Annotated in this window: 200 protein-coding genes, 4 tRNA genes, 1 other RNA gene, 3 pseudogenes and 1 riboswitch (2 of these 209 only partly in view); of the genes and pseudogenes, 108 read left to right on the top strand and 100 right to left on the bottom strand. The window is 74.1% G+C overall.

What is annotated here, in order from left to right:
* A protein-coding gene (locus ABZ836_RS03310; protein WP_356138516.1) for a hypothetical protein crosses the window boundary here: on the top strand, positions 1-143 show its 3' portion. It extends 85 nt beyond the left edge of the window; 143 of the gene's 228 nt are visible here — the last part of the coding sequence; its start codon lies beyond the left edge, outside the window; the stop codon is at positions 141-143.
* An 83-nt stretch (positions 144-226) separates the two neighbouring features.
* Here the strand turns inward: ABZ836_RS03310 and ABZ836_RS03315 are convergent, their stop codons facing one another.
* The 3 genes from ABZ836_RS03315 to ABZ836_RS03325 form a co-directional block, all read right to left on the bottom strand.
* Positions 227-1,288 carry a trypsin-like peptidase domain-containing protein gene (locus ABZ836_RS03315; RefSeq protein ID WP_356138533.1) on the bottom strand — a complete coding sequence of 354 codons (1,062 nt, stop codon included), beginning with the start codon at positions 1,286-1,288 and terminating at the stop codon, positions 227-229.
* Between the two features lie 143 nt (positions 1,289-1,431).
* Positions 1,432-2,133 (bottom strand): methyltransferase domain-containing protein, encoded by a 702-nt coding sequence (locus tag ABZ836_RS03320; RefSeq protein WP_356138535.1) that lies wholly within the window; start codon positions 2,131-2,133, stop codon positions 1,432-1,434.
* Between the two features lie 113 nt (positions 2,134-2,246).
* Positions 2,247-2,846 (bottom strand): DUF3043 domain-containing protein, encoded by a 600-nt coding sequence (locus tag ABZ836_RS03325; RefSeq protein WP_356138518.1) that lies wholly within the window; start codon positions 2,844-2,846, stop codon positions 2,247-2,249.
* Positions 2,847-3,156: 310 nt separating this feature from the next.
* Between ABZ836_RS03325 and ABZ836_RS03330 the strand changes: the two genes are divergently transcribed.
* The 9 genes from ABZ836_RS03330 to ABZ836_RS03370 all read left to right on the top strand — a co-directional run bounded on the left by ABZ836_RS03330 (position 3,157) and on the right by ABZ836_RS03370 (position 15,139).
* Positions 3,157-3,948 (top strand): PspA/IM30 family protein, encoded by a 792-nt coding sequence (locus ABZ836_RS03330; protein ID WP_356138519.1) that lies wholly within the window; start codon positions 3,157-3,159, stop codon positions 3,946-3,948.
* Positions 3,949-3,975: 27 nt separating this feature from the next.
* Entirely contained in the window at positions 3,976-4,254 is a 279-nt protein-coding gene (locus tag ABZ836_RS03335; protein WP_356138521.1) for a hypothetical protein, read from the top strand.
* Between the two features lie 218 nt (positions 4,255-4,472).
* Positions 4,473-5,267, top strand: coding sequence for an adenosylcobinamide-GDP ribazoletransferase (locus tag ABZ836_RS03340; RefSeq protein ID WP_356138523.1), 795 nt, complete (start codon positions 4,473-4,475; stop codon positions 5,265-5,267).
* Between the two features lie 154 nt (positions 5,268-5,421).
* The gene (locus ABZ836_RS03345; RefSeq protein ID WP_361138784.1) at positions 5,422-6,963 is read left to right on the top strand and encodes a leucyl aminopeptidase; all 1,542 of its coding nucleotides are present in this window, start codon (positions 5,422-5,424) and stop codon (positions 6,961-6,963) included.
* Positions 6,964-7,252: 289 nt separating this feature from the next.
* A complete protein-coding gene (gene lpdA, locus ABZ836_RS03350; protein WP_356138527.1) occupies positions 7,253-8,641 on the top strand; it encodes a dihydrolipoyl dehydrogenase in 1,389 nt (462 codons plus the stop codon).
* A 50-nt stretch (positions 8,642-8,691) separates the two neighbouring features.
* The gene (gene sucB, locus ABZ836_RS03355) at positions 8,692-10,494 is read left to right on the top strand and encodes a 2-oxoglutarate dehydrogenase, E2 component, dihydrolipoamide succinyltransferase (protein ID WP_361138787.1); all 1,803 of its coding nucleotides are present in this window, start codon (positions 8,692-8,694) and stop codon (positions 10,492-10,494) included.
* 261 nt (positions 10,495-10,755) lie between these two features.
* Positions 10,756-11,397 (top strand): GntR family transcriptional regulator, encoded by a 642-nt coding sequence (locus ABZ836_RS03360; RefSeq protein WP_356139338.1) that lies wholly within the window; start codon positions 10,756-10,758, stop codon positions 11,395-11,397.
* A gap of 348 nt (positions 11,398-11,745) precedes the next feature.
* A complete protein-coding gene (gene aceE, locus ABZ836_RS03365; protein WP_356139337.1) occupies positions 11,746-14,472 on the top strand; it encodes a pyruvate dehydrogenase (acetyl-transferring), homodimeric type in 2,727 nt (908 codons plus the stop codon).
* 139 nt (positions 14,473-14,611) lie between these two features.
* Positions 14,612-15,139: a DUF4240 domain-containing protein gene (locus ABZ836_RS03370; protein ID WP_356139344.1), complete on the top strand. Its 528-nt coding sequence runs from the start codon at positions 14,612-14,614 to the stop codon at positions 15,137-15,139.
* 15 nt (positions 15,140-15,154) lie between these two features.
* On the opposite strand, the gene ABZ836_RS03375 is transcribed toward ABZ836_RS03370, so the two are convergent.
* Together ABZ836_RS03375 and ABZ836_RS03380 are read right to left on the bottom strand one after the other, a co-directional pair.
* Complete coding sequence (locus ABZ836_RS03375) at positions 15,155-15,853, bottom strand: peptidoglycan recognition protein (protein ID WP_361139334.1); 699 nt, start codon at positions 15,851-15,853, stop codon at positions 15,155-15,157.
* A gap of 296 nt (positions 15,854-16,149) precedes the next feature.
* Positions 16,150-16,650 carry a GNAT family N-acetyltransferase gene (locus tag ABZ836_RS03380; protein ID WP_361138792.1) on the bottom strand — a complete coding sequence of 167 codons (501 nt, stop codon included), beginning with the start codon at positions 16,648-16,650 and terminating at the stop codon, positions 16,150-16,152.
* Positions 16,651-16,741: 91 nt separating this feature from the next.
* Here ABZ836_RS03380 and ABZ836_RS03385 point away from each other — a divergent pair, with 91 nt between their 5' ends.
* Entirely contained in the window at positions 16,742-17,671 is a 930-nt protein-coding gene (locus tag ABZ836_RS03385) for a TIGR01777 family oxidoreductase (protein ID WP_361138795.1), read from the top strand.
* Between the two features lie 320 nt (positions 17,672-17,991).
* Entirely contained in the window at positions 17,992-19,662 is a 1,671-nt protein-coding gene (locus tag ABZ836_RS03390) for an FAD-dependent oxidoreductase (RefSeq protein ID WP_361138798.1), read from the top strand.
* 128 nt (positions 19,663-19,790) lie between these two features.
* On the opposite strand, the gene ABZ836_RS03395 is transcribed toward ABZ836_RS03390, so the two are convergent.
* The 4 genes from ABZ836_RS03395 to glnA form a co-directional block, all read right to left on the bottom strand.
* The gene (locus ABZ836_RS03395) at positions 19,791-20,450 is read right to left on the bottom strand and encodes a polysaccharide deacetylase family protein (RefSeq protein WP_361138801.1); all 660 of its coding nucleotides are present in this window, start codon (positions 20,448-20,450) and stop codon (positions 19,791-19,793) included.
* 102 nt (positions 20,451-20,552) lie between these two features.
* On the bottom strand, positions 20,553-21,566 hold the full coding sequence (locus tag ABZ836_RS03400) for a polysaccharide deacetylase family protein (RefSeq protein ID WP_361138804.1): 1,014 nt from the start codon (positions 21,564-21,566) through the stop codon (positions 20,553-20,555).
* A gap of 213 nt (positions 21,567-21,779) precedes the next feature.
* The gene (locus tag ABZ836_RS03405) at positions 21,780-22,706 is read right to left on the bottom strand and encodes a glycoside hydrolase family 11 protein (RefSeq protein ID WP_361138807.1); all 927 of its coding nucleotides are present in this window, start codon (positions 22,704-22,706) and stop codon (positions 21,780-21,782) included.
* 447 nt (positions 22,707-23,153) lie between these two features.
* Entirely contained in the window at positions 23,154-24,563 is a 1,410-nt protein-coding gene (gene glnA / locus ABZ836_RS03410; protein ID WP_356139324.1) for a type I glutamate--ammonia ligase, read from the bottom strand.
* Positions 24,564-24,817: 254 nt separating this feature from the next.
* On the opposite strand from glnA, the gene ABZ836_RS03415 reads away from it, so the two are divergent.
* Positions 24,818-25,285 (top strand): RDD family protein, encoded by a 468-nt coding sequence (locus tag ABZ836_RS03415; RefSeq protein ID WP_356139322.1) that lies wholly within the window; start codon positions 24,818-24,820, stop codon positions 25,283-25,285.
* A gap of 130 nt (positions 25,286-25,415) precedes the next feature.
* Here ABZ836_RS03415 and ABZ836_RS03420 read toward each other — a convergent pair whose 3' ends face one another.
* The 5 genes from ABZ836_RS03420 to lipB all read right to left on the bottom strand — a co-directional run bounded on the left by ABZ836_RS03420 (position 25,416) and on the right by lipB (position 29,216).
* Positions 25,416-26,114: a DUF4191 domain-containing protein gene (locus tag ABZ836_RS03420; RefSeq protein WP_356135236.1), complete on the bottom strand. Its 699-nt coding sequence runs from the start codon at positions 26,112-26,114 to the stop codon at positions 25,416-25,418.
* Between the two features lie 96 nt (positions 26,115-26,210).
* A complete protein-coding gene (locus ABZ836_RS03425) occupies positions 26,211-26,447 on the bottom strand; it encodes a hypothetical protein (RefSeq protein ID WP_356135238.1) in 237 nt (78 codons plus the stop codon).
* A gap of 177 nt (positions 26,448-26,624) precedes the next feature.
* Entirely contained in the window at positions 26,625-27,596 is a 972-nt protein-coding gene (lipA, locus tag ABZ836_RS03430; RefSeq protein WP_361138811.1) for a lipoyl synthase, read from the bottom strand.
* 116 nt (positions 27,597-27,712) lie between these two features.
* A complete protein-coding gene (locus ABZ836_RS03435; RefSeq protein WP_361138817.1) occupies positions 27,713-28,381 on the bottom strand; it encodes a biliverdin-producing heme oxygenase in 669 nt (222 codons plus the stop codon).
* A 34-nt stretch (positions 28,382-28,415) separates the two neighbouring features.
* Complete coding sequence (gene lipB / locus ABZ836_RS03440; RefSeq protein ID WP_361138821.1) at positions 28,416-29,216, bottom strand: lipoyl(octanoyl) transferase LipB; 801 nt, start codon at positions 29,214-29,216, stop codon at positions 28,416-28,418.
* A 366-nt stretch (positions 29,217-29,582) separates the two neighbouring features.
* On the opposite strand from lipB, the gene ABZ836_RS03445 reads away from it, so the two are divergent.
* The 4 genes from ABZ836_RS03445 to ABZ836_RS03460 all read left to right on the top strand — a co-directional run bounded on the left by ABZ836_RS03445 (position 29,583) and on the right by ABZ836_RS03460 (position 34,774).
* Positions 29,583-31,073, top strand: coding sequence for a regulator (locus tag ABZ836_RS03445; protein WP_361138824.1), 1,491 nt, complete (start codon positions 29,583-29,585; stop codon positions 31,071-31,073).
* A 332-nt stretch (positions 31,074-31,405) separates the two neighbouring features.
* A complete protein-coding gene (locus ABZ836_RS03450) occupies positions 31,406-32,197 on the top strand; it encodes an acyl-CoA thioesterase domain-containing protein (protein WP_356135248.1) in 792 nt (263 codons plus the stop codon).
* 137 nt (positions 32,198-32,334) lie between these two features.
* Entirely contained in the window at positions 32,335-33,447 is a 1,113-nt protein-coding gene (locus ABZ836_RS03455) for an alpha-hydroxy-acid oxidizing protein (protein WP_356135352.1), read from the top strand.
* Between the two features lie 4 nt (positions 33,448-33,451).
* Positions 33,452-34,774 carry a HEAT repeat domain-containing protein gene (locus tag ABZ836_RS03460; RefSeq protein ID WP_361138827.1) on the top strand — a complete coding sequence of 441 codons (1,323 nt, stop codon included), beginning with the start codon at positions 33,452-33,454 and terminating at the stop codon, positions 34,772-34,774.
* Positions 34,775-34,956: 182 nt separating this feature from the next.
* Here the strand turns inward: ABZ836_RS03460 and ABZ836_RS03465 are convergent, their stop codons facing one another.
* A complete protein-coding gene (locus ABZ836_RS03465; RefSeq protein WP_356135252.1) occupies positions 34,957-35,274 on the bottom strand; it encodes a hypothetical protein in 318 nt (105 codons plus the stop codon).
* Between the two features lie 186 nt (positions 35,275-35,460).
* On the opposite strand from ABZ836_RS03465, the gene ABZ836_RS03470 reads away from it, so the two are divergent.
* From ABZ836_RS03470 to ABZ836_RS03505, 8 genes are all read left to right on the top strand, one after another.
* The gene (locus ABZ836_RS03470; protein ID WP_356135254.1) at positions 35,461-35,832 is read left to right on the top strand and encodes an arsenate reductase family protein; all 372 of its coding nucleotides are present in this window, start codon (positions 35,461-35,463) and stop codon (positions 35,830-35,832) included.
* 161 nt (positions 35,833-35,993) lie between these two features.
* Positions 35,994-36,887, top strand: a complete 894-nt coding sequence (locus tag ABZ836_RS03475) for a hypothetical protein (protein ID WP_361138830.1) — start codon at positions 35,994-35,996, stop codon at positions 36,885-36,887.
* 294 nt (positions 36,888-37,181) lie between these two features.
* The gene (glnII, locus tag ABZ836_RS03480) at positions 37,182-38,210 is read left to right on the top strand and encodes a glutamine synthetase (protein WP_356135258.1); all 1,029 of its coding nucleotides are present in this window, start codon (positions 37,182-37,184) and stop codon (positions 38,208-38,210) included.
* Positions 38,211-38,537: 327 nt separating this feature from the next.
* Positions 38,538-39,212, top strand: a complete 675-nt coding sequence (locus ABZ836_RS03485) for a winged helix-turn-helix domain-containing protein (protein WP_361138834.1) — start codon at positions 38,538-38,540, stop codon at positions 39,210-39,212.
* A 52-nt stretch (positions 39,213-39,264) separates the two neighbouring features.
* The gene (locus ABZ836_RS03490) at positions 39,265-39,795 is read left to right on the top strand and encodes a tetratricopeptide repeat protein (RefSeq protein ID WP_361138838.1); all 531 of its coding nucleotides are present in this window, start codon (positions 39,265-39,267) and stop codon (positions 39,793-39,795) included.
* Between the two features lie 47 nt (positions 39,796-39,842).
* A complete protein-coding gene (locus ABZ836_RS03495; protein WP_361139337.1) occupies positions 39,843-41,792 on the top strand; it encodes a hypothetical protein in 1,950 nt (649 codons plus the stop codon).
* A gap of 85 nt (positions 41,793-41,877) precedes the next feature.
* A complete protein-coding gene (locus ABZ836_RS03500; protein WP_356135264.1) occupies positions 41,878-42,573 on the top strand; it encodes a TetR/AcrR family transcriptional regulator in 696 nt (231 codons plus the stop codon).
* Between the two features lie 142 nt (positions 42,574-42,715).
* A complete protein-coding gene (locus ABZ836_RS03505; RefSeq protein WP_356135266.1) occupies positions 42,716-43,084 on the top strand; it encodes a DUF4190 domain-containing protein in 369 nt (122 codons plus the stop codon).
* 87 nt (positions 43,085-43,171) lie between these two features.
* Here ABZ836_RS03505 and pulA read toward each other — a convergent pair whose 3' ends face one another.
* The 5 genes from pulA to ABZ836_RS03530 form a co-directional block, all read right to left on the bottom strand.
* Entirely contained in the window at positions 43,172-48,586 is a 5,415-nt protein-coding gene (gene pulA, locus ABZ836_RS03510) for a pullulanase-type alpha-1,6-glucosidase (RefSeq protein ID WP_361139340.1), read from the bottom strand.
* Positions 48,587-49,235: 649 nt separating this feature from the next.
* Entirely contained in the window at positions 49,236-50,927 is a 1,692-nt protein-coding gene (locus ABZ836_RS03515) for a glycoside hydrolase family 13 protein (RefSeq protein WP_361138842.1), read from the bottom strand.
* A gap of 64 nt (positions 50,928-50,991) precedes the next feature.
* Positions 50,992-51,897: an ABC transporter permease subunit gene (locus ABZ836_RS03520; RefSeq protein ID WP_356135268.1), complete on the bottom strand. Its 906-nt coding sequence runs from the start codon at positions 51,895-51,897 to the stop codon at positions 50,992-50,994.
* A 10-nt stretch (positions 51,898-51,907) separates the two neighbouring features.
* Positions 51,908-52,843 (bottom strand): sugar ABC transporter permease, encoded by a 936-nt coding sequence (locus ABZ836_RS03525; RefSeq protein WP_356135270.1) that lies wholly within the window; start codon positions 52,841-52,843, stop codon positions 51,908-51,910.
* 164 nt (positions 52,844-53,007) lie between these two features.
* The gene (locus ABZ836_RS03530) at positions 53,008-54,279 is read right to left on the bottom strand and encodes an extracellular solute-binding protein (RefSeq protein ID WP_356135272.1); all 1,272 of its coding nucleotides are present in this window, start codon (positions 54,277-54,279) and stop codon (positions 53,008-53,010) included.
* Between the two features lie 396 nt (positions 54,280-54,675).
* On the opposite strand from ABZ836_RS03530, the gene ABZ836_RS03535 reads away from it, so the two are divergent.
* Both ABZ836_RS03535 and ABZ836_RS03540 read left to right on the top strand, forming a co-directional pair.
* Positions 54,676-55,743 (top strand): LacI family DNA-binding transcriptional regulator, encoded by a 1,068-nt coding sequence (locus ABZ836_RS03535; RefSeq protein ID WP_356135274.1) that lies wholly within the window; start codon positions 54,676-54,678, stop codon positions 55,741-55,743.
* A 141-nt stretch (positions 55,744-55,884) separates the two neighbouring features.
* Positions 55,885-56,778, top strand: coding sequence for a phosphatase PAP2 family protein (locus tag ABZ836_RS03540; protein WP_356135276.1), 894 nt, complete (start codon positions 55,885-55,887; stop codon positions 56,776-56,778).
* 73 nt (positions 56,779-56,851) lie between these two features.
* Here the strand turns inward: ABZ836_RS03540 and ABZ836_RS03545 are convergent, their stop codons facing one another.
* Positions 56,852-59,875: a bifunctional [glutamine synthetase] adenylyltransferase/[glutamine synthetase]-adenylyl-L-tyrosine phosphorylase gene (locus ABZ836_RS03545; RefSeq protein ID WP_361138849.1), complete on the bottom strand. Its 3,024-nt coding sequence runs from the start codon at positions 59,873-59,875 to the stop codon at positions 56,852-56,854.
* 148 nt (positions 59,876-60,023) lie between these two features.
* Here ABZ836_RS03545 and ABZ836_RS03550 point away from each other — a divergent pair, with 148 nt between their 5' ends.
* The 7 genes from ABZ836_RS03550 to ABZ836_RS03580 all read left to right on the top strand — a co-directional run bounded on the left by ABZ836_RS03550 (position 60,024) and on the right by ABZ836_RS03580 (position 64,274).
* Positions 60,024-60,470 carry a VOC family protein gene (locus ABZ836_RS03550; protein ID WP_356135357.1) on the top strand — a complete coding sequence of 149 codons (447 nt, stop codon included), beginning with the start codon at positions 60,024-60,026 and terminating at the stop codon, positions 60,468-60,470.
* Positions 60,471-60,602: 132 nt separating this feature from the next.
* Positions 60,603-61,115 (top strand): DUF2975 domain-containing protein, encoded by a 513-nt coding sequence (locus ABZ836_RS03555; RefSeq protein WP_356135280.1) that lies wholly within the window; start codon positions 60,603-60,605, stop codon positions 61,113-61,115.
* Between the two features lie 2 nt (positions 61,116-61,117).
* The gene (locus ABZ836_RS03560) at positions 61,118-61,366 is read left to right on the top strand and encodes a helix-turn-helix transcriptional regulator (RefSeq protein WP_356135282.1); all 249 of its coding nucleotides are present in this window, start codon (positions 61,118-61,120) and stop codon (positions 61,364-61,366) included.
* A gap of 313 nt (positions 61,367-61,679) precedes the next feature.
* A complete protein-coding gene (locus tag ABZ836_RS03565; protein ID WP_356135284.1) occupies positions 61,680-62,192 on the top strand; it encodes a pyridoxamine 5'-phosphate oxidase family protein in 513 nt (170 codons plus the stop codon).
* A 116-nt stretch (positions 62,193-62,308) separates the two neighbouring features.
* Positions 62,309-62,881 carry a hypothetical protein gene (locus ABZ836_RS03570; RefSeq protein ID WP_361138854.1) on the top strand — a complete coding sequence of 191 codons (573 nt, stop codon included), beginning with the start codon at positions 62,309-62,311 and terminating at the stop codon, positions 62,879-62,881.
* 73 nt (positions 62,882-62,954) lie between these two features.
* On the top strand, positions 62,955-63,788 hold the full coding sequence (locus tag ABZ836_RS03575) for an isocitrate lyase/phosphoenolpyruvate mutase family protein (RefSeq protein ID WP_361138857.1): 834 nt from the start codon (positions 62,955-62,957) through the stop codon (positions 63,786-63,788).
* Positions 63,789-63,797: 9 nt separating this feature from the next.
* Complete coding sequence (locus ABZ836_RS03580) at positions 63,798-64,274, top strand: nucleoside deaminase (protein ID WP_356135290.1); 477 nt, start codon at positions 63,798-63,800, stop codon at positions 64,272-64,274.
* A 111-nt stretch (positions 64,275-64,385) separates the two neighbouring features.
* Here ABZ836_RS03580 and ABZ836_RS03585 read toward each other — a convergent pair whose 3' ends face one another.
* Positions 64,386-65,672: an aromatic acid/H+ symport family MFS transporter gene (locus tag ABZ836_RS03585; protein ID WP_361138862.1), complete on the bottom strand. Its 1,287-nt coding sequence runs from the start codon at positions 65,670-65,672 to the stop codon at positions 64,386-64,388.
* Positions 65,673-65,735: 63 nt separating this feature from the next.
* A complete protein-coding gene (gene mdlC / locus ABZ836_RS03590) occupies positions 65,736-67,361 on the bottom strand; it encodes a benzoylformate decarboxylase (RefSeq protein ID WP_361138865.1) in 1,626 nt (541 codons plus the stop codon).
* 137 nt (positions 67,362-67,498) lie between these two features.
* Here mdlC and ABZ836_RS03595 point away from each other — a divergent pair, with 137 nt between their 5' ends.
* Complete coding sequence (locus ABZ836_RS03595) at positions 67,499-68,470, top strand: LysR family transcriptional regulator (protein WP_361138868.1); 972 nt, start codon at positions 67,499-67,501, stop codon at positions 68,468-68,470.
* Positions 68,471-68,569: 99 nt separating this feature from the next.
* On the top strand, positions 68,570-69,715 hold the full coding sequence (locus tag ABZ836_RS03600) for a Fic family protein (protein WP_361138871.1): 1,146 nt from the start codon (positions 68,570-68,572) through the stop codon (positions 69,713-69,715).
* 76 nt (positions 69,716-69,791) lie between these two features.
* On the opposite strand, the gene ABZ836_RS03605 is transcribed toward ABZ836_RS03600, so the two are convergent.
* From ABZ836_RS03605 to ABZ836_RS03620, 4 genes are all read right to left on the bottom strand, one after another.
* Positions 69,792-70,247, bottom strand: a complete 456-nt coding sequence (locus tag ABZ836_RS03605; protein WP_361138874.1) for a VOC family protein — start codon at positions 70,245-70,247, stop codon at positions 69,792-69,794.
* Between the two features lie 115 nt (positions 70,248-70,362).
* Positions 70,363-71,706: a hypothetical protein gene (locus tag ABZ836_RS03610; protein ID WP_361138877.1), complete on the bottom strand. Its 1,344-nt coding sequence runs from the start codon at positions 71,704-71,706 to the stop codon at positions 70,363-70,365.
* Entirely contained in the window at positions 71,703-72,839 is a 1,137-nt protein-coding gene (locus ABZ836_RS03615; protein WP_361138880.1) for a DUF262 domain-containing protein, read from the bottom strand. Before ABZ836_RS03615 ends, ABZ836_RS03610 begins: the two co-directional genes overlap by 4 nt.
* Before the next feature lie 459 nt (positions 72,840-73,298).
* The gene (locus ABZ836_RS03620; RefSeq protein WP_361139378.1) at positions 73,299-73,817 is read right to left on the bottom strand and encodes a hypothetical protein; all 519 of its coding nucleotides are present in this window, start codon (positions 73,815-73,817) and stop codon (positions 73,299-73,301) included.
* 14 nt (positions 73,818-73,831) lie between these two features.
* Here ABZ836_RS03620 and ABZ836_RS03625 point away from each other — a divergent pair.
* Positions 73,832-74,096, top strand: a pseudogene (locus tag ABZ836_RS03625) (hypothetical protein); the annotation flags it as partial.
* Positions 74,097-74,156: 60 nt separating this feature from the next.
* A complete protein-coding gene (locus ABZ836_RS03630) occupies positions 74,157-74,402 on the top strand; it encodes a DUF6221 family protein (protein WP_361138883.1) in 246 nt (81 codons plus the stop codon).
* Positions 74,403-74,445: 43 nt separating this feature from the next.
* On the opposite strand, the gene ABZ836_RS03635 is transcribed toward ABZ836_RS03630, so the two are convergent.
* Together ABZ836_RS03635 and ABZ836_RS03640 are read right to left on the bottom strand one after the other, a co-directional pair.
* Positions 74,446-74,907 (bottom strand): DUF5959 family protein, encoded by a 462-nt coding sequence (locus tag ABZ836_RS03635; RefSeq protein WP_361138886.1) that lies wholly within the window; start codon positions 74,905-74,907, stop codon positions 74,446-74,448.
* Between the two features lie 185 nt (positions 74,908-75,092).
* A complete protein-coding gene (locus ABZ836_RS03640; RefSeq protein ID WP_356135359.1) occupies positions 75,093-76,454 on the bottom strand; it encodes a glutamine synthetase family protein in 1,362 nt (453 codons plus the stop codon).
* A gap of 305 nt (positions 76,455-76,759) precedes the next feature.
* Here ABZ836_RS03640 and ABZ836_RS03645 point away from each other — a divergent pair, with 305 nt between their 5' ends.
* Together ABZ836_RS03645 and ABZ836_RS03650 are read left to right on the top strand one after the other, a co-directional pair.
* Positions 76,760-78,010 (top strand): globin domain-containing protein, encoded by a 1,251-nt coding sequence (locus ABZ836_RS03645; protein ID WP_361138889.1) that lies wholly within the window; start codon positions 76,760-76,762, stop codon positions 78,008-78,010.
* Positions 78,011-78,297: 287 nt separating this feature from the next.
* The gene (locus ABZ836_RS03650) at positions 78,298-79,266 is read left to right on the top strand and encodes a TerC family protein (protein WP_356135308.1); all 969 of its coding nucleotides are present in this window, start codon (positions 78,298-78,300) and stop codon (positions 79,264-79,266) included.
* A gap of 79 nt (positions 79,267-79,345) precedes the next feature.
* Here ABZ836_RS03650 and ABZ836_RS03655 read toward each other — a convergent pair whose 3' ends face one another.
* The 3 genes from ABZ836_RS03655 to ABZ836_RS03665 all read right to left on the bottom strand — a co-directional run bounded on the left by ABZ836_RS03655 (position 79,346) and on the right by ABZ836_RS03665 (position 82,290).
* Positions 79,346-79,795 carry an Rrf2 family transcriptional regulator gene (locus ABZ836_RS03655; RefSeq protein WP_356135310.1) on the bottom strand — a complete coding sequence of 150 codons (450 nt, stop codon included), beginning with the start codon at positions 79,793-79,795 and terminating at the stop codon, positions 79,346-79,348.
* Positions 79,796-79,816: 21 nt separating this feature from the next.
* A complete protein-coding gene (locus ABZ836_RS03660) occupies positions 79,817-81,049 on the bottom strand; it encodes an MFS transporter (protein WP_356135312.1) in 1,233 nt (410 codons plus the stop codon).
* A 185-nt stretch (positions 81,050-81,234) separates the two neighbouring features.
* Positions 81,235-82,290, bottom strand: a complete 1,056-nt coding sequence (locus tag ABZ836_RS03665; RefSeq protein ID WP_356135314.1) for an endonuclease/exonuclease/phosphatase family protein — start codon at positions 82,288-82,290, stop codon at positions 81,235-81,237.
* Between the two features lie 330 nt (positions 82,291-82,620).
* On the opposite strand from ABZ836_RS03665, the gene panB reads away from it, so the two are divergent.
* From panB to ABZ836_RS03680, 3 genes are all read left to right on the top strand, one after another.
* Positions 82,621-83,487 carry a 3-methyl-2-oxobutanoate hydroxymethyltransferase gene (gene panB / locus ABZ836_RS03670; protein WP_356135316.1) on the top strand — a complete coding sequence of 289 codons (867 nt, stop codon included), beginning with the start codon at positions 82,621-82,623 and terminating at the stop codon, positions 83,485-83,487.
* A 461-nt stretch (positions 83,488-83,948) separates the two neighbouring features.
* Positions 83,949-84,965 (top strand): ATP-binding cassette domain-containing protein, encoded by a 1,017-nt coding sequence (locus ABZ836_RS03675; RefSeq protein WP_361138894.1) that lies wholly within the window; start codon positions 83,949-83,951, stop codon positions 84,963-84,965.
* 62 nt (positions 84,966-85,027) lie between these two features.
* On the top strand, positions 85,028-85,804 hold the full coding sequence (locus ABZ836_RS03680) for an ABC transporter permease (RefSeq protein WP_356135361.1): 777 nt from the start codon (positions 85,028-85,030) through the stop codon (positions 85,802-85,804).
* 64 nt (positions 85,805-85,868) lie between these two features.
* On the opposite strand, the gene ABZ836_RS03685 is transcribed toward ABZ836_RS03680, so the two are convergent.
* The 3 genes from ABZ836_RS03685 to npdG all read right to left on the bottom strand — a co-directional run bounded on the left by ABZ836_RS03685 (position 85,869) and on the right by npdG (position 90,351).
* Positions 85,869-89,309: a BTAD domain-containing putative transcriptional regulator gene (locus tag ABZ836_RS03685; RefSeq protein ID WP_361138897.1), complete on the bottom strand. Its 3,441-nt coding sequence runs from the start codon at positions 89,307-89,309 to the stop codon at positions 85,869-85,871.
* A gap of 35 nt (positions 89,310-89,344) precedes the next feature.
* Entirely contained in the window at positions 89,345-89,533 is a 189-nt protein-coding gene (locus ABZ836_RS03690; RefSeq protein ID WP_356135322.1) for a hypothetical protein, read from the bottom strand.
* A gap of 89 nt (positions 89,534-89,622) precedes the next feature.
* A complete protein-coding gene (gene npdG / locus ABZ836_RS03695) occupies positions 89,623-90,351 on the bottom strand; it encodes an NADPH-dependent F420 reductase (protein WP_361138902.1) in 729 nt (242 codons plus the stop codon).
* A 139-nt stretch (positions 90,352-90,490) separates the two neighbouring features.
* Between npdG and ABZ836_RS03700 the strand changes: the two genes are divergently transcribed.
* Positions 90,491-91,123, top strand: coding sequence for a hypothetical protein (locus tag ABZ836_RS03700; RefSeq protein ID WP_356135326.1), 633 nt, complete (start codon positions 90,491-90,493; stop codon positions 91,121-91,123).
* Between the two features lie 181 nt (positions 91,124-91,304).
* Here the strand turns inward: ABZ836_RS03700 and ABZ836_RS03705 are convergent, their stop codons facing one another.
* On the bottom strand, positions 91,305-91,535 hold the full coding sequence (locus ABZ836_RS03705) for a hypothetical protein (protein ID WP_356135328.1): 231 nt from the start codon (positions 91,533-91,535) through the stop codon (positions 91,305-91,307).
* A gap of 79 nt (positions 91,536-91,614) precedes the next feature.
* Between ABZ836_RS03705 and map the strand changes: the two genes are divergently transcribed.
* Positions 91,615-92,472, top strand: coding sequence for a type I methionyl aminopeptidase (gene map, locus ABZ836_RS03710; RefSeq protein ID WP_356135330.1), 858 nt, complete (start codon positions 91,615-91,617; stop codon positions 92,470-92,472).
* Positions 92,473-92,530: 58 nt separating this feature from the next.
* Here map and ABZ836_RS03715 read toward each other — a convergent pair whose 3' ends face one another.
* A complete protein-coding gene (locus ABZ836_RS03715; RefSeq protein WP_356135332.1) occupies positions 92,531-92,824 on the bottom strand; it encodes an STAS domain-containing protein in 294 nt (97 codons plus the stop codon).
* A complete protein-coding gene (locus ABZ836_RS03720) occupies positions 92,821-97,161 on the bottom strand; it encodes a SpoIIE family protein phosphatase (RefSeq protein WP_361138907.1) in 4,341 nt (1,446 codons plus the stop codon). Before ABZ836_RS03720 ends, ABZ836_RS03715 begins: the two co-directional genes overlap by 4 nt.
* Positions 97,162-97,386: 225 nt before the next feature.
* Between ABZ836_RS03720 and ABZ836_RS03725 the strand changes: the two genes are divergently transcribed.
* The 3 genes from ABZ836_RS03725 (at position 97,387) to ABZ836_RS03735 (ending at position 99,735) form a co-directional block, all read left to right on the top strand.
* Entirely contained in the window at positions 97,387-97,749 is a 363-nt protein-coding gene (locus ABZ836_RS03725) for an STAS domain-containing protein (RefSeq protein ID WP_356131139.1), read from the top strand.
* 121 nt (positions 97,750-97,870) lie between these two features.
* Complete coding sequence (locus ABZ836_RS03730) at positions 97,871-98,743, top strand: MEDS domain-containing protein (protein ID WP_356131140.1); 873 nt, start codon at positions 97,871-97,873, stop codon at positions 98,741-98,743.
* Complete coding sequence (locus tag ABZ836_RS03735) at positions 98,740-99,735, top strand: sensor histidine kinase (protein WP_361138911.1); 996 nt, start codon at positions 98,740-98,742, stop codon at positions 99,733-99,735. The genes ABZ836_RS03730 and ABZ836_RS03735 overlap by 4 nt, the downstream gene beginning before the upstream one ends.
* 160 nt (positions 99,736-99,895) lie before the next feature.
* Here ABZ836_RS03735 and ABZ836_RS03740 read toward each other — a convergent pair whose 3' ends face one another.
* Positions 99,896-100,441, bottom strand: coding sequence for a DoxX family protein (locus tag ABZ836_RS03740; protein WP_356131144.1), 546 nt, complete (start codon positions 100,439-100,441; stop codon positions 99,896-99,898).
* A gap of 203 nt (positions 100,442-100,644) precedes the next feature.
* Here ABZ836_RS03740 and ABZ836_RS03745 point away from each other — a divergent pair, with 203 nt between their 5' ends.
* A complete protein-coding gene (locus ABZ836_RS03745) occupies positions 100,645-102,285 on the top strand; it encodes an alkaline phosphatase D family protein (RefSeq protein WP_361138914.1) in 1,641 nt (546 codons plus the stop codon).
* 97 nt (positions 102,286-102,382) lie between these two features.
* Here ABZ836_RS03745 and ABZ836_RS03750 read toward each other — a convergent pair whose 3' ends face one another.
* Positions 102,383-103,375: a Gfo/Idh/MocA family oxidoreductase gene (locus ABZ836_RS03750; protein ID WP_356131148.1), complete on the bottom strand. Its 993-nt coding sequence runs from the start codon at positions 103,373-103,375 to the stop codon at positions 102,383-102,385.
* Between the two features lie 199 nt (positions 103,376-103,574).
* Here ABZ836_RS03750 and ABZ836_RS03755 point away from each other — a divergent pair, with 199 nt between their 5' ends.
* Together ABZ836_RS03755 and ABZ836_RS03760 are read left to right on the top strand one after the other, a co-directional pair.
* The gene (locus ABZ836_RS03755; RefSeq protein ID WP_361138918.1) at positions 103,575-104,597 is read left to right on the top strand and encodes a small ribosomal subunit Rsm22 family protein; all 1,023 of its coding nucleotides are present in this window, start codon (positions 103,575-103,577) and stop codon (positions 104,595-104,597) included.
* A gap of 105 nt (positions 104,598-104,702) precedes the next feature.
* The gene (locus tag ABZ836_RS03760) at positions 104,703-105,431 is read left to right on the top strand and encodes a bifunctional DNA primase/polymerase (protein WP_356131152.1); all 729 of its coding nucleotides are present in this window, start codon (positions 104,703-104,705) and stop codon (positions 105,429-105,431) included.
* 48 nt (positions 105,432-105,479) lie between these two features.
* On the opposite strand, the gene ABZ836_RS03765 is transcribed toward ABZ836_RS03760, so the two are convergent.
* On the bottom strand, positions 105,480-106,439 hold the full coding sequence (locus ABZ836_RS03765; RefSeq protein WP_361138921.1) for a hypothetical protein: 960 nt from the start codon (positions 106,437-106,439) through the stop codon (positions 105,480-105,482).
* A gap of 90 nt (positions 106,440-106,529) precedes the next feature.
* On the opposite strand from ABZ836_RS03765, the gene ABZ836_RS03770 reads away from it, so the two are divergent.
* Complete coding sequence (locus ABZ836_RS03770; RefSeq protein ID WP_356131554.1) at positions 106,530-107,174, top strand: PhzF family phenazine biosynthesis protein; 645 nt, start codon at positions 106,530-106,532, stop codon at positions 107,172-107,174.
* A gap of 3 nt (positions 107,175-107,177) precedes the next feature.
* Positions 107,178-107,555, top strand: coding sequence for a MazG-like family protein (locus tag ABZ836_RS03775; protein WP_356131156.1), 378 nt, complete (start codon positions 107,178-107,180; stop codon positions 107,553-107,555).
* Between the two features lie 97 nt (positions 107,556-107,652).
* Here ABZ836_RS03775 and ABZ836_RS03780 read toward each other — a convergent pair whose 3' ends face one another.
* Entirely contained in the window at positions 107,653-108,870 is a 1,218-nt protein-coding gene (locus ABZ836_RS03780; RefSeq protein WP_361138925.1) for a beta-ketoacyl-[acyl-carrier-protein] synthase family protein, read from the bottom strand.
* Positions 108,867-109,142, bottom strand: coding sequence for an acyl carrier protein (locus ABZ836_RS03785; RefSeq protein ID WP_356131159.1), 276 nt, complete (start codon positions 109,140-109,142; stop codon positions 108,867-108,869). Before ABZ836_RS03785 ends, ABZ836_RS03780 begins: the two co-directional genes overlap by 4 nt.
* Positions 109,143-109,460: 318 nt before the next feature.
* Between ABZ836_RS03785 and ABZ836_RS03790 the strand changes: the two genes are divergently transcribed.
* Complete coding sequence (locus ABZ836_RS03790) at positions 109,461-111,644, top strand: MMPL family transporter (protein ID WP_356131161.1); 2,184 nt, start codon at positions 109,461-109,463, stop codon at positions 111,642-111,644.
* On the opposite strand, the gene ABZ836_RS03795 is transcribed toward ABZ836_RS03790, so the two are convergent.
* The 8 genes from ABZ836_RS03795 to ABZ836_RS03830 all read right to left on the bottom strand — a co-directional run bounded on the left by ABZ836_RS03795 (position 111,626) and on the right by ABZ836_RS03830 (position 119,730).
* A complete protein-coding gene (locus ABZ836_RS03795) occupies positions 111,626-112,276 on the bottom strand; it encodes a response regulator transcription factor (RefSeq protein WP_356131163.1) in 651 nt (216 codons plus the stop codon). The two genes, ABZ836_RS03790 and ABZ836_RS03795, sit on opposite strands and share 19 nt — an antisense overlap.
* Positions 112,240-113,508, bottom strand: a complete 1,269-nt coding sequence (locus ABZ836_RS03800) for a histidine kinase (RefSeq protein ID WP_361138930.1) — start codon at positions 113,506-113,508, stop codon at positions 112,240-112,242. Before ABZ836_RS03800 ends, ABZ836_RS03795 begins: the two co-directional genes overlap by 37 nt.
* Before the next feature lie 157 nt (positions 113,509-113,665).
* On the bottom strand, positions 113,666-114,913 hold the full coding sequence (locus ABZ836_RS03805) for a phosphatase PAP2 family protein (RefSeq protein ID WP_356131167.1): 1,248 nt from the start codon (positions 114,911-114,913) through the stop codon (positions 113,666-113,668).
* Positions 114,910-116,322, bottom strand: a complete 1,413-nt coding sequence (locus ABZ836_RS03810; protein WP_361138933.1) for an LLM class flavin-dependent oxidoreductase — start codon at positions 116,320-116,322, stop codon at positions 114,910-114,912. Before ABZ836_RS03810 ends, ABZ836_RS03805 begins: the two co-directional genes overlap by 4 nt.
* Complete coding sequence (locus tag ABZ836_RS03815) at positions 116,319-117,239, bottom strand: ABC transporter ATP-binding protein (RefSeq protein ID WP_361138936.1); 921 nt, start codon at positions 117,237-117,239, stop codon at positions 116,319-116,321. The genes ABZ836_RS03810 and ABZ836_RS03815 overlap by 4 nt, the downstream gene beginning before the upstream one ends.
* Positions 117,215-118,087 (bottom strand): ABC transporter permease, encoded by an 873-nt coding sequence (locus ABZ836_RS03820; protein ID WP_356131171.1) that lies wholly within the window; start codon positions 118,085-118,087, stop codon positions 117,215-117,217. Before ABZ836_RS03820 ends, ABZ836_RS03815 begins: the two co-directional genes overlap by 25 nt.
* Positions 118,084-119,259, bottom strand: coding sequence for an ABC transporter substrate-binding protein (locus ABZ836_RS03825; protein WP_361138939.1), 1,176 nt, complete (start codon positions 119,257-119,259; stop codon positions 118,084-118,086). The genes ABZ836_RS03820 and ABZ836_RS03825 overlap by 4 nt, the downstream gene beginning before the upstream one ends.
* Positions 119,260-119,649: 390 nt before the next feature.
* Entirely contained in the window at positions 119,650-119,730 is an 81-nt protein-coding gene (locus tag ABZ836_RS03830) for a putative leader peptide (protein WP_356131555.1), read from the bottom strand.
* Positions 119,731-119,924: 194 nt separating this feature from the next.
* On the opposite strand from ABZ836_RS03830, the gene ABZ836_RS03835 reads away from it, so the two are divergent.
* The gene (locus ABZ836_RS03835) at positions 119,925-120,731 is read left to right on the top strand and encodes a methyltransferase domain-containing protein (protein WP_356131558.1); all 807 of its coding nucleotides are present in this window, start codon (positions 119,925-119,927) and stop codon (positions 120,729-120,731) included.
* Between the two features lie 281 nt (positions 120,732-121,012).
* The gene (locus ABZ836_RS03840) at positions 121,013-121,684 is read left to right on the top strand and encodes a DUF2278 family protein (RefSeq protein WP_356131174.1); all 672 of its coding nucleotides are present in this window, start codon (positions 121,013-121,015) and stop codon (positions 121,682-121,684) included.
* A 110-nt stretch (positions 121,685-121,794) separates the two neighbouring features.
* Here the strand turns inward: ABZ836_RS03840 and ABZ836_RS03845 are convergent, their stop codons facing one another.
* From ABZ836_RS03845 to ABZ836_RS03860, 4 genes are read right to left on the bottom strand one after another with little or no spacing between them, the layout of a single operon-like run.
* Positions 121,795-123,051: an NAD(P)/FAD-dependent oxidoreductase gene (locus tag ABZ836_RS03845; protein WP_356131176.1), complete on the bottom strand. Its 1,257-nt coding sequence runs from the start codon at positions 123,049-123,051 to the stop codon at positions 121,795-121,797.
* Positions 123,048-123,257, bottom strand: coding sequence for a ferredoxin (locus tag ABZ836_RS03850; protein WP_356131178.1), 210 nt, complete (start codon positions 123,255-123,257; stop codon positions 123,048-123,050). Before ABZ836_RS03850 ends, ABZ836_RS03845 begins: the two co-directional genes overlap by 4 nt.
* Before the next feature lie 29 nt (positions 123,258-123,286).
* Positions 123,287-124,240: a pyridoxamine 5'-phosphate oxidase family protein gene (locus ABZ836_RS03855; protein ID WP_356131180.1), complete on the bottom strand. Its 954-nt coding sequence runs from the start codon at positions 124,238-124,240 to the stop codon at positions 123,287-123,289.
* 47 nt (positions 124,241-124,287) lie between these two features.
* Positions 124,288-124,743, bottom strand: a complete 456-nt coding sequence (locus ABZ836_RS03860) for a VOC family protein (RefSeq protein WP_356131181.1) — start codon at positions 124,741-124,743, stop codon at positions 124,288-124,290.
* 256 nt (positions 124,744-124,999) lie between these two features.
* On the opposite strand from ABZ836_RS03860, the gene ABZ836_RS03865 reads away from it, so the two are divergent.
* Positions 125,000-125,614 (top strand): CGNR zinc finger domain-containing protein, encoded by a 615-nt coding sequence (locus ABZ836_RS03865; RefSeq protein WP_356131561.1) that lies wholly within the window; start codon positions 125,000-125,002, stop codon positions 125,612-125,614.
* Positions 125,615-125,678: 64 nt separating this feature from the next.
* Here ABZ836_RS03865 and ABZ836_RS03870 read toward each other — a convergent pair whose 3' ends face one another.
* Positions 125,679-126,329 carry a TetR/AcrR family transcriptional regulator gene (locus tag ABZ836_RS03870; RefSeq protein WP_361138945.1) on the bottom strand — a complete coding sequence of 217 codons (651 nt, stop codon included), beginning with the start codon at positions 126,327-126,329 and terminating at the stop codon, positions 125,679-125,681.
* Positions 126,330-126,517: 188 nt separating this feature from the next.
* On the opposite strand from ABZ836_RS03870, the gene ABZ836_RS03875 reads away from it, so the two are divergent.
* The 3 genes from ABZ836_RS03875 to ABZ836_RS03885 are packed head-to-tail and all read left to right on the top strand — an operon-like array spanning position 126,518 to position 130,307.
* Positions 126,518-127,918, top strand: a complete 1,401-nt coding sequence (locus ABZ836_RS03875) for an FAD-dependent oxidoreductase (RefSeq protein ID WP_361138948.1) — start codon at positions 126,518-126,520, stop codon at positions 127,916-127,918.
* The gene (locus ABZ836_RS03880; RefSeq protein ID WP_361138951.1) at positions 127,915-128,778 is read left to right on the top strand and encodes a universal stress protein; all 864 of its coding nucleotides are present in this window, start codon (positions 127,915-127,917) and stop codon (positions 128,776-128,778) included. The genes ABZ836_RS03875 and ABZ836_RS03880 overlap by 4 nt, the downstream gene beginning before the upstream one ends.
* Entirely contained in the window at positions 128,775-130,307 is a 1,533-nt protein-coding gene (locus ABZ836_RS03885; protein WP_361138954.1) for an APC family permease, read from the top strand. The genes ABZ836_RS03880 and ABZ836_RS03885 overlap by 4 nt, the downstream gene beginning before the upstream one ends.
* A 163-nt stretch (positions 130,308-130,470) precedes the next feature.
* Here the strand turns inward: ABZ836_RS03885 and rnpB are convergent.
* An RNA gene (gene rnpB, locus ABZ836_RS03890) (RNase P RNA component class A) lies at positions 130,471-130,871 on the bottom strand.
* A 157-nt stretch (positions 130,872-131,028) separates the two neighbouring features.
* Here rnpB and yaaA point away from each other — a divergent pair.
* Together yaaA and ABZ836_RS03900 are read left to right on the top strand one after the other, a co-directional pair.
* On the top strand, positions 131,029-131,829 hold the full coding sequence (gene yaaA / locus ABZ836_RS03895) for a peroxide stress protein YaaA (RefSeq protein ID WP_361138957.1): 801 nt from the start codon (positions 131,029-131,031) through the stop codon (positions 131,827-131,829).
* A 129-nt stretch (positions 131,830-131,958) separates the two neighbouring features.
* Positions 131,959-132,318: an isomerase gene (locus ABZ836_RS03900; RefSeq protein WP_361138960.1), complete on the top strand. Its 360-nt coding sequence runs from the start codon at positions 131,959-131,961 to the stop codon at positions 132,316-132,318.
* Between the two features lie 35 nt (positions 132,319-132,353).
* Here ABZ836_RS03900 and ABZ836_RS03905 read toward each other — a convergent pair whose 3' ends face one another.
* The 3 genes from ABZ836_RS03905 to ABZ836_RS03915 are packed head-to-tail and all read right to left on the bottom strand — an operon-like array spanning position 132,354 to position 135,467.
* Positions 132,354-133,820, bottom strand: coding sequence for a bifunctional RNase H/acid phosphatase (locus ABZ836_RS03905; RefSeq protein WP_361138963.1), 1,467 nt, complete (start codon positions 133,818-133,820; stop codon positions 132,354-132,356).
* 41 nt (positions 133,821-133,861) lie between these two features.
* Entirely contained in the window at positions 133,862-134,605 is a 744-nt protein-coding gene (locus ABZ836_RS03910) for a C4-type zinc ribbon domain-containing protein (RefSeq protein ID WP_356131564.1), read from the bottom strand.
* A 22-nt stretch (positions 134,606-134,627) separates the two neighbouring features.
* On the bottom strand, positions 134,628-135,467 hold the full coding sequence (locus ABZ836_RS03915) for a Nif3-like dinuclear metal center hexameric protein (RefSeq protein ID WP_361138966.1): 840 nt from the start codon (positions 135,465-135,467) through the stop codon (positions 134,628-134,630).
* Between the two features lie 979 nt (positions 135,468-136,446).
* On the opposite strand from ABZ836_RS03915, the gene ABZ836_RS03920 reads away from it, so the two are divergent.
* The 5 genes and pseudogenes from ABZ836_RS03920 to ABZ836_RS03940 all read left to right on the top strand — a co-directional run bounded on the left by ABZ836_RS03920 (position 136,447) and on the right by ABZ836_RS03940 (position 141,127).
* Positions 136,447-137,538, top strand: a complete 1,092-nt coding sequence (locus ABZ836_RS03920; RefSeq protein ID WP_361139347.1) for a hypothetical protein — start codon at positions 136,447-136,449, stop codon at positions 137,536-137,538.
* A 478-nt stretch (positions 137,539-138,016) separates the two neighbouring features.
* Positions 138,017-138,439, top strand: a pseudogene (locus ABZ836_RS03925) (response regulator); the annotation flags it as partial.
* A gap of 128 nt (positions 138,440-138,567) precedes the next feature.
* Positions 138,568-139,224, top strand: a complete 657-nt coding sequence (locus ABZ836_RS03930) for a class I SAM-dependent methyltransferase (RefSeq protein ID WP_361138969.1) — start codon at positions 138,568-138,570, stop codon at positions 139,222-139,224.
* 35 nt (positions 139,225-139,259) lie between these two features.
* Positions 139,260-140,222 carry an N-acetylmuramoyl-L-alanine amidase gene (locus ABZ836_RS03935; RefSeq protein ID WP_361138972.1) on the top strand — a complete coding sequence of 321 codons (963 nt, stop codon included), beginning with the start codon at positions 139,260-139,262 and terminating at the stop codon, positions 140,220-140,222.
* A 119-nt stretch (positions 140,223-140,341) separates the two neighbouring features.
* A complete protein-coding gene (locus tag ABZ836_RS03940) occupies positions 140,342-141,127 on the top strand; it encodes a hypothetical protein (RefSeq protein WP_356131201.1) in 786 nt (261 codons plus the stop codon).
* Positions 141,128-141,211: 84 nt separating this feature from the next.
* Here ABZ836_RS03940 and ABZ836_RS03945 read toward each other — a convergent pair whose 3' ends face one another.
* The 5 genes from ABZ836_RS03945 to ABZ836_RS03965 all read right to left on the bottom strand — a co-directional run bounded on the left by ABZ836_RS03945 (position 141,212) and on the right by ABZ836_RS03965 (position 146,170).
* On the bottom strand, positions 141,212-141,841 hold the full coding sequence (locus ABZ836_RS03945; protein WP_356131203.1) for a hypothetical protein: 630 nt from the start codon (positions 141,839-141,841) through the stop codon (positions 141,212-141,214).
* Between the two features lie 180 nt (positions 141,842-142,021).
* A complete protein-coding gene (locus ABZ836_RS03950; RefSeq protein ID WP_361138975.1) occupies positions 142,022-143,113 on the bottom strand; it encodes a prenyltransferase/squalene oxidase repeat-containing protein in 1,092 nt (363 codons plus the stop codon).
* Positions 143,110-143,904: a class I SAM-dependent methyltransferase gene (locus ABZ836_RS03955; RefSeq protein WP_361138978.1), complete on the bottom strand. Its 795-nt coding sequence runs from the start codon at positions 143,902-143,904 to the stop codon at positions 143,110-143,112. The genes ABZ836_RS03950 and ABZ836_RS03955 overlap by 4 nt, the downstream gene beginning before the upstream one ends.
* Positions 143,898-145,238, bottom strand: coding sequence for a glycosyltransferase family 4 protein (locus ABZ836_RS03960; RefSeq protein ID WP_356131570.1), 1,341 nt, complete (start codon positions 145,236-145,238; stop codon positions 143,898-143,900). The genes ABZ836_RS03955 and ABZ836_RS03960 overlap by 7 nt, the downstream gene beginning before the upstream one ends.
* 248 nt (positions 145,239-145,486) lie before the next feature.
* Positions 145,487-146,170, bottom strand: a complete 684-nt coding sequence (locus ABZ836_RS03965; RefSeq protein WP_361138981.1) for a phosphotransferase — start codon at positions 146,168-146,170, stop codon at positions 145,487-145,489.
* 211 nt (positions 146,171-146,381) lie between these two features.
* Positions 146,382-146,453: riboswitch (cobalamin riboswitch) on the top strand.
* Between the two features lie 139 nt (positions 146,454-146,592).
* Here ABZ836_RS03965 and ABZ836_RS03970 point away from each other — a divergent pair.
* Genes ABZ836_RS03970 through ABZ836_RS03990 form a run of 5 tightly spaced genes read left to right on the top strand, consistent with a single transcriptional unit; the run spans position 146,593 to position 152,385 of the window.
* Positions 146,593-147,825 carry a prenyltransferase/squalene oxidase repeat-containing protein gene (locus tag ABZ836_RS03970; protein ID WP_361138984.1) on the top strand — a complete coding sequence of 411 codons (1,233 nt, stop codon included), beginning with the start codon at positions 146,593-146,595 and terminating at the stop codon, positions 147,823-147,825.
* Positions 147,822-148,493 (top strand): SCO2322 family protein, encoded by a 672-nt coding sequence (locus tag ABZ836_RS03975; RefSeq protein WP_361138987.1) that lies wholly within the window; start codon positions 147,822-147,824, stop codon positions 148,491-148,493. The genes ABZ836_RS03970 and ABZ836_RS03975 overlap by 4 nt, the downstream gene beginning before the upstream one ends.
* 57 nt (positions 148,494-148,550) lie before the next feature.
* Entirely contained in the window at positions 148,551-149,672 is a 1,122-nt protein-coding gene (locus tag ABZ836_RS03980; protein WP_361138990.1) for an energy-coupling factor transporter transmembrane component T, read from the top strand.
* Entirely contained in the window at positions 149,669-151,543 is a 1,875-nt protein-coding gene (locus tag ABZ836_RS03985; protein ID WP_361138993.1) for an ATP-binding cassette domain-containing protein, read from the top strand. The genes ABZ836_RS03980 and ABZ836_RS03985 overlap by 4 nt, the downstream gene beginning before the upstream one ends.
* Positions 151,540-152,385, top strand: coding sequence for an ECF transporter S component (locus ABZ836_RS03990; RefSeq protein WP_361138995.1), 846 nt, complete (start codon positions 151,540-151,542; stop codon positions 152,383-152,385). Before ABZ836_RS03985 ends, ABZ836_RS03990 begins: the two co-directional genes overlap by 4 nt.
* Before the next feature lie 65 nt (positions 152,386-152,450).
* Here ABZ836_RS03990 and ABZ836_RS03995 read toward each other — a convergent pair whose 3' ends face one another.
* Positions 152,451-152,969 (bottom strand): GNAT family N-acetyltransferase, encoded by a 519-nt coding sequence (locus tag ABZ836_RS03995; RefSeq protein WP_361138998.1) that lies wholly within the window; start codon positions 152,967-152,969, stop codon positions 152,451-152,453.
* A gap of 90 nt (positions 152,970-153,059) precedes the next feature.
* Between ABZ836_RS03995 and ABZ836_RS04000 the strand changes: the two genes are divergently transcribed.
* Both ABZ836_RS04000 and ABZ836_RS04005 read left to right on the top strand, forming a co-directional pair.
* Complete coding sequence (locus ABZ836_RS04000; RefSeq protein WP_361139001.1) at positions 153,060-153,797, top strand: hypothetical protein; 738 nt, start codon at positions 153,060-153,062, stop codon at positions 153,795-153,797.
* 129 nt (positions 153,798-153,926) lie between these two features.
* Positions 153,927-154,598 carry an O-methyltransferase gene (locus tag ABZ836_RS04005; RefSeq protein ID WP_361139004.1) on the top strand — a complete coding sequence of 224 codons (672 nt, stop codon included), beginning with the start codon at positions 153,927-153,929 and terminating at the stop codon, positions 154,596-154,598.
* Positions 154,599-154,625: 27 nt separating this feature from the next.
* Here ABZ836_RS04005 and ABZ836_RS04010 read toward each other — a convergent pair whose 3' ends face one another.
* Positions 154,626-155,018: a hypothetical protein gene (locus ABZ836_RS04010; RefSeq protein WP_356131223.1), complete on the bottom strand. Its 393-nt coding sequence runs from the start codon at positions 155,016-155,018 to the stop codon at positions 154,626-154,628.
* A 101-nt stretch (positions 155,019-155,119) separates the two neighbouring features.
* On the opposite strand from ABZ836_RS04010, the gene ABZ836_RS04015 reads away from it, so the two are divergent.
* Positions 155,120-155,518, top strand: coding sequence for a DUF1992 domain-containing protein (locus ABZ836_RS04015; RefSeq protein ID WP_356131224.1), 399 nt, complete (start codon positions 155,120-155,122; stop codon positions 155,516-155,518).
* A 71-nt stretch (positions 155,519-155,589) separates the two neighbouring features.
* On the opposite strand, the gene ABZ836_RS04020 is transcribed toward ABZ836_RS04015, so the two are convergent.
* The 3 genes from ABZ836_RS04020 to ABZ836_RS04030 all read right to left on the bottom strand — a co-directional run bounded on the left by ABZ836_RS04020 (position 155,590) and on the right by ABZ836_RS04030 (position 159,841).
* Positions 155,590-156,723 (bottom strand): hypothetical protein, encoded by a 1,134-nt coding sequence (locus ABZ836_RS04020; RefSeq protein WP_361139008.1) that lies wholly within the window; start codon positions 156,721-156,723, stop codon positions 155,590-155,592.
* 3 nt (positions 156,724-156,726) lie between these two features.
* Positions 156,727-157,428, bottom strand: coding sequence for a hypothetical protein (locus tag ABZ836_RS04025; RefSeq protein ID WP_356131227.1), 702 nt, complete (start codon positions 157,426-157,428; stop codon positions 156,727-156,729).
* Positions 157,429-157,594: 166 nt separating this feature from the next.
* A complete protein-coding gene (locus ABZ836_RS04030) occupies positions 157,595-159,841 on the bottom strand; it encodes an MDR family MFS transporter (RefSeq protein WP_361139011.1) in 2,247 nt (748 codons plus the stop codon).
* Between the two features lie 193 nt (positions 159,842-160,034).
* Between ABZ836_RS04030 and ABZ836_RS04035 the strand changes: the two genes are divergently transcribed.
* Positions 160,035-161,261, top strand: a complete 1,227-nt coding sequence (locus ABZ836_RS04035; RefSeq protein ID WP_361139014.1) for a peptidoglycan-binding domain-containing protein — start codon at positions 160,035-160,037, stop codon at positions 161,259-161,261.
* A gap of 114 nt (positions 161,262-161,375) precedes the next feature.
* Here ABZ836_RS04035 and ABZ836_RS04040 read toward each other — a convergent pair whose 3' ends face one another.
* The gene (locus tag ABZ836_RS04040) at positions 161,376-162,020 is read right to left on the bottom strand and encodes an HAD-IA family hydrolase (RefSeq protein WP_356131576.1); all 645 of its coding nucleotides are present in this window, start codon (positions 162,018-162,020) and stop codon (positions 161,376-161,378) included.
* Positions 162,021-162,827: 807 nt separating this feature from the next.
* Positions 162,828-163,409, bottom strand: coding sequence for a TMEM165/GDT1 family protein (locus ABZ836_RS04045; protein ID WP_356131233.1), 582 nt, complete (start codon positions 163,407-163,409; stop codon positions 162,828-162,830).
* 422 nt (positions 163,410-163,831) lie between these two features.
* Between ABZ836_RS04045 and ABZ836_RS04050 the strand changes: the two genes are divergently transcribed.
* Both ABZ836_RS04050 and ABZ836_RS04055 read left to right on the top strand, forming a co-directional pair.
* Entirely contained in the window at positions 163,832-164,482 is a 651-nt protein-coding gene (locus tag ABZ836_RS04050) for an HNH endonuclease family protein (RefSeq protein WP_361139018.1), read from the top strand.
* 718 nt (positions 164,483-165,200) lie between these two features.
* Positions 165,201-165,623, top strand: a complete 423-nt coding sequence (locus tag ABZ836_RS04055; protein WP_356131579.1) for a DoxX family protein — start codon at positions 165,201-165,203, stop codon at positions 165,621-165,623.
* Here the strand turns inward: ABZ836_RS04055 and ABZ836_RS04060 are convergent.
* Complete coding sequence (locus ABZ836_RS04060) at positions 165,589-166,191, bottom strand: superoxide dismutase family protein (protein WP_361139021.1); 603 nt, start codon at positions 166,189-166,191, stop codon at positions 165,589-165,591. The two genes, ABZ836_RS04055 and ABZ836_RS04060, sit on opposite strands and share 35 nt — an antisense overlap.
* Positions 166,192-166,422: 231 nt before the next feature.
* Here ABZ836_RS04060 and ABZ836_RS04065 point away from each other — a divergent pair, with 231 nt between their 5' ends.
* A complete protein-coding gene (locus ABZ836_RS04065; RefSeq protein WP_361139024.1) occupies positions 166,423-167,076 on the top strand; it encodes a VTT domain-containing protein in 654 nt (217 codons plus the stop codon).
* A 229-nt stretch (positions 167,077-167,305) separates the two neighbouring features.
* Here ABZ836_RS04065 and ABZ836_RS04070 read toward each other — a convergent pair whose 3' ends face one another.
* The 3 genes from ABZ836_RS04070 to ABZ836_RS04080 form a co-directional block, all read right to left on the bottom strand.
* Positions 167,306-167,677, bottom strand: a complete 372-nt coding sequence (locus ABZ836_RS04070) for a hypothetical protein (RefSeq protein WP_361139027.1) — start codon at positions 167,675-167,677, stop codon at positions 167,306-167,308.
* Between the two features lie 326 nt (positions 167,678-168,003).
* A complete protein-coding gene (locus ABZ836_RS04075; RefSeq protein WP_356131243.1) occupies positions 168,004-168,237 on the bottom strand; it encodes a DUF2277 domain-containing protein in 234 nt (77 codons plus the stop codon).
* Between the two features lie 80 nt (positions 168,238-168,317).
* Positions 168,318-169,043 carry a class I SAM-dependent methyltransferase gene (locus ABZ836_RS04080; protein ID WP_361139031.1) on the bottom strand — a complete coding sequence of 242 codons (726 nt, stop codon included), beginning with the start codon at positions 169,041-169,043 and terminating at the stop codon, positions 168,318-168,320.
* Positions 169,044-169,191: 148 nt separating this feature from the next.
* Here ABZ836_RS04080 and ABZ836_RS04085 point away from each other — a divergent pair, with 148 nt between their 5' ends.
* Entirely contained in the window at positions 169,192-169,533 is a 342-nt protein-coding gene (locus ABZ836_RS04085; protein WP_356131245.1) for a hypothetical protein, read from the top strand.
* 525 nt (positions 169,534-170,058) lie between these two features.
* On the opposite strand, the gene ABZ836_RS04090 is transcribed toward ABZ836_RS04085, so the two are convergent.
* Positions 170,059-170,130: transfer RNA gene (locus ABZ836_RS04090), tRNA-Val, on the bottom strand.
* A gap of 222 nt (positions 170,131-170,352) precedes the next feature.
* Here ABZ836_RS04090 and ABZ836_RS04095 point away from each other — a divergent pair.
* Positions 170,353-171,618: a hypothetical protein gene (locus tag ABZ836_RS04095; protein WP_361139352.1), complete on the top strand. Its 1,266-nt coding sequence runs from the start codon at positions 170,353-170,355 to the stop codon at positions 171,616-171,618.
* 225 nt (positions 171,619-171,843) lie between these two features.
* Here the strand turns inward: ABZ836_RS04095 and ABZ836_RS04100 are convergent, their stop codons facing one another.
* The 4 genes from ABZ836_RS04100 to ABZ836_RS04115 all read right to left on the bottom strand — a co-directional run bounded on the left by ABZ836_RS04100 (position 171,844) and on the right by ABZ836_RS04115 (position 177,363).
* Positions 171,844-172,065, bottom strand: a complete 222-nt coding sequence (locus tag ABZ836_RS04100; RefSeq protein ID WP_356131248.1) for a zinc ribbon domain-containing protein — start codon at positions 172,063-172,065, stop codon at positions 171,844-171,846.
* Between the two features lie 440 nt (positions 172,066-172,505).
* A complete protein-coding gene (locus ABZ836_RS04105; protein WP_361139034.1) occupies positions 172,506-173,396 on the bottom strand; it encodes an HAD family hydrolase in 891 nt (296 codons plus the stop codon).
* Positions 173,393-175,933 (bottom strand): phosphoribosyltransferase, encoded by a 2,541-nt coding sequence (locus tag ABZ836_RS04110; RefSeq protein WP_361139037.1) that lies wholly within the window; start codon positions 175,931-175,933, stop codon positions 173,393-173,395. Before ABZ836_RS04110 ends, ABZ836_RS04105 begins: the two co-directional genes overlap by 4 nt.
* A gap of 248 nt (positions 175,934-176,181) precedes the next feature.
* Positions 176,182-177,363, bottom strand: a complete 1,182-nt coding sequence (locus ABZ836_RS04115) for an HpcH/HpaI aldolase/citrate lyase family protein (protein WP_361139040.1) — start codon at positions 177,361-177,363, stop codon at positions 176,182-176,184.
* A 204-nt stretch (positions 177,364-177,567) separates the two neighbouring features.
* Between ABZ836_RS04115 and ABZ836_RS04120 the strand changes: the two genes are divergently transcribed.
* Positions 177,568-178,416, top strand: a complete 849-nt coding sequence (locus tag ABZ836_RS04120; protein ID WP_356131256.1) for a TerD family protein — start codon at positions 177,568-177,570, stop codon at positions 178,414-178,416.
* Between the two features lie 112 nt (positions 178,417-178,528).
* On the opposite strand, the gene ABZ836_RS04125 is transcribed toward ABZ836_RS04120, so the two are convergent.
* From ABZ836_RS04125 to ABZ836_RS04150, 6 genes are all read right to left on the bottom strand, one after another.
* On the bottom strand, positions 178,529-179,332 hold the full coding sequence (locus tag ABZ836_RS04125) for a Tellurium resistance (protein ID WP_361139044.1): 804 nt from the start codon (positions 179,330-179,332) through the stop codon (positions 178,529-178,531).
* Positions 179,333-179,483: 151 nt separating this feature from the next.
* Positions 179,484-180,620 (bottom strand): DUF475 domain-containing protein, encoded by a 1,137-nt coding sequence (locus ABZ836_RS04130; protein ID WP_361139047.1) that lies wholly within the window; start codon positions 180,618-180,620, stop codon positions 179,484-179,486.
* 101 nt (positions 180,621-180,721) lie between these two features.
* Positions 180,722-181,300, bottom strand: a complete 579-nt coding sequence (locus tag ABZ836_RS04135; RefSeq protein WP_356131262.1) for a TerD family protein — start codon at positions 181,298-181,300, stop codon at positions 180,722-180,724.
* Between the two features lie 351 nt (positions 181,301-181,651).
* Positions 181,652-182,227, bottom strand: coding sequence for a TerD family protein (locus tag ABZ836_RS04140; protein ID WP_356131264.1), 576 nt, complete (start codon positions 182,225-182,227; stop codon positions 181,652-181,654).
* 117 nt (positions 182,228-182,344) lie between these two features.
* Positions 182,345-182,803 (bottom strand): peroxiredoxin, encoded by a 459-nt coding sequence (locus tag ABZ836_RS04145; protein WP_361139052.1) that lies wholly within the window; start codon positions 182,801-182,803, stop codon positions 182,345-182,347.
* Between the two features lie 213 nt (positions 182,804-183,016).
* Positions 183,017-183,454 carry a DUF3052 domain-containing protein gene (locus ABZ836_RS04150; protein WP_356131268.1) on the bottom strand — a complete coding sequence of 146 codons (438 nt, stop codon included), beginning with the start codon at positions 183,452-183,454 and terminating at the stop codon, positions 183,017-183,019.
* A 463-nt stretch (positions 183,455-183,917) separates the two neighbouring features.
* On the opposite strand from ABZ836_RS04150, the gene aceE (ABZ836_RS04155) reads away from it, so the two are divergent.
* Together aceE (ABZ836_RS04155) and ABZ836_RS04160 are read left to right on the top strand one after the other, a co-directional pair.
* The gene (aceE, locus tag ABZ836_RS04155; protein WP_356131270.1) at positions 183,918-186,674 is read left to right on the top strand and encodes a pyruvate dehydrogenase (acetyl-transferring), homodimeric type; all 2,757 of its coding nucleotides are present in this window, start codon (positions 183,918-183,920) and stop codon (positions 186,672-186,674) included.
* A gap of 68 nt (positions 186,675-186,742) precedes the next feature.
* Positions 186,743-187,516, top strand: coding sequence for a potassium channel family protein (locus ABZ836_RS04160; protein WP_356131272.1), 774 nt, complete (start codon positions 186,743-186,745; stop codon positions 187,514-187,516).
* A 316-nt stretch (positions 187,517-187,832) separates the two neighbouring features.
* Here ABZ836_RS04160 and ABZ836_RS04165 read toward each other — a convergent pair whose 3' ends face one another.
* A complete protein-coding gene (locus ABZ836_RS04165; RefSeq protein WP_356131274.1) occupies positions 187,833-188,138 on the bottom strand; it encodes a small hydrophobic protein in 306 nt (101 codons plus the stop codon).
* Between the two features lie 435 nt (positions 188,139-188,573).
* Here ABZ836_RS04165 and ABZ836_RS04170 point away from each other — a divergent pair, with 435 nt between their 5' ends.
* Together ABZ836_RS04170 and ABZ836_RS04175 are read left to right on the top strand one after the other, a co-directional pair.
* A complete protein-coding gene (locus tag ABZ836_RS04170) occupies positions 188,574-189,467 on the top strand; it encodes a DUF4429 domain-containing protein (protein WP_356131275.1) in 894 nt (297 codons plus the stop codon).
* Between the two features lie 343 nt (positions 189,468-189,810).
* On the top strand, positions 189,811-190,626 hold the full coding sequence (locus ABZ836_RS04175) for a serine hydrolase domain-containing protein (RefSeq protein WP_356131276.1): 816 nt from the start codon (positions 189,811-189,813) through the stop codon (positions 190,624-190,626).
* A gap of 3 nt (positions 190,627-190,629) precedes the next feature.
* Here the strand turns inward: ABZ836_RS04175 and ABZ836_RS04180 are convergent, their stop codons facing one another.
* The gene (locus ABZ836_RS04180; protein WP_356131585.1) at positions 190,630-191,316 is read right to left on the bottom strand and encodes a pirin family protein; all 687 of its coding nucleotides are present in this window, start codon (positions 191,314-191,316) and stop codon (positions 190,630-190,632) included.
* A gap of 137 nt (positions 191,317-191,453) precedes the next feature.
* Here ABZ836_RS04180 and ABZ836_RS04185 point away from each other — a divergent pair, with 137 nt between their 5' ends.
* The 5 genes from ABZ836_RS04185 (at position 191,454) to ABZ836_RS04205 (ending at position 196,462) form a co-directional block, all read left to right on the top strand.
* Entirely contained in the window at positions 191,454-192,656 is a 1,203-nt protein-coding gene (locus tag ABZ836_RS04185; RefSeq protein WP_356131278.1) for a helix-turn-helix domain-containing protein, read from the top strand.
* Between the two features lie 89 nt (positions 192,657-192,745).
* The gene (locus ABZ836_RS04190; RefSeq protein ID WP_356131280.1) at positions 192,746-193,657 is read left to right on the top strand and encodes an ACP S-malonyltransferase; all 912 of its coding nucleotides are present in this window, start codon (positions 192,746-192,748) and stop codon (positions 193,655-193,657) included.
* A gap of 24 nt (positions 193,658-193,681) precedes the next feature.
* On the top strand, positions 193,682-194,713 hold the full coding sequence (locus tag ABZ836_RS04195) for a ketoacyl-ACP synthase III (protein ID WP_356131282.1): 1,032 nt from the start codon (positions 193,682-193,684) through the stop codon (positions 194,711-194,713).
* A gap of 89 nt (positions 194,714-194,802) precedes the next feature.
* Positions 194,803-195,051, top strand: a complete 249-nt coding sequence (locus ABZ836_RS04200; protein ID WP_356131284.1) for an acyl carrier protein — start codon at positions 194,803-194,805, stop codon at positions 195,049-195,051.
* A gap of 136 nt (positions 195,052-195,187) precedes the next feature.
* The gene (locus ABZ836_RS04205; protein ID WP_356131286.1) at positions 195,188-196,462 is read left to right on the top strand and encodes a beta-ketoacyl-[acyl-carrier-protein] synthase family protein; all 1,275 of its coding nucleotides are present in this window, start codon (positions 195,188-195,190) and stop codon (positions 196,460-196,462) included.
* 126 nt (positions 196,463-196,588) lie between these two features.
* Here ABZ836_RS04205 and ABZ836_RS04210 read toward each other — a convergent pair whose 3' ends face one another.
* Positions 196,589-197,083, bottom strand: coding sequence for a DUF3145 domain-containing protein (locus tag ABZ836_RS04210; RefSeq protein WP_356131288.1), 495 nt, complete (start codon positions 197,081-197,083; stop codon positions 196,589-196,591).
* A 358-nt stretch (positions 197,084-197,441) separates the two neighbouring features.
* On the opposite strand from ABZ836_RS04210, the gene ABZ836_RS04215 reads away from it, so the two are divergent.
* Both ABZ836_RS04215 and ABZ836_RS04220 read left to right on the top strand, forming a co-directional pair.
* Complete coding sequence (locus ABZ836_RS04215; RefSeq protein WP_356131588.1) at positions 197,442-198,311, top strand: SGNH/GDSL hydrolase family protein; 870 nt, start codon at positions 197,442-197,444, stop codon at positions 198,309-198,311.
* 10 nt (positions 198,312-198,321) lie between these two features.
* Positions 198,322-199,311 carry an aldose epimerase family protein gene (locus ABZ836_RS04220; RefSeq protein ID WP_361139063.1) on the top strand — a complete coding sequence of 330 codons (990 nt, stop codon included), beginning with the start codon at positions 198,322-198,324 and terminating at the stop codon, positions 199,309-199,311.
* A 123-nt stretch (positions 199,312-199,434) separates the two neighbouring features.
* On the opposite strand, the gene ABZ836_RS04225 is transcribed toward ABZ836_RS04220, so the two are convergent.
* Positions 199,435-200,265, bottom strand: coding sequence for an EI24 domain-containing protein (locus ABZ836_RS04225; protein ID WP_361139066.1), 831 nt, complete (start codon positions 200,263-200,265; stop codon positions 199,435-199,437).
* 52 nt (positions 200,266-200,317) lie between these two features.
* Between ABZ836_RS04225 and ABZ836_RS04230 the strand changes: the two genes are divergently transcribed.
* Positions 200,318-201,343, top strand: a complete 1,026-nt coding sequence (locus tag ABZ836_RS04230) for an NADP-dependent oxidoreductase (protein WP_361139068.1) — start codon at positions 200,318-200,320, stop codon at positions 201,341-201,343.
* Between the two features lie 55 nt (positions 201,344-201,398).
* Here the strand turns inward: ABZ836_RS04230 and ABZ836_RS04235 are convergent, their stop codons facing one another.
* The gene (locus ABZ836_RS04235) at positions 201,399-202,169 is read right to left on the bottom strand and encodes a hypothetical protein (protein ID WP_361139071.1); all 771 of its coding nucleotides are present in this window, start codon (positions 202,167-202,169) and stop codon (positions 201,399-201,401) included.
* A 133-nt stretch (positions 202,170-202,302) separates the two neighbouring features.
* On the bottom strand, positions 202,303-202,680 hold the full coding sequence (locus ABZ836_RS04240; protein WP_356131591.1) for a cold shock domain-containing protein: 378 nt from the start codon (positions 202,678-202,680) through the stop codon (positions 202,303-202,305).
* Positions 202,681-202,949: 269 nt separating this feature from the next.
* Between ABZ836_RS04240 and ABZ836_RS04245 the strand changes: the two genes are divergently transcribed.
* From ABZ836_RS04245 to ABZ836_RS04260, 4 genes are all read left to right on the top strand, one after another.
* Positions 202,950-205,913 carry a beta-galactosidase gene (locus ABZ836_RS04245; protein WP_361139075.1) on the top strand — a complete coding sequence of 988 codons (2,964 nt, stop codon included), beginning with the start codon at positions 202,950-202,952 and terminating at the stop codon, positions 205,911-205,913.
* Between the two features lie 4 nt (positions 205,914-205,917).
* The gene (locus tag ABZ836_RS04250; protein WP_356131299.1) at positions 205,918-206,529 is read left to right on the top strand and encodes a hypothetical protein; all 612 of its coding nucleotides are present in this window, start codon (positions 205,918-205,920) and stop codon (positions 206,527-206,529) included.
* Between the two features lie 493 nt (positions 206,530-207,022).
* The gene (locus ABZ836_RS04255; protein WP_356131301.1) at positions 207,023-208,522 is read left to right on the top strand and encodes an acyl-CoA synthetase; all 1,500 of its coding nucleotides are present in this window, start codon (positions 207,023-207,025) and stop codon (positions 208,520-208,522) included.
* 51 nt (positions 208,523-208,573) lie between these two features.
* Positions 208,574-208,711 carry a hypothetical protein gene (locus tag ABZ836_RS04260; protein ID WP_356131303.1) on the top strand — a complete coding sequence of 46 codons (138 nt, stop codon included), beginning with the start codon at positions 208,574-208,576 and terminating at the stop codon, positions 208,709-208,711.
* A gap of 133 nt (positions 208,712-208,844) precedes the next feature.
* On the opposite strand, the pseudogene ABZ836_RS04265 reads toward ABZ836_RS04260, so the two are convergent.
* Positions 208,845-212,516, bottom strand: a pseudogene (locus ABZ836_RS04265) (S8 family serine peptidase).
* Positions 212,517-212,819: 303 nt separating this feature from the next.
* Here ABZ836_RS04265 and ABZ836_RS04270 point away from each other — a divergent pair.
* Positions 212,820-213,857: a rod shape-determining protein gene (locus ABZ836_RS04270; RefSeq protein ID WP_361139080.1), complete on the top strand. Its 1,038-nt coding sequence runs from the start codon at positions 212,820-212,822 to the stop codon at positions 213,855-213,857.
* Positions 213,858-213,968: 111 nt separating this feature from the next.
* Here ABZ836_RS04270 and ABZ836_RS04275 read toward each other — a convergent pair whose 3' ends face one another.
* Positions 213,969-214,904 (bottom strand): anti-sigma factor RsbA family regulatory protein, encoded by a 936-nt coding sequence (locus tag ABZ836_RS04275; RefSeq protein ID WP_356131309.1) that lies wholly within the window; start codon positions 214,902-214,904, stop codon positions 213,969-213,971.
* A complete protein-coding gene (locus ABZ836_RS04280; protein ID WP_356131311.1) occupies positions 214,901-215,263 on the bottom strand; it encodes an STAS domain-containing protein in 363 nt (120 codons plus the stop codon). Before ABZ836_RS04280 ends, ABZ836_RS04275 begins: the two co-directional genes overlap by 4 nt.
* A 186-nt stretch (positions 215,264-215,449) precedes the next feature.
* Here ABZ836_RS04280 and ABZ836_RS04285 point away from each other — a divergent pair, with 186 nt between their 5' ends.
* Entirely contained in the window at positions 215,450-215,593 is a 144-nt protein-coding gene (locus ABZ836_RS04285) for a hypothetical protein (protein ID WP_356131313.1), read from the top strand.
* 109 nt (positions 215,594-215,702) lie between these two features.
* Here the strand turns inward: ABZ836_RS04285 and ABZ836_RS04290 are convergent.
* The 3 genes from ABZ836_RS04290 to ABZ836_RS04300 form a co-directional block, all read right to left on the bottom strand.
* Positions 215,703-215,779: transfer RNA gene (locus tag ABZ836_RS04290), tRNA-Ile, on the bottom strand.
* A gap of 181 nt (positions 215,780-215,960) precedes the next feature.
* A tRNA-Asn gene (locus tag ABZ836_RS04295) sits at positions 215,961-216,033 on the bottom strand.
* 6 nt (positions 216,034-216,039) lie between these two features.
* Positions 216,040-216,112 (bottom strand) — tRNA-Asn (locus ABZ836_RS04300).
* A 148-nt stretch (positions 216,113-216,260) separates the two neighbouring features.
* On the opposite strand from ABZ836_RS04300, the gene ABZ836_RS04305 reads away from it, so the two are divergent.
* The 6 genes from ABZ836_RS04305 to ABZ836_RS04330 all read left to right on the top strand — a co-directional run bounded on the left by ABZ836_RS04305 (position 216,261) and on the right by ABZ836_RS04330 (position 224,596).
* A complete protein-coding gene (locus tag ABZ836_RS04305) occupies positions 216,261-216,563 on the top strand; it encodes a YtxH domain-containing protein (protein WP_356131315.1) in 303 nt (100 codons plus the stop codon).
* 135 nt (positions 216,564-216,698) lie between these two features.
* Positions 216,699-218,153 carry an FGGY family carbohydrate kinase gene (locus tag ABZ836_RS04310; RefSeq protein WP_361139086.1) on the top strand — a complete coding sequence of 485 codons (1,455 nt, stop codon included), beginning with the start codon at positions 216,699-216,701 and terminating at the stop codon, positions 218,151-218,153.
* 158 nt (positions 218,154-218,311) lie between these two features.
* Positions 218,312-220,045 carry an ABC transporter ATP-binding protein gene (locus ABZ836_RS04315; protein WP_356131318.1) on the top strand — a complete coding sequence of 578 codons (1,734 nt, stop codon included), beginning with the start codon at positions 218,312-218,314 and terminating at the stop codon, positions 220,043-220,045.
* On the top strand, positions 220,045-221,973 hold the full coding sequence (locus ABZ836_RS04320; protein ID WP_361139090.1) for an ABC transporter ATP-binding protein: 1,929 nt from the start codon (positions 220,045-220,047) through the stop codon (positions 221,971-221,973). The genes ABZ836_RS04315 and ABZ836_RS04320 overlap by 1 nt, the downstream gene beginning before the upstream one ends.
* A 201-nt stretch (positions 221,974-222,174) precedes the next feature.
* Entirely contained in the window at positions 222,175-224,352 is a 2,178-nt protein-coding gene (gene helR, locus ABZ836_RS04325; protein WP_361139093.1) for an RNA polymerase recycling motor ATPase HelR, read from the top strand.
* Between the two features lie 121 nt (positions 224,353-224,473).
* The gene (locus ABZ836_RS04330) at positions 224,474-224,596 is read left to right on the top strand and encodes a hypothetical protein (RefSeq protein WP_361139096.1); all 123 of its coding nucleotides are present in this window, start codon (positions 224,474-224,476) and stop codon (positions 224,594-224,596) included.
* On the opposite strand, the gene ABZ836_RS04335 is transcribed toward ABZ836_RS04330, so the two are convergent.
* Complete coding sequence (locus ABZ836_RS04335; protein WP_361139356.1) at positions 224,584-225,813, bottom strand: RNA polymerase sigma factor; 1,230 nt, start codon at positions 225,811-225,813, stop codon at positions 224,584-224,586. The two genes, ABZ836_RS04330 and ABZ836_RS04335, sit on opposite strands and share 13 nt — an antisense overlap.
* 319 nt (positions 225,814-226,132) lie before the next feature.
* Between ABZ836_RS04335 and ABZ836_RS04340 the strand changes: the two genes are divergently transcribed.
* Positions 226,133-226,756 (top strand): hypothetical protein, encoded by a 624-nt coding sequence (locus tag ABZ836_RS04340; protein WP_361139099.1) that lies wholly within the window; start codon positions 226,133-226,135, stop codon positions 226,754-226,756.
* Positions 226,753-227,250, top strand: partial view of a nucleotidyl transferase AbiEii/AbiGii toxin family protein gene (locus ABZ836_RS04345; RefSeq protein WP_361139102.1) — the 5' end (the start) only. The gene runs 522 nt beyond the window's last position; only the first 498 of its 1,020 coding nucleotides appear in the window; the start codon lies at positions 226,753-226,755; its stop codon lies beyond the right edge, outside the window. Before ABZ836_RS04340 ends, ABZ836_RS04345 begins: the two co-directional genes overlap by 4 nt.

Genomic DNA, 227,250 nt, shown 5'->3' on the forward strand with positions numbered 1-227,250 from the left:
GGGACGCGGAGTCCTGGCTGGGCGAGCACTGGCGCGAACTGCTGGAGGGCGGCGCCGAGCAGGTGCGGCTCTTCGAGGACCGGACGGAGATCTACGGGCCGATGAGCCTGCGCGCCGAGGAGACCGAGGGCGCCGAGGCCTGACCGGCGGGGCCGGGCGGCGGTACGCCCACCGCCCGGCCCGCCCCCCGGCCGTGGTGCACGGCCGCAGCGCGCGGCGCGCGGCCTCAGTGCTCGCCGAGGGTCACCCGCACGGTGCGGTCGTCGCCGTCGCGGAGGTAGGCGACGGTCACCTTGTCGCCCGGCTTCAAGCCGGCCAGCGTCTCGGTGAGCGAGGTGATGGTGGTGATCCGGCTGCTGCCCATCCGGGTGATGACGTCCCCGGCCCTCAGCCCCGCGTCGTCGGCGGCCCCGCCGCGGGTGACCTCGACGATCGCCACGCCGGTGGCCCGCGAGTTGCGGTCGACGACGGTGCGCCCGGTGATGCCCAGCGCGGCCCGCCCGGTGTGGGTGACGCGTCCCTGCTCGATGATCTGGTCGGCCACCGTGCGGACCATGGACGACGGGATGGCGAATCCGATGCCGGCCGCCGCGCTGCCGCTGAGGCCGGGGTCCGAGGCGGCGAGCGTGGGGATGCCGATGACCTCCCCGTCCAGGTCGACCAGCGCGCCCCCGCTGTTCCCGGGGTTGATGGCGGCCGAGGTCTGGATCATGTTGGGGATGGTGGCCCCGGTCCCGCCGCCGTCGGCGCTCTCGCTGACGGTCCGTCCGGTGGCCGACACGATCCCCTGGGTGACGCTGGAGGAGAGCCCCAGCGGCGAGCCCATCGCCAGCACGATCTGCCCGACCTGCACCTCGGTGGAGTCGCCGAACGACGCGGGCCGCAGCCCCTCCGGCATGCGCTCCAGCTTGATCACGGCGAGGTCCTGCTCGGGGAAGGACGACACCAGCCGCGCGGTCAGCGGCGTGCCCGCCTGGGCGGTGGTGACCCGGAAGCGGTCCTCGTCCCCGACGACGTGCGCGTTGGTGACGATGTGTCCGCGGTCGTCGTAGACGATGCCGGAGCCGAGGTCGCCGGACGCCTGCACCTGGACCACCGAGGGCAGGACGTCGCGGATGACGTCGATGTAGCCCTCCTCCAGGTCCTTCGGGGCGTGCGGCGCGCGCGGGGCGGCGGCCTCCTGGCCGCGGGCGGAGTGCGGGGCGGCGTTCTGGCAGGCGGGCAGGACGGCGAGGGCGAGGCAGCAGGCGAGGGCGAGCCCGGCGCGGCGCGCGGGGGTGGCGTCCATGGCGTCCATGGCACGAGTCTGGTCCGCGCCCCCGGCCCCCGGCGCGTCCAGTACCCCCGAACGGGCGCGGTGCCGCCGCCCGTCCGCCGTGCCCGGGGGGCTGTCCGGCGGATCGTGCCGTTCTCGCCGCCGGGTCGGCTCCCCTAGGGCCGGGCGCCGCAGAGGTGGAGGAGGGCGGCCACCCGGCGGTAGGGGTCGGTGCGGCCGGCGCGTTCCTCGGCGGCGAGGAGGGCCTCGAGGTCGGACGGCGGCGTGGCCCCGTCGGGCGCCTGGTCGGTGAAGACCCGGACCCCGTACCAGGTCCGCAGCGGCGCGCCGATGCCCGCCAGCGACTCGGTCAGCGCGTCCAGCCGGTCGGCCCGGGCGTCCACGCCGAGGCGGTTCCGGTAGGCCGTGCCGTCGAAGGCGGCGACCGCGCCGGCCCAGTCGCCGGCCAGGCCGGGCCGCATGGCGAGGGCGTCGCCGTTGCGGACGAGCAGCGAGAGCAGCCCGCCGGGGGCGAGCATCCGGCCCAGTCCGGCGAGCAGCGGGTCGGGCTCGTCGACGTACATCAGCACGCCGTGGCAGAGCACCACGTCGAAGCTGCCCGGCAGGAAGTGGACGCCGGTCTCGTGGCCGTCGCCCTCGAGCAGCCGGACGCGTTCGCGGATCCCGGCCGGCTCGGCGGCCAGGGCCTGGCGCGCGGCCTCGATCATCGTCGGGTCGCGCTCCACGCCGGTGACCTGGTGCCCGGCGCGGGCGAGCCGCAGCGCCTGGGTGCCCTGGCCCATGCCGACGTCCAGCACGCGCAGCCGGCGGCCGACCGGGAAGTGGCCGATGATCTGCTCGTCGAGCTGACGGGCCACCAGTTCCTGGCGGACCAGGTCACGCAGCCCGCCCAGCTTGCCCAGCCAGGCGCGGGCCGCGTCGGCGTCGAAGGGGGCCGCCTGTCGCGGCACCTGCCCGGAACCGGTGGCGGTCAGGGCCGCTCCCCGCGCTTCACCTGGGGCTTGGGCAGCCGCAGTCGCCGCATCTGCAGCGAGCGCATCAGCGCGTAGGCCACCGCGCCACGGCGGTTGTCGTCCGGGAACTTCTCGGCGAGCCGCTTGCGCAGGCGGATGCCGGTGAAGAGCGAGTCGATCACGATCATCGCGATGACGGCCAGCCACAGCAGCATGCCCAGGTACTGGACCTGCTGGTTCCGGATGATCGTCAGGACCAGGATGATCACGGCCATGGGGAGGAAGAACTCCGCCACGCACCAGCGCGAGTCGATGTAGTCGCGGGCGAACCGCCGCACCGGACCCTTGTCGCGCACCGGCAGGTAGCGCTCGTCGCCGGAGGCGAGCGCCTGGCGCTGGCGCTCCAGCGCGGCACGGCGCTCCTCGCGCTGCCGCTTCGCCGCCTCCTTGCGGTTGGTCGGCGTGTTGGCGACGCTGCGGCGCTGGGACTGGGCCTGGCTCCGCTTGGGAGTCGGCCTGCCCTTCGGGGCCTGCGGGTCACGGGGCTGCTTGGCCTGGCTCACCGGCGTCTGCGCGGCGTCCTTGGCCTTCTCGGCGTTGGCACGGCTTCGGAACACAAAACCCAAGGGTACGGGGTGCCCCTCCGCATGGACCACCGCCCCGAGGGGAACGATCCCGCAACGACCTGCGTCCTCCTCACGGGGAGATCACCCGGGATCACCCGGGACCGTGGGGAGATCACCGGGAATCGGGCCGGGTTCTCCCCGGTGATCTCCTCCCTGGGCCGGACCGGACGTGTTCATGGTCGTCCTCGCGGAGGACCGCATCGCACTCCGAACAGTGCGGTAATGGAGACACAGCCCTTACCGTGGGTTGTATCGGCAGTAGCTGGAGCTGGAAGTCGTCAGAAGGGGGCGCGCGAAGCCCATGAGCGGTGTCATGAAGCGTATGGGGATGATCTTCCGCGCGAAGGCGAACAAGGCCCTGGACCGGGCCGAGGACCCTCGCGAAACCCTCGACTACTCGTACCAGAAGCAGCTCGAGCTGCTGCAGAAGGTGCGTCGCGGGGTCGCCGACGTGGCGACCTCCCGCAAGCGTCTGGAGCTCCAGCTCAACCAGCTGCGCTCCCAGTCGACCAAGCTGGAGGAGCAGGGCCGCAAGGCGCTGGCGCTGGGCCGCGAGGACCTGGCGCGCGAGGCGCTGACCCGGCGCTCCGCCCTCCAGCAGCAGGTGACCGACCTGGAGACCCAGCACAGCACCCTCCAGGGCGAGGAGGAGAAGCTCACCCTCGCGGCCCAGCGGCTGCAGGCGAAGGTGGACGCCTTCCGCACCAAGAAGGAGACCATCAAGGCGACCTACACGGCCGCCCAGGCCCAGACCCGGATCGGCGAGGCCTTCTCCGGCATCTCCGAGGAGATGGGCGACGTCGGCCTGGCCATCCAGCGCGCCGAGGACAAGACGGCCCAGCTGCAGGCGCGGGCCGGAGCGATCGACGAGCTGCTCGCCTCCGGCGCCCTGGACGACCAGTCCGGGGTCGCCAAGGACGACATCCAGGCCGAGCTGGACCGGCTCTCCGGTGGTACGGATGTGGAGCTGGAACTGCAGCGGATGAAGGCCGAGCTGTCGGGCGGCACGTCCGCGCAGCAGCAGGCGATCGAGGGCGGCCGGCAGGCTGAGGAGCAGCCGCAGGACGCGCCCCGGTTCCACAAGGAGCAGTAGCCCCGACCGGCTTCAGGGAGGCCCGGGATGATCGTACGGATCATGGGTGAGGGTCAGGTCCGGCTGTCCGACAGCCATCTGGCCGAACTCTCCGCCCTGGACGACGAGCTGTCGTCGGAGATGGAGCAGGGGGACGGGCCCGGGTTCCGCCGGACCCTGGTGGCGTTGCTGGACAGGGTCCGCGAGCTGGGCGAACCGCTCCCGGACGACTCCCTGGAGCCGTCCGAGCTGATCCTGCCCTCCCCCGACGCCACGCTGGACGAGGTCCGCGCCCTCCTCACCGACGACGGGCTGATCCCGGGCTGAGGCCGGACCCGGGGCCGGGTCGGGGCGGCATCGGGCCCGGGACCGGGTCGGGGCGGCATCAGGCCCCGGCCGAGGCCGGACCCAGCCGGGGTCGAGGACAGACCCGGCCCCGGCCGAGGCCGGACCCGGCCCGGGTCGAGGACAGACCCGGCCGGGCCGGGGCCGGGCCGCGCCCCCGGCCGCCGGCCGTGCCGGGCGCGCGGGTAGCGTCGCGCGGCATGGTGGAAGGTTCCTCGTCCCGCGTCCTCGACGGTCCCCGCTTCGCGCTGGGGACGCTGACCGTGCTGCGCGTGCGCGTGCGCCGCTGGGACCGGGACGCGGCCCGGGCGGGGATGCTCTGCGCGCCGCTCGCCGGGCTGGTCGTCGGCGCGGCGGCCGCCCTGGCCGGCGCGGCGGGGGCCCTCACCGGGTTCGCCCCGCCGCTCGCCGCCGTCGCCGCCGTCGCCGTCCCCGCCGTCCTGACCCGCGCCCTCCACCTCGACGGCCTCGCCGACACCGCCGACGGCCTCGGCAGCGGCCGGCCCGCCGACGAGGCGCTGCTGATCATGAAGCGCTCCGACATCGGCCCGTTCGGCGTGGTCACCCTGCTGCTGGCGCTGGCCGCGCAGGCCGCCGCGCTGGCGCAGGCGTTCGCCCACTCCCCCGCCCGGGGCGCCTTCGCCGCCGTGCTCGCGGCCGTGACCGCCCGGCTGGCGCTGACCGTGGGCGCGCGGGCCGGCGTGCCCGCGGCCCGCCCGGAGGGGCTCGGCGCGACGGTCGCCTCGGTGGTGCCCCGCCCGGCCGCCGCCGCGCTCGCCGCCGCGGTGGCCCTCCTGGCCGCCGCCGCCGGCGCCGTGCTCGAGGGCCCGGCCGGTGCGCTGCGGGCGGCCTGTGCCGTGCTGCTGGGGTGTCTCGCCGCCGAGGCGCTGCTGCGCCGCTGCGTCCGCCGCTTCGGCGGCGTGACCGGCGACGTGCTGGGCGCGCTCGCGGAGACGGCGGCGACCGCCGCCCTGCTGGTGCTGTGCCTGGGCTGACCGCCGCCGGAACCCGCGCGTAGTCTCCTGTTCCAGGAGCAGGTGTTCCACAAGCAGAAGTTCCACAAGCAGAGCAACCCAGGGCCGGGCCGAGCCCATCCACTCGGCACCTTTCGGTTCCACCAGACTCAAACGGAAGCGAGACATCACCACCGTGACTGATCTTTCCCTCAGTACCTCCGCCGTGGCCGGCCTGCGCGCCGACGCGGTCGTCGTCGGTGTCGCCAAGGGCGCGGGGCCGAGCAGCGGCCCCGTCCTGGCGGCGGGCGCCGAGGCCGTGGCCGAGGCCTACGACGGCTCGCTGGCCGGCCTGCTGGAGACCCTCGGCGCCAAGGGCGCCGAGGGCGAGGTGACCAAGCTGCCCGCCCCGTCCGGGTTCAAGGCCCCGCTCGTGGTCGCGGTCGGCCTGGGCGCGGAGCCGGAGAAGGGCGAGGCCTGGGGCGCCGAGGCGCTGCGCCGTGCCGCCGGTTCGGCCGCCCGCGCGCTCTCCGGCGTCAGGAAGGCCGCCTTCGCGCTGCCGCTGGAGGACGCGGAGGCGGCCGGCGCGGTCGCCGAGGGCGTCCTGCTCGGCGCGTACTCCTACGACGCCTACAAGGAGTCCGGCAAGGACGAGAAGGCCCGCGCCGCGTCCGGCAAGGGCCCGCTGGGCGAGGCCGTGCTGCTCGGCGGCAAGCCCCGCGACCGCGCCTTCAAGGCGGCCGTGGAGCGCGGCGTCGCGGTGGCCGAGGAGACGAACCGCGCCCGCGACCTGATCAACATGCCGCCGAACGACCTGTTCCCGGCGACCTTCGCGGAGATCGCGCAGAAGGCCGCCAAGGAGCACGGCCTCAAGGTGACGGTGCTCGACGAGAAGGCGCTCACCAAGGGCGGCTACGGCGGCATCCTGGGCGTCGGCAACGGCTCGACCCGCCCGCCGCGGCTGGTGAAGCTGTCCTACACCGCGTCGAAGGCGAAGAAGCACCTGGCCTTCGTCGGCAAGGGCATCACCTACGACTCGGGCGGCATCTCCCTGAAGCCGGCCGGCCACAACGAGACCATGAAGTGCGACATGTCCGGTGCGGCGGCGGTCCTCTCCGCGGTCGTCACGGCGGCGCGCCTGAACCTCGACGTGAACGTCACCGGCTGGCTCTGCCTGGCGGAGAACATGCCGTCCGGCTCCGCCACCCGCCCGGGCGACGTGCTGCGGATGTACAGCGGCAAGACCGTCGAGGTGCTGAACACCGACGCCGAGGGCCGCCTGGTGCTGGCCGACGGCCTGTGGGCCGCCTCGGCGGAGAAGCCGGACGCGATCGTCGACGTGGCGACGCTGACCGGCGCGATGATGCTGGCCCTCGGTTCGCGGACCTTCGGCGTGATGGCCAACGACGACGCCTTCCGCGCCGCCGTCCACGAGGCCGCCGAGGAGAGCGGCGAGGACGCCTGGCAGATGCCGCTGCCGGAGCACCTGCGCGCCGGGATGGACTCCGCCACGGCCGACATCGCCAACATGGGCGAGCGGATGGGCGGCGGCCTGGTGGCCGGCCTGTTCCTGCGCGAGTTCGTGGGCGAGGGCATCACCTGGGCGCACCTGGACATCGCCGGCCCGGCCTTCAACGAGGGCAAGCCGTTCGGCTACACGCCCAAGGGCGGCACGGGTTCCGCGGTGCGCACGCTGGTCCGTCTGGCCGAGCGCGCCGCCGCCGGCGACGTGCTGTGACGCACGCGTCCTGACGAACGGGTCACACCGGGGCGGGGAGGGGTTCCGCGACGCGGGTCCCCTCCCCGCCCCCTTGCGCGCCGCGCGGCGGGGTAGGCGCAGGACGGTCCACCCGGAACTGTGCCGTGTCTCACAACACGGCCCCGCGTCCGGTTGGACCGCGACAAGTGCAAAGATGGACCCTTGGCAGGACAGGGCCCCACCCGGGCCGAAGCACTTAGAGCGGCCGTGACCAGCCGCCGACCGGTCGGACGAGACCGGCGTGGCGCACATGCATGGAGGACGTGACGTGGCGAACGACGCCAGCACCGTTTTCGACCTAGTGATCCTCGGCGGCGGTAGCGGCGGGTACGCCGCGGCGCTGCGCGGGGCTCAGCTGGGCCTTGACGTCGCCCTGATCGAGAAGGACAAGGTCGGCGGCACCTGCCTGCACAAGGGCTGCATCCCGACGAAGGCTCTGCTCCACGCCGGCGAGATCGCCGACCAGGCGCGTGAGAGCGAGCAGTTCGGTGTGAAGGCGACCTTCGAGGGCATCGACGTCCCGGCCGTCATGAAGTACAAGGACGAGGTCATCTCGGGCCTGTACAAGGGCCTGCAGGGCCTGGTGGCCTCCCGCAAGGTGACCTACATCGAGGGTGAGGGCCGCCTGTCCTCCCCGACCTCGGTCGACGTGAACGGTCAGCGGATCCAGGGCCGCCACGTCCTGCTGGCGACCGGCTCCGTGCCGAAGTCGCTGCCGGGCCTGGAGATCGACGGCAACCGGATCATCTCCTCGGACCACGCGCTGGTCCTGGACCGCGTCCCGCAGTCCGCGATCATCCTGGGCGGCGGCGTCATCGGCGTCGAGTTCGCCTCGGCGTGGAAGTCCTTCGGCTCCGAGGTCACGATCATCGAGGGCATGAAGCACCTCGTGCCGGTCGAGGACGAGAACAGCTCGAAGCTGCTGGAGCGGGCGTTCCGCAAGCGCGGCATCAAGTTCAACCTGGGCACCTTCTTCGAGAAGGCGGAGTACACCCAGAACGGCGTCAAGGTCACCCTGGCGGACGGCAAGGAGTTCGAGGCCGAGGTCCTGCTCGTCGCCGTCGGCCGCGGCCCGGTCTCGCAGGGCCTGGGCTACGAGGAGCAGGGCGTCGCGATGGACCGCGGCTACGTCCTGGTCGACGAGTACATGCGCACCAACGTCCCGACCGTCTCCGCGGTCGGCGACCTGGTGCCCACCCTCCAGCTCGCGCACGTCGGCTTCGCCGAGGGCATCCTGGTGGCCGAGCGCCTGGCCGGCCTGAAGGTCGTCCCGATCGACTACGACGGTGTCCCGCGGGTCACCTACTGCCACCCCGAGGTCGCCTCGGTCGGCATCTCCGAGGCCAAGGCCAAGGAGATCTACGGCGCGGACAAGGTCGTCGCTCTGAAGTACAACCTGGCGGGCAACGGCAAGAGCAAGATCCTGAAGACCGCGGGCGAGATCAAGCTCGTCCAGGTCAAGGACGGCGCCGTGGTCGGCGTCCACATGGTGGGCGACCGCATGGGCGAGCAGGTCGGCGAGGCCCAGCTGATCTACAACTGGGAGGCGCTGCCGGCCGAGGTCGCGCAGCTCATCCACGCGCACCCGACCCAGAACGAGGCGCTGGGCGAGGCCCACCTCGCGCTGGCGGGCAAGCCGCTGCACTCGCACGACTGACCAGGCCCCGCCCACAGACTTCCGTACTTCCGTAAGGAGCAACCGAAACCATGGCGGTTTCCGTAACCCTGCCGGCGCTCGGCGAGAGCGTCACCGAGGGCACCGTCACCCGTTGGCTGAAGGCCGAGGGTGAGCGGGTCGAGGCCGACGAGCCGCTGCTCGAGGTCTCGACCGACAAGGTCGACACCGAGATCCCCTCGCCCGCGTCCGGCGTCCTGTCCGCCATCAAGGTGGCCGAGGACGAGACGGTCGAGGTCGGCGCCGAGCTGGCCCTGATCGACGACGGCTCCGGCGCGCCCGCCGAGCAGGCCGCCCCGGCGCAGGAGGCCGCCCCGGCCGCCGAGCCGGTGCAGGCCCCCGAGGCCACCCCGTCCACGGAGCAGGCCGAGCCCGCTCCGGCCCCGACCCCCGAGGCCACCGCGGGCGGCGGGTCCGCCGAGGGCACCGACGTGGTGCTCCCGGCGCTCGGCGAGTCCGTCACCGAGGGCACCGTCACCCGCTGGCTGAAGCAGGTCGGCGACTCCGTCGAGGCCGACGAGCCGCTGCTCGAGGTCTCCACGGACAAGGTCGACACCGAGATCCCCGCGCCGACCTCGGGCACGCTGCTCGAGATCGTCGTCGGCGAGGACGAGACGGCCGAGGTCGGCGCCAAGCTGGCCGTCATCGGCACCCCGGGCTCGGCCCCGGCCGCCGCCGCTCCGGCCGCCCCGGCGGCTCCCGAGCCGGCCCAGGCCGAGGCCCCCGCCCCCGCCCCCGCGGAGGCCCCGGCTCCGGCTCCGGCTCCCGCGCAGGCTCCGGCCCCGGCCGCCCCGGCCCCGGCCGCCGCCGCCCCCGCGCCGGCCGCTCCGGCTCCGGCCCCGGCTCCCGCCCAGGCCCCGGCCGCGCCGGCCGCTCCCGCCGCCCCCTCGGGCGCCGGCGCGAGCGACGCCTACGTGACCCCGCTGGTGCGCAAGCTGGCCGCCGAGAACGGCGTCGACCTGGGCTCCGTCAAGGGCACCGGCGTCGGCGGCCGCATCCGCAAGCAGGACGTCCTGGCCGCCGCCGAGGCCGCCAAGGCCGCGGCGCAGGCTCCGGCCGCCGCCGCCCCGGCCGCGCCGGCCGCCAAGAAGGCTCCGGTCCTCGAGGCGTCCCCGCTGCGCGGCCAGACCGTGAAGATGCCGCGGATCCGCAAGGTCATCGGCGACAACATGGTCAAGGCCCTGCGCGAGCAGGCCCAGCTCTCCTCCGTGGTCGAGGTCGACGTCACCCGCCTGATGCGCCTGCGCAACCAGGCCAAGGACGCCTTCCTGGCCCGTGAGGGCGTCAAGCTCTCCCCGATGCCGTTCTTCGTGAAGGCGGCGGCCCAGGCGCTGAAGGCCCACCCGGTCATCAACGCCCGGATCAACGAGGCCGAGGGCACGATCACCTACTTCGACACCGAGAACATCGGTATCGCGGTGGACGCCGAGAAGGGCCTGATGACCCCGGTCATCAAGAACGCCGGCGACCTCAACCTGGCCGGCATCGCCAAGGCCACGGCGGAGCTCGCGGGCAAGGTCCGCGGCAACAAGATCACCCCGGACGAGCTGGCCGGCGGCACGTTCTCGATCAGCAACACCGGCTCGCGCGGTGCGCTGTTCGACACGATCATCGTTCCGCCGAACCAGGTCGCGATCCTGGGCATCGGGGCCACGGTGAAGCGTCCGGCCGTCATCGAGACCGAGGACGGTCCGGTCATCGCGGTCCGCGACATGACCTACCTGACGCTCTCCTACGACCACCGTCTGGTGGACGGCGCCGACGCCGCCCGCTACCTGACCGCGGTCAAGGCGATCCTGGAGGCCGGCGAGTTCGAGGTCGAGCTCGGCCTGTAACCGCCTCACGCCGCTCGCGCCCCCGTCCGGTATCACCGGGCGGGGGCGCGGTGCGTGCGGGGGTGCGCGGCCGGGTCAAGCGGAGGTCAAGGGCACCGCCGGGGCCCCGGTGAAATGCCCGTTCCGTGATGTAAGCCTCGTCTCACCTGCGTCTCGGCGTGCGGATGCGCCTCGGCAGACACGCTCCGCAGCCGTATTGTCTAAGCGTCGAACGCCCTCGGGGGCCCTGGCCGCAGGTCGCCCCTGCCCGAAGGAGCCCCCATGACCGCGCCCGTCATCCACTCGCTGCGCGAACAGATCCGCGAGCACATCGTGGAGGGAATCGTCAGCGGTCGGTGGAAGCCGGGCGAGCGGATCGTGGAGCGGCGGATCGCCACCGAGCTGGAGGTCAGCCAGACGCCCGTGCGCGAGGCGCTGCGGGAGCTGGAGTCGCTGCGGCTGATCGAGTCGGCCCCCAACAAGGGCGTGCGGGTGCGGAACCTGACCGCGGCCGACCTGGAGGAGAGCTACCCCGTCCGGGCCGGTCTGGAGGCCATCGCGGCCGAGCTGGCGGCCCAGCGGCTGGCCGACGACTGCTCGGCCCTGGAGCCGCACGTCGACGCCCTGTACGAGGCCGACCGGCTCTCCGACGCGGCGGGCCAGGTGCGCCACACGGTCGCGTTCCACCGCGAGATGGTCCGTGCCGCCGGCAACTCGGTGCTGCTGCACACCTGGGAGGGGCTGGGCATCGAGGTGTTCACCGCCCTGTCGATCCGGTGGCTGGGCACCGTGCAGCAGTCCTTCGCCGAGGAGCACGAGGAGCTGGTGGCCGCCTTCCGCCGCCGCGACCCCCGGATCGCGGACCTGGTCAAGGCGCACGTCCTCGGGTGCGCCCCGCGTCCGGACGCCGACACCGACGCCTGAGCGCGGTCTCCCTCCCCAGCTCGCCTCCACGGGCTCCGGCGCCCTTCGAGGGCCCGCCTGAGCGGCCCCCGCACCATACGAGCGCAGCCTCACACCCCGCGTGACCTGCGATTCCTCGGCACCGGGTGCCTTCTGACCCCGAGAACCCATGGCACTGCGTGCCGACTTTTGCTCGAACGGCAAGTTTTACCGCTCCCCCCTTTGATCGATCATCGATCAGGGGGTTACAGTCGCCCGCGGGCCTCCACCCGAGGTCCAACCTGCCCTGTCCTGCCAAAGACCAAGGGCTACCCGCACCGCGCGCACCCCGCGCGCCTCCGCACCCCTTCGACTGAGGAAGGCGGCGACATGACCGACCCCCACGCCATCCGGCCCCACGGACTCCGTCACAGCGCGCTGGACCAGCTTCCGGACCGCGACCGCGAGGAGACCGCCGAGTGGCAGGCCTCGCTCGACGCGGTGGCCGAGGCCGCCGGCCCGCACCGTGCCGCGTACCTGATGCGCCGCACCCTGGAGCGTGCCGAGGGCGCGGGCGTCGCGCTGCCCAAGCTGCTCGAGACGGACTACATCAACACCATCCCGACGTCCGCCGAGCCCGAGGTCCCCGGTGACGCCGAGATGGAGGCCCGGATCACGGCCTGGAACCGCTGGAACGCGGCCGCCATGGTGACCCGCGGCAGCAAGTACGGCGTCGGCGGCCACATCGCCACCTTCGCCTCGGCGGCCTGGCTCTACGAGACCGGCTTCAACCACTTCTTCAAGGGCAAGGAGTCCCCCGAGGCTCCCGGCTCCGGCGACCAGATCTACGTACAGGGCCACGCCTCCCCCGGCGTCTACGCCCGCGCGTTCCTGGACGGCCGCCTCACCGAGGCGCACCTGGACAACTTCCGCCGCGAGTCCGGCGGCGACGGCCTGCCGTCCTACCCGCACCCGCGCCGCCTGCCCTGGCTGTGGGAGTTCCCGACGGTCTCCATGGGCCTCGGCCCGCTCTCCGCGATCTACCAGGCGCGGTTCAACCGCTACCTGACCAACCGCGGCATCAAGGACGTCTCCGCGTCCCACGTGTGGGCGTTCCTCGGCGACGGCGAGATGGACGAGCCGGAGTCGACGGCGGCACTCGCCCTGGCGGCCCGCGAGGGTCTGGACAACCTGACCTTCGTCATCAACTGCAACCTGCAGCGCCTGGACGGCCCGGTCCGCGCCAACTTCAAGATCGTGCAGGAGCTCGAGGCCCAGTTCCGCGGCGCCGGCTGGAACGTCGTGAAGACGCTGTGGGGCTCCGCCTGGGACGAGCTGCTCCAGCTCGACACCACCGGCGCGCTGGTCCGCCGCCTGCGCGAGGTGCCGGACGCCCAGGTCCAGACGTACCAGACCCGCGACGCCGCCTACATCCGCGAGGACTTCTTCGGCAAGGACCCGGCGCTCGCCGAGATGGCGAAGCTGCTGAGCGACGACAAGATCCTCGACGTCTTCCACTTCTCCCGCGGCGGCCACGAGCCCCGCAAGGTGTACGCCGCCTACAAGGCCGCCGTGGAGTTCAAGGGCGCCCCGACGGTGATCCTGGCGCAGACGGTCAAGGGCCACACCCTGGGCGAGGGCTTCGCCTCCAAGAACGCCAACCACCAGATGAAGAAGCTCTCGGTGGACGAGTTCAAGGACATGCGGGACCGCCTCGGTCTGCCGATCAAGGACAGCGACTTCGTCGACGGCGTGGTGCCCTACGGCCACCCGGGCGCCGACTCCCCCGAGGTCCGCTACCTCCAGGAGCGGCGTGCCGCCCTCGGCGGTCCGGCCCCGGCCCGCCGGGTGCACCCGGTCGCCCCGCTGCCGGCCCCCGCGGAGAAGGTGTTCACCTCCTTCGACAAGGGCTCCGGCTCGCAGAACGTCGCCACCACGATGGCGTTCGTCCGCCTGGTCAAGGACCTGGTCCGCGACAAGGAGACCGGGAAGCGCTGGGTGCCGATCGTCCCGGACGAGGCGCGCACCTTCGGCATGGAGTCGCTCTTCCCGTCGCTCGGCATCTACTCCCCCAAGGGGCAGACGTACGAGCCGGTCGACCGCGACCAGCTGATGTACTACAAGGAGGCCAAGAACGGCCAGATCCTCAACGAGGGGATCACCGAGGCCGGTTCGATGGCCGACTTCATCGCCGCCGCCACCGCGTACTCCACGCACGGCGAAGCGATGATCCCGTTCTACATCTTCTACTCGATGTTCGGCTGGCAGCGCACGGCCGACCAGATGTGGCAGCTCGGCGACCAGCTCGGCCGCGGCTTCCTCGTCGGCGCCACCGCGGGCCGCACCACCCTCACCGGTGAGGGCCTGCAGCACGCCGACGGCCACTCCCCGGTCATCGCCGCCACCAACCCGGCGGCCCTGACCTACGACCCGGCCTTCGCCTACGAGGTCGCGGTGATCGTCAAGGAGGGTCTGCGCCGCATGTACGGCCAGGCGCTGCCGGGTGAGGACCAGGACGTCTTCTACTACCTGACGGTCTACAACGAGCCGCTGCCGCAGCCGGCCAAGCCGGCCGCCCAGGGCATCGACGAGGGCATCGTCAAGGGCCTGTACCGCTTCAACACCGCGGAGACCGCCGGCCTCACCCCGGCCGCCAACGCCCCGCGCATCCAGCTGCTGGGCTCCGGCACGGCGATCCACTGGGCCCTCGACGCGCAGCGCAAGCTGGCCGAGGACTGGGGCGTGGCCGCCGACGTGTGGTCCGCGACGTCCTGGACGGAGCTGCGCCGCGACGCGCTGGAGGCCGACGAGGCGATGCTGCGCGGCGAGGAGCGGGTGCCGTTCGTCCGCCGGGCGCTGGCCGGCGCGCAGGGTCCGGTCCTGGCCGTCTCCGACTACATGCGCCAGGTCCCGGACCAGATCGCGCAGTGGGTGGAGCAGGACTGGTCCTCGCTGGGCGCGGACGGCTTCGGTCTCTCCGACACCCGTGACGCGGCCCGCCGCCACTTCGGTGTCGACGCCGAGTCGATCGTGGTCGCGGCCCTGGCCCAGCTCGCCCGCCGCGGCGAGGTCAAGGCCACCGCGGTCAAGGAGGCCCGGGAGCGCTACGGCCTCTGACGGCACGGGCCCCGGCGGCGCACGACCCGCCGGGGCGACCCGCCGGGGGCGACGAGGTGAGGGGACGGCGAATGTTCGCCGTCCCCTTCGTCGTGCCCGGGTGCGATCGGGGCCCGCAGGGACGATGCTGGGGTGCGTGATGGACGAAGCGCAGTTCTGGCAGCTGGTGGACGAGGCCCGCGAGGAGGCCGGGGGCGACCCCGAGGAGCAGGCCGACCTGCTGGTGGAGGGGCTCCTGCGACTCGATCCGGAGTCGGTCCTGGACTTCGCGCGCCATTTCGAGTCCCGCTACGACCGGGCCTTCCGCTGGGACCTGTGGGGCGCCGCCTCGGTGCTGCTGGACGGCGCCGACGAGGACGCCTTCGACCGGTTCCGGTGCTGGCTGATCGGCCAGGGCCGGGAGGTCTTCGAGGGCGCGCTGCACGACCCGGACGCGCTGGCCGGTCTCCTCGACGACTTCGACGACGAGATCGACGGCGACGGCGAGGAGCTGGGGTACGCGGCGGACGAGGCGTACGAGCAGCTGACCGGTCTGGTCACGCCGGACCTCGGCCTGTCCGCCCCGCCCCCGCGGCCCGAGGGCGAGCCGATCGACCTGGAGGACGACGAGGCCCTGGCGGAGCGGTTCCCGCGCCTGTGGCAGCGTTTCGTCGAGGGCGCGGACTGAATCCGAGGGCGGTCCTCACGCGGACCGGCCCTGGAGCTGGGCGGCCCGCTCCCGGATCAGCGGCAGGTGGGCCTTGAGCGCGGCGCCCGGGCAGTCCGTCCGGTACCCGTCGTCGTGTCCGGCGATCGCCGGCAGCACCGCGGCCTCGCCCTTGCCGAACCGGCTCTTGTCGTTGCTGGACACCAGGCGCACGTCGCCGCGCGGGTCCACGTCGGAGAGCCCCAGCTTCCAGGCCGCCAGCCGCGCGATGGCCTCGGTCATCGCCTCGGGGACCTCGGCGCCCTGGGTGAAGGTGCCGATCGCGGCGACCCCCATGGTGCGGTGGTTGAACCCCTGGGTGTGCGCCCCGGTCACCGGCCGGTCCGAGCCGCCGGCCCGGCCCTCGTAGATGGTGCCGCAGCGGTCGACCAGGAAGTTGTAGCCGATGTCGTCCCAGTGGCGGCCGGCCGTCTGGTCCGCGGTGATCCGGCGGATGATGGCCGGGGCGTCGGCGCAGTCGTAGCCGTTGGGCGAGTCGGTGTGGTGCACGAAGACGGCGACCACCTTGTCGTCGTACTTCGGCGGCGGCTGCTTGCTCGGGCCGCCCCGGCGGTCCTGTCCCGCCTCCCGGGCGTGCCCCTTGTCGCCCGGCCTCAGCCAGGAGGAACGCGGCATGACCGGCGGCTCGGGCGCCCCGTACCGGGGCCCGCTCGGCGCGGCGGGACCGCGCGGCATCGCCCGGTCGTCGCCCTGCCCCTGCAGCAGGAGCACGAACAGCAGCACCATCACGGCGACCACGGGCGGCAGCACCGCCTCGATCCGGGGCCTCCCCCGCCGTCCGCCCCGTCCCGGGCCACCGCGACCGCGGCCCCGGCCCTGCCCCCGGAACAACTCCCGGGCCCGGGCCACGACCTCGGCGGATGTACGGGAGACGCGCATGGCTCCACTGTCCGCGCCGGGGACGGCCACCGCGATCGGTGTGGGCCGCCCGGGTGACGGCGGCCGCGCCTCCCGCCGCGGGGCGGCTCAGGTCAGAGGAAGCGGCCCATCAGGACGTCGTCGACGTACGCCCCGTCGAGGAGGAACTCCTCCGGGAGGACGCCCTCGACGGCGTAGCCGAGGGAGGCGTAGAGGGCGCGCGCGGGCGCGTTGTGGCCGAGGACGCGGAGGGTGATGCGGCGGGCGCCGCGGCGGCGGGCCTCGTCCTCGGCGGCGCGCATCAGGGCCTTGCCGACGCCCCGGCCGCGGGCCCTCTCGGCCAGGACCAGTCCCTGGATCTGCTGGACGTGGGCGTTGGCCGCGAGGGGGGTCGGACGGGCCACCCGCACGTAGCCGACGACCTCGCCGTCGGTCTTCGCGACCAGGATGTCGGCCGCCGGGTGCCGTTCGTCGAAGAACGGCCGTCCCGGCTCGGGCGGCGGCGCCACCGCGTGCAGCGTGGACCAGGTCTCCCGGTCCAGGAGGTTCAGCGCCGGGCCGTCCTCGTCGCGGGCGGGGCGGATCAGGGTGTCGGTCCGGGTCGTCGTCGGCATGCGGGGATCGTACGGGCCGGTGGCGCGCCGGGGAAAAGGACTTTCGGCACGGCGGCGTCGGGCCGCCGGGCCCGTCCGGGAGGATGACGGCATGGAACCGAGGGAAACGGGCGAGGGGTCCGGGCGGCGGACGGTGGCGGTGGCCGGGGCCTCCGGTCTGATCGGCGGGGCGCTGGCCCGGTCGCTGGAGGCGGACGGGCACCGGGTGGTGCGGCTGGTGCGGCGGGAGCCCCGGACCGGGGACGAGGTCCGCTGGGACCCGTCCTCCGGGCGGCTGGACCCGGCGGCGCTGGACGGCTGCGACGCCGTGGTGAACCTGGCGGGGGCCGGTGTCGGCGACCGGCGCTGGACGGACGAGTACAAGCGGCGGATCCGTGAGAGCCGGACGGGCGGCACGGCGGCGCTGGCCGGGGCGATCGTGGCGATGGACACCCCGCCTCGGGTGTTCGTCAACGGCAGCGCGGTCGGCTACTACGGCGACACCGGTGACCGCCCGGTCGACGAGGACGCGCCGCCCGGGCGGGGCTTCCTGCCGGAGCTGACGGTGGAGTGGGAGGCGGCCGCGGAGCCGGCCCGGGCCGCGGGCGTGCGCACGGCCCTGGCGCGGACCGGGCTGGTGGTGTCGCGGGGCGGCGGGGCCTGGGGGCGGCTGTTCCCGCTGTTCCGGGCCGGGCTCGGCGGCCGGCTCGGGGACGGGCGGGAGTACTGGTCGTTCATCGCGCTGCGGGACGAGGTGGCGGCGCTGCGGCACCTGCTCTTCACGCCGGGCCTGGAGGGCCCGTTCAACCTGACGGCCCCGCTCCCGGTGACCAACCGGGAGGTGACGGCGGCGATGGCGAAGGTCCTCCGGCGGCCCGCGGTGTTCGCGGTGCCGGCGCCGGTGCTGCGGGCGGTGCTGGGCGAGATGAGCCAGGACGTCCTCGGCAGCACGCGGGCGGTGCCGCGGCGGTTGCGGGAGTCCGGGTTCGTGTTCTCCTGCCCCGACGTGGAGTCCGCGGTCCGGGCGGCGCTGGACGACTGACGCCGGCGGGCCCCTGACCCCGGCCGGTCCCTGGCCCCGGCCGGCCCCTGACCCCGGCCGGTCCCTGGCCGTCGCCGTGCCGTGCCGTGCGTTGGGGGGGGGCCGTCGCCTTGCCGTGCCGTCGCCTTGCCGTGCCGTTGCGGTCCCGTCGGCGTGCCGTGCCGTTGGCGTGCCACGGCCGTGCCACCGTGCCCGGTCCGTGCGCAGGACCCTCCGCGCGGCGACCGGTCCTACCCTCGAAGTGGCCCGAATTCGGGTATTCCGGGGGGAAGTTGGGGGCATCACGTCTCCAGCGGCCGCGCAACCTCGAGGAGGGGCACGTGCTTCAGCACGCACAGAAGGCTGACGTCGTCGTGGTGGGAGCCGGAGTGGCCGGGCTGTCGGCGGCTCTGCGGCTGACCGCGGCGGGCGTCAGCACCGCAGTCCTGGAGGCCGCCCCGTTCGTGGGCGGCAGGATGTCGACGGAGAAGGTCGACGGTTTCCGGCTGGACCGGATGGGCCAGCTGTTGTTCACCTCGTACCCCGAGCTCCGCACCACACCGGGCCTGGACGACCTGGTGCTGCGCCCCTTCGCGCCGGGGGTGCTGGTGCACGGCGGCGGACGGCTGCACCACGCCGGCGGCCCGGAGGGAGTGGGCAGGGGCGCGCGAGGGGCGCATACGGCGCACGAGCAGAAGCTGGAGGGGGCGCTCGCGGGGGCGCTCGACGTGGCCACGGCCGCCGCGCGGGGAGGCAGAAGGAACGTTCCTCCGCTGATTCCGGCGATCCCCGCGATCCCGCCGCTCCCCGGGGGCCCCGCCGACCGGCTCGCCCCGGCGCCGCTCCCGGAGTTCCCGGAGGTGCCGCAGTGCCCGGAGGTCGCCGAGGTCCTGGAGTCGTCCGGGCCGGCGGGTCTCCCGCCGTTCCCCGAGCCCCGCGCCGCCGCCCCGGCGAGGGTGCGGGCCGGTGCGGCGGCGGCGATCCGGATGACCGGGCTGCGGGCGCGCCGGCCGCGGCTGGGACGGGTCCGTCCGCGCCGGGCGCTCGGAGCGGTGGCCGGTCCGCTCGGGGGTCCGGGCGACCGGGCGCGGCTGGCGTCGGCGCTGGCGGGGATCGCGGCCACGCCCGTGGAGCGGCTGCTGACCCGCGCGGAGATGCCGGCCGCCGAGGCGCTGTCGGCCCGTGGCGTCCCCGGGCGGGCGCTGGAGGGGTTCCTGCGCCCGCTGCTGGCCGCGCTGCTCTGCGACCCCGAGCTGGCCGGCTCCAGCCGGTGCGCGGACCTGGCGCTGCGCGCCTGGGCCACCGGGCGGCTGTGCGTGCCGGAGGGCGGCGCCGAGGCGGTACCGGAGCTGCTGGCCCGCGCCCTGCCGCCGGGGACGGTGCACACCGGGGTGCGGGTCACCTCCGTGTCGACCACCTCGGTGACGACGGCGGAGCACGGCGAGTTCCGCTGCCGGGCGGTGCTGCTGGCCACCGACGCGCGGACCGCCGCCGAGCTGCTGCCCGGACTGCGGGTGCCGGACTTCCATCCGGTGACGGTGCTCCACCACACCACCGACGAGGCCCCGGACACCGGCTCGTTCCTGCTGCTGGACGCCGAGCGCGGCGGCCCGGTGGCGCACACCTCGGTGGTCAGCCGGGTCGACCCGACCCGGGCGCCCGCCGGACGGACGCTGGTCTCCTCGACGGTGCTGGGCGCACCGCCGCGGAACGTGGACGACGCCGCACGGGAGCACCTGGCCCGGCTGTACGGAATTCCGACACGGGCCTGGGAGACGCTCGCCGTGCACCACACGGCGGCGGCGGTCCCGGTGATGCGTCCGCCGCTCGACCCGCGGCGTTCGGTGCGGCTGCTGGCCGGGCTGTACGTCTGCGGCGACCACCGGGACACCGGCACGGTCCAGGGCGCGCTGCACTCGGGGCGGCGTGCCTCCGCGGCGATCCTGCGCGACCTCGGCGCGGGAACGGGACTGCGGCCGGGCGAACCGGTCCCCCGGCCCCGGGCGGCCTGACCCCGGCCGTCCGCGCCGCACGCGGCGGCCGGCCCGCGTGCGGCGTGACCCCCGCCGTGGTCCGGCCGTGGTCCGGCCGCGGTCCCGCCACGGTCCGGCCGCGTGCGGTCCCGGCGCCGCCGCGGCCCCTACACGCCGTCCGGCGCCACGGCCCGCCTGGTGACCGGGCAGATCATGCCGGGGCGCAGCCCGTTGGCCTCCAGCACCTCGGCGATCCGGGGGACGGCCCGCAGGGTGGTGGCGGGCCAGTCGTGCAGCAGGACGACCTGACCGTCGGTGAGCCGGCCGACCGCCTCGACGACGGCGTCGGCGCTCGCGCCGTTCCAGTCCTGCGGGTCGACGTCCCAGAGGATCTCGGTGAGGCCGAACTTCGCGGCGGTGGCCCGCACGGTCTCGTCGGTCTCGCCGTAGGGCGGGCGGAACAGGGTCGGGATCCCGCCGCCGGCCGCGGCGACGGCGTCCTGGGTGCGGGCGATCTCGGACTCCCGCTCGGCGGGGCCGAGTCCGGTGAGGCGGGGGTGGCTGTAGCTGTGGTTGCCGATCCACATCCCGGCGTCGGCCTGGGCGCGGACCAGGCCCGGGTCGGCGTCCACGTGGTTGCCCTGGTTGAACATGGTGGCCCGCAGTCCGGCCTCGTGCAGGGCCTCCAGCAGGGCGGCGGTGTGGCGGGAGGGGCCGTCGTCGAAGGTCAGGCCGACGTAGCCGCGGCAGGCGGCGGGAGCGCCCTCCTCCCCGGCCACGGGGACGCGGGCGGCTCCGGCGGCCGGCGGGCGTGAAGGCTCGGACATGCGTGGGGTCTCCTGGTCGGGGCGGCGCGGGGCCGCCCGGGCATGACGGCCCGGGCGGCCCCGCGGCGCGGTGGTGCGGTGGGAGCGGCGGCGCGGTGGACCCTAGCTCGCGGCGCAGGTGACCGTGGGCCAGGTCCGGTTGCCGTTGTGCTGGATGGTCACCCCCCAGGTGTTGCCGCTGCCGTTGGGCCGGGCCACCAGGGTCTGGCTGTTCGGGTAGCTGGTGGAGGCGTTCCAGGTGGAGAGCACGCGGGCCGGCGACGGGACGTTCATGGTCACCGTCCAGTTGCTCGAGCCGCTCACCGTCACGTTCAGGTTGTACCGGTCGCTCCACTGCGACCCGGCCGACAGCGTCGCCGTGCAGCCGCCCGGGTTGGTGGGCGGCGGCGTGGTGCCGCCGTCGGGGGCGACCGCACGGCCGGTGGTCGGGGAGATCATGCCCGCGCACAGGCCCTTGGAGCTCAGCACCTGGGCGATCCGCGGGACGGCCGCGAGGGTGTTGGCGGACCAGTCGTGCATCAGCATCACCTGGCCGTCGGTGAGCCGCCCGGCCGCCTGGACGATGGCGTCGGTGCTCGCGTTGTTCCAGTCCTGCGAGTCGACGTCCCAGATGATCTCGCGGAGGCCGAACTTGGCCTCGGCGGCCCGCAGGGTCGCGTTGGTCTCGCCGTAGGGCGGGCGGAACAGCTTCGGCGTGCCGCCGCCGGCGTTGGCGATGGCCTGCTGGGTCCGGGAGATCTCGGACTCCATCTGGGCCTGGCTCAGCTGGGTCATGTGGGGGTGGGTGTAGCTGTGGTTGGCGACCCACATGCCGGCGTCGACCTGGGCCTTGACCAGCCCGGGGTTGGCGGCGGCGTACTGGCCCTGGTTGAACATGGTGGCCCGCAGGCCGGCCTGCCGCAGGGCGTTCAGCAGGGCGGAGGTCTGGCTGGAGGGGCCGTCGTCGAAGGTGAGGCCGACGTAGCCGTTGCAGGCGGCGGCCCGGACGGACGGCGCCTCCTGCGGCGCGGGCGCGGCCTGGGCCGGTGCGGTGACGGCGGTGAGGGCGGTGAGGGCGCTCACCGCGCCCATCACGGCGGCGGCTCGTGCGGCGAGCGGACGGAGCAGCTTGCGCATGCGGATTCTCCTGGTCGGGGGGCGGCTCACGGCCGCCCGGGCACGGTCCCGGGCGGCCCTCGTCTCCGGTGGCGCCTTTCCTCGGCGGCGCTCCGGGCCCCGGCCGGTGCCGGGGGCCGGGCAGGGAGTCGGGCAGGGAGTCGGACAGGGAGTCGGACAGGAAGTCGGACAGCAGGTCCTACAGGGACGCGGGCAGGGACTGGGGCAGAGGGCTCAGCCGCTGCTGCAACTGACGGACGGCCAGGTCCAGTTGCCGTTGTGCTGGATGGTCATGCCCCAGTTGCCGCCGCTGCCGTCGGGTTTCGCCACCAGGGTCTGGGCGGACGGATAGCTCGCCGAGACGTTCCAGGTGGCGAGCACCTTGGCGGGCGACGGCACGTTCACCGTCACCGTCCAGTTGCTCGATCCGCTCACCGCCACGTTCAGGTTGTACCGGTCGCTCCACCTGTCACCGGCGGAGAGCGTCGCGGTGCAGCCGCCGGGGTTGGTGGGCGGGGGCGTGGTGGGCGGCGGGGTGGTGCCGCCGGAGCCGACCGTGATGCTGGAGCTGCCGCTGCTCTGGTACCCCTCGGTGGCCATGATCTGGTAGTTGTGGTTGCCCAGCCTCATGCCGGCCCGGGCCCAGGCGTCGAAGTGGTTGCCGGTGGTGATGGTGCCCCCGGTCCGCTTCGAGGTGCGTACGCTCCAGAACTGGTCGAAGGTCCTGGTGCCCTCGATGGAGGGGGCGTTGTACCGGGTGGTCTTGTAGATGTCGTACGTGCCGCCGTCGCTGGTGACCGACCCCATCCTGGTGCCGGTGGGCCGGTAGGTGCCCCAGTTGTCGACGATGTAGTACTCGATGAGCGGCCCGGTGGTCCACCCGTAGAGGGTCAGGTAGGCGTTGCCCGAGGGGTTGAACGAGCCGGAGTAGGTGACGGTCCTGCGGGCGCCGGTCGCCCAGCCCTTGCCGGCCACGAAGTTGCCGGTGTTGCTCCACTGCGTGCTGTAGCTGCCGCCCGACCTGAGGGTCATGGAGACGGTGTTGGGCGCGTCCGTCCAGAACGAGTAGTAGTACCCGCCGTCGTTGCCGGTCTGGTTCTGGGTGATCGTCGTGTCGGCGCTCGCGGGGGCGAGGCCGCCGACGAACGCCACGAAGGCCATGGCGAGGACGAACAGGCCCCGGGTTAAGGACCCGCCTTCGCCCCGTCTGCGTCCCGTCCGCCGGATGGACGTGTTCATACGTGCTGCCTCCTCTGGGGGGAGAGGTCGTGCGGTGTTGAACAGTGTGGAGAGACGCGGACGGGTGTCAATTGTTTCGGTCGAAGTTTCGAAAACCTTCGTAGATTCCTTCAGTCCGCGACAGCCCGCCGACGCCGGGCTTAGACCACGGCGGGACACCCGCTCGCACAGGAGCGCCCCCTGATCACCGCATGGGCACGGGCACCGGCGGCCTCCCGGTTCCGAAAGTTTCGAAGCCCGCGCCGAACGCGTCGCGGGCCGCGCCACCAGGTCCGCGCCGTCCGGCCCCGGGCACGGCGGAGGGCCGCCACCCGGTCGGGTGGCGGCCCTCGTCACGACGTCGGCTCCGCGCGGGACGGAGCCCGTGGATCACACGTCGTAGTACAGCTCGAACTCGTGCGGGTGCGGGCGGAGCGCGATCGGGGCGATCTCGTTGGTCCGCTTGTAGTCGATCCAGGTCTCGATCAGGTCGGGCGTGAAGACGTCGCCCTGGAGGAGGTACTCGTGGTCGGCCTCGAGCGCGTCGAGGACGGCGCCCAGCGAGGTCGGGACCTGCGCGACGTTGGCGTGCTCCTCGGGAGCCAGCTCGTAGAGGTCCTTGTCGATCGGCTCGGCCGGCTCGATCTTGTTCTTGATGCCGTCCAGGCCGGCCATCATCAGCGCCGAGAACGCCAGGTACGGATTGCCCGACGAGTCGGGGGCGCGGAACTCGACGCGCTTGGCCTTCGGGTTGGCGCCCGTGATCGGGATGCGCATGGCGGCGGAGCGGTTGCGCTGCGAGTACACCAGGTTGATCGGCGCCTCGAAGCCCGGCACCAGACGGTGGTAGGAGTTCACCGTCGGGTTGGTGAAGGCCAGCAGCGACGGGGCGTGCCGGAGGATGCCGCCGATGTAGTGGCGGGCCATGTCGGACAGGCCCGCGTAGCCGGTCTCGTCGTAGAACAGCGGCTGGCCGCCGGTCCACAGCGACATGTGGACGTGCATGCCGGAGCCGTTGTCGCCGAAGATCGGCTTGGGCATGAAGGTGGCGGTCTTGCCGTTCCTCCACGCGACGTTCTTGATGATGTACTTGAACAGCATCAGGTCGTCGGCCGCGGCCAGCAGCGTGTTGAACTTGTAGTTGATCTCCGCCTGGCCGGCCGTGCCCACCTCGTGGTGCTGGCGCTCGACCTGCAGGCCGGACTTGGCCAGCTCCAGGGACATCTCGGCGCGCAGGTCGGCGAAGTGGTCGACCGGGGCGACCGGGAAGTAGCCGCCCTTGTACTTGACCTTGTAACCACGGTTGTTCTCGGTGGCGCCGGCGTTCCAGGCGCCCGCCTCGGAGTCGATGTGATAGAAGGCCTGGTTCGCCTCGGTGGAGAAGCGCACCGAGTCGAAGACGTAGAACTCGGCCTCGGGACCGAAGAAGGCGGTGTCGGCGATGCCGGTGGACGCCAGGTACGCCTCGGCCTTCTTCGCCACGTTCCGCGGGTCACGGGAGTACTGCTCGCCGGTGATCGGGTCGTGGATGAAGAAGTTGATGTTGAGCGTCTTGTCCCGGCGGAACGGGTCGACACGGGCCGTGCTCAGGTCCGCGCGCAGGGCCATGTCCGACTCGTGGATGGCCTGGAAGCCGCGGATGGAGGACCCGTCGAAGGCCAGCTCCTCGCCCGGGTCGAACGCCTCGGCGGGAATCGTGAAGTGCTGCATCACGCCCGGCAGGTCGCAGAAGCGAACGTCAACGAACTTGACGTCCTCATCGGCGATGAACTTCTTGGCCTCGTCGGCGTTCTGGAACATCCAGCTCCTCCTACTCCCGGCCGGTTCCGCCAGGGGTGGTAGTACTTCGTGCGCCAGTGCGGTGACACACGCTGACTGGGACCCTAGTGATCGGCGATTTCTCGAACATGACTCATTTGTTTCCGGGAAGTTAACCGCTCGATCACGGCCCTGGGGCGGCGACGCGCGCCGGTCTCCCTCCATGGTCCTGCCCCGCGTCCGGTGGCGCACCCCGCCTTCCGCCACGCGCGCGCCCGGCAAGTACCGTGGAGTGCGTGGACAACAGGCAAGCACTCGGATCCTGGCTCTCCGGCCCCCGCGCGGCGGCCGAGGAGGCCGGTGTCGACTTCGGCTACCGGGGTGAACAGCTCGGGCTGCCCGAGCACGGCCCCGGCTCCATCGCACGTCCCGGGCGCCGTCTCGGCGCACTGGTCGTCGACTGGGCGCTCTGCATGCTGATCGCATACGGTCTCATCACGGACGGTTACGGTCAGGCCACGAGCAACTGGGCCCTGCTGATCTTCTTCGGACTGGGCGTCCTGACCGTCGGATCGGTCGGCTTCACGCCGGGCAAGCGGCTCTTCGGACTGCGGGTCGTCGCCCTCGCGAGCGGCACGGTGGTGCCCTGGCGGGCGGCGGTGCGGACGCTGCTGCTGTGCCTGGCGCTCCCCGCGCTGGTGTGGGACCGCGACGGGCGGGGTCTGCACGACCGCGCCGCCGGAACGGTCGAGGTCAGGATCTGACGCCGGCCGCGCCGACCGCGCGGCCCGCGACAAGGAACGTGTGAACGCGAAGATGTGAACGCGGACGTGTGAGGGGCGCCCGGTCGGTGGACCGGGCGCCCCTCACACGTCGTCGGAGTGGGAGTGCGGGTCAGCGGCCCTTGGAGCCGCGCGGGAGCTTCATGCCCTTGGGCATCGGGCCCTTGGGGAGCGGCATGTTCTTCATCAGGTCGCCCATCGCCCGCAGCCGGTCGTTGGTGACCGTGACCTGCGGCCCGGTGAGCACCCGCGGCAGCTTGAGCATGGTGGTGCGCAGCTTCTTCAGCGGCACCTGGCCCTCGCCGTTGCCCACCACGATGTCGTGCACCGGCACGTCGGCCACGATGCGGCCCATCTTCTTCTTCTCGGCCACGAGCAGGCTCTTCACCCGGTTCGGGTTGCCCTCCGCGACCAGCACGATGCCGGCCTTGCCGACCGCCCGGTGCACCACGTCCTGGCTGCGGTTCATCGCCACCGCGGGGGTGGTGCTCCAGCCCCGGCCGATGTTGTCCAGCACCGCCGCCGCGGCGCCCGGCTGGCCCTCCATCTGCCCGAAGGCGGCCCGCTCGGCCCGGCGCCCGAACACGATCGCGGTCGCCAGCAGGGCGACCAGCAGACCGAGGATGCCCAGGTAGATCGGGTGACCGATCCAGAAGCCGATCGCGAGGAAGACACCGAGGGTGATGATTCCGACAGCCGCGAGTACAAGACCGATCTTCTTGTCGGCCCTGCGGGTCATCTTGTACGTCAGGGCGATCTGCTTGAGTCGCCCGGCATTCGCAGACTCCGCTGCGGTTTCCTTCCTCGCCATGTCTCGAAGTCTACGTGTACGACGCCGCCGTCACGAAGGCGGTGCCCGCACCGTGTACGCCCGGTCCCGGGCGGTGACCGTCCGGGGGCGAGGCGGTCAGGAACGGACGGCGGCGGCGACGGGGGCCGCGTCGAGCACGCGCTGGACCTCGACGCGCTCGCGGGCGCGCTGCCGGTCCTCCAGGACGGAGGTCCAGGCGTTGCGGCGGGCGGTGCGCTGACCGCCGCCGAGCAGCAGCGATTCCACGGCCAGCAGGGCCCCGGTCAGCGACGGCCGGCGCGGGGCGAGGGCGGCGGCGCGGACGGGCGCGGCCTCGACGGTCTCCGTGGTCACGGTCCCCCCTGGGAGTCGTGGGCGGCGTGGGCGGCGGATCGGGTTCCAGAGTCCCCGAAAGGTGTTACCAGAGCGTGACTCGCCGGTCAAAGCCGGATGAAAGAACTGCCCACGCCCGTCCCCCGGAGAGGCGGACGCGGGCAGTGGGGCGTGGTGCCCGCGCCGGCTCATCTCGGCTCAGACCGCCCGGGCGGCTCCGAGGCCCTCGGAGGCGCGCTGCTCGACGGCCATCCCGTAGAGCCGGCCGGCGCGGTACGAGGAGCGGACCAGCGGGCCGGACATGACGCCGGCGAAGCCGATCTCCTCGGCCTCCTTCTGGAGCTCGACGAACTCCTGCGGCTTGACCCAGCGCTCCACCGGGTGGTGGCGCACGGAGGGGCGCAGGTACTGGGTGATGGTGATCAGCTCGCAGCCGGCGCCGTGCAGGTCGCGCAGGGCCTCGCTGATCTCCTCGCGGGTCTCGCCCATGCCGAGGATCAGGTTGGACTTGGTGACCAGACCGAACTCGCGGGCCTTGGTGATGACCTCGAGGGAGCGCTCGTAGCGGAAGCCGGGGCGGATCCGGCGGAAGATCCGCGGGACCGTCTCGACGTTGTGGGCGAAGACCTCGGGGCGGGACTCGAAGACCTGCCGGAGCAGCTCGGGCACCGCGTTGAAGTCGGGGGCCAGCAGCTCGACCTTGGTGCGTCCGCCCTCGCGGCCGGCGGTCTGCCGGTGGATCTGGCGGACGGTCTCCGCGTAGAGCCAGGCGCCGCCGTCCTCGAGGTCGTCGCGGGCGACGCCGGTGATGGTGGCGTAGTTCAGGTCCATGGTGACCACGGACTCGCCCACGCGGCGGGGCTCGTCGCGGTCGAGCGCCTCCGGCCTGCCGGTGTCGATCTGGCAGAAGTCGCAGCGCCGGGTGCACTGGTCGCCGCCGATGAGGAAGGTCGCCTCGCGGTCCTCCCAGCATTCGTAGATGTTGGGGCAGCCGGCTTCCTGGCAGACCGTGTGCAGGCCCTCGCTCTTCACGAGGTTCTGCATCTTGGTGTACTCGGGACCCATCTTCGCCCGGGTCTTGATCCACTCGGGCTTGCGCTCGATGGGGGTCTGGCTGTTCCGGACCTCCAGGCGCAACATCTTGCGTCCGTCGGGTGCGACTGCGGACACATCGGCTCCCTGTGACTTCGGTTCGTAGGCGTAACCAGCGTACGCCGCATTGTTTCGGTGTCCGTCCCGAGGCCGGGGTTTCGGACGTGGGGTGGCTCTCACCCACCCCGCCCCTGTCACAAGGCTCGGACGGTGGCCGGGAATTCCCCTTCGAGGGCGCGCAGGAGGGCCGCGTTGAGCGTGAAGGCGCGGCGGCACTCGTCGACCACCCGGCGCCTGCCGTCGTCGTCCAGGGGGAGGGCGTCCAGCCGGGCGCGGTAGTCGCGCTTGAAGGCGGCCGGGTTGGGGACGGAGTCGAAGACGTAGAAGCGCACGCCGTCGCCCTTGCGGGCGAAGCCCCAGGTCTTCTCGGCCGTGCCGCGGATGATCTGGCCGCCGGAGAGGTCGCCGAGGTAGCGGGTGTAGTGGTGGGCCACGTAGCCGGCCGGCCAGTCCCGGGCGCAGGCGGCGATCCGGGCGGCGTACTCCTCGGTCACGGGCAGCGGGACGGCCTCCCGCCACCGGTCCGGGCCGCGCAGGTGGGCGAGGTCGCGTTCCAGGGCCGGCAGCCGCATCAGCTCGGGGCGGACAAAGGGTCCGGCCACCGGGTCGTCGCGCAGCGCGGCGGCGGTCTCCTCCAGGGCGCGGTACACGAACCAGAGCTGCTCCGTGTAGCGGGCGTAGCCCTCCAGGCCGAGGTCGCCGGCGAGCATGGCGCTCAGGAAGCCGCTGCTCTCCGCCTCCGTGTGCTGGGCGCGGGTGGCGGTGCGTATGAGTTCCGAGAAGGGGCGCACGGTGTCGTCCATGCGCCCCAGTGTGCCCGCCCGCGGGGCCGCGCGGTCAGACGGAGGCCACGGGCTGCGTCTCGCGGGGGCGGAGCTCGGCGTCCTCCAGCACCTCGCGCAGGTGCTTCTCGATCACCGGCACCACCTCGGCGACGGTGACGTCCCGGCCCAGCTCCGCGGCGAGCGAGGTGACGCCGGCGTCGCGGATGCCGCAGGGGATGATCCGGTCGAACCAGGTGGTGTCCGGGTTGATGTTCATGGCGAACCCGTGCATGGTCACGCCCTTGGAGACGCGGACGCCGATCTGCGCCAGCTTGCGGTCCTCACGGCGCTGGCCGGCGTTGGACGGCGCGTACTCGGGGCCGTTGAGACGGGGGTCGAACTCCTCGTCCGTCATCCTCGGGTCCAGGTCGAGCGAGAGCCCGCCCAGGGACGGTCGCTGCTCCACCGGGTCGCCCAGCACCCACACGCCGCTGCGGCCCTCGATCCGGGTGGTCTCCAGGCCGAACTCCGCGCAGGTGCGGATCATGGCCTCCTCCAGCCGCCGGACGTGGGCCACCACGTCGACGGGGCGGGGCAGCTTCTGGATGGGGTAGCCGACGAGCTGGCCGGGGCCGTGCCAGGTGATCTTGCCGCCGCGGTCCACGTCGATCACCGGGGTGCCGTCCAGCGGGCGCTCGCTCTCCGCGGTGCGCCGGCCGGCCGTGTAGACCGGCGGGTGCTCCAGGAGCAGGACGGTGTCGGGGATCTCGTCGGCGAAGCGCGCCGCGTGCACCCGGCGCTGCTCCTCCCACGCCTGCAGGTACTCGACGGCCTCGGCGCCGAACCCCATGCGTACGAACCGCACCTCACCCACGGAAACCTCCAGGCGTACTCCGGACCCGGCCACGGCAGGCGGCCCCCCTCACTGTATGCCGTCCGGGTGGCGGCCGGGCCACGCGCCCGGGGGGCGGCCGGGCGGGCGCCGGGCCGGCACCCGAGCGGGCACCGGCACGCGGGGGACCGGTCCGGTCCGTTCGGCTTCGTCTCGGTCGACATTGGTATGGGCGAAGCGTCACTTCCGGATAGGAAACTCACCCGTTCGAGCGAACGAATGGTGAAGTGTGCGATGAGCTGCCTACTCTCCGCTACATTCACGCCGTTCACTGGCCATAACGGCTGCTCATAGGCAATCCGGGCGCCCCCCGGGGCCCGCCACGGAAGGCAGGAGACCGCACCGCAGATGACGGAACGACCCGCGCAGCGCACTCCCAACCGCCAGCTCGCCGCGCTCATCGCAGAGGCGGGATTCTCCAACGCGGGACTGGCCCGGCGCGTGGACCAGCTGGGACTCGAGCACGGCCTCGACCTGCGGTACGACAAGACGTCCGTCACCCGGTGGCTCCGCGGCCAGCAGCCCCGGGGGACCACACCGGCGCTGATCGCGGAGGTCTTCACCCGCCGCCTCGGGCGCCGGCTGACCGCGCAGGACCTCGGCCTGGACGCCTGTGCCCCGGTCTACGCCGGGCTGGAGTTCGCGGCCACGCCCGAGGAGGCCGTGGACATCGTCAGCGGCCTGTGGCGCAAGGACTCCGGCAGCCACGCCGAGCTCCGCAAGATCGCCTTCACCCCGGCGGGGCTGGTGGTGCCCAGCCGGGACTGGCTGATCGGCCGCCCCGACGACCGGGTCGGCCGGGGCGAGCCGCCCGCGGGCGCGGTGCGGGTGCCGGCGCAGGCCCGTCCCGGACGGGAAGCGGGCGGGACCCTGGCCGCGGTGCCCCGGCAGCGGGGCGGGCGCGGCGGCGAACGGGTGGCCGAACGGAGCCCCGGCCAGCGCGTCACCGGCGGCGACGTGGCGGCGCTGCGGTCGGTGGGCGAGCTGTTCCGCTCCCTCGACCACGCCTACGGCGGCGGGCACGCCCGGCAGGCGCTGGTCCGGTACCTGGAGCACGAGGCCGAGCCGATGCTCCGCGGCGCGTACGGGGAGAAGCTGGGGCGGCGGCTGTTCGGCGCGGTGGCCGACCTCACGCGGCTGGCCGGCTGGACCTCGTACGACATCGGGGCGCACGGGCTGGCCCAGCGGTACTTCGTGCAGGCGCTGCGGCTCAGCCAGGCGGCGGGCGACCGGATGTACGGGGCGTACGTCCTGGTCTCGATGAGCCGGCAGGCCGTCTACCTGGGCCACGGGCGGGAGGCGGTGCAGCTCGCGCGGGTGGCGCAGCAGGGCGCCGGGGGTTCGGCGCCGCCGGTGGTCCAGGCGCTGCTGCACGCGGTGGAGGCGCGGGCGCACGGGGTGCTGGGCGAGGTCCGGGCCTGCACGGCGGCGCTGGTGCGGGCGGAGCGGGCGCTGGAGGCGGCGCGGCCGCAGGACGAGGTCCCGCCGTGGGCCCGCTTCTTCGACGAGGCGCAGCTCGCCGACGAGTTCGGGCACTGCCACCGGGACCTCCAGCAGTACCGGGCGGCGGCGCAGTACGCGGAGCGGTCCCTGCAGCTGCGGGCCCCGGCGTACGCGCGGAGCCGGCTCTTCTGCCGGCTGGTGCTGGCGTCGGCGCGGCTGGGGCTGGGCGAGCTCGACCAGGCCTGCCAGCTCGGCGCGGAGGCGGCGGGGCAGGCGGCGGAGATGCGGTCCGTGCGGGCGGTGGAGTACGTGCGGGACTTCGAGCGGCGGCTCGAGCCGTACAAGGACGCCGCCCCGGTCCGCACCTACCGCGACCGGGTGGCCACCCTCCTCTGACCAGCGGCCCGGCCCCCGCGGCGGCCCTCGCGGCGCGCGCCCCGCGCCGTGGGGGCCGTGCCGTGGGGCCGCCCTGCGGGGGCCGTGCTGTGGGGGCCGCGTGCGTGGGCGAGGCCCGGCGGGGCGGCCGGGCCCGGTGCGGCCACCCGTCCCGCGCGGACGCTCCGCCTGCGCCCACCCGCGCCGCCCAGGCGGCACGATTGCCCGCAGGACGGGCCCACGGCCCCCGCACCCGGCGCGGGACCTCGCGGGAGAGCCCCGCGGGGGCGTGCCTTACGCTGCCCCCGACCAGATGGTTGGCCTATGAACACAAGAGGGGGCGCGCCGCCCGCATGGACCCGACGAACGACGCCGCCGCGTTCTTCACCGCCGACGGGGACACCCTGCTCCCCGGCGAGCACGCCCGGAGCTGGTGGACCCCCGACGCCGTGCACGGCCGCCTCCTCGGCGGGCTCCTCGCCCGCGCCCTGGAGCGCGAGCACGGCGCGGAGGGCCTCCACTTCGCCCGCCTCACCGTCGACCTCTTCCGCGCCTGCCCCTTCGCCCCGCTGCGCGTGACCACGGAACGGATCCGCGACGGCCGCCGCATCCGCGTGGCCGACGCCGTGGTGCACGGCGCGAACGGCGTCGCGGCCCGTGCGAGCGCCGTGCTGCTGCGCCGGGGCGAGCAGCCCGCCGGTCCCGTCCCGGCGACCCCGGACTGGGACGCGCCGCCCCCGGAGGAGATCGCGCCCGTGCGTCACGACATGCCGTGGAACCTCTGGCTGTTCGGCGGCGACAACCGCCCCGTGGAGAGCTGGGAGGGCGTCCCCGAGCGCCGGGCCTGGCTGCGCGACGAGGCCGAGCTGGTGGCGGGCGAGGCGCTCTCGCCGTTCGTCCGGGTCGCCCTCGCCGCCGACACGGCCAGTCCGATGGCCCACCGGTCCGACGACGACCTGGAGTTCATCAACGCGGATTACACGCTGACGCTGGCTCGTCTCCCGCTCGGCGACGCCATAGGGTTCCAGGCCACGGCGCACAGCAGCGAGGAGGGCGTCGCGGTCGGCCATTGCGCCCTGTACGACACGGCCGGCCCGATCGGTTACGCGATGACCACCGCCCTCGCCAACGCCCGCCAGGCCTGAACGTCCTGACGTTCCTACGTCCTGACGTCCTGACGTCCTGACGCCTGCATTCCGCTCCCTCGTCGTCCAAGGAGACCTCGGTGCCCAACCACGGTGACTGGCAACTCGGCATCTACCTCGACGGGTTGACCGGGAAGATGCCCGACCACCCGATGGCGTACGCCGACCTCGAGCGCCGCGCCGAGCAGGTGATGCCGCCGGAGCTGTGGTCCTACGTGGCCGGCGGCGCCGGGGACGAGCGCACCCAGAACGCCAACGTGACGGCCTTCGACCGCTGGGGCCTGATGCCCCGGATGCTGGCCGGTGCCGCCGAACGCGACCTGTCCACCGAGCTGTTCGGCCGCCGGCTGCCGACACCGCTGATGCTCGCCCCGGTGGGCGTGATCGGCCTGTGCGACCTGGCCGAGGGACGGGGCGACCTGGTGACCGCCCGCGCGGCCGCCGCCACCGGCGTGCCGATGATCGCCTCCACGCTCTCCCAGGACCCGTTGGAGGACGTGGCGCGCGAACTCGGCGACACTCCGGGGTGGTTCCAGCTCTACCCGCCGAACGACCCCGAGCTGACGGAGAGCCTGGTCCGCCGCGCCGAGGCGGCCGGCTACTCGGCGATCGTCGTCACCCTGGACACCCTGACCCTGGGCTGGCGCCCTCGCGACCTGTCGATCGCCAGCTTCCCGCAGCTCAAGGGCCAGTGCCTGGCCAACTACTTCAGCGACCCGGTGTTCCGCTCCCGGCTCGCCGCACCGCCGGAGGAGGACCCCGAGGCGGCCACCGGCCACTGGGCGATGATCTTCGGCAACCAGCGGCTGACCTGGGACGACCTGGACCGGCTGCGCTCCCTGACCTCCCTGCCGGTGCTGCTGAAGGGCATCTGCTCCCCCGAGGACGCCCGGCGTGCCGTGGACAGCGGCGTGGACGGGATCTACTGCTCCAACCACGGCGGACGTCAGGCCAACGGCGGCCTGCCCGCCCTGGACTGCCTGCCCGAGGTGGCCGACGCCGCGGGCGAGGTGCCGGTGATCTTCGACTCCGGCGTGCGGAGCGGCCCCGACGTGGTCAAGGCGCTGGCCCTCGGCGCCCGTGCCGTGGCGATCGGCCGCCCCTACGGCTACGGCCTCGCGGTGGGCGGCCAGGCCGGCGTGGAGCACGTGCTGCACTGCCTGCTGGCCGAGCTCGACCTCACCCTCGCCATCGACGGCTACGCCTCCACCGCCGCGCTGACCCGCGACGACCTGCGACCGGTGCGGTGAGACGGTGACCTGGGACGACCACGGCGGCGCCCTGCGGCTCACCGTGGGGGAAGGCGTCGAGCGCGTGGTCGGCGGCCTGGACGCCGACCCCGAGGCGTGGCTCGCCCTGGACCACGGCGTCCGCGAGGCCTGCCGGGACGCCGCCCGGAACCCCGGCCACACGCGGTGGCGGGCCCTGCGGGAGCTGCGGCCGCGGGAGGGCGCGTACGCCCCGCCGGCCCTCGCCTTCGCCCTCTGCCACGGGGACGGCAGGATCCGCGAGAAGGCGCTGAAGGAGGCCGAGGCGCGTCCCGAGGCGCTGCCGCTGGTGGTCGTCCGGTGCGCGGACTGGGCGGGGCCCGTCCGGCTGCGGGCCCGGGGCCTGCTGCGGAGGATGCTGACCGTCGAACGGGCCGTGGCGCTCACGCCGCTGGTGCTGCGCCTGGGGCACCGGGCCCAGGGCGCGACCGCGGTCGGCCTGGTGCGCGACGCCCTGCGGTCCGTCTCGGCCGGGGAGCTCCGGCCGCTGCTGCGGCACCCGAACCGGCGGGTGCGGCGCTTCGCCGTCGAACTCGCCCTCTCCGCGGGCCTGTTCACCGCTCCCGAACTGGCCCGCACGGCCGCCGGCGACCCCGACGTGGTCGTCCAGGACCTGTGCGCGAACGCGGCGCTGGCGGCGTTCCCCGAGGACGAGGCCGCCCGGGACGCCGTCCTGGAGCCGCTGCTCACCGCCCGCAACTCCCGCGCCCGTGCCACCGGCGTCACCGCGCTGCGCCGCGCGGGCCGGCCCCGGCGGGCCGAGGCCTTCCTGACCGACCGCTCCCCCGTGGTCAGGGCGTGCGCGCGCTGGGTGCTGCGGGAGCACGGCATCGACCCGCTCCCCCGCTACCGGGCCCTGTGCGCGGACCCCGCCGACCCGGCGGTCCCGCGCGGCGCGCCGGCGGGGCTCGCCGAGTGCGGCGGGCGGGAGGACACCCGGCTGCTGCGGCCGCTGCTGGCGCACCCGGCGCCGGCCGTCCGGGCCGCGGCGGTGGCCGCGCTGCGCCGCCTGGACGCGCTGGACCGGGCGGAGCTGTGGCCGCTGCTGGACGACCCGTCGGCCGCCGTGGTGCGGGAGGCCGCCACGGCGCTGCTGCCGGACGCCCGCGCCCTCGACCCGGACGTCCTGAGCCGGATGCTGGAGCCCGGTGGTCCCCGCACCGGCGCCGGGCGGCGTTCCGGCTGCTCGCCGCGCACGGCGGGCTGCCCGCGCTGCGGGCGGCGGTGGACCTGTTGGACAGCCCGGACGAGCCCACGCGCGACCGGGCGGCGCGGTGCCTCGCCACCTGGGAGCCCCCGCCCGACCTGACCAGGGGCGACCCCGAGGTGGCGGCGCTGATCGAGGCGTCCCGCGACCGCATCCCCCGCTCCCAGCTGCCGTTCCTCGTGTGGGCGACCGGCGTCGGCCCCGCCCGGTGACCCGGTGAGCGGACGCGTCACGCCCCGGCCGCGGACGGCCGGGGCGTGAGGCGCGGACGGACGGGGCGTGCGTCAGTGCGCCTGGAGCAGCGCGCGGACCAGGCGGCAGGTGGCCGGGGACGGCGGGTGGACGCCGATCAGCTGGGCGGCCAGGTGGACGACCTCGTCCGGGGCCTGGCGCGGGGTGTGGAAGCCCAGGTCGAGGAGGGCGATCGCCAGCCGCATCGCCTTCAGGCGGCGGTTGTGGTCGACGTACCACTCACGCGGCCGGCCCGCGGGCAGCGGACGCTTCTGGACGGGCACGTAGGGACGGTCGAGCGGAACGGGACGCTTGGCGGTGGACTGGGTGGAACGGGCCTTGGGCCGGGTGGTGGAAGCGGCAGCGGGCACAGGCAATCCTCCTGTCGCGGTCGGGTCGCCCGACGGGCCGGCGGAAGGCCCGCCGAACTCCCTCGAACATGTATTCATTCTACCGCCTGACACTGACAAAGTCCCTGGCCAGAACGGGTGTTGGGGCCCCGGTGGCGGGTGGGGGAAACGAGTTCCGCGAGCGGCCCCGCGGCGTATCGTGAGGCCATGGAGATCTGGATCAACCCCGCCTGCTCGAAGTGCCGCAGCGCCCTCTCGGTGCTCGACGCGGAGGGCGCCGACTACACCGTCCGCCGCTACCTGGAGGACGTCCCCACGGAGGACGAGATCCGGGCCGTGCTGGACCGGCTCGGGCTGGAGCCGTGGGAGATCACGCGGACCCAGGAGGCCGCGGCGAAGGAGCTCGGGCTCAAGGAATGGCCGCGGGACGCCGGGGCGCGGGACCGGTGGATCGCCGCGCTGGCCTCCCACCCGAAGCTGATCCAGCGCCCGATCGTCACCGCCGACGACGGCACGGCGGTGGTGGCCCGGTCGGAGGAGGCGGTACGGGAGGCACTGGCGCGCAACGCGAAGGCCTGAGGCCCCGGCGGCGCACGGGCCCGCGGCCCCTCCGGGCCGGTGCCCGCGGCCCCTCCGGCCCGGCGCCCGCGGCTCCTCCGGCCGGCGCACGCGGCCTGTTCGCCCCGAACGGGCGGCCCCGCCAGCGGGGTTGAGGGGGGCCGCTGCTACCGTCCGCGCCCATGAACCACGGTGACCACGACACGCCCGCCGGCCCCGGCCCCGCCGCGCAGGGACCGCCGCCCTACGACCCCTGGCAGCAGGCCGCCTGGCAGGGGCAGGCGGCGGAGCACGCCGTGTGGCAGGCGGAACAGCACCGGCTGCGCGAGGAGGAGCGGCGGCGCCGCACCCGCCGCACCGCCGGCGCGGCGGCGGTCGTCGCGGTGGCCGCGGCGGTGGCCCTGGGCGCGGTCTTCTGGCCCGGCGGGGACGGCGCCTCCGGCGACGCCTCCGCCGCCCTTCCCTCGGCGTCGGCCGCTCCGGCGGAGGGGGCCTCGCCGCCCCCGGTGGACGTGGAGATACCGGACGACGCGCCGCCCGCCCTCGCCGAGGCCCTGCGCCGGCCGGTCATCACCCCGGAGCAGGCGTTCCCCGAGACCTCGGTGACGGCGAAGGACACCGTCTACCGCCGCGTCGACGTGTCCTCCACCACCGACTGCGCGAACTGGATGTCGCAGCAGCTCGCCGACCTGATCACCCAGGGCGGGCCCTGCGCCCGGCAGAGCGCCGCGCTCTGGACCGACCCGGCCGGGAAGGCGCAGGTCACGGTCACCGTGCTGAGCTTCGCGCGGCAGGAGGACGCGATCCGGGTCTTCTCCATGGCCTCGACGGACCCGGTGAGCTACCAGGTGGTGGCCCTCGACCCGCCGCCGGCCTCCGGCCTGGACCCGGTGCCGCCGGGCTCCGCGGGCGTCTTCCGGCGGGTGATGACCGTCCGCTCCGTCGTCTTCGCGAGCGGACAGTGGACCGACGGCGCCGAGACCGGCGAGAAGGAGCTGACCGCGCACACCGAGGCCCTCCTGGAGCACGTCAACGCCACCGTGGTGGCCCACGAGGACCCCGCCGCGGGCGGGTGAACGGACGGGCCCTACCCCCTCCGGGCAGGGGCCAAGCCCATCGCATACGAGCCGCCGGCCCCCGCCGGCCGCGCCGGACGGGGGCCGTCGCGTCGTCCCGTGCGACGTCACCGGGACGCCTCACACACCCGTACGGACGACAGGGACGGTAGGTAACACGGGGTTCACACGAGGGCAATGGCCGGGAAATCGCCCCTTGACAGTCTGCGGGACATACCGGCGCACCGATGCCGCAGCGCCTCGCCCCGCGACTGACCGTCCCGCACGGTCGAGACCACCCGAAGGATGTGGCCCGTGACCTTCAAGGCTGAGTACATCTGGATCGACGGCACCGAGCCGACGGCCAAGCTCCGTTCCAAGACGAAGATCCTGTCCGACGACGCCAAGGGTGCCGAGCTGCCGATCTGGGGCTTCGACGGCTCCAGCACCAACCAGGCCGAGGGCCACGCCTCCGACTGCGTGCTCAAGCCGGTCTTCTCCTGCCCCGACCCGGTGCGCGGCGGCGACGACATCCTGGTGCTCTGCGAGGTCCTGAACATCGACCTGACGCCGCACCCGAGCAACACCCGCGCCGCGCTGGTCGAGGTCGCCGGGCGCTACGCCGCCCAGGAGCCGATCTTCGGCATCGAGCAGGAGTACACGTTCTTCAAGGACAGCTACCCGCTGGGCTTCCCGCGCGGCGGCTTCCCGGCCCCGCAGGGCGGCTACTACTGCGGCGTCGGCGCGGACGAGATCTTCGGCCGTGAGATCGTCGAGAAGCACCTGGACAACTGCCTGAAGGCCGGTCTGGGCATCTCCGGCATCAACGCCGAGGTCATGCCGGGCCAGTGGGAGTTCCAGGTCGGCCCGCTCTCCCCGCTCGAGGTCTCGGACCAGCTCTGGATCGCCCGCTGGCTGCTGTACCGCACCGCCGAGGACTTCGGCGTGGCCGCCACCCTCGACCCCAAGCCGGTCAAGGGCGACTGGAACGGCGCCGGCGCGCACACCAACTTCTCCACCAAGGCGATGCGCGAGGGCTACGACGCCATCATCACGGCCTGCGAGTCCCTCGGTGAGGGCTCCAAGCCGCTGGACCACGTCAAGAACTACGGCGCCGGCATCGACGACCGCCTGACCGGCCTGCACGAGACCGCCCCGTGGGACAAGTACTCCTACGGCGTCTCCAACCGCGGCGCCTCGGTCCGCATCCCGTGGCAGGTCGAGAAGGACGGCAAGGGCTACATCGAGGACCGCCGTCCCAACGCCAACGTCGACCCGTACGTGGTGACCCGCCTGATCGTGGACACCTGCTGCGAGGCCCTGGAGAAGGCCGGCCAGGTCTGATCCGCCCGCGGGAGGCACTTCCGCGCACGGCACCCGGGGACGGGGGCGCCCGCCAACTGGTGGACGCCCCCTTCCCCTTGGGCGTGACTCTGCTTCAATGGAGCCCATCAACGGCATCGGAGGTGTGGCATGACAGGTCGGTTCGACCTCGAGCCCTTCTGGCCGTCGCGTCAGCACCACGACTTCGACCGGGTGTGTCGCCGCGCGACCTGCGCGCCGGCCCGCTGACGTTCCCTTTCCCCTGAGGCCCTCCGGCCTCGTCGGCCTAGCCGCCGCGCGTGATCCACGTCCCGTCCGACGTCCTTCCGCGCGAAAGAGCTGATTGCCATGGCGACCACGCATGCCTCCGACCTCCACGTCCCCGCCCCGCACGCCTCCGTGCCGCACGTCCCCACCGCGCACGCGTCCGTCCCGCACCTCGCCGACCCCGCCGGACGCCGCCGTCTGCGGGCGGTCGCCCCGGGGGCCACGGCCGCCTCCACCGCCGCGGCCGCCGTCGAGCAGGTCCTGCCGCCGGGGGCCACCTGGCTGCCCGCTCCCCCGCAGGCGGTGCCCGCGCTGCCGGGTCAGCCGCCGATGGTGGGCTACCTGGTGCTGGTCCCCGCCGACCGGCAGCCGCCGTTCCTGCGCGACGCGGCAGCCGCCGGGTTCGCCGCCCCGCACGACGCGGCCACCGCGAGCACGCCGCCCGGGGCCGCGCCCGCGGACGGCGACCTGATCCGGGTGGACGTGCCGCGGCGGACCGCCGAGGTCGACGGGCAACCGCTGGACCTCACCTACCTGGAGTTCGAGCTCCTGGCCCACCTGGTCGCGCACCCCCACCGGGTGCACACCCGGGACCAGCTGGTGGCCACCGTCTGGGGCTACGGCCACGTCGGCGACGGCCGCACCGTCGACGTCCACATCGCCCGGCTCCGCCGCAAGCTGGGCGCCGAGTACCGGCAGTCGATCCGGACGGTCCGGCGGGTCGGCTACAAGTACACCCCTCCGCAGGCGCGTTGACCTGCCGAAAAGGACCTCCGACGGCGGTCCGGTCCATGGCGGGGTCATCGTCATGGACCGGACCACCGCGGACACGCGGGGGAGCGAGCCGGACGGGGACGAACGCGTCACGGCCGTCTGGGCGAGGCCCGGCGCGCATCCGCCGGCCGAGGAGGGCGCCGAGCGGTTCCGGGCGCTGATCGGCGCCCTGGCCGACGAGCTGCCGGGCGGCCATCCGTACGGACTGTTCGAGCGCGCGTGCGCCTGGGACTCGACCGGACGTTCCGGTCTCGCCGTTCCGCTCTACCGGTGGGCGTCGGACGGCGGACCCGACGGCCACAAGGGCCGCCGCGCCCGCGTCCAGCCGGCCGGCTCACCGCGGAACCTGGGCCGGGCCGAGGAGGGCATCCCCCTGCTCGCACCCGAAGTCACCTCCGAGACGGAGGAGTTGGACGACGCGGTCCGGTGCGTCCTGGCGCCGTGCCCCTCCCCGCTCGGGCGGGACCGGGCGGGCCTGCCCCCGGTGCTCGAGGCGGTGGCCGCCCATCTGCCGCGCCACCGGCGGTCGATGGCCGGCTACGCCCGCGCGCTGCGCGACCGATAAGGGGCAACTCTCCCACCAACGGGTGACCAACGCTCGATTCGCTCGTTCTGCTGAACGTGCAGCCACAGCATGTCGCCTCCCGTCCGCCCGCCCGCAAGGCCCGCCCGCACCGCACCGGCGGGGGCCTCGACGTCGAACAGGCCGAGGCCGCGCTCGTCGAGCACTACCCACGGCTGGTCCGGCTCGCGTACCTGCTGCTGCCGGCCGACCTGGACCGGGGCCGGCGGGTCCTCGTCGCGCACGCCGTCACCCAGCGCGCCCTGCCCAAGGGCAGGACGCCGCCGTCGGTGATCCCCGCCCAGGCGCAGGGCCGGGAGGGCGACCCGGGGTACGCGGTGGTCCGCATGCGCATCGTGCGGGCCGCGCTGGAGGCCGGGGGGAAGCGGCGCCTGCTGCCCCGGCTCTCGCAGCTCCCGCCGCTGCTCCCCCAGGTCTGGGGGCTGCGGCTGTTCCCCCGCTCGGGCGGCGCGGGCGAGCTGGCGCTGGAGCAACGCCTGTCCGCCCTCTCCCCGGCGGGCCGTGCCGCGTACGTGCTGCGCGGGCTGGAGCGGCTGCCGGACGACGAGGTCCGGGAGGTCCTGGAGTCGGCGGGCGTGGAGAACCCGTACACGGCGGTCCGCGAGGCGGACAAGGTGCCGGTGCAGTACACGCTGCTGGACTCCCCCGAGTTCGACCCCTGCGCGCTCCAGGCCCGGCCGACCGACCTGATGCGCCGCCGTCAGCACACCAAGGCCGCGCTGGCCGCGGCGGCGGCGGCAGCCGTCTGCGCCGCCCTGGTGCTGATGCCCGGGGAGGGCTGGGGGCCGGACGGCGCGGCCGCCCCGCCCTACGCCAGCAACCCGGCGGCGCGGGCCGCCCTGGATCCGGGCGAACTCACCCGCGTCGCGCCCGGCGCGTGGAAGACCTCGGCCCGTCTGGACTTCTCGGCCTGGCCCGCGCGGGGCGCCCTGGCCGACGACGAGCCGCTGCTGCGCCGCGCGCTGGCCGTCTGGGCGCGTCCGGGGCGGACGGTGCAGGTCTCGGCGACCACCGGCACTCCCTCCGGCGGCCCCGCGGGGCCGCCGCAGCTGCTGTACGCCGGCGAGGTCGACGGCGCCCGCGTGGTGCTCCTCCACGACGGGCTGCGGATCGTCCGGTACGCGGAGCCGGCCACCGGCACCACCGGCGCGGCCCTGGACTTCGCCCGGGTGGACGGCGCCTCGGACGTCACGGCGGGCGCCGTGGTGGTGGGCCGCTCCGACGGCAACGTCCGCTACCTGCTGGCTCCGTGGGTCACCGGGGCGGCCGGCCGGGACCTGCTGGGCACCGGGGAGGGAGCGCGCAAGGAGCCGCTGGACATCGGCCCGGACGGGGTGACCTCGCCGCTGGCCGGCCCGGTGCAGCAGCAGCCCGGGGCCTGCACGGCGTGGAACGCCCTGGAACTCACCGGGGACGGCGGCCGGCGGATGGTCACCGACCTGGGCGAGCTCACCCCGGCCGCGCTGACCGTGGGCGACCCCGGCTCGGCCCCCGCCGACTTCGGCCCGAAGTCGCGGGAGGCCTGGCGGCCTCTGGTCTGCTCGCTGACCGGTATGCGCGGGCAGGGCGTCCGCTCGGTGAACGCCTGGCGGTTCGCCCAGCAGCCGCTGCCGGACGGGACCGGGACGGCGGCCTGGGTGTGCACGCGCTCGGAGACCTGGCGCGGCCGGGGCACGCAGGCGCTGGCCCACTTCCGCCCGCCGGGCGTCGAGGCGGCGGCGGTCACCGCGAAGGGCACGGACGTCACGGACTGCGGGGCGCGGGACCCGCAGGTGGTGGCGGGCGTGCTCTGGAAGGCGTCGAGCGGCGCCTGGCACCTGCTGGCGGCGGGCGGCCCGCGGACGGCGTCGCTCACGGCCTCCGGCGGGGTCCGCGCCGAGGCGCGGGGGCGCTTCCTCAGCGCCCCCGCCGAGCAGGGGGCGCGCGCCGACCTCGAGGCGACCCTTTCCGACGGCCGGACGGTCGACGGACTCGGCTGATGCGGCCCGCAGGGCTCGGGACGGGCGGCCGGCGGGTGGTCGTCGCCGTCCTGACCCCGGCCAGGGCCCCGGCTAAGGTGTTCGTATGACGACCGGGGTACGCCGCAGGATGGGGGTCGAGGAGCGGCGGCAGCAGTTGATCGACGTCGCGCTCGACCTGTTCAGCCACCGTTCGCCCGACGAGGTCTCCATCGACGAGATCGCCGCCGCCGCGGGCATTTCGCGCCCCCTGGTGTACCACTACTTCCCCGGCAAGCTCAGCCTCTACGAGGCCGCCCTGAAGCTGGCCTCCCAGGAGCTGGCCGGGCGGTTCACCGAGCCCCGGGACGGGCCGCTGGGCGCCCGGCTGCTGCGGGTGACGCGCCGCTTCTTCGCCTTCGTGGACGACCACGGCCCGGGTTTCTCGGCGTTGATGCGCGGCGGGCCGGCGGTGGGTTCCTCCACCACCAACGCGCTGATAGACGGGGTGCGGCAGGTGGCCTTCGAGCAGATGCTGGCGCACCTGGAGATGGCCCCGCCGGTGTCGCCGCGGCTGGAGCTGCTGGTGCGGTCGTGGATCTCGCACGCCGAGTCGACGGCGCTGCTCTGGCTGGCCGACCGGGCGGTCCCCCGCGAGGAGCTGGAGCTGCGGCTGGTGCACGACTTCGCCGCCCTGGCGGCCGTCGCCGCGACCTCCGACCCCGAGCTGGCGGCGCTGCTGCGCGCGGTGCTGGCCCGGGAGCCGGAGGACAGTCCCTTCGTGGAGCTGATCGGCAAGCTGGTCGCGCTGGCGCCCCGATAGGCGCCGCGGGCGTCCCGGGGCATCCCGCGGGCGTCCCGGGGGCCTCCCGGGGGCGTCTCGGGAGCGGGAGGAGTCCGACAACGCTCGCGGGGCATACGGCAGTTCATACCTGTCGGATCCTCCCCAGAGATGAGTGTGCTCCATGTCCTCCTTCGACCGGCCGCTGCCGAAGAACGGTCTCGCCATCCCCGCCCTGGTGCTCGGCGTCCTGGCGGTCGTCCTCTTCTGGACGGTGCTCGGCGGCATCCTGCTCGGGGTGCTCGCGGTGGTCTTCGGCATCCTCGGCATGCGCCGGGCGCGGCGCGGCGGCGCCCCGCACGGGGGCCTGTCGATCGCGGGCGCGGTGCTGGGCGGCCTGGGGCTGATCGCGTCGCTGGTGATCGTGGTCATCGGGGCGTCCGTCGTCGGCTCGGACGAGTTCAAGAACCTCCAGGAGTGCGTGGAGCAGGCGCGGACGCAGGCGGAGATGGACCGGTGCGAGCGCGACTACGGCGACCAGGTCAACGACTGACGCGGTCCGGCCCGGACACGGCGAACGGCGGCGCCCCCCACGGGTCGTGGGGGGCGCCGCCGCCGTCGTGCCGGCCGGGGTCGGGCGTCAGGAGGCGGTGAACACCGCCACCGTCCGGGCCGGGACGGTGAAGGTGCCGTCCTCGTACGCGGCGGACCTCACCACCGGGTCGGTGCCGCCGGCCTGCTCCGGGTGGAGCCGGTAGGCGGTGTCGCCGAGGCCGCCGACGTGCTGCTCGGTCTTCCCGGGGGTGGCGTTGAAGACCACCACGAGGTCACCGAGCCGCATGGTGATCACACCGGGCGTCTCCTCCTTGCCGGACAGCGGGAAGGACAGCTGCTGCTGCACCTTCGCGGCGCTGTCCAGCGAGAACGCCTTCTCCGTGGTGCGGATCCGCAGCAGGTCGCGGTAGGCGGCGGAGGCGCTCTCGATCTGCTCGCAGCCCACCTGGAGCGACGGGTTCGTCAGCAGGGGCTTGGCGTAGTCCCACTTGGGCTCGTTGTCGGCCGCCGGGGGCAGGCCGCGCCCGAAGCCGTTGCCGGCCCGGCAGTTCCAGTGGATGGCGTTGAACCAGTCGCCGCTGTCGTAGGAGTTGCGGTCCAGCGACTTGGAGCGCAGCAGGTCGGTGCCCGCCTGGGAGAGCGCCGGTCCCTGGGAGAGGGCGGCGGTCGCCATGGCCAGGACCTGCATCCGGGCCCGGTCGCCGGCCGGGGTGCCGGCCGGCAGCTTGAAGGCGAGGGCGTCGAACAGCGACTCGTTGTCGTGCGCGTCGGCGTAGGCGAGGGCGTCGCCGGGGGCCTCGGCGTAGCCGGCGGGCGAGCCGTTGTAGTCGACCTGGGCGCCGGTGACCTCCTTGCCGGAGGTGTCGGTGAAGCGGTACCCGGCCAGGTTGCCGCTGAGTCCGACCTTGATCAGGTCCTGGTAGTGCAGCAGCCGCGCCTTCTGCTCGGCCTCGCTGCCGTTGGCGTTGGACGAGTTGGGGTCGGTGTAGAGGCCGGAGGCGAAGCCCTGGACGCCGGGGTCCTCGTCGAACGGGCCGCCGCCGCGGACGGCGTCGCGGGCCCGGTCGGAGAAGGTGGAGATGCCGGTGCCGGACATGTGCTTCTGGGTGGCCTGGACGAAGCGGGCGTCGTCGGCGATCTCGCCGAAGTTCCAGCCCTCGCCGTACAGCAGGATGTTCTTGCCGTCGACGCCGTCCTTCTCGAGGGTGAGGGCGTCCAGCGCCTTGCGGACGGCGACCATGTTGGCCTTGGGGTGGTGGCCCATCAGGTCGAAGCGGAAGCCGTCGACCTTGTACTCCTTGGCCCAGGTGACCACGGAGTCGACGACCAGCTTGCCCATCATGGCGTTCTCGGGCGCGGTGTTGGCGCAGCAGGTGGAGGTGGCCACGCTGCCGTCGGCGAGGAGCCGGTGGTAGTAGCCGGGCACGACCTTGTCGAGGACGGAGGTCGCGGCCTGGCCGCTGGCGGCGGTGTGGTTGTAGACCACGTCCATGACGACGCGCAGGCCGCTGTCGTTGAGCGACTTCACCATGCCGCGGAACTCGGTGGTCCGCTCGGTGCCGTCCGGGTCGGAGGCGTAGGAGCCCTCGGGGACGGTGTAGTGGTACGGGTCGTAGCCCCAGTTGTAGGCGTCCTTCGCCGCGGTGGCGGCGACGCACTCCTGCTGCGCGGGCGAGTCGGCGGGCAGCGACGCGAGGTCGCAGTCCGGGTTCGCCTGGTCGGCGCGGCGCTCGGGGATGGTGGCGATGTCGAAGGCGGGCAGCAGGTGGACGTGGGAGGTGCCCGCGTCGGCCAGCTTCCTCAGGTGCTGCGAGCCGTCGCTTCCGGTGTCGCCGAACGCCCGGTAGGTGCCGCGGTCGGCGGCCGGCACGGTCGGGTCCTCGACGGAGAAGTCCCGGACGTGCAGTTCCTGGATCTGCGCGTCGCGCAGCGGGACGGCCTCCGGCTTGGCCAGCTTCGACCAGCCCGCGGGGGCGAGGGAGCGGTCGCCGAGGTCGACGACCAGGCTGTGGGTGGAGTCGGCGGTCAGGGCGACCGAGTAGGGGTCGGTGACCTTGTTGACGACGGTCTTCTGCTCGGTGGGCGCGAAGACCTCCACCGCGTAGCGGTAGGGCTTGTTCCGCCAGGAGGCGGGCCCGGTCACCGACCAGACGCCGGTGGCCGCGTCGCGCCGCATGGGCACGGTGGCGCTGCCGATCTCCAGGTCGACGTCCTTGGCGGTGGGCGCCCAGACGGACAGGGTGGGCCGTCCGCGCTCGAAGACCGGGCCGAGGTCGGCCTGGGTGGCCTTCGGGTACAGGTCGTCGAGGACGCCCGCGGTCTGCACGCCGGTGGCGGCGAGGACGGCGCCGTTGGCGGCGTGCTGGGTGGCGACGACCTGGCCGCGCAGGGCGGTGCGGACGCGGTCGGCGTCGCGCGGGTCGACGGTCCAGGCGGTGCCCTTGGCGAGGTGCGGGAACGCCTTCTTCTGCTCGTCGGTGAGCTTGCCGGGGGTGAGCCGCAGCCAGGTGGCGTCGCCGGTGAGCGCGCCGTCCTTCACCGTGAGGGAGCCGTCGCGGGAGGCGAGCAGCTGGGTGGAGGCGGCGGCCGGGGAGCCGTCCCAGACGACGGTGCCGCGGTCGATCCAGACGGCCTTGGAGGTCGTCAGGTCGAGGGCGCCGGCGCTGCCCGCGGGCTGCGGGAGCAGGTACTTCTCCTGGCCGGACAGGAGCCACACCTCGTGGCCGTCGGCCTTGAGGTCGAGGGCCTGGTCGCCCGGCAGGTCCTTCTGGTCGCCCTTGTGGAGGATGTAGCTGAGGCTGGTCGCGCCCTCGGCGAGGGGGACCTCGTAGACGGCTCCGAAGGAGTCGACCTCGGTGGGCTGCACGGGGCGGGCCCAGTCGGTGGGGTCGGCGGCGCCGTTCCAGACGTGCAGGCCCCAGCCGTCGTAGTCGCCGTCGGCGCGGTGGTAGTGCAGGACGGCCTTGGAGCGGTCGGGCTCGGGGTACTCGCCGGCCGGCTTCTCGGTGCGGATCTCCTCCTTGCCCTGCTCGATCCAGATCTCGCCGGTGCGGGTGACGTCGACGGTGCGGTCGGCGGCGACGTCCTTGTTGCCGTCCTTGTCGATCACCAGGAAGCCGACGTCGGAGGCGCCGGGCTTGAGCTTGACCCAGGCGAAGGCGCCGTAGGCGTCGCGGCCGACGAAGGGGTGGCTCCCGGGCCACTCGGTGGCCTCGCCCTCGGCGATGTCGCCCCAGGCGTACAGGCCCCAGTCGTCGTAGTCGCCGTCGGCGCGCTTGTAGTGGACCAGGACGTGGTCGCGGGAGGTGGCGACGGGCTTCTCGGGCGCGGGCGGGGTGCCCGTGGTGCTCACGCCGAGGTCGCTCGCGGTGCGGCCGGCGCGGTCGACCACGACGGCCTTGTAGCGCAGGGCGGTCCCGGCGGGGACGTCCTTGCCGATGGTGTGGGTGACCCGGTAGGGGGCGTGGTCGGCGGAGCCGAGGACCTTCCACGGGCCGTTGCCGACCTGGGCGGCGAAAACGACACGGTTCAGCTGCCCGCCGTCGACGTCCGCGTCCACCGTCACGGTGCCGGTGGCGCCGGCGTCCGGGGCGGTGAGGGTGACGGCGGGCGCGGCGGACGGCTTGGGCAGCGGGGCCTTGGCCTGGAACACGACGGCGGAGCCGGCGGGGACGGTGACCGTCACCTTGCGGTCGGCGTCGCTGGTCAGGGTGGCGTCGGTGCCGTGGATGCCGCGGAAGGAGGCGTTGGCGGAGCCGGTGGCGAAGGTCGCGGACCTGGCCTCACCGGCGTTGTTGAAGGCGACCAGGTACTCGACGCCGCTCCTGGCGTCGGTGCGGGAGACGGCGTAGACGCCGGCCCCGTCGGCCGCGTAACGCTCGGTCTGCACGCCGTCGGCGAGGGCCGGGTGGGCCTTGCGCAGCTTGGCGAGAGCACTGATCTGCCGGTAGAGCGGTGCTCCGGTGTCGAAGGCGTCCTCGGCGTGGGTGCGGTCGGTGCCGAGCTGGTCGTCGTCGAGGTAGTCGGGGGTCTTCGAGGCGAACATGGTCTGGCGGGCGTCCTTGTCGCCGCCGTTGCCGGTGAAGCCCTGCTCGTCGCCGTAGTAGATCACCGGGTTGCCGCGGCCGAGGAACATCAGCTCGTTGGCCAGCTTGGCGCGGCGCAGCAGTTCGGCGTCGGTGGCGCCGGAGTCGTCGGCCTTGAGGAAGTGGCCGAAGCGGCCCATGTCGTGGTTGCCGAGGAAGGTGACCTGCTCGTAGGCGTTCGCCTTGTCGGTCGTGTACTTGTAGTCGTCGCCGTAGACCGAGGCGAGCTTCTTGGCGCTGCCGCCCTGGGAGGCGTACTGGCGCGCGGCCTCCTGGAAGGGGAAGTCGAGCGTCGAGTCGAGGCGGCCCTCGGTGACGTAGGGGGCGGTGACGGAGGTGTCGCTGGAGTACACCTCGCCGAACATGAAGAAGTCGTCCCGGCCCCGCTTGGCGGCGTAGGCGTCGAGGGCGGTGGCCCACTGGGTCCAGAACTCCATGTTGACGTGCTTCACGGTGTCGATCCGGAAGCCGTCGATGCCGAAGTCCTTCACCCAGCGCTGGTAGATCTTCTCCATGCCGGAGACGACCTCGGGACGCTCGGTCCACAGGTCGTCGAGGCCCGAGAAGTCGCCGTAGGTGGTGGACTCGCCGGCGTAGGTGGAGTCGCCGCGGTTGTGGTACATCGCCGGGTCGTTGAGCCAGGCGGGCACCTTGATGTTCTTCTTCGCCTCCGGCACCACCGGGGTGCGGGGGAAGGAGCCGGGGCCGACGGCGGGGAAGCGGTCGCGGCCCTCTGCGTGGTCGGCGTCGTCGAAGGGCTTCCCGTCCTTCGTCAGGTACGGGAAGGCGCCCTTGGAGAGGTAGGAGTAGGACTTCTCCTCGTAGTCGACGACGTCGGCGGTGTGGTTGGTGATGACGTCGAAGAAGACCTTCATGCCCTTGGCGTGGGCGGCGTCGATCAGCTTCTCCAGGTCGGCGTTGGTGCCGAAGTGCGGGTCGACCTGGGTGAAGTCGGTGATCCAGTAGCCGTGGTAGCCGGCCGAGGCCTGGTCGCCGGTGCCCTGGACGGGCTGGTTCTTGAAGATGGGCGCCATCCAGATGGCGGTGGTGCCCAGGCCCTTGATGTAGTCCAGCTTCTTGGTGAGGCCCTTGAGGTCGCCGCCCTGGTAGAAGCCCTTGTCGGCGGGGTCGAAGCCGGTGGCCGTGCGGGAGCCGGTGAGGCCGCCGCGGTCGTTGGAGGTGTCGCCGTTGGCGAAACGATCCGGCAGGACGAAGTAGAACTGGTCGCGCGTCAGGTCGTGACGGGCGGGCTGGGCGGCCAGCTTGGCGTCCGACGGGGGCGCGGGGGGCGCGGCGGCCTGGGCCGCGACGGGAGGCAGCAGGGTGGCGGCGAGCGCGGCGGCGGTGACCGCGGCGATCCGCGCCGCCCCGCCCGCGGGGCCGCGGCGGCCCGGCTTCCCTCTGCCGGCGGGCAGGGGTGCTGCTCCGGTTCTCCTGGTACTCACCACGAAGGTCCTCCTTGACGTCCGGTGAGCGGGGGGCCTGCGGCCGGCGGAGCGTGGGGGATGGCCGCGGCGGGGTGGTGGTGGTGCGGTCCGTGCGGGGTGGTGCGGTGCGGGGCTGCGGTGCGTACGGGACGCGGTGCGGGCCCCGTCGTGGTGCGGGGGCGCGCGGGGCGCGGTGCGGGGAGGTGCGAGGCCCGTAGTGGTGCGGGTGGTGCGGCCCCGGTGCGGGGTGGTGTGGGCCCGGTGCCGGGTGGTGCGGCCCCGGTGCGGGGGTCGTGCGGGCCCGGTGCGGGGGTCGTGCGGGCCCGGTGTGGGTGGTGCGGGCCCCGTCGGGGTGGGCGAGGCGCGGTGCGGGGTGACGCGGGTCCGTTGTGGTGCGCGGTGACGCGGGTCCGTTGTGGAGGGGTGCGGGGTGGGGCGCGGGGTGGTGGTGCTTCCGTGCGGGGCGGGTCCGCGCCTCTGGGGAGGGCGCCGCGACGGGTGCACGGTGCCGGCGGGCCGGCCGCGGGAGGCGGGCTCGAAGACCCTCGGCCGGCCCCCGGTCGCGGGGGCCCGGCCTCGGCCCTCCCCTCCGGGGGCCGGGAGCCGGGGCCCCGCGAACCGGGCTGCGGCTGGAGCCTCAGGCCGTGGTCCACCAGGCGGTGGTGTCGGCCGGGACGCCGGCCTGGCCGTCGGTGACGGTGATGTCGCCGGAGGCCATCAGCAGGGTGCCGGGCGCGGCGACCGTGACCGCCTCGCCGGTGGTGTTGGCGACGCAGACGAACGCGCCGCGGCGGAAGGCCAGCACGCCCTCCTGCGACGGCAGCCACTCGACGTCCTCGCCGGCGCCGAGGTCCGGCGTGGCGCGGCGCACGGCGAGGGCGGACCGGTACAGCTCCAGCGTGGAGCCGGCGACGCCGGTCTGCGCCTCGACGCTGAGCTCGCCCCAGCCCTCGGGCTGCGGGAGCCAGCTGCCGCCCTGCCCGAAGCCGTGGCTGGAGCCCTCGCGGGTCCACGGGATCGGCACCCGGCAGCCGTCGCGGAAGCCGTCCTGGCCCGCCCCGCGGAAGTAGGCGGGGTCCTGGCGCACCTCGTCGGGCAGGTCGACGACGTCCGGCAGGCCGAGCTCCTCGCCCTGGTACAGGTAGGCGGAGCCGGGCAGGGCCAGCATCAGCAGGGTGGCGGCGCGGGCGCGGCGCAGGCCGAGCTCACGGTCGCCGGCCACGCGGATCTGGGTGCCCAGGCCGGCGGGGTTGCCGAACCGGGTGGCGTGCCGGGTGACGTCGTGGTTGGAGAGCACCCAGGTCGCGGGCGCGCCCACCGGCTTCATCGCGTCCAGGGTGCGGTCGATGATGTCGCGCAGCTCGGCCGCGTCCCAGTGGCTGCTCAGGTACTGGAAGTTGAACGCCTGGTGCAGCTCGTCGGGGCGGACGTAGTGGGCCGTGCGCTCGACGGTCGGGGTCCACGCCTCGGCGACGAAGATGCGGTCGCCGCTGTACTCGTCGAGGATGCGCCGCCACTGGCGGTAGATCTCGTGGACGCCGTCCTGGTCGAAGAACGGGACGACGCCGTCGCCGAGCAGCTTGACCTGCTCGCTGCCGCCCATGTCGGGCAGGCCGGGCGCCTTGACCATGCCGTGCGCGACGTCGATGCGGAAGCCGTCGACGCCCATGTCCAGCCAGAAGCGCAGGATGGAGCGGAACTCGTCGTTGACCGCCGGGTGGTCCCAGTTGAAGTCGGGCTGCTCCGGGGCGAACAGGTGCAGGTACCACTCGCCGGGCGTGCCGTCGGGCTCGGTGACCCGGGTCCAGGCGGGGCCGCCGAAGATGGACTCCCAGTCGTTGGGCGGGAGTTCGCCGTCGGCGCCCTTGCCGGGGCGGAAGTGGTAGCGGTCGCGCAGCGGCGAGCCGGGGCCCTCGGCGAGGGCCCGCTTGAACCACTCGTGCTGGTCGGAGGAGTGGTTGGGCACCAGGTCGACGATGATCCGCAGGCCCAGTTCGTGGGCGTCGCGGATCAGGCCGTCGGCGTCCAGCAGGTTGCCGAACATCGGGTCGACGGCGCGGTAGTCGGCCACGTCGTAGCCGGCGTCGGCCTGCGGCGAGGCGTAGAAGGGGCTCAGCCACACGGCGTCCACGCCCAGGTCGCGCAGGTAGGGCAGCCGGGTGCGGATGCCGGGCAGGTCGCCCATGCCGTCACCGTTGCTGTCGGCGAAGCTGCGCGGGTAGACCTGGTAGATCACCGCGTCGCGCCACCAGTCACGGCGGTCGGCGAGCGCGGAAACGCGGGCCGGGCGGGCGGTGGGAGAAACCGAGTCGGCGGTCTGGTGACTCATGACGTCCTTGCTGTTGCCGAGGGTCGCTGTCGTGGGGGGAGGTGGGTGCCGTCGGGCGCCGCGGTCAGCCCTTGGTGCCGCCGGCGGTGAGGCCGGTGACCAGGTGCCTCTGGACCATGTAGAAGAAGGCCGAGACCGGTATCGCCACCAGGACCGCGGTGGCGGCCATCAGGTGACGCTGGGCGTCGTGCTCGCTGACGAAGCTCTGCAGGCCCACCGCGAAGGTGTACTTGGTGTCGTCGAGCATGAACGTCGAGGCGAAGGCGACCTCTCCGAAGGCGGTGATGAAGTTGTAGAACGCCGCCACCGCCAGGCCGGGCCGCGCCAGCGGCAGGATCAGCCGGACGAACGTGCCGAACGGGCTCAGTCCGTCGACGCGGCCGGCCTCGTCGATCTCGTACGGGATGGTGTCGAAGTAGCCCTTGAGCAGCCACGCCGAGTAGGGCACCGCGGTGGAGCAGTAGACCAGGATCAGGCCGCCGTAGGTGTCGATCAGCCGCAGCTCCGTGAGGATCTGGTACATCGGCACGATCAGCACGGCGATCGGGAACATCTGGGTGCACAGCAGCACCCACATCAGCTTCTTCTGCCCGGGGAAGCGCATCCGGGAGACCGCGTAGCCGGTGGAGGCCGCGATCAGCACGCCGATCACGGTGGTGCCGAGCGAGACGATCAGCGAACTCTGCAGCCAGTGGAAGAAGTTGGTCTCGGTGAGGACCTGGACGTAGTTGTCGAAGGTCGCCTTGGCGAAGATGCCGCCGGGCCGCAGGTAGTCGTCCTTGTCCGGGCCGAGCGAGAGCAGGAAGATCCAGGCGACCGGGAAGACGGCGATCAGGCTGGCGACGATCAGCACGATGTGCGAGGCGAGCCTGACCAGCGGGCGGGTCTCGCCGCGGCGGCGCACCTTGCGCCGGGCCGGGGCTGCGGCGGGGGCCGCCTCGACGGGCGTCTCGAGGGTGTTGGTAGTCATGGCTCCTGCCTCAGAACTGCTGCTCGCCGCGGGCCAGCCAGCGGCGGTAGAAGGACGTGAAGACGACCAGGATCGCCAGCAGCAACATGCCGTAGGCGGCCGACTGCGCGAACTCGCGCGGCTGCTGGCCGAAGCCCAGGAAGTAGGCCCAGGTGACCAGGATCTGCGCGTCCGGCGCCTTGGTGCCGAACAGCAGGAAGATCACCGCGAACTGGTTGAACGTCCAGATGATGCCCAGCAGCACGACGGTGGAGCTCACCGACCGCAGACCGGGCAGGGTGACGTAGCGGAACCGCTGCCAGGGCGACGCCCCGTCGAGCTCCGCGGCCTCGTAGAGGTTGCCGTCGATCGACTGCAGGCCGCCCAGCAGGGAGACCATCATGAACGGCACGCCGCACCAGGTGTTGACCATGATGGCGGAGAACCGCTGCCAGAAGCTGTCCTCCAGCCAGGCCGGCGTCGGCAGGTGCAGCAGCTCGAGGCCGGCGTTGATGATGCCCTCGTCGGCGAGCATGAACCGCCAGCCGAAGACGGTCACGAAGGTGGGCACGGCCCACGGCAGGATCAGCAGCAGCCGGTAGAACGTGCGCCCGCGCAGCTTCTGGTTGAGCAGCATCGCCAGGCCGAGGCCGAGCGTGTAGTGCAGCGTCACACAGATGACGGTCCAGGCGATGGTCCACAGGAAGTGGGACCAGAACCGGTCGTACGCGGTCTCCCCGAAGAGGATGTCCGCGTAGTTGTCCAGCCCGACGAACTTGTACGTCGCCTCGATCTCGTTCACGCCGATGGTGCGCGCGGAGTTCAGCGAGTTCGCGTCGGTCAGGGTGAGCCAGAAGCCGTAGGCCAGCGGGTACAGGACGAGCACACCCAGCACCAGGACGACCGGCGCGATCATCGCGTAGGCGTACCAGTGCCGATGCCATCCGTGGCGGATACGAGCGATCATGGATACGACACCTTCGAGGCCGCAGTCGGCCGTTCGGTCGGGGGCGGGAGGGGCGCGAGGACGCCGACGCCCGGGAGCGGGGGCAAAGGGGCAAGGGGCGGGGGCGGCCGCCGGACCCGTGTCAGGTCAGGTCCGGCAGCCGCCCCGGTCTCAGGCTGCCGGGACTACTTGGCGAACCCCGGCAGGAGCTTGGCCATCTCGGTCTCGATCGCCTTCAGGCCCGCGTCCAGCGACTTCTTGCCGGTGGCGACGGCGGGCAGTTCGGCGTCCAGCTTGCCGAAGAGGGAGCTGTACTCGGGCAGCTCGGGGCGCGGCTGGGCGACGGGCAGGACGCCCTGGTAGCCGGCGATGCCCGGGTCGGCCTTCACCTTGTCGGTGTAGGCGTCGTCACGCGTGGGCAGCGTGGAGTTCTTGAGCGCCACGGTCTCCTGGGACTTCGCGGAGGTCATGAACTTCACGAACTTCAGCGCGGCTTCCTGGTGCGCCTTGTCCGAACCGGCGTAGACCGACAGGTTGTGGCCGCCGGTGGGGGCGCCGGGCTCGCCGGCGGTGCCGGCCGGGACCGGGGCGATGCCCAGGTTCTGCTTGTCCTGGAACGCCGAACCCTTGTAGAAGTTCGTGATCTCCCACGGGCCCTGGATGATCGAGGCGACCTCGCCGTTGACGAAGGCGTCCTGGATGTGGGCGTAGGCGTCGGCGGTGCCGTCGGCCTTGTGCAGGCCCTTGCCGTCGAACAGGCCCTGCCAGGCCTCGAGGCCCTTCTTCGCCTCGGGCGAGGCGACGGTGAGCTTCTTGCCCTCGACGTCGACGGTGTCGGTGCCCTCGCCGTAGAGGAACGGCATGGCGTAGTAGCCGGCGGTGGAGCCCCAGTAGCCGTCCTTGCCCGTCTTGTCCTTGACGGTGGCGGCGGCCTTCTTCAGCTCCTCCCAGGTGGTCGGCGCCTTGTCGATGCCGGCGTCGGCGAAGAGCTTCTTGTTGTAGACGAGCGCCAGGGTGTCCGTGACGATCGGGACGCCGTAGGTCTTGCCGTCGAACTGGGCCTGCTTGATCAGGTTCGGCTGGAAGGCGTCCTGCTCCGCGAGGGCCTCGGTGCCGTCCAGCGGCAGGAGGTAGCCCTTCTTGGCGAAGGCCGGGGTCCAGCCGACCTCGGCGCGCAGCACGTCCGGGGCGCCGGAGGCGCCGGCGGCCGTGTCGAACTTGTTCTGCGCCTGGTCGAAGGGCACGTTGACGTACTTGACCTTGATGCCCTTGTTGGCGGCCTCGAACTCCTTGACCAGGGCCTTGTAGGTCGGCGCCTCGTTGGTCGCGTTGGTGGTGTCCCACCACGTGATGGTGACCGTGCCGCCGTCGGCCTTCGAGTCGCTGTCCCCGCCGCACGCCGTCGCCGTCAGAGCGAGGGACGCCGCCAGCGCGGTGGCCGCTATGCCACGCCGCATGAGTTCTCCTTGAGGGTGAATGCCCGGTGCACTGGCCGGCTGCGTCCTTGCAACCGGCGGGCGACGGAGAACGTAACAGCGCTGCAACCTCAGCGAAAGACCTTGCAGAAAAAAAGCTGCCGAACCGTGTCCTTCCCGCTGCCGTCTCGTCTCCCGGAAAGGCGGTCTGGCCGAACACCGCCACCCCGAATCGGGACATTCACCCCTGAAATTCACCCGCTGTGGCGTGAGTCGCACTTCCGAGGGGTCCGGTCGCACGCCTGTGCAAGACTTTGCAAGTTCTTGCGGGCCGGTAGGTGACGGCCCATCATCGGAAGGCCACGAGGAGACGGGGAGCGGATGACGCAGCAGCCCGCGTACAGAACACGCGCGCGGAGGCCGGTACAGTCGCGTCCCGTGACCGCACGGCTTGCCGACATCGCCGCACAGGCGGGAGTGAGCGAAGCGACTGTCAGCCGGGTTCTCAACGGGAAGCCGGGGGTAGCCGCCGCCACCCGCCAGGCCGTGCTGGCCGCGCTCGACGTCCTGGGGTACGAACGGCCCGTCCGGCTGCGCCAGCGCAGCGAGGGCCTGGTCGGGCTGATCACGCCCGAGCTGGAGAACCCGATCTTCCCGGCGCTGGCCCAGGTGATCGGCCAGGCGCTGACCCGCCAGGGGTACACCCCGGTGCTCGCCACCCAGACCCCGGGCGGCTCGACCGAGGACGAGCTCACCGAGATGCTGGTGGACCGCGGGGTCGACGGCATCATCTTCGTCTCCGGCCTGCACGCCGACACCTCCGCCGACATGGGCCGCTACGAGCGACTGCGCGCCCAGGGCGTCCCCTTCGTGCTGGTGGACGGCTTCTCCCCGCAGGTGCGGGCGCCGTTCATCTCCCCCGACGACCGGGCCGCGACGTCCCTGGCGGTGACCCACCTGGCGTCGCTCGGCCACACCCGGATCGGCCTGGCCCTCGGCCCGCAGCGCTTCGTTCCGGTGCAGCGCAAGATCGAGGGCTTCACGGCCGCGATGCGGGAGCGGCTGGGGCTGAGCGGCGCGGAGATCGACTCGCTGGTCGAGCACTCGCTGTACACCCTGGAGGGCGGCCAGGCCGCCGCCACCGCCCTGATCGACCGCGGCTGCACGGCGGTGGTCTGCGCGAGCGACATGATGGCGCTGGGCGCGATACGCGCGGCCCGCGGGCTGGGACTCGAGGTGCCGGAGGACATCTCGGTGGTCGGCTTCGACGACTCGACCCTGATCGCCTTCACCGACCCGCCGCTGACCACCGTCCGCAAGCCGGTCCCCGCCATGGGCCAGGCCGCGGTCCGCACGCTGCTCGAGGAGATCGCCGGGACCCCGGCCCCGCAGAGCGAGTTCGTCTTCATGCCGGAACTGGTGGTGCGCGGCTCGACGGCCTCCGCCCCGGCCGGATCCGGACGTGACGGACGTGACGGACGTACCGGACACCCTGAGCGCTCCTGAGTGTTCCACCGGGTTTCCGCCCGGGATCACCCCTGGTTCCCCCGGAGTTTTCCCCGAAAGAAATGCGATCGGGATCCTTCCGGAGGATGATCGGTCGAGTAAGGCATTTCTGGCAGACTGACGTGCCATGGGTGAGGGACCGTGACCGCTTTGGAAGGCCGCCCCCGGCAGGCCGTTCCGGACTCCGTCGCGGGCGCGGACGAGCGACGGCCGGGCCTGCTGCGCCGGGTGCGCACGCCGCGCCGGCCGCGGATCTGGTTCGAGATCCTGCTGATCGGGGCGAGTTACTGGACGTACTCGCTGATCCGCAACGCCGTCCCCGAGCAGAAGGCCGAGGCCCTGCGCAACGCGGACTGGCTCTGGGACGTGGAGAACCGTCTCGGCATAGCCGTCGAGGAAACGGTCAACCAGGCCGTGAACTCGGTCGAGTGGCTGATCGTCGGCATGAACTACTACTACGCGACGCTGCACTTCGTGGTCACGCTCGGTGTCCTGGTGTGGCTTTTCCGTAGTCGACCGCTGCTGTACTCCGGCGCGCGCACGGTGCTGTTCGCGACCACGGCGGTGGCCCTGGTCGGCTACTACCTGTTCCCGCTGGCGCCGCCGCGGCTGATGAACGGCTCGATGTTCGTCGACACGGTGCTGGTGCACGGGACGTGGGGGTCGATGGCCTCCGGCGACCTCAAGCACATGTCCAACCAGTACGCGGCGATGCCGTCCATGCACATCGGCTGGTCGGTGTGGTCGGGGCTGACGATCTACGCGCTGGCCCGGGTGCCCTGGGTGCGGGTGCTGGCGCTGCTGTACCCGGTGGCCACGCTGGTGGTCATCGTGGCCACCGCCAACCACTTCTGGCTGGACGCGGTGGGCGGCCTGCTCTGCCTGGCCTTCGGCTGGACGGTGGCCCGCGCCTGGTACGGCGCGGCCTCGGTGCCGGGCCCGCTGCCGCACCGCGGCCCACCCCCGCTGCTGGACCCGCCGCCCGCCGAACCCGCCCTGCCGCCCGAGCCGGCGCTGCCCCGCGGCTCCCGCTGAGTCCGGGGGCGGGGCCGGGACGGGGCCCGGGGCGACAGCCGGGGCGAGGCCCTGGGCGGTCCGGCCGTCGCGGTCACCCGGCGCTGTCGTAGAAGAGGCGTTCCACCACGGCGCGGGCCCTCCGGGTGGTGCGCCGGTAGGCGTCGATCATGTCGCCGGCCCGCCCGGGCCCGTATCCCAGGTACCGGCCGACCGCCGCCATCTCCCGCACGTCCGTCGGGAAGGTGTCCCCGGCCCGCCCGCGCACCAGCATCACCGCGTTCCGCACCCGGGTGGCCAGCACCCAGGCCTCGTCCAGCACCGCCGCGTCCTGCTCGGACATCAGCCCGGCGTCCCGGGCCGCCGACAGGGCCTCGCGGGTCCGCGTGGTCCGCAGTCCGGGAACCTCGGCGGCGTGCCGCAGCTGGGTGAGCTGCACCGTCCACTCGACGTCGGTGAGGCCGCCCCGGCCCAGCTTGGTGTGCAGGGTGGGGTCCGCGCCGCGCGGCAGCCGCTCGGACTCCATGCGGGCCTTCAGCCTCCGCACGTCCCGCACGGCGTCCTCCCCGAGCCCGCCCGAGGGGTACCGCAGCGGGTCGACCAGCTCCAGGAACCGCCGGCCCAGCTCCTCGTCGCCCGCCACCGGCTCGGCGCGCAGCAGCGCGTGCGACTCCCAGGTCAGCGCCCAGCGCCGGTAGTACGCCGCGTAGGAGGCGAGGGTGCGCACGAGCGGCCCGGTCCGGCCCTCGGGCCGCAGGTCGGCGTCGACGATCAGCGGCGGGTCGGTGCTCGGCAGCTGCAGCAGCCGCCGCATCTCGGACACCACGGCGTTCGCGGCCCGGCCCGCCTCGGCCTCGTCGACGCCCTCGCGCGGCTCGTGGACGAAGAGCACGTCCGCGTCGGAGCCGTAGCCCAGCTCGTGCCCGCCGAACCGTCCCATGCCGATGACCGCGAAGCGGGTGGGCAGCTCGTCCCCCCACCGCTCGCGCACGACCGCCCGCAGCGTGCCCGCCAGGGTGGCGGCGGTCAGGTCGGAGACGGCGCCGCCGACCCGGTCGACCAGCGCGCCCCGGTCGGCCTCGGCGGGCTGGGTCTCGGTGCCGTAGGAGCCCACGATGTCGGCCGCGGCGGTCCGGAACAGCTCCCGCCGCCGCACTCCGCGGGCCGCGTACACCGCCTGCTCTGCGGTGCCGGCGCGGTTCACGGCGGCCAGGATCTCCTGCTCCAGCCGCTGCCGGGAGCGCGGTTCCAGGCCGCCGCCGACGCCCCGGCCGCCCTCCCCCTCGCCGTCGCCGAGCAGCGCGACGGCCTCGGGGGCGCGCAGCAGCAGGTCGGGGGCGAACCGTCCGGCGGACAGCACCCGGGCCAGGTTCTCCGCCGCCGCGCCCTCGTCGCGCAGCAGCCGCAGGTACCAGGGGGTGGCGCCCAGCGCGTCGGACACCTTGCGGAAGTTGAGCAGCCCGGCGTCCGGGTCGGCGGAGTCGGCGAACCAGCCGAGCAGCACCGGCAGCAGGGTGCGCTGGATGGACGCCTTGCGGGAGACGCCCGCCGAGAGCGCCTCCAGGTGCCGCAGCGCGCCGGCCGGGTCGGCGTAGCCGAGCGCCACCAGCCGTTCCCGGGCGGCCTCCGGCCGCAGCCGGGCCTCGCCGGGGGCGAGCTGGGCGACGGCGTTGAGCAGCGGCCGGTAGAACAGCTTCTCGTGCAGCCGGCGCACCACCGAGGAGTGCTTGCGCCACTCCTTGCGCAGTTCGGTGACGGGTTCGGCGCGCAGCCCCAGCGAGCGGCCGAGGCGGCGCAGGTCCCCCTCGTCCTCGGGCATCAGGTGGGTGCGGCGCAGCCGGTACAGCTGGATCCGGTGCTCGGTCTCGCGCAGGAACCGGTAGGCGGCCTCCAGGCCGGCGGCGTCCTCCCGGCCGACGTAGCCGCCGGTGGCCAGCGCCTTCAGGGCGTCCAGGGTGGTGCCGCTGCGCAGCGAGGTGTCGGCCCGGCCGTGCACCAGCTGCAGGAGCTGCACGGCGAACTCGACGTCCCGCAGGCCGCCCGGCCCGAGCTTCAGCTCCCGTTCGAGTTCGGCCGCCGGGATGCCCGCCACCACGCGGCGGCGCATCTGCTGCACGTCGGCGACGAAGTTCTCCCGCTCGGCGGCCTGCCACACCATGGGCTGCAGCGCCGCCATGTAGGCCGCGCCCAGCTCCCGGTCGCCGGCCACCGGCCGGGCCTTGAGCAGGGCCTGGAACTCCCAGGTCTTCGCCCAGCGCTGGTAGTACGCCACGTGGCTGTTCAGGGTCCGCACCAGGGGCCCGTTGCGCCCCTCGGGGCGGAGGTTGGCGTCGACCGGCCAGATCGACCCCTCGACGGTGGTCTCCGAGCAGATCCGCATCAGGTGGGAGGCCAGCCGGGTGGCCGCCTGCAGGGCCTGGCGCTCGTCGGCGTCCCGCTCGGGCTCGGCCACGAAGATCACGTCGACGTCGGAGACGTAGTTGAGCTCGTGCCCTCCGCACTTGCCCATCGCGATCACGGCGAGCCGGCACAGTCCGGCGTCCTCGGGCGCGGCCGCCTCGGCCAGGGCGAGGGCGGCGCGCAGGGTGGCGGTGGCCAGGTCGGCGAGCTCCCCCGCCGTCTCGGCGACGTCGATGGTCCCGCACACGTCCCGGGCGGCGATGGACAGCAGGCACCGCCGGTACGCCACCCTCAGCTCCACCGGGTCCCGGGCCTCGGCCAGGCCCTCCTCGAACTCCGGCACGCCCTGGTGGAGGTCGCGGGGTTCGTAGGTGACCAGGCTCTGCCAGTCGTGCGGGTGCCGGGCCAGGTGGTCGCCGAGCGCCTCGGAGGCGCCCAGCACCCCCAGCAGCCGGTCCCGGAGCGGCTTGGCGGCCAGCAGCGTGTCCAGCAGCCGCACCCGGTCGGTCCGCTCCGGCTGCGCCTCCAGCAGCCGCACCAGGCCCTTCAGCGCGAGGTCCGGGTCGGCGGTGGCGCCGAGCGCCTCCAGCAGCAGCGGGTCGCCGCGGACCCCGCTCAGTTCGGGGGCCTCCAACAGCTGGCCGGCGGCCGACGGGTCGGTGAACCCGTGCCGCAGCAGCTGGCTGAACGTGCTGCTCCGCCGCCCCGGAGTCGCCATCCGCGCCGCCCTCTCCTCCGTCGTGGTGCCTGGTGGCCGACCCGGCCCGCCGTGATCGTCCGGAGCCGAGCCTAGTCCTCCCCCACCCGCCCGGCGTCGTCCGCTGGCGAGGTCGGTGCGGGTGGGCTTCGGTGAAGCCATGACGAACATGGAGATGACGCTCGAGGTGGTCATGGTCCCCGTCTCGGACGTGGACCGGGCCAAGCGGTTCTACGCCGAGAAGGTCGGCTTCCACGTCGACTTCGACGGCGAGGTGGCCCCCGGACTGCGGATCGTCCAGCTCACCCCGCCCGGTTCCGGCTGCTCGGTCGCGCTGGCGGAGGGCATGGAGATCCCCACCGGCGCCCTCACCCCCGGCACGTACCACGGCCTCCAGCTCTGCGTCGCCGACATCCACCGGGCCTACGAGGAGCTCACCGCCCGCGGTCTCGACGTCAGCGAGCCCGTCTCCTACGTCGAGGGCCAGGACGGCGCGACGTTCCTGTACTTCACCGACCCCGACGGCAACGGCTGGGCCGTCCAGGAGTACCGCCGCCGCGCCACGGAGCCGCTCCACCAGGTCCTCGCGGACCAGGCGGCGAAGCGGCGGGGATAGCGGCGGGGGTAGTGGCGGGGGTAGTGGCGCCGCTCCGCCGCCGCGGTGCGGGCGTTCCCTCACGCTTGCGCGGACCTATCGTTTTTCGATAACTTCCCATCGTTCTTCGATTGAACGAGAGAGGGAGGGGCGATGGGGAAGCTGGCCGTGCTCGCGTTGCGCGCCGTCATCGCTGTGTTGCTCGCCGGGTCGCTGTTCGTGCAGGCGGTGCTGCTGCCGCTGATCTACTTCGACGTCCGTGACGAGGCGGGGGACGTCGCGCCGCTGCCGTTCGTGCTGGTCGTCTTCCTGGGGGTGGTCGCCGCGCAGGTGGTGCTGGTCTGCGTCTGGAAGCTGGTGACGATGGTGCGGAGCGGGACGGTGTTCTCGCACGCCGCGTTCCGCTTCGTCGACGTCATCACCGGGGCGTTCGCGTCGGCGGCGGTGCTGATCTGGGTGTTCGGCGTGCTGCTGGCGTCGCTGAACCCGGGCGCGCCCGAGGAGGACCAGGTCCCGCCGGGGGTGGTGCTGGTCGTCGGCGGCGTGGGCCTGGCCGTGTTCGGCGTGGCGCTCGTCGTGCTGGTCCTGCGGACGCTGCTCGCGCAGGCGGTCGACCGGGACGTGGAGGCGTCCCGGATGCGGGCCGAGCTGGACGAGGTGATCTGACCGTGCCGATCGCGGTGGACATCGACGTGATGCTGGCCCGCCGGAAGATGTCCGTGGGCGAGCTGGCCGAGCGGGTCGGGATCACCCCCGCCAACCTGGCGGTCCTCAAGAACGGCCGCGCCAAGGCGGTCCGCTTCACCACCCTCGCCGCCCTCTGCGAGGTCCTCGACTGCCAGCCGGGCGACCTCCTCCGCTGGGAACCGGACGAGCCGGACGCGGAGTCCGCCCCGGCGGAGGCGGAACGGGCGTAGTTCCCCCGCGGGGCCCCGGGCGGTCCGCGGCACCGGGCCCGGTGGCGCCGGAGGGCCACTGCCGGTGCGGCGCGGGCACCGGGGTTCGGTGGGGCGCGGGCACCGGGTCCCGCGGTGATCGGGCGCCGGGGCTCCGTGGGACCGGGTGCCGCGGTCCTGCGGGGCCCCCGGGCCGGGTTCGGCGGGTTGTGGCTGGGCCCGCGGCAATCGGGGAACACGGTGGGGCACGGGGTCTCTCCACCTCGTCGTTATTCGTCGTCATTCGTCGTCATTCGTCGTCGTCCCTCGTCGGGCCCCCCACACGGAGACAGTCATGGCCGCCGAACCCCTGGACTCCCGTCTCGACCCCCGTTACAGCGACCCGGACGCCATCCCGCCGGAGTGGCCGGAGGCGGAACGCCTCCTGGCGGCCGCCGAACTGTTCTGGATCTCCACCGTCCGCCCCGACGGCCGCCCGCACGTCACCCCGCTGCCGGCCGTCTGGGCCGACGGCGCCCTCCACTTCTGCACCGGGCCCGACGAACGCAAGGCCCGCAACCTCGCCGCCAACCCCCATGTCACCCTCACCACCGGGACCAACCTGTGGGACACCGGCTACGACCTGGTCGTCGAGGGCGAGGCGGTGCGGGTCCCCGACGACGCCCGCCTGCGGGACCTCGCCGCCGCCTGGGAACGCAAGTACGGCGACTTCTGGCATTTCGAGGTCCGCGACGGCCGTTTCCACCACGGCCCGGGCTCGGCCCTGGTCTTCGCCGTCGCCCCCCGCACCGTCTTCGGCTTCGGCAAGGGCCGCCCGTTCAGCCAGACCCGCTGGCGGTTCGCCTGAGCCGACCGCCCGGCTCCCGGTCCGGGCGGCCCGCGTCATGATCTTCCGCCCGCACCGCGGCTGTGCGACACTCCGCCGACGATGTGGCGCGGGAGGAGTGCGGGGCAGTGCGCGGGGTGGGGAGATTTCTGGCGGCGTGCGTCGCGCTACCGGTGCTGGCGGCCTGCGGCGGAGCCGACGGGAGCACGGCACGGACGGAGCCGGGCGCCGACGGCGGCGCGGGGAAGGCGACACCGGCCGCCGAGGGGGCCGAGCCGACGCGTTCCACCGTGAAGCGGGAGATGCGGCGGGCGATCGACGCCGGCGGCTTCGAGCGGCCCCGGTTCGTGGACATCCCCGAGTCGGACATCACCAGCGGCTGTGTGATGGTCGCTCAGGTCCGGACGTCGGAGGATCCGGAGGAGAAGGCCGTCCGGACGGTCGTCGCCGATCTGAAGAAGAGCGGCTGGAGCCAGGAGACCGGGTGGTTCGAGGACTACGGTTCCCTCTGGTCGCTGAAGCGGGGGGAATGGATGCTCGACGTGATGACGGGCTCCGTCACGGAAGCTCTGGCGGCGGACGCCCCGCCCGACGCACCGGCGGAGGAGACGCAGGCGTTCACCGGCATGATCGTGACCGCCATCGACCACGAGTGCGCCCGTGCCGCCGTCGCCTCCGCCAAGGCCTCGCCGTCCCCGTCGCCGAACTGACGGGCGCCGCGCGGGGCCGTCCGTGTCGGATTTCCGCCGGACACCGCCCCGTCCCCGCTGGTTGGCTGGCCCCATGAACAAAACGCCCCGCCATGACGGCTCCCCCTCCCCCGCGGCCCTGTTCCGCTCCCTCCACACCTCCGCCCGCCCCCTCGCCCTGGCCAACGTCTGGGACGTCGCCGGCGCCCGTGTCGTGGAAGCGACGGGGGCTCCGGCGATCGCCACCACCAGCGCCGGGGTGGCCTGGGCGCTCGGCGCCGCGGACGGGGACCGTGTCGCCCGCGGCCTGGTGCTGGACGTCCTCGCCCGCATCGCCTCGGCCGTCGCCGTGCCGGTCACCGCCGACATCGAGGGCGGCTACGGGCAGAGCCCGGCGGAGGTCGGCGAGACCGTCGCCCGGGTGCTCGACGCGGGGGTGGTGGGCGTCAACATCGAGGACGGCACGCGGCCGCCGCGCGCCCTCGCCGAACGGATCGGGGCGGCGCGCGAGGCGGCGGACCGGGCGGGCGTCGACCTGTTCGTCAACGCCCGCACCGACACGTACCTGTTGGGCCTGGGCGACCCCGCCACCCGCCTCCGGGACACGCTCGCCCGGGCCCGCGCCTACGTCGACGCCGGGGCGGACGGGGTCTTCGTGCCCGGAGTCACCGACCCGGAGGTCGTCGCCGAACTGGCGGAGGGCCTGACCGTCCCCCTCAACGTCATGGCCGGGCCGGGCGCTCCCAGCGTGGCCGAACTGGGCGCCCTGGGCGCGGCCCGGGTCAGCCTCGGCTCGGGCGTCGCGCAGGCCGCGTACGCCGCGGCCCGCCGCGCGGCCCTGGACCTGCTGGGCACGGGCGGCTACGACTCGCTCGACCGGGCCATCGCCTACCCCGAGCTCAACGCCCTGTTCCCCGCCACCCGTTAAGGTGAGCCGGTGATCAGTGACGTGGACCTGCGGCACCTGCGCCGCTGTGTGGAACTGGCGGCCCAGGCGCTGGCGGCCGGCGACGAGCCCTTCGGTTCGGTCCTGGTGGCGGGCGACGGCACCGTCCTGGGCGAGGACCACAACCACGTGGCGTCCGGCGACCACACCCGGCACCCCGAGTTCGCCCTGGCCCGCTGGGCCGCCCGGCACCTGTCCCCGGCGGAGCGCGCCGGGGCGACCGTCTACACCTCCGGCGAGCACTGCCCGATGTGCGCCGCCGCGCACGGCTGGGTGGGCCTCGGGCGCATCGTGTACGTGGCCTCCGCCGCCCAGTTGTCGGCCTGGCTCGGCGAGTGGGGCGTGCCGGCCTCCCCGGTGGCCGCCCTGCCGGTCACCGCCGTCGTCCCGGACGCGGTGGTGGAGGGGCCGGTGCCCGAACTGGTCGACGAGGTGCGCGCGTTGCACCACCGCCTGCACCATCCGTAGCGCTCCGGCCGGGGGTCCGGCCGAGCACGGCGAGGGGCCGTCCCGGCGCGGGACGGGCCGCCGCACCGCACGGAGCGGTACGGCGGCCCGTCGGCGGGGAGGGGCGGGGCCTCAGGCGGACGCCCCCGCCGCCGGCGTGGCGGCCTTGTCGCCCGCCGCGTCGGCCTCCGGCTCCGCCGGCCCCTTCGGCAGCGTCAGCACCGCGACCACCGCGAGGACGGCGACCATCGCGAAGGAGTAGAAGCCCCACGGGTGCCCGATCCCGGCCGTCACCAGCGCACCGGTGATGGACGGGCCGACGATGGAGCCCAGGCGGCCGATGCCGGACGCCGAGCCGAGCGCCGTGCTGCGGATGGCGGCCGGGTAGAAGTTGGTCACGTACGCGTAGACCAGCACCTGCGCGGAGAAGACGAAGACGCCGGTGAAGAAGACGACCACGTTGAGCAGCAGGTCGCTCTCCATCTTCACGGACAGGCAGGCCAGCATGACCGCCGCGGCCGCGAACCAGCCGAGCGTGGTGCCCTTGATGCCCTTCTGGTCGGCGACCCACCCGCCGACCAGCAGACCGGCGACACCGCCCAGGTTGAGGATCAGCAGCTGGGTGACGGCCGTCGGCACGGGGTAGCCGGCGTCGTTCATCAGCTTCGGCAGCCAGGTGTTGAGGCCGTAGACGAGCAGCAGGCCCATGAAGGACGCGACCCACACGCCGATGCCCGCCCGCAGGTAGGTCGGCTTCAGCAGCACGGTGAACGGCACCCGCTCGGCCGCGCCGCCCTCCTTGGCCTTCACGTACGCCTCGGACTCCGGCAGGTAGAACCACTGGATCACGGCGACGACGAGGCCGACGACACCGAGCGCGTAGAAGAGGACCGGCCAGTTGTCGCTGAACTTCAGCGCCAGCAGCGAGGTGATCACGGCGCCGGTGTGGTAGCCGGTCATGGTGAGGGTGCTGGCCCGGGCCCGCCGGCTGGCCGGCATGCTCTCGGCCATCATCGTCAGCGACACCGGCATGCACGCGCCGAGGCCGACACCCGCGATCAGGCGCAGCGCCGCGAACATGGTCACCGAGCCGGCCAGCGGCACCAGGATGGTGAACACCGAGAAGACCACCACCGACGCGATGAGCAGCCGGCGCCGGCCCATCCGGTCGGCGAGCGGGCCGACCGAGACCGCGCCGATGGCCACGCCGACCAGCGAGAGCGTGGCGACGGTGGTCGCGTCGACCGCCGTCATGCCCAGGTGCTCGGTCTTCAGCAGGGTCGGGATGATGGCGCCGAGGACGACCAGGTCGTAGCCCTCGAGCATGACGGTGATCCAGCACAGGAGCACGGTCCAGGTGGTGCGTCGTCTGCCGGTGGCGGCCTGAGCCGACCCGGACGGCGTTGTCGCAGAGGTCATGGCGGTTCCCAGGGATGGATGGAGGGGACGGGGGACGGGAGCGGGGGGTGGCGAGGGGAGCGGTCAGTGGGGGGTGGTGAGCGCCGTGTCGACCTGGACGAGCCGGGGGCCGTCGGGCTGCTCGGCGAGGACGGCGCGCAGTTCCCGCACGTCGGTGACGTGCTGGGACCGCACTCCGTAGCCCTCGGCGATGCGGGTGAAGTCCAGGCCGGGGATGTCGAGGCCGGGCGCGTCCGGCACCCCGAGCAGTCCGCCGAACCAGCGCAGCGCCCCGTAGGTGCCGTTGCGCAGCAGGACGACGGTCAGCGGGAGGCGGAGCTGGGCCGCGGTCCACAGGGCGGTGATGCCGTAGTTGGCGGAGCCGTCGCCGATCACGCCGACCACCGGGCGGTCCGGCTGGGCGAGGGCGACGCCGACCGCGCCGGGCAGGCCGAAGCCGAGGCCGCCGGCGGCGGGGAAGTAGTAGGAACCGGGCCGGCGCAGGTCCATCTGCCGCCACCAGGCCGCGCTGGTCGAGGTCGACTCCACCACGTACGCGGTGTCCGCGGGCTGCTCGTCGCGCAGCGCGGCGAACACCTCCTCCGGGTGGAGGCGGTCGCCCTCGGCCGTGGCGGGGGCGGGGGTCGGGCGGTACGCCACGCCGGCGGACGCGGCGGCGGGCGTCGCGTCGGCCCCGGTCCCGGCGGGTGTCGCCGCGCCCTCGGCGAGGGCCTCCAGCAGCAGCCCGATCACGGCCCCGGGGTCGGCGACCACGGCGTCCCCCATGGGCGCGCGGGCCGCGGCCGAGGCGTCCTCGGTCACCTGCAGCAGCCGGGTGCCCTCCGGCAGGTACCGGCCCGGCAGGTACTCGTGGTACCGGAACACCGGCGCGCCGAGGACCAGCACCAGGTCGTGACCCTCCAAGGCGTCCGAGATGGGCTTGATGCCCGCGGGCAGCACGCCGCGGAAGAGCGGGTGGCGGTTGGGGAACGGCAGGCGGAACTGGGACGGGGCCGCCCACACCGGGCTCCCGAGCCGCTCCGCGAGGCGCACGGCGTCGTCGAAGAGACCCGCCGTGTCGATGTCGCCGCCGAGGACCAGCGCGGGCCGCTCGGCCGCCGTGACCCGCTCCACCAGGTCCCGGCCCAGCTCCGCATCGGGCGCGGAGCCGCGCCGCACGGACCGGTCGAGGACGGCGGGGCCGTTCTCCCCCGCGTCGGCGGCCCAGTCGTCGTAGGGCACGGACAGGTAGGTGGGCCTGCGCTGCAGCTCGGCCTCGAAGACCGCCTGGGCGAGGGCGCGCGGCACGTCCTGCGCGCAGGCGGGCTCGGCGGCCCAGCCCACCAGCGGCTTCATCAGGGACGGCGCGTCCACGTTGGCGAGGTTCGCCTCCGGCCCGACGGCGGGCCGCACCTGCTGCCCGGCCACGATCACCAGGGGGGTGCGCGAGGACACCGCGTTGGTCAGCGCGCCCATCGCGTTCCCGGAACCGGACGCCGCGTGCAGGTTCACCAGCACCGGCCGCCCGGTCGCCTGGGCGTAGCCGTCCGCCATGCCGACCACGGCGCCCTCGTGCAGGCCGAGCACGTAGCGGAAGCCGTCCGGGAGGTCGGCGAGGAAGGGCAGCTCGTTGGAGCCGGGGTTGCCGAAGACGGTGGTCAGTCCCTGGCGGGCCAGGAACTCGTGCGAGACATGACGTACGGATGGCACGGACGTTTCACGTTCCTTTCGAGTGATGGCCGACACGCTAGGCAGCGGCTCACACCCGGCACCAATAAATGTTTTCGGCACGGGACATAGAAGCGGTCTATGGAACTTCCGGTTCCGGACGCGTAGGCTCCGCCCGCATGCGGGACTTCGACCTCAATCTGGCCCGGCTGTTCGTCCTGCTGTACGAGACCGGCAGCGTCACGGCCACCGCCGACGCGCTGCACGTCACGCAGCCGACGGTCAGCTACAGCCTGGCCAAGCTGCGCCGGCACTTCGACGACGACCTGTTCCGCCGCAGCGGGCGCGGCCTGACCCCGACGGCGGGCGCGCGGCGGCTGTACGAGCCGTTGCAGCGGGCGCTGGCCCAGATCGACGAGGCGACGCGTCAGGCGGACGAGTTCGACCCGGCGACCATGTCCGCCAACTTCACCCTCGCCCTCTCCGACCTGGGCGAGACGACGCTGCTCCCCCGCCTGGCGGCCGCCGCCCGCCGCTCGGCCCCCGGCGTCTCCTTCACGGTCCGGCCGCTGGACGTCGACGACGCCGAACGCCAACTGAGCCGGGGGGAGTTGGACGCGTTCGTGGCCACGCCCGTGATGGCCACCCACCGCACCGTCCGTGTGCCGCTCTTCCGGGAGCGCTACGTCGGCGTGGTCGCCGCCTCCCACCCCCGGGTGACGGGCGACGAGGTCACCCTGGAGCAGCTGGCGGCCGAGCACCACGCGACCGTCTTCGGCCCCAGCGGCCACGCCGCGCCCCGCGAGCTCCTCGCCGCGCACGGCCTCCTCGACCGGGTCGCGGTGGAGGTCACGCGGTTCACGATCCTCCCCTACCTGCTGGCGGAGACCGACCTGATCGCCGTGATCCCCGAGTACGTCGCGGAGATCTTCGCCGCCTCCCACCGCATCCGCCTCGTCCGCCTCCCCTTCGCCGCGGAGCCCATCGAGATCGCCCTCTACGCCCGCCCCGACACCTCCCGCACCCCCGCGCAACGCTGGCTGATCCGCTTCATGACCACCGTCCTCGGCGAACAGATCAGCACCACCCAACTCCCACCGCTGGAGGGACCGTTGGCGGTCTCACCGGGGTCACCGGGGGTGGACGGCTGAGCGGGGGGCCGTTTGCGACGGCCGCGGGCCGACGCCCGGGCACAACCGACCGGAGGGGAGACCCGAGCCACAATGACAGGCACTGGGTATCATTACCTCATGCTCTTCCGGACGCCGTCCCTCACCGCCGCCGACGAGCGGGTCCTCGCCGAGGTCACCGCGATGCGGGAGGAACTGCGCCACGCGGTGCGCCAGGCCCCCGCGAAGTGGACGCGGGACCTGCGCCGGGCCCTGACGGCGTCGGCCATCGCCGCCTCCAACACGATCGAAGGCTTCACGGTCGACGCGCGTGACGTCGCGGACCTGATGGACGGCGAACGGGAAGGCATCGACGCCAGCGAGGACGACAAGGCGGAGACCCTCGCCTACCAGCAGACGATGACCTACATCCAGTCCCTGTACGACGTCGAGGACTTCTCCTACAGCAAGGGCCTCCTCAACGCCTTGCACTGGATGCTGCAGGGTCACCACCACACGCCCCAGCGGCCCGCCGGCCAGTGGCGGCGCAAGCCCATCTACATCAGCGCGGCCGGCGACCCCCTGGCCGTCGAGTACGAGGGCCCGCACGAGGACGAGCTTCCGCGGCTGATGGCAGAACTGGTCGACTGGCTGAACGAGGGCGACCTGGAGGCAGACCCTCTCGTCCGGGCGGCGATGGCCCACCTCAACCTGGTGAAGATCCACCCGTGGGTCGACGGCAACGGCCGCATGTCCCGCAGCCTGCAGACCCTGGTCATCGCCCGTCAGCGCGTCCTGGCGCCCGAGTTCTCCTCCATCGAGGAATGGCTCGGCCTGCCCGGCAACACCTGGGACTACTACCGGGTGCTCCGTGAGGTCGGCGGGCCCGTCTACTCGCCGGAGCGGGACCCGGGGCCGTGGATCAGCTTCAACCTGCGCGCCTACCACGAACAGGCACAGCGGGTACGGCACCGCGTACGTCGCTCGACCGACGTGTGGATCATGCTCGACCAGCAGGCGGGCGGCCTGGGAGTGAGCGAACGGCAGGTGGCCGCCCTGCACGAGGTGGCCATGACCGGAAGGGTGCGCCGCTCCCGCTACGAGAAGAGCGAGGGGCTGAACACCCAGCAGGCCACCCGCGACATGCAGGCGCTCGTCAAGGCGGACCTCCTCGCCGCCGTCGGCCGGACCAAGGGGCGCCACTACGTGGCCGGTGAGCGCTTCCCCCAGGACGTGCTCGGCGCCGCCCGACGCCGCCACTCGATCCGCAACCCCTACGAGGCCTGACGGGCAGGGCTCCACCGCGACCTCCCGGGGCCGGACTGTCGATCGCGAGGGGCACGTGGCACGTGGCACGGTGACGCTAGAAGACGTCGAACTCGTTCCCCTCCGGATCCCGCATCCCCACCGCGTACCGGCCCCCGCCCGGCTCGTCCACGACCTGCACTACGGCGGCGCCCGCCCCGACCAGCCTCTCCACCGCGGCGTCGACCCGTCGCATGCGCGTCTCCAGCGGCACGTCACGCCCGCCGCCGACCCCGAGGTCGAAGTGGATGCGGTTCTTGCCGGCCTTCGCCTCCGGCACCTGCTGGAACCACACGCGCGGCCCCCGCCCCGCGGGATCGACGATCGACTCCGGACAGTCCCCGGCCCCCTCCGGCAACTCCTCCTCGAGCACCCCCTGCGCCGTCCAGTACGCCCGCCAGGTGGCATGCCCCCTCGGCGGCGGCTCGGGAACGTACCCCAAGGCCTCGCTCCAGAACGCCACCATCCTCTGGGGATCGGCACAGTCGACCGTCAACTGCAACGTCGTCTCCATACCCGGAGTGTGGCAGTCCCGTCGGACACCCTCCGCACGGCCGGCCCGAGCCCCGTCCGCCGTCGCCGACATCGCGCATCGCCCCACACGGAAGGTGGGGATCAGGTCGTCCTGTTCACCGGTTTGCCAGTGGGGCGACGATCTCCTGGAGCTGCTCCTGCCGCAGCTCTCTGACAACAGCGGAGGCGAGGACTTTCAGTGCCTCTTGGCGTGGTAGGCGGACGTACCCCAGAACCTCTTCCAGCCAGTTGTGGGCTTCGCGTCCTTGCATCGACTCGAGGAATCCTCGAAGCTCGTGCACGGAAAGCCCGAAACGTCGAGCAAGAAAGTCGAGTTGCCTGCTCGACGCCACCTTCATAAGGGAGTCCGGATCCCCGGGAAGACAATAGAACGGCCATACCCTTTGCGCTTCGGTCCGCCCGACTCTCTTCTGCACCGCCTCGCGCTTGTCGCCGTCGGCCACAAAGGCGAAACCAGGGATTCCTTCCACCGGAACCGCTGGCCGCGGAAGGCGGGACCAGACCGTCTCCAGGTCGCCGTACCCCTTGCACCACAGAAACCGGGAGCCCTGCCACAGGCGGGGGTCCGCCGATCTGACCATCTCCTGCATGAGTATGGTCGCCGCTTCGTCCTCGAGGAAGACGATCCATTCAACACCCGGTGTCTTGCCGAACATCCCGGCTACACTTTCCCGCAGATCCGAGGAAGGACCGATAATACTGCCTTCCCCGCCCAGAGTGGTCAGCATGATGGCTGCATCCGCGTCAAGGGCGGGCTGGATTATCTCCAGCGAGTGGGATGCGATCACGAGCGGCTTGCCACCGCTCAGACAGATCTCTATCAAATGAGACAGAAGGGCGGTGCGTGACGGGGCCGGCAGGAATGCCTCGGGTTCGTCCAGGAGAAACGCCACATTGTCGTTCCCCTTGCTGTAGGAGAGGATCCACATGAGTAGGTGGACACTGAGTTCCCCCAGTCCCATGCTGCGAAAGTCGTACTCCAACCCTTCATGGCGGACGACGAAGACAGGGACTACGTCTTCACCAACCAATTTCGCGAACGGACTGTCCAGGATCTGGACCGCGTACCAGCGCATCTCGTCGTAGTCACGCCGGACCAAGTCCTGCACCTCGGACGCCTTGACCTTTTCAGGCTCCAGCGGGTCGAGTTCGTCCAGCAGATCATCGATGTCGTGCCGCTTGCCGAAGTCGTGCAGGAGGTAGTTGACCAGCTCGTACATCGCCACGATGGGCGCATCGTCGAGCGACTCGGAGATTGACCTCAGGAGGCGCGTCTTTCCTGCACCATTGAGACCGAAGACGACCGTCAACGATCTCGGCAAGGTGACCGAGTCGTCATTTCCGAACTTCCGCGGGAAGTGCACTTCCCGAGGGAAGCCCTTCGAGCCATCCGATTTCGCCAGCTTGTCCCATCGTTTGGCCAGATCCAGCAACCTCACAGTTCGGTCCCCCAGTGCAGACGTTCGACCGCAGCCCACATCTCCTCTTCGACTTCGCCATTGGGATCGAGCGACATCGCGAAGGTGTGGAGGTCGTCCTGCCTGCTGCTGGCCCCCGTCAATGCCGCGTGCACCAGATGCAGGGCAAAGTCGCGCAACAGGACCGACGTGACATCCAGCACTCGGTAGGAGGCTCGATCACTGTAGGTCTTGGCGACGGCAGCCAGATAGCCGGGGAACGCACTGGTGCCGCCGTCGGACGGGTAAGCGCCGGCGCGCACGGCCTCGAAGTCCCTGATGAAAGTCGGTTCAACATCGACGGACCTCAGGTTCAGTGCGTCGAGGAAAACCATCCACGAGAACAGCGTGGCCTTGTTGAAGCGCACCACCTTCTCGCCACCGAGGAGATCTCCTAGTTTTCGGCCGGCGGCGTACGCGCGTTCCATCACCTCATCACTGAACTTGCCGTTCCGGTAGAAATCTTCGATGTAGGCGTTGCTCAACTGCCGTCGAAGATTTCCCTCTTGGAAGGCGATGCACACCCGGGCCAGGACGTCGTCATAGGCCAGCCGCCCGTTGGAAAAGCCGATCAGCTCCTTCGCGAGTGGGTCAGGAGAAAGCTCTGCCACCAGTTTCTTGACCTGATCCCGTGCGTCTCCGAAAAGGGCATTACGCTTTTCAGGAGGTGTTAGAGTGTACTGCTGATTGAGCCGGAAGAAGAGTTCCGCAGGTTCAGCCGGATCGTAATCCGTGAGCGTGACGACGGTGATCTGGAAGCGCATGAAACGCTTCCTCCACGCTTCAGGAAGCTGCTTGAAGCGTTTTCCGTCGTACTCCGCCAGGTCGCCACGAAAGGGGTCGATCTTCCCGTTGAGGCGAAACTCCCCGTCGATGAACGCCTGAATCGTCCTGAGCCGCTGCTGCCCGTCAAGAACGGACTCGGCGCCCGTCCCGTCCTCGACAACGTGGATCGCGGGCACGTACCAATCGCGAAGAATCGTGTCCACGAGGCGCTGCCGGCGATTCGAATCCCATACCTCGCCACGCTGGTAATCCGGCTGGAGATCCAAGTCACCTCGGGTGATTCTGTTGTACAGAACTTCGACCTCGAGGTCTGAACGCTTGAGTCTCATTACTCTTCCCGGAGTTGCGCTGGCATGCAGATGACGCCACCTAGGACATCGAAGGGAAGAGTAACCTCTGCTGCGCTGACGTTCGGTCGGTATGCGACATCTCACCGATGACGACCGCGCCCATGCCTCGCACAGAAGGTGTCCGTGCAGCCATGCCTGAGCTGCCCCCGCAGCAGGGGCAGATGCTCCCGCAGCTCGAACGCGGTCGCCTCGGACCGGTACTCCATCCCCTCCCACCGCTTGTTGCGGAGAAGCAGACGCGGAGGGTTTCACATCCCGCGGAGACTCCCACCAGGCTTCTGACCTGTGTTGCAGCCGTCGGCGACGGACCGCGGCGCAGCACCGCATCACCGCGAGCACGCCGCGGACGCACCCTCCGAGGGAGGCCTGGGTTCGGGCGGAACCCGGCCAGCCGGTGATGGCTTCGCGGCAGATCTGCGGCATGCCACTCCGGCGATGTCACCTCCCGGCTGGGAGGTCGCTCGGCTGCTCTCCGCGATACGGGACCCAGCGGTACCCGGGCTGGAAGACCTCGTAGTCCGCGTCAGGGTCGAACTCGGCGTGCAGCTCGTCGCAGAGCACAAGCCCGTACAGGCCGCCCGCCTTCACTTGGTCCGACCACTCGGACCTGAGCTCGTCGTGGTCCACGAGCTCCTCCGGGACCCAACCAACCTTGGCAGCTAGGTATCCACGGAACTGCCGGAGCAGCCCGTACAACTGGTGCGCCAACTCGGTCAGCTCTGCCGCCCCGAGCTGGATGCGGGGGATGCTGCCATCCATGGAGCAACCCCAACCCACCCCTTCAGGCAGCAGCGAGAGTTCGACGTGCCGGCCCACCTTCCGCAGCATCGGCCGGTGAAGCGGGATGCGGTGCGGCCCCGCACGAAGCGCCCATGGGACGGGGTCGACGAGGGCAGCAGCCTGTGCCTCCTCGATATCGTCACCGAAGTTCACTACGAGCCCGAAGCAGAGCGCCATGGTTCTTCCGCCTCTCCGACGACACTTGGGAACGCGTCCCAGCCGCAGTTCCAGCAGCAGCGGACGCTGTGGCCGGCATCGGCTGGGCCGTCTCGGTGGACTCCACCGTCTTCCGGGCTCACCAGCACGCAGCAACGCGGACGCCCCAAAAACCGACGCGATGCCGTCCTGACGGACCGCGCGTATTCATCCCACGCGATCCGCAATGACCTACGACGACGTGGAACGCGCGCGGCCGTCGCCCAGCCTTCCGACTATGTCGGCCACCGGCGCCAACGATGCAGCACCGCCTGACCGCTCAAGGGTCTTGCCCGCGAGGATGGCCGCAGGGACGACCTTGTGGAGTTTCTCATCGAACGCATCAACGATGACAATCACGCTTACGCCTATGTGGCCGACACCTTGGGCGGCGAGGCCCTTCTCGACAGCCACCTCCCCATGCTCGACCTGATCGAGCAACTGGCGAACGACTGCAAATCCATGAACCCCTCGGACTCCCGCTCGGCCGGACTGGCGTACGCGCTGCGAGTCCTTGGCCAGTCATACAGCGAGCACCCCGCCTACCAGCAGAAATGGCGCCCATAGCCTTGGCAGTGTCTGTCCCCGGCTCCGACCCGTGCTGCTGGTCTCAGGGCTGAGGCACACCCAGCGCAGCGCGGGCCTCCTCAAGGCGTTGCCTGGCTTCTGTCAGCCAGTCTTCGTGGAGGTCAAGGCACATGGCGACGACGACCTGACTGCCCGTCCCGTCATGCACTTCGACCACGAAGGGATCTTCGCCGATGAGGCGGAGGTAGGCCGTGCGGCCCTCGCTGGGCCAGTCGGCCATGAACGGGTCGTCCGGATCGAACTCCTCGTCGGACTCCTGCAGCAAAACCAGAAGCTGGCCAAGGTGCACAAGGTCCTGGGAATCGAAGCCGAGGTAGACGCTGCCGCTCACAAAGTCGCTGGTCACGACTACGTCTGCGTCGTAGTAGAGAGTTCCTGCTGAGTGGTGGCTGGGCGTGGTCGAACGCAGTTGGATGCTGATGCTCTGGGTTGCATCCGCCAGCCGGATGAGTTCCGTCCTGCCGGCAGCCGAGTTGTCTGTCACGGCGACGAATCTACGACCCGAGTGCGATGGCCGAGCGCCGGGTCAGGCGTCGACTGCCGAGGACTGCCCGCACGCTGCCAAGGGACCGGGAACTCCTGCGTCGGCGGGAGCGGTGAGGGGCCGGTGGTCGAGCGACCACCGGCCCACTCACCCTCGCGGTACGGGAAACCGTGCCGGACCTTCGCCTACAGCACCGGCAGATGCTTCCGCAGCTCGAACGCCGTGACCTCGGACCGGTACTCGATCCACTCCTGCCGCTTGTTGCGGAGGAAGAAGTCGAAGACGTGCTCCCCGAGCGTCTCGGCGACGAGGTCGCTGCGCTCCATGATGGAGAGGGCCTCGCCGAGGTTCTGCGGGAGGGGTTCGATGCCGAGGGCGCGGCGTTCGGCGTCGGAGAGGGCCCAGACGTCGTCCTCGGCGCCCGGCGGGAGCTCGTAGCCCTGCTCGATGCCGCGGAGGCCGGCGGCGAGGAGGACGGCGTACGTGAGGTACGGGTTGGCGCCGGAGTCGATGGAGCGGACCTCGACGCGGGCGGAGCCGGTCTTGCCGGGCTTGTACATCGGGACGCGGACCAGGGCGGAGCGGTTGTTGTGGCCCCAGCAGATGTAGGAGGGGGCCTCGCCGCCCGCGCCGGCGGTGCGCTCGGAACCGCCCCAGATGCGCTTGTAGGAGTTCACCCACTGGTTGGTGACCGCGGAGATCTCGGCGGCGTGGCGCAGCAGGCCGGCGATGAAGGAGCGGCCGACCTTGGAGAGCTGGTACTCGGCGCCGGACTCGTAGAAGGCGTTGCGGTCGCCCTCGAAGAGGGAGAGGTGGGTGTGCATGCCGGAGCCGGGGTATTCCGAGAACGGCTTGGGCATGAAGGTGGCCTGGAGGCCCTGCTCGAGGGCGACCTGCTTCATGACCAGGCGGAACGTCATGATGTTGTCCGCCGTGGAGAGCGCGTCGGCGTAGCGGAGGTCGATCTCCTGCTGGCCGGGGCCGCCCTCGTGGTGGGAGAACTCGACGGAGATGCCCATCGACTCCAGCATGGTGATCGCCTGGCGGCGGAAGTCCATGCCGATGTTCTGCGGGGTGTGGTCGAAGTAGCCGGAGTAGTCGGCCGGGGTCGGCGGGGTGCCGTCGGTCGGCTTGTTCTTCAGGAGGAAGAACTCGATCTCCGGGTGGGTGTAGAAGGTGAACCCCTGGTCGGACGCCTTGGCCAGGGCGCGCTTGAGCACGAAGCGCGGGTCGGCGAAGGACGGGGAGCCGTCCGGCATCAGGATGTCGCAGAACATGCGGGCCGTGCCCGGGGCCTCGGCGCGCCACGGGATGACCTGGAAGGTCGACGGGTCCGGCTTGGCGATCATGTCGGACTCGTACACCCGGGCGAAGCCCTCGATGGCGGAGCCGTCGAAGCCGATGCCCTCGTCGAAGGCCTGCTCCAGCTCGGCCGGGGCCACGGCGACGGACTTGAGGAAGCCCAGTACGTCCGTGAACCACAGGCGCACAAACCGGATGTCGCGCTCCTCCAGCGTGCGGAGCACGAACTCCTGCTGCTTGTCCATTGGCTGCTTCCCCATCTTCGTCGATCCGCCGCGCCCGCCTCATACCACCACACGTGGGTTTCGCCCGCGTTGCGGGCGGTCGGCGCGCCGGCGTCCACCTCGGCTCCAGCCTGTCATCTTGCCCCGGAGCTCGCCATAGCCGACGTCCGGCCCCCTCCCCGCGCGAGTCCCCTGGGCGGGTTCGTGCTCATGCCCCCGGAGCCCGGGTTCACAGATCGCTCACACACCCTCACCGTTAATTTGCATCTTGGATGCAAGTTTCACTAGCGTTTCGCACGCCAGAACGAGGCATCCAGGAGGCTTTCATGCTGTCCGAGCAGTCCGCCGCCACCGTGCGGGCGACCCTTCCCGCCGTCGGCGCCGCGATCGACGAGATCACCACGCGCTTCTACGACGGCCTGTTCACGGCTCACCCCGAGCTGTTGCGCGACCTGTTCAACCGCGGCAACCAGGCGGCCAGGACCCAGCAGCGGGCGCTGGCGGGCTCCATCGCCGCGTTCGCCACCCACCTGGTGGACCGGCCGGACGAGCGGCCGGACGCGATGCTCTCCCGGATCGCCCACAAGCACGCCTCGCTGGGGGTGCTGCCCGACCAGTACCAGGTCGTGCACAAGCACCTCTTCGAGGCGATCGTGGAGGTGCTCGGCGAGGCCGTCACGCCCGAGGTGGCGGCGGCCTGGGACGAGGTGTACTGGCTGATGGCCAACGCGCTGATCGCCGTCGAGAAGCGGCTCTACGAGGAGCGGGGCGCGCACGAGTGGCGCGCGTGGGAGGTCGTGGAGCGGATCGAGGAGACCGCGGACGTGGCCACCTTCCGGATCCGCCCCGCCGACGGGCGTCCGGTGCCGGCCTTCCGGGCCGGACAGTACGTGTCGGTGCAGGTGGAGCTGGCGGACGGGGCGCACCAGATCCGCCAGTACAGCCTCTCGGCCGCGCCGGGCGCCGGGGCTCGGCAGATCACCGTGAAGCGGGTGGCCGCGGTGGCGGCGGAGGGCGCGGACGGCGCGGAGGCGCCGGCGGGCGAGGTCTCCAACCACCTGCACGCCACGGTGCGCGAGGGTGACGTGCTGCGGGTGTCGGCGCCCTTCGGCGACCTGGTGCTCGAGGACGCGGACGCCCCGCTGCTGCTCGCCTCGGCGGGCATCGGCGTCACGCCGATCGCCGCGATGCTGGGCCACCTCGCGGAGACCGGGCACAAGGGCGCGGTGACGGTGGTGCACGCGGACCGCTCGCCGGCCACGCACGCGCTGCGGGCCGCCCAGGAGGCCGCGGTCGCCGCGCTCCCGGACGCCTCGCTGCACCTCTGGTACGAGGCGGACGCGCCGGAGGGGGCCCGCGCCGGCCTGGTCGACCTCGCGGAGAGCGGGAAGAGCGGGGAGAGCGGGGAGCTCAAGGGGAGCGGCGGGATCACGGTGGCGCCGGGGACGCGCGCGTACCTGTGCGGGCCGCTGCCGTTCATGCGGGCGGTGCGGTCGCAGCTGCTCGGCCTGGGAGTGCCGGCGGCGGACATCCACTACGAGGTGTTCGGGCCCGACCTCTGGCTCGCGCAGGACTGAACTCGCGCGGGACTGAACCTGCGCGGGACCGAACTCGCGCAGGACTGAACCTGCGCGGGACCGAACTCGCGCGGGACCGGACGGGCGGCGGACGGAACGTTCCGCTCCCGTGCGCGCCGGGGCCCGGGTCACCCTCGCCGGTGACCCGGGCCCCGGCGTGTCCGCCCTGCGGTGACACGTTTGCCCTGCTCCGGGTGGCGGCCCGCGCCTCGCGGCAGTCCGCTTGAGGGAACGCGACCGGCTCCGGGGAGGGCGGTCCGGGGCCGCGAGGAAGGAGACGTTCCGCGATGAACGACCTGTCGTTCCCGGTCCCGTTCTGGGCGTGGGCGGCCGTCACCGCCTGCATCGGCGTGATGCTGGCCGTGGACCTGCTCGCCCACCGCGGCGACCACGTGATCGGCTTCCGCGAGGCGGCCGTCTGGAGCGGGGTGTGGATCGCCATCGGCCTGGGGTTCGGCCTCGTCCTGCTGGTCTGGCAGGGCGGGGAGGTGTCCTCCACCTACTACGCCGGCTACCTGATCGAGAAGGCGCTGTCGATCGACAACGTCTTCGTCTTCGCGCTGGTCTTCTCGTTCTTCTCCGTCCCCGAGGCCTACCAGCACAAGGTCCTGTTCTGGGGCGTCTTCGGCGCCTTGGCGGCACGCCTGGTGTTCATCTTCGTCGGGGCGGAACTGCTGCGGGTGTTCTTCTGGACGGCCTACGTCTTCGGCGCGTTCCTGATCTGGACCGGCTGGAAGATGGCGTTCGGCAAGAACGACGAGGTCCACCCCGACCGGAACCCGATGGTGCGCCTGGTCAGGAAGCTGGTGCCGACCGATCCGTCGTTCCACGGCAGCAAGTTCTTCGTCCGGCTGGACGGCCGGCGGGTGGCCACGCTGCTGTTCGTGGTGCTGGTCTCCGTGGAGGCGACCGACCTGGTCTTCGCGATCGACTCCGTCGCCGCCGTCCTGGCGATCACCACCAACACGTTCCTGGTGTGGACCGCCAACGCCTTCGCCGTCCTCGGCCTGCGCGCCCTGTACTTCTGCCTGGCCGGTCTGCTGCGCCGCTTCGCCTACCTGCACTACGGGCTCGCGGTGCTGCTCGCCTTCGCCGGCGTCAAGCTCATCCTCTCCGAGACGCCGGTGGGCAAGCTGCCCATCCCGCTCACCCTCGGGGTCATCGCGGTCACCATCGCGGTCTCGATCGGCTGGTCGCTGGTGGCCACCCGCCGCGGTCCCCGCACGGACGAGGGCGCGGACGCGGACGCCCGCTGACGGCCGGGCCCTCGCCGGCCCGCGCCGGGCTGCTCCGGCCCTCGCCGCGCCGCTCCGGCCCGCGCCGGGCGCCCTCGCGTCAGCGCCGGGCCGGCGGCGGCCCCAGGGTCAGCAGCAGCGGCCCGGCCGGGCTGGTGACCATGTCCTCGACCGTGAGGGGGTCCAGGGAGGCGTAGAAAGCCTCCTGGGCCTGGCGGAGGGCACCGCGCAGACGGCAGGCGGGGAGGACCGGACAGGGCGCGTCGCCGCCCTCGCAGTCGACGACCTCGCCGTCGCCCTCGAAGGCGCGGACCACCGTGCCGACGGAGGCCCGGCGGCCCGCCTCGGTGAGGGAGAGGCCGCCGCCCCGTCCGCGCCGGGCGTCGACCAGCCCCATGCGCTGGAGCTCGGCGACCACCTTGGTGGTGTGGGTGTACGGGACGGCGATCGCCTCCGCGACCTCACGGGTGGTCGGCGTGGCGTCCTGCGCGACCATGGCCAGGCGCATGAGGACGCGCAGGGCCAGGTCGGTGGATCGCAGGAGACGCATACGCCAACGGTAACCCGCTGGTCAGGTCGTTCGTTCCGCCCGCGCGGGGGCGCCCTCCGGGGCGGGGAGGTGGGTGGCGACGACGCGGCCGGTGCGGTGTTCGCGGCGGTCAACGAGCAGCGACAGGACCGCCACGCCGATGCCGAGGACGGCCAGGACCGCGCCCACCGGGGCGGGCGAGGTGACGCCCAGGCCGGCCGCGAGGGCCAGGCCGCCGATCCAGGCGCCGCCGGCGTTGGCGAGGTTGAAGGCGGCCTGGTTGGCGGACGAGGCCAGCGAGGGCGCGCTGGCGGCCCGGGTCATGACCATGAGCTGCAGCGGCGCGCCCAGCGTGAACCCGGCGACGCCCAGCATCAGGACGCCGACCGCGCCGCCGGCCTTGGTCTCCATCAGCAGCGGGTAGAGCAGCAGCGTGACGGTCATGATGCCGAGGCCGGTGAAGATCGTGCCGCGCGGCGAGCGGTCGGCGAGGCGGCCGCCGACCAGGTTGCCGATGGTGGCGCCCACGCCGAACAGGGCGAGCACCAGCGTCACGGAGGCCTCGGCGTAGCCGGCGGCGTCGGTCAGCATGGGCGTGATGTAGCTGAAGGCGGAGAACAGCGCGCTGCCGCCGACGATGGTGGTGGCCAGCACCAGCCACACCGACAGGGACTTCAGCGCGGCGACCTCCCCGCGCAGGCCGACCGGGGGCACCGAGTTCTCCGTGCGCTCCTCACGCGGCACCAGCAGCGCCAGCGCGGCGACCGCGGCGGCGCCGATCAGGCAGACCGCGCCGAAGGTGGCCCGCCAGCCGAGCTCCTGGCCGAGCAGCGTGCCGACCGGGACACCGACGATGTTGGCGACGGTCAGGCCGGTGAGCATCATCGCCACCGACCGGGCCCGCTTCTCCGGGGCGACCAGGGTGGTGGCGACGACCGAGCCGACGCCGAAGAACGCGCCGTGCGGCAGGCCGCTGAGGAAGCGGGCGCCGAGCAGCCAGGTGTGGTCGGGGGCCAGCGCGGACAGGCCGTTGCCGAGGATGAACAGCCCCATCAGCCACAGCAGGACCCGGCGGCGCTCCATCCGGGCGGTGACGGCGGCGAGCAGGGGCGCGCCGACGACCACGCCGAGGGCGTAGGCGGATATCAGGTGTCCGGCGGAGGGGATGGAGACGCCCAGGTCGGTGGCGACCTGGGGCAGCAGGCCCATCATCACGAACTCGGTCGTACCGATTCCGAAGGCGCCTACGGCTAGGGCGAGCAGGGCCAATGGCATGGGGCGAGTGCCTTTCAGCAGGGGTGGTCACGGCCGGTCGAGTGTGCGGGCTGCGGGCGGGTTCCGACTCGGGGCGTTCTGGCTGCGGGCGTTCCGTCGTATGTTCCACTGCGGAACAAAGCCCTGACCTCCAGTATTCCAGAGGCCCGATTTCACGTTCCCGGCGAAACTGTGAATATCAGGTGTCAGCGTACGGACATACGCGCGGCCACCGGCAGGTGGTCGCTGCCGGTCTCCGGAAGCGTCCAGGAGCTCACCGGCTCGACGCCGCGGACCATGACCTGGTCGATCCGGGCCATCGGGAAGGAGGCCGGCCAGCTGAAGCCGAAGCCGCTGCCCGCCGCGCCCTGGGTGGAGCGCATCTGCGAGGTCACCGCCCGCAGCGCGCGGTCGTTCATGGTGCCGTTGAGGTCGCCGAGCAGGACGACCTTCTCCACCGGCTCCCGGGCGATGGCCTCACCGAGCGCGTCGGCGCTGCGGTCGCGCTCCCGGGCGGTGAACCCGGCGTCCAGCCGCACCCGGACCGAGGGCAGGTGGGCGACGTACGCCTTCACGTCGCCGAAGGGGGCCTCCACGGTGGCCCGCATGGCGCGGGTCCAGCCCAGTCCGATGTCGACCGGCTCGACGTCCCGGAGCGGGTACCGGCTCCACAGGCCGACGGTGCCCTGCACGGAGTGGTAGCGGTAGGTGGAGGCCAGCGTCTTCTCGTACACCGGGACCGCCGACTCGGTCAGCTCCTCCAGCGCCACCAGGTCCGCCCCGGAGGCCGCCACGTCGCGGGCGGTCCCGGCCGGGTCGACGTTCTGGGCGTTGACGTTGTGGGTGACGACGGTCAGGTCGCCGTCGGAGGTCGGGTCGGTCTTGTCGGACAGCAGGCCGCCGAAGAGGCCGGCCCAGACGAACGCGGGCAGCAGCCCGGCGATCACCGCGGTGGCGGAGCGGCGCACCAGCGCGGCCAGCAGCAGCACCGGGATCAGCAGCCCGAACCACGGCAGGAACGTCTCGGCGAGGCTGCCGAGGTTGCCGACGGCGTTGGGCACGTGCGCGTGCAGCCGCATCACCATCGCCAGCAGCACGGAGCAGGCGGCCAGGACCAGGCCGCGGCGCCACACGCCGGGTCCGGCGAGGCCCTCGCCCACGAAGCGGCAGACCCAGCGGTGGGCCAGGCGACGCAGCCGGCCGGGCCTCCTGGACTCCGGTCCCCTGCCGTCCGTCTCCGTCGCGAACGCCTGCTGCGTCATCCGCCGCCTCACCACCTGCCGTGCACACCGTCCGTACCGGGGGGTCGTACACGCTGTACCTGCCGTACGCGTGTCTACGACCCTAGGGCATGTCCGGTTTCCGTCCCGCCGGGCGCTCGGGAGCTTCCTCCCTCACGCCGCGCCTTACAAGGAGTGGGACGACCGGACTGGAGGAACGGGTTCCAACTCAGCCGCGGCGAAACCACCGTCCGTGACGCAAACCGCACATCCCGCTCCCCCCTCTTCTCCTGTCGCGGGTCAGGTGCAACCATGGAAATGGTCCGGGGACGCCGTGAGGGCGCCTCGAGATGACGATGAAGGAGCCGTTCCATGACGCAGCTTCAGGCTGCCCAGAAAAGCCCCGACGGCGGTGGGAAGTCCCTGTACGGCGGGAAGAGCAACCGCCGGGTGACCGTCCGCGACATCACCTTGGCCAAGGAGCGCGGCGAGCGCTGGCCCATGCTGACCGCCTACGACGCGATGACGGCGTCCGTGTTCGACGAGGCCGGGATCCCGGTCCTGCTGGTCGGCGACTCGGCCGGCAACTGCCACCTCGGGTACGACACCACCGTGCCGGTCACGCTCGACCAGATGGTCATGCTGACGGCCGCCGTGGTGCGCGGCACCAGCCGTTCGCTGATCGTGGCGGACCTGCCGTTCGGGTCGTACCAGGAGGGCCCGGTGCAGGCGCTCCGCTCGTCGATGCGGCTGATCAAGGAGTCCGGCGCCACCGCCGTGAAGCTGGAGGGCGGCGAGCGGTCGCACGAGCAGATCAGGCTGCTGGTCGACTCCGGCATCCCGGTGATGGCCCACATCGGCCTCACCCCGCAGTCCGTCAACGCCATGGGCTACCGGGTGCAGGGCCGCGGCGAGGAGGCCGCGCAGCAGCTGCTGCGGGACGCCAAGGCGGTGCAGGACGCGGGCGCGTTCGCGGTGGTGCTGGAGCTGGTGCCGCGCGAGCTGGCGGCCGAGGTCACCCGCACGCTGCACATCCCGACGGTCGGCATCGGCGCCGGTCCGGAGTGCGACGCGCAGGTGCTGGTGTGGACGGACATGATGGGCCTCACCCCCGGCCGGGTCCCGAAGTTCGTCAAGCAGTACGCGGACGTGCGCCGGGTGATGGGCGACGCGGCCCGGGCGTACGCCGAGGACGTCGTGGGCGGAACGTTCCCGCAGGAGGAGCACTCCGTCCACTGACCCCCACGGGCGCGGGTCGCCGCGCCGCCCCCTCGCGGGGCGCGCGGTGGCACCGCCCGTCGAAGCCACTGCGAGGACAGCCCGCCGATCCCCCCGTCGGCGGGCTGTCGGCCTTCCCTGCACGGGGCGCTGCGCCGACGAGGGTCCGGGGGGTGCCCGGGGGCCGCCGACGGGTGCCTGGGCTGCCGGCGGGCGCCGACGGGGGCCGTGGGACGCCGTCGGGCACAGGCAGGCGCCGGGTGGGCCGCCGTCGAGCTGTCGGTGGGGCCCGGTGGGCGCCGGTAGGTGCCGGCGGGCACCGGAGGGGGTCGTGGGCTGCCGGAGGGGGCTGGGGTGGGCCGACGTCGGGCGTCGTGGGCCGCCGGCGGGCTGTCGGCGCGTGTCGGTGGGCTGTCGGCGGGCGGGGGGCGGGGTGGGGAAAATGTCGGTGATCTGTCGGCGTGGCCTGACAGGCTCGGCCCATGACACGAATCGACGACACCTCCGGCGGCGCGCGGAACGCCGTGTCGGTACGGGGGCTGGTCAAGCACTACGGGGAGGTCAAGGCGCTCGACGGCGTCGACCTCGACGTGCGCGAGGGCACCGTGCTCGGCGTGCTCGGTCCCAACGGCGCCGGCAAGACCACCCTGGTCCGCATCCTCTCGACGCTGATCCGCCCCGACCGCGGCCTGGCCACCGTGGCCGGCTTCGACGTGGTGGCCGCCCCCCGCCGGGTCCGCCGCGTGATCGGGCTGACCGGCCAGTACGCCTCCGTGGACGAGAAGCTCTCCGGCCGCGAGAACCTGTACATGATCGGCCGCCTGCTGGACCTCTCCCGCACCGAGGCCCGCTCCCGCGCGGACGAGCTGCTGGAGCGGTTCTCGCTGAGCGAGGCCGCGCGCCGCCCGGCGTCCACCTACTCCGGCGGCATGCGCCGACGGCTGGACCTGGCCGCCTCGATGATCGGCCGGCCCTCGGTGCTCTTCCTGGACGAGCCCACCACCGGCCTCGACCCGCGCACCCGCAACGAGGTGTGGGACGAGGTGCAGCGGATGGCCGACGACGGCGTGACCGTGCTGCTGACCACGCAGTACATGGAGGAGGCCGAGCGCCTCGCCTCCGAGCTGACGGTCATGGACCACGGCCGGGTGGTCGCGGGCGGCCGGGTGGACGAGCTGAAGGCGAAGGTCGGCGGGCGCACCCTGCGGATCCGCACGGCCGACCCCTCCGAGGCGGGCCCGCTGGCCGAGGCGCTGGACGCGCTGGGCGTCACCGGCCTCGCGCAGGTGACCGTGGACCGCGACGGCGGTGTCCTGAACGTGCCGGTGCTCAGCGACGAGCAGCTCACCGCGGTGGTCGCCGCGGTGACCGCCCGCGGCGTCACCGTCTCGTCGGTCTCCACCGAACTGCCCAGCCTGGACGAGGTGTTCCTGTCCCTGACCGGTCACCGGTCCGGCGACGCCGACACCCGCGAGAACCATGAGGAGGTGGCCGCGTGAGCGCCGTCACCGTCGCCCCGGACCGGACGCCGGCCCCGGAGGCCGACGTCCGCGACGACCGGATCGGCCTGCGCGGGCATCTGCGCCACACCGGGGCGCTGGTCCGCCGCAACCTGCTGTGGATCAAGCAGGACCCGGAGTCGATGTTCGACGCCCTGCTGATGCCGATCGTCTTCACCCTGCTGTTCGTCTACGTCTTCGGCGGGTCCATCGGCCAGTCGCTGGGCGGCGGGCGGGACGAGTACGTCCAGTACCTGGTGCCGGGCATGCTGGCGATGATGGGCCTGTCGATGTCCATGTCGGTCGGCACCGGCTTCAACCAGGACTTCGAGAAGGGCGTGATGGACCGGTTCCGGTCGCTGCCCATCGGGCGCGGCTCGGTCATCTTCGCCAAGATCCTGGTGGAGATGCTGCGGGTGCTGCTGGCGACCACCGTGCTGCTGGTGGTGTCGGTGCTGGTCGGTTTCGACATCACCGACTGGCCCGGGCTGCTCGCCGCGGTCCTGCTGTCGATGCTGTTCGCCTCCTCGCTGATGTGGGTGTTCATCGCGATCGGCGTGACGGCGAAGAGCGCGCAGTCCGTGCAGGCCATGGGCTTCCTGGTGATGATGCCGCTGCAGTTCGGCTCCTCGCTCTTCGCCCCGACGGCGTCGATGCCGGGCTGGCTGCAGGCGTTCGCCGACTGGAACCCGCTGTCCGCGCTGGCGGACGCCTCGCGGGCGCTGATGGTGGGCCACGGCGAGGTGGCCCGGGACCTGTGGGTGACGCTGGGCTGGACGGCGGTGCTGACCGCGGTGATGGCCCCGTACGCGATCCACAAGTTCCGCACCCGGAACTGACCTCCGCCGCGCCCGGCCGCCGCGCGGGACACCGAGGGTCACACGCGCGGGTCACACGCGGCGGTCACACGAGGGCCGCGGCCTCCTCCTCGGAGAGGCCGCGGCCCTCGGCGTAGGCGGACTCGTACGCGGGCCCGCCGAGGGCCGCGCGCAGCACCGCCGTGGCGTGGTCAGCCAGCCGCCGTTCGGCGACCCCGACGACGTGGTCGTCGGGCAGGGCGGCGGTCGCCGCGCCGAAGCAGCGGGCGCCGTCGGCGGCACGGCGTCCGGCGTCCGCGGAGGCGAGGGTCACGGCCGCCACCGTCAGCAGGAAGGAGCGCATGTGCGGGGCGATCGTCCGGGACAGCACCTCGCCCGCCCCGGCCAGCGCGCCGCGCACCCGCTCCAGGGCCTCGGCGGGCCGGCCGTCCATCACGTCGAGGAGCGCCTCGGTGCCGGTGATGAACGCGTCGAAGACGACGAACGGGGCCGCCGGGAACTCCTCGCGGACCTCCCGCAGGTGCCGGCGGGCCTCGGCGACGCGGCCGGTGACGCCGAGCCAGCTCGACAGGATGATGCGGGCCGCGGGGCCCGCCTCCTGGCTCCCGGTCTCCTGGGCGGCGATGACCTCGCGCAGCAGCCGTTCACCGCGTTCGGGGCGGTCCGTCTCCAGCAGGACGGCCCCGAGCCGGGCCCGCAGGACCTCCCGCTGGGCGCGGGCGCCGAGCAACCCCACCTGTTCGACGGCCTGCCGGTAGTCGTCGGCCGCCTGCTCGAACCGGCCGCGGCGCTCGTTGGCGGCGCCCCGGGCGCACAGGCCCTCGGCGATGCTCCACACGTCGCCCAGGCGGCGGCAGATCTCCAGCGACCGGTCGGCGTCGGCGACGGCGTCGCCCTTCCAGTCGGGCCGGTTGGCGATCAGGTTGGCCCGGGTCTGGAGGGCGAGGGCGTGCTCCCAGGCGTGGTCCGGGCGGTCGGCGGTGGTGCGCACGGCGGCGTCGACGATCTCCGGGAGCCGGTCGACCTGGCCGGTGAGCAGCACCGCGAAGAACCACAGGGTGCCGGGGTTGCGGCAGACCTGGGGCATGCCGGGCCGGTACACGCGGGCGATGACCCGCAGCTTCTCCTGGGCCTCGGGGTCCTGCCAGGCCTCCAGCTCGCCCTGCATGTCCATGCACGCCAGGTGGATCAGGTGCACGCCCCGCCGCGCCTCCTGGAGGGCCTCCCCGGTGAGCGGCGGGGGCCTGTCGGTGCCGCGTTCCCACAGCGGGCGGGCCTCGGGCGCGTCGGGGGCGAAGGGGTTGGGGCCGAGGGCGAGGACGGCCGTGCTCCACTGGCGGGCCTCGCCGCGCAGTCCGCGGATCTGCCAGAACCAGAACAGGGAGAGGACCAGGTACAGGGCCTCCTGCTCGTCGCGTTCGGCGACGGCGGTGCGCAGCGCGGTGCGCAGGTTCTCGTACTCGGTCTCCAGCCGTCCCACGGCGGTCACCTGGCCCTCGCCCCGGAGCAACGGGTCGGTGGTGCGGGCGAGTTCGCGGTAGTGGGTGAGGTGGGCGCGGAGGACGGCGCGGTGCTCGCCGGCCTCCTCCAGGCGTTCACGGGCGTACTCGGCGACCGTCTCCAGGAGGCGGTAGCGCATGGCGCCGTCGTCCGCGGGGGACGCCACCACGAGGGACTTGTCGACCAGCGAGCCCACGGCCTCCAGGGCGGCCGGCCCGCAGACCGCCTCGGCGGCCTCCAGGTCGCACCCGCCGGCGAAGACGGACAGGCGGCGCAGCACGGCCCGTTCCTGTTCGTCGAGCAGGTCCCAGGACCAGTCGACCACCGCGCGCAGGGTCTGCTGGCGGGGCAGGGCGGTGCGGCTGCCGGCGGTGAGGAGGCGGAAGCGGTCGTCGAGCCGGTCGGCCATCTGGCGGGGGGTGAGGACCCGCAGGCGGGCGGCGGCGAGCTCGACGGCCAGCGGCAGGCCGTCGAGGCGGCGGCAGATCTCGGCGCACGCCTCGGCCGTCTCCGCGTCGGCGTCGACCCGGAAGCCGGGGCGGGCGGCGGCGGCGCGGTCGGCGAGCAGGCGCACCGCCTGGGGCTCGGGCAGCGGCTCCACGGGGCGCACCAGCTCGCCCGGCACGCCGAGGGGTTCCCGGCTGGTGGCCAGCACGGTCAGGTGCGGGCAGCGGGCGAGGAGTTCGTCCGCGAGGCGGGCGGCGGCGTCGATCACGTGCTCGCAGTTGTCCAGCACGAGCAGCATCCGGCGGCGGGAGCAGTGCTCGGTGAGCCGCCGCAGCGGGTCGTCCTTGCGGTCGGCGGCGGTGCGTATCTCCTCGGCCCCGGCGCCGTAGAGCACGGTCTCGCGGGCGCCGACGGCGGTGAGCACGGCCTCCGGGACGGCGGCGGGGTCGTCGACGGGGGCGAGTTCGGCCAGCCACACGCCGTCGGGCGCGAGGTCCGCGGCGAGGGTGCGGGCGGCCTCCTGCGACAGCCGGGTCTTGCCCGCGCCGCCGGGTCCGAGCAGGGTGACCAGCCGCGCCCCGGCGAGGTCGCGGTGGAGGGCGGCGACGTCGGCGTCCCGGCCGACGAAGGAGGTGAGCGGCGCGCGGAGGTTCCCGGCGGTGGTGGGCGGTGGCGTCCGGGCCGGGTCGCCCGGTCCGGCGGCGGCGCCGGGCCTGCTCCGTGCCGGGTCGCCCGGTCCGGCGGCACCACCGGCGCCGGGCACCCCGCCGGTGGTGCCGCCGCCGGTGGTGCCGCCGTCGGCGCGGCCGGACGGGGCGGGCGCGGGCGCGCCGGTGCCGTCCGGGTCGCCGCGCAGCAGGTCACCGCGCAGCAGGTCGGCGTGGACGGCGCGCAGGGCCGGGCCGGGGTCGGTGCCGAGGGTGTCGGCGAGGTGGCGGCGGAGCGCGTCGTAGGCGGCGAGGGCCTCGGCGGGGCGGCCGGTGGCGGCGAGGGCGCGCAGGCGGAGGGCCTGGAGGGGTTCGTCGAGGGGGTGGGTCTCGCAGAGCGCGGTGAGGTCGGGGAGGACGGCGGTGGCCTCGCCGAGGGCGAGCGCGGCGGCGGCGCGGGCCCGGCGGGCCTCCAGGCGGCGGGCCTCCCAGCGGGCGGCCTCGGCGCCGGGGGCGGGCAGGTCGGCGAGGGCGGGGCCGCGCCAGAGGGCGAGCGCCTCGTCGAGCGTGTCGGCGGCCTTGCCGGGGTCGTCGCCGTCCAGAGCTCGCAGTCCGTCGGCGGTGAGCCGTTCGAAGCGGTGCAGGTCGACGTCGTCGGGGTCGGCGGCGAGCCGGTAGCCGCCCTCCGCGGAGGCCACCGCCTGCGGGCCGAGGGTGCGCCGGAGCCGCCCGACCAGGGCCTGCAGCGCGCCCACCGCGTCGGCGGGGGGCTCCCCCGCCCAGACCTCGTCGACCAGGACGGCCGCCGGGACGGTCCGGCCGGGCCGCAGCGCGAGCAGGGTGAGCAGTGCGCGCAGCCGCGCCCCGCCCACCGCCACGGGCGTGCCGTCGGGGCGGGTGACCTGGGTGGGGCCGAGGACTCGGTAGCGCACGGCCCCATTGTCCCCCGGCCTCCGGAGGGGGACGGTCAGCGGGAGGCCGAGTGGCCGCGCTCCGCCTTGGTGCGCTTGTAGTAGTACCAGCACATGTTCGAGGAGAGGCCGGCCAGCAGCACCCAGACGATGCCCAGGCCCCAGGTGCCCTCGACGAAGGAGACGACGGCGGCGACCACGGACAGGACGCACACGACGAGGGCGTAGAGAGCGAGGCGGGGCATGGGTGCGCTCCTGGCGACGTGGTTCGACGGGGGACTGCTGTGCCTCCAGTGTCCCCCATGCCCCGGTCCGTGCCCCGCGCCCCCTCCGCTCAGACGTCGGTGAGTCGCAGGCCGGCGTGGGCCTTGTAGCGGCGGTTCACCGAGATCAGGTTGGCGACCAGCGCCTCCACCTGGTGGGCGTTGCGCAGCCGGCCGGCGAAGACGCCGCGCATGCCGGGGATGCGGCCGGCGAGCGCCTGGACGATCTCCACGTCGTCGCGCTCCTCGCCGAGGACCATGACGTCGGTCTCGATCTCGTCGATCTCCGGGTCCTTCAGCAGGACGGCGGACAGGTGGTGGAAGGCGGCGGTGACGCGGGAGTCCGGCAGCAGCGCGGCGGCCTGCTGGGCGGCGCTGCCCTCCTCGACGTCGAGGGCGTAGGCGCCCTTCTTGTCGAAGCCGAGCGGGTTGACGCAGTCGACGACCAGCTTGCCGGTGAGGTCCTCGCGCAGCGACTCGAGGGTCTTGGCGTGGCCCTCCCACGGCACGGCGACGATCACGATGTCGCTGCGGCGGGCGCATTCGGCGTTGTCGGCGCCCTCGACTCCGTGGCCGAGCTCCTCGGCGACGGCCCGGGCGCGGTCGGCGGCGCGGGAGCCGATGATCACCTTCTGCCCGGCGCGGGCGAGGCGGTAGGCGAGGCCCTGGCCCTGGTCGCCGGTGCCGCCGAGGACGCCGACGGTCATCCCGGAGACGTCGGGGAGGTCCCAGGGGTCCTTGGCGGGGGCCTTGCGCCCGGCGTTCTGCGGAGGGGTCTGTGCACTGTCGGTAGTGGTCATGCGCCTGACTTTACGTGCGGGCGGGCCCGGCACGGCGGTGGTGTGGGTCACGTCAGCGCGTGCCGCGGCGCCCGTCACTTCGGGGGAATCGGCGGCGAACACGGGGTCCCGGCCGACGCCTTGGGGCAGCATGCGCCGCATGGATGCGGTACGGGTGGCGCTGCTGCGCGAGGTCCTGGCGGGGACCGGGTGGCTGGACGCGACGCGCCGGTTCGCGGGCGTGCTGCGCGGGTCGGTGGTCTCGCACGGCGGGGGGCTGCTGCTGGTGGGCACGCCCGGCTACGAGCCGTGGCACCTGGCGGCGCACCTGGTGGACGAGGCGGCCTGGTCGGGCACGCCGGAGCTCTCGCCCACCCTGGTCCGGCACGCCGCGCGGACCTCGGACCCGGCGCACCTGGCCGTGGGGCTGGGGCGGCTGGAGGCGGCGCGGCGCGGGGAGACGCTGCTGGTGGTGGCCCCGGACGCGACGGGCGCCGAGCTGCTGGAGCGGGTGCACGACGCCCGGCGGGCCGGGGCGACGGTGCTGGCGCTGGCCGGGCCGGCGCCGGGTGAGGCCGAGGGCCACGCGGACCTGGCGGCGATGGCGCACGAGCTGCTCGGCCCGGTGGACGCCGGGGCCCCGGCCCCGGTGGACCTGGACACCGTGCAGCACCTGGTCAGCGCGGCGGCCGGGGAGAACTCGGCGGCGGCGCCGCGCGGGCGCCGCCGCTTCCGCGACCGCCTGGGCCGTCTCGCCGACCAGCTGACGGCCCCGCCCCCGCCGCGTTGGTGACCCCGCCCGCCCTTGCGGGTCCCGCTGTTCCACCGCCGGACCGGGGCGCCCGGCACCCCTCCGCACCACCCCGGTGAAGCCCGCCCGTCGGCCGCGGTTCAGGTGCCCGCACCCGCCGCCGCTCCGGTGGGCGGGCAGGTACGCGCCGGGGCCGGTGGTGTCCCGGTCGGGCCGTGGGGGGTCAGTCGTCGGTGTTGTCGCGGGACGGGGAGTCGTGCCACTTGGGGTCGTTCTCCCACTCGAGGTTGCGTTCGCGGGCGGTCTCCATGGCCTGCTGGGCCTCGCCGCGGGTGGCGTAGGGGCCGAACCGGTCCTTGGCCGGGCACTCCGGCCCCTCCTCGACCTTCTTGTGCTCCAGGCAGTAGTACCACTCGCCCGGCTTGCCCACCGTGCGCTTCTTGAACAGGGCCATGCTGTGCTCCTTCTCCTCCGCGGTCCTACGCCACCGGCGCGGGCCGGATCCGTATGCCCCGCTGGTTAGACTCGCAGGCATGTCTGCCCAGTCGCTGCTCGTACCAGGGGAGCTTTCTCCCACCCGATCCGTCCCCGGAAACATCAGGCGGCCCGAGTACGTGGGCAAGCCCGCGCCGACGCCGTACACCGGCCCCGAGGTGCAGACCCCGGAGACCGTCGAGGCGATGCGGGTGGCCGGCCGGATCGCCGCGCAGGCGATGGAGGAGGCCGCCAAGCACATCGCCCCCGGCGTGACCACCGACGAACTGGACCGCGTGGCCCACGAGTTCATGTGCGACCACGGCGCCTACCCGTCGACGCTGGGCTACCGCGGCTTCCCCAAGTCGCTGTGCACCTCGGTCAACGAGGTCATCTGCCACGGCATCCCGGACTCGACCGTGCTGCGCGACGGCGACATCGTCAACCTGGACGTCACGGCGTACATCGGCGGCGTGCACGGCGACAACAACGCCACCTACCTGGTGGGCGAGGTCGACGAGGAGTCCCGCCTGCTGGTGGAGCGCACCCGCGAGGCGCTGAACCGGGCGATCAAGGCGGTCCGGCCCGGGCGGCAGATCAACGTGATCGGCCGGGTCATCGAGTCCTACGCCAAGCGGTTCGGCTACGGGGTGGTCCGTGACTTCACCGGGCACGGCATCAACAGCTCGTTCCACTCCGGCCTGGTGATCCCGCACTACGACAGCCCGTACGCCACGACGGTGATGCGCCCGGGCATGACGTTCACCATCGAGCCGATGCTGACGCTGGGCACCCACGAGTACGAGATCTGGGACGACAACTGGACGGTCGTCACCAAGGACCGCCTGCGCACGGCGCAGTTCGAGCACACGCTGGTGGTCACGGACACGGGCGCGGAGATCCTCACCCTCCCGTGACGCCCCCGCCTCCCGTGACGCCCCGGCCCTGGGGGCGGCGGCCCTGGGGGCGGCGGCCCTAGGGCACACGGACCACCGCCAGCTCGGTGAGGCCGGAGTAGGCCAGCAGCGGCTCGAGCAGCGGCGGGACCACGATCTCGAGCCGGGCCGCGTGGGCGAACAGCACGCTCAGCCCGGCACTGTCGAGGTACTCCACGGCGGTGAGGTCGACCACCACCGGGCCGGTGGTGGACTCCGTCGCCTCCAGGGCACGGGCCAGGACCTGGGCGTTGCCGAGGTCGATCTCGCCGGCCACGGTCAGCAGCGGTCTCCCGCCCGGCCCGGTGCCGGGGGTCACGGTCAGCGGCGTCATCCTGCGATCCTCGTCCACATCCGAACCGTGGTCCCCGTCCCGCCCTGCGCGACGGAGACCTCCTGCATCATGGCGCGCATCAGCGCCAGCCCGCGCCCCCGGAAGGGGTCCGCCCCCGGCTCCGGCGGCTTCCACCGCCCGCTGTCCTCGACGACGAGGTGGATCTCGTCCGCGGTCGCCGCGGCGGAGAGCCGCACCGGCCCGCCGGGCAGGTCCCGGTGCCCGTGCTCCACCGCGTTGGCGCAGGCCTCGCCCGCGGCCACCAGCACCTTCTGGGCGAGCCCCGGCGGCAGGCCGCAGCGCTGCAGCCATCCGCGCAGCGTCCCCCGCGTCGTGGCCAGCTGCGACGAGTCGGCGGGGAAGGTCAGCTCCAGCGGGCCGGGGTGCCGGTACAGCAGCAGGGCCACGTCGTCGTCGTAGCCGTCCTCGGGGGCCAGCCGGTCCATCACCCGCGCGGCGAGCTGGTCGGCGGGCAGGTCGCGCCCCTCCTCGAGCGCCTCCGCCGCCAGGCGGATGCCCTCGCTCAGCGGGCGGCGGCGCCGCTCGACCAGGCCGTCGGTGTAGAGCAGCAGCGTGGACCGCGGGGGCACCACGCACTCGGCCTCGGGACGCTCGGCGCCGGGCCGCACGGCCAGCGGCAGCGAGCGGCCCTGGTCGAGCAGGGTCGTCCCGCCGTCGGGTCCGACGAGGATGCCCGGCGGGTGTCCGGCCCCGGCGTACACCAGCCGCCCGGTCTCCGGGTCGAGCACGCCGCAGAACAGGGTGGTGCAGAGCGCGCCGGGGACGCCGGCCGCGAAGTGGTCCAGCGCGGCCAGGGTCCGGGCGGGCCCGGCCTCCTGGAGCAGCAGCGCCCGGCAGGCGCTGCGCAGCTGGCCCATCACCGTGGCGGCCTCCAGGCCGCGGCCCACGCAGTCGCCGACGACGATGCCGGTGCGCCCGTCCGGCAGGGCGACCGTGTCGTACCAGTCGCCGCCGACCTCCAGGGGCGGCACGGCCGGCTCGTAGCGGACCGCGAAGCCCCGGGGCAGCCGGGCGGGGCCGAGGATGGAGCGCTGCAGGGCGAGCGCGGTCCGGCGGTCCTGGTCGGCCTGGTGTATGCGGGTCAGGCCCTGCGCGATCCGGCCGGCCAGCAGGGAGAGCAGCAGCCGGTCCTCGGGGGTGAACGGCCGCCGCGCGCCGAGGTCCACCCTCAGCACCAGCGGCCCCTCGGGGTGCTCCAGCACGACGTGGGCCCGGTTGCCCTCGGCGACCGGGGTGAGCGCCGGGTGGTCCCGCAGGGCGGAGAGGGCGGCGCGGTCCTCCTCCGGCAGCCCCGCCCAGCGGTCCACGGCCCCTTCGCCGACGGCGGCGACGCACGGCTCCGGGCGGTCGCCGAAGACGACGGCGAGGACCTGGCCGGCCCGCCACACACGGCGCAGCTCGTCCAGCGCGCCGGCCAGCGCCTCCCCGGGGCCGGTGGCCTGGGACAGCCGGAGTCCGAGCGCGGCCAGGGTGGCGTCCCGCTGGACGGCGTACTGCTCGGCGGTGACGTCGCGGAAGGTGCCGACGACGATCCGGCGGCCGGTGTCCGGGTCGCGGGCGCCGTTGCAGCTCACCGCGATCCAGATCCGCTGTCCGTCGCTGCGCTCGACGGGCAGGTCGCACCGTCCGGCACCGCCGGAGAGCGCGTCGCGGAAGGCCCGCCTCCACCGCTCGTGTGCCTCCCGGCCGGCCGCGTCGCCGGGCCGGGGCGGGCCGGGCAGGTCCTCGGGGCCGTAGCCGAGGATCTCGGTGAACGCGGAGTTGGCCTCCAGGAGCGTGCCGTCCTCGTCGCAGACGAAGAACGCCTCCTGCAGGGCGTCGACCAGGGCCGCCCGCCAGCGGGCGTTGCGGCCGCGGATCCGGGCCAGCTCGATGGCGGCCCGCACCCGGGCGAGCAGTTCGGCGGCGGCGAACGGCTTGACCAGGTAGTCGTCGGCGCCCGCCTCCAGCCCCTCGATGGAGGCCTCCTGCCCGGCCCGGGCGGACAGCAGCAGCACCGGCACGGCGGCGGTGCGGCTGTCGGCGCGCAGCGCGGCCACCAGGGCGAGGCCGTCCATGCCGGGCATCATCACGTCGCCGACCACCAGGTCGGGCTGGGCCGCGCGGGCCGCCTCCAGGGCCGCGGCGCCGTCGCCGACGGCCCGGACCCGGTAGCCGGCGCCGGTCAGCAGCCGGGTGAGGTAGCCGCGCAGGTCGGCGTTGTCGTCGGCGACCAGCACTCTGGCGCCCGCGGTCCGGCCGGCCGCCAGGGCGGGGGTGACGCCGGACTCCCGGACCTCGGCCGCCAGGTGGCCGGGGGTCCGCGCGGCCTCCTCGGAGAGCTGTCCGAGCGCCTCCTGCACGTAGGGGCGGGCGTCGGTCATGACCGACGCCGCGGCGGCGGGGACGAGGGAGCCGGGGGGCAGGTGCGCGGTGCCGAACCGCAGCCGGACGGTGAAGACGGTGCCGCGGCCCTCGGTGCTGTCGGCGGTGATGGAGCCGCCGTGCAGCTGGACGAGTTCCTTGACCAGGGCCAGGCCGATGCCGCTGCCCTCGTGGGAGCGGGCGCGGGTGGTGCGGATCCGGTGGAACCGGTCGAACAGCCGGGACATCTCCGCCGCGGGGATGCCCACGCCGGTGTCGGCGAAGGTGACGACCGCCTGGTCGCCGTCGCGGCGCACCGCCACCCTGAGGCCGCCGTCGAAGGTGAACTTCAGGGCGTTGCCGAGGAGGTTGAGGACGACCTTCTCCCACATGGAGCGGTCCAGGTGGACGGGTTCGTCCAGCGGCGGGCAGTCGACCTCCAGGGTGAGCCCGGCGCGTTCGACGGCGGAGCGGAAGACCCCGGCCAGGTCGGCGGTGGTGGCGGCGAGGTCGACGGGGGCGAAGGCGGCCCGCATCCGCCCGGCCTCGATCTGCGAGAAGTCGAGCAGGGTGTTGACCAGCCGGCCCATCCGCAGCCCGTTGCGGTGGGCGACGTCCAGTTCCTCGCGGATCCGGGGGTCGGCGGCCTCCAGCCGGCCGCGCAGTTCCTCCAGCGGGCCCATGATCAGGGTCAGCGGGGTGCGGAACTCGTGGCTGACGTTGTGGAAGAACGCGGTCTTCGCCCGGTCCAGCTCGGCCAGCTCCTCGGCACGCCGCTGCTGGGCCCGGTAGCTGCGCGCACTGCCGATGCCGGCGGCCACGTGCCCCGCGACCAGGTCGAGGAAGGACCGGTAGTCCTCGTCCAGCGGGCGGTACCGGTTGAGCGCCGCCACCAGGAAGCCGTACGGCTCGCCGCCCTGCCGGGGCAGCGGCACCAGCAGCGCCCCGGTGGGCGGCTCCTCCCACACGCCCGTGGGCGGCGGAGGGACCTCGGCCGACGGCCCGGGCGGGGCGGCGAGGTCCACGACCTGGGGGCCGTCGGCGGGTCCGGCCGCGGGCCAGGGCGCCAGGGCGCCGGGCGGCAGGCGGAGCGGTGCCAGGGGGTGGCCGGGCTCGATGCCGCTGGCGCAGGCCAGGCGGGCGCCGCGGCGGCCCCGGGGCGCGCGGGTGGTGCCGCCGGGGCCGGCGCCGGCGCCGGCCGGCCCGTCGCCGGTGCCGCCGGGCCCGGCCGCCTCGCCCACCTCGTCGCCCGCCTCGTCGTCCGCCTCGCCGACGGCCGCGCCGTCGGGTCCGCCGTCACGTCCCTCGTCAGGTCCCTCGTCGTCGAAGAGGTAGGTGAGGGTGAACGGCAGGTCCTGCGGGTTGCGGCCGAGCTGCTGGGCGGCGAAGTCCAGCATCTGCTGCTCGGTGCGCACCACGCTGGGGTCCGAGCCGAGGTCGCGCAGGGTGGCCATCCGCCGTTCGCCGACGACCCGCTCGGTCTCCTCGGTGACCACGCAGAGCATGCCGACGACCGCGCCCGCCTCGTCGCGGAGCGGGCTGTAGGAGAAGGTGTGGTACGTCTCCTCGGGGTAACCGGATCGTTCGAGGAACAGCTGGAGCCCTTGGTCCCAGGTGGCCCGTCCGCTGGTCAGGACGGTGTCGATGCGAGGGCTGACGGTGCTCCAGACCTCCGCCCACACCTCACGCGCGGGCCTGCCCAGGGCCCACGGATACTTCTGCCCGAGCGTGTCGTGCCGGTACGCGTCGTTGCAGAAGAACGTCAGCTCCGGACCCCAGGCCATCCACATCGCGAACCGGGAGGAGAGCAGGATGCTCACCGCCGTGCGCAGGCTCTGCGGCCAGCCGGACGGGGGCCCCAGCGGGGTCGCCGCCCAGTCGACGGCGGCGAGGTCGCGCCCCACCTCCGGATCGGCGGCGAACACCTCGGACCCGTCCGGCGCCGTGTCGCCGTCGGGGAAGGAGCGTGCCATGGGCGGGCCTTTCGTCTCGACCGAGTGCCCCGTGCCGGCGACACGTTCGACGCCGGTCTTCACGGGAACCCCACACACATTCCACAGGCTTCGTAGGATAAGCCGAACCCATGGCATATTCCGGGTCGGATTTCCGGCCCGGACGGCGGTCGCCGCTCCCGGGGGCACCACCGGGCCGTCGGCTCCTGCAGTCCATCCGATCCGCGCCACCCCCCAGGAGACCCGGTGACCACGACCGACCCCGTCCTGACCGTCGACCGGCACACGCACCCCTCGGGCGCCGTCGTGCTGCGGGTGACCGGCGAACTCGACCACCACACCGCCGGAGCCCTGCTGGGCGAGCTGGACGGCCTGGACCTCGCCCGGACGGACGGCCTGGTGATCGACCTGTCGGGACTCTCCTACTGCGACTCCACCGGCATCACGGTGCTGGTCACCGCCCACCACCGCGCCGAGCAGGCCGGTTGCCCGCTGGGGCTGGCCGGACTGGGGCCCGAGCTGCGCCAGATGTTCGAGACGGTGGGGCTGGACCACATCTTCACGTTTCATCCCGATGTGGACCGCGCGGTGACCGTCCTGCAAAATTGAGCCGTCCGGCCCCGTTTACCACAGCCCTCACGGGGCATCGGACTGCTCTGCACTTCGTTATCCTGCCGGGGCAGGCGCCCCGGTGGCGCGACGGGACACGGGCTCCGAGAAGGACGGACAGATGGCCATGACCTCCACGGCCGACGTTCCCGTGCCGGTGTCCCCCGCGCACGGGCGGCACAGCGGTGTCGTCTTCTCCGACGACCGCGAGTGGGCCGGTCACCTGGTGGCCTTCGTCCGCGCCGGGCTGGAGCGCGGCGAGCAGGTCCAGTACTTCTCGGACACCACCGACCCGGACCGGGTGATGGGCACCCTGGCGTCCGCCGGGGTCGACGCGGCGCGGGCCAGCGCCGAGGGACGGCTGGTGGTCACCACGGCGGCGCACACGTACCTGTCGGGCCCCGCCTTCGACCCGGACGCCATGATGGGCCTGTGGCGACAGGCCATGGACAGCGCGCTCGCGGAGGGACACCGCGGGCTCCGGGCGATCGGCGAGATGGCCTGGGGAGCGCGGGACGTGAAGGGGGCGGACCGGCTCCTGGAGTACGAGCTCCGTCTCCACCACGAGGTTTTCGAACCGCTTCCGCTCACCGCCTGGTGCTTCTACGACCGCCGCCGGATCCCCCCGGAGCTGCTGGCCGTGCTGGCCGGCGCCCACCTGGACCGCCGCGGCGGACCCGCCCCGTGCCCCGCCCTGCGGCTGGAGCCGCTCGGCGGCCGTACCGGCCTGCGCCTGTCCGGCTCCGCCGGGTACGACACCCGGTGGACGGTCCGCTCGGCGGCGGCCGTGGTGGCCGGCTCGCCCGGCGGGGACGTGGAACTGGACCTGTCCGCCCTCCGGCACCTCGACATAGCCGCCCTGGTGACGCTCGTCGAGGCCGCACGGCGCCGTCCCGCGGGACGGCTGCGCCTGCTGCACCCTCCCGCACCCCTTCGACGGCTCCTCGGACTGTTCCCCGAACTCGGGGCCGCTGTGGAGATCGCCGAGCGATGACGACACACAGCCGAACCACCACGTACTTCCGGCAGCCGCCCGGCAGAGGGCCCGGCTCCGGGTTCTTCCACCCTGCGCTCTTCTACCGCTCCGAGGACGAGTACCTCGACGGCGTGTGCCGGTTCGTCCGCACCGCCGTGCAGGCCCGCGGCGACCACGCGCTGGTCGCCGTGCCCGGCGCCCGGCTGGAGCGGCTGCGCGAGCTCCTCGACGACCCCGAGGAGCGCGTCACCTGGCTCGACATGACGGAGGCCGGGCGCAACCCCGGCCGCATCCTGTCGCAGTTCCGCGAGTTCGCGGACCGGCACGAGTCCTCCGAGTCCCGGCCGTGCATCGTGGGCGAGGCCCTGTGGGTGGGCCGGGGACCCGCGGAGACCCGTGAGGCGCTGCGGCACCAGGCACTGGTCAACGTCGCCTTCGCGGGCCGCCGGGTCAGCGTGCTGTGCCCGTACGACGCCCGCCTGCCGGAGGAGGTCCTGGTCCAGGCCCGCCGGATCCACCCGGTGGTCACCGAGGAGGGCACCCGGCGGATCAGCCGCGACTTCGCCGACCCGCTGGACGTCTGCCGGACCTTCGACACCCCGCTGCCCGAGCCCACCGACCCGCTGGTCGTCGAGTTCGGCGAGCACCAGCTGTCGCTGGTGCGCGGCGAGGCCGAGGACTGGGCGTCCCGCTGCGGGCTGTCCCCGGCGCGGCGCACCGACTGGCTGCTGGCCATCGGCGAGGCCACCGGCAACTCGGTGCGGCACGGCGGCGGGCAGGGCACGCTGCGGATGTGGCGGGCGGAGAACTCCCTGGTCGCCGAGATACGTGACGCCGGGCGGCTGACCGACCCCCTGGTGGGCCGGCGCCGCCCCGACCCGCGCTCGCCGCACGGCGGCCGCGGGGTGTGGATCATGCACCAGCTCTGCGACCTGGTCGAGATGCGCGCCGAGCCGCGCGCGCTGGTCCTCCGCCTCCACATGGCGGTGAACCCCCCGCCCGGCACCTGATCCTCCCGCCCCGACCGGGCGGCGCCCCGGCCCGGCCCGGCGCGGCCCGGATCCGGCCCGCGCCCGGCCCAGGTCGGGGCGTGGACCGAAGCCGGCGGGACCAGGGGCCGAAAGGCTGGAAGGCCGGAAGACCAGGGGCCGAAGGCCGGAAGATGCCTGGTCAGGCTTCGAAGAGGGGGTCCTGTTCGCCCTCGGCCTGCTTCCTGACGCGGCGGTTGCGGCTGCCCACCACGTACGCCGTCGCCGCGCCCACCGCGGCGAACACCGCCGGGAGCATCCAGTCCTTGTTGAACGCGTGCCCGAAGAGGTGGTCGAGGGAGATCCGCCCGGGCCCGGTGACGGCGAGGCTCGCCGCGGTGAGCCCCAGCGAGGCCGCGTACTCGTAGCCCCCGCTCTGGGCGAAGAAGCCCTGCGGGGCGTGCACCGCGGCCGCTCCCGCCATCGCGCCGGCCGCCGCCGCCCCGGCCGCGGGGGTGGCGAGCCCCAGCGCCAGCAGCACCCCGCCGCCGGTCTCCGCGGCGCCCGCCATCGTGGCGCTCGCCCTGCCCGGGGTGTAGCCGATGGACTCCATCCACTGTCCGGTGCCCTCCAGCCCGTGGCCGCCGAACCAGCCGAACAGCTTCTGCGACCCGTGGGCGGCGAGCACCCCGCCGGTGCCCGCCCTCAGCAGCAGCAGACCGAGATCACGCCGGTCGAAACACGTCACGTCGACTCCTTGGGACCGATGACCGCTACGGACCGGTCCCGAGTCCCCCCGTTTCCGCCGTTCCACCCGCGCACGGGTGTGATCACAGGGGGTCATGGGGAGGTTACCCAGCCGTCATGTGCATGTCGTGTGCTCAACAACCGGGGGTCGTCCTGTCCCGTTCGAATGCCTTCCGCACCCCGCCACCGTCCCGGAAGGCCACCATGACCACGCCTGCCCGCCCCTCGTCCCACTCTCCTGAACTCCGCGCCGCGGCCGGCGCGTTGGGACGCCGAAGATTCCTGACGAGCACCGCCGCCGCGGCCGCCCTCGCGTTCGCCGTCAACCTTCCCGCGGCCGGCACCGCCGCGGCCGACGAGCTGGAGCCGGCCCGGCTGGCCGAGGACCCGTTCACGCTGGGCGTGGCCTCCGGCGACCCGCTGCCGGACTCGGTCGCGCTGTGGACCCGGCTGGCCCCCCGGCCCCTCGACCTGGACGGCGGGCTGCCGGCCCGCCGGGTCTCCGTGCGCTGGGAGCTCGCGCACGACGAGCGGTTCCGCCGCGTCGTGCGGCGCGGCCACGCCTGGGCGCACCCGGAGTTCAACCACGCGGTGCACGTCGACGTGCGCAACCTGCGGCCGGGCTCCGTGTACTACTACCGCTTCCGGGCCGGCGACTGGATCAGCCCGACCGGCCGGACCCGCACCGCGCCCGGGCACGGCGCGCGGGTGGACGCGCTGCGCTTCGGCCTGGTCTCCTGCCAGCGCTACGACCAGGGCCACTGGACCGCCTTCCGCCACCTGGCGGGCGAGGACCTGGACGCGGTCTTCCACCTCGGCGACTACCTCTACGAGTACGCGGTCAACGCCCGGGCGGGCGGCCGCGGCTACACGGACCGGGTGATCCCGGCCCACTTCGACCACGAGACCGTGACGCTGGAGGACTACCGCCTGCGGTACGCCCTCTACAAGTCGGACCCGGACCTGATCGCCGCGCACCTGGCGCACCCGTTCGTGGTGACCTGGGACGACCACGAGACGGAGAACAACTACGCGGGCGGGAACCCGGAGAACTCCGTCGCGCCGGAGGAGTTCCTGCTGCGCCGGGCGGCCGCCTACCGGGCGTACTGGGAGAACATGCCGCTGCGCGCCGCGCAGCGCCCCGAGGGCCCGGACCTCAGGCTCTACCGCCGCATGCACTGGGGCGACCTGGCCCAGTTCGACGTCCTCGACACCCGCCAGTACCGCACCGACCAGGCGAACGGGGACGGCTGGAAGACGCCCACCGCCGAGTCCGAGGCCGAGTCGATGACGCTCACCGGCGCGGAGCAGGAGCGGTGGCTGGTGGACGGGTGGCGCCGCTCCTCCGCGGTGTGGAACGTGGTGCCGCAGCAGGTCACCTTCAGCCGCCGCAACAACCCCGCGGCGGGAAACACCACGCTGTCCATGGACTCCTGGGACGGCTACCCGGCGTCGCGGCGGCGGGTGCTGGAGGGGTGGAAGGCGTCCGGCCGACAGAACCTGATGGTGCTCACCGGCGACGTGCACGTCCACTACGGGCTGGAGATCAAGGAGGACTTCGACGACCCGGCCTCGCGGACGCTGGGCACGGAGATCGTCACCACCTCCGTCTCTTCCGGCGGGGACGGGGCGGAGCGGCCGGCCAACTGGGCGGGGTACCTGGAGCGGAACCCGCACCTGCGCTTCTACAACGGGCTGCGGGGCTACACGACGGTGGAGCTGGGGCGGCGGGCCGCCGTCACCCGGTTCAAGACGGTCCCGCGGGTCACGGTGCCGAACGCGCCCCTGACCGTCGCCGCCACGTACGTCACCGAGTCCGGCGACCCGGGCCTCAACCCGGCGTGACGGTCACCGGGGGGGTCGGGGGGGTTCGCCGGGGTGTGACGGTGCCGCGGCGGGTCCGGTGGCGTGCGGTCGCCGCCGGGCCCGCCGCGGGCGCGGGTCATTCCCCGGGGTAGCGGACGCCGGTCCGGGCGCGCACGGTGTCCAGGGTCCGCATCACGGCGAGCGTCGCGTCGAGGGGGACGAGGGGCGACTCGGTCTCCCCGGCACGGATCGCGCGCATGACCTCCAGCGCCTCGTGCCGGAAGCTGCTGCGCAGCCCGTCGCCCGCGGCGAGCGCGAACTCCTCCGGCTCCCGGCCCTCACGGTGCAGGACGAACCGGTCCGCCTGGAAGAAGCCGTCGGGGACGTCGATCCGCCCCCGTGTGCCGGTGACCGACGCGGTGGTCCCGGTCGCCCCGACGATGGAGCAGTGCACCAGGGCGAGAGCACCGCTCTCCCATCCGAGCACCGCTCCGGTCTGCAGGTCCACGCCCTCCGGCGACAGCACCGACTGCGCCGTCACCCGCGCCGGCTCGCCCAGCAGCATCTGCGCGAAGGCGATCGGGTAGACGCCGAGGTCGAGGAGCGCGCCGCCGCCCTGCTGCGGGTCCCGCAGCCGGTGCGCCACCGGGAACGGCCCGGCCAGTCCGAAGTCCGCCTGCACCGTGCGGATCTCGCCGATCGCCCCGTCGTCCACCAGCTGCTTCATCCGGCGGACCAGCGGGTTGCACGCGGTCCACATGCCCTCCATCAGGAAGCGCTTGCGCTCGCGCGCCAGCGCGACCAGTTCCTCCGCCTCCCGCAGGTTCAGGGTGAAGGGCTTCTCGCAGAGGACGTTGCGCCCGGCTTCCAGGCACAGCCCGGCGGCGGCCCGGTGCGCGGTGTGCGGGGTGGCGACGTAGACGACGTCGACCTCCTCGTCCGCGGCGAGCGACGCCCAGTCGCCGTAGGCCCGCGCTATGCCGAACCGTTCCGCGAAGGCGTCGGCCGACTCCTGGGAACGGGACCCGACCGCCACCAGTTCGGCGTCCGGCAGGTCGACGAGGTCGCCCGCGAAGGCCGCCGCGATCCCGCCCGTGGCCAGAATTCCCCACCGCACCGTCTCAGCCATTCCGGCCGCTCCTCACTCCGTGACACCGTCGGACACCAGCCCTGGCGGAGAGCATAGATCGCGTGCCGGGCCGCCCGGCGAGGACGGCCCCGGCGTCTCACAGGGCGGGCAGGGACGGGCGGGCGGGGACGGGCGCGCCGGCTCCGGGCCCTCGCGTCCGCCGGACCGGGCGCCCCCGGCCGGCTGCGACAATCGTGGGGTGAACATCGCGCCGTCCTCCGCCGAGACCCTCCGCGCCGCGCTCGCGGAACTGCTCGACGGGCTCCCTCCTCGCCAGGCCGCCCAGGCCGTCGACCGGCTGATCGCCAACTACCGCGGCGAGACCCCGACCGACGCCCCCATCCTCCGCGACCGCGCCGACGTCGCGGCCTACGCGGCCTACCGGATGCCGGCCACCTTCGAGGCGGTGAGCTCTGCGCTGGCGGCGTTCGCCGACGCGGTCCCCGGCTGGACGCCCGCCTCCCACGTGGACGTCGGCGGCGGCACCGGCGCGGCCACCTGGGCGGTCACCGCCGCCTGGGACGGCGTGCGGCCGGTCACGGTGCTGGACTGGGCGGAGCCCGCGCTCGCCCTCGGCCAGGAGCTGGCCGCGGCCAACCCGGCCCTCGCCGAGGCGCGCTGGCAGCGCTCGCGTATCGGAGCGGCGCTCCAGATCGAGAGCACCGATCTCGTCACGGTCTCCTACGTCCTGGGCGAGCTCACCGGGAAGGACCGCGCCCATGTCGTGGACGCCGCCGCCGGCGCCGCCCGCTCGGTGGTCGTCGTCGAGCCCGGCACCCCGGACGGCTACGCCCGGGTGATCGCCGCCCGCGACCGCCTGATCGCGGCGGGCTTCCGCGTCGCCGCCCCGTGCCCGCACAGTGCCGCCTGCCCGATCGTCCCCGGCACCGACTGGTGCCACTTCTCCGCCCGGGTCAGCCGCTCCTCGCTGCACCGCCGGGTGAAGGCCGGCTCGCTGCCCTACGAGGACGAGAAGTTCAGCTACGTGGCCGCCACCCGGCTGCCTGTGACGGACCTCTCCCCCACCCCCGCGCGGGTGGTCCGCCGCCCGCAGATCCGCAAGGGGCAGGTGCTGCTCGACCTGTGCGAGGCGGAGGAGCAGTTGCGCCGCCACACGGTGACCAAGCGCCACGGCGACCTGTACAAGGCCGCCCGGGACGCGGACTGGGGCGACTCCTGGCCGCCCGCCGAGCCCGGCAATTACCATGAAATCAGGCAATGACCTCCGATCCGAGCCTCAGGCGTGTTCTGCCCGGCCCGCCCGGAGGCACGTGACGGTGGGACCATGGGGCATGCTGTCCGCACCATCGGCGAGGCGAGGGGATAGATGAGCGCGACGTTCGGCGGCCGTCCCGGCCGGCAGAGCAGGATCTCCCAGTGGCTGCGCGGACGGCGTCCGCCGGAGGCCGCCGGGGCGGAGGACCGCGAAGCCCTGCTCCTGGCCGCTGCGTCCGCGGGGCTGCCGCTCGCGCCCGCGGCCCATCCGGTCGGCTACCGGTGCTCCTGCGCCCGGGTGGGCTGTCCGACGCCCGCCCGCCACCCGGTCTCCTTCGCCTGGCAGACCCAGTCCACCACCGACCCCGCCCAGGTCGAGCGCTGGGCCCAGGGCGACCCCGAGGCCAACTTCATCACCGCCACCGGCATGCTCCACGACGTCCTGGACGTGCCGCTGGCGGCGGGCCGCTCGGCGCTGCAGCGCCTCCTGGAGAGGGGCGTCGAGGTCGGGCCGGTCGCCGAGAGCGACGACGGCCGGATGCTCTTCTTCACCCGGACCCGCGGCACGCCCGAGGACGAGGACGAGTGGTGGCCCTGCGAGCTGGACAGCCACCCCGAGACCGACGAGGACCACCCCGGACTGCGCTGGCACTGCCGGGGCTCCTACGTCCTGGTGCCCCCGGCCCGGCTGCCGGGCGACGACGGCCGCGCGGTGCGCTGGCTGCGCGGCCCGGAGCACCCGCTGCCGGAGCCGCTGACCCTGCTCGAGACCCTCACCGACGCCTGCGAGCGGTACGGCGACGAGGAGCCGGCCGGCGCGGTCTGGCCCCTGCAGCGCTGACCCCACCCCCGGCAGCGTCCCGGCACCCACGCCCCACCGTGGGGCGGGTCACTCCCCGCGGGCCGCGGTGAGCCCGGGGACCCGGCCGAGGAAGACCACCTGACCGCGGCGCGGCACCCGCACGGCCTGCTGCGACACGTACTCCATGGTCAGCGTCTGCCCGACCTCGCCGGTGGTCAGCGCCCGCACGTCCGCGTTCTGCAGCGGGACCTCCGTGCCCGGCGCCGCCGTCAGCTTCTCGAAGTGCCGTGTCGCGAAGAACACCAGTGCCCCGCCGTCGACGGTGCGCAGGCCCAGCGGCGCGTAGTCGCCCGCCACCAGCGGCTCGTCCTTGAACTGCCGGACCAGGCCCGGCCGCTTCTCGTTCTTCTCCCGCTGCTCGCGCACCACGCTGGTGTGCGGCCCCTCCGCGAAGGTCTCGCCGCCCTCGCCCAGGTAGTCGGCGTACGCCCGGCTCAGCCTGGACGGGGCGACGGCCAGCGCGTCGCCGCCGACGGCCGGTTCCGCGTAGCCCTGCTCGTCCTTGCGGAACTCCGGCACGTCCGCGGGGTTCAGCAGCGTCAGGTAGGCCGCCTGCCAGGGCTCCTCCCTGCGCTCCTTGACGAAGACCAGCATCCAGCGCGCGTCGCCGCCCTTGTTGGCCTTGGCGTCCACCAGGAACCAGCGCGGCCAGCCCGCCTTGGCGGGGATGGTGTACCGGGCGTCGGTCAGCTCCAGCGGCTCGTGCCGCTCGTTGCCCTGCGGGTGGTTGGCCTGGCGCGCCTTGAGGCGCGCCCCGTCTATCGCCCCGAAGGCTCCGGTCACCCGGTCCTCGTCGAGGCTGGGGTCGTACGCCTTGTCGGCCGCGTTGTAGGCGTCGGTGAACGCCCTCAGCGCCCCGCCGGCCTCGTCGGGCGTGGCGGCCGGCAGGACCTCCCGCTCGCCGTGCACCACGACGCACCCGCTCACGGTCAGTGCCAGGGCCGCCGCGGCGGCCGGCAGGACGCGACGCCCCCACGTGATCGACAACTCGCCTTCTCCTTCCGGCTTACGCAGCGGCACCCTACCCGTGCCGGGCGGCGCGCGCGGGCGGTACCCGGGGATGCTTGAATGCGCGACGTGACTCCTTACGACGTGCTCCGGGTGTTCTGCGACGCCGGACGCGGCTACGGCAACGAACTGGCCGTGGTCCGCGACGGGTCGAAGATCCCCGGCGAGACCGAACGGCAGGCGATGGCCGCCGAACTCGGCTTCAGCGAGACGGTGTTCGTCGACGACCCCGAGCGCGGCGTGATCGACATCTACACGCCGTCCCTGCGGCTGCCGTTCGCCGGCCACCCCTGTGTGGGGACCGCCTGGCTGCTGGACGTGCCCGAACTGGTCACCGCCGCCGGTGAGGTGGGCGTGCGCCTGGACGGCGAGTTCACCTGGATCGAGGCCCGCGCGGAGTGGGCGCCGCCGCGCGTCCTGCGCCAGTACGGCTCCGCGGTGGAGGTGGACGCCCTGGAGGTGCCCGGGAAGGGCGAGTGGATCTACGCCTGGGCCTGGGAGGACGAGGCGGCGGGGCGGGTGCGCGCCCGGGCCTTCCCCGGCCGGGACGACGGCGTCGACGAGGACGAGGCGACCGGGGCGGCGGCGCTGCTCCTCACCGACCGGCTCGGCCGGGCCCTCAACATCACCCAGGGCCTGGGCTCCCAGATCCTGACCGCGCCGCAGCCGCACGGCTGGGTGGAGATCGGCGGCCGCGTCGTCCTGGAGCGCTGACCCGTGGCCCTGAACCCTGACGGCAACGCGCGGGACGACGACGCCTGGGCCTCGGTCGACGCCCTGTGGGCCTGGCTGGACCGGAGCAGCACCGGCCCCCGCGAGCAGGAGCTGCTGCTGCGCATGCTGAAGCTGTCCGAGGAGGTCGGCGAGGTCGCGCAGGCGGTGATCGGCACCCTCGGGCACAACCCGCGCAAGGGGGTCACCCACGCGTGGACCGACGTGCAGGCGGAGTTGTGCGACGTGGCGCTGACCGCGCTGGTGGCGCTGCGCACCCTCACCCCCGACGCGCGGGAGGTGTTCCTGGCGCACGTGGAGGGTGTCCGCAGGCGCCAGGAGGCCGTCGAGGCCGGGAACCCCCGCCCGGTGGAGGGCGGTTGACGCTTCCCGGCCCCGACGGCCCGCGCGCCACGGCGCGTGCGTCAGGACCCGTGCGTCACGGCCCGCGCGTCACGGCCCGTGCGCTGTCTCCCGTGCGCTACGGCGCGGTGAACACCAGGGCCGTGTTGTGGCCCCCGAAGCCGACCGAGTTGGACAGCACGGACCGCAGCCGGGCGGGCCGGGGTGCCCCGGACACCACGTCCAGGTCGATCGCGGGGTCCTGCCGTAGCAGGTTGGCGGTGGGCGGGATGACCTGCTGGTCGAGGGAGAGCACGCTGAACGCGGCCTCCATGGCGGAACCGCCCGCGATGGCGTGCCCGAACACGCCCTTGTTGGCGGTGACCGGCGGCGGAGTCCCGAACACCGAGCGCAGCGCCAGGTGTTCGGCGACGTCGTTGAGGCTGGTCGAGGTGCCGTGGGCGTTGACGTGGTCGATGTCGGCGGGGGTCAGGCCCGCGTCGGCGATGGCCGCCCGCATCGCCCGGGCCGCCCCGGCGCCGTCCGGTTCGGGGGCGACGCAGTGGTGGGCGTCGCCGGAGAGCGCCTGCCCGGCGAGGCGGGCGCGGACCCTGGCGCGGCGGGCACGGGCGTGTTCCTCGCGTTCCAGGACCAGCACCCCGGCCCCCTCGGAGAGCACGAAGCCGTCCCGGTCCGCGTCGAACGGGCGGGAGGCCGTGGCCGGGTCGTCGCCGCGGGTGGACAGGGCGCCCATCCGCCAGAAGGCGGCGGAGCCCCAGCTGTTGCGGACCGACTCGGCCCCTCCGGCGACGACGACGTCGCAGGCGCCGGAGTCCAGCAGCAGCTTGGCCATGGCGATGCCGGAGGCGCCGGAGGTGCAGTTGGTGCTGGTGGTGAGGATCGCGCCGCGTGCGCCGAGGTCGATGGAGACCTCGCCGGCCGCCATGCCGGGCTGGCTGCGCGCCACCAGGCTGGGCTTCATGGCGCCGAAGCGGCCCTCCATCAGCTTGGTGTACTCCCCGGTGTGCACCATGGCGCTGCCGCCGACGCCGATGACCACGCCGACCCGCTGCGCGTCCCACTCCTCCGGGTAGAGGCCGGCGTCGGCGACGGCCTCGCGGGCGGCGATCACCGCGAACTGGATGAACCGGTCGGTGCGCCAGCGCAGGCCGCGGCCGAGCCGGGCGGAGATCGCCTCGTCGTCGACGCGGCAGGAGAAGTCGACCGGCATCCCCTCGAGTTCGGGGTCGCGGGCCGCCGTGGAGACGCCGCTGAGCAGCCGCTCCCAGGCCTCCTTGACGCCGACACCGTCGGGGGCGACGATCCCGAGGCCGGTGACCGCGATCGGGGAGCTCACCTGGCGGCCCCCGCGGTCTCGCCCTGCTGTTCGGCGGCCTCGGCGATGATCCGGAAGCCGTCGGCGAGGGTGGTGTCGGCGCCGAGTCCGGGCAGGGCCGGGGGCAGGGTGATGCCGTCCTCGTCCTCCAGGATGGCGAGGAGCTCGGCCATGGCGAGCGAGTCGATCTGCAGTTCCCCGAAGGTCGCGTCCGGGCGCAGCGCCTCGGGGTCGATCTCGAAGTGGTCGCGCAGCAACGCCTCGAGCCGTGCGACAAGCGGCTGGTCCGTCAACTGTCTCTCCTCACAGGGGATGTGCCGATGTGCGGCCGCCGTCCTGGGGGCCGCCGCGGACCGCGCGGCGCAGCCGCTCCCCGTCCGTCGTGGGGCACCGGGTCCGCCGCCCGCCAAACAGGTGGGATTCGGGCCCGGACACGGCGGATCACCCGGCAGCCGCTCCCGCCTTCGGCACCGTAGGCACATCGCATGGGCGGACAATCGGTGACACGCATCCCGCGTCGCCCGGATTCACCAGGGCGGCGGTGCTGGCGGGCCGCCGGCGCAGGCGTGACGTCCGGTGGGGCCCGGGGCGGGTCGGGAGGTGGTGACGGCGTGGAGACGGTCGGAGGGAAGACCGGCGGCCCCGGGCGGCGGGGGGTCGGGGATCCGGTGCTGCGGCGGGCCCGGCTGGTGCTGGCGGGGGCGTTGCTGGCGCTGGTCTGCGCGGCGCTCCTGGCCCCGGCGTCGCTGGCGTCGCTGAACACCGGGGGCGCCGCGGCCACCGGCACCGAGGCGGAGCGGGCGGCGCGGCAGGCGGAGCGGCTGGGGGTGGCGGCGCCCGACCTGGTGCTGGTGGTGACCGGCGGGGAGCGGGCGGCGGTCGCCGCCGCCTCCCGCGCGGTGGCGGGCGCCCTGGCGGACGATCCGGCGGTGCGGCGGGTGGGGACGGCGACCGCCTCCCCGGCGGATCCGGGGCGGTCGCCCGCGGGGACGCTGCAGCTGGTCCCGGTGCGGATGACGGGTGACGCCGCGGACCGCAAGCGGGCCGCGCCCGGGGTGCTGGCCGACGCGCGGGCGGCGGTCCCGGACGGGGTGCGGGTGGAGGCGAGCGGCCCGGTGTGGACGGGGCGCGAGCTGAACCTGGCGTCGACGGCGGGGCTCGCCCGGGCCGAACTGGTGGCGGCGCCCCTGGTGTTCGCGGTGCTGGTGTTCGCCTACGGTTCGGCCGTCTCGGCGCTGCTGCCGGTGCTGGTGGCGCTGCTCACGGTGGCGTGCTCGATCCCGGTGATCGGGCTGCTGGCCCGGTTCCTCGACGTCTCGTCGTTCGCGGTGAACGCGGCCGCGGCCATCGGTTTCGGCCTGGCGGTGGACTACACGCTGTTCCTGCTGGCGCGGGTGAAGGAGCACACCGGCCGCGGCGAGGACCTGGAGTCGGCGCTGGCGGCGGCCCGCCGGTCCAGCGGCCGGTCGATCGTGTTCTCGGCGGCGGCGGTGGCCTGCTGCATGGCGTGCGCGCTGGTGGTGCCGGTGCCGTTGCTGCGGGCCCTGGCGCTGGCGGGGGCGACGGCGACGGTGCTGGCTGCGGTGGTGGCGCTGACGGTGGTGCCGTCGTGCCTGCGGCTGCTGGGCGGCCGGGTCGACCGGTTCGACCCGCTGCGGCGGTGGCGCCGGGCGGGCACGGGGGACGACAGCCGGTTCTGGCGGCGTGCCTCGCTGGCGGTCACCGGGCGGCCGTGGCTGGCGGGTTCGCTGGCGGCGCTGCTGCTGGTGCTGCTGGCCGCGCCGATCACCCAGGCGCGGTTCGGTCTGTCGGACGAGCGGGCCCTGCCGGCGTCCGCGCAGGTGGCCCGCACCCAGGCGCGGGTGGACGCGGAACTGGCGGCGCCGCCGGAGCGGATGCTGACGGTGGTGCTCACCGGCGTCGACCGCCCCGCGGCGATGGGGTCCTACCTGGAGCGGCTGCGGGCCGTGGACGACGTGACCTGGGTGCGGCCGGCCGCCACCGGGCGGGGCGAGCGGGAGGGCGGTGTGGTGCTGGCGGCGGCGCTGGGCGTGGCCGCGGACTCGGAGCGGGCCGGCACGGCGCTGGAGGCGGTCCGGGCGGTGCCCGCGCCGGGCGAGGTGGCGGTGGGCGGCCGGGCCGCGGAGATCGCCGACACCAACGCGGCGGTGCGGGACGCGCTGCCCCGCTGTCTGCTGCTGCTGGCCGCGGCGCTGACGCTGCTGCTGGGGTACTTCACGCGGAGCTGGGTGGCCCCGTTGAAGGCGCTGGCGGTGGCGGTGCTGAGCCTGGGCGCGAGCATCGGCGCGATGGTGTGGGTGTTCCAGGAGGGCCGGCTGCGGTGGCTGGTGGGCGACTTCACGGTGACCGGCACGCTGGACGCCTCGCTGCTGCTGTTCACCCTGTTCGTGGCGCTGGCCCTGTCGGTGGACTACGAGGTGTTCCTGCTGGGCCGGATCCGCGAGGAGTTCGACCGCTGCGGCGACAACCGCCGCTCGATCGTGGACGGCATCGCCCGCACGGCGCGGCTGCTGACCTCGGCGGCGGCCGCGGTGGCGATCTCCACGGCGGCGATGGCGTCGGCGCCGGTCACGCTGCTGAAGCTGATCGGGGTGGGCATCGCGCTGGCGGCGGTGGTGGACGCCGTGGTGGTGCGGGGTGTGCTGGTGCCGGCGGTGATGACGGTGCTGGGCCCCGCCAACTGGTGGAGCCCCTACCGCGCCGCGGGCGGCGCCGCGCCCGCCGGCCCGCCGGAGCGGGAGCCGGCCGCCGCGGCTCAGGCGGCGTCGAGGTAGGCGAGGACGGCGAGGACCCGCCGGTTGTCGTCGTCGGACACCTCGAGGTCCAGCTTGGCGAAGATGTTGGCGGTGTGCTTGGCGACGGCCCGTTCGGTGACGGTCAGCCGGGCGGCGATGGCGGTGTTGGAGCGGCCCTGCGCCATCAGCTCCAGCACCTCCCGCTCGCGGGGGGTGAGCCGGGAGACGGGCCGGTCGGCGGCGCCCTGGCGCTGCAGGAGCTGGGAGATGACCTGCGGGTCCATGGCGGTGCCGCCGGCGGCGACCCGGCGGACCGCCTCGGTGAACTGCTCGGCGTCCAGCACCCGGTCCTTGAGCAGGTAGCCGACGCCGCCGCTGCCGTCGGCGAGCAGTTCACGGGCGTAGAGCTGCTCGACGTGCTGGGAGAGCACCAGCACGGGCAGTCCGGGTGTGCGCCGCCGGGCCCGCAGGGCGCACTGCAGGCCCTCGTCGGTGAAGGAGGGCGGGAGCCGGACGTCGACCACCGCGACGTCCGGCTCCAGTTCCTCGAGGGCGCGGTCCAGTTCGGGGCCGTTGTCGACGGCGGCGGCCATCTCGAAGCCGTGCGCCTCCAGCAGCCGGACCAGGCCGTCCCTCAGCAGGAAGAGGTCTTCGGCGAGGACAACGCGCACGGAATCTCCAAGGTCACCACGGTGGGGCCGCCGGTGGGGCTGACGACGGCCAGGACGCCGTCGAATGCTCCCAGCCTGCGCTCCACTCCCGCCAGTCCGGTGCCGGCGGCCGGGTCGGCGCCGCCGCGGCCGTCGTCGGTGACGGTCAGGCGGAGCATGCCGTCGCGGTGTCCGAGTTCCAGCCAGACGCGGCCGGCCCCGGCGTGCTTGACCACGTTGGTCAGCATCTCGCTGAGCGCGAAGTAGACGGCGGACTCCACGGCGGGCTCGGCGCGGCCGGGCAGGTCGACGTCGGCCTCCACGGGCACCGGCGTCCGCAGGGCCAGGGCACGGGCCGCGTCGCCGAGTCCGCGTTCGGCGAGGACGGGCGGGTGGATCCCGCGGACCAGGTCGCGCAGTTCGGCGAGCGCCTCCACGGACTCCGCGCGGGCCTTGGCGAGCAGGGTCCGCGCCTGCTCGGGGTCCTTGTCGAGCAGCGCCTCGACGGTGCCCAGGCTCATCCCCATCGCGACCAGCCGGGCCTGCGCCCCGTCGTGCAGGTCCCGTTCGATGCGCCGCAGTTCGGCGGCGGAGGTGTCCACCGCGTCGTGCCGGGTGCGGGCCAGCTCCTCCACCCGGTGTTCGAGGGCGGCGCGGCCGGTGGGCGTGAGCACGGTCCGGGTGAGGGTGAAGTGGGCCCGCAGCAGGCGGTCGCTGAAGCGGAAGGCGAAGTGCATCAGGAGCAGTCCGAGGACGCCCGCGCCGATCGCGTCGGCCTGTCCGCTCACCGGGAGGAACCAGTACCAGTAGTCCCCGCCGTCCGCGGCGACCCGCCAGAACCCCAGCGCCAGGGCCAGGCCCTCCGCCGCCTTGGCCAGCAGCGCGGCGGGCAGCACGGCGAGGAAGAAGCCCGCGGTCGCGTCCACCGGCAGCCAGAGCAGGTCGCGGCGGACCGCCGGGTCCTGCAGCAGGCGCAGGATGCGGGTCACCCCGGTGGCGGGCGTTCCGGCGGGCACGGGACGGTAGGCGGCGGGGAGGCTCGTCCCGTACCACCGCTCGGCCGTCCGCCGCCGCCGGTCGGCGTGGCGGCGGACGGCGGTGAGCAGGGGCGGCAGGAGGTAGGCGCCGACGCCGAGCGGGAGCAGGGCGGCGGCCAGGACGACCCCCAGCAGGAGGGCCGTGGACCCGAAGAACGCCACCACCCCCAGGGTGAGTCCGCGCGCGGCGGCGATGGTTGCCCGTGTGACGGTCATGGTCCGACTCCCCGTGTCCCGGCGGTGTTCCGGCGGGCCCTTCGCCCCCCACCGAGGACGGTACGGACGCCGGGGCGCCGCCGCACGGGGCGCGGCACCCGGACCGGGGGTGGTGCTGGGTACACCCCCCGGGCCCGGGGACCGTGCGCCGGGACGGTCAGCGCGGTGCCAGCAGCGTCCCCCGGCGCTCCAGCACGTGGCGGGCGACGTTCTTCCCGAGGGTGATGCCCGCCTCGTCCGCGGTCCGCGTGTGGATGCCGGACCAGACGCGGGCGTCCACGTTCTCCACCGACAGCCGCCGCCAGTTCGTGTAGGTGCGGGTCACGCCCGGCGCGGTGGGGCTGGTCAGCTCGAACGGCGCGGTGCGCGGCCCGGCGAGCGCGGTCAGCACCCCTTCCGCCGAGCCGGAGTAGGTGCCGTGGCCGCTCGGGTAGTCCGGGTGCGCGGGGGTGACGTGCAGCGGCGTCCACTGCGGGTCCGGGTCGAGGGAGCCGGTGCGGATCGCGGTCACCGGGCGCCAGCGGGCGTAGGCGTACTTGCTGTCCGAGGTGGCGATCTGGGTGTCCACCGACGCCACGTGGAACAGCGCCACCAGCGCGGCCTGCCCCGCCAGGCCCTCCGGGGAGCGGGTGAGCGCCACCCGCAGGGGCTCCGTGTAGAGGGTGAACGAGGACCCGTACCAGAACTGCGCGGTCCCGGTCTGCTCGGCGGTGCGCACGGCGCTGTCCGCCGCGCCGTACGCCCGGACCTCGGCCAGGTCGGCGGCGTACCGGTCCGAGTCGAGGGCGGGCGGGGGCGGCAGCCGGAACTGGCTCTGCGAGCGCAGCGCGAACGGCTCGGCCACCCGGTTGCCGTACTGCGTGGCCGGGGCGTGCGCGGGCGGCGTCGGCTGCCACACGCCGGGACCGGCCGCGGGGACCGGGTACGGGGTGTTGACCGAGGCGGGGTCGAGGCCGTCCCCGGTCCGCTCGGCGAGGAGCAGCGCGGCCTGCCGCTCGCCGGCCGCCGCGCCCCGGTCCTCGGCGGGGCCGTCGGGTATCGCGGCCAGGGTGTCCGCGTACGCGGCGTCGACCTGGGCGGCCTGGGCGGGCACCAGCTCGGTCAGCGCCCGGTGCAGGGCGGAGGCGAGCGCGGCCCGCCGGTAGTCGCCCGCGTCGACGCCGCGCGGCGTCTCGCGGGTGGCCCGCGCGGCGGCCAGCCAGCCGATGGCCCAGGTGCGGCTGTTGGTGACCTGGGTCGGGGCGGGCGCGGCGGCCACCGTGCGGGCGGTGACGTCGAACCACTCCACGGCGGTGGTGTCACCGGCGGTCCGGGGGTGCGCCGCGGCCTGCGGGGCGGCCAGCGCGCCGGTCAGGACGGCCGCGGCGAGGGCGGCCAGGGCGGTGCGGGATCTGCGGGTGCTCATGACGGGACGGGCTCCTTCTGCTGATCGGCGGTGGTGCCGGTGGCGGTGGTGGTGGCGGCGGGGCCGGGGTCGTGGTGGCCGGCCGTGGCGTAGACGCTCTCGGGGCGGGTCAGCCCGTAGTGGTCGCGCAGGGTGCGGCCCTCGTAGGCCTCGCGGAACAGGCCGCGCCGCCGCAGCAGCGGCACGACCTCCTCGGCGAACACGTCGAAGCCCCCGGGCAGCCAGGGCGGCATCACGTTGAAGCCGTCCGCGGCGCCCTGCTCGAACCACCGCTGGAGGTGGTCGGCGATCTGCTCGGGCGTGCCGGCGACGACCTGGTGGCCGCGCGCCCCGGCGAGCCGGTGCAGGAGCTGCCGGACGGTGGGCCGCTCCCGGTCGACGATGTCGAGCACGAGCCGGAAGCGGCTGCCGTTGCCGCGCTCCCCGCCGGTCTCGATCAGGTGGCGCGGCACCGGGCCGTCGAGCTCGTCCTCGCCCAGCTCCAGGCCGAGCAGCCGGCGCAGCAGGTCCAGCGAGTAGCCGGGCTGGGTGAGCCCGTCGAACTCGGCCTGCAGGGCCCGTGCCTCGGCCTCGGTGGAGGCGATGAACGGGCTGATCCCGGGGAGCACCAGCAGGCGTTCCGGGTCCCGCCCCAGCGCGGCGGTCCTGGCCTTGACGTCGGCGTAGAACGCCTGGGCGCTCTCCAGGGTCTGGTGGGCGGTGAACACGGCCTCCGCGTACCGGGCGGCGAACGCCCGGCCGTCCTCGGAGGATCCGGCCTGCACGTACACCGGGCGCCCCTGCGGGGTGCGGGGCGTGTTGAGCGGTCCGCGCACCGCGAGGTGGCGGCCCCGGTGGTTCACCGCGTGCACGCGGTCGGTGTCCGCGAACACCCCGGTCGCCGGGTCGGCGACCAGCGCCGCGTCCTCCCAGCTGTCCCACAGCTTGCCGACGACGTCGACGAACTCCCGCGCCCGGTCGTAGCGTTCGGCGTGGACGGGGTGGGCGTCGAGGCCGAAGTTGGCGGCCGCGTCGGGGGCGCCGGTGGTGACGATGTTCCAGCCGGCGCGGCCCCCGCTGAGGTGGTCCAGCGAGGCGAACAGCCGGGCCAGGTTGTAGGGCTCGGTGTAGGTCGTGGACGCGGTGGCGATCAGGCCGATCCGCTCGGTGGCCGCGGCGATCGCGGACAGCCAGGTGAACGGCTCCAGCCGGAACCGGCTGGCGTACCGCACGTTGTCCGGCAGGGACGGGCCGTCGGCGAGGAACACGGCGTCGAACGTGGCCTGTTCCGCGCGGCGGGCGAGGTCCTGGTAGAAGCCGATGTCCAGCACCCGGCCGGGGTCCGAGCCGTGGTACCGCCAGGCGGCCTCGTGGTGGCCGCCGGGGTACACGAAGAGGTTGAGGCGCAACTGCCGCCGTCGGTCGCTCATGCGGGGACCTCCTCGACGTCACGGTCCTGTCCGGCGCCCCCGGCCACGGCACCGTCCGGCACCCGCCCCCGCCCGGCCCGCCCGCCCTCGTCCCGGCGGGGCTCGGCGGGGTCGGCGGGGTCGGGGGCGGCGTCAGGCGCGGAAGCGGGGCCGGGCCCGGGGTCGGCGGCCTCGAGGTCGGTGAGGTCGGTGAGGTCGACGCCCAGGTGGGTGAGGAGGCGGTCGCGCAGGCGGCCGTGCTCCGGTGTGCCCGTGCGGCGGGGCGCGGGCAGCCGGACCTCCAGGTCGGCGGCGATCCGGCCGTGGTCCAGCACCACCACCCGGTCGGCGAGCGCGATCGCCTCGTCGACGTCGTGGGTGACCAGCAGCACGGCCGGCCGGTGCCGGGCGCACAGGGTGCGCAGCAGGAGGTGCATCCGGATGCGGGTCAGCGCGTCCAGCGCCCCGAACGGCTCGTCCGCCAGCAGCAGTCGGGGCTCGCGCACCAGGGAGCGGGCCAGCGAGACGCGCTGCTGCTCGCCCCCGGACAGCTCCACGGGCCAGGCCCGTTCCCGCCCGGCGAGGCCGACCTCGGCGAGCGCGGCCCGTCCGCGTTCCTCGGCGTCCGGGCCGTCGAGCCCGAGGACGACGTTCTCCAGCAGCCGCTTCCACGGCAGCAGGCGGGCGTCCTGGAAGACCACCGACACGTTGTCGGGGGCGGTGAGCAGCCCGTCGCCGTCCACGTCGTGGTCAAGCCGGGCGAGGGCCCTCAGCAGGGTGCTCTTGCCGGATCCGCTGCGTCCCAGCAGGGCGACGAACTCGCCCTCGTGGACGGTCAGTCCGAGTCCGTCGAGGACGCGGCGGCCGTCGAACGAGCGGACCAGGTCCTCCATCCGGACGGCTTCGGCCGGGCTCAGCCGGCCAGGGTGCGACGCCATGACAGCGCCCTCCTCTCGACGAGCCGCACCAGGCCGTCGGAGACCAGCCCGAGGAGGCCGTACACGACGAGGCCGACGAGGATCACGTCGGTCTGTCCGTAGGTCCGGGCGAGTTCCATCATGTAGCCGATGCCGCTGGTGGCGTTGACCTGTTCGACGACGGCCAGCGCGAGCCAGGCCGCGGTGACCGCGAAGCGCATGCCGAGCAGGAAGCCCGGCAGCGCGCCGGGCAGGACGACCTGGCGGACGAAGGCGGCCCGCCCCAGCCGTACCGTCTCGGCGAGCTCGACGTAGCGGTTGTCGATGGCCCGCAGGCCGTTGTGGGTGTGGATGTAGATCGGCACGAAGACGCCGAGCGCGATGGTGACGACCTTCATCGTCTCGCCGATGCCGAACCACAGGATCAGCAGGGGGATCAGCGCCAGGGAGGGGACGGCCCGCTTGATCTGCACCGGACCGTCGACCAGCGCCTCGCCGATCCGGCTGAGCCCCGACACGAGGGCCAGCAGCAGCCCGGCCGCCACGCCGAACAGCAGTCCCAGCGCGGCCCGTCCGGCCGAGGTCAGCAGGTGGTCCTGGAGGCGCCCCTCGGCGATCAGGTCGCCGGCGGTGGTGGCCACGGTCCAGGGCGCGGGCAGGGCCCGCGGGTCGACCAGGCCGGCCGCGGAGCCCGCCGCCCACAGGGCGAGGAGCAGCACGGGGCCCAGGGCCCAGCCGTACGGCACGGGGCGGCCGGGGCCCAGCCGCCGGCCGCGTGCGCCGGTCCGCGGGGACTTCCGGACCGCGACGGGCCGGTCACCGGCGGCGGGCGCCGGCGCGAGGCCGCGGGTGGGTGCCTCGACGCTCATGACGCGCCCCCGCTCTTCGCCGCGGTTTCGTTCTTCTCCGCGCCCTCGCTCTTCGCCGCGTCCCCGCCGCCGGGGGCGCCTCCGGCTTCCTCGGCCAGGGCCTGGGCGCCGACCTTCTCGAACCGCCGGTCGAAGAGCGTCTTGGCCTCGAACCGCTGGTGGCCCTGCTCCTCGGCGAGCAGGTCGACGGTCTGCTGCTGCCGTTCGATGGCGGCCGACCAGTCGGCGGGGATGTCCGGGTGTCCGGCCCGCTCGACCAGGTACTCGCCGTCCTCGCGGCTGAGGCCCTGGTCCTTGACGTACCAGCCGTCGATCCACTCGTCGGGGTGCTCGTCGATCCAGATCTGCGCCCGCGCCCAGAACTCGACCAGCTCCCGGACGGCGGCCGCCTTCTCCGGGTCGGCCACCGACTCGGTGAGCGCCCAGAGGTGGGAGGGGTCGTCACGCAGGCCGTGCTTGAGCGTGGTGGCGCCCTGTCCGCCGTAGTTCTTCAGGTAGCGCTTGATGTTGACGTCGGCGATGGGGGCGGCGTCGACCTGGTGGTTGCCCAGCGCGGTCGGGTAGACGTCGCCGGTGCTGGCGAGTTCGACCAGCTCGACGTCGTCCTGGGTGAGGCCCGCCTTCTGCAGGACGCGCAGCACCAGGGCGCCCTGGGCCTGGCCCGGGCTGTAGGCGATCTTCTTGCCGCGCAGGTCCTCCAGGGAGCGGATGCCGGCGCCGGGGGCGATGCCCAGCTCGTAGATCGGGTTCTCGTAGGGGTCCTCGCGGAACGCCGCGGCGACCAGCTTGGTGTCGAGGCCGGTCCAGTGGGCGTTGATGGACGGGATCTCCGCGGCGGCGCACACGTCCAGCGCACCGGCCCGGAACGCCTCCGAGCACTGCGGGCCACCGCTGATGTTGGCCCACTCCACCGTGAACGGCAGCTCGTCGATCTGTCCGGACAGCTCCAGCGCCACCTTCAACGACGGTGCCCCGACGACCAGTTCGGTGTCGGGCGCCACCGTGGCGGGGATCCGGGAGCCGGCCAGTTCCTCGCTGCTCGCGGTGGTCTCCGCGTCGAGGGCGCAGGAGGCGAGCAGCAGGGGCAGGGCGAGCGCGGCGGCGAGCAGGGCGGGGCGTCGGGGCCGCCCCGACGGGGGGCGGGACGCGCGGGAACGGAAACGGATCTTCATGGAGGGCAGCCTTAGGAGAGAAGCGGGAGCACGGGGGCGTACGGCGCGGCGCGGCACCGCCCGAGGGCACACCGGGGCGGCGGCGCGGCGCGCGGCGGCTCGACGCCCGGGCGGGCCGACGCGCGGGCGGGCCGACGGGATGGCCGGCGGGGTGGGCCGGCGGGGCCGTGGCGGCGGCCGGGGTCGCGGGGACGGGGCCCGGGGGAACGGTCCGTCCCGCCGGGCCCGGCGTGTACGGCCACGGGTCCGTGCTGTGCGGCACGGGGCCGTGCGGGCGTCGGCGCGGGCGCGGGCCGGGTACCGCGCGTCACCGGCCCCGCGGCACGACGTGCGTACGCGCCGCGGCCGGCGCGGCCGGCGGGACGCCGGGGCCGGGGCCGGGCGAGGGGCTCAGCGACAGACGGAGGTGGCGACGCGCATCAGGTCGACGGCGCGCCTCTTGGTGAGCCGCAGGAATGTCCGCATGGCCATGACCCTAGGCAGCGGCTTCCCGGGCGGACAAGGGAGGCGGCCGGGCCGTAAGGCGACCGCCACACCGCCTTCGTCCTCCCGCAACAACCGGCGCGTTCGGGAGCGCGCGTCAGCGCGGCACCACCGGTTCACCTGTCGGACACGCCGTCAGACACCCATTTCTGTACGGGGGTTCGTACCATGCCCCGATGAACATGACTGCATTCGACGAAGCCGAGCGGCGCATCTGGGACGGGCGCGCCTCGGCGTACGCCGCCACCTTCGCGGGTCTGTGCGCGCACACCGTCCCCGCACTGGTCGAGGCCGCGAAGGTCGGCCCCGGAGCCCGGGTGCTGGACGTCGGCACGGGCACGGGGGCGGTCGCCGCCGCGGCCTGCCGGGCCAGGGCCATCGTGAGCGCCGTCGACGCCGAACCGGACATGACCCAGTGGGCGGCCGAGGCGGTTCCGGAGGCGGACGTCCGGGTCGCCGCACTGCCCGAACTTCCCTTCGTGGACGGCACGTTCGACGCCGTGCTGGCCAACTTCGTGCTCGACCACGTGGGCCGCCCGCGCACCGCGGCCGCCGAGCTGCGCCGGGTCACCGGGGACGGCGGCCGGGTCGCCCTGGCCCTGTGGGGCGAGGAGAGAGGCGTCGGCCAGAGCCTGGCGCACCGGGCCGTCGCCGCGGCCGGTGTGGATCTGCCTCCGGCGCTTCCGCCGATCGCGCCGGAGGAGGACTTCCCGCGCACCGAGGAGGGCGTGGCCGCGCTCCTCGCCGGGGCCGGGTTCACCGGGGTGACCTGCGCGACGGTCCGCTTCGAGCACCGCGTGGAGCCCGACCGCTGGTGGGCGGGCACGGCGGGCGGCGTGGGTCCCACGGGCGCCCTGGTCGCGGCGCAGCCGCAGGACGTGATCGACGCGGTCCGCAAGGAGTTCGACGCCCTCGCCGCGCCGCTCCTCGGCGACGACGGCCTCCTCGTCCTCCCGCACGTCGCCCTGCTGGCCGCGGGCTCGGCCTGACCGGGTCGACGCGCCGCGTCCGTCGCCGCCGCCCCGCACCCCCGCGGGGCCGCCCCGCGCCCGCGGGCCGCGGCGTGCCTCCCCCGCGCACGCCGCGGCTGCCTCGGCGCGGTGCTGGGGCAGCAGCCGGAGTCCGCGAGGCAGGCGCCGGTCCGGGGAAGCGGGAGGTGACCGTGCTCCGCCTTCCGCTGCGGCGCCGTCGCGCCTCCCCTGCGGCAAGCGGGTGACACCGGCCGCGTACGGTGCCGGGAGCCGGTGGCACCGGCTGGTTCACTGACGGCATGCCCTTCGTCCACTACGGCGCCCTCTCCGGAACCCTGCACCGCCACCACCGCGACCGGCCCGACAGCCAGGGCCGCTGGTTCCACGTCAACCTCGAGGTCGACGCCCCCGCCGGGCGCTACCACTGCGCCGTCGACGTCGACAGCCACGCGTCGGCGGTCGGCGTCCGGTGGAGGACGTTCACCGTCCCGTCCGAGGCGCTGGGCCCGGCCGCCGCCCTGCCCCCGGGCTACCACGAACTGCCGCGCACCCCGGACTCCGGCGCACTGGACCACCTGCGCCACGCCGCGCTGGCGGACCGCTCCGGCGTGCTGTTCCTGCGCCGCCCGCCCTCCTGGCTCCAGGACCTCCTGGACCTGGCCGGCTCCCACCCGTGGCAGGCGGGGTCCAACCTCGACGCGGCGCTGGCCCTGGAGGCGATCCTGGTCCCCGGGCAGCAGGTCCTGGTCTTCGGCGAACCCTTCGACGACGACCCCGAGGGGGACCTCGGCATGCACAACATCCACCAGAACCAGGGCGACCCGGCGGGCTCCCCGTGGTGGACCGAGAACGGCGTCTGGCAGGACGGCGCCACCCTCGCCCGCCGTCCCGACGGCCACTACGACGTCTTCCTCAACAAGTTCTCCAGCCAGTCCGACCGGACCGACGCCGCCGGCCACCCGGTCTCCTGAACGGGCGCCGCGCACCGCGGCGCGGCTGCCCCGGCGGCGGCGTCACGGCGGCCCCCGCGGCGTCGCGGCGGCCCCCCGCGGCGTCACGGCGGTCGCGGCAACCGTCCGCGCTACCGGACGGTGCCCGACTCGGCCACCGGCTCGACTGCCGACTCGGCCGCCGACTCGGCCGCCGTCGAGGCGAGTTCGGCCCGGTGCGCGGCCAGCCGGGACATGCGCCCGACGGTGAGCGCGCCGACCGGCCGGCCGTTGCGGTGGTAGGTGATCTCCAGCCGCCGCCCCGGCACGTCGTACTCGGCCACCCGCGCCTCCTCCGCCCGGGAGGGCAGCCCGACCCCGCGCAGCCTCGCGCCGTGCAGGTCGGACCAGAAGGACGGCACCACGGTGTACGGCTCCGACGGGCCCGCGGCCAGTGTGGCGGCGGCCACCGCGCCCTGGGCGAGGGCGTCGGCCCAGTGGCCGGTGGGCAGGCGCGCGCCGCCGGCGAGGGTCTGCGGCACCCGGGCCACGTCGCCCGCGGCCACCACCCCCTCCGCCACCGTCCCGTCCGCCCGCAGCACCCTGAGCCAGGGGTCGCAGACCACGCCGCCGTCCAGCAGGAGGCCGGAGCCGGTGAGCCAGTCCACGGCCGGCACGGCGCCGAGCGCCGCCACCACCGTGTCGGCGGGGACCGACGACCCGTCCGCCAGCTCGACGGCACGCGGCGCCCCGTCCGCTCCGGTGCGGAAACCGGTGACCTCCGCGCGGGTCCGCGCCCGGATGCCGGCCTCGCCCTGCAGGGCGGCCACGTACGCGCCCGCCTCCCGGCCCAGGGCACGGGCCAGCGGCCCCTCGCCCCGCGTCACCAGGGTCACCGAGGCCCCCCGCGCCCGCGCCGCGTCGGCGATCTCGCAGGCGAGGAAGCCTCCGCCCATGACCACCACCGACCGCCCGGGCAGCAGCCGCGCCCGCAGCGCGACCGCGTCGTCCCAGTCGCGCAGGGTGAACACGCCCGGCGATGCGGAGCGGGGGGCGCGGGCCCGCGCCCCGGTGGCGACCACCAGCCCGTCGTAGTCGAGTTCCGTGCCGTCCGACAGCGTGACGCGGCGGGCCCGGGTGTCGAGCCGCACGGCGCGGCGGCCCAGCAGCCACCGCGCGCCGAGCGACGCGGACACCGGCAGCCGGACGGGCTCCGGCTCCTCCTCCGACAGCAGCACGTCCTTCGACAAGGGCGGCCGCCGGTACGGCAGTTGACACTCCTCGCCGACGATCGTCAGCGGTCCGTCCCAGCCGCGGGCGCGCAGCGTCTCCGCCGCCCGGAGTCCGGCCGACGAGGCCCCGACGACCACCGCCCGGCCGCCCCGCCAGCAGGCCCCGCCGGACGTCACGGCGCGTCCGGGGGCGCGGACGCGTGCACGGCGACGGCCCGCACGGGGCACGAGGCGGCGGCCCGCTCGGCCTGTTCCCGCAGCGCCGGGTCGGGGTTCTCCTCGTACAGCAGGTTCTCGTCGTCGTCGAAGGAGAAGATCTCCGGCGCGGCGAAGACGCACTGCCCGTGGTTCTGGCAGAGGTCCGTGTCGACGGCGATGCGCATGGCGGCAGGCTCCGTTCGTGGGGGCGGGGTCAGACGGTGGGCGGGTTGAAGCGGGAGTAGGCGGGATCGGACCACCGCAGCGGGGACGCGCCGGCGAGCTCCCGCACCCCGGCCACCGCGAACTCGACCAGCCGCTGCGCCCCCGGCACCCGGGCCGCCTCCGCCGGGTCCCAGAGGACCCTCGCGGTGCCGGTCAGGTGGAGCAGCGTTCCGGTCCGCCAGTCCGGGAAGAGCAGGCCGGCGGCGTCGTTGAGCTGGAGGTTGCCGAGGGTGAGGAACATGGCGTTGCCGGTGTAGTCGGGCCAGCGCAGCAGGGTGGGCGACAGCACCCGCACGAAGCCGGGGTTGCCGCCCCGGTGGGAGGCGTCGGCGTCGCCGTCACCGCCGGCCGTGGCGACGAAGAAGGTGTCGGCGGCGGTGACGGCGGCCCGCTGCGCCGGATCGAGGGCCCGGCCGACGGAGACGGCCGCACCGGCCGCCCGCCCGCCGCCCCCGGTTCTTCCGCCGCCGGTTCCGCCCTCCGCCCACCGGTACTCCCGCTTCTGCAGGTACTTGGGGCAGTTGGCGACGACCTGGTCGACGCCGACCTGGAGGCCGTCCCCCGTCCACCGGGCGCGGCCGTTGATCCGCATCCGGCGGCGGGTGGCCGTCTCGACGGCGATCATGCCGACCTGGAGCCCGTGTCCGCCGCGGCCGGCGCCGCGCAGGACGTCGTCGAGGGGGTCGCCGGGTGCCGGCGCGGCGTTGACCAGCAGCGTCCGGGGGCCGGGGACGCGGAGGAACCCCGGAGGCCCGGTGAGCAGGGTGGCCCAGAGCCGCCCCTTCGCGTCCGCCGCCCCCACCACGATCATCGGCTGCTCGGCGAGGAAGTCCCGGGCGACGGGCGGCACGCCGTCACCGATCCCCCCGAGCGAGAACGCCGCCTGCTCCGCGAGCCCGGCGCGCTCCTGCACCGCTCTTTCTCCGCTGTGATACCTGGACACGGCTTCCCTTCGGACGGAACGGGTGACGACGACGACGGCGGCGGGGCCTAGAAGAAGCCGCAGGTCGGCGCCCCGGCGACCGGGGCCTTGGCGGGGTCGGCGCCGGTGGGGGCGTAGATCTCCAGCCGGATGCCGTCGGGGTCGGTGAAGAAGATGCCGCCGGAGGTGCCGTTCTCGCCGTGCGGCACGACGCCCTCGTAGGCGAACTCCGCGCCCAGCGCCGTCAGCACCCGCTCGGCCTCCTGGACCTCCTCGACCGTGTCGACCTGGAACGACAGGTGGTGCAGCCCGGCCCGGTCGGCGGTGAAGCCGCCCTCGCTCTGCTGCCAGAGCGCCACCAGCAGCCGGCCGTCGCGCCCGAGGAACACCCAGCGGCGGCCCTCGTCCTTGCCCTCGGCGATCACCTCGAAGTCGAACACCTCCCGGTAGAAGGCGAGCGACCGCTCCAACTCGACGACGTTCAGCGCGACATGACCGGTCTGCAGGTTCTTGTACGTGCCCATGGGGGATCACATGCCTCCGTGTAGGGGCTAAGAGCGGATCTCGTAACCACTGAAACTGAATTTAGAGGTTAGGTAGCCGAACGCGCAACCGCCTATCGCCCGATGACCGGTTAAACTCGACGGCGACGACAGCGGAACGGCGGGCACACGGAGGGACCGGACGGTGGAACGAGAAGCCGGAGACGGAGCCGGAACCGGGGACGGGCGCGGGGACGGGGACGTCCGGGCGGCGGGTACGGACGCCGACCCCCGCCCGCTGACCGGGGAACCCCTGGCGGTGGACCTGCTCAACACCCGCTGGATCGACGCCGACGGGCCTCACGACCTGCTGGACACCCTCGCCGGAACCGCGGTGTGGCTGTCCGGCGTCCGCACCCACCGCCTCCTCGCGACCGCCACCGCCGCGAACACCGGCGCGGACACCGCCACCGCCACCGCCACCGTCGTGCGCACCGGCGCGGTCGCCGGAGCCGCCTTCGAGCCGGACGGGACCACCCGCGCCCGGCTCCTGACCGCCCGCGCGGCCCTTGACCTGGCGGTGGCCGACCCCGAGCACCCCTCCCCCGAGGCGGTCGAGGCCCTCAACGCCGTCCTGGCGCACGGCCGGCTGCGCCCGTCACTCACCCCGTCCGGCCCGGACACCTCGGTCGAGGTGGACGAGGCGTCCTGGCTGCCCGCCTGGGCCGCCGCCGCCGACTGGCTGGACCTGCTGGCCGCGCGCCCCGACCGCATCAGGGCGTGCGCCAACCCGGCGTGCGTGCTGCACTTCTTCGACGTCTCGAAGAACGGCACCCGCCGCTGGTGCTCCATGGCCGGCTGCGGCAACCGCGCCAAGGCCCAGCGCCACTACGCCCGCAGCCGGCAGGACTGACGCCCGGCGGGGGAGGCACACCGAGGCCCGGCCCCGCGCAGCCGGGCCCGGACGCCGGCCCGGCTCAGCCCTGGAAGGCCCTCCACCGGTCGCGCAGGCCGGCCAGCACCGTGGCGAGCCCGAGGTCGAAGGCCGCCCTGGCGGCGTCCCTGCCCACCCGGGCGCCCACCACCTCCGCCAGCACGGGCGCCTGGCCGCCCGGGACGTCGAAGATGTCGTCGGGCGCGGCCGCGTCCAGGGCCGACCCGAGGACGAAGGACTCCACGGCCACGACGACGTCCATGATCTGGTCGTCGGGCCACCCGCCGTCGCGCAGCCCCGCGGCGACCTTCTCGTACATCGCGACGGTGTGCGGGGAGCCCGCGATGGGCGTGACGGCGATCACCGGGACGAGCAGCGAATGGCGCGCGTACGCCTCGCGGTAGGAGTGCGCCCACGCCTCCAGCGCCGCGTCCCAGGGCCGGGCGCCGAAGCCGGAGCAGTCGATCTCCCGGTTGACGTGGTCCTGGAGCCACAGCAGCAGCTGGCGCTTGGAGGTCACGTGGTTGTAGAGGGCGGACGGGGCCACCCCCAGCCGCCGCGCCAGCGCCGCCATCGTCAGCGCCTCGTAACCGCGGACGCCGATCAGCTCCACCGCCGCCCGGGTGATCTTCTCCTGCGAGAGCAGTGGCGTCGTGGGGCGCCCGCGGCGTCGCGGCTGTTCGGCGGCAGTCACCGTGCAACGATCTCATGAGGCCGTTCCGGTGATCCTTCCGGATTCGGCGCCGATCCCCTTGCTCCCGCTTCGCCCCGTCTGCGGCGTTGTTCGTTCGGTCGGTGGACTCTTTGCCCGGGGCTATTGACGGGACGCCCGGGACCCAGGCTAAATGAGCGGCATTCATATTGCCGTCCGGAAGAAGCGCCATGCACACCCCCCAGCCCACCCCCCTCACCCTCGAGCGCGATGTCGTCGTGGTCGGCGCCGGACCGGCCGGCCTGATGGCCGCCCGCCGCCTCTCCGAGGCCGGTCTCGACGTCGCCGTACTGGAAGCCCGTGACCGGGTCGGCGGGCGCACGTGGAGCGACACCGTGGACGGCGCCTGGCTGGAGATCGGCGGGCAGTGGGTCTCGCCCGACCAGAGCGAACTGCTCGGCCTGCTCGACGAGCTCGGCCTCTCGACCTACCCCCGTTACCGGGACGGCGACTCGGTGTACATCGCCCCGGACGGCACCCGCACCCGGTACACCGGGGACCGCTTCCCGGTCGGCGACCGGACCGCCGGCGAGATGGAGCGGCTGATCGAGATCCTCGACGGGCTCGCCGCCGAGATCGGCCCCTCCGAGCCGTGGGCGCACCCCCGGGCCCGTGAGCTCGACACGATCTCCTTCCACCACTGGCTGCGCGAGCAGTCCGACGACGAGGAGGCCTGCCAGAACGTCGGCCTCTTCATCGCCGGCGGCATGCTCACCAAGCCCGCCCACTCCTTCTCCGCCCTGCAGGCGGTCCTGATGGCGGCGTCCGCGGGCTCCTTCTCCCACCTGGTCGACGAGGACTTCATCCTCGACCGGCGGGTGGTCGGCGGCATGCAGTCGGTCAGCCGGTCGATGGCCGCCGCGCTCGGGGACGACGTGCACCTGTCCACCCCGGTGCGGACGATCCGCCGGGACGAGGCGGGCGTCACCGTGATCTCCGACCGCGTCACCGTGCGGGCCAAGAAGGTGATCATGGCGGTGCCGCCGAACCTGTACAGCCGGGTCTCCTACGAGCCGCCGCTGCCGCGCCGCCAGCACCAGCTCCACCAGCACTTCTCGCTCGGCCTGGTGATCAAGGTGCACGCGGTCTACGAGACGCCCTTCTGGCGCGAGGACGGCCTCTCCGGCACCGGGTTCGGCGCCGGCCGGCTGGTCCAGGAGGTGTACGACAACACCAACCACGGCGACACCCGCGGCACCCTGGTCGCCTTCGTCGCCGAGGAGAGGGCCGACGCCGCCTTCGCGCTGCCCGCCGAGGAACGCCGCCGCCGGATCCTCGAGTCCATCGCCTCCTACCTCGGCGACCGGGCGCTCGAGCCGGTCGTCTACTACGAGTCCGACTGGGGCAGCGAGGAGTGGACCCGCGGCGCCTACGCCGCCAGCTTCGACCTCGGCGGCCTCACCCGGTACGGCGCCGACCAGCGCACCCCGGTCGGCCCGATCCACTGGGCCTGCTCCGACCTGGCCGCCGAGGGCTACCAGCACGTCGAGGGCGCGCTGCGGATGGGCCGGATCACCGCGGAGGACATCATCGGCGAGCTCGCCGGCACCGCCGCCGTGGAGGCGCCGTGAGCGCCCCGCACACCCCGCATTACGTCGTCGCCTACGGGGGCGACGAGCGGAGCAAGGTGGCCCTGCGGCTGGGCGCGGACCTCGCCCGCTCCCTGGGCGCGGTCCTCGACATCGTGCTGGTGGTCCGGTCCGACGCCCCGTTCGGCGCGGTCTACCCTCCCGCCCCGGACTTCGAGTCGCTGGTCGAGCGCCAGGCCCGGCAGTGGCTCGAGGAGGCGCGGGCCTCCGTCCCGTCCGAGGTGCCGGTCGAGACCCACGTCCGCCGGCACCGTTCGATCGCCCAGGGCATCCTGGAGGCCGCCGCCGACCTCGACGCCCGCCTGATCGTGGTCGGCACGGCGTCCGGGGGCGGCCCCGGCTTCACCGTCGGGCCGGTCGCCACTCAGCTCCTGCACGCCTCACCGGTCCCGGTCGCCCTGGTGCCCCGCCGCTACACGTCGCACGGCCTGCTGGAGCGGATCTACTGCGCCGTCGGCACCCGGCCCGGGGCGCAGCAGGTGGTGCGGGAGTCCGTGGAGGCCGCCCGGCGCACCGGCCTCGACCTGCACCTCGTCTCGCTCCTGGAGCTGGACGAGCACCAGGGCGCGGAGGAGCCGGCCCGGCAGCGCGCCACGGAACTGATCGTCACCGCCGCGCAGGACGTCCCCGACGGCCGGGCCGCCGTGGAGATCGGGCAGGGCCGGACCATGCAGCAGGCCGTCGAGTCGATCGACTGGGAGCCGCGCAGCATCCTGCTGATCGGCTCCTCCCGCCTCGCCCCGCGCCGACGCACCTTCCTCGGCACCACCGCAGCCAGAATCCTCCGGCACCTGCCCATTCCGATGGTGGTCGTGCCACACATGGACGGAGAACCATCATGACCACTCCCGTTGCGGGCGCGACGACCTCCGGCGAGAACGACAGCGGCGGCAAAGGCCTGGCCAAAGGCCGCGTCGGCCTGCTGGGCGCGGTCGTCATCGGGGTCTCCTGCATCGCGCCGGCCTACACCCTCTCGGGCGCCCTGGGCCCGTCCGCCGCCGTGGTGGGCGAGCAGCTTCCTGCGATCTTCCTCGTGGGCTTCATACCCATGCTGCTGGTCGCCGTCGGGTACCGGGAACTGAACCGGGCGATGCCGGACGCCGGCACCACCTTCACCTGGGCGTCCCGGGCCTTCGGGCCGTGGGTGGGCTGGATGGGCAGCTGGGGCCTGCTGGCCGCCACCATCCTGGTGCTGTCCAACCTGGCGGGCATCGCGGTCGACTTCTTCTACCTGCTCCTCGCCCAGATCACGGGTGACGACGCGCTGGCCGACCTCACCCGCAACGTCCCGGTCAACGTGGCCACCTGTCTGGTGTTCATGGCGCTGGCCTGCTGGATCTCCTACCGGGGGCTCGAGGCCACCAAGGCCGTCCAGTACGTCCTGGTGACCTTCCAGGTCGTCGTCCTCGTCTGGTTCTCCGCCGCCGCCTTCGGCCACGTCGTCGACGGGACCGCCTTCGACGCCTCCGCGATCAGCCCGGAGTGGTTCAACCCCTTCGCGGTCGACTCCTTCTCCTCCTTCGCCGCGGGCATCTCCCTCTCCGTCTTCATCTACTGGGGCTGGGACGTCGTCCTGACCATCAACGAGGAGACCAAGGGCTCGGCCACCACGCCGGGACGCGCGGCCCTGACCACGATCCTGGTGATCGTCGCCCTCTACATGGCGGTGGCCCTGGGCGTGCTCAGCTACGCGGGCGTCACCGACGGCGCGCACGGACTCGGCAACGAGGACATCCAGGAGAACGTCTTCGCGGCCCTCGCCGGCCCGGTGATGGGACCGATGGCGATCCTGATGTCCCTCGCCGTGCTCTCCTCCTCGACGGCGTCCCTGCAGTCGACCTTCGTCTCGCCCGCCCGCACCATGCTCGCCATGGGCCACTACGGCGCCCTGCCGCCGTCCTACGCCCGGATCACCCCGCGGTTCCAGTCCCCCGGGTACGCGACGGTCGCCGCCGCGCTGGTGGCCTCGGCCTTCTACGCCGTCATGCGGATCCTCTCCGAGGACGTCCTGTGGGACACCATCACCGCGCTCGGCATGATGGTCTGCTTCTACTACGGCATCACCGCGCTCGCCTGTGTCTGGTACTTCCGCAAGGAGCTCCGTCGCGGGATCCGGCCCTTCCTGATGAAGGGCCTGCTGCCCGGCCTCGGCGGCGTCCTGCTCCTGATCTTCTTCGTCCAGACCTGCTACGACTCGATGGACCCGTCCTACGGCTCCGGGTCGCAGATCGGCGGCGTGGGCCTGGTCTTCATCCTCGGCGTCACCGTGCTGCTGCTGGGCGCCGCCGTGATGATCGTCCAGCGGATCCGCCGCCCCGAGTTCTTCCGCGGCGAAACCCTCCCCCGCACGGACTCCACCACCTCCGCCTGACCCGGCGGGGCGGCCGCACCCTCACGGGAGCTGAGGCTCCGGCCGGCAGCGGCGGGAAGGCTTGGGTCCCACCGCAGGGTCAGCGTGCCAGAGAGCATGCTGACGACTCCGACCGCATGCGAACGGCCCCGATCCGGGATTCCCCAGGTCAGGGCCGTGAAGACAGACGAGTCGGGCTGTACGCCGGGTTCTGTTCCCCGGGGTCCTCGCGGACCTCGGGGCGACGGCCATCCATCTAGGACCGGTGTTGCCACCGGCCTCCAGCGGTCTACCCGCGGACATCGGGCGGGCCGCCCTCGATCGTCCGCGCAGGGGTACCGCAGTACCCCCTCTTGACCTTGCTCCAGGTGGGGTTTACCTAGCTGCCCAGGTCACCCTGGGCACTGGTGGTCTCTTACACCACCGTTTCACCCTTACCGAGGACCGAGGTCCCCGGCGGTCTGCTTTCTGTGGCACTGTCCCGCGGGTCACCCCGGGTGGCCGTTGGCCACCACCCTGCCCTGTGGAGCCCGGACGTTCCTCGGGAGCGCCCTGAGGCACTCACGCGGCCGCCCGCCCGGCTCGTCTGCCGTGGGGACCATGCTACCGGGCGCGGGGTCCGCCGCCGACCGGGCCGGTCCGGCGGTCCCCCGGCGGGGGCGGGGTGGTCTCCCCGGTGGGCCGGGCGGGCTTCCGGCGCGTCGTAGGCTGGCGGGGTCCCCTGAACCCGAAGGAGTTCCCCGTGCTCGTCCTGCTGCCCCCGTCCGAAGGCAAGGCGCCGTCCGGTGACGGCGCCCCGGTGCGGCTGGAGTCGTTGTCGCTGCCCGGGCTGACCGGGGCGCGGCGCGCGGTGCTGGAGGAGCTGGTGGAGCTCTGTTCCGGCGACGAGGAGAAGGCGCGGGAGGTTCTCGGGCTGAGCGAGGGCCTGCGCGGGGAGGTCGCCAAGAACGCCGGGCTGCCGACGGCGGGGGCGCGGCCGGCCGGGGAGATCTACACGGGGGTGCTGTACGACGCGCTGGGGCTGGGGACCCTCGACGGGGCGGCCCGGGAGCGGGCCGGACGGCAGCTGCTGGTCTTCTCGGGGCTGTGGGGCGCGGTCTCGGTGGCCGACGCGATCCCCTCGTACCGCTGCTCGATGGGCGTGAAGCTGCCGGGCACGGGCGCGCTGGCCGCGCACTGGCGGGGGCCGATGGCCGAGGTGATGCCCGAGGCGGCCGGTGACGGGCTGGTGCTGGACCTGCGGTCCTCGGCGTACGCGGCGGCCTGGAAGCCGAAGGGCGAGGTCGCGGGACGGACGGCGACGGTGCGGGTGCTGCACGCGCAGATGGTGGACGGCGTGGAGAAGCGCTCGGTGGTGAGCCACTTCAACAAGGCCACCAAGGGACGGATCGTGCGCGCCCTGCTGAGCGGGGGCGCGGACCCCAAGGACCCGGCGGAGCTGGTGGAGGCGCTGCGGGACCTCGGGCACACGGTGGAGGCGGAGCCTCCGGCGAAGGCGGGCCGGCCGTGGGCGCTGGACGTCGTGGTGCGGGAGATCCACTAGTTCCACTGGTTCCGCCGGTTCCGCCGGTTCCGCTGGTTCCGCGACGGTTTTCCACAGGGCCCCCGCCGGGCACGGCGGATGCGGGAGGATGCCGCGACAGCAGAATTCCGACCTGGCAGGGAGCATCCGATGCCGCACATCACCGTCGACCACTCCGCTTCGCTGACCGCGTCCTTCGACCGTCCCGGTTTCGCCCGCGCACTGCACCCGCTGCTGACGGAGGTCGCCGGGGCGGCCGTCGGCGACTGCAAGACCCGGTTCCGGAGCGTCGACGAGACGTTCGTGGGCGACGGGGACCCCGGGCACGCGGTGATACACGTCGAGGTCGCTCTCAAGCGGGGGCGGACCGAGGAGGTCAAGGCGGAGGTGGCGCAGGCCGTGCTCACCCTGCTGCGCAAGCACGTGGGGACCGGGCCCGACGTGACGGCGCACGCGAGCGTCGAGGTCCGCGACCTCGAGGACGCGTACCGCAAGCACGTCGGGGCGTAGACGTCCGGGCCCGTCCGGCGGGCGGGCCCGCTTCCCTAGCGCAGGTGGGAGGTGTCGTTGAAGAGGCGGAGGCTGGCGTTGCCGTCGGCGTAGTGGGCGACGGCGGAGATCGAGGCCGCGGAGAGTTCCATCCGGAACAGGGCCTCCGACGGGGCACCCAGGGCCAGACGGACGATGGTCTTGATGGGGGTCACGTGGGTGACCAGCAGGACCGTGCGCCCCGCGTAGGCGGCGATCAGCCGGTCGCGGGCCTCCTCGACACGGGCGGCGGTGGCCTGGAAGCTCTCGCCGCCGCCGGTGGGGCGGGCGTCGGGGGAGGCCAGCCAGGCGTCGAGGTCGTCGGGGTGGCGCTCCATGACCTCGCCGAAGGTGAGCCCCTCCCAGGCGCCGAAGTCGGTCTCCCGCAGGCCCTCGTCGATCGCGACGGGGAGTCCGAGGCGGTCGGCGACGACGGCGGCGGTCTCCCGGGTGCGGGCCAGCGGGGAGCTGACGATCGCCTGCACGGTGCCGCGGGCGGCGAGGAGAGCGGCGGCGCGGCGGGCCTGCTCCCGGCCGATCCCGGAGAGCGACGGGTCACTGCCGCCGCTGCCCGAGAAGCGCTTCTGCGGGGTCAGCGGGGTCTCGCCGTGGCGGAGCAGTACCAGGGTGGCGGGGGCGCCGAGGTCGGGTGCCGACCAGCCCTGTCGCTGGCGCGCAGCGGGCGCCGCGGCCACGTTCGCGGCGGCGCGCGCGTCGGCCTGCCTCTTCCCCACCGCCACCGTCCGCGACGGCCCGTCCCCCACCGGGGCGTGCTCCGGCGACGCCTTCCCCGCGGACGCGGCCTCGGCCTCGGCGGGCGCGGCGGGCGCGGCCTTCTCGGGCACAGTCTCGGCGGACGCAGCTCCCGCAGCCGCGGCCCTCGTCGGGGCAGCCTCCGCAGGCGCGGGCTCCGTGGACGCGGGCTCCGTGGACGCGGGCCCCGTGGACGCGGCCTCCGCAGGCGCGGCCTCCGCGGGCGCGGGCTCCGCGGGCGCGGGCTCCGTGGACGCGGACTCCGCGAGGGACCGGGCCGTGGGGGCGGGGCGCCCCGACGGCATCCACGCCTCGCCGCGCGCCCCCGCGTCCATCGCCTCGTTGGCGAGCCGGTCCGCGTGCTTGTTCTCCTTGCGCGGGATCCACTCGTAGGTGACGCGTTCCGGCGGGAGCAGCCGGCGGGCCTCCTCGGCGAGCGGGGCGAGGCCGGGGTGCTTGATCTTCCAGCGGCCGGACATCTGCTCGACGACCAGCTTGGAGTCCATCCGCACCCGCACCGACACCTCGCCGTCCCCGGCGAGTTCACGCACCGCGCGCAGGCCGGCCAGCAGACCGCTGTACTCGGCCACGTTGTTGGTGGTGACGCCCAGGTACTCCGCGGCCTCGACCAGGACCTTGCCGGTGGCCGCGTCGGCGACCACCGCGCCGTAGCCGGCGGGCCCGGGGTTGCCCCGTGACCCGCCGTCGGCCTCGATCACGAACTCCCGCACCGGCGGCGCCCCTTCGTGTTCCTGCCGTTCCCTGCCGTTCCCTACAGTCCGGACTCGGAGGTGCGGACCAGGATGCGGCGGCAGTTCTCGCAGCGCACGACCGCGTCCGGGGCCGCGGCGCGGACCTCGTTGACCTCGGTGATGTTGAGCTCGAGCTGGCAGCCCTCGCAGCGGCGCTGGTAGAGGCGCGCGGCGCCGACCCCGCCCTGCTGCTCGCGCAGCTTCTCGTACAGCTTGAGGAGGTCCGCCGGGACAGAGGCGGAGACGACCTGGCGCTCCTTGGTGACGGAGGCGGCCTCGCCGTCGAGTTCCTGGGTGGCGGCGTCACGGCGGGCCGTGGCGTCGTCCAGCTTGGCCTGCACGGAGGCGACGCGCTCGTTCAGCTCCGCGACGCGGGCCTGGGCGGACTCCCGGCGCTCCATCACCTCGAGGACGACGTCCTCCAGGTCTCCCTGGCGCTTGGCCAGCGAGGTGATCTCGCGCTGCAGGTTCTCCAGGTCCTTCGGGGAGGAGACGGCGCCGGAGTCGAGGCGCTGCTGGTCCCGCGCGGCGCGCTTGCGGACCTGGTCGACGTCCTGCTCGGCCTTGGTCTGCTCCCGTGCGCAGTCGCCCTCCTCGGTCTGCGCGGCCACCAGCAGGTCGCGCAGCTGGGTGAGGTCCTTGGTCAGCGACTCGATCTCGGCGTGCTCGGGCAGCGAGCGGCGCTTGTGGGCGAGCTGCTGGAGGCGGATGTCCAGGGCCTGGACGTCGAGGAGACGGATCTGGTCGGCGGGCGCGGCGTTCAGTTGGGGGCTCCTGGGAGTGAGGTCAGTGGGTGGGGTGGGTGGACGCCGCGTGGGCGGTCCAGGGGTCGGTGACCGTCGCGGACACGTGGACCCGGAGGTTCCAGCCGTGCCGCTCGGAGATCTCCTCCAGCTGGGCGGCGGCCAGCCGGCACCAGGGCCACTCGGTGGCCCAGTGCGCCGCGTCGAGCAGCGCGAGGGGGCTGTGCGCGCGGGCCTCGCTCACCGGGTGGTGGCGTAGGTCCGCGGTGAGGAACGCGTCGACGCCCGCGGCGCGGACGGCGTCGAAGAGGCTGTCGCCGGAGCCGCCGCTGACGGCGACGGTGCGGATCGGGGCGTCGGGGTCGCCGGCCACCCGGACGCCCTGCGCGGTGGCGGGCAGCGCCGCGGCGGCGCGGGCGGCGAACTCCCGCAGCGGGACGGGGGCGTCGAGTTCGCAGACGCGGCCGAGGCCCCGCCGGCCGGCCGGGTCGTCACGGTCCGGGACCAGGGGGCGCAGCACGCGCAGCCCCAGGGTGCCGGCGAGGGCGTCGGAGACGCCGGGGTCGGCCCGGTCGGCGTTGGTGTGCGCCACGTGCAGGGCGACGTCGTTCCTGATCAGGTCGTGCACCACGCGGCCCTTGAAGGTGGACGCCGCGACGGTCGTCGTCCCGCGCAGGTAGAGCGGGTGGTGGGTGACCAGCAGTCCGGCGCCGAGCTTCACGGCCTCGTCGACGATCTCCTGGACCGGGTCGACCGCGAAGAGGACGCGGGTGACCTCCTGGTCCGGGTCGCCCACGACGGTGCCGACGGCGTCCCAGGACTCGGCGCGCTCGGCGGGCCAGAGGTTCTCCAGGGCGGCGGTGACTTCAGACAGACGGGGCACGGGGGCAAGGCTACCTGGCCGGGGGCAGGCCCGGACCCACCGGCGGGGGCCCAGCACATGGGCGGCCCGCGGGGCGGTGGAACGCCGGGACGGCCACACGTACGGGTGAAGCGGGGGCAGGGGGCTCATCCGGGCGCGCACCCGAACCTAGGTTTCGTCACAGGAGGTGACCGAGGATGACAGCCTGTGCTTCTCCCAGGCTTTCCCCTGAGGTCGGACCGAGGTTTCGGGAGACGACGTGACCATGAGTACGGAGACGGATGCGGCGGTCCTGATGCCGGAACCGAAGGAGGCCGAGGCGGTGGACGCCGCGGCGGCCGACGCTGGGGCGGCCCCGGCAGCGGCGCCGCCGTACGTCCTCGCGGTGGCCCCGGCGGCGCCGGGCGCGGCCAGCCCGGGGGTGGCGCCGCCGCCGCGGGGCACGCAGGCGGTCCGGACCCTGACCGTTCCCCTGGCGGGCGCCGCCGGGCCGACGGCCGCCGGGGCTCCCGCGGGTCCGTCGGCCGGTGCCGCCGTCCGGCCGCCGCGGAACGCCCGCGGCGTGCGGCCCGTCCGGCTGCGGCCGGACGCCGGGGAGGCCCGGCAGCCCGCCGCGGCAGCGGCTGCGACCGCGGGTCCCGACACGGGCCGGGGCGCGGGTCCGGCCGCGGGTCAGCCGGCGGGCCGGCCCGCGAGCCAGGCCGCGGGTCCGGGTACGCACGTGCCCGCCGCCCCGCCGGGGGCTGCCACCCCGCCGGGAGCTGCCGCATCGGCGGGAGCTGCCACGCCTGCGGCCGGGGAGCCGGACGGTTCAGACGCCGGCGCCCGTGCCGGTACCGGTATCGGCACGACGACGACGGCCGCCGCCGCTCCGAGTCCGCAGGGCGTGCGCGGGGTGCGGCCGGTGGTGCTGAAGGGGGTCCGGGAGACACCCGTCGGGGAAACGTCTCCCCACCCGGCGTCCCGCTGGGTGCGGCAGACGGCGCCGCCGCGGCCGCCGGTGGCGTACGTGCCGCCGCCCGCGCCGGAGTGCCTGGTGACCCGGGACGGGACGTACGCCGCGCGGCTGACGCTCGCGGCGGACGGCGCGTCGTGGCTGCCCGAGCGGTGGGCGCTCGGCGGCCCGGAGCCGTACGTCGTGCCGCTGCCGGGCAACCAGCCGGAGGAGCCGGACGCCGAGGTCCAGCCGCTGAGCGACGGCCGGGTGCTGATCCACCGAAGGGCCGGGGCGCGGCACACCTTCACGTTGCTCTACCCCACCGGTCCCGGCACGGGTGAACTGGCCGTCGGCTCCGTGGAGTGCCCGGACGGCGAGGCGCTGCGGCTGCTGCCGCCCGCCCCCGGCGGGCGCCGGGCGTACGCGGTGGCGGTCAGCCCGGGCGGGTCCACGGCGGTGTGGCTGGTGGCCGGCGGGCCGTGCGGCCCGGAGCACCTGGGCGAGATCCGCGGCCGCTGCTCCGGCGGGGTCTGGCTGGACCGCGAGGGCCGGATGCTGGCCCTCGACCGTGAGCTGGACGGCCGCACCAAGACGGTCGTGGTGGACCTGGAGCGGGGCTGCGAGGTGTCGCCGCTGCTGCAGATCTCGGCGGACAGCGACGACCGCCTGGTGATGGCCGACCCGGACAGCGGGCTGCTGCTGATCCGCTCGGACGCCCCCTCCCCGGGGCGGCACCGGCTGGGCTGGGGCGTCCTGGGGTCGACGCTGCCGGTGCGGTTCCCGGAGGGGCTGCGGCCGGCGGAGTGCGTGATGACGCCGTTCGCGGTGCAGCCGGGTCAGGTGCTGACGCCGGAGGCGTGCGCCGTGGCGTTGCGGGTGGACGGGGTGGGCGGCACGTGGATCGGCCTGTGGCGGCCGTCGGACCGGCGGGTGTGGCACGTGGCGGCGCCGCCGGGGTGGCTGACCGGGGCGGGGGTGTTCGGCAAGGACGGTGTCCTGCGGTTGCCGTACGCCACGCGGGAGGATCCGTGCGGCCTGGCCGCGGTCACCGCGCCGCCCGCCGACCGGCCCGTCGAGGCCGCCCCGGACGCCGCGTCCCCGATCCGGCCGGTCCCCCTCCAGCAGTCCCCGCTCGCCGCCCGCGCGGCGGTCTGAATCCGGGTCCGCCGGACCGCCCGGAAGTGCCGGGCGGGACCCGGGCGTCCCGCCCGGAAGAGCCGCACGATACCGAGCGCCCCGACCAGGAGAGCCGCACGGACCCGGTGTCCCGCCCAGGAAAGCCGGCACACCCCGAGCGCCCCGACCAGGAAAGCCGGACGGACCCGAGCGTCCCACCCAAGAAGGCCGGACGGACCCGAGCGCCCGCCCAAGAAAGCCGGCAAAACTCGAGGGCCTCGCCCAAGAAGGCCGGACGGACCCGAGCGCCCCGCTCAAGAAAGCCGCACAAACCCGACCGCCCCGCCCAGCAAAGCCGCGCGAACCCGAGCGTCCCGCCCAGAAGAGCCGGAGAGGGCCCGGGAGCGTGCCCGGCCCCCGCGGACGGGCGGGAACCGCCCCGTCGGCGGGGTTCACCCGACCGGTGGACGGGGCGGCCTGGCGGGCCTCGGGAACCTACGCTGGGGACGTGAACGAGATGCCGCCCCCGCACCGCCCCACCCGGTCCGTCCGGCTCCTCCTCGCCGAGGACGGCCGCACCGCCCGCGGCGGCCTGGCGCACCTGCTGGAGATGGAGCCCGATCTGAAGGTGGTCGTCCGCGCCGCCTCCGGCGAGGAGGCGGTGCACGCGGCGCTCACCCACCGCCCCGACGTCGCGCTGGTGGACGTCGGCCTGCCCGGGCTCGGCGGTCTCGACCTGGCCGCCGAGCTGACCGCCCAGGCCCCCGACTGCCGGGTGATCGTCCTGGCCACGGCCGGCCGCCCCGAGTACGTGCGCCGCGCGCTGGCGGCCGGCGCGGCCGGGTTCCTCGTCAAGGACGGTCCGGTCGGCGAACTCGCCACCGCGATCCGCCGGGTGCTGACCGGTGAGACGGTGGTGGACCCGGCGCTGGCCGCCGCGCTGCTCCGCGAGGCGGACTGACCGGCCCCTTCACCGCGCACCCCCTCGACCGCCGACGCGTCCCGTACGGCAGCATGGCCGCGCAGCACCCGTACGCGCAGCCCGCCGCACCACCCCGAGGAGAGCCCATGCCCGCGACCGTCGATCCCGCGCCCGAGGTCCTGGCCGCGTTCGAGGCCGCCCAGGGCTTCATGCCCGCGGACGAGGGCCTGGCCCTGTACGCGGCGGCCGTGGAGGCGGGCCGGCTGGGTCTGCCGCTGCTGGAGGTCGGCACCTACTGCGGGCGTTCCACGATCCTGCTCGCGGACGCCGCCCGTCGCGCCGGGGTCACCGCCCTCACCGTGGACCACCACCGCGGCAGCGAGGAGCAGCAGCCGGGCTGGGAGTACCACGACCCGCGGACCGTGGACCCGGAGCTCGGGGTGATGGACACCCTGCCCACCTTCCGCCGCACCCTGCACCGGGCGGGCCTGGAGGACCACGTGGTGGCGCTGGTGGGCCGCTCCCCGCAGGTGGCGGCCGTGTGGGGGTCGCCGCTGGGGCTGGTCTTCGTGGACGGCGGGCACACCGACGAGCACGCGAACGCCGACTACGAGGGCTGGGCGCCGCACGTCGCCGAGGGCGGTCTGCTGGTGATCCACGACGTCTTCCCGGTGAAGCTGGACGAGTTCACCGGGCAGGCCCCGTACCGCGTGTACCTGCGGGCGCTGGGGTCCGGCGCGTTCGCGGAGGTGGCGGCGACCGGCTCGCTGCGGGTGCTGCGGCGGACCGGCGCCGGGATCTGAATCCCCGTACGGACTCTCCCCGTTAGGCTCGCCCCGTGTCGTACGCAGGTCCGGAATTCGATCCCCGCCCGTCGCCGCGCCCCGGCCGGGGCCGCCGCGCGCTGCTCGCCGTGATGGTGGTGGTGGCCGTGGCCGCCGGCGGGCTGGCGGTCCAGCGGGCGGTGAGCGGCGACGGCGGCCGGGGCGGCCCCACGGCCGCCCCGACCTCCACGAACTACCCCTCGGGAAACGGGAGTTCACCCACGGGCGCCTCCACGCCGCCCTCGGCGTCCTCCGGTTCCTCGCCCTCGGATTCCTCCACGGCCCGGCCGCCCGCCGGGTCGGGCCCGTTGCGGGGCAAGGTGGTGGTGATCGATCCGGGGCACAACACCGGCAACGCCCGGCACACCGCCGAGATCAACCGCACGGTCCGCATCGGCAACGGCAGCAAGGAGTGCGACACCACCGGCACCGCCACCGACGCGGGGTACGCGGAGGCGGCGTTCACCCTGGACGTGTCCCGCCGGCTGCGGGCGCTGCTCGAGAAGCAGGGCGCGACCGTGCGGCTGACCCAGGACGGCGACCGCCCGTGGGGTCCCTGCATCGACGAACGCGCCCGGATCGGCAACGAGGCGGAGGCGGACGCGGTGGTGTCGGTGCACGCCGACGGTTCCGCCGACGGCGACCGCGGCTTCCACCTGATCCTGCCCGGGGCGGTCACCGGGGGCGGCGCGGACACCCGTCCGATCGTGGGCCCCTCCCGTGACCTGGGGGAACGCATCGCGGGCCACTTCGTGCGGGTCACCGGCAGCGCGCCCTCCAACTACGTCGGCGGCGGCACCGGTCTGGTCACGCGGAAGGATCTGGGCGGCCTCAATCTGTCGAAGGTGCCCAAAGTGTTCATCGAGTGCGGCAACATGCGGGACAGCAAGGACGCCGCGCTGCTGACCAGCGGCGCATGGCGTCAGAAGGCCGCGCAGGGCATTTCCGACGGAATCGTGGGGTTCCTGGGCGGATGACCGTCGGACGTGCGCGGACCTGCCCACCGGGTGCCCGCGCTGTCCGGTGCTGACGGTAGGGTCCAACCCGCGGCAGAGCCGGGTACGACACGACGACACGAGACGACGAAGGACTTGTAGTGAACATCCGCTCCCTCACTCGGGGCGACGGCGTGGTGATCGGGGCAGCGCTGTTGCTGTTCATCGCGTCGTTCCTCGACATCGCCGACCTCGGCGACCTTGGCGCCAACGACTACGGCATCGAATCCCCCTCCGCCTGGGGCAGCCTTCCGCTGGCCCTGGGTGTGTTCCTGGGCGGCGTGATCGGCGCCGCGCTGATCGTCGTCAACCGGTGTCTGCCCCAGCCGCGCAAGGTGGCCGGTCACGACCTCGGGACGCTGGGCGTCGCCTTCACGGTGTTCTCCTTCTGGTACCTGCTGTGGATGCTGCTGGACTCCGACGGCAGCGCCGGCGCCGGCCTGATCCTCGGGTTCATCGCCGCGCTGGTGCTGGCGGGGGCGGCGGTCGCCGGCAATCTGGTGGCCGCGCTGAAGGCGCCGCTGATCAACGCGACCCCGCGTCCGGCGGCCCCGCAGCCGTACGGCGCGCAGCCGCAGAACGGGTACGGCTACCCGGGGGCGCCGCAGCAGTCCTTCGGTGGCGGCCAGCCGCAGCCGCAGGCCCAGCCGCAGCAGGGCATGCAGGCCCCCGCGCAGCAGGCGGGGCCGGAGTTCTCCCCGTTCTGGTTCGCCGTGCCGGCGCCGCGTCCGCTGTACGCGGAGGACGGCTCGCCCACGCAGATCGCCGAACTGACGCCGGGCGTCTGGTACTTGGCGGTCGACCAGCGGGGTCCGGGCCTGATCGCGCAGACCCAGGACGGCCGTCGTGGTCTGCTGCAGGACGCCTCGGGGATCCAGCGGGGCTGACGGCCGGCGTCAACTCGTGACAAGGCCCCCGCCGCCCGGCGGGGGCCTTCGTCGTGCCGCGCGTCGCCGTGTGCCCGAGTGCCCTTACGAGCCGCCCGTGAGCTCGCCGGCGGACGGCACCTTGTCGGTGACCTCGGCGCCGGCCGACTTTCCGGCGTCCTTGACGTCGTTGATGATGCTGTCGAAGTTGCCGACGATGTCGTCGGTGTTGTCGCCCTTGCGCAGGTTCTTCGCCTGCTCCTTGAGCTTGTCGATGCCCTCCTGCAGCGGGGCGACCGCCTTGGACAGGGTGGGGTCCGCCTTGGCGTTCTTGACGGCCGCGTCGAGCCGGTTGTAGGCGAACAGGCCGGCGACACCCGCCTTGACCAGGGCGACGCGGCGGCCGTCCGCGCCCTTCTTGAACTTGCCCGCGCGGAAGGGCTTCACGATCCACTGGTAGGTGGCGCCCGCGGCGAGGCCGGCGTTCACCACGAAGCGGGTCTTGGCGAACTTCTGCTTCTCGGCGGAGGTGGTCGGGGTGGGTTCGGCCGGCGCCTGGCGGGCGGCCCGGTCCGCCTCGGCCCTCATCTCCGCCATCGCCCGTTCCTCCACGGACCGGGTGTCCGCCTGGGGGGCGGAGGCGGTGCGCTCGCCGCCGCCGCAGGCGGCGGTGCCGGCGACGAGGGCGCAGCAGAGGGTGACGGCCAGGACGAGACGGCGTATCGAAACGGGCATGAGTCTGCCTCCGGATGGAGAGAACGTTTCCCTCCCCGCAGCCTCACCCCGCCCCTCTCCCCCGGCGACCCCAGTACCCCCGTCCGGGTGTCCCGGCCTCCCCGCCCGCGCCACACCCCCTGCCCCGCCCCTGCCCCGCCCGGCGAACGCGACCCGCCGGGCGGCTCGGGCGATGCGGGGTCAGGCGGGTCCGGTGGGGGTGGGGTCGCAGCAGTCGGGGTCGAGGCCCCGGGGGAGGCGGTCGCCGCCGAAGACCGCGCAGGTCGCCTCGTGTCCCCCGAGCGCCGCCACGGCCAGCAGCAACGCCCCCGCCGTCCAGCTCGTGAGCTCCCGCGGCCAGATCGCCCCGTCGTCGAAGACGAGCCCGGTCCAGTACAGCCCGGACTCCTCGTCCCGCAGGTGCTGCACCGACTGGAGGATCTCCAGCGCCCGGTCCGACTCCCCGGCCGCCCACAGCGCGAGGGCGAGCTCGCAGGACTCGCCCCCGGTCACCCACGCGTTGGGCACGACGCACCGCACGCCCAGTCCGGGCACCACGAAGTCGTCCCACCGGGAGGCGATCCGCTCCCGCGCCTCGGCGCCCTCCAGGGCCCCGCCGAGGACCGGGTAGTACCAGTCCATGGAGTACCGGTTCTTGTCCAGGAACCGCTCCGGGTGCAGCCGGACGGCGTGCCGCAGCGCGCCCGCCGCGAGCTCCCAGTCGGGCTGCGGCTCCTCCAGCTGCTCGGCGACGGCGAGCGCGCACCGCAGCGCGTGGTGGATGGACGAACTGCCGGTCAGCAGCGCGTCGTTCACCGCCGTGCCGTCGTCCTCGCGCTTCCAGCCGATCTGTCCGCCCGGCTGCTGGAGCCGGAGCACGAACTCGACGGCCGCGTACACCACGGGCCACATGCGGTCGAGGAAGGTGTCGTCGCCGGTGGACAGGTAGTGGTGCCAGACGCCGACCGCGACGTAGGCGACGAAGTTGGACTCGCGGGCGCGGTCGGTGACCTGGTCGTGGGCGCCGTCGGCGTAGGCGGCGAACCAGGAGCCGTCCTCGTTCTGGTGGCGGGCGAGCCACCGGTAGGCGCGTTCGGCGGCCTCGTGCTCGCCGGCCGCGTCGAAGGCCATGGCGGCCTCGGTGTGGTCCCACGGGTCGAGGTGGTGGCCGCGGAACCACGGGATCGCGCCGTCCTCGCGCTGCACGGCGAGCAGGCCGCGCACGGTGGCGGCGGCCTGCTCGGCGGTGAGCACCCCGGGAAGGACGAGGTGCTCGGTCCTGGGCGTGGTCACGGCGTGTCCGCCCCGCCGGCACCCGCACCCGCGTCGGCACCGGAGTCGGCACCGGCACCCGCGACGGCGGCGGCCGGCAGGTGCGGCTTGGTCGCGTAGGCCACGAAGCTCTTGCCGATGACCGGATTGAGGGCGCGCTCGGCGACCCGGGTGGCCAGCGGCTTCTTCATGATGTCCCACACCAGCAGCTTGTGGTACGCCCGCACCGGCAGCGCCTTGTCGTTGTCCACGCCGAAGGCGCACTTCAGCCACCAGTACGGCGAGTGCAGCGCGTGCGCGTGGTGGGAGCCGTAGGGGCGCAGGCCGGCCTCGCGCATCTTCGCGAGGAGCTCGTCCGCCTTGTAGATGCGGATGTGGCCGCCCTCGACCTCGTGGTAGGCGTCGGAGAGCGCCCAGCAGACCTTCTCCGGCCCGTAGCGCGGCACGGTGACCGCGATCCGGCCGCCCGGCTTGAGGACGCGGACCATCTCGGCGAGCACGCCCTTGTCGTCGGGGATGTGCTCCATCACCTCGGAGATGATGACGACGTCGAACGAGGCGTCCGGGAACGGCAGGTTGAGGGCGTCGCCCTCCATGGCGGTGGCGGTGGCGCCGGCCGGGGCCTCACCGGCCTCCTTCATGGCGGCGAACCACTTGGCGACCTCGCGGATCTCCTCGCCGTTGCGGTCGAGGGCCACGACCTGGGCGCCGCGCTTGTAGCACTCGAAGGCGTGCCGGCCTCCTCCGCAGCCGAGGTCCAGGACACGGTCGCCCGGGGCGAGCGGGAACCGGGAGAAGTCGACGGTCAGCACGGGGTCCTGCTTTCGTGGTGGTGGCCGGTTGTGGGGGTGGGGGCGACGGGCGCGCGACCGCCCGTCGAGCGGCGTGCGACGGCCTCCCGGTAGTGGGCGACGGTGCCCTCGGCGGCGCGCTTCCAGGTGAAGCGTTCCAGGACGCGGGCGCGGCCGGCGGCACCGAGGCGGGCCCGCAGTTCCGGGTCGTCGAGGAGGCGCCCGAGGGCGGCGGCGAGGGCGCCGGCGTCGCCTGGCGGTACCGCCAGGCAGGTCTCGCCGTCGGGGCCGGCGACCTCGGGGATGGCGCCGCCGGTGGTGGCGACCAGCGGGGTTCCGGTGGCCATGGCCTCGGCGGCGGGCAGCGAGAAGCCCTCGTAGAGGGAGGGCACGCAGGCGACCTCGGCGGAGCGGACCAGGTCGACGAGTTCGGCGTCGGAGATGCCCTTGACGAACTCGACGGCGCCTTCGAGACCGTACCGCTCGATGGCCTGGGCGACGGGGCCGTCCTCGGCGCGCCTGCCGACCACGACGAGGTGGGCGTCGGGCTGTTCGGTGCGCAGCTTGGCGAGCGCCTCGACCAGGAAGACCAGGCCCTTGAGGGGGACGTCGGCGCTGGAGGTGGTGACGATCCGTCCGGGGACCCGGGCGAGGGACGGGTCGGGGGAGAACAGGTCGGTGTCGGCGCCGATGTGCACCACGTGCACCCGTTCGGGTCGGACGCCGAGGTGGTCCACGATCTCCTGCCGGGAACTGCCGGAGACGGTGAGGACGGAGGGCAGGCGGCGGGCGACGCGCTTCTGCATCCGGGTGAAGGCGTACCAGCGGCGGACCGACAGGCGGCGCTTCCAGTCGCCGGCGGCGTCGAGTTCGAGCTGCCGGTCGACGGTGATGGGGTGGTGCACGGTCGTCACCAGGGGCGCCCCGAGGTCGCCGAGCTGGCCGTAGCCGAGGGTCTGGTTGTCGTGGACGACGTCGAAGTCGCCGCGGCGGGCGCGCAGCAGGCGGCGGGCGCGCAGCGAGAAGGTGAGGGGCTCGGGGAAGCCGCCGGTCCACATGGTGCCGACCTCGAGGGCGTCGACCCAGTCCCGGTACTCCTCGCGGCGCGGGGTGCGGAACGGGTCGGGCTGGCGGTAGAGGTCGAGGCTGGGGAGCTCGGTCAGGGAGAGTCCGGCGAGGTCCTCGCCCTCGTCGAGGACCGGGTACGGCTGGGAGCCGATCACTTCGACGGTGTGGCCCAGACGGGCGAGTTCGCGGGACAGGTGGCGCACGTAGACGCCCTGTCCGCCGCAGAACGGGTTGCCCTTGTAGGTGAGGAGCGCGATGCGCAGAGCCGGCTGACCGTCGGCGGCCATGGCCTCAGCGGTCACGTACGGCCCCCTTCTCACTGAACTGTTCCGCGAGGTTACGTCGCGGCGGCTGCCAGCAACAAGTCGCGGATCGATCACCGGTGACCACTGTTGATCACACAGCGGCGCTTCGAATCTACCCGCTGGTAGCCGGACTGTGGGTGGTCCGCCGGGTGATGCTCGCCACGGCGCCCGCTCCCCGACGTCTGTGCTGACGTGGGGAGATGTCCGGATCGCGGCCTCCCGCACGGGGGTCACACCGGCCGTGGTTCCACCAGTTCGCGCACGGCGTCCCCGGCCCGGCCGAGGGCGGCCGTCTCACGCTCCGTCGTCATCGGGTCCTCGGCCCTGCGCCGCAGCGCCTCCGTCAGCGCCTCGGGGGTGAGGTGGACGGCGGCCGGGTCGCCGAGCAGCGCGGACAGCAGTTCCCGGGCCGGCCGGGCGGTGCGCGTGGTCCCGGTGGCGACCTCGGCGAGGATCACCGCGCTCATCGCCCAGTCGAGTCCGGGAGGTCCCTCGGAGGCGTTGGCCCAGTCGATGACGCGCGGGCCGCCGGAGGTGAGGATGATGTTCTCGGGGTGCAGGTCGAGGTGGAGGATGCTCCTGCCGGGGCCGTCGGCCCGCCGGGCCGGGACCGCGTGCAGCCCGGTGAGCAGCAGGGCCAGCATGGCGCCCGCCTGCCGCGGGGTGACCAGTCCGGCGGCCAGGGCTCCCGCCATGGTCGGGCCGTCGAGGCGTTCCAGCACCAGGTCCGTGCGGGAGGTCCCCTCCTGCGCGGGGCGGACCAGCGGCACGGGGTAGCCGTGTCCGCGGAGGTAGGTCATCAGGGTCCGCTCGGTCTCCGCGTCCCCGACGGCGCCGTCCCGGTACCTGCGCAGGACCCACCGTTCGTCGAGCACGTACACGTCGGCCGTTCGGCCGACTCCGATCAGGACCATTCCCGGAATCTAGCCGCACCCCGGGGCCGGGTCGAGGGCCCCTTGGCCCTGTTTGCGATCGCCATGGCCGGATATGTGCGACCGCCCGGTCGCGCGGGTCGGGACGCGCGGGCCGGACCGGCGCCCGGCCCGGGCGGGGCGGGGGTACCGCGCCCCTGGTGCCGCCCGGGGCTGCCGGTAGAGTGGCACGGTCGTCATCACACCCGTTCGGGGGGAAGCCGGTGCAAATCCGGCGCTGACCCGCAACCGTGAGCCGCCGTCATGGCGGCGAGCCGGAATGCCCCGCGCGACCGTGACCGGCTCATGGCCGCCGGCTCCCGTCGGCGGCCGGCACCGTCGAGGTATACGGAGCCGAGCCGCCGGGCCCCAGTCGGTGCCCGTCGCTGCCTGGCTCCCCCACAGGGAGAGGCTCTCCGCCAACCATGAACGTTCGCCGCGCCGCAGCGGTCCTGGCCGCTGCCGCCGTACTCGGCGCCGGGACGGCCCCGGCCGCCTTCGCGGACGACGCGACGCCGTCGCCGTCCGCGCCCCCGGAGATACCCGCCGGCCTCCACGGCGCCACCGACCCCACCTACGACGGCGTCTGGCGCCAGTCGCTGACCCTGCTCGCCCAGGACACCGCCGGGGTGACCCCGTCCGACCGGGCCGTCGGCTGGCTGACCGGGCAGCAGTGCGCGGACGGCTCGTTCGCCGCGTTCCGCCCGGACCCGTCCGCGGCGTGCGACAGCAAGACCATGGTCGACAGCAACAGCACCGCCGCCGCGGTGCAGGCGCTGGCCGCGCTCGGCGGGCACGACGCGGCGGTCGGCAAGGCCGTCGACTGGCTGGTCTCCGTGCAGAACGAGGACGGCGGCTGGGGCTACAACCCCGGCACCCCGTCCGACGCCAACTCCACCTCCGTGGTGATCGGCGCGCTGGTCGCGGCGGGCGAGGAGCCGGCCGAGACCGTGAAGGACGGGAAGTCGCCCCTGGACGCGCTGCTCACCTTCGCGCTGCCCTGCAAGGGGAAGGACGCGGGCGCGTTCGCCTACCAGCCCGACAGGTCCGGGAAGCTGCTCGCCAACGCCGACGCCACCGCAGCCGCCGTGCTGGGCTCCCTGGGCTCCGGCCTCGGCGGGAGGAAGGCGGAGCCGGCCGGTGCCGCCGCGCAGTGCGCCGAGGCGAGGACGCCGGAGCAGGCGGCCGAGAACGGCGCGGCCTACCTGGCCGGCCCGCTGACCGAGGACGGCCACCTCACCTCGGCGATGCCCGGCGCCGACCCGCAGCCCGACCTCGGCAACACCGCCGACGCCGTGGTCGCCCTCGCCTCCGCCGGCCACGCCGACCAGGCCGAGAAGGCCGTCGCCCACCTGCGGGACAACGGCGTCGCCTGGGCGAAGCAGACCGGCCCCGCCGCCTACGCCCAGCTGATCCTCACCGTGCGGGCGGTCGGCGCCGACCCGCGCGACTTCGGCGGCCAGGACCTGGTGGAGCAGCTCAACGCCACCGGTCCCGCCCCCAAGGCCGGCAAGCCCGCCGAGGCCGAGGAGCAGGGCACGAGCGAGGACCGGGGCGTCTCCCCCGCCGTGTGGTGGGCCGGCGGCGCCGCCCTCGTGGTGATCGCGGCCGTCGCGGCCCTGCCGGCGGTCCGCGCCTCCCGGAAGCGCCGCCCGTGAACCGTGCGCGCGCCCTCGCCACGGCCGTCCTCACGCTGCTGACCGCGCTCCTGCTGGTGCAGGGCGCGGGCGCGGCGCAGGCGGCCGGGTACCGGTACTGGTCCTACTGGGAGCTCGACGGGCGGACGTGGGTGTGGGCCACCCAGGGCCCGTCCTCGCTGCGCCCGGCGGACGGGGCCGTGCAGGGCTTCCGCTTCGCGATCACCGAGAACTCCGCCGAGGCGTCCCGTCCGCGCACCACGCAGCCGTTCGCGGAGATCTGCGAGGGCACCCCGGAGCGCGACGGCCGCAAGCGGATCGCCCTGGTCGTCGACTTCGGCACGCCGGAGCACGCGCCGGGAGGCGAGACGCCGCCCGAGGGCCGCACCTACTGCGCGAGCGTGGCCGAGGACGCCTCCGCCGCGGAGGCCCTGGCCGCCGTGGCCGCCCCGCTGCGCTACGACAGCAGCGCCATGCTGTGCGCCATCGAGGGCTACCCGCGCACCGGCTGCGGCGAGCAGGTGGCCGCCGCGGACCCGTCCGACGGCCCGGCCGAGCCCGCCTCCACCGGGAGCGCCTCCACCGACGCCGGGTCCCCGGGCCCGTCGCTCGGCCTGTGGGCGGGCGCGGGCGCCGTGCTGCTGCTGGGTGGCGCGGCCGTCTGGCAGTCCCGCCGCCGGCGGGGCTGACGGGGACGAGGGGACGAGGGGACGAGGGAGCGAGGCAGACCGAACGTGACCGTGACCATGACCGTGTCCGCGAACCGCGGCGCCGCCCGGGCCTCCGGCGCGGCGCTGCATCCCGGCGCCTGGTGGGTGTGGGCGCTGGCGCTGGGCGTCGCCGCGTCCCGCACCCGCAACCCGCTGCTGCTGGCGCTGCTGATCGGCGTCAGCGCCTACGTGGTCATGGCCTGCCGCACGGACGCTCCCTGGGCGCGCTCGTACGGCGCGTTCGTCAAGCTGGGCCTGCTGGTGCTGGGGATCCGGCTCGTCTTCTCGCTGGTCTTCGGCACCGCGGTCCCGGGCACGCGACTGCTGCTCCACCTCCCCGAGGTGCCGCTGCCCGACTGGGCGCAGGGCGTCCGCCTGGGCGGTCCGGTGTACCTGGAGGAGGTGCTGTTCTCGCTCTACGACGGCCTGCGGCTGGCCACCCTGCTGATCTGCGTGGGCGCGGCGAACGCGCTGGCGAACCCGTCCCGGCTGCTGAAGGCGTTGCCGGCCGCCTTGTACGAGGTGGGGGTGGCGGTGGTGGTCGCCATGACCTTCGCGCCGCACCTGATCGCCGACGTGCTGCGGCTGCGCGCGGCCCGGCGGCTGCGCGGGCGGCCGGACCGCGGGGTGCGGGGCCTGCTCCAGGTGGGGCTGCCGGTCCTGGAGGGGGCGCTGGACCGCTCGGTGGCGCTGGCCGCCGCCATGGACGCCCGGGGGTACGGCCGCACCGCCGCCGTCCCGGCCGCCGTGCGCCGCACCACGGCCGTCCTCACCGTGGGCGGCCTGCTCGGGGTCGCGGCCGGCTCGTACGGGCTGCTCTCCGCCGTCGGCGGGGTGTACGGGCTTCCGCTGCTGCTGGCCGGGGTGGCGGCCGCGCTGGGCGGGCTGTGGCTGGGCGGCCGGCGCACCCCGCGCACCCGGTACCGGCCCGAGCGGTGGGGCGTCCGCGCCTGGCTGGTCTCCGGCTCGGGCGTGGCGGTGGCCGTGCTGACCGTCCTCGCCGCGGCCTGGGACCCGGTGGCGCTGACTCCGCCGGTCACCCCGGCGACCGCGCCCGTGCTGCCGCTGTGGCCCGCCGCCGCGCTGCTGCTGGGCCTGCTCCCCTCCTTCCTCGCCCCGCACGTTTCCCGACCGAACGGCAAGGACCGACGACCGTGATCCGCTTCGACGATGTCTCCGTGACGTACGACGGTGCGGGCGAACCCGCCGTCCGCGGGCTGGACTTCGAGATCCCCGAGGGCGAACTCGCCCTGCTGGTCGGCCCGTCCGGCGTCGGCAAGTCGACGGTGCTGGGCGCGGTCAGCGGGCTGGTGCCGCACTTCACCGGCGGCACCCTGCGCGGCCGGGTGACGGTGGCCGGCCGGGACACCCGGACCCACAAGCCTCGCGAACTCGCCGACGTGGTCGGCACGGTGGGGCAGGACCCGACGGCGCACTTCGTCACAGACACGGTCGAGGACGAACTCGCGTACGGGATGGAGTCGTTGGGCCTCGCCCCGGACGTGATGCGGCGTCGCGTCGAGGAGACGCTGGACCTGCTGGGCCTGGCGGACCTGCGGGAGCGGCCCATCGCCACGCTCTCCGGCGGGCAGCGGCAGCGGGTGGCCATCGGGTCGGTGCTCACCCCGCACCCGCGGGTGCTGGTGCTGGACGAGCCGACCTCCGCGCTGGACCCGGCCGCCGCGGAGGAGGTCCTGTCGGTGCTCCAGCGGCTGGTGCACGACCTGGGCACCACGGTGCTGATGGCCGAGCACCGGCTGGAGCGCGTCGTCCACTACGCGGACCGGGTGCTGCTGCTGCCCGCGCCCGGCGGGGCGCCGGTGGTGGGCGACCCGGCCGAGGTGATGGCCGCCTCCCCGGTCTTCCCGCCGGTGGTCGAGCTGGGCCGCCTGGCCGGCTGGTCCCCGCTCCCGCTGACCGTCCGCGACGCCCGCCGCCGCGCGACCGGCCTCCGCGACCGCCTCGCCGACGCGGACGACACGGCCCCTCCCGCCCCGCGGCCGGCCGCCCTCACCGTCCCCGCGCCGACGCCCGAGCCGGAGCGCCGCCGGTGGTGGCGCCCGAACCGGCGGGCGGCGGGGTCCGGGGCGTCCGCGGCGTCCGCCGCCTCCGGGGCCGGCGGCGCGACCGGAACGCTTCCGCAGCCGCGGGACGGCGGGGCCGGGCACGGCACCCGTGCGGACGCCCCGGCCACCGGCGCGACGGCACCCCTGTCGGCACCCACGACGGCGCCCGCGACGGCGCGGGTGGGGGGCGGCGAGCCCGCGGCGGCGGCCCCGCTGCCGGCCGTGGTGGACCGCCTGGTCGTGCGCCGGGGCGCGGTCGAGGCGCTGCGCTCGGTGTCGCTCGGTGTCGCTCCCGGCGAGACCGTCGCCCTGATGGGCCGCAACGGCGCGGGCAAGTCCACGCTGCTGTCGGCCCTGGTCGGCCTGGTGGAGCCCGCCTCCGGCTCGGTGCTGGCCTGCGGCGCGGTCCCGCACCGGACCAGGCCCCGTGACCTGGTCCGCCGGGTGGGCCTGGTGCCGCAGGAGCCCCGCGACCTGCTGTACGCGGACACCGTGGCCGCCGAGTGCGCGGCCGCCGACCGCGACGCGGACGCCGAGCCCGGCACCTGCCGTGCCCTGGTGACCCGGTTGCTGCCGGGCATCGCGGACTCCGTCCACCCCCGGGACCTCTCCGAGGGCCAGCGCCTCACCCTCGCCCTGGCGGTGGTCCTGACCGCGCGCCCGCCGCTGCTGCTGCTCGACGAGCCGACCCGGGGCCTGGACTACGCGGCCAAGTCCCGCCTGGTCGGCCACCTGCGGCAGCTCGCCGGACAGGGCCACGCCATCGTCCTCGCCACCCACGACGTGGAACTGGCGGCCGAGCTCGCCCACCGGGTGGTGATGCTGGCGGACGGCGAGGTCGTCGCCGACGGCCCGACCGCCGACGTGGTGCTGGCGCTGCCCGCCTACGCCCCGCAGGTCACCAAGGTGCTCGCCCCGCGGCGCTGGCTCACCGTGCGCCAGGTCCGGGAGGCGCTGGCATGACCGCGGTCCCCCCGACGGCCCCCCGCACCCGCGCGGTCCGGCTCGGCGCCCGCTCCACCCTCACGCTGCTGCTGGTGAGCGCGGTCGGCCTGGCCGGCTTCGTGTGGCCGCTGCTGGTGCCGCCGGAGTCCTCGGTGGCCGCCCACCAGGAGGACGCCCCCTGGCTGTTCGCCGCGCTGCTGCTGCTCCTGGTCGCGGTCACCGCGGCCACCATCGCGGAGTCGGGCCTCGGCGCGAAGGCCGTGGCCATGCTGGGCGTGCTCGCCGCCGCGGGCGCCGCGCTGCGCCCGCTCGGCGCGGGCACGGCCGGGCTGGAGCCCACCTTCTTCCTGATGCTGCTGGCCGGCCGTGTCCTGGGGCCGGGCTTCGGCTTCGTGCTCGGCTCGGTGACGCTCTTCGCGTCGGCGCTGCTGACCGGCGGGGTGGGCCCCTGGCTGCCGTTCCAGATGCTCTCCCTCGGCTGGTTCACGCTGGGCGCGGGGCTCCTGCCCCGCCGGCCCTCGGGACGCGCCGAGGTGGGGATGCTCGCCGGGTACGGCTTCCTCGCGGCGTTCGGCTACGGCACGCTGATGAACCTGGCCGGGTGGCCGTTCATGGCCGGCCAGATCGCCGTGGCCGTCGCTCCGGACCCGCAGGCCCCCCTCGCCGTCAACCTGGCCCGCTTCGTGGCCTACTGCCTGACCACCTCCATGGCCTGGGACCTGGGCCGCGCCCTGCTCACCACCGTCCTCACCCTGACCGTCGGCCCCGCCGTCCTGCGCGCGCTGCGCCGCGCCACCCGGCAGGCGGCGTTCGAGACCCCGGTGACCTTCGAGGAGCCCGCCGCGGCCAAGGACCGGTGACGTCGGGGAGCGTCAGGGCCGGGGACCGGTGACGTCGGGGAGGGTGGCGTCCGCGAGCGTCGGGGTCAGGGGCCGGTGAGGTCCTTGGTGAACCAGTGCTCGGCGTACGGCTCGTCGTTGTGGCGGCCGGTCTCCCGGTAGCCGAGCCGCGCGTACAGCGCCCGCGCCTCGACCAGGTCGTGGCGGGTGTCCAGGATCATCCGCCGGGCCCCCATCGCCCGGGCCGTCCCCTCGGCCGCCGCGACCAGCAGCGCCGCGCCTCCCCTGCCGCGGCACGCGGGCAGCAGGAACACCCGCTTGAGCTCCGCCACGCCCTCCTCGACCATCCGGACCCCGGCCGTCCCGGCGGGCGCCCCGTCGTACCGCGCCACCAGCAGCGCCCCGCCGGGCGGCGCCAGTCCGCCCCCGGTGCCGGCCGCGATCTCCCGCTCCAGCTCGTCCGGGTCGGTGCGGCGCCCCTCGTGCAGCAGGTACCAGCGGTCGCTGACCTCGGTGTGGTACGCCCTCCAGAGCGCGGCGGCGTCTGCCGAGGTCACGGCCTCGGGGGCGACCGACCAGGCGGTGGTCGTGTGCGGCGTCGTCATGCCGGGATTGTCGCGGCGGCCCGGCACCGGGCCCAACGGGTTTTCCCGTCGCCTCCCCGGCGGCGTCGGCACATCCCTAACATTCCGGTCATGCGACGAGATTCCCGCGCCCTGCTGGGCGTTGCCGCCGCCGCGCTCCTCATGGCCGGCTGCGGCCGTGAGGACGGCGCGTCCACCGGCCCCGGCCCGGCGGACCGGCCGGGCGCGGCCTCCAGCCCCGCACCCGCCTCCAGCCCCGCACCGGCTTCCTCCCCCGCGTCCCCCGCCTCCCCCGCGGACGGCGGCCCGTTGGCGGTGGAGATCACCGGCCCGCAGCGGGGAGTGGCCGGCAGCGGCTCCGACATGGCGGATCCGCCCGGCCGGCCGGGCTCCGACGCGGACTTCACCACCCAGGTCGAGTACGCGCTCCAGGGCGACCTGCTGAGCGACGTCCGCGTGGCGGGCAGGACCACCGCCGTCTGCCCCGAGGGCGTCACCCAGCGGGCCGGCGCCGCGAGCGCGTGCGTCGTGACGTACGAGGGGGTGGAGATCCCCTACACGGTCACCGTCGGCGAGGAGTACGAGCCGGGCGACGTCCTCACCCCCTACCGCGCCGACCCCGGGAAGGCGCTGCTGGTCGCCCGCCGCGTCCACCATGCGTTCTGGGACCGGTTCGGCGGCGACGCCGGCACCTCGCTGAGCTGCGACGCGATGCCGGCCGCGGCGGCGGTCGAGCCGGACGGACCGACCGGGCACATCTGCCGCACGGCCCGCGAGGGTGGCGGCGCCGTCCACTACGCGGTGTCCGTCGGGCCTTCCGGCCCCCGCTTCGACCGCGTCCGGGACTGACCGCCGGGACGCGGCCCGCGCGTTCGGCGGAGTTCTCCCCCGGCGGGCCGTGACCGGACGATAATCCGGGTGCGGGTGGGCGCACGGCCGTCCGCCCGGTCCGACGGCCCCGAGGAAAGGTTCCGTCCGATGAGCGACTCCGCTCTCTGGAACGACGTCGACGACTATCTGTCCGGCCTGCTGGCCCCCGAGGACGAGGCGCTGACCGCGGCGCTGCGGGACGCGGAGGCGGCCGGGCTGCCCCCGATCAGCGTCTCGGCCGGCGCGGGCAAGCTGCTGCGCCTGCTGGCCGAGACGCAGGGCGCGCGGAACATCCTGGAGATCGGCACCCTGGCCGGGTACAGCACCATCTGGATGGCGCGCGCCCTCCCGGCCGACGGTCGCCTGGTCACCCTCGAGTACGAGGAGCGGCACGCGGAGATCGCCCGCCGGAACCTCGCCCGGGCCGGGCTGGACGGCGTGGTGGAGGTGCGGGTGGGCCCGGCGCTGGAGTCGCTGCCGAAGCTGGCCGACGAGGGCCACGAGCCGTTCGACCTGGTCTTCGTCGACGCCGACAAGGGCAACAACCCGCGTTACGTGGAGTGGGCGCTGCGGCTTACCCGGCCGGGCAGCCTGATCGTCGTCGACAACGTGGTGCGCGGCGGCCGGGTCGCCGACGCCGGCAGCGACGCGCCTGACGTACGGGGCACCCGTGAGGCGCTGGAGCTGATCGCCGGGCACCCGCGGCTCAGCGCCACCGCGCTGCAGACGGTGGGGACCAAGGGCCACGACGGGTTCGCGCTGGCGCGCGTGGTGTCCTGAGCGGCGTCCGGGCCGCGGGGCTCGGGCTCAGGCCTCGTGGTGGAAGCCGACGTTGACGCTGCGCGGCGAGGTGCGGTCCTGGACGACGACCTCGCCGGAACCGCCGGGCGGCAGGGCGACCGTGCCGCCGTAGGCCAGCGGGTGGGTGGCGCCGCCGAGGACGATGCGGACCTCGGAGGAGGGGTCCGGCTGGGAGCCGCGCAGCCAGCTGAGGTGCCAGACGCCGTCGGAGCCGAACTGGAACTCCAGGTGGACCCGGGAGACGAACAGCCAGTCCGACGGCGTGCCCAGCCGGCACACCGCCTTGTCGCGGCCGACCCGCAGCACCGAGCCGGGCACGCTGGGCGCGTCGGCCATCTGCATGCCGGCCGTGGCGCCCTCCTCCGTGCCGGAGACGGCGGCCATGGTCAGTTCGAGCACTGTGCTCAGCTCCTAGGGTGCGACCGGGCGGGACCGGTGCCGATGATAGATCGGCCGGATGCCGCTCGTCCTCCGGACGGCCGGTCCTGGACAATGGACGCATGACCGAACGGAAGCCTCCGGGCGTGAACTTCGAGTCCTGGGTGGACCGCCAGATCCGCGAGGCCGAGGCGCGGGGCGAGTTCGCCGATCTGCCGGGCGCGGGCAAGCCGCTGCCGGACCTGGGCGCCGCCCACGACGACCTGTGGTGGGTGAAGCGCAAGATGGCCCGCGAGGGCCTGTCGGTCCTGCCGCCGGCGCTCGCCCTGCGCAAGGAGGCGGAGGACGCCCACGAGGCCGCTCTGGCCGCCCCGTCGGAGCGGGCCGCGCGCAAGATCCTGGAGGACGTCAACGTCCGGATCCGCGAGATGATGTACAAGCCGCCGCCGGGCCCGCCGCTGGGCCGCAAGCCCTTCGACGTGGAGGGCGTGCTGGCCGAGCGGCGGGCCCGGCGGGGCTGATCAGGGCCTGGTCGGGAGCCTGGCCGAGGGTCTGGTCCGGGCCTGATCGGGGCGGGGGCGCGGCCCTCGGGTCAGAGCCGCAGCAGCCGGTCGGTGAGCTCGCGGTAGTCCCGCAGGATCAGCCGGAGCTGCTCGGTGTCGGCGGCCGGGTCGGCGGTCTCGTCGCCGAGCGACTGCCAGGCGGTGCGCAGGGTGCGCCGCCGCGCGGTCAGGCACGAGGTGAGGCGCTCGGCCACCTCGTCCAGGACCTTCTCCGCCTCCCCGACGGACCCGCGCGGCTCGTCGACGAAGCCGCCGACGGCGTGGTGCAGCCGCTGGTTCAGCTTCTCGGTGTCCTCGTGCGGGAGCAGCCGGTGCAGGGTCTCGCCCGGACCGTCTTCGTCGCTGTGGTGGGCGCCATCATGGGTGCCGGCGGAACCGTGGGTGGCCCCACCATGGGTGCCGGTGCCATGGGTGCCGGGGCCGGTGGTGCCGGGGCCGGTGGTGCCGGCACCGTGTGTGCCGGTGCCATGTGTGCCGGTGCTGTGGGTGCCCACGCCGTGGGTGTCGCCGCCGTACGACTCAGCGCCGTGGGAGTCGCGCCCGCCGGTGACGCCGCCGAAGGGGCCGCCGACCGCCGTGCCGTGCTGCCCGTCGCCCAGGGAGCCGTGCCCGCTCTCGTGGGGAGCGGCGTGGGTGCCCGTGCCCTGGGCCGAGGTGCCGGTCGTACCGGTCATCCCGGTCGCGGCACTCGCGCCGGTCGGGCCGGTGGTGCCGCTGCCCGGGGTCGGGTGGGCGCCGGTCGCGCCGTGGCCGCCCTGCGTGCCGTAGGGGTCCTGCGTGTCGTAGGAGTCCTGCGTGTCGTGGCTGTCCTGGAAGACCTGGCCGTCCCGGATGCCCTGGCCCGCGGACCGGTCCTGCTGGTTGCGCAGGTCGTGGTTGTCCGGGGTGACCGGGACGCCCTGCTCCGAGAGCGGGCGGACCGGGGTGACGGCGGTGTCGGCCGAGGCGCCGGGGCCCCACCCGTCGGCGGCGCCCGCTCCGTCCGCGGTCCGGTCGGCGGGCAGGCCGTTGGTGTGGCCCGTGCCGCGGTCGGTGGAGTGGTCGGTGCCGTGGTGGGCGGTGCCGTGGTGGGCGGTGCCGTGGTGGTGGTCGCCGCCGTCGGGGTGGTTGTTGCCCTGGTCGGTCAGGCGGTTCTTGATGCGGTCGGTCATGCGCTCGCTCATGCGTCAGCTCCCCTTCACGTGGTGCCGGGGGGCGTTGCCCGGCAGGTGGGACCGGACCCGGTCGCCGACGGTGCCCTGGCTGCCGTGCCGGGCGCCGTGCCCGTGGGCGTCGCCGGAGCCGGCCGCGGTCGCGCCCGGGCGGTGGGTGCGGTGGTCGTTGATCAGTTCGTCGAAGAGCGCCCGGCCCTCGACCAGGGCCTCGCGCAGCTCCTCGGTGGCCGAGCTGCTCTCCGCGGCGCCGCCCGCGGCGGCGAGGGCCGCGCGGTGGATGCGCCGGTAGCCGTTCACGTGGTGCGGGTGGTGGACGGAGAGCGCGGAGACCTGCTCCTCGTACTCGCCGCCGCCGGGGAATCCGCGGGTGGCGGCCACTTCGGCGAGCAGCCGGTCGGCCTCGGTCACCGCTTCGCGCGGCGACTCGACGAAGCGCTCCTGGGCGGCCGCCCAGCGCGTCTCGTACTGCTGCCGCTCGGCCGGCTCCAGCGGCCGGATGCTCAGCTCGCCGTGGCGCTCGACGCGCGCGGCCAGTTCCCGCTCGGCGGCGGCGGTGTCGCCGTCGTACCGGGCGACCGTCCGTTCGTATTCGGGCCCGAAGCGCCGGCGAAGGTTGCGCCCGCCGTGCGCCTTGCGGGACTTGGCCATGAAGGCCGCGATCAGCACGACGGCGGCCACGATGACGATCAGAGCGATGATCACGCCTTGGGACATGGATGCCTTCCGGGGTCGCTCCCGGCCCGCTCCTCGTCGCGGACCGCTTCGTCCCGTTCGTCTTGCCGGGGCCTCATCGCTCAAACGGCGCATTCACGGCAGGGGAGACGGGCGGAGCGGGGCGGAGCGGGTGGCGGGGTTCCTCGGGAAGGTCGCGGCGAACCGCTCAGGCGGCCCGCCAGTAGCGGTGCGAGGTGGATCCGCCGACCCTGCGGGGCCGTTCGGCGTCGGAGCCGGAGAGCTCGTCGTTGAGCTCCTTGACCAGCTGGATCAGGTCGCGGGGCCGCTCGGGTCCCCACCAGTCGCCGAGCAGCTCGGCCATCGACTCCTCGCGGGCCCGCGCCAGCCGTTCCGCCACCTCGTACCCGGCGGGGGTGAGTTCCAGGTCGAGGCCGCGGCGCACCGCGAGACCGCGCTCCTCCACCTGCCGTCCGGCCGTCATGATCCGTTCCAGCGGCACCTTGCTGTACTCGGCCAGCACGGCCGGTTCGGTCCACCCGTACCGGCGGGTCCGCAGCAGCAGCCAGCTCGCGGCGGGCAGCAGGTCGTAGCCGGCCCGTTCGGTGATGCGCCGGTAGACCTCGCGCCGCCCCTCGCGGCTCGCCAGCACCGACAGGGCGCGCGCCGCCTCGTCGCGCGAGGACCGCTCCACGGGGTTGCTGGCCAGCGTCTCCGAGGCGTCCGGGGCGGTCACCGAGCCGCGCAGCGGGTCCTCGCGCAGCGCCAGGGCCAGCAGGAACGCGAGCGCGGCGACGGGTGCGGCGTACAGGAAGACGTCGGTGATGGCGGAGGAGTAGGCGTCCAGGGCGCGCAGGCGCAGCGCGGCGGGCAGTCCGGCGATGCCGCGCGGGTCGGCCTCCAGGCCGTCGACGGTCACCCCGGGTGGGAGCGTGACCCCGCGGAAGGTGCTGACCAGCTTGTCGTCGAGGCGTCCGGCGAAGATCGTGCCGAAGACGGCGACGCCGAAGGAGGCGCCGATGGAGCGGAAGAAGGTGGCGCCGGAGGTGGCGACGCCCAGGTCCTGGTAGGACACGGCGTTCTGCACGATCAGCACCAGGACCTGGATGACCAGGCCCAGGCCGACGCCGAAGACGAAGAAGTACACGCCCATCAGCCAGGTGGGGCTGGTCGCGTCGAGCCGGTGCAGCAGCACCAGGCCGAGGGCGGTGATCAGGGTGCCGGCCACGGGGAACACCTTCCACCGGCCGGTGCGGCTGACGACCTGCCCGGAGCCGGTGGAGGCGAGCAGCAGGCCCGCCACCATCGGCAGCATGTAGACGCCGGACATGGTCGGCGAGATGCCGTGCACGACCTGGAGGAAGGTCGGCAGGTAGGTCATCGCGCCGAACATCGCGAAGCCGACGATGAAGCTGATCACCGCGGTGAGGCTGAAGGTGCGGATGGTGAACAGCTTCAGCGGCAGCACCGGCTCGGCGGCCCGCCGTTCGACCGCCACGAACGCCACCGCGAGGAGTACGCCCAGCACCGCCAGCGACACGATCCGCCAGGACCCCCACGGCCAGGTGGTGCCGCCGAGCGAGGTGACCAGCACCAGGCAGGTGGCGACGGAGGCGATCAGCAGGGTGCCCAGGTAGTCGATGCGGTGCTTCTCCCGGTGCCGGGGGATGTGCAGCACGGCGGCGATCACACCCAGCGCGACGACGCCCAGCGGCAGGTTGATGTAGAAGACCCAGCGCCAGCTCAGGTGCTGGGTGAACAGTCCGCCGAGCAGCGGCCCGAGCACGCTGGTCGCGCCGAAGACCGCGCCGAAGAGGCCTTGGTAGCGGCCGCGTTCGCGGGGCGGGACGAGGTCCCCGACGATCGCCATGGACAGCACCATCAGGCCGCCGCCGCCCAGGCCCTGCACGGCCCGGAAGGCGATGAGCTGCGGCATGTCCTGCGCCATGCCGCAGAGCGCGGAACCGGCCAGGAAGATGACGATGGCGGTCTGGAAGAGGCGTTTGCGCCCGTACTGGTCGCCCAGCTTGCCCCAGAGCGGGGTGGCTGCGGTGGCCGCCAGCATGTAGGCGGTGACCACCCAGGACAGGTGCTCCATGCCGCCGAGTTCGCTGACGATGGTGGGCAGCGCCGTCGAGACGATGGTCTGGTCGAGGGCGGCGAGCAGCATGCCGAGCAGCAGCGCGCCGATCGAGAGCAGCACGTTGGGCGCGACATGGGCGGGTTCCTGCGCGACGCCGCCCCGGGTCCCGTGCCCGGCCTGCCCGGCCTGCCCCGCCTGCCCCGCGTGCCCGGCGTGCCCGGCGTGCGAGGCGTGGGCCGCGTGCGGGGCGTGGGCCGCGTCATGGGTGGCGGCCGGCACCCGCCGGTCGAACGGGGGCCCGGAGCCGGTGCGGCCGGTGTCCGGTTCCCCGGACCGGGGGCCGCCCGTCCCCCGCTGTGCGTCGTCGGCCATGGGTCCTCCCGGGCTCTCGACTCTCGGCCGTCACGCCTCGGCCTCCGCGTGCCTCGGCCTCCATCCATCGTGTCCGGAGTCACCCGTTATGGCCCGTTGAGTCCCCAGGGGCGGGACCGAATCCGGACCGCCGTAGGCGCACGGTCAGAAAATCTGCATAATCACGGGAGATTCCTGGGAGGGGACCCGTCGCGTGAACGAGAACCAGGGGAACGACTGCCCCGGGTGCGGTACGCCGCGCCGGGCGGATCACACCCCGTTGTGCGCCTGCGGAACGCTGGCCGCCGACGCGTTGCGTGACGCGCGCGAACGGGAGGCCGCCGAGGCGGAGGACTTCGACCCGCTGCGGGTGCGGCCCTACGTGGGGCTGGGCTCCGGGACCGACACGCCGCCCGCCGGGCAGCCTCGGGTGATCGTGGGGGAGATCGTCGCCGCGCGGGACGCCGAGGTGCCCCTCGCGGGCCCGCTGCCCCCGGAGCAGCCTGCGCCGGTCCACGGCGCGGGGGCGGGTGCCGCGCGCTCCCACTTCGCGGGGGCCGGACCGCTGGGCCCCGGGGTCGACGCGGGCACCGCGGGCGCCGGTGCGGGCGGCTTCTCCGCCGCGGGTGATCCCGGCCCGGCGGCCGGCTTCGGCTCCGCCGGCGGCACCGGGCCCTTCGGCTCCGCCGTCCCTGCCGGTTCCGTCGGGCCGGCCGGCTCCGGCGGGCCTGCCGGCTCCGGCGGGCCTGCGGACTCGGCCGGACCGGACGCCGCGGGGGCGCGGGGCACGCACCGCCGCCGCCGGACGCCCAAGCGCCGGGTCGCCCTGGTGACCGCCGGTTCGGTGGTCGGCGTGGGCGCGGTGATCGCGGGCGTGACCAGCGGACTCTTCTCGTACCAGCCGCCCTCCCGGACGACCTCCCTGCCGCAGCGGGCGAGCGTCCCGGACGTGGACCCGACCGAGGTGGCCGCCGACACGGACCTGCCGACCTCGGCCGCGCCGTCGGCGGCCCCGGACGCCTCCGCGTCGCCCAGCACCTCCCCCAGCCCGTCCGCGGAGCCCTCGCGAACCCCCTCCCCCACCCCGGAGCCGGAACGTTCCAGCACCTCGGCCCCGGCCGACGGCACGGAGAGCGACACCGGCCCGGCCGCGGGCGCCCTGGGCCCCGGAGACACCGGCCCGGAGGTGGCGGAGCTCCAACGCCGCCTGGCGGAGCTCTGGCTCTACCCCGGTGAGCCGGACGGCCGGTACGACGACCAGGTGCGCAACAGCGTCAGCGCCTTCCAGTACGTCAACGGCGTCAAGGGCGACGAGTACGGCACGTACGGCCCGCACACCCGGGCGGCCCTGGAGTCGGTCACCACCGGCGAGGGACGACCGGGCAGCCGGTACGACGGCGACGACGACCGCCGCGACCAGGACCGCGACGGCCGTCGATAGGTCGACAAGGCCATAACCGGGCCCGGCCGGCGGGCGATGAGGGCCGGGCCCGGTTGGTTCGAAGGGCGGGACCTGTCCGGTCCCGCGTCATGGTGGGGTCGTGGTCGTACGCGGTCAGCTTCCGGCGGGCCGGTCGAGCCCGTCCTGCTCCACGTTGACCAGGATCGGACCGTCCGCGCCCGCTTCGACGCGGATCGCCCGCAGGTCGGGCACGACCACGTCCGGACCGTGGGCGGCGGCCCGCTCACCGATGCCGACCACCCGCATCCCGGCGGCCTTGCCGGCGGCGATACCGGCCTCGGAGTCCTCGAACACGAGGCAGTCCTCGGGCGCGATCCCGAGCTCCGCGGCCGCCTTGAGGAAGCCCTCCGGGTCGGGCTTGGACGCGGAGACGTCCTCGGCGGTGACCCGGATCTCCGGCACGGCCAGTCCGGCTGCCGCCATGCGCGCCGTGGACAGCGCCACGTCGGCCGAGGTCACCAGGGCGTGCGGAAGGCCCCGCAGGGAGGACAGGAACTCGGGGGCGCCGGGCACGGCCACCACACCCTCGGTGTCGGCCGTCTCCTGGGCCAGCAGCCGGGCGTTGTCGGCGTGGTTCTCGGCCATGGGGCGGTCGGGCAGCAGCAGGGCCATCGTGGCGTAGCCCTGCCGGCCGTGCGCCACCGCCATCACGCGGTCGCCGTCCATGCCGTGCTCCGCGGCCCAGCGCCTCCAGACGCGCTCCACGGCGGCGTCGGAGTTGACCAGGGTTCCGTCCATGTCCAGCAGGAGGGCGCGGACGGAGAGTTCCACTGCGGCACCCACGGCCATACGGCACGGCTCCAGACACGAGAGAAGAAGACCAAGGTGGCCCCGCCCGCCGGTCAGGGGGTGACGAGCGGGAACCACTTTGTTCCTTCACGATACAAAACCTGCCCGCTTCCCGCCACCCGGGCGACCAGGATGTGGACACCGCGCCGTACCGGGGAGGCGAAAGCGCAGGTCGGGCGCACGCGAGGGCACCCATGGGCGCCGGGCGCGACCTGCCGGATCCTGCCCAGCGACAGCCGGACCGCGCCCTCCCGACCGGACTCCCGGGCCGCTGGACCGATCGGCGCGGCCGTCGACGGCCCCGGCAGGACCGGCCGGGCGGCTTGGGCTCGCCGCACCCACGGCAGGTTCCGCCGCGACCAGCGAGCCCCAGGCGCACCGGGCCGATGCAGGGCGGCGCCGGGTCACGGCCGGGCTGCGCCGGAGCACGAGAAAGCGGGGCGCAGGGGCACGCCCACAGCCACCCCCTGGGGGCGTCGGCGGAACGAGGCCCAGGCGCCGGCCGCCGCACCCACCGGCTTCGGCGCCTGGGCGGACACCGAACACCATCCCGGCCGCAGCGGGACCCGGCACACCGGTCACGGGTTCCGCCGCGGCACCAGGGTCGAGCGCGGCCCGGAGGAGCGGGCGGACCACCGGGTCCCGGGACGCGTGCGTCGCTGGATCGAGAGGGCGGTGCGAGGGCCCGGGACGCGTGCGCCGCAGGACCGACGTGCAGGACCCGAAACGGGGGCGCCGCCCGGGCCCCGGCCGACCTCAGCCGGCGATCGCCTCCCACAGGCTCCACAGACCCAGCCCCACCATCACGACCGCGGCGATCTTGGTGATGAGCTCCAGCGGCACCTTCTTCATCAGCGCCTTGCCGCCGAGGATGCCGATCGCCGCCACCGACCACAGCGCCAGCACCGCGCCGAGCCCCACGGACAGCGGGTCGTCGTACCGGGCGGCCAGGTTGGCGGTCATGATCTGCGTGAGGTCACCGAACTCGGCGACGAGGATGAGCATGAAGCCCGCCCCGGAGACCTTCCAGAAGGACTGGTTCTCCGGCTTGCGGATCTCCTCCTCGTCCTCGCCCTTCTTCATCAGCAGTACCGCCGCCCCGCCGAGGAAGAGCACACCCGTGATCGCGTGCACGAGCTGCTGCGGCAGCAGCGTCAGCACGCTGCCCGCCGCGACCGCGAGCACCACGTGGACCAGGAAGGCCGCCGCCACACCGGCGAAGACGTACGAGGCGCGGTAGCGCGTCCCCAGCACCAGGCCCGCGAGGGCGGTCTTGTCGGGGAGTTCCGCGAGAAAGACGACGCCGAAGACGAGCGCCGTCACACCAATACTGATCACTGTTCCTCAATCGGTCGGGCCACCCCACCGAGAGCTTGCGCGTCTGCGAACACCTCGGCACGGCAGCACACACGGTTGCACACGGGTATGCACTGCTTGCCGAAGGTCTCGCCGGCCGCTCCGGTGACGCACCGGTGCGCGGCCCCCGGGCGCCGGCTCAGCGAGCTGAGCAGTATGTCGACGGTCCCGGCGTAGGGCTACTCCCCTTCCGCTGCGTCCATCGTACGGGAACCTCCGGGCGCGGACGGCGGGTGTGAACGTCCGGTGCGGAACATCCGGGCGAACACGACGGAACCTCCCACGGCCTCTTGTCGTGGCATGTACGCGTCGCTAGCTTCTCACCGGCTGCTCATCCGCCGGCAACGTGACGCGACGAGCATGCCGTCGTCCGCGCTCCACTCCTCCCAACCGAGGGACTTCGCATGCCCAAGTTCTACGCGCGTCACGGTCGTCGTTTCGGCATAGTCACGGCGCTGGCCGGGATCCTCGCCTCGCTGGGCCTGTTCACCGCCCCGAGCGCCTCCGCCGCCCTGCCGACGCCGGTCAGCGCCACCACCGCCCGTAGCTACCTCGCCGCCCTCCCGGTCCAGACGGAGGTGCGCACCGGTTACAACCGCGACCTCTTCCCGCACTGGATCACCATCAGCGGCGCCTGCAACACCCGCGAGACCGTGCTCAAGCGCGACGGTTCCGGCGTCGTCACCGACTCCTCCTGCGCCGCGACCAGCGGCAGCTGGTACTCGCCCTTCGACGGCGCGACCTGGTCCCTCGCCTCCGACGTGGACATCGACCACCTGGTGCCGCTCGCCGAGGCATGGGACTCCGGCGCCCGCAACTGGACCACCGCGCAGCGCCAGGCCTTCGCCAACGACCTGACCCGCCCCCAGCTGCTCGCCGTCACCGACAACGTGAACCAGGCGAAGGGCGACCAGGACCCCGCCACCTGGATGCCGTCCCGCACCGCGTACCGCTGCACCTACGTCCGCGCCTGGGTGCAGGTGAAGTACTACTACAACCTCTCGGTGGACTCCGCCGAGAAGAGCGCGCTGACCAGCTACCTGTCCGGCTGCTGAGCCGGAGCCGGCCCCAGCCGGTCGCACCGCCGAGTCGGCCCTGACCGGTCGGCGCGCCCTCGCCCCGACGGGGTTGACGCTCCGCCCCGTCTCCCGCCCGGCTCCGACGCCCCGGCCGCGGCCCCGCCGTCACTCTCCCTGGTGACCTGGTGGGCCACGGCCGGGGCGGGGCTCCTCGGTCCGATCACACTGTCCTCGATCGGCCCATCCCGAGGAGCCCACCATGCCCCAGCCCTCGCACGACGCCTCGAACGACGCCTCGCACGACACCTCCGCCGCGGCCGCCGCGGCCCAGGGCCCACCCGCCGACGCACCCACGCCCACCGCCGGAGTGCCCGCCCCCTCCGTCGAGAGGTCCGCCACCACCACCGAGGTGCCCGCGCCCACCGCCGAGGTGCCCGCACCCACCGCCGGCGTGAGCGCGTCCACCGCCGAGTCGCCCGCACCCACCCACGAGTCGCTCGCCGCGTCCGCCGAGTCGCCCGCACCCCGCGCCGAGGTGCCCGCCCCTTGCGCCGAGTCGCCCGCCCTGTCGACCGCGACGCCCGCCCTGTCGACCCCGTTGCCCGCCCCGGCCGCCGAGGTGCCGGCACCCTCCTCCGACGTACCGGCGGCCTCCCCCGCGGCCGAAGCGCACGGGACCGCCGTGGCCGCGGCGGCGGCCCCCGCGCCCCGGGACGGGCGGCCCGCCTCCCTCGCGCTCGCCGTCGACCTCGGCATCGCGACGGCCCGCCGCTACGTCCTGGCCCTCTTCCGCGCCGTGACCGGCCTGCTGTTCGCCTGCCACGGCGCCGCCTCGCTCTTCGGCGTGCTGGGCGGCGCCCACGGCACCGGGGGCACCGCCCCGATCGGCGCCTGGCCCGGCTGGTACGCGGCGGTCATCCAGCTCGTCGGCGGCGCCCTCGTCCTCCTGGGACTCGGCACCCGCGCCGCCGCGCTGGTCTGCTCCGGCTCGATGGCCTACGCGTACTTCTCCGTCCACCAGGCGCGCGACCTGTGGCCGCTGCTGAACGGTGGTGAGCCGGCCGCCCTCTTCTGCTGGTCCTTCCTCCTTCTCGTCGTCACCGGGCCGGGCGCCCTCTCGCTGGGCGCCCCGCTCCGTCGTCTCACTTCGCGGTCGTCCACCCGAACGGCACGGTGAAGCAACCGACGCGGGCGCCCGAGGATCCGGGCTCGTCGTGGATCACCACGGAGGACGCCCCGCCCTTGCGGAAGCCCCAGTCGTGATGGGCCGAGGCCTTGCCGGAGCCCTTCGCGTCGGCCGTGAAGTCCAGCCAGACCTCGTTGCGCGGGTTGACCGCCGCCGGGTCGGTGGACGGCTTGTGCTGGTAGTGCCCGCCGGCCGCGGCGGGGTCGGCGGCGCACGGCTTGGTGTGCACGTGGACGCCGTAGGCGTGGCCCGCCTTCAGCCCCTTCACCCGGAGCGTCACCGTGGTCGCCCCGCCGGGAGCCGTCCGCTGCCCGACCTGCACCCAGGAGCCCACCGGAACCAGCTTCTTGTCGTAGGTGAACGCCGTGGTCGCGGTCTTCTTCGGTGCGAACACGCCCTCCGTCGTCATCCGGAAACCCGGCTTCCCGCCGTGGGCGTGCTGCCCACCGTCGCCGCCCGCCACGGCGATCCCGCCCGTCCCCAGCACGGCCATCGCCACGACACCCGCGCACACTCCCGCCCGAACTGCCATCTCCACCCGCTCCTCACTGTCGGTCATTCGGTCACTGCTCGCCGTCGGTCGGCACTCCCGTTGATACGGGAGGAGGCCGCGCCGCGCTCGTCGACACCGGCACAAGGAGGAACGGGACCTTGTGGACATACGTGCCCCCGAGGAACGTCAATCACCTGATCGGCGTAGTCTCTTGCCAGTCGTCCGTCATCGGCCGCCCCTGCAGCTCCCTGCGACGCCGCGGCCCGGTAACAGCCGGGAGAGGTCCGGGAGAGAGCCGTGTGGGAGAGCGTGGGAACCCTGGCCACCAGTCCGTGGATCTACGGACTGATCGTGATCTCCATCCTGCTGGACGTCTTCCTGCCGGTGTTGCCCAGCGGCGTGCTGGTCGCGGCCGCCGCCACCGCGGCGGCGGCGGGAACGGGAGCCGCCGCGGCCGGTGCCGACACGGTGTCCGGCACGGCCACGGACGTCCCCGACCTGATCGTCCTCACCCTGTGCGCCACGACGGCTTCCGTCCTGGGTGACCTGGCCGCCTTCCGGATCGGCCTGCGCGGCGGCCCGTGCCTGGACCGGGTGCTGGCCCGCTCGCGCCGCCTGCGCACCGCGCAGGCCCGGCTCGGCGCGGCCCTGGCCCGTGGCGGCGGCGCGCTCTTCCTGGTCGCCCGGTTCGCTCCCGCCGGCCGCTCGGTGGTCAGCCTGGGGGCGGGCGTGGCGCAGCGCCGGGTGAGCCAGTTCCTGCCCTGGTCGGTGCTGGCGGGCGTGAGCTGGGCCGGCTACAGCATCGCCCTCGGCTACTTCGGCGGCCAGTGGCTGGGCGCCGGGTGGATCACCATGGCGGTCTCGGTGCTCTCCCTGTTCCTCGCGGGGGCCGCCGCCGCGTACCTGCTCCGCCGCCCCCTCGGCGACACCGCTCCCTCGGCGACGACCTGAGTCAGCCACCTCGCTGCGGGACCGACAGCCTCGGCAGCCTCGGCGGCCTCGGCGGCCACCCACCAGGCCCCCGCCGGACCCCGACCGAGCTCCGGCCGGGCTCCGGTCTCCGGCCGGGCTCCGGTCTCCGGCCGGTCCGGCCACCGCGCCGCGGACACACGGACACGACTCGCCCCCGCCGGCGGGGGCCGACGGGGGCGGAGATCCGAAGGGGCTGAGCGGTCACCGGTCAGCGGCGACGGTCACGGTCGCGGCGGTCGCGGTCGTACCGGTCGCGGTCGCGGTCCCAGCGGTCCCGGTCCCAGCGGTCGCGGTCGCGGTCCCGGTCCCAGCGGTCGCAGTCGCGGCTGTGGTGCCTGCCGTGGTCGCGGCGGTCACGGTCGCGGTCACGGCGCCAGCACCGGTCGTGCCGGTCCCGACAGCGGTCGCCGCGCCAGTTGTGGCGGTCGTGGTCCCGGTGCTTGTGGCAGCGGTCCACGCCGGCGCTCTGCGAGGCCGTGGTCTCCGGTGCGGTCGGCGCGGCCGACGCGGTTCCGGTGGCCAGGCCCGCGACCAGGGCGAAGGCGGCGACGGTGGTGGCGGTGATGTGGCGGATACCCAAGGTTCCCTCCAGGACGATCCATGACGCGCACCCGTGACCCCGGCCGTGAGGCATGGGGATACGTTTCCGCGTCCGGTGGACTTCGCGTCCGTTTCTACTCGTCCCGCAGGTCCGTTTTCCGTGCCTTGCGAAGACTGTCCCCCGTTCGGCCCAGCGCGCGCTCCACCGCGCCCGCGCGCACCGGTGCGGGAGGCGCGGAGGGCGCCGGCACCCGGCACCCGGCACCGGCACCCGGCACCGAACCCGGGCACCTGACGGAAGGCCGGAAGGCCGCACGAGGACCGAACCCGGGCGGGAACCCGGGCCAGGGACCGCGGCGGCGCCGCCTAGCCCGTCGTGGCCCTCGCGCCGCTCCCCCGCACCTCCAGCTGCGCGAGCAGGTCCGCCGTCGCCGAGGCGACCGCGTCCACCGCCGCGTCGAACACCTCGCGGTTGTGCGCCGCGGGCGCGCGGAACCCGGAGACCTTCCGCACGTACTGCAGCGCGGCGGCCCTGATCTCTTCCTCCGTGGCCTCGTCCGGCAGCGCCGGCGGACGGAGCGTCTTGATGCTGCGACACATACGTCCAGTGTGGCGCGTGGGCGGCCCGTGCCGCACGGTTCCGGGCGCACGGTTCACGGCCGCCCGCCCCCGTGCGGCGCTCACGTCCGCCGCGCGACGAAGACCAGTTCCCGCCCCGGCCGGTCCGGCGCGTCCCGGATCCCCTCCACCGCGAAACCGTGCCCGGCCAGGTCCCGCTCGACCTCGTCCCGGTCCCGGAACCGCAGCGTCGAGTCCGAAGTGAGCACCGCTCCGTCGGACGAGAAGACGTAGGTCCAGCGGAAGCTCACCAGCGGCGGGTCGACCTCGACCAGCTCGACCCAGCTCTCGACGGCCCCCTCCCCCGGCACCTCCGTGACCTGCCAGGACCTCTCCCGCGTCCACTCCTCCCAGGCGCGCCGGGCCGGGTCACGCGTCTCGAACACCAGCCGCCCGCCGGGCCGCAGCGCCGCGCGGGCGCCCTCCAGGGTCCCGTGCCACGACTGGGGCGCGACGATCGCCTGGGCGACGATCGCCGTCATCGTCGCCAGGTCCACCCGCAGCGGCGGCAGCTCCGTCGCGTCCCCGTGGATCCACCGCACCCGCCCGCTCCCCGGCTTCGCCCGCGCGACGTCGACGGACGCCGCGGCGGGATCGACGCCCACGACCTCGATCCCCCGCTCGGCCAGCAGCAGGGCAAAGACCCCCGTGCCGCAGCCGATGTCCAGCACCCGGCGCGCCCCGAACTCCTCCGCCATCCGCAGATAGGCGTCGAGATCACCGCGGTCGGGGTCCAGCGGGTCGTAGAGCGCCGCGAGCCGGGTATGCCGGAAGCCTTCGTCGGTCACGCAGGCGAACGTAGACGGATTGGAGTGGGACCCACCACGGACTTTTCGCCGTCCGGCGATCAAACACCGACAACGCAGGACACCCGTTCGAGGGAAACCATCGGGTCGAACTCGCCTCACTAAATCGAACAGGCGTAGCATTGCCGACGTGGCCAAGACCTACGACTTTCCGAGCGACCTGCTCGACGGTCAGGCGGAGTTGCACCAGGTCAGGGCCGAGCTCTCGGCCCTCCTCAAGCGCCTCCCCTGGTCCGTCGACCCCCACGACGGCTTCAGCGACGACAACGGCTGGCGCAAGGTCGAGCGTCCCGCCTCCCCCGGCTGGACGCCGGACGAACAGGAACAGGTCGAGAAGCTGCGCCGCCGGGAGCACGAGTTGGCGGTGTTCGTGACGACGCACCCTTTCTGGAAGGAGGTACAGGGTCCCGACGCCCCGGAGGCCCGCTCGGGGCTCAAGCACGCCCATGACGAACACCGGGACAGCGCATGACGCCGTCTGCAGGCCCCGGTCAGGACTCACGGCCCGCACCGGACTCAGGAGCGCCCACCCTCCCCGCACTCCTCCAGCGGTTCCGCGGAAGCGGCCGCGTTGGTGATGGCGGGCTGGTCCGCGGGCACCGTGCCGTAGGTGCTCCGCAGCCAGCTCCTTGCCTTTTGGACGATCAACGCCTCGGTCCCGCCGGCCTCCGGGAAGGCGAAGACGCTGTACCTCCCCGGCCTTTCGAACGCGAGAAGCCGGTAGCGGTGGTCCCGGTACCAGTCCTTACGCGCAGCCCATGTGGCGGGCCACCATCGGCCGGGCCTGAGCCAGATCGTCGAGGGTGGTTCCGCGGGCCCACTCCTCCAACCGCGCCGACCGAATCCGGCGGCCCCGCCCATGGCGATCTCGCAGGCTCCCGCCCAGGTCGCCCTCGGTCCGGCAGGCCCCCCGTCGGTGCCGCCACCGGAGGCGGCAAAGAGGGCCGGAACAGTGCGAGGCCCCCGCGGCTGGTGCTCGCGGGGGCCTTTTCGCCGGTGCGCGCGGACGGTTTCGAACCGCCGACATCCGCCTTGTAAGGGCGGCGCTCTACCGCTGAGCTACGCGCGCAGGACAATACGAGCCGACAGCCTACCCTGCCGCTCCGGCACTCCCGCAAACTCCGCGTCCGGGGGGCGAACTGCTCGGGCCGTGTGGTGCGTCGACACAGGTGGGACAATGGCGGAGTCGGCCCGGCGGTGACGGGGAGTGGATGTGTCGGACAAGTCGTGGACGCCCGGGCCGGTCAAGGACGTGGTGGCGCTGCTGGCGCTGCCGCTGCTGCTGACGTCGATGGTGGCGGGGGCCTTCACGGGCGGCGGGACGCGGCGGTGGTTCGGGGGGCGGACGGACGACCGGCGGGCGCAGGCGCAGGAGGCGAAGGACCAGGCGGCGCAGGCCTTCTACGAGCTCGACACCGCGCAGCGGGAGCTGCGGTTGTCGCTGGAGACGATCCGGGCCGTCGACGAGTCGCCCGAGGCACGGCGGGCGCTCGCGTCGTTCGAGGAGTTCGGGCGGCGGGTCGACGAGGCCAGCCACCGGTACATCGAGGCGATCGACGCCCATGACCTGGACCGGGACGACCTGGACGCCGCCACCGCCGGCCGTGCGCGTGCCGAGTTGACCCGGGCGAAGGACGAGCTGGAGCAGGTGCGGCGCGAGCTGGAACGGTTCGCGGAGGGGCTCGGGCCCCTGCTGGACAAGGCGGAGACGCGGCTGGCCCGACTGGCGCCCTCCGTGGAACGGGCGCGGCAGGCGCTGCGGGCGGCGTCGGAGCAGTTGGACGTCACGCGCGGGGCGGGCCTGCGCGCCGACGACCTCGCGGCCCGGCTGGCCGCGCTGGGGCCGGAGCTGACCCTGTTGAACGAGGGCGCCGGACGGCACGGCGCGACGGCCACGCTGGATCGTGCCGACCGGGTGACGCGGGAGGCGGAGGCGGTCCGTGCGGAGGCGGCGCGGCTGCCGGAGCGGGCCGCGGAGATCGACCGGCGGCTGGTGTCGCTGCGGACCCGGGCCGAGGCGCTGGAGACCCGCGCCGACCAGGTCGAGCCGCTGCTGAGCGAGCTGCGGCGCGGCTTCACCCTGGCCTGCTGGGAGGACCTGCAGCAGGTGCCGGAGCTGGCGGAGCGGAACGTCACCCAGGCCGGGGAACGGCTGACCGAGGCGCGGGCGGCCCGTCAGGAGCAGCGGTGGGCGGACGCCACGGCGCTGCTGGCGACGGTGCGGGCGCTGCTGAACGCCGCGGACGAGGGAGTGTCCGCGGTCGGGGAGCGGCTGCGGCTGCTGGAGGCGGTGCGCAAGGACCCCGGCGCGGAGACCGAGCGCACCCGGTTCGCGGTGCGGGACGCGCAGCGGCTGGCGATGGCGGGACGGCACCGCCCGGACCCGCGGCACGCCGGTCCCCTGGACGCGGCGGCGGCACGCCTCGATCGCGCCGCGGCGGCGGTGGAGGGGGCGCGGCACCCGGACTGGTGGCGGTTCCTGCGGGAGACGCAGGCGGTGCGGGAGGACGTGGCACGGGTGGTCGCTGCGATCCGTGAGGAACGCGCGGCGGGGTGACCGGACGGGTCCCCGACCGACCGGAACCCGCCAGGGCCTACGCCAGGTCCTGGGCCGGGACCGGCCGGGCCCCGGCCCGCCCCTCCGGGACCTCCGTGACCTCCGGGACCCCCGGGACCCCCGGGACCCCCGGGACCCCCGGGAGCCTCCAGGGCCTCTCTGCCTCTGGGGCGCCTCCGGGACTTCCATGACCTCCGGGCGGGAGCGGACCGGCCGCTGTGCGGGTCAGCCGCAGCAGCCGCCACCGCAGCAGCCGCCACCGCCGCCGCCCGAGGGGGCGGGAGCCGGCGAGCCGCCGGAGCGGCCGCCCACGGCCACGGTGGAGAGGAGCTTCACGGTGTCCTCGTGGCCCGCGGGGCAGGGGGCGGGGGCGGAGGACTCCGCCATGGGGCGGCTGAGTTCGTACGTGTCGCCGCAGGTGCGGCAGCGGTACTCGTAACGAGGCATGGCCTCATTATGCGTTCCGGCCGCGGCTGCGGGGCCTGGCCCTGTGGAAAACCGTCGAGGAGAGCCGAGCCGCGGAGCCCAGCGAGCCCCAGCCCCACCCCGGCCCGCGTCGGCAGCGCCGCCCGCGTCGGCCCGCCCCGCGCCGGGATCCGGCGGAACCACGGCGTCCACGGGCCACGTCGTGCACCGCGGGGCCCGGTCGAGCGGGGCGAAGCGGCGGGGGCCGACGGGCAGCCACCGCGGCGGAAGCAGGACCCCGCCGCAGCGCCCGCCCCGCCGCCATGCCTGCACGGGCAGGCGAACAGGGCGGGCGAGCAGGGCGGGCGAGCAGGGTGGGCGAACAGGACGGGCGAACAGGGCAGGCGAGCAGGACGGGCAAGCAGGGCGGGCGAACAGGGCCCCACCGCAACGTGCGCGCCCCCCACGTCCCCCGCCCCCCGCTACCCCCGCACCGCGGCGAGGAACTCGCGCAGGATGCGCTCCCCGGCGAGGACCCCCCGCTCCACCAGCGGGACGACGGTGGGGGCGCCCCAGCCGGTGTCGGCGAGTTCGCCGTGGTTGGGGCGCCAGCCGCGGTCGACGGCGAGGAGGAGGTCGGCGTCCAGGAGGGAGTCGCCGGCGCCGAGCAGCAGGCCGGTCCCGGTGCGGCGGGCTACCTCGCGGACCGCGGCGCTCTTGGTGAGCGGCTTGGGCACGGCGTAGATCTTGCGGCCCTGGAGGGAGACCGTCCAGCCGCGGTTCTCGGCCCACTCGGCGAAGTCCTTGATCCACTGCGGCGGCAGCAGGTCCCGTTCGACGACCAGGTAGGCGAAGAGGTCCTCGGCGACCCGGTGCTTGCGCAGCCAGGCGGGGTCGGCGGTGCGGCGGAGGTGGTCGGAGACCTCGCCGAGCGGCGCGCACTCGTCGGCGAGGCGGGCGTCGACCGTGCGCCGCCAGTCCGGGTCGGAGACGCCGTCGACCAGCAGGTGGCCGCCGTTGGCGCAGATCGCGTAGCGGGGCGCGGGACCCGGCAGGTGGATGCGCTCGTACTGGGCGCGGGTGCGGGTGGTGGTGGGCACGAACCACGCGGTCTCGCCGAGTTCGGCGAGGAGTTCGCCCGCGGTCTCCGTCATGAAGGAGAGCGGTCGGTGCTCGTGGGTCTCGACGCACAGCAGCCGGGGGGCGTCCGGGTCCGGCATGGTGAGCGCGAGGGCGGCCGTGGAGTAGATGAGGGTCCGGTCCAGGTCGCTGGCGACGACGGCGCGAGGGCCGCCGGTATGGGATTCGGCGGCACGGGACCGGGGGTCGGGGGCCTCGGCGGTGGAGGACTCGGCGGTGGAGGACTCGGTCATCGCGCGGCCACCGCCCGTCCGTCGGTGCCGGTGGCGCCGCGCGTGAAGCGCGGGTGGATCAGTCCGACGCAGCTGTAGGGCAGGTCGTCCACCTCCTCGACCGGCACCCCGCGCTGGGCGGCGAGCAGCCGGACGTGGTCAAGGTCGGCGCCCGCGTCCTTGTGGGCGAGGATCTTCCACGGTACCCGGCGCAGCAGCACCCGGGTGGTCTCGCCCACACCGGGCTTCACCAGGTTGACGTCGTGGATGCCGTACTCCTCGCTGATCCGCTCCACGGCGGCCCAGCCCTCCCAGGTGGGGGTGCGGTCGGCGGCGAGGAGTTCCTTGGCGCGGGCCTCTGCGGCGTCGGCGACGTCGTCGTAGTGGGCCGAGACGGCGTCCAGGAAGGCGACGGAGACGTCGGATGCGGCCAGTTCGCGGTAGAACTTGGCGCCGTGGTAGTCGTGCGGGCCGACCAGGTCGGCGCGCAGCACGGTGCGCGATATCAGGCCGGAGACGGTCGAGTTGAGGCAGGCGGAGGGGATGAGGAAGTCCTCCCGGGTGCCGTGGGTGCGCACGCAGGAGCCGGGGTCGGCGAGCACCGCGATCTCCGGGTCGAAGCCGGTGATGCCCTCGGACGCCTCGAACTCCTCTATTGCGGCGGCCAGTTCGCGGGTGATGGCACCCTTGCCGGTCCAGCCGTCGACGAACACCACGTCGCGCGGGTCGTGGTGGGCGGCGAGCCAGCGCAGCGCGTTGGCGTCGATGCCGCGGCCACGGACGATGGAGACGGCGTAGTGCGCGAGGTCGAGGCCGTGCCGGTGGCGGGCCCAGCGGCGCATCAGGACGCCGACGGGGGTGCCGGCGCGGGCGAGGGAGACCAGCACGGTCTGCCCCGAGCGCGGCGCGCGTTCGGCCAGCACCGTCTCGGTGACCACGCCGACGGCCTCGGCGATCCGGGCGGCGGAGGTCTCCAGGGCGGCGTGGAAGAGCCGCTGGTAGTCGTCGCTGGGCTGGTACTCGACGGGCAGCGACTCGGCGTAGTGGGCGCCGCCGCTCTGGATCGCCTCCTCGCGTTCCTCGGTGGGCGCCTCGAGGGTGATGTCGGAGAGGTCCTGCAGGAGCCAGCCCACTTCGTCGGGGGCGTAGGAGGAGAAGTCCGGTCCGCGGAGGGGCTCTGGCAGCATGGCGGGCCTTTCGGATGCGCGCGCGGAAGCGCCCTGACGGGCGGTCCTCGCGGGGACGTGGCTGGGGACGACGGCGAGCAGCACCTGCGGGGTGTGCGCGGCGAGCTGGGCGAGCAGGCCGTCCGGGCCGTGCAGGGCGGAGGTGTCGGCGGTGGAGTCGACGACGGCGATCACGGCGTCGAAGCCGGCGCCGGCCACGTTGTACGCGAAGCGGTCGCCGGGGCCGTCGGCCGGGTCGTCGTGGGCGGGGAAGACCAGGCGGGTGCGGATGGCGTAGCCGGGGTCGTCGACCGCGAGGACCGGTGAACGGGTGGTGGTGGAGAACCGCACGTCGGTGTCGGGGAGGTTCCGCTCGAGCTCGGCGGCGAGCCGCAGCGGGGCGTACATCAGCTCCTCGGAGCCGAGGACGAGCACGCGGCCGCCGCGGCGGGCGGCGGACGGGAGCGCCTCGGTGAGGCGGCCGGTCATGGCGGGCAGGGCGGCGTCGAGGCGGGCGCGGTGGGCGGGGGTGAAGCCGTGCCGGCCGCCGTCGGGGAGGCCGTCGGGCCAGCCGAGGTCCACCCGGCGGACGGCGGAGGCCGCGGCCGTGCGCTGCTGCGGGACCAGGTCCGCGGTGCGGGGGGCGGCGGCCTCGGCCCGGGCCTCGTGCTCGGCGACCAGGGCCTGGCCCTTCTCCAGGACGTCCTCGGGCAGCCGGACCCGGCCGGAGGCGGTGGCGACCAGGTCGACGCGGGCGCCGATCTCCCGCGCGAAGGCGGCGAGCCGACCGCTGTCGGCGGGGGAACGGGTGTCGACCAGGGCGACCACCACGTACCGCTCGCGGGGGTAGCGGGCGTGCAGGGCGCGGATGGTGTTGAGGACGGTGTTGCCGGTGGAGAACTCGTCGTCGACCAGGACCAGTGGCCCGTCGCCGGCGAGCAGGGCGGGGTCCTCGGGGAGCAGGAGGTGGCTGGTGGCGTGGGAGTGGGACTCCTCGAAGCCGCCGGCCGGTTCCACGCCGGGGACGGGGCGGCGGGTGGAGTGCAGGCAGGGCGCGTCGCCGAGGCCGTCGGCGACCGAGTGGCCGAGGCCGGTGGCGGTCTCCGCGTAGCCGAGGACGACGGCGCGGGCGGCCTCCTCGGCGCCCAGCAGGTCCCGAACCCTGCGGCCGAGCGCGAGGCCGTGTCCGTGGACCACGGCGGGCGACTGCGGCACGTGCTTGCCGAGGACGTGGGAGACCAGCAGGTGGGCCCGCCGGGGATTGCGGCGCAGGGCGAGCCCCAGCAGGTCGCGCAGGGCCGGGTCGCCCTCCAGGGCGAGGCCCAGCCGTTCGGCGACCCAGGTGCCGGTCCAGGTCCCGGAGCGGTCCTCGGTGGTGTCGGCTGTCTTCATGTGTCCCTTGTGTGTCCGGCCGGCGCCTCGGTGGCGTGCGCCACCAGGTGCCGGCGACCGTCTGCCTGCGTCATCGCCCGGGTCGCCCTCCCCACGCCCCGCACCGCCGTGTGCGGCGGTCCGGGCCGCCCTCCCCACGCCCCGCACCGCCGTGTGCGGCAGCCGGGGCGGCCGGGCGTGCCGCGGCGGCGGGCCACTTCGTCGTGGCGCGGGCGGGCCGCCGGGCGGTCGCCGCGGCGCGGTGTCCCTCACGGGCAGGCGTCGGCGGCCGCGGCGAGCAGGTCGACGAAGCCCACGTCCTCGTGGGCGACGCCGAAGACCTCCGCGCGGAGCATGGTCCGCTCCGCCCACGCCCGGTGCGGCTTCACCTCGTTCATCTTGTTGGTGTACGCCGACCGCAGCACCCCGCCGCCGCCCCGCTCGGGCCGCAGGATGTCCTGCGCGTCGCAGAACTCCTCGTGGCTGACGACGGACAGCGCGTGGACCGGCTGCACGTGCGTGGGGTGGATGCAGGTCTTGCCCAGCAGTCCGTTGGCACGGTCCAGGGCGATCTCCCGGAGGAGGCCGTCCATGGCGTGCTCGATCAGGGTCTCACGCAGTTCCTGCGCCTCGCCCCGGAACGGGCTCTCCCGCAGCTGCGGCTTGAAGATACGTTCCTGCAGCCGGAAGTACTCCCAGACCGGGCCGGTGACGGTGAATCCGGTGCCGTCGGCCCGCCCCAGGACGTTGACCACGTCGGAGATGACCGAGGCGACGATCCGCACGTCGTAGGCGGTCATGTCGGGGGCCCGGCGCAGGCCGTACGCGGAGCAGAAGTCCGTGACGCCGAGCCGCAGCGCCAGCACCCGCTCGCGGTACTTGTCCACCACGTCGAAGATCCCGGTCAGGGTCTCGGTCCGGGACTCCAGGTACAGCAGCTCCGGGGACTCCAGGACCGGCATCACGAACAGCCGCCGGCCGCTGGACGTCTCCGCGTCGGCGGCGGCCTCGAGGTAGGGCGTGCCGCGTACGGGGGTGAACTTGGGCACCACGAAACCGGAGAGCAGCCGGACGGACGCGCCGAACCTGCGGACCAGGTCGCCGATCTGGCCCGGGTGCCGGACCCGCACGAACAGCAGCGGCAGCCGCTCGCCGGAGGTGTCGCCGAGCCGGGCGTCGAGTTCCGCGAACTGGCGGACCAGGTTCTCCTCGCCGGCCTCGACGTCCGCGTCGTCGATGGAGTCCTCCAGGCACAGCACCATCGAGACGACCCCGCGGGCGGCCTGCTTCAGCACGTCGTCGGCCAGCCGGGGACGGGTGGCCGGGCTGTAGAGGGTGGCTCCCAGCGCCGCGGAGAGGACCGGAGCGGGCGAATCGGCCGTGAACGCGCAGGGCTCCTGGTGGAAGAGGCGCTCTCGCACCTCCGGGGCTACGTGCCCGAAGTGACGCATTGGGGGTCCCCCGTGTGGATCAGCGGCCGAAAAGGGTGGCCGGTAATAGTACGTACGGATCGATTTCTGCAGTTCCCGGGGTCCGTGAAGTTCCGGTGACAGGCATATGTCCGCTCGGATTCACCCGAAGCCTGCCCGGGGGCGGTCCGGTCCGGCGGCACCCCCGCATTGTCCTGGCCAGAGCCAGAGGGCAGGATTGCCCGCATGACGCACGCGATGCTGAAGGGGTCGAACGTCCCGCTGGAGGCGGGCACGGTACGCGCCGTGCTCCGGTGGTCCGCCGGACCGGGGGCGCCGGACGTGGACGCCTCGGCGCTGCTGCTCGGGGCGGACGGTCGTGTGCGGTCCGACGCGGACTTCGTCTTCTACAACCAGCCACGGCATCCCTCCGGGAAGGTCTGGCGGCTCGGCAAGAAGCGCGTCACCGAGGGCCTCACCGACACGGTCCAGACGAACCTCGACGGTGTCGAGGCGGATGTCGGCCGTGTTCTGGTCGTCGCCTCCGCGGACGGCGTCCCGTTCTCCCGCGTGGAGGACCTGCGCATCCTGCTGTACGACGCGGACGTGCCGGACGGCGATCCGCTGGCGTATTTCGACATCGTGCCGGAGACGGGCGAGGAGACCGCCATGCTCTGCGGCGAGCTGTACCGCCGGGGCGGGAGCTGGAAGTTCCGCGCCCTCGGGGAGGGGTACGCGAACGGGCTCGAAGGCCTCGCGGCGGACTTCGGCATCTCGGTGGAGGAGCCGGAGGGCGACGCGGCCGGGGGGCCTTCGGAGGGGGCCGCCGCGGAGGGCGGGCCGGACTTCTCGCGGCCGTCGGCCGCGGTGCCGGCGGAGGAGGTCACGGCGCCCGCGATGGCGGCGCCGCCGACGACACCGGGGTACGGGTATCCGCCGCCGGCCACGCCGCAGGCGCCCGCGGGGTACGGGTATCCGCAGCCCGCTCCGGCGCAGCGGGTGCCGGCCCACGCCTCCGCGTACGGCTACCCCCAGCCCGTCGGCGACCAGGAGTTCCGCCTCCCCCCGATGGGCCCCCAGTTCCTCTCCCGCTGACGCCCCGGACCGGCCGACGCCCCGAAGGCACCGCACCCGCGCCGTAGCACCGGTCCCGTGCCGGGCGGAGCCCCTCGCGGGCGTCGGGGCGTCGGGTCAGCGGGGCATCGGGTCAGCGGGGGGTGGATTTGTGGCCGCGGCCCCAGTTGAGGCCCCAGCCGTAGAGGCGGTCGAGTTCCGCCTGGAACCCGTACACGTACCGCGCCTCCCGCCGGACGAAGATCTCCCCCTTGACGTTCTCGATCATGAGGACCGCGCAGGACCGCGCCTGCGGCTGCCGCTCGTCGAGGTCGATCTCGATCACCGGGTCCGCCCCGGCGAAGAGCGTCACCGTCGCCTCGGTGCGGTCGAAGGCCGGGGTGTCGTCGTAGATGTAGGCGAAGACCAGCAGCCGCCGGACGTCGCCCCGGTGGTCGAGGTTGATGTGCATGGTCTCGCCGGACCCGGACCCCGCCCGGTCGTCGCCGTCCAGCTTCACGTACGGCGGCTCGTTGATCGCCCCGTAGAGGCGCCCCAGCGGCTGCACGACGCCCTTGGAGCCGTCGGTGAGCTCGTACAGGCAGCCGAGATCCAGGTCGACGCGGACCATGGACTGGGTGTGCCCGACGATCTCCGGCGGCTTCAGCGCCCGCAGCGGATGCCGCAGCAGGCTCGCCCGGGCGCCGCCGCCCAGGTCGGAGCTCCGCATCCGCCAGGCGAGCTGGACCCGCAGGTTGCCGGTGTCGGCGCCCTGCTTGGTCAGCGAGACCCGGCGCCGCCGGCCGGTCAGCCGGACCGGCCCGCCCCGCGCGCCCCCGGTGTCGAACCCGGCCGCGTGCCACGGCCGCAGCCCGTCGAAGAATCCGGAGAACCCCGAGAACGGCGCGAAGCCCTGCCGCGCACCCCGCTCCCCGGATCCCTGTTCCGTGGAAGCCATCCCGTCCACCCCTCACATCTCGTGACTCGCCCCGCGACCGACGCGCCGCGGGGCGGCCCGAGGACGACTGCTCGTCCTCGACGACCGCCCCGCAGAGAGCGTTCCCTTGCCGAAGGGTGCGGTACACCCGGCGAGAGGGACCTGCCGAAGGTCACACGCCAGGAGACGCCTTCGCCTTGTGCCCGGAGCCGCCCTCCGCGGCCGCCAGCGCGCGGTTGCGCCGGACCGAGGACCAGAAGGACGCGCCGATCAGGCAGACGCCGATGAGACCGGTGATGATCTCGTGGATCTGGTACTGGATGGTGATCAGCAGGATCACGGCCAGGGCGCCGATCGCGTAGTGGGCGCCGTGCTCCAGGTAGACGTAGTCGTCCAGGGTGCCCTGGCGGACCAGGTACACGGTGAGCGAACGGACGTACATCGCGCCGATGCCCAGGCCCAGCGCCATCATGATGATGTCGTTGGTGATGGCGAAGGCGCCGATGACCCCGTCGAAGGAGAACGACGCGTCCAGGACCTCCAGGTAGAGGAACATGAAGAAGGCGGCCTTGCCGACCAGCATCACCGCGGACCGCGGCTTGCCCTCGGCGACGGCCTTCTCCTCCGCCTCGTGCTCGCGCTCCTCCTCTTCCTCCAGCTTGTCCTCGAAGAAGCCGGAGAGGCCGCCGACCACCAGGTAGGTGATCAGACCGGCGATGCCGGCCAGCATCACCGTGCCGGACTTGTCGGCGTGGCCGGTGTGGGTGTGGGCGTGCGTCGCGAAGGTCATCGCCGTGATCAGCAGCAGGATCAGCGCGATGCAGACCGACAGCATGTCGACCTTGCCCAGCTTGGCGAGCGGGCGCTCCAGCCAGGTCAGCCACTTGATGTCCCGGTCCTCGAAGATGAAGTCGAGGAAGATCATCAGCAGGAACATACCGCCGAACGCGGCGATCGCCGGGTGGGCGTCCGTCACGTACTGCTCGTAGAGATCCTTGTTGTTCAGCGCCAGGTCGACGGCCTCGATGGGACCGAGCTGGGCGCTGACGGCGACGATGACGACGGGGAAGACCAGCCGCATGCCGAAGACGGCGATCAGGATGCCGATGGTCAGGAAGATGCGCTGCCAGAAGGGGCTCATCTTCTTGAGGATTCCGGCGTTGACCACCGCGTTGTCGAAGGACAGCGAGATCTCGAGGATCGACAGGATGGCGACGACGCCGAAGCCCGTCCAGCCCCCGTAGAAGAATGCGACGACCAGGCCGATCGCGGTGACCGCGAACGACCAGCCGAAGGTTTTCAGAACCACTGGCTACCCCATCATGTGGCGGGGGACCGCCCCGCACCCGGCTTTACTCTGCGTTGACCCCGCAGTCTAAAGTTGTGTCGCGCCCCGGTGACGTCCGGGCCTCAGGTGATGTTGACACCGTGGTCCAGCGCGATGCCGCGCAGACCCGACGCGTACCCCTGGCCGACCGCGCGGAACTTCCACTCGCCCCGGTAGCGGTACAGCTCGCCGAAGATCATGGCGGTTTCCGTGGAGGCGTCCTCGGAGAGGTCGTAGCGGGCCAGTTCCCGGCCGTCGGCGTCGTCCACCACGCGGATGAAGGCGTTGGACACCTGGCCGAAGCTCTGGCCGCGCAGGTCGGCGTCGTGGATGGACACCGGGAAGACGATCCGCTCGCACTGCGCCGGCACCTGGGAGAGGTCCACGACGATCGACTCGTCGTCGCCGTCCCCCTCGCCGGTCAGGTTGTCGCCGGTGTGGGTCACCGAACCGTCGGGGCTGGTGAGCTGGTTGTAGAAGACGAACCAGTCGTCCCCGAGGATGCGGCCGCCCGCCCCGCAGATCAGCGCGCTGGCGTCGAGGTCGAAGGGCGCGCCGGTGGTGGAGCGCGCGTCCCAGCCGAGCCCGACCGTCACCTTGGTGAGGTTGGGGGCGGCCTTGGAGAGGGAGACGTTGCCTCCCTTGGCGAGCGTGACGCCCATGAACGGATCCTCCCCTTCGTGCGGATGATGTGCGGACGACCGCGCGGCGCGGAACGGCGCGGCGCAGCGTGGAGCGGTGCAGCGCGGCGTGGAGCGGTGCAGCGCGGCGTGGAGCGGTGCAGCGCGGCGTGGAGCGGTGCCGTGCGCACGCCCCGCGTGGAGCGGCGCGTGCGGGACGAGGCTCCGCACGCCCCGCGGACAGCCGTGGCGCCGCACGCCCCGCGGACCGCCGAGGCGCCGCCCCGGCCGTCCGCCGGCCGCGGTGTCGACCGCGCCCCGGGGCCCGGCCCGGCGCTCCGCGGGTGCGGGGGCCGGTCCGGGACCCGGGGCGTGAACCCTGGCCGGGTGACGTCAGACGTTGACGCCGAAGTCCTGCGCGATGCCGCGCAGGCCGGAGGCGTAGCCCTGGCCGACCGCGCGGAACTTCCACTCCGCGCCGTGGCGGTAGAGCTCGCCGAAGACCATGGCGGTCTCCGTGGAGGCGTCCTCGGAGAGGTCGTACCGGGCGATCTCGGCGCCGCCGGCCTGGTTCACCACGCGGATGAAGGCGTTGCGGACCTGGCCGAAGGACTGCTGGCGGGCCTCGGCCTCGTAGATCGAGACCGGGAAGACGATCCGGTCGACGTCGGCCGGGACCGCCGCCAGGTTGACCTTGATCTGCTCGTCGTCGCCCTCGCCCTCACCGGTGAGGTTGTCACCGGTGTGCTCCACCGAGCCGTCGGGGCTCGTGAGGTTGTTGAAGAACACGAAGTGCGCGTCGCTGGCGACCTTCCCGGCCGCGTTGAGCAGCAGCGCGCTCGCGTCCAGGTCGAAGTCGGCGCCGGTGGTCGTGCGGACGTCCCAGCCGAGGCCGACGATGACCGCCGTCAGGCCGGGCGCCTCCTTGCTCAGCGAAACGTTGCCGCCCTTGCTGAGGCTGACTCCCACGAGTCCTCCCTTTTGCTGTCCGGGGGCGGGGAGCCCCGAGTTCGTCGAGTGATGCGTCGGTAGGCAATCAAGGACCGATCGTAGTGACCGGTTCCCGCCCGGCGGGCGGAGAACCCGTCACACGGTCTCGAGTGCCTTGACGTAGTCGTTCAGGTCGCGCGCGTCGGGCAGGGCGTTGACGACCGTCCAGCGCACCACGCCCTCCTTGTCGATGATGAAGGTGCCGCGCACCGCGCAGCCCTTCTCCTCGTCGAAGACGCCGTAGGCGCGCGACACGTTCCCGTGCGGCCAGAAGTCGGACAGGAGGGGGTACTCGAAGCCCTCCTGCTCGGCGTAGACCCGCAGGGTGTGGATGGAGTCGGCGGAGACGGCGAGCACCTGGGTGTCGTCGTTGACGAAGGCCGGCAGGTTGTCCCGGATGTCGCAGAGCTCGCCGGTGCAGACACCGGTGAAGGCGAACGGGTAGAAGAGCAGCACCACGTTCTTGTCGCCCTGGTAGTCGGAGAGCCGCACAGTCCTGCCGTGGTTGTCCCTCAGTTCGAAGTCCGGGGCCCGGTTGCCGACCTCGATCGCCATCGTCTCGCTTTCCCTTCGCCGGCCACGCCGTTCGGGCGGGTGACAGTGTGACAGTCGGTGACACCCTACGCGGCCTGCGAAAACCACGGGGAGACCGTGCACCGCGAACCGTGCACGGTGACCGTGGAGAGGGGCAAAGCACCGCGGGGGGACGCCGGGCCGTGCGGCCCGGCGTCCCCCCGCGGTCGGGGTCGTGCTCCGGCGGGAGCGGCGTCACCGCTTGGTCTTGGCGCCCTTCGGCGTCAGCAGGCGGCTTCCGCTCCAGTCCTTGCCCACGCTGACGCTCTTGGTCGCGGAGAGCCCCGCGGTGGTCGCGGCTTCGGCGATGTCGCTCGGCTCCACGTATCCGTCACGGCCCGTCTTGGGCGTGAGGAGCAGGATCGAGCCGCCTTCCTCGATGTACGTGGTGGCGTCCACCAGCACGTCGGTCAGGTCGCCGTCGTCGTCGCGGAACCACAGCACCACGGCATCGGCCACGTCGTCGTATTCCTCGTCGACCAGCTCGCCGCCGATGACTTCCTCGATGGCCTCGCGGAGCTCCTGATCGACGTCGTCGTCGTAGCCGATCTCCTGGACCACCTGCTCGGGCTGGAACCCCAGCCTGGCGGCAGGGTTCGTCCGCTCCTCCGCGTGGTCCGCGGTCGCGCTCACGGGTTGCCTCCTGATCATGTTGCGATTGTGTCTCCTCCGGCTCGCCTGACGCTGCCGGGGGAAGGGTTCGAGCCACGCGCGTGCGCGAAGCATTGGCCGTAGTCCACACGGGCGGGACGGATCGCGCAAGTACCCGGCCGTCGAGACCGCCGAAACGGTGACGTTCCCGGCGGCGCCGGTGCAAGTTCCGGGCACCGATCCCGGCTCCGGGTGACGCAGGCCACACTATTCTGTCCTCTTTGCCGCTTTCGGCGGACACCATGCGTGCGACGTACGAATTGTTTTGCGAAACCTGTCTGGTGTGAGCGTATTCGGTTTCCGCGACGCGCGCGCCACGGGGGCCGGTGTTCGTCCGCCGCCCGCCCGGAGGCGCGCGAGGTGAGGTTCGCGATCAGCGGGTACACCATGGGGGAAACCCGTCCACATCCCGACGACTGGACCCCTGCGAGAGCGAAGGAACGCCGTGGCTTCCGGACCCGGACCAGATCGCGCCCCGATCATCATCGGCGGCCTGCCCAGCCAGGTCCCCGACTTCGACCCCGAGGAGACGAAGGAGTGGCTGGACTCCCTCGACGCCGCGATCGACGAACGCGGCCGTGACCGGGCGCGCTACCTGATGCTGCGACTGATCGAGCGGGCCCGCGAGAAGCGCGTGGCCGTGCCCGAGATGCGCAGCACGGACTACGTCAACACCATCGCCACCAAGGACGAGCCGTTCTTCCCCGGCAACGAGGAGATCGAGCGCAGGATCCTCAACGCCACCCGGTGGAACGCCGCGGTCATGGTCTCCCGCGCGCAGCGCCCGGGCGTCGGCGTGGGCGGCCACATCGCCACCTTCGCCTCCTCCGCCTCGCTGTACGACGTGGGCTTCAACCACTTCTTCCGCGGCAAGGACGCCGGCGACGGCGGGGACCAGATCTTCTTCCAGGGGCACGCCTCCCCCGGCATCTACGCCCGCGCCTTCCTGCTGGACCGGCTCTCCGAGGCACGGCTCAACGGCTTCCGCCAGGAGAAGTCGAAGGCCCCCGACTGCCTGTCCTCGTACCCGCACCCGCGCTCGATGCCGGACTTCTGGGAGTTCCCGACGGTCTCCATGGGCCTGGGCCCGCTGGGCGCGATCTACCAGGCGCGGATGAACCGCTACCTGCAGGCCCGCGGCATCGCCGACACCTCGCGCTCGCACGTGTGGGCGTTCCTCGGCGACGGCGAGATGGACGAGCCGGAGTCGCTGGGCCAGCTCAGCCTGGCCGCCCGTGAGGGCCTCGACAACCTGACCTTCGTGGTCAACTGCAACCTGCAGCGCCTGGACGGGCCGGTGCGCGGCAACGGCAAGATCATCCAGGAGCTGGAGTCGGTCTTCCGGGGCGCCGGCTGGAACGTGATCAAGCTGATCTGGGACCGTTCCTGGGACCCGCTGCTGGCGCGGGACCGGGACGGCGTCCTCGTGGACCGGATGAACCGGACGCCGGACGGCCAGTTCCAGACGTACGCCACCGAGTCCGGCGCCTACATCCGCGACCACTTCTTCGGCGACGACCACCGGCTGCGCGCCATGGTCGAGAGCATGACCGACGACCAGATCCTCCACCTCGGCCGCGGCGGCCACGACCACCGGAAGATCTTCGCGGCGTACACGGCGGCGCTGGAGCACAAGGGCCAGCCGACGGTCATCCTGGCCAAGACGATCAAGGGCTGGACGCTGGGCCCGAACTTCGAGGGCCGCAACGCCACGCACCAGATGAAGAAGCTGACCGTCGACGACCTCAAGCGCTTCCGGGACCGGCTGCACCTGCCGATCTCCGACAAGGAGCTGGAGAACCCCTACGAGGCCCCGTACTACCACCCGGGCCGGGACTCGGAGGAGATCCAGTACATGCACGACCGGCGCCGCGCGCTGGACGGCTACGTGCCGACCCGGGTGCTGCGGTCGAAGCCGCTGACGCTGCCGGGCGACGCCGCGTACGCGGCGGTGCGCAAGGGGTCCGGGAAGCAGACGGTGGCCACCACGATGGCGTTCGTGCGGCTGCTCAAGGACCTGATGCGGGACAAGGAGATCGGCCGGCGGTTCGTGCTGATCGCGCCGGACGAGTACCGCACCTTCGGCATGGACTCGTTCTTCCCGAGCGCCAAGATCTACAACCCGATGGGCCAGCAGTACGAGTCCGTCGACCGGGAGCTGCTGCTCGCCTACAAGGAGTCGCCGACCGGGCAGATGCTGCACGACGGCATCTCCGAGGCCGGCTGCACGGCCTCGCTGATCGCCGCCGGGTCGTCGCACGCGACGCACGGCGAGCCGCTGATCCCGGTGTACGTCTTCTACTCGATGTTCGGTTTCCAGCGCACCGGCGACCAGTTCTGGCAGATGGCCGACCAGATGGCCCGCGGTTTCGTCCTGGGCGCGACCGCCGGCCGCACCACGCTGACCGGCGAGGGTCTGCAGCACGCGGACGGCCACTCCCAGCTGCTGGCCTCCACCAACCCGGCCTGCGTGGCCTACGACCCGGCGTTCGGGTTCGAGATCGCGCACATCGTGCGGGACGGACTGCGCCGGATGTACGGCTCCTCGCCGGAGCACCCGCACGGCGAGGACGTCTTCTACTACCTGACCGTCTACAACGAGCCGATCGTCCAGCCGGCCGAGCCGGAGGACGTGGACGTCGAGGGCATCGTCAAGGGGATCCACCGGTACGCGCCCGGCACCGAGGGGTCGGTCCCGGCGCAGATCCTCGCCTCGGGCGTGGGCCTGCCGTGGGCCCTGGAGGCGCAGCGGATCCTCGCCGAGGACTGGGACGTGCGGGCGGACGTCTGGTCGGCGACGTCCTGGAACGAGCTGCGGCGCGAGGCGGTCGAGGCGGAGGAGCACAACCTGCTGCACCCGGAGGAGGAACCGCGGGTGCCGTGGGTGACGCGGAAGCTGTCGGGCGCCGAGGGTCCGTTCGTGGCCGTCTCGGACTGGATGCGGTCGGTGCCGGACCAGATCGCGCGCTGGGTGCCGGGCCCGTACACCTCGTTGGGCGCCGACGGCTTCGGCTTCGCCGACACCCGCGGCGCGGCGCGGCGGTTCTTCCACATCGACGCCCAGTCGGTGGTGGTGGCGGTGCTGTCCGAGCTGGCCAAGGCGGGGCAGGTGGACCGCGGGGTGCTCAAGCAGGCCATCGACCGCTACCGGATCCTGGACGTGACCGCGGCCGATCCCGGCACGATGGGCGGCGACGCCTGACGCCGCCCGCGCCCGCCGTCGGGCCCCCGCCGTCCCCGGGACGGCGGGGGCCTTCCTACGATTCCGGGATGGTCGAGGACGAGACGGCGGCGCGGCCCGCCCCGCTGGAGGCGTGGGAGCGGCGCACCCAGCGGCCGCTGCTGGTGCTGGCGGTGGTGTTCGCGGTCGCCTACGCGGTGCCGATCGTGGATCCGGACGCGAGCCGGACGGTGGTGACCGCCTGCCGGTGGGCGGAGTGGCTGGTCTGGGGCGCGTTCGCGGTGGACTACACGACGCGGCTGTGGCTGTCGGAGGACCGGTGGGCGTTCTTCCGCACCCACCTGCTGGACCTGCTCGCGGTCCTGCTGCCGCTGCTGAGCCCGTTGCGGCTGCTGCGGCTGGTCTCCACGCTGATCCTGGTCGGGCAGCGGGCCCGGCTGAGCTCCCAGGTCCGGCTGACCACGTACGTCGCCGGGTCCGTGGTGGGGCTGCTGGTGTTCGGCTCGCTGGCGGTCCTGTCGGTGGAACGGAACGCCCCGGACGGCAACATCAGGACGCTGGGCGACGCGGTCTGGTGGGCGTTCACCACCATGACGACCGTCGGCTACGGCGACCTCGCGCCCACCACGGGGCTGGGCCGGCTGCTCGCGGTCGGGCTGATGCTTTCCGGCATCGCCCTGCTCGGTGTGGTGACGGCCAACATCGCGGCCTGGTTCATCGCCCAGTTCGACAAGGACGACGCGGAGGAACGGCGCCGGACCGAGGCGATCAGCGCCCTCACGGCGGAGGTACGCGCCCTGCGCGCCGAGGTCGCCGCCCTCTCGGAGTCCCGCCGCGCACCGGTCGACGCGGACGACGGGTGACCCTCACGCGCGCCGACCGGTGGTCCCCGGGCGCGTGCGTGCCACGCCGCGGACGGTCCGGCCAGGACACGCGCCGGCGTCGACGCGGCCGGTGATCCGGCCGGGACACGCGTGCTCCTCACGCCCGGCGGCGCTCGGTGCCGGGCGGGTGCCCGTCCGGGCGGCAGACGGTCGAGCCCGGACCCGCGCTCGCGTCACGTGGGGGCGGTCCGGCCCGGCACGCGCTCGCGTCCCGGTGGTGGGCGGTCGGGCCCGGGCACGGCGAAGGGCGCCGGAGCGGAGAGGAGTCGCTCCGGCGCCCTTGTCGCAGGGCCGGTCAGAGGAGACCGGTGCCTGTTCCCGCCCCGGCGAGGAAGATCAGCGCCAGAACGGTGTCGATCGCACCCAGGACGACGGCGACCAGCGCCGGCCATCCGGCACTCGCGCCCTTCCAGGTGCGTCCCATGGCGAGCCAGCCGCACACCATCGCCACCGGGCCGAGGATGATCCCGGCGACGAAGAGTCCGGCCACCGCGCACACGACTCCGACGATCGCGAGCGTCGCGCTGTCCGGCCCGGTCCGTGACGGATTCGCGCCACGCGAGCGGGGGTTCCTGCGCGCACTTTGTCCGAAGCCGGCCATATCAACTCCCTTGCACCCTCTGCCTTGTAGGGGCGCTGTTCGGGTTCACTGTTCGGATTGCCCGCAATCGGCGCGGCACGCATACGAGTTGGCGCTTTCCGCCGAGGGGGCCTCGCTCCTGGGCTTTCCCCCCGGTGACGATCACGCGGACCCGCCCCACCGGCGGCCGGCCCCGACGCGGCGTCCGCGGGCGGCGTCCGCGGGCGGTGTCCGCGGAGGGGGCACGGGGGCACACCGGATACTTCGCGCCGGGCAAGGAAAGTCTGAGAGATTTCGCTCCGATCGGCGCGGGGTCTTCGGCCGCCGTGCGGTGCGCACGCGAAGAAGACCCGTGCGGAACCCTCGCCACCGAAGTCTCACCTGTTCGAGGCCGGTCGCGCCGCAAGAACTCAATGCCTGCCGGACACGGGACGCCGAGGGGGAGGCGCGCATACGATGACCCGCATGGGTGACGTACTGGCCGGATTTCATGCCGCCTGGGAGTTCGAGTCCGACTCCGTGCTCATCCGCTACGAACGGGGGATACGCACACCGAGACTGTTCCAGGCGCTCGGCGAGCGCCGGGTGCCGACAGCCGCCCTCGCCGGGGTCGAGCTGACCCGCGGCCGGCGCGGCACCGTCGTGCTGCGCGCCAGGCTGCGGCCCGGCGCCGACCCGCTGATGGACGCCGCCGACGGGCAGCTGCCGGAGGCCAACGACCCGTACCGGCTGGTGCTGCCCGGCGACCGGGAGACCCTCGCCGAGTACTACGCGGACGAGTTGCGGGCCCTCGTCCCGCGCGACCCGGGGCCGGTCTCCGCCTACCTGGTCGCCCCGCCCGAGGCGCCGCGGCAGTTCAAGGCCTACGACGCCAAGGCGTCCTTCGACGGCTCGACGGTGTCTTTCCGCTGGTCGTGGACGGGGGCCTCGTCCGCGAAGTGGAAGACCGGCGACCAGCACGTGCCGGTGAGCGAGCTGGCCGGCGTCGAGTGGCGCTCGCCGGAGGCGCTGGAGGGGCACCTGAGGCTGGTCCGGCACGGCGCCCGCGACCGCGAGGCGCACGTGCCGGTGGACCAGGACCCCTCGGCGGTGGTGTTCGGCCTCGGTTACGGGCCGGTCCACGAGTCGCTGCCGTTCGCCGCGGCCGTGCTGGCCTCGGTGCGGGCCTCGGGCCCCACGGCGGGCACCGGCGTCGCGGAACGGATGACGCCGGTGGCGGTCGGCGTCACCCGGCGGGACCCCGCGGACATCGCCGAGCGGATCCGGCACCTCGGAGAGCTCCACCGGGCCGGACTGGTCACCGACGAGGAGTTCGCCGCCAAGAAGGCCGACCTCCTCGCCGAACTCTGACCGGACCGAGCACCGGGCGGTCCGACCTCCGACCGGACGGGCACCGGGCGGTCCGCCGGGCCGGCCTCGGCACGGCGGGCCTCCACGCAACCGGACATATGTACGGATGCTTCACCGGTTCGGGTGAGACGGGGTTGGGCGCACACCCTCCTGGGCAGCCCAAGGTCACAGCGGGTCAGGCCCTCCGCAGGACATGCGGAGCGTGACGGTCCGCCCGTGCGCGGCCGGAGGGGAGCGGCGCACGGGCGGACCGCCCCGGCACTGTCGTGCCGCGCACGGTCTTCATCCGCGGGCCGGGACCCCTCGATGCGGCCGGTCCTCCGTTCCGCCTAGGCTCTGCGGCATGAACAGCCTGTCGATGATCGAGACCTGGCCCGTCCCCACCGCCGCGGCGGGCGTCGTGCGGGCGGACGGCGCGGTGGCCGGTGTCCACGGGCCGGTGGACCACCGGTTCCCGCTGGCCTCGGTCACCAAGCCGCTCGCGGCGTACGCGGTGCTGGTGGCGTACGAGGAGGGCGCGGTCGAGCTGGACGAGCCGGCCGGCCCGGAGGGTGCCACCGTCCGCCACCTCCTCGCCCACACCTCGGGTCTCGCCTTCGACGAGCCCAAGGTGACGGCCGCGCCCGGCGAGCGCCGGATCTACTCCAACGCGGGCTTCGAGGAGCTGGGCCGCCACGTGGAGAAGGCGACCGGGATGTCCTTCGCCGAGTACGCCCGCCAGGCGGTCCTGGAACCGCTCGGCATGACCGCCACCACGCTGGAGGGCTCCCCCGCGAAGGACGGCGTCTCCTCCGTGACGGACCTGCTGCGCTTCGCCGCGGAGGTCCAGGCCCCGCGGCTGCTGGACCCGCGCACGGTCCTCGAGGCGATGACCGTGCAGTTCCCCTCCACCAAGGGGGTCCTGCCGGGGTACGGCCACCAGAACCCCAACGACTGGGGGCTCGGCTTCGAGATCCGCGACGGGAAGTCCCCGCACTGGACGGGCTCCGGGTCGTCGCCGTCCACCCTCGGCCACTTCGGCCAGTCCGGCACCTTCCTGTGGGTCGACCCCGAGGCCCGCCTCGCCTGCGTCGCGCTGACGGACCGCCCCTTCGGCCAGTGGGCGATCGACGCCTGGCCCCCGTTCACCGACGCCGTCCTCGCCGAACTCCGCGGCTGACGGTCACCCGGCCGTGCCGGACCCCACCGCCGGGTCCGGGGCGGCGAACTCCCACACCAGGAACTCCGACGGGGCGGCGGCCTCCGCCGTGAGGGCGCCCTCCCCGGTGATCCGGGCCGCGTCACCGGCGGTCAACGGCTCGCCGTCGACGCGGAGTCCGCCCGACGCGAGGTGGACGTAGAGGGAACCCGCCGCGGGCAGCGCCACGTTGTCGCCCGCCGCCAGGCGGTGGATGTGCAACACCGCCCGCGCCTCGGGCAGTTCGTACGCCCCCGCCCGGAGTTCCCGCACCAGCCGGTACGCCGGCTCGCCGGGCACGCCCTCCCGCGGGGCCAGCCACATCTGCAGGAACCGGCACGGCACGGAGCCGTCGTTGCGCTCCACGTGCCGCACCCCGCTCCCCGCGCCGAGGTGCTGCAGGTCCCCGGGCCGCACCCGCCGCTCCCGTCCCCCGGAGTCCCGGTGCGTGAGCTCGCCCTCCAGCACCCAGGTCACGATCTCCACGTGGCGGTGCGGATGCTCGTCGAAGCCGGCCCCCGGTTCGAGCCGTTCCTCGTTGACGGCGATCAGCGGCCCGAAGCCGAGGTTGTCCGGGTCGTAGTGCGGGCCGAAGGAGAAGGCGTGGCGGGTGGTGATCCCCGCCCCCGGCTCCCCGCCCGGGTACCGGTCGTCCGCGCGCCGTACGTCGATGGTCACGGCGGTCACGCTACCCGCGCCGCCCTCCCGGCTCCCCGGACCCCGCCCCGGGCCGGGTGTGACGGTCCGCACACGGACCGCGTCCGACCCGGCGCGACGCGACCCGTCCGGCATGGGGCACCCTTGTGGGCGTGCCCGCACCAGATCCTTCCGAACACCGTCCGTCCGCCGCCCACACCCACTCCGCCACGCTGAAACGGCTGGAGCGGTCCTCCGGCAGCCTCGCCGCCCAGGCGATCGCGCGGATGGACGAGACGCTGCCCTGGTACCGGGCGATGCCCCCGGAGAACCGGTCGTGGATCGGCCTGGTCGCGCAGGCGGGCATCGCCGCGTTCACCGAGTGGTTCCGCCGCCCGGAGACCCCCACCCAGGCGATCTCCACGGACGTCTTCGGCACGGCCCCCCGCGAACTGACCCGCGCGATCACCCTGCGGCAGACGGTGGAGATGGTGCGCACCACCATCGAGGTGATGGAGTCCGCGATCGACGAGGTCGCCGCCCCCGGCGACGAGTCGGTGCTGCGCGAGGCCCTGCTGGTCTACGCCCGGGAGATCGCCTTCGCCACCGCCCAGGTGTACGCGCAGGCCGCCGAGGCCCGCGGCGCCTGGGACGCCCGGCTGGAGTCGCTGGTGGTGAACGCGGTGCTCTCCGGCGAGGCCGACGAGGGCGCGGTCAGCCGGGCCGCGGCGCTGGGCTGGAACTCCCCCGAGCACGTCTGCGTGGTGCTGGGCACGGCGCCGGAGGGCGACAGCGAACTGACGGTGGAGGCGATCCGCCGTGCCGCCCGCCACACCAAGCTGCAGGTGCTGACCGGCGTGCTGGGGCACCGCCTGGTGGTGATCGCGGGCGGCAGCGACAACCCGCTGCACGTGGCGAAGTCGCTGATCGGGCCGTTCGCGGCGGGCCCCGTGGTGGCCGGCCCGGTCGTGCCGGACCTGCTGGCCGCGACCCGCTCCGCGCAGGCGGCCACCGCCGGGCTCAAGGCCTGCTCGGCCTGGCCGGACGCCCCGCGCCCGGTGCTGGCGGACGATCTGCTGCCGGAACGCGCGATCGCGGGTGATCCGATGGCGCGCGAGCAACTGGTGGAGGAGATCTACAGACCGCTGGAGGAGGCCGGTTCCGCGCTGCTGGAGACGCTCAGCGTCTACCTGGAGCAGGCGAGCAGTCTGGAGGGCGCGGCGCGGATGCTCTTCGTCCACCCCAACACCGTGCGCTACCGGCTCCGACGTGTGACCGACGTCACCGGGTGGTCACCCTCCGACGTCCGGTCCGCGTTCGCCCTGCGGGTGGCGCTGGTCCTCGGCCGCCTCCAGGACGGTGATCAGCCCGGCTGACCCTTTGTCCGGGTCCTACAATTAGCCCTCCCGTTCTTCGTCCCTGTCCCCACGGGCGGCCGTCGCCGTCTCCAAGAGAGAGTGTGAGAGTGCTCGTACTCGTCGCTCCCGGCCAGGGCGCCCAGACGCCCGGCTTCCTGACTCCTTGGCTCGAACTCCCCGGCGCCGCCGACCGCCTCGCCGCGTGGTCGGACGCGATCGGGCTCGACCTCGCCCACTTCGGGACCGAGGCCGACGCGGACGCCATCCGTGACACCGCGGTGGCGCAGCCGCTGCTGGTCGCGGCCGGTCTGCTGTCCGCGTCCGCGCTGGGCGACGTCACGCCCGGCGCGGTGGCCGGCCACAGCGTCGGCGAGATCACCGCCGCCGCCCTCGCGGGCGTGCTGGAGGACTCCGCCGCCCTGTCGCTGGTGCGCACCCGCGGCCTGGCGATGGCCGAGGCCGCCGCCGTCACCGCCACGGGCATGGCCGCCCTGCTGGGCGGCGACCCCGACGTGACGGTCCCCCACCTGGAGAAGCTCGGGCTGACCCCGGCCAACCGGAACGGCGCCGGCCAGATCGTCGCCGCCGGCACGGCCGAGCAGATCGAGGCGCTGGTCGCGGAGAAGCCCGAGGGCGTGCGCCGCGTGGTGCCGCTCAAGGTCGCGGGCGCGTTCCACACGCACCACATGGCCCCCGCGGTCGACAAGCTGGCCGAGGCCGCCGGGGCCCTCGACCCGGCGGACCCGCGGGTCGCCTACGTCTCCAACAAGGACGGCGCCCGGGTCACCTCCGGGGCCGAGGTGCTGCGGCGTCTGGTCGGCCAGGTGGCCAACCCGGTCCGCTGGGACCTGTGCCTGGAGACGTTCCAGGAGCTCGGTGTGACGGCGCTGATCGAGGTGTGCCCCGGCGGCACCCTCACGGGCATCGCCAAGCGCGCCCTGCCGGGCGTCAAGACGCTCGCCCTGAAGACCCCCGACGACCTCGACGCGGCCCGCGCGCTCATCGCCGACCACGCCTGACGCCCCAGAAGGAGCCGACCGAACATGTCGAAGATCAAGCCCAGCAAGGGCTCCCCGTACGCGCGGATCCTGGGCGTGGGCGGCTACCGTCCCGCGCGGGTGGTGCCCAACGAGGTGATCCTCGAGAAGATCGACTCCTCCGACGAGTGGATCCGGTCGCGTTCCGGCATCCGGACCCGTCACTGGGCGAACGACGAGGAGACCGTCTCGGCGATGTCGGTCGAGGCGGCCGGCAAGGCGCTGGCCGCCGCCGGGATCGCCGCCGAGCAGGTCGGCGCCGTGGTGGTCTCGACGGTGTCGCACTTCGAGCAGACCCCGGCCGTCGCCACCGAGATCGCGGCGAAGCTGGGCACGGACAAGGCCGCCGCCTTCGACATCTCGGCGGGCTGCGCCGGCTTCGGCTACGCGCTGACGCTGGCCAAGGGCATGGTGGTCGAGGGGTCCGCCGAGTACGTGGTCGTGATCGGCGTGGAGCGCCTGTCCGACCTGACGGACCTGGAGGACCGGGCGACGGCCTTCCTCTTCGGCGACGGCGCGGGCGCCGTGGTGGTCGGCCCGTCCGACGAGCCCGGCATCGGCCCCACGGTCTGGGGCTCCGAGGGCGACAAGTCCGGCGTCATCAAGCAGACGGTGTCCTGGAACCGGTACCGCGTGGGCGACCTGGCCGAGCTGCCGCTGGACGAGGCCGGCCGGGTGAAGTTCCCCGCCCTCACCCAGGAGGGCCAGACGGTCTTCCGCTGGGCCGTGTTCGAGATGGCGAAGGTCGCCCAGCAGGCGCTGGACGCGGCCGGCATCGCCCCGGACGAGCTGGACGTGTTCATCCCGCACCAGGCCAACGAGCGCATCATCGACTCGCTCTTCAAGACGCTCAAGCTGCCCGAGACGGTCACGGTCGCCCGCGACGTGCGGACCACCGGCAACACCTCGGCCGCCTCCATCCCGCTGGCGATGGACCGGCTGATGGAGACCGGCGAGGCGAAGAGCGGTGACACGGCCCTGGTCATCGGCTTCGGCGCCGGACTGGCCTACGCCGCGACGGTCGTCACCCTCCCCTAGGCGTTCCGTGCCGGACGACCGGTCCGGCCCGGACATGTGGACGTAGATCGCCACACCCTCAGAAATACATCGACGAAGGAGCGCCCGACATGGCCGCCACGCAGGAAGAGATCGTCGCCGGTCTCGCCGAGATCGTGAACGAGATCGCCGGCATCCCCACCGAGGACGTCAAGCTGGACAAGTCCTTCACCGACGACCTGGACGTCGACTCCCTGTCCATGGTCGAGGTCGTCGTCGCCGCCGAGGAGCGCTTCGACGTGAAGATCCCGGACGAGGACGTCAAGACGCTCAAGACGGTGGGCGACGCCGCCGACTACATCCTCAAGCACCAGGGCTGAGCCGGGCTCAGCGCCTGACGCTCGCCACCTGGCAGCGTCTCCGCGGGGGGTGCCTCGCCGTCAGGGCGCAGGCACCCGCTGCGGAGGCAGTGCGGTGGCGCCGCTGTTCCTCGTACCTCGTTGGAGAAGAGTTCCCGTGAGCCCGACCAATCGCACCGTGGTCGTCACCGGTATCGGCGCAACCACACCGCTGGGTGGCGACGCGGCCTCGACCTGGGAAGGCCTGATCGCCGGACGTTCCGGTGTCGGCCCCCTCACCCAGGACTGGGCCGCCGAGCAGTCCGTCCGCATCGCCGCGCAGATCGCGGTCGAGCCGACCGAGGTCATCCCCCGGCCCCAGGCCCGCCGCCTGGACCGGTCCGCGCAGTTCGCGCTGGTCGCCGCTCAGGAGGCCTGGGCGGACGCCGGTTTCGCCGGCAAGGCCGGTGAGGAGGAGGCGGGCGTCGCGCCCGAGCGTCTGGGCGCCGTCATCGCCTCCGGCATCGGCGGTGTCACCACCCTGCTGGGCCAGTACGACGTGCTGAAGGAGAAGGGCGTCCGCCGCGTCTCCCCGCACACCGTGCCCATGCTGATGCCCAACAGCCCCTCGGCCAACGTGGGCCTGGCCGTGAACGCCCGGGCGGGCGTCCACACCCCGGTCTCCGCCTGCGCCTCCGGCGCGGAGGCCATCGGCTACGCCATCGAGATGATCCGCAGCGGCCGTGCCGACGTGGTCGTCGCGGGCGGCACGGAGGCGGCGATCCACCCGCTGCCGATCGCGGCGTTCGCCAACATGATGGCGATGTCGAAGAACAACGACGACCCCGAGGGCGCCTCGCGTCCCTACGACACGGACCGCGACGGCTTCGTGATGGGCGAGGGCGCCGGTGTCCTGGTCCTGGAGTCCGCCGAGCACGCCGCCGCGCGCGGCGCCCGCGTCTACGCGGAGGCGGTCGGCCAGGGCATCTCCGCCGACAGCCACGACATCGTGCAGCCGGAGCCCGAGGGCCGCGGCATCCAGGCCGCGCTGCGCAACCTGCTGGCCTCCACCGACCTGGACCCGGCGGAGCTGGTCCACGTCAACGCGCACGCCACCTCTACGCCGGCGGGCGACATCGCCGAGCTCAAGGGCCTGCGCGCGGTGTTCGGCGACGACGCCGACCACATCGCGGTCTCCGGCACCAAGTCGATGACCGGTCACCTGCTCGGCGGCGCCGGCGGTGTCGAGTCGGTCGCCACGGTGCTGGCGCTGTACAACCGGGTGGCGCCGCCCACCATCAACATCGAGGAGCTGGACCCGGCGGCGGCCGGGCTCGCCGACGTGGTCCGCGACGAGGCGCGCAAGCTGCCGGTCGACGGCCGGATCGCCGCTCTCAACGACTCCTTCGGCTTCGGCGGCCACAACGTCGTCCTGGCCTTCCGGACGATCTGAGGTCACGCGCCCGAGGGTCGCCGCACCCCAGGTCGCCGCACCGGCACGCGAGAGGGCCCCCGCTCCGGCGGGGGCCCTCTCGTCGTGTCGTGCGGTGCTCCCGGAGGAGGGCGCTTCGGGCGCGGGTCAGACGACCTGGTGGAGCCAGCGGACGGGGGCGCCCTCGCCGGCGTACCGGAAGGACTCCAGCTCGTCGTCCCACGGCTTGCCCAGCAGCTTCGCCAGCTCCGCCTCGAGCTCCGTCTCGCCGTTGCGGGAGCGGGTCAGGGCGGCGCGCAGCCGGTCCTCGGGGATCATGATGTCGCCGTGGATGCCGGTGACGGCGTGGAAGATGCCGAGGCCCGGCGTGCAGCTGTAGCGCTCGCCCTCCGCGCCTGGGCACGGCTCGGAGGTCACCTCGAACCGCAGCATCTGCCAGCCGCGCAGCGCGGAGGCCAGCTTGGACGCCGTACCGGCCTTGCCCTGCCAGGACAGCTCCGAGCGCCAGGTGCCGGGCGCGGCGGGCTGCCGGATCCAGTCCAGGTTCACGCGGGCGCCGAGCACTCCGGCGACCGCCCACTCGACGTGCGGGCACAGCGCGCGGGGAGCGGAGTGCACGTACAGAACCCCACGTGTCGTCACCGAGACCTCCTCAGAGCGGCGCGCTTGCCACGGACAGAACGGACGGACGGGACTCCTGAGTTCCCCGGTCCACACCTGACGGCGTGTCGGAGGAGTCACGGTGCGAGGCTACCGTGCCGACGGGCGCGGAGGGTGACGTACCGTCCGTCCCACGGTGGCGAAACGCCGCCATTCACCCGGTGGGACGCTTGTACGGGTCGGCAAGGTCACATCGGGTCGCCGGCGGGAACTCCCGCGCGTTCTCATGGTGAGGGTCACGTCGCACCGGTGCCCCGGTTCGCCGTGACCATGACGGAAACGGCCGGGCGGAACCGTGGGCCGGGGCCGGGGCCGTGGAGGGAGGAGGACGGGTATGACGATGCGTCGCGGAGCGCGGCCGGCACGCGCCGCCGGGGCCGTCGCCGCCGTCGCCGCGCTGCTGGCGTCGGCCGGCTGCGGCGGCCAGGAGGGTGCGCCGCCGCCGCACCCGAAGGCCTCTCCGCCGCCGTCCTCCTGGGACCGCGCGCCCGACTCGGTGGCGGCGGTCGGCGACTCGATCACCACCGGGTTCGACTCCTGCCAGGTCCTCTCGGACTGCCCGGGCGTGTCCTGGTCCACGGGCGACTCCCCGGAGGTACGGAGCCTCGCGTCCCGGCTGCTGGGCCGCGCGAGGGCGGCCTCGCACAGCTGGAACTTCGCGGAGACCGGCGCGCGGATGTCCGACCTCGGGGCCCAGATGCGGCAGGCCGCGGAGCGGCGGCCCGGGCTGGTGACGGTGCTGGTGGGGGCCAACGACGCCTGCCGCGGGTCGGTGCGGTCGATGACGCCGGTGGAGACCTTCCGCGACCAGTTCGCGTCCGCGCTGCGGACGCTGCGCGAGCGGTCGCCGAAGTCCCAGGTGTACGTGGCGTCGATCCCGGACCTCAAGAGGTTGTGGGAGGTGGGACAGGAGACGCCGATGGGCCGCGAGGTGTGGAAGCTGGGCATCTGCCCGACGATGCTGGGGGAGGCGGAGGCGATGGACCGCAAGGCGGACGAGCGCCGGGGGAAGGTCAGGGACCGGGTGGAGGAGTACAACGAGGCGCTGGCCGAGGTCTGCGCGCGGGACGAGCGGTGCCGGACGGACGGAGGTGCGGTGTACGCCTACCGGTTCGGCGCCCGGCAGCTCAGCCGGTGGGACCTGTTCCACCCCAGCGTGGACGGCCAGGCGAGGCTGGCCGACATCGCCTACCGGGCCGTCACGGCCTAGGGTGGCGATCATGAGCAGCGAACTCTTCGGCGCCCTTCCCGACGGCGCCCAGGTGCACCGGTGGACCCTGGCGCGGGCCGGGGTGCGGGTGCGGGTCCTGACGTACGGCGGGATCCTGCAGTCGGTGGAGACGCCGGACCGCGACGGCCGTACGGCCGGCATCGCGCTCGGCTTCGACGGGCTAGACGGGTACCGCAAGTTCACCGGTCCGTTCTACGGGGCGCTGATCGGCCGGTACGCCAACCGGATCGCGGGCGCCCGGTTCACCCTGGACGGCGTCGACCACGCGCTGCCGGCCAACGACGGGGCGAACTGCCTGCACGGCGGTGACGACGCCTTCGACAAGCAGGTCTGGCAGGCCGAGCCGGACGGCGACCACGCGCTGCGGCTGTCCCGGGTGAGCCCCGCCGGTGAGGCGGGCTTCCCGGGCCGGCTGGAGGTCTCCGCGGTGTACGCGCTGGAGGAGGACGGCGCGCTGTCGCTGACCTACGAGGCGGTCACGGACGCGCCGACGGTGGTGAACCTGACCAACCACACCTACTGGAACCTGGCGGGCGCCGGCTCGGGCACGGCCCGGACGCACCGGCTGCGGCTGGCCGCCTCCCGGTACACGCCGGTGGACGGCGCGAACATCCCGGTCGGCGCCCCGGCGGAGGTCGCGGGGACGCGGTTCGACTTCCGGGGGTCGGAGGGGCGGCCCACCGGCGAGGGCTACGACCACAACCTCGTCCTCGACAAGGGGGTCACCGCGGAGGCCGCCCCGGTGGGCGAGATGTGGGAGGAGTCCACGGGGCGGGTCCTGACCGTCTCGACCACGGAGCCGGGCATCCAGGTCTACACCGGCGACTTCCTCGAGGGCCCCTTCTCCCCCGGCGACGGCGTGGCCCTGGAGACCCAGCACTACCCCGACGCGCCCAACCGTCCCGACTTCCCCTCCACCGTGCTCCGCCCCGGCACCACGTTCCGCTCCCGCACGGTCTACGGCTTCGGCACGCGGTGACGCCGCGGGGGCGGCACGAGCGCGCCGCCCCCGCCCGTGCCGCCCCCGCCCGCGCCTCCGCCCCCGCCCGCGCCTCCGCCCGCGCCCGCGCCTCCGCCCGCGCCCGCGCTCACGCGGTCCGCGTCACGGCTTCGTCAGCGACGGGGGCGCGGCGTCGCCCGCTCCCCGGGCGTCGTCCCCCGTGGTCCCGGCGCTCCGGCCGTCGACGGTGTCCTCGCCGAGGAGGTCGCGGGCGAGGAGCGTGGCGCCGGCGACGACCCCCGGCATCAGCAGCACCGCCAGGAACGGGACGAGGAAGGTGACCGCCAGCGGCGTCCCGAACCCCCACACCAGCGTCTTCCGCGACCGCAGCAGCTCCAGCCGGTCGCGCAGCACGACGCCCCGCCGCTGCATCGCCACCGCGGTCAGTTCCTCCGTGAGGAAGAACCCGGTGACGAAGAAACCGACGACCGGCACCACGGTCTGCCCCACCACCGGCACGAACCCGAGGACGAACAGCAGCAGGCCCCACAGCGCCGCCCGGACGACCACCCGCAGGCTGTCCCGTCCGGAGATCCACAGCTCCCGCAGCAGCGGCAGGTCGGAGACCGCGGCCGTGCCGTCGGGCGAGACGTCGCGGTCGACCCGCTCGGACAGCGCCTCGTAGAACGGCTGGCCTATCAGCAGGGTCATCGCGGTGAAGGTGAGCACCGCCGCGAGCAGCGACCCCGCGTAGAGCAGCACGGTGAAGGCGCCCCGCACCAGGCCCGCCCAGGTGTCCGACCAGTCGTCGGCGAACGGCGTCGCCCAGGTGACCAGGTCGGAGCCCCAGGTGAAGAGGGCGACGAGCAGCCCGACGTAGAGCACCAGGGTGATCAGCCCCGGGACGAGGCCGAGGCCGTAACTCCGGCCGTGCCGGGCGACCCAGCGCTGCCCCTTGAACAAGTAACCGAAACCCACCGCGAGATCACGCATGACGCGAACCCTAGCGGTGCGTCCCGGCGGCCGAGCAGGCACCATGGGACTCATGTCCCACTCAACTGATCTCCCCGCACAGAGCCGCGCCTGGCACCTGAAGAGCCGTCCGGTCGGCGAACCGAAGCCGGACGACTTCGCCCTGGTCGAGAGCGAGCTGCCCGAACTGGAGGACGGCCGGATCCTCGTCCGCAACGTCTACTTCTCGGTGGACCCGTACATGCGGGGCAGGATGTCGGACGCCAAGTCCTACGTCGCCCCGTTCGAGCTGGACAAGCCGATGCAGGGCCACGCCGTGGGCGAGGTCGTCGCCTCGAACTCCGACGACTTCGCGGTCGGCGACCACGTGGTGCACATGCTCGGCTGGCGCGACTACGCCGCGCTGGACGCCCGCCACGCCGTCAAGGTGGACCCGGACGCGGTGCCGCTCTCCGCCTACCTGGGCGTGCTGGGCATGCCCGGCCTGACCGCGTACGCGGGCCTGTTCCGCGTGGCCTCCTTCAAGGAGGGCGACAGCGTCTTCGTCTCCGGCGCGGCCGGCGCGGTCGGCTCCCAGGTGGGGCAGATGGCGAAGCTGAAGGGCGCCTCCCGGGTGATCGGCTCGGCCGGCTCCGCGGAGAAGGTCCGGCTGCTCACCGAGGAGTACGGCTTCGACGCGGCGTTCAACTACAAGGACGGCCCGGTGAGCAAGCAGCTCCGCGAGGCCGCGCCGGACGGCGTCGACGTCTACTTCGACAACGTGGGCGCCGACCACTTGGAGGCGGCGCTCGGCTCCCTCAACGTCGGCGGCCGGATCGCGGTCTGCGGCATGATCGCCGTCTACAACGCCACCGAGCCGGTGCCGGGGCCGCGGAACCTGGCCCGGCTGATCCAGACCCGCGGCCGCATCGAGGGCTTCCTGGTCGGCGACCACGAGGACCTGCGCCCGGCCTTCACCGAGGAGGCGGGCGCCTGGATCCGCTCCGGCGACCTCAAGTACCGCGAGACGGTCACCGAGGGCATCGAGAACGGCGTGGACGCCTTCCTCGGCATGCTGCTGCGCGGCGACAACGTCGGCAAGGCGGTCGTCAAGGTCTGACGCCCACCGACGCCGCCCCGCCCCCGCTCCCCCGCTCCCGCCCGCGCCCGTCCCGTCAGGCGCACCACCACAGCACCCGCTCGCACGTCGGGGACGGCGTGGGGGTGGGGGCGGGCGGCGCGGAGGTGGTGGGCGGGGCCGAGGTTCTCGGCGGCTCCGCCGGGCCCGAGGCCCGCACCGGGGCCTCCTGCGACGCCGAGGAGGGCGACGGGCCCTCCTCGGCCGGGGCCGGGGCCGAGGCGGAGGCGGAGGCGGAGTCCGACGCGTCGGCGTCCGCGGACACCGACGCCGACGCGGACGCGTCCGGGGGCGACGACGCCGTGTCCGCGCCGGGCACGGGGCTCTCGGCCCGCAGCGCGGCCACCGACGCGGACTCCGCCACCGTCGACGGCCGCGGGTCCGCGGTCGCGGCGGTCGGCGCGGAGGTGTCCTGCCCTCCGACGGCGGCGATCCCGAGCCCCAGCGCGCCCAGCAGGCACGCCGCTATCGCGATCATGCGCCCCGGTCCGCGGCCTCGGCGCCACGCGGCCTCGCGGGGGGCGGGCGCCGCCGCCCGGGGGGTGCGGAGTCCGGCGCGGCGGCCTCCGGGGCTCCTGACATCCCCTCCGCGCCTGGTGTCCCCGGCGCCGGTCGCCCCCACGCCGGACTCCTCGACCGCGACCTCGACGTCCTCCGCCGCACCGGCGTCGGGCTCGGCCGGCTCGGCGGATTCGGCGCGTACGTCGTCGGCCTCGGCGTACTTGTGGAGTTCCCAGGCCGGCGTTCCGCAACCCGGGCAATTGAACTGCGAGTTGAGGTGGCGCCGGCACTGCGCGCAGTAGTCCATGAGGCTGGAAGAGTAGGTGCCCGACCGGTGCGTTTCCGGGGTGCCCGCGTGAAGGTCGTGTGCGGCCTTGACGCGGGCCCGGGGAGGTGCGCACCGTGCGCGACGGCCCGACTCCGCTGCGCGCAGGGCGGGTTCAGGACGTCGTCCACCCCTGGGCGCGGGTGAGGTCGAGGACGCAGGAGCGGACCTGTTTCAGCTGGGCGGCGGTGAGGGTGGGGACGGCGTCGAGCAGGGCCTCGGTGAGCTCCGCGCGGAAGTCGGAACCCGCGCCGGGGCGGGCCGCCGGGGCCGCGGGCCGGGCGGCGGGCCTGAGGAGGCGGATCTCGGCCCCCTTCGGCCCCTTGTCGCCCATCTCCAGCAGGAACTCGACCTCGCTGCCCTCCGCGTACAGGTACTTGTCGTCGAGGAGGTCGTTGGCGTGCATGAAGACGTCCTCGCCGCCCTCGTCGGGGGCGATGAACCCGTACCCGCGCACCTCGTCGAACCTCAGCACCCTGCCGGTCGTCAGCACCGTGGTCCCCTCCACCTTCCTCGGCCGTCGCGGCCGTCGGAGTACGGCCGGGCGGTGGTCGAAGTTACCGGTGTGGCGCCCGGTGCAGGGCGGCTTTCGCTCGGGTCGTGCTTCTCACACGGCCGGACCGCCCCCGCGAATCCGGCATTTCCGGGACAACCGGACGGGCGGACGGTGGCGCGCGGAGCCCGCCGCGGCGTATCGGGTGCGGCCCCTGTGGAGAATGGGGCGCGCGCGTCGATGTGGCGCGGGAGTCGGCGGAGGTTCTGTTGGTGTTCACCAGGCGTACGTTCGGTGCTCTGGCCGGGACCGCGGTGCTCGGACTGGCGCTCGAGGGCGGCAGCACGGCGGCGCCGCCGACCGCCTCCGCCTCGCGGAACGTGCCGACCGGCCGCCCGCCCGCCCCGCCGCGCGCCGACCGGCGGCCCCACTCGGTGCGCCACGACCGGTACTCGCTGATCGTCGACGGGCAGCGCCTGGTGCTGTGGTCCGGGGAGTTCCATCCGTTCCGGCTGCCCAGCCCCTCGCTGTGGCGGGACGCGCTGCAGAAGATCCGCGCCTCGGGCCACAACGCGGTGACCGTGCCGGTGGTGTGGAGCCACCACTCCCCCGCGCCCGGCCGCCACGACTTCACCGGCGTGCACGACCTGGACCTCCTGCTGCGCACGGCCGCGGAGGAGAGCCTGTACGTGGTGCTCCGCCCCGGTCCGTTCCTCGGCGCGGACCTGGACGCGGGCGGGCTGCCCGGCTGGCTGGCCGCGGTGGAGGGCGAGCCCCGGGCCGACGAGCCGGCCTACCTGCGGCACGTGGACGCCTGGCTGACCGCGGTCGACCGGATCGCCCGCCGCCACCAGTACACCAAGGGCCGCGGCACGCTGCTGCTCTACCAGTTCACCGACGTCAGCGGCGCCTCGTCCGCCGCCTACCGGGAACACCTGTACGCCAAGGTGCGCGGGGACGGGATCGACGTGCCGGTGTTCCACAAGGAACTGGACCCGGCCTCCGGCTCCGCCGCCCCGGACCCGTCCGTCCCCCCGCGGGACCGCGGGCTGTACTTCGGGGCGGCCGCCACCGAGCGGTCGCGCCCGCGCACCGCCGGGGTGCTCGCCGAGTTCCCCGCCGGCGAGGCGGTGCCCTGGGGCGGCGGCCGTCACGGGCGGCAGGGCCACGAGGCGGTGCGGCGGGAGTTCGACGCCGCCTACGTGCGGCGCGTCTGCCTGACCGACGTCGCCAACGGGCTCACCGTCCACAACACGCGGACCGCCTTCGGCGGCACCAACTGGGGCTGGCAGGGCGGCCCGTCCACCATCACCTCCTACGACCTCGCCGCCGCCCACGACGAGGCCCGCCTCCCCACCCCGAAGCTGGCCGCCGTGCAGCAGATCGGGAACATGCTCCGCACCGTTCCCGACCTGGCCAAGCTGCACCGCGCCGCGGACGTGCGCGCGGACGACGACCGGGTGCGGGTCTACCACCTCACCAATCCGGACACCGGCTCGCACACCTATGTGCTGCGCAACGACGCGGACGTGGAGGTGACCACCTCGCTGCGGGTGGCCGGCTCCGACCTGCCGGTCGAGATGACGGTGCCCCCGCGCGACGCCCGGCTGATGATGTCGCGGCTGCGCCTCGGGGAGCGGATGATGCGCCACTCGACGGCCCAGCCGATGATCTTCCTGCCGGTCGGTTCGATGGACGTGGCGGTCTTCACCGGCCCGCGGGAGGAGCTGGTCGAGGTGGTCCTGGAGTGCCCGGGGAACCCGGTGACCACCCGGCTGGACCCGGAGCCGGCCTGGGCGCTCGACCGCAACCTGCTGCGGGTGACCGCGCCGCTGGGCCGGGGCGGCCTGAGCCGGGTGATGGTGGAGGGCGGCGGCAGCCGGCGCCCGCTGCTGCTGGTCTTCGCGGACGAGAACGACGCGGCCCGTCTGTGGCCGGTGAGGACCCGCAAGGGCGACTTCCTGGTCTACGGTCCGTCGCTGGTGCGCACCGTGACGCCGCACGAGGACAGCGTGGACCTCACCGGCGACGTGCGGTCCCTGACCGGCCTGGAGGTGTGGGCGCCCGGCGGGATCGGCTCGGTGACCTGGAACGGCGTCCGGGTGCGGACCACGGTCTCCCGGGCCAACGCCCTGGTGGCGACCAGGCGGCTGGGCCCGCCGCCGGCCGTGGAACTGCCGGCGCTGACCGGCTGGCACCGCCGCGCCGAGAACCCGGAGGCCGACCCGCGCTACCCGGACGGCGGCTGGCGCACCGCGGACCGGGAGTCCTCCACGAGCACCACCCCGGTGCCCGCAGGAGGGCCGGTGCTCTTCGCCGACGACTACGGCTTCCACTACGGCGACCTCTGGTACCGCGGCCGCTTCGGCGACGCCCGCGGGGCGGCGGCCGTGCGGCTCTCCTACCGCGCGGGACCGCAGGGCCTGGTGATGGCCTGGCTGGACGGCGAACCGCTGGGCGTCCACCGGCGCCCCGACGACACGGGCGGCACGGGCGGCACCGGCGACACGGGCGGCACCGGCGACACGGGCGGCCCCGGCGGCGCGGGCGGGGACGGCGAGGTCACCGCGGAGTTCCCGGTCCCCGCCGAGCTGCGCACCCCGGGCGCCCATGTGCTGGCGGTGCTGGTGCGGCCCATGGCCCGCGACGTGGGCAGCGGCCCGGCCGGCGCCTACAAGGCGGCGCGCGGTCTGACCTCGGTGGCCTTCGAGGGCGCGCGCCCCGCCGTCGAGTGGCGGGTGCGGGGCGCCGTCGCGCCGGACCCGGTACGCGGGCCCATGAACAACGGCGGCCTGTACGGCGAGCGGAAGGGCTGGCACCTGCCCGGGCCGGTGGACGGCGAGGGCTGGGAGCCCGCCGCGCTGCCGGTGCCGGAGGAGGACCGGGAGGCGCGGCAGGGCGTCACCTGGTACCGCACCGCCTTCACCCTGGACGTGCCCGCCTCGGTGGACGCCTCGATCGGGCTGGTCCTGGAGGACGACCCGTCGTCGGCCTACCGGGCGCAGATCTTCCTCAACGGCTGGAACCTCGGCCTGTACGTCAACGACACAGGTCCTCAGCACACCTTCGTGCTGCCGAACGGGGTGCTGCGCACACGGGGTGAGAACACACTGGCCCTGGCCGTCCTGTCCGACGGGACCACACCGGCCGGTCCGGGCAGGGTCGGGCTGAAGCTGCTCGGCTCGGCCGCGGGCGGGACGCCGGTGCAGGACGTGGACTCCCCGGGCAGGTGACCGCATGACCTCCGCGCACCGCTCCGGCCCGCCGGGCACGCCGTTCACCCGGCGGGACTTCCAGCTGGTGCTGCTGCGCCGCATGGCCGACCACAACGCGGAGCTGGTGGAGGAGGCCCGCCGGCGGCTGGGCGCGTCGGCGGCCGACATGCGGGAGGCGAACCGGCGGTGGCAGGCCATGGTCCGCTCGCCGCGCGGCCGGTCGGCGGCGGCCCGGTACCGCTCGGTGCTGGGCGAGCCGGAGCTGGTCCGCCGCCGGGTGATCGGCGACCTGGAGTGCGAGGCGCGGCTGTGGCCGGTACCGCTCTGGCCGGACCTGCGGTTCGAGGTGCTGGTGGGCCCCACGGGGGCGGTATGGAACGAGTGGCTGGTCCGCGCGCCGGGCGAGCCGGGAGCCCGCCCGCGCACCCTGGAGGACCTGACGCCGTGGTCCTGCACGGTCGACGAGGCGGCCCGGGCGTTCCCCGGCGCCCGGCCGCTGCAGGGCAGCGCCCCGACCCGGTGGGGGCTCGCGCTGACCGTCCCGGACGCGGACGGAGCGCGCTGGGACTGCGTCGCCGAGTTCACCTGGGGCCTGCTCCAGCGGCTGGCGGTGACGGGGGCCGCGGCCGGGTAGGAATCAGCCGCCCGGACACCGCCTGCGCACCCCCGGCACCGCCCGAGCACCAGGCGAGCACCAGCCCAGGCGCCCCCTGCACACCCTCGACACAGCCCAAGCACCAGCCCAAGCTCGACACAGCCCAAGCACCAGCCCAAGCCCCGCCCGCACCCCCGCACAGCCCGAGCAACCATGCGAGCACAAGCCCAGGCGCCGCCTGCGCACCCTCGACACGGCCCAGGCGCCCCCTGCGCACCCTCGACACGGCCCAAGCACCAGCCCAAGCCCCGCCCGCACATTCCCGGCACCGCCCGAGCACCAGTCCAGTCACAGCCCCGAGCACCGCCCCAGCACCACCGAGCAGCAGCCCAGGCACAGCCCAGGCGCCACCCGAGCACCGGTCCAGGCACAGCCCGAGCACCACCCGAGCAGCACCCGGGTACCGTCCGGGCACCGCCCCGGCGCCACCCGGCACCCACGCCCCGCCCCGCCCCGCCGCGAAGGAGCACCGATGTCCCGTCCCCCGCTGCCGTTGTTCCCCCTCCTCCACGATCCGGCCGCCGCCGCCCGTCCGGCGCTGGCCTTCGGGGACGACCGCCTGACCTACGGGGAGCTGGCGGGCGTGGCCGGAGCGGTGGCCGCCGGGCTCCGCGGCCTCCCCGACGCCGGTGCGGGCCGCCGGGTCGCGGTGTGGGCGACGCCCGAGCCGGAGACCGCCGTGGCGGTGGTGGGAGCCCTGGCCGCGGGCGCGTGCGTGGTCCCGCTCAATCCCCGCTCCGGCGAGAAGGAACTGGCCCACATACTGGCCGACAGCGCCCCGGACGCGGTGCTGGCGGCCCCCCGCGTCCGGCTGCCGGAACAGCTCGCCGGGCCCGCCCGGCTCGACGTCGATCCGGGGGCGCGCGCCGCCCTGCCGGAGGACACCGCCGGGCCGTCCGCCCCCGCCCTGGTCGTCTACACCTCGGGCACGACCGGCCCGCCCAAGGGCGCGGTGATCCCCCGCAGCGCGGTCGCGGCCACCCTGGACGCCCTGGCCGACGCCTGGGCGTGGACCGGTGACGACGTGCTGGTGCACGCGCTCCCGCTCTTCCACGTGCACGGCCTGGTCCTCGGGGTGCTGGGCCCCCTGCGGCGCGGCGGCGGCCTGCGCCACCTGGGCTCCTTCGACACCGCGCGGGTGGCGCGGGAGCTGAACGCCGGCGCGACGATGCTCTTCGGCGTGCCGACGATGTACCACCGGATCGCCGCGGCCCTGCCGTCGGAGCCGGACCTGGTGAAGGGCCTGGCCTCCGCGAGGCTGCTGGTGTCCGGTTCGGCCGCGCTGCCGGTCCACGACCACGAGCGGATCCGGTCCGCCACCGGGCGCGGGGTGATCGAGCGGTACGGGATGACGGAGACGCTGATGAACACCAGCGTCCGCGCGGACGGCGAGCCCCGCGCGGGAACCGTCGGCGTCCCGCTGCCGGGCGTCGGGCTGCGGCTGGTCGACGAGGACGGCGCCCCGCTGACCGTGCGCGACGGGGAGACCGTGGGCGAGATCCAGGTCCGCGGGCCGAACCTGTTCACCGGCTACCTGAACCGCCCGGACGCCACGGCCGCCGCCTTCACCGGGGACGGGTGGTTCCGCACCGGCGACATGGCGGTCCTCGAACCCGACGGGTACGTGCGGATCGTGGGGCGCAGGGCCACCGACCTGATCAAGAGCGGCGGCTACAAGATCGGCGCGGGCGAGATCGAGAACGCCCTGCTCGAGCACCCGGGGGTGGGCGAGGCCGCGGTCACCGGCGCGCCGGACCCGGACCTGGGCGAGCGGATCGTCGCCTGGATCGTGCCCGCCGACCCGCAGTCGCCGCCGGGCCTGGAGGAGCTGGCCGGCCATGTCGCCCGCCGCCTCGCGCCCCACAAGCGGCCCCGCGAGGTGCGCCTGCTGGAGGCCCTGCCGCGGAACGACATGGGCAAGGTGATGAAGCGTGTATTGGACACCTGTTCTGCCACTCCCTTGATCAGGTGATCACTCCTCAAACACCCGCACGTCAACTCTCCGGGACGGAATGCTCACTGTGTGCCGACGGAGACGGGCTGCAGACCGGCGGTCGGCGCATGTCCCAGCAAGAGATTCATGTCCCGAGGAGTAGTTCCCATGAACGTCATCACCGACGCGCTCGCCTGCATCGCCCACTTCCTGGGCTGGCTGGTCTGACCCGACCGCCCTGGCGGTGAGCCGCCGGTAGCGCAACGCCGGGCGGCGCCGTCTCCCCGTCCCAGGGAGGCGGCGCCGCCGTCGTCGTTCTACGCGGGACCCGTCAGGGTCCGCGCACGGGCATCCGTCAGGGTCACCTCACGCCGATGGCGCGGACGATCTCCTGGCGGACCGACCCGTCCTTGTCGTCGCGGACCTCGGCCCGCAGCGAGACGTGGTCCGTGCCGCGCGGCGCGGAGAGGGTGCCGCGCCAGGCGTCGCCCTCGCGGCGCAGGTCCACCTTCCGCCAGGTGGCGCCGTCGTCGTAGGACACCTCCAGCTTGCCGGACCGCAGCTTCCCGGTCCCGCTCGCGCCGCTGACGTACTCGCCGCTGATGGCGATCGGCACCCGCTGCCCCGCCCGGATGTCGCCGGACAGGTCGGTGGTGACGTGGAAGCCCAGGTTGAGCAGCGGCAGCGTGACGGTGCCGTCCGTCGCTCCGGAGCGGAAGGTCCACTCACCGTGGCCCTTGGCGGACAGGTCCCACTTCTCCGGGTCGAGGGCGGTGTCGGTGACCAGCCGGTAGGTCTGCTCCTCGGCGGGCGCCTCCCACACGTTGAGGCCGCTGCCCTGGCCGCGGGCCAGCCGCGTGCCGTCCTCCGCGTACACCTCGGTGACCTGCGTCATGCCGGTGCCGTCGGCCCAGACGTCGCCGAAGCCGGTGTGGTCGGGGCCGGAGTCGCCCCAGCCGGGGACGTTGAAGGCCAGCGAGTCGCCGGTGCGGGTCTGGCCCCAGCCGAGGCCCTCGCCCATCCAGGGGTGCCAGACGGGGCGGAACCAGTTCAGGTCGTGGCGGTCGCCCGCCCGGTAGGTGACCAGACCGGAACGCTGCTCCATCGCCCCGTCGTTCATCGTGGTCACCTCGTGCCAGGTCAGGCCCTTCTCGACGGTGACGTGGTCGGTGCGGCGGTGCGGGAAGGAGACCCGCTCGCGGAAGCCGACGCCGACGGGGAAGGTGTCGGTGATCGAGTAGCGGAACTCGCTGCCGGCGTCGCTCGGCCGGGTCGCGTGGAACGCCACGTCCACCCTGCCGAGGTCGTCGCGGTCGGGGGCGTACACCAGGCTGCGGTCCGGGATGGCGCCCGGGTGGCCCTCGGTCAGGTCGTAGACGAACGGGGTGTTCGGCGTGCCCTCGGCCTTGACGGTGCCGCTCCTGCGGAGCCGTTCGGCGTCGGCGGCGTTCAGCGAGGCGACGGGCAGCGGCGCCTCGGCGCCGGTGACCAGGTCGCCGGCCCAGCGGCTGAGCCTGCCCCGCTGGTCGTCGGTGACGAAGAGGAACTTCGCGCCGGCCTCGTGCGCGGCACGGGCCAGGGCGGTCAGGTCGGTGTCCTCGCCGACGGTGGCCAGGACGGCCTTGCCCTTGGCGTTCGCGGTGACCGGACCGGTGCCCACGTCGGCCAGCCGCAGGCGCAGGTCGCCGTCGAGGAGGGGCGCTCCGGCCTGGGGCAGCGCCTCGTCGAGCCCGCGCACCTGCAGCAGCGGCTTGCCGAGCCGCCACCGGGTGCGGTACTCGAACGTGCCGTCCGTGACCTTGCGGGTCGGGGCGGCGTAGATCGTGTCGTAGGCGAGCGGGATCTGCAGCGCCGCGACCGCCGAGAAGCCGTTGGCCTCGCGGGCGTACTCCATGAGCAGCTGCCGGGTCTCGGTGCGGTCGTCGACCTTCGCGTCGATCTCGCGCAGCTCGGTGCCGTCGAGGGTGATCTCCCGGTCGCGGTCGAGCACGACCTCGGGCTCCACCAGCAGGCCGAGGCCCAGCGAGTCGCGGCCGTGGGCGCCGGTGACGTCGAGGAAGGTGTCGACGCTGTAGGTGCCCGGGGGCAGCCGCAGTTCGACCGTCCCGTCGTCGCCGGTGGAGGCGGGCTGCGCCCAGCTCCCGGCGGCCAGCTTCTGCACCGCCAGGCCGGCGTTCGCCGGCTTGCCCTCACGGTCCTTGACGTGGACCGTCAGGGTGTAGCGCTCCTCCTCCTTGACCAGGCCGAACGCGGTGTGGGCGACGGGCTCGCCGGCCACCGAGGCGACGACGTGCCCGCTGGTGTTGCCCACCGGCGCGTCGGTGCCGTCACCGGTCACGGTGGTGGAGGCGGTGCCGTTGGCGGGCACGGTCAGCGTGGTGTCGGCGAGGGTGGCGACGCCCTCCCCGCCCTCCAGGGACAGCTCCAGCTCGACCGCGCGGTCGCCGGAGTTGGTGTACGTGACGGTCCTGGTCCGCGGGGTGTTCTCCTCGTAGGGCCAGCTGTGGAAGCCGAGGTCCACGCTGCCGGTCGCGGTCACCGAGGCCGACAGCGCCTCGGGGACGCGGACCCGGCCGGAGCCGAGGGTGTACACGGAGGTGTCCAGCCGCTTCGAGGTGGACATCAGGGCGTTCTTGAGCTGCTCGCCCGTCCAGTCCGGGTGCTGCTGGGCCAGCAGCGCGGCCACGCCGGATATGTGCGGGGTGGCCATGGAGGTGCCGCTCATGGCGACGTAGTCGCCGGAGCCCTCGGAGAGGGTGGAGCGGGCGGCGAGGATGCCGACGCCGGGCGCGGCCAGGTCGGGCTTGAGGGCGTTGTCGCCGAACCGGGGGCCCGCGCTGGTGAAGTACGCGGGCGCGTCCTCGGCGTCGACGGCGGCGACGGTCAGCGCGGCGTCGGCGGCGCCGGGCGAGCCGATGGACGAGGGGCTGCCGGTGTTGCCGGCCGCGATCACGAAGAGCGCGCCGGTCTCGCGGGAGAGGGTGTTGACGGCCTGGGCCATCGGGTCGGTGCCGTCGCTGGGCTCCGGGGAGCCGAGGCTCATGGAGACGATCTTGGCGTCGACGTCCCGGGCGGCCCACTCCATGCCGGCGATGATCTGCGACTCGGTGCCGGAGCCGGAGTCGTCGAGGACCTTGCCGACGGCCAGGGTCGCGTCGGGGGCGACGCCCTTCTCCTTGCCGCCGGAGGCGGCGCCGCTGCCGCCGACGGTGGAGGCGACGTGGGTGCCGTGGCCGTCGCGGTCGGCGACCTCCTCCCCCTCGATGAAGCTGCGGGACTGCGCGACGCGTCCCTTCAGGTCGGGGTGGGAGGCGTCGACGCCGGTGTCGAGCACGGCGACCGTGACGCCCTTGCCGGTCAGCCCGGCCTCCCAGGCGGCGCCGGTGCCGATCTGGGCGTTGCTCTCGGCCATGGTGGCCTCGACCCGCCCGTCCAGCCAGACGCCCCGCACACCCGCCTGGCGGGTGACGGCGTGCCAGAACTCGCGGCCCTTCTCGGCGGTGACGGCGGCGCCCCGGACGCTGGGCAGCGACCGTTCGCGGTCGGCGGCCTCGGGGGTGGTGGTCCGGGCCCCCTTGCCGTAGGTGACGATCAGCGGGAGCTCGTCGGTCCTGGCGTCGGCCAGGCCCTACTCGATCAGCCCGGTGACGTCGAAGAGCCGCCGGTCCAGGGTGCCGTCCCGCAGGAGCGGCTCGGCCTCCTCGGGGACGACCACGACGTCGCCGTTCACGACGTCGGTGCGCACGGCGCCGGTGACGCCCGCGGGGGCCTGGACGTCGACGGTTCTTCGGCCGCCGCCCAGTTCGGTGACGGTGACCTGGTGGCCCGTCACGAGGGTGACGGTGTGCGAGGCGTCGGCCTTCCGCGCCGGCGTCTGCGGGGAGGGCGCGGCCGGGGCGGCTCCGGCGGGGGCGACCGGGGTCAGCAGCGCGCAGGCGAGGCAGGCGGAGACCAGGCCGGCGGCGCGGCGGGGGCTGCGGGGGCGTGCGGCAGGGGGGCGTTCGGCAGGGAGGCGTTCGGAATGGGGGCTCATCTACCCTCTCTTCGTCCAGCGGCCGCCGGGAGGTGACGGGCGCTCGCCGACGATTCTTCGCAGGCCAGGTCACCGTCGGGTCACGACCGGGGGGCGGGAATGCGCCGTGACGCTAACCCGCCTCCCGCTGGGGGCCGTCCGGGGTCCCGCGCCGCCCCTTCGGCCGCCGGCCGGGGCACGGCCACCCGTCCGGGCCGCACCCGGCCGGGCTGCTCCGGCGGGCGCGCCGTCCCGGCCGGTCGCAGGATGCGGGAAGAGGGGCGCCGGCCGGGCGTCGTCCACCGCATTCGGGAGGATCCACTCGTGACCGCCAATCTGGAGCAGTTGCGCCGCTGCCACTTCGCCGTGGACCTCGGCGCCGCGCGGACCCGCGTCTACGTCAAGGGCGCCGGGCTGGTCGTCGACCAGCCCTCGGTCGCCGCCGTGAACACCCGGACGGGCGCGCTGATCGCCGTCGGCGAGTTCGCCGAGAAGATGACCGGCCGCACGCCCTCCTACATCAAGACGGTCCGCCCGGTCTCCGGCGGCACGGTGGTCGACATCGAGATGGCGCAGCGGATGCTGCGGCACCTGATCGGCGAGAAGACCCGGCGCCTGCTGCGGCGCAAGCCGCGGCTGCGGGCGGCGGCCTGCACCCCGCACGACGCCGACCCGCTGGCCCGGCGGGCCACCGTGGAGACGCTGGTGGGTCTGGGGGCCCGCCGGGTCGAGCTGGTGGACACGCTGATCGCGGCCGCCGTGGGCTGCGGTCTGCCGGTGGAGCGGGCCGAGGCCACCATGATCATGGTGTGCGGGGCGGCGGCCACGCAGGTGGCGGTGCTGTCGCTGGGGTCGATCGTGACGGCGGAGCGGATCCCGGTCGGCGGCGAGGCCGTGGACAACGCGATCGTCCAGCACCTGCGGCACGAGCACGAGCTGATGCTGCCGAGCCAGTCGGTGCGCCCGCTGCAGCTCGCCCTGTCCGGCAACGGCCTCACCCCGCACGGCCCGGCCACCACGGAGATCCACGGCCGTGACGTGGCGACGGGCCTGGCCCGGTCGGTCCGGGTGGACACCGCCGCCGTGCGCAACGCCATCCAGACGCCGCTGACCGCCGTCCTGGACGGCATCGGCAAGGTGCTCCGCGACTGCCCGCCCGACCTGGTGGCGGACCTCGCCGACCGCGGCATCATGATGGTCGGCGGCACGGCGCTGCTGCCGGGGTTCGACCAGATGCTGCGGCAGGCCACCGGGATGCCCGTCCACATCGCCGAGCGCCCCGACGTCTGCGCGGTGCAGGGCCTCGGCGCCATGCTGGACGGCAAGATCGAGCCGCTGGTGCTCGACCCGCTGGCCGGCTGACCGCCGCGCCCGGGCCTCCCGCCCGCGGCCGCGGCTCCGGGCCCGGGCCTCGGCTCCGGCTTCGGCTCCGGCTCCGGCTCCGGCTCCGGCTCCGGCTCCGGCTCCGGCGGATCAGAGCGCCAGGTAGGCGCGGATGGTGGTGCCGTAGCCGCCGGTGTGCACGCGCACCAGGTCGGCCAGCAGGTTGACGGTGAGCAGGCCCCGCCCGCCGATCTGGTCGCGGCCGGCCGGACGGCGCCCGGCCAGCGGGTCGGTCAGCTGCCCGGCGTCGCGGACCTCGCACACCAGGTGTCCGTCCTCGGACCACAGCCGCACGGTGCCCCGGCCGCCGCCGTGGACGACGCTGTTGGTGGTGAGCTCGGCCACGATCAGCGCGAAGTCGTCCAGCCGGTCGGCGGCGAGTCCGGTCTGCGCGGCCTCGGCGACGCTGCGGTGCCGGGCCGTCGGCAGCGACTCGGCGTCGTAGTCGAAGCTCAGGCGGATCCCGCAGGGCGCCTCGGGCAGGGGCTGGTTGTACCGCGCGACGAGGCCGTCCGGGTCGTAGGCCGGGCTGTCGCTCTGCCGTCCGCCGCCGTCGATCACCACGGGGTGGGTGACGTAGGCGTCGGCCAGCGACCGCTCGTCGAGCCGGGTGGTGTCGTACGGGCAGAGGATGCTGACCTCGCGGCCGGTGAAGGCGTGGTTGATCAGCGCCTCGTGCTGGGCGCAGGCCGGGTACTCGGTCTCCGAGCGGCCCGCCCAGATCGGCTCGCCGATCAGCCGGACCCTCCCGGCGGCCGGGTGGGAGTCGGCGAAGGCCCGCAGCACGCCGGGGATGATCCGCCCGGGGTTGCGTCCCGCCTTCTGCATGTCGAGGAAGCGCACCCGCGAGCCGTCCTCGCCCAGCTCGGCGCGGATCAGCTCCAGGTTGTACGAGGGAACGGCGACGGCCACCGGCTCGCCCCGCTCCAGCCCCTCACGCACGAACGACACGGTGCCGGCCAGGTACTCGGCGGCGTTCGCGTAGAAGAGGGCTGGATGCACGAACGGTTCGGTCACGGTACTCACGGCGTCGGCACCTCGATCCCCGGCAGGCCGGGCCAGTACATCTCCAGGACTCGCTTGAGGGTCCTCGGCGGGTTGTGCAGGACGAGTCGGCGGTCGGCGTCCAGCCGTTCCACGGCACGGGCGAGCGCCTCGGCCCCCGCCACGTCGACGAAGCCGACCTCGGCCAGGTCCAGTACATAGGCGCTGCCGCCGGCCGCGACGGCGTCGGCCAGCACCTCCGTCCAGACGGGGTGGGTGGCCAGGCCGACCTCACCGGCGAGCCGGACACCACTCCCCCCGGGGAGACGGTGGACCGTCAGGTACGGCGCCGCGGTCGTCGGGACCGCAGCCCCTGCCGCGGTCCTGTCCGGGCTGTGCACACCGCCTCCTGTGGGTTGCCGGCGCCGTCCAGTATGCCTGGCGCCGGCCGGGGCCGGGCACCGCGTGCCCGGACGGCGGGCGAGACCTCCACCACGCGTCAGGCGCTCGGGTACCGGGTACCCGCCGCCCGAGAGCCGCAGGCGGTGGCCCTGTCACCGCATGCCCCGTCCCCGTAAGGAGAACCCATGAGCGACGAGCCGATCCCGACGGCTTCCCAGGCGGAGGGCGAGCGCGACCCCGAACCGGGTGAGGAGGAACACGTCAATCCGCCGCACACCAACCCCTCCCAGGCGGAGGGCGAGGCGGACGACGAGAGCGACCAGGGCTGAGCGGCCCGTACCCGAGGCCGAGCGGCCCGTGCACGACGACGGCTCCCTTCGCCGCGGGCGCGGCGGCAGGGAGCCGAGGTGCGCCCGGGGGCGCCGAGGAAGGGGTCCGTGGTGGGGCGGGTGGGACTCGAACCCACGGCCGGCGGATTATGAGTCCGCTGCTCTAACCGGCTGAGCTACCGCCCCTTCACGGCGCGTCGCGCACATATGTGCGCGCCGTCTGCCGCAGCATAGCCGCTCATACGATCTCCTGCCTCAGCTAGGTCGACAGCATGACCATGACCAACTGCCGACCGACCGCGGAGTGCGGGAGCCGGACGTGGCAGGGCATGAAAAAGGACCCCGGTGGGGCCCTCGTTCAAGCGTGCTCCCCCGACTGGACTCGAACCAGTAACCTGCCGGTTAACAGCCGGCTGCTCTGCCAATTGAGCTACGGAGGACCGAAGCTCCCCCGACTGGACTCGAACCAGTAACCTGCCGGTTAACAGCCGGCTGCTCTGCCAATTGAGCTACGGAGGAATGCCTCGCTGCATCGAACGCTCCCACCCGGGTATTCGCCAGGGGGCGCGCGCTCGCTGCGAGACATACATTAGCGCAAGCAGGGGGGTGCTCCGCCAATCGGTATCCCCTGTGACCGTTGCCGAAGCCGAAGGAAGGGTGGCCGACCATGCGCTACCGGCTCACATTCATGTCCGGAGTGGCCCTGGGCTACGTGCTCGGCGCGAAAGCCGGGCGGGAGCGTTACGAACAGATCATGACCAAGGCCCGTCAGATCACCGAGAACCCCGCGGTGCGCAACACCGCGGAGACCGCGGCCCAGCAGGGCCGCCAGGTGGCCGGCAAGGCTTACCACACGGTGAGCGACAAGATGCCCGACTCGGTCTCCCAGCGGGTGAAGTCCGTCCGCGGCAGCCGGTCCGGCTCCAACGGACAGCACGGCACGGACGACTGGGGAACCGGCACCGTCTGAGCCGCCTCGCGGTCGCGGACCCGGTCCGCGTCCCCGATCCGGGCACGAGGCCCGCACCGCCCCCGGTGCGGGCCCGCGCCGTGGGCGGCCTCCGGTCCGGTCCGGAAGCGTCACGGGTGGTGCACAATCACCCCCATGGGGATAGTCGCCGGCTTGGACAGTTCGTCCGATTCGACTCGCATCGTGGTCTGTGACGCGGAGACCGGTGCCGTGCTGCGGCAGGGCTACGCTCCGCATCCGGTCGAGCCCGCCGGGGGCGGGGGGCGTCCGGCGGACGTCGACCCGCAGGCGTGGCTGCGGTCCCTGGGCGAGGCCGCCGGCGGCGGCCTGCTGGAGGGGGTGCAGGCCATCGGCGTCTCCGCGCAGCGCAACGCCCTGGTGCCGCTGGACGGCCAGGGCAACCTGGTCCGGCCGGCGCTGACCGGGGGCGACCGGCGCGCGCAGACATCGGCCGCCGACCTGGTGGACCTGCTGGGCGGCCGGGAGGCGTGGGCGCGGGCCGTGGGCCTCGTCCCGCAGGCCGCGCAGCCGGTGACGAAGCTGCGGTGGCTGCGCCGGAGCGAGCCGGAGAGCGCCGACCGCACGGCCTTCCTGATGCAGGCGCACGACTGGCTGGTCTGGCAGCTGCTGGGCCGCCCCGCGCGGCGCACCACCGACCGCGGCGGCGCCTCCGGCACCGGCTACTGGTCGGCCGCCACCGGCGCCTGGCGCCCCGACCTGGTCGAGATGGCGCTGGGGCACCCGGCGGCCCTGCCGGAGGTGATCGCCCCCTGGGAGGCGGCGGGCACCACGCCGGAGGGGCTGCTGATCTCCGCCGGCACCGGGGAGACCATGGCGGCGGCCTTCGGCCTCGGGGTCGGCGTGGGCGACGCGGTGGTGTCGCTGGGCGTCTCCGGTTCGGTGATGGCCGTGCACCCGGAGGCCGTCGGGGACTCGGGCGGCTCGGTGACGTCGCTGGCCGACGCGACCGGCATGCACCTGCCCGTGGTGTCCACGTCCAACGCGGTGCGGGTGCTGCGGGCCACCGCGGGGATGCTGGACGTGGACGGCCCCCGGGCGCTGTCGGAGCTGGCGCTGAAGTCGACGCCGGGCGCGCACGGACTGGTGCTGCTGCCCTACCTGGAGGGTGAGCGCACGCCGCACCTGCCGCACGCGGCGGGCACGCTCACCGGGCTGCGGTCCGAGTCGATGCGGCCCGAGCACCTGGCGCGGGCGGCGTTCGAGGGGATGCTGTGCTCCCTGGCGGACGCGTTGGACGTGCTGCGGGCGCGGGGGGTCGCGGTGCGCCGGGTCTTCCTGCTGGGCGAGGCGGCGGAGCTGCCGGCGGTGCGCGCGATCGCCCCGGCGCTGTTCGGGACGCAGGTCGTGGTGCCGCAGCCGGCCGACTACGCGGCGATCGGGGCGGCCCGCCAGGCGGCCTGGGCGCTCGGCGTCGCGCACGGCACGCTGGAGCCGCACCGGCCTCCGGCCTGGCAGGGCGCCGCGGCGCAGGTCCTGGAGCCGGGGGACGACCTGCCGGTGGGCCAGGCGGTCCGGCAGCAGTACGTCGCGGTCCGCGAGCAGACCCACCCGGAGGCGTTCCCGGGGTGACCCCGGAGAACCCCTGCGGCTGAACCCTGACCCCGATTTGGCCCGCGCTTGGCTTAATCGCTTGAGGTAACGCCACTGTCGTGGTCGACGATAGGCGGCGTGGGATCCGCGTCCCCGCGGTGCCCGCGCCCCTTCGTCGGCCTCTCGAAAGTATCGGCGTGCTCATACGACTCCTCAGGACCCACCTACGGCCCTACCGCACCCCCATCGCCCTGGTCGTGGCGCTGCAGCTGCTGCAGACGTGCGCGACCCTCTACCTGCCCACCCTGAACGCCGACATCATCGACGACGGCGTGGTGAAGGGCGACACCGGTTACATCCTGACCTTCGGCGCCCTGATGCTGGGGATCTCCCTGGCGCAGGTGGTCTGCAACATCGGCGCCGTGCACTTCGGCGCCCGCACCGCCGCCGCGCTGGGCCGCGACCTGCGCGCCGCGGTCTTCGACCGGGTGCAGTCCTTCTCGGCCCGCGAGCTGGGCCGCTTCGGAGCGCCCTCGCTGATCACCCGGACCACCAACGACGTGCAGCAGATCCAGATGCTGGCGCTGATGACGTTCACCCTGATGGTGTCCGCGCCGATCATGGGCGTGGGCGGCGTGGTCATGGCGCTGGGCCTGGACGTGCCGCTCTCCGGCGTGCTGCTGGGGGTGCTGCCGGTGATGGCGGTGGCGCTGACCTTCCTGATCCGCGCGCTGCGGCCGCTGTTCCGGACCATGCAGGAGCGGCTGGACCAGGTGAACCGGGTGCTGCGCGAGCAGATCACCGGCAACCGGGTGATCCGGGCGTTCGTGCGGGACGAGTACGAGCAGCGGCGGTTCCGGAAGGCCAACGAGGAGCTGACCGAGGTCTCGCTCGGGACCGGCAACCTGATGGCGCTGATGTTCCCGGTCGTGATGACGGTGGTGAACCTGGCGTCGATCGCGGTGCTCTGGTTCGGCGCGCACCGCATCGAGTCGGGCGGCATGGGCATCGGCGACCTGACGGCGTTCCTGGCCTACCTGATGCAGATCGTCATGTCGGTGATGATGGCCACGTTCATGTTCATGATGGTCCCGCGGGCGGAGGTGTGCGCCGAGCGGATCCAGGAGGTCCTGGACACGGAGTCCAGCGTGGTGCCGCCCGAGGCCGGGGTGACCGAGCTGCGGGCGAGCGGCACGCTGGAGCTGCGCGGGGCCGGGTTCCGGTACCCGGGCGCGGAGGAGCCGGTGCTCAAGGCGGTCGACCTGCTGGCGCGGCCCGGGGAGGTCACCGCGGTGATCGGCTCGACCGGTTCCGGCAAGTCGACGCTGCTGGGCCTGGTGCCCCGGCTGTTCGACGCGACGGAGGGCGAGGTCCTGGTCGACGGGACCGACGTCCGGGAGATCGACCCCCGGGTGCTGGCGAGGACGGTGTCGCTGGTCCCGCAGAAGCCGTACCTGTTCGCCGGCACGGTGGCGACGAACCTCCGGTACGGCAACCCGGACGCGACGGACGAGGAGCTGTGGCACGCGCTGGAGGTGGCGCAGGCCAAGGAGTTCGTGGCCGCGCTGGAGGGCGGCCTGGACGCCCCGGTCGCGCAGGGCGGCTCCAACGTCTCCGGCGGCCAGCGGCAGCGCCTGGCCATCGCCCGGACGCTGGTGCAGCGGCCGGAGATCTACCTGTTCGACGACTCCTTCTCGGCGCTCGACTACGCCACGGACGCGGCGCTGCGGTCGGCCCTGATCCGGGAGACGGCCGGGGCCACCGTGCTGATCGTGGCGCAGCGGGTGTCCACGATCAGGGACGCGGACCGGATCGTGGTCCTGGACGAGGGCCGGGTGGTCGGCGTGGGCCGGCACGCGGAGCTGATGGACGGCAACGAGACCTACCGGGAGATCGTGCTCTCCCAGCTGACGGAAGCGGAGGCAGCCTGATGGCCGGGCCTGCGGGGCGGATGATGGCCGGGACGGGCCCGGACAACCGGTCGATGGACTTCAAGGGCTCCACCAGGCGGCTGCTGGTGCGGTTCAAGCCGGAGCGGGCGTCGCTGTGGGTGATGCTGGCGTCGGTGGTGGTGAGTGTCGGGCTGACGGTGGCCGGGCCGAAGATCCTGGGGCGCGCCACCGACCTGGTCTTCGCGGGCATCGTCGGCCGGGAGATGCCCGCGGGGGCGACCAAGGAGCAGGTCCTCGCGTCGATGCGGGCCCGCGGCGAGGACGGGGTCGCGGACATGCTGGGCGGGGTGGACTTCACCCCGGGCGAGGGCATCGACTTCGCGGCGGTGGGCGGCGTGCTGCTGCTGGCCCTCGGGATGTTCCTGGCGGCCGGGCTGCTGATGGCGGTGGCCACCCGGATGGTGAACCGGGCGGTCAACCGGACGATGTTCCGGATGCGCGAGGACGTGCAGACCAAGCTGTCGCGGCTGCCGCTGTCGTACTTCGACAAGCGGCAGCGCGGCGAGGTGCTGAGCCGGGCCACCAACGACATCGACAACCTGGGGCAGACGCTGCAGCAGTCGATGGGGCAGCTGGTGAACGCGGTGCTGTCCATCGTCGGCGTGCTGGTGATGATGTTCTGGGTGTCCTGGCTGCTGGCGCTGGTCGCGCTGGTGACGGTGCCGCTGTCGTTCGTGGTGGCGACCAGGGTGGGCAAGCGGTCCCAGCCGCACTTCGTGGCCCAGTGGCGCACGACGGGGCAGCTCAACGCGCACATCGAGGAGATGTACACCGGCCACTCGCTGGTGAAGGTGTTCGGCCGGCAGGACGAGTCGGCGGCGAGGTTCGCCGAGCACAACGAGGAGCTGTACCGGGCCGGGTTCAAGGCGCAGTTCATGAGTGGTGTGATGCAGCCGCTGATGATGTTCGTCTCCAACCTGAACTACGTGCTGGTGGCCGTGGTCGGTGGCCTGCGGGTGGCGTCGGGGTCGCTGTCCATCGGTGACGTGCAGGCGTTCGTCCAGTACTCGCGGCAGTTCTCGATGCCGCTGACGCAGGTGGCGTCGATGGCGAACCTGGTGCAGTCGGGCGTGGCCTCGGCGGAGCGGGTCTTCGAGCTGCTGGACGCCGAGGAGCAGGACGCCGACCCGATCCCCGGGGTGCGCCCGGAGGAGCTGCGCGGCCGGGTCGGGTTCGAGCGGGTGTCGTTCCGCTACGAGCCGGACAAGCCGCTGATCGAGGACCTGTCGCTGACGGTGGAGCCGGGGCACACGGTGGCGATCGTGGGCCCGACCGGCGCGGGCAAGACCACGCTGGTGAACCTGCTGATGCGGTTCTACGAGGTCACCGGCGGGCGGATCACGCTGGACGGCGTGGACGTCGCCACCATGTCGCGGGACGAGCTGCGGTCCGCGATCGGCATGGTGCTGCAGGACACCTGGCTCTTCGGCGGGACCATCGCGGAGAACATCGCGTACGGGGCGCCCGGCGAGGTGACCCGCGGCGACGTGGAGGAGGCGGCGCGCGCCGCGCACGCCGACCGGTTCATCCGCACCCTGCCGGACGGCTACGACACGGTGATCGACGGCGAGGGGGCGGGGGTGAGCGCGGGCGAGAAGCAGCTGATCACGATCGCCCGGGCCTTCCTCTCCGACCCGGTGATCCTGGTGCTGGACGAGGCGACCAGTTCCGTCGACACCCGGACCGAGGTGCTGATCCAGAAGGCGATGGCCAAGCTGGCGCACGGCCGGACCTCGTTCGTGATCGCGCACCGGCTCTCCACGATCCGGGACGCGGACACCATCCTGGTGATGGAGAACGGCGCGATCGTGGAGCAGGGCCGCCACGCGAAGCTGCTGGCGGAGGACGGCGCCTACGCCCGGCTGTACAAGGCGCAGTTCGCCCAGGCGGTCGCCGAGGTGGAGTGACGCGCGAAGAGGTTCGGCCCCCGTCCGCGCTCGCGGGTGGGGGCCGAACCGTTCGTCGTGGAGGGCGGAGGGTACGGACACCTCCTGCCATGGTCAAGGTATAGCGCAGGGGGGTCCTTGCGGCAAGGCCCCCCTCGTGGCGCACAATCGCTCCTCCGCGCCGGTGACCACGGGCGCGCCCCCCTGTGACGGAGCCGAACGGTGACCCTTCCTTCCCTGCCCGCCCCTGCCTTCGCCCTGCCCGAGCGGCTGGCCGCCAAGGCCGACCCGCGGCTGATCGGCGACGACGAGCGTCACTTCGCTGACGTCGCCGCCACCCTGGAGCAGGCGATCGCCGAGCTGTCCGGCCGCCTCGACGCGGAGCGGCGGGCGCCCGGCGGCGTGGGCCGGGAGGCGATGGAGCGCGACCTGGAGATCCACCGCCTCTCCGCGCGGCTGCGCGCGCTGCGCCGGTTCGGCCTGGACCTCTGCCTGGGCCGGATGGTTCCCGCCGACGGCTCCGGGGAGCCCCTCTACGTCGGGCGGCTCGGTCTCACCGACAGCTCGGGCCGCCGGCTGCTGGTGGACTGGCGCTCCCCCGCCGCGGAGCCGTTCTTCGCCGCGACCCACGCCAACCCGATGGGGCTGGCGAGCCGCCGCCGGTACCGGTGGACGGCGGGCCGCGTCGGCGACTACTGGGACGAGGTGTTCACCGCGGACGGCCTCGGCGAGCACCGGGCGGCGCTGGACGACCAGTCCGCCTTCGTCGCCGGTCTGGGCGCGAACCGTTCCTCCCGGATGCGGGACGTCCTCGCCACCATCCAGGCCGACCAGGACGCCGTGATCCGGGCGGGGTCGCGCGGCGCGCTGGTGGTGGACGGCGGGCCGGGCACCGGCAAGACGGTGGTGGCCCTGCACCGGTCCGCGTACCTGCTGTACGCCGACCCGCGGCTGGGCCACCGGCGGGGCGGGGTGCTCTTCGTGGGCCCGCACCAGCCGTACCTGAACTACGTCGCCGACGTGCTGCCCGGCCTGGGCGAGGAGGGTGTGCGCACCTGCACCCTGCGCGACCTGGTCGCCGAGGGGGCCCGGGCCGTGCCGGAGGCGGACCCGGAGGTGGCCCGGCTGAAGGCGTCGGTGGAGATGGTGCGGGCGATCGAGAAGGCGGTGCGGTTCTACGAGTCGCCGCCCACCGAGGGCATGACGGTGACCACCCCGTGGGGCCAGGTGCCGCTGACCGCCGCCGACTGGGCCGAGGCGTTCGACGCGGCGGAGCCCGGCACCCCGCACAACGAGGCGCGGGAGCAGATCTGGGACGAGCTGGTGGCGGTGCTCGAGGACCGGATCGGCGCGGAGGTCCCCTCCCGTCTGTTCCGCCGGGCGCTCGCCCACGACGACGGGCTGACCGGGGCGCTGAGCGCCGCCTGGCCGATGATCGAGGCCGCCGACCTCGTCGGCGACCTGTGGACGGTCCCCGCCTACCTGCGGTTGTGCGCCCCCTGGCTGAGCCCCGACGAGGTGCGCCTGCTGCGGCGGGAGAGGCCGGACGCCTGGACGGTCTCCGACCTGCCGCTGCTGGACGCCGCGCGGCAGCGGCTGGGCGATCCGGCGACCGCCCGGCGCAAGCGCCGCCACCGGGCCTCCGTCGCCGCGGAGCGGGAGCGGATGGCGGGCGTCATCGAGAGCGTGGTCGCGGCCGACCCGGACGGCGAGGGCGCGGTGACCATGCTGCTCGGCGACGACCTCAGGGAGTCCCTGGTCGACGGGTCCGCGCTGCCGTCCGCCGGCACCGATCCGCTGGCCGGCCCGTTCGCGCACGTCGTGGTGGACGAGGCGCAGGAGCTCACCGACGCCGAGTGGCGGATGCTCCTGCTGCGCTGCCCGTCGCGCAGCTTCACCGTCGTCGGCGACCGGGCGCAGGCCCGGGGCGGGTTCACCGAGAGCTGGCCGGAGCGGCTGCGGCGGGTGGGCCTGGACCGGGTGGAGGTGGCGTCGCTGAGCATCAACTACCGCACCCCGGAGGAGGTCATGGCCGAGGCCGAGCCGGTGATCCGGGCCGCTGTCCCGGACGCCAACGTGCCCGTTTCGGTGCGTCGTTCCGGCGTTCCGGTCCACCACGGCACCGTCGCCGAGCTGCGCGGCGTCGTGGAGGGCTGGCTGGCCGCCCACGAGGAGGGGATCGCCTGCGTGATCGGCGACCCCGCCTTCCGCGGGACGTCCCGGGTGCGGTCGCTCACCCCCGAGCTGGCCAAGGGGCTCGAGTTCGACCTGGTGGTGCTGGTCCGGCCGGAACGGTTCGGCGAGGGCGTCGCGGGCGCGGTCGACCGCTATGTCGCCATGACCCGGGCCACCCAGCGGCTGGTCGTGCTCACGGACGACGACGGCGCGCGGGCGGCCTGACCGGCGACCAGCCGGTGATCGGCCGGGGTGATCAGCCGGTGATCAGTCGGTGGCCGCCGGGGCGTGCGGGGCGGGTGGCGCGTCCGGCGCGTCCGGGGCTTCCCCCCGGCTGACGGGGAGGGTGGCGGCGAGCAGGCTCCACACCGCCGTCGCCGTCAACGCCGCCCTGGTCCTCCTCACCGTCCTCGCCGCGGCCCTCTTCCTCCGCGCCCCGGCGGCGGGCGGTCCGGCTCAGTCGAGGTAGCCGCGCAGTTGCTCGGCGTAGGTGTGGTCGCGCAGCTTGCTCAGCGTCTTGGACTCGATCTGCCGGATCCGTTCGCGGGTGACGCCGAAGATGCGGCCGATCTCCTCCAGGGTGCGGGGACGGCCGTCCATCAGCCCGTAGCGGTACTGGACCACCCGGCGTTCGCGCTCGTTGAGCGTGGAGAGCACGGCGTCGAGGTGCTGGCGCAGCAGGATGAACGACGCCGTCTCCACGGGGGAGGCGGCGTCGCCGTCCTCGATGAGGTCGCCGAGGGCGACGTCCTCCTCCTCGCCGACCGGTGCGTGCAGGGACACCGGCTCCTGGGCGAGCCGCAGCACCTCGCGAACCCGGTCGCCGGTGAGGTCGAGGTGGGCGCCGACCTCCTCGGCGGTGGGCTCGCACCCGCGTTCCTGGAGCATCCTGCGCTGCACCCGCACCACGCGGTTGATCAGCTCGACGACGTGCACCGGGACCCGGATGGTGCGGGCCTGGTCGGCGAGGGCGCGGGACATGGCCTGCCGGATCCACCAGGTGGCGTAGGTGGAGAACTTGTAGCCGCGGGCGTAGTCGAACTTCTCCACCGCGCGGATCAGGCCCAGGTTGCCCTCCTGGACCAGGTCGAGCATGGTCAGGCCGCGGCCCACGTACCGCTTGGCGACCGAGACGACCAGCCGCAGGTTGGCCTCGATCAGCCGGCGCTTGGCCAGGCGGCCCAGCACCACCAGCCGGTCCAGGTCGTGGGCGAGCCGGCTGTCCAGGTCGGGGGTGCGGCTCAGCTTCTCCTCGGCGAACAGCCCCGCCTCCACCCGGCGGGCGAGTTCGACCTCCTCCGCCGCGGTCAGCAGGGGGATGCGGCCTATCTCGCGGAGGTACTGCCGGAACAGGTCGGCGGAGGGCCCCGCGGTCTGCCCCCGGCGGCCGGCCGCCACCGGCGTCTCCGGCCCGTCCTGCCCCTCGGGCTCGTCCTGGTCCTCCTGCTCCTCCTGCTCCACCGCTTCGACCGCTTCGACCGCTCCCACCGGGTCGGCCTGATCGTCGGCCGGGTCGGCCGGGTCAACCGGTTCCGTGAGGTCCAGGGGGTCCGGCGCCCGCACGGGTTCCACCGGCTCGTCCGGCTCCGCCGGCTCGTCCGAGGGGCCGGCCTGGGTCTCCGGGTGGTGCGCGGCGCGGTCCTGCGGGGGCACCACCGGGAGGACCGCCGCGTCGGCGTCGGCCAGGACGCGCGTGGGTCCGGCGGCGGGGGTGAGGGTCTGGGTCTGCACGCGTGCGACCTCCAGGGGGAATCGCTGCTGGGCGGTGCGGCAGCGCTTGCGTCTGTGGGCGACTGCGGGGGGTGACGCCGGGCGGCTCGACCGCGCCGTGGTCGCGGGCCGTGCGTGCTCCGGATACTCGGCGCCGGACTCAGTGTGGCGTAGGACACACATCCCTCACGAGGGTCGTGCGCCGTTTTTTTGGGACCGGTCCGTGACCGGGTGGTTACCCACTGGACGCAAATCTCATGTGCGCCCCCAGAAACCCCTCTGGAATGATCAGCGGATGCCCCGCTCTTCCTACGAAGCGCATCTCACCGTGCGGTGCGCCGACGACACGGCGCTCGACCGGCTGCGCGACTGGTCCGCCGCGCGCGACCTGAAGCTGACCCATGTGGTGCTGGCCCGCGGTCGCACCCGCTCGCAGCCGATGCTGACCCTGCGCGAGGCCATCTCGTACGCCGCCCAGCTGGAGCGGGCGCGGGCGGTGGCCGCGGAACTGGAGCGGGACGGCTTCGCGGTGCTCCGTCTGAAGGTCGAGTGCGACCCGTGGGCCCCGGAGGTGCCGCGCGAACCGCCGCCGGACGAGCGGCACTTCGAGCACCACGTGAAGCTCCGCCTGGCCGCCGGCGCCGATCTGACGGCGCTGGCCGCCCGGGTCGCCCCGCACGGCGCGCACCTGTCCTGGAACGCCCGCCGGGTCTCCGGCCCCGGGCACCACGAGCGGTTCGTCACCCAGCGCTGCCACGGCGTGGCCGCGGACGGCGCCGGCCGGGCCCTGGACGCGCTGCTGGCGGAGCTGGCGGGACTGGAGGTGCTCGACGTGGAGCGGGAGTTCGTGCTCCACGACAGCGACGCGTCGGTGGACGACGGCTGGCTGACCGCCGCGGACGAGGAAGTGACGGCATGAGCACCCGTGACAGGCCCTGGAGGCCCCGCGAGTTCCACGACCTGCCGAGGACCCTGCGCTGGGTCGCCGCGGACGGGGTGTCCCAGGACCCCGTCTTCGACCCGTCGATGAAGCAGCACGCCGACGCCTACCGGGCCTCGGACCCCCGGTTCGCGGACCCGGCGCGGGGCGCGGCCTGGCGGGACGCCCGGCGGCGGGCGATGGGGCTGGTGCTGCGGGCGATCGCCGACTCGCCCTGGGCCGACTCGCTGGTGCTGCGCGGCAGCGCGCTGATGGCCCTCTGGTTCGGCCCGGAGGCCCGGGAGCCCGGCGACCTGGACTTCGTGGTCGTGCCGCGGGACTGGCGGCTGGAGGACGGCCGCACCGCCCGCATGTTCGGCCGGATCGCCGAGGACGCGCAGTCCCTGGCCGAGCGGACCGAACGGACCGAACGGACCGGGGAAACCGGGGAAACCGGAGAGACCGGGGAGACCGGGAAGGCGCTGCGGATCAGC

This window comes from Streptomyces sp. NPDC047130, assembly GCF_040643475.1.
Lineage (GTDB): Bacteria > Actinomycetota > Actinomycetes > Streptomycetales > Streptomycetaceae > Streptomyces.

Bases quoted from the DNA above. Each gene is read 5' to 3' on its own strand.
- ABZ836_RS04165 (WP_356131274.1), bottom strand. From the start codon at position 188,138: ATGGCCGGCTTCGGACAAAGTGCGCGCAGGAACCCCCGCTCGCGTGGC.
- ABZ836_RS04170 (WP_356131275.1), top strand. From the start codon at position 188,574: ATGACCCGCATGGGTGACGTACTGGCCGGATTTCATGCCGCCTGGGAG.
- ABZ836_RS03825 (WP_361138939.1), bottom strand. From the start codon at position 119,259: ATGAAGATCCGTTTCCGTTCCCGCGCGTCCCGCCCCCCGTCGGGGCGG.
- ABZ836_RS03420 (WP_356135236.1), bottom strand. From the start codon at position 26,114: ATGGCGAGGAAGGAAACCGCAGCGGAGTCTGCGAATGCCGGGCGACTC.
- ABZ836_RS04320 (WP_361139090.1), top strand. From the start codon at position 220,045: ATGGCCGGGCCTGCGGGGCGGATGATGGCCGGGACGGGCCCGGACAAC.
- ABZ836_RS04000 (WP_361139001.1), top strand. From the start codon at position 153,060: ATGCGACGAGATTCCCGCGCCCTGCTGGGCGTTGCCGCCGCCGCGCTC.
- ABZ836_RS03470 (WP_356135254.1), top strand. From the start codon at position 35,461: ATGGAGATCTGGATCAACCCCGCCTGCTCGAAGTGCCGCAGCGCCCTC.
- aceE (WP_356139337.1), top strand. From the start codon at position 11,746: ATGACCGACCCCCACGCCATCCGGCCCCACGGACTCCGTCACAGCGCG.
- ABZ836_RS03400 (WP_361138804.1), bottom strand. From the start codon at position 21,566: ATGCGCAAGCTGCTCCGTCCGCTCGCCGCACGAGCCGCCGCCGTGATG.
- ABZ836_RS04075 (WP_356131243.1), bottom strand. From the start codon at position 168,237: ATGTGTCGCAGCATCAAGACGCTCCGTCCGCCGGCGCTGCCGGACGAG.
- ABZ836_RS04095 (WP_361139352.1), top strand. From the start codon at position 170,353: ATGGTGGCGGGGGCCTTCACGGGCGGCGGGACGCGGCGGTGGTTCGGG.
- ABZ836_RS03960 (WP_356131570.1), bottom strand. From the start codon at position 145,238: ATGGCCGCCGACGGTCAGCCGGCTCTGCGCATCGCGCTCCTCACCTAC.
- ABZ836_RS03565 (WP_356135284.1), top strand. From the start codon at position 61,680: ATGGCCGCCGAACCCCTGGACTCCCGTCTCGACCCCCGTTACAGCGAC.
- ABZ836_RS04160 (WP_356131272.1), top strand. From the start codon at position 186,743: ATGGTCGAGGACGAGACGGCGGCGCGGCCCGCCCCGCTGGAGGCGTGG.
- ABZ836_RS03545 (WP_361138849.1), bottom strand. From the start codon at position 59,875: ATGGCGACTCCGGGGCGGCGGAGCAGCACGTTCAGCCAGCTGCTGCGG.
- ABZ836_RS03820 (WP_356131171.1), bottom strand. From the start codon at position 118,087: ATGAGCGTCGAGGCACCCACCCGCGGCCTCGCGCCGGCGCCCGCCGCC.
- ABZ836_RS03815 (WP_361138936.1), bottom strand. From the start codon at position 117,239: ATGGCGTCGCACCCTGGCCGGCTGAGCCCGGCCGAAGCCGTCCGGATG.
- ABZ836_RS03340 (WP_356138523.1), top strand. From the start codon at position 4,473: ATGGTGGAAGGTTCCTCGTCCCGCGTCCTCGACGGTCCCCGCTTCGCG.
- ABZ836_RS03335 (WP_356138521.1), top strand. From the start codon at position 3,976: ATGATCGTACGGATCATGGGTGAGGGTCAGGTCCGGCTGTCCGACAGC.
- ABZ836_RS03810 (WP_361138933.1), bottom strand. From the start codon at position 116,322: ATGAGCGACCGACGGCGGCAGTTGCGCCTCAACCTCTTCGTGTACCCC.
- ABZ836_RS03475 (WP_361138830.1), top strand. From the start codon at position 35,994: ATGAACCACGGTGACCACGACACGCCCGCCGGCCCCGGCCCCGCCGCG.
- ABZ836_RS03585 (WP_361138862.1), bottom strand. From the start codon at position 65,672: ATGACCTCTGCGACAACGCCGTCCGGGTCGGCTCAGGCCGCCACCGGC.
- ABZ836_RS03405 (WP_361138807.1), bottom strand. From the start codon at position 22,706: ATGGCCTTCGTGGCGTTCGTCGGCGGCCTCGCCCCCGCGAGCGCCGAC.
- ABZ836_RS04175 (WP_356131276.1), top strand. From the start codon at position 189,811: ATGAACAGCCTGTCGATGATCGAGACCTGGCCCGTCCCCACCGCCGCG.
- ABZ836_RS03375 (WP_361139334.1), bottom strand. From the start codon at position 15,853: ATGCCGCGCGGTCCCGCCGCGCCGAGCGGGCCCCGGTACGGGGCGCCC.
- map (WP_356135330.1), top strand. From the start codon at position 91,615: ATGTCTGCCCAGTCGCTGCTCGTACCAGGGGAGCTTTCTCCCACCCGA.
- ABZ836_RS03595 (WP_361138868.1), top strand. From the start codon at position 67,499: ATGCGGGACTTCGACCTCAATCTGGCCCGGCTGTTCGTCCTGCTGTAC.
- ABZ836_RS03945 (WP_356131203.1), bottom strand. From the start codon at position 141,841: ATGCCCGTTTCGATACGCCGTCTCGTCCTGGCCGTCACCCTCTGCTGC.
- ABZ836_RS03690 (WP_356135322.1), bottom strand. From the start codon at position 89,533: ATGCCCCGCCTCGCTCTCTACGCCCTCGTCGTGTGCGTCCTGTCCGTG.
- ABZ836_RS03800 (WP_361138930.1), bottom strand. From the start codon at position 113,508: ATGACCGTCACACGGGCAACCATCGCCGCCGCGCGCGGACTCACCCTG.
- ABZ836_RS03445 (WP_361138824.1), top strand. From the start codon at position 29,583: ATGACGGAACGACCCGCGCAGCGCACTCCCAACCGCCAGCTCGCCGCG.
- ABZ836_RS04005 (WP_361139004.1), top strand. From the start codon at position 153,927: ATGAGCGACTCCGCTCTCTGGAACGACGTCGACGACTATCTGTCCGGC.
- ABZ836_RS03990 (WP_361138995.1), top strand. From the start codon at position 151,540: ATGACCGCGGTCCCCCCGACGGCCCCCCGCACCCGCGCGGTCCGGCTC.
- ABZ836_RS03835 (WP_356131558.1), top strand. From the start codon at position 119,925: ATGACTGCATTCGACGAAGCCGAGCGGCGCATCTGGGACGGGCGCGCC.
- ABZ836_RS04125 (WP_361139044.1), bottom strand. From the start codon at position 179,332: ATGGCTTCCACGGAACAGGGATCCGGGGAGCGGGGTGCGCGGCAGGGC.
- ABZ836_RS03875 (WP_361138948.1), top strand. From the start codon at position 126,518: ATGCACACCCCCCAGCCCACCCCCCTCACCCTCGAGCGCGATGTCGTC.
- ABZ836_RS03700 (WP_356135326.1), top strand. From the start codon at position 90,491: ATGGATGCGGTACGGGTGGCGCTGCTGCGCGAGGTCCTGGCGGGGACC.
- ABZ836_RS03550 (WP_356135357.1), top strand. From the start codon at position 60,024: ATGGAGATGACGCTCGAGGTGGTCATGGTCCCCGTCTCGGACGTGGAC.
- ABZ836_RS03885 (WP_361138954.1), top strand. From the start codon at position 128,775: ATGACCACTCCCGTTGCGGGCGCGACGACCTCCGGCGAGAACGACAGC.
- ABZ836_RS03525 (WP_356135270.1), bottom strand. From the start codon at position 52,843: ATGATCGCTCGTATCCGCCACGGATGGCATCGGCACTGGTACGCCTAC.
- ABZ836_RS03640 (WP_356135359.1), bottom strand. From the start codon at position 76,454: ATGGACAAGCAGCAGGAGTTCGTGCTCCGCACGCTGGAGGAGCGCGAC.
- ABZ836_RS03655 (WP_356135310.1), bottom strand. From the start codon at position 79,795: ATGCGTCTCCTGCGATCCACCGACCTGGCCCTGCGCGTCCTCATGCGC.
- ABZ836_RS04020 (WP_361139008.1), bottom strand. From the start codon at position 156,723: ATGAGCGAGCGCATGACCGACCGCATCAAGAACCGCCTGACCGACCAG.
- ABZ836_RS04050 (WP_361139018.1), top strand. From the start codon at position 163,832: ATGCCCAAGTTCTACGCGCGTCACGGTCGTCGTTTCGGCATAGTCACG.
- ABZ836_RS03830 (WP_356131555.1), bottom strand. From the start codon at position 119,730: ATGGCCATGCGGACATTCCTGCGGCTCACCAAGAGGCGCGCCGTCGAC.
- ABZ836_RS03970 (WP_361138984.1), top strand. From the start codon at position 146,593: ATGAACGTTCGCCGCGCCGCAGCGGTCCTGGCCGCTGCCGCCGTACTC.
- ABZ836_RS03735 (WP_361138911.1), top strand. From the start codon at position 98,740: ATGACGACACACAGCCGAACCACCACGTACTTCCGGCAGCCGCCCGGC.
- ABZ836_RS04060 (WP_361139021.1), bottom strand. From the start codon at position 166,191: ATGACCGACAGTGAGGAGCGGGTGGAGATGGCAGTTCGGGCGGGAGTG.
- ABZ836_RS03605 (WP_361138874.1), bottom strand. From the start codon at position 70,247: ATGGAGACGACGTTGCAGTTGACGGTCGACTGTGCCGATCCCCAGAGG.
- ABZ836_RS03370 (WP_356139344.1), top strand. From the start codon at position 14,612: ATGGACGAAGCGCAGTTCTGGCAGCTGGTGGACGAGGCCCGCGAGGAG.
- ABZ836_RS03980 (WP_361138990.1), top strand. From the start codon at position 148,551: ATGACCGTGTCCGCGAACCGCGGCGCCGCCCGGGCCTCCGGCGCGGCG.
- ABZ836_RS04220 (WP_361139063.1), top strand. From the start codon at position 198,322: ATGAGCAGCGAACTCTTCGGCGCCCTTCCCGACGGCGCCCAGGTGCAC.
- npdG (WP_361138902.1), bottom strand. From the start codon at position 90,351: ATGACCACTACCGACAGTGCACAGACCCCTCCGCAGAACGCCGGGCGC.
- ABZ836_RS03380 (WP_361138792.1), bottom strand. From the start codon at position 16,650: ATGCCGACGACGACCCGGACCGACACCCTGATCCGCCCCGCCCGCGAC.
- ABZ836_RS03860 (WP_356131181.1), bottom strand. From the start codon at position 124,743: ATGGGCACGTACAAGAACCTGCAGACCGGTCATGTCGCGCTGAACGTC.
- ABZ836_RS04120 (WP_356131256.1), top strand. From the start codon at position 177,568: ATGACGCACGCGATGCTGAAGGGGTCGAACGTCCCGCTGGAGGCGGGC.
- ABZ836_RS03715 (WP_356135332.1), bottom strand. From the start codon at position 92,824: ATGACGCCGCTGACCGTGACCCCCGGCACCGGGCCGGGCGGGAGACCG.
- ABZ836_RS04235 (WP_361139071.1), bottom strand. From the start codon at position 202,169: ATGGACTACTGCGCGCAGTGCCGGCGCCACCTCAACTCGCAGTTCAAT.
- ABZ836_RS03995 (WP_361138998.1), bottom strand. From the start codon at position 152,969: ATGACGACGCCGCACACGACCACCGCCTGGTCGGTCGCCCCCGAGGCC.
- ABZ836_RS03850 (WP_356131178.1), bottom strand. From the start codon at position 123,257: ATGCGCATCGCCGTCGACACGGACCTCTGCCAGAACCACGGGCAGTGC.
- ABZ836_RS04255 (WP_356131301.1), top strand. From the start codon at position 207,023: ATGTCCCGTCCCCCGCTGCCGTTGTTCCCCCTCCTCCACGATCCGGCC.
- ABZ836_RS04340 (WP_361139099.1), top strand. From the start codon at position 226,133: ATGCCCCGCTCTTCCTACGAAGCGCATCTCACCGTGCGGTGCGCCGAC.
- ABZ836_RS03575 (WP_361138857.1), top strand. From the start codon at position 62,955: ATGAACAAAACGCCCCGCCATGACGGCTCCCCCTCCCCCGCGGCCCTG.
- ABZ836_RS03505 (WP_356135266.1), top strand. From the start codon at position 42,716: ATGTCCTCCTTCGACCGGCCGCTGCCGAAGAACGGTCTCGCCATCCCC.
- ABZ836_RS03745 (WP_361138914.1), top strand. From the start codon at position 100,645: ATGACCACGCCTGCCCGCCCCTCGTCCCACTCTCCTGAACTCCGCGCC.
- ABZ836_RS03455 (WP_356135352.1), top strand. From the start codon at position 32,335: ATGCCCGACCACCCGATGGCGTACGCCGACCTCGAGCGCCGCGCCGAG.
- ABZ836_RS03615 (WP_361138880.1), bottom strand. From the start codon at position 72,839: ATGAGACTCAAGCGTTCAGACCTCGAGGTCGAAGTTCTGTACAACAGA.
- ABZ836_RS04250 (WP_356131299.1), top strand. From the start codon at position 205,918: ATGACCTCCGCGCACCGCTCCGGCCCGCCGGGCACGCCGTTCACCCGG.
- ABZ836_RS03435 (WP_361138817.1), bottom strand. From the start codon at position 28,381: ATGGACGACACCGTGCGCCCCTTCTCGGAACTCATACGCACCGCCACC.
- ABZ836_RS04110 (WP_361139037.1), bottom strand. From the start codon at position 175,933: ATGAAGACAGCCGACACCACCGAGGACCGCTCCGGGACCTGGACCGGC.
- sucB (WP_361138787.1), top strand. From the start codon at position 8,692: ATGGCGGTTTCCGTAACCCTGCCGGCGCTCGGCGAGAGCGTCACCGAG.
- ABZ836_RS04230 (WP_361139068.1), top strand. From the start codon at position 200,318: ATGTCCCACTCAACTGATCTCCCCGCACAGAGCCGCGCCTGGCACCTG.
- ABZ836_RS03330 (WP_356138519.1), top strand. From the start codon at position 3,157: ATGAGCGGTGTCATGAAGCGTATGGGGATGATCTTCCGCGCGAAGGCG.
- ABZ836_RS03315 (WP_356138533.1), bottom strand. From the start codon at position 1,288: ATGGACGCCACCCCCGCGCGCCGCGCCGGGCTCGCCCTCGCCTGCTGC.
- ABZ836_RS04225 (WP_361139066.1), bottom strand. From the start codon at position 200,265: ATGCGTGATCTCGCGGTGGGTTTCGGTTACTTGTTCAAGGGGCAGCGC.
- ABZ836_RS04115 (WP_361139040.1), bottom strand. From the start codon at position 177,363: ATGCGTCACTTCGGGCACGTAGCCCCGGAGGTGCGAGAGCGCCTCTTC.
- ABZ836_RS03730 (WP_356131140.1), top strand. From the start codon at position 97,871: ATGGCCATGACCTCCACGGCCGACGTTCCCGTGCCGGTGTCCCCCGCG.
- ABZ836_RS04285 (WP_356131313.1), top strand. From the start codon at position 215,450: ATGAGCGACGAGCCGATCCCGACGGCTTCCCAGGCGGAGGGCGAGCGC.
- ABZ836_RS03620 (WP_361139378.1), bottom strand. From the start codon at position 73,817: ATGGCGCTCTGCTTCGGGCTCGTAGTGAACTTCGGTGACGATATCGAG.
- ABZ836_RS03500 (WP_356135264.1), top strand. From the start codon at position 41,878: ATGACGACCGGGGTACGCCGCAGGATGGGGGTCGAGGAGCGGCGGCAG.
- ABZ836_RS04195 (WP_356131282.1), top strand. From the start codon at position 193,682: ATGTCGAAGATCAAGCCCAGCAAGGGCTCCCCGTACGCGCGGATCCTG.
- ABZ836_RS03750 (WP_356131148.1), bottom strand. From the start codon at position 103,375: ATGGCTGAGACGGTGCGGTGGGGAATTCTGGCCACGGGCGGGATCGCG.
- ABZ836_RS03645 (WP_361138889.1), top strand. From the start codon at position 76,760: ATGCTGTCCGAGCAGTCCGCCGCCACCGTGCGGGCGACCCTTCCCGCC.
- ABZ836_RS03965 (WP_361138981.1), bottom strand. From the start codon at position 146,170: ATGGTCCTGATCGGAGTCGGCCGAACGGCCGACGTGTACGTGCTCGAC.
- ABZ836_RS03840 (WP_356131174.1), top strand. From the start codon at position 121,013: ATGCCCTTCGTCCACTACGGCGCCCTCTCCGGAACCCTGCACCGCCAC.
- ABZ836_RS03720 (WP_361138907.1), bottom strand. From the start codon at position 97,161: ATGGCACGCTCCTTCCCCGACGGCGACACGGCGCCGGACGGGTCCGAG.
- ABZ836_RS04135 (WP_356131262.1), bottom strand. From the start codon at position 181,300: ATGGGCGTCACGCTCGCCAAGGGAGGCAACGTCTCCCTCTCCAAGGCC.
- ABZ836_RS03805 (WP_356131167.1), bottom strand. From the start codon at position 114,913: ATGAGCACCCGCAGATCCCGCACCGCCCTGGCCGCCCTCGCCGCGGCC.
- ABZ836_RS04025 (WP_356131227.1), bottom strand. From the start codon at position 157,428: ATGTCCCAAGGCGTGATCATCGCTCTGATCGTCATCGTGGCCGCCGTC.
- ABZ836_RS04215 (WP_356131588.1), top strand. From the start codon at position 197,442: ATGCGTCGCGGAGCGCGGCCGGCACGCGCCGCCGGGGCCGTCGCCGCC.
- ABZ836_RS04015 (WP_356131224.1), top strand. From the start codon at position 155,120: ATGACCGAACGGAAGCCTCCGGGCGTGAACTTCGAGTCCTGGGTGGAC.
- ABZ836_RS03520 (WP_356135268.1), bottom strand. From the start codon at position 51,897: ATGACTACCAACACCCTCGAGACGCCCGTCGAGGCGGCCCCCGCCGCA.
- ABZ836_RS04305 (WP_356131315.1), top strand. From the start codon at position 216,261: ATGCGCTACCGGCTCACATTCATGTCCGGAGTGGCCCTGGGCTACGTG.
- ABZ836_RS03760 (WP_356131152.1), top strand. From the start codon at position 104,703: ATGAGCGCGACGTTCGGCGGCCGTCCCGGCCGGCAGAGCAGGATCTCC.
- ABZ836_RS03450 (WP_356135248.1), top strand. From the start codon at position 31,406: ATGGACCCGACGAACGACGCCGCCGCGTTCTTCACCGCCGACGGGGAC.
- ABZ836_RS03900 (WP_361138960.1), top strand. From the start codon at position 131,959: ATGCCGCACATCACCGTCGACCACTCCGCTTCGCTGACCGCGTCCTTC.
- ABZ836_RS03555 (WP_356135280.1), top strand. From the start codon at position 60,603: ATGGGGAAGCTGGCCGTGCTCGCGTTGCGCGCCGTCATCGCTGTGTTG.
- ABZ836_RS04310 (WP_361139086.1), top strand. From the start codon at position 216,699: ATGGGGATAGTCGCCGGCTTGGACAGTTCGTCCGATTCGACTCGCATC.
- ABZ836_RS04030 (WP_361139011.1), bottom strand. From the start codon at position 159,841: ATGGCCGACGACGCACAGCGGGGGACGGGCGGCCCCCGGTCCGGGGAA.
- ABZ836_RS04105 (WP_361139034.1), bottom strand. From the start codon at position 173,396: ATGACCGAGTCCTCCACCGCCGAGTCCTCCACCGCCGAGGCCCCCGAC.
- ABZ836_RS03490 (WP_361138838.1), top strand. From the start codon at position 39,265: ATGGACCGGACCACCGCGGACACGCGGGGGAGCGAGCCGGACGGGGAC.
- panB (WP_356135316.1), top strand. From the start codon at position 82,621: ATGACGCAGCTTCAGGCTGCCCAGAAAAGCCCCGACGGCGGTGGGAAG.
- ABZ836_RS03930 (WP_361138969.1), top strand. From the start codon at position 138,568: ATGCCCGCGACCGTCGATCCCGCGCCCGAGGTCCTGGCCGCGTTCGAG.
- ABZ836_RS04145 (WP_361139052.1), bottom strand. From the start codon at position 182,803: ATGGCGATCGAGGTCGGCAACCGGGCCCCGGACTTCGAACTGAGGGAC.
- ABZ836_RS04040 (WP_356131576.1), bottom strand. From the start codon at position 162,020: ATGGACGGAACCCTGGTCAACTCCGACGCCGCCGTGGAGCGCGTCTGG.
- ABZ836_RS03485 (WP_361138834.1), top strand. From the start codon at position 38,538: ATGGCGACCACGCATGCCTCCGACCTCCACGTCCCCGCCCCGCACGCC.
- ABZ836_RS04200 (WP_356131284.1), top strand. From the start codon at position 194,803: ATGGCCGCCACGCAGGAAGAGATCGTCGCCGGTCTCGCCGAGATCGTG.
- ABZ836_RS03660 (WP_356135312.1), bottom strand. From the start codon at position 81,049: ATGCCATTGGCCCTGCTCGCCCTAGCCGTAGGCGCCTTCGGAATCGGT.
- ABZ836_RS03650 (WP_356135308.1), top strand. From the start codon at position 78,298: ATGAACGACCTGTCGTTCCCGGTCCCGTTCTGGGCGTGGGCGGCCGTC.
- ABZ836_RS03600 (WP_361138871.1), top strand. From the start codon at position 68,570: ATGCTCTTCCGGACGCCGTCCCTCACCGCCGCCGACGAGCGGGTCCTC.
- ABZ836_RS03665 (WP_356135314.1), bottom strand. From the start codon at position 82,290: ATGACGCAGCAGGCGTTCGCGACGGAGACGGACGGCAGGGGACCGGAG.
- ABZ836_RS03675 (WP_361138894.1), top strand. From the start codon at position 83,949: ATGACACGAATCGACGACACCTCCGGCGGCGCGCGGAACGCCGTGTCG.
- ABZ836_RS04100 (WP_356131248.1), bottom strand. From the start codon at position 172,065: ATGCCTCGTTACGAGTACCGCTGCCGCACCTGCGGCGACACGTACGAA.
- ABZ836_RS03515 (WP_361138842.1), bottom strand. From the start codon at position 50,927: ATGAGTCACCAGACCGCCGACTCGGTTTCTCCCACCGCCCGCCCGGCC.
- glnA (WP_356139324.1), bottom strand. From the start codon at position 24,563: ATGTTCCAGAACGCCGACGAGGCCAAGAAGTTCATCGCCGATGAGGAC.
- ABZ836_RS03530 (WP_356135272.1), bottom strand. From the start codon at position 54,279: ATGCGGCGTGGCATAGCGGCCACCGCGCTGGCGGCGTCCCTCGCTCTG.
- ABZ836_RS03360 (WP_356139338.1), top strand. From the start codon at position 10,756: ATGACCGCGCCCGTCATCCACTCGCTGCGCGAACAGATCCGCGAGCAC.
- ABZ836_RS03395 (WP_361138801.1), bottom strand. From the start codon at position 20,450: ATGTCCGAGCCTTCACGCCCGCCGGCCGCCGGAGCCGCCCGCGTCCCC.
- ABZ836_RS03705 (WP_356135328.1), bottom strand. From the start codon at position 91,535: ATGGCCCTGTTCAAGAAGCGCACGGTGGGCAAGCCGGGCGAGTGGTAC.
- ABZ836_RS03385 (WP_361138795.1), top strand. From the start codon at position 16,742: ATGGAACCGAGGGAAACGGGCGAGGGGTCCGGGCGGCGGACGGTGGCG.